Below are 230,686 nucleotides of genomic sequence, written 5' to 3'. Positions count from 1 at the left end.
ATACCTGTAGATAGTTTTATAAAAGCACTCCCTTTTGAACTATCAAACGCTCAAAAGCGAGTTGTTAATGAGGTACTGGCTGATATGGCACAACCTAAAGTTATGCATCGTCTGCTTCAAGGAGATGTTGGTTCTGGAAAGACGATTGTAGCCGCAATTAGTGCGTTTGGTGCGATAACAGCAGGGTATCAAGTTGCCTTGATGGCACCAACAGAAATATTAGCACAGCAGCATTTTGCTAAATTACAGGAACTATTAAGCCCTTTTGGTGTTAGCATCGCGTTATTAACGGGTTCATTGACTATCAAACAAAAACAAGCTATTTATCATGATTTAGCAACGGGAAAAACTAACTTTGTTGTCGGGACACATGCTTTGATTCAAAAAAACGTTGAGTTTAAAAGGTTAGGGTTGGTCATTGTCGATGAGCAGCATCGCTTCGGTGTTAATCAAAGGCAAAAATTAATTGATAAAGGTGACGCAGTTGATTTGTTATCTATGACAGCAACACCTATTCCAAGAACCCTAGCAATGACAGCTTATGGCAATTTGGATATCTCAACTATTGATGAATTGCCTCGGGGACGACAAACAATTGTCAGTCAGTGGGTTAGCCCTAAACAAGCTACGATAATCTATCAAAGAATGTTACAACAATTAAAAGAAAAGTTTCAAATTTATGTCGTTTCACCTTTAATAGAGGATTCTGAACAGCTTAATTTAGAGAATGTTGAAGCATTATATCAAAAAATGTTGCAACATTTTCCTGATTATTCCGTTGGTCTTTTGCACGGAAAGATGAGTGCAGATCAAAAGCAGCAGGTCATGATGGCATTTGAACAACACAAAATTGATATCTTAGTTTCAACTACAGTCATTGAAGTTGGTGTAGATGTCAAAAATGCGAATATGATGGTCATTTTTAATGCTGATTATTTTGGGTTATCGCAATTGCATCAACTTAGAGGACGTGTTGGTCGCGGTCAAACGCAAGCTTATTGTTTGTTTGTTTCAGAGCCAAAAAGTGAAACAGGTAAAAAACGGATGGCTATTATTGAACACACAACAGATGGTTTTGTTCTAGCTGAAGAAGATTTAAAGCTCCGAGGACAAGGTGATTTGTTTGGTCATAAACAATCTGGTGTACCACAATTTCAAGTTGGCGATATTTTAAAAGACTATCAAATACTAGTAGAGGCTAAAAATTCCGCCCAAGAAGTCCTGACACATGATCCTTTATTGACTCGAACACCTGAAAACCAAAATTTAAAACAACTATTAAATTATTTAAAATCAAAAACGAAAGATTAAGGAGACAAATTAATGAAAAGAATTGCAGTAGATGTTATGGGTGGCGACCAAGGGCCAAAAGCTGTTATTGATGGTGTTTTAATGGCTAGAGAAGAACTATCAGATTTTACTTTTGTACTTTATGGAAACGAAGATCAAATGAAAGCACATTTACCTGAAAACATGAAGCAAATTGAAATTGTGCATACTACTGAGGAAATATTAGGTGAAGATGAACCAGTTAAGTCAATTCGTCAAAAAAAAGATGCTTCAATGGTATTGGCCGCTAAATCTGTGAAAAATGGTGAAAATGATGCGTTACTTTCACTAGGAAATACAGGTGCACTACTTGCTTCAGGCATTTTTATTGTTGGTCGTATTAAGGGAATTGAAAGACCTGCATTGATGCCTGTACTTCCTGTTGAAAACTCAGATAAAGGCTTAACGTTATTAGATGCTGGTGCCAATGCATCTTGCAAGTCTAAACATATGGTTCAATGGGCAGAGATGGGAAGTTTTTATTCACAATCTATTCGTCATGTTGAAAATCCACGAGTTGCTTTGCTAAATAATGGGAGTGAGTTTGATAAAGGTGATGAATTGCATCAAGAAGTGTATCAATTATTGAGTGATCGACCTAATATTAATTTTATCGGTAATATTGAAGGAAACGAAGTTCTTCAAGGAAAAGCAGACGTACTTGTCGCAGATGGCTTTTCTGGTAATGTAATGTTGAAAACACTTGAAGGAACAGCTTCAACTATTATGGGAGTATTAAAAGAAAACCTACTTAATAATGGGTTAAAAGTAAAAGTGGGAGCTGGGTTAGCAAAACCTGCTTTTAAAGAAATCAGCAAACAATTTGATATGGCAATTTATGGTGGTGCTGTACTAATGGGTGCTAAGGCGCCAGTTATCAAGGTTCACGGTCGAGGAGACGGTCGCTCAATCTATTATGCTTTCCATCAAGTCGATGAAATGTTGAAACAAGATTTAGTTCAACAAGTAAAACAAGCATTTGATAAAAAATAGTTAATAATTATAGTAGACATTTGGAACTGATTGAACTAGAATTGTTGGGTAATCATTTTATTGGAGGTACCTAATTTTGAATAAAGAAGAAATTTTTGATAAAATTGCTGATTTGATTGCTGATCGCTTTGAAGTCAACAAAGATAAAATTGGTCCAGAATTAAATTTTAAGACAGATTTAGATGCAGATTCAATCGACTTTGTTGAATTTGTTCTTGAAATGGAAGATACATTTAGTTCAGAAATTCCAGATGAGGAAGCTGAAAAACTAACAACTGTTCAACAAGCTGTTGACTACGTTTACAACAATTTATAAAAAACAGTAGCTTAATAATTAAGCTACTGTTTTTTTACGTTGAAAAATTAATTTTTCATGATATAATTAATCCAATAATTAAATATTTAATAAATCTCTAATAAATTAAGATTTTTTAAATTGAACTGGAGGAATTTCATTGGAAAAACCAAGCGATTTGCTTTTAGATATTCAACACTTGCATACAGGTTTTCGATTAAAAGGAAAATTTTATGATGCGGTTGATGATGTCTCTTTAACATTGAGGAAGAATGAAATTCTAGCAATTGTTGGAGAATCAGGGTCAGGAAAAAGTACACTAGCTTCTAGTATTATTGGGCTTTATGACCAAAAGAACACAAGAGTTAGAGGAGATATTTTATTTAATGAGTTAAATCTCGTTGGATTAAATGAATCACTATTTAACCGAATTCGGGGAAAAGAAATTGGTATGATTTTTCAGGATCCATTAGCTGCACTAAATCCACTAATGCGTATTGGTGCGCAAATTGAAGAAACTTTGTACTATCACACAAAATTAAATGAAAAAGAACGAAAAACACGTGTTTTAGAGCTACTTGATCAAGTGGGAATCCCAGATCCTGTAAGAATTAGTCGTCAATACCCACACGAGCTTTCCGGTGGTATGCGTCAAAGAGTTATTATTGCGATTGCGATTGCTGATAAGCCTTCAATTCTGTTAGCAGATGAACCAACCACAGCTTTAGACGTAACAATTCAAGCCCAAATCTTAGATTTGTTAAAAGATATTCAAGATGAAACAAGTGCCGGAATTATTTTAATTACGCATGATTTAGGTGTTGTATCAGAAACGGCTGATAGAGTTGCGGTTATGTATGCTGGACAAATTGTTGAGGTAGCACCTGTTGATGAACTATTCACGAATCCTTTACATCCATATACCCGTTCACTACTTGAATCAATGCCGCAAACTGATGTGGATGATGAAGAATTGCATGTTATCGAAGGGACTGTTCCTTCATTAGATAAGATGATGACAGATGGTTGTCGATTTGCACCAAGAATTCCTTGGATTGATGCTACATCTCATGAAGAAGAACCAATTTTACACGAAGTTTCACCTGGGCATGAAGTTCGTTGTACTTGTTATCGAGATTTTTACTTTAAAAACTAAAATATGACGAATGGAGGATAAAAGATGTCATTAATACAAATCAAAGACTTGAAAATTCATTATCCAATTCGTTCAGGTTTCTTTAATCGAGTAACTGACCACGTCAGGGCGGTTGATGGAATTAACTTTGAAATCGAAGAGGGAGAAACTTACGGATTAATTGGTGAATCTGGAAGCGGTAAGTCTACAACAGGAAAAGCAATTGTAGGGTTAGAGGATGCTACATCAGGCCAAATTATTTATAAAGGTCATGACATTACCAAAGCAAGTGAACGTCGTAAATTAAAGTATAATCGCGACGTCCAAATGATTTTTCAAGATTCAATGTCTAGTTTGAATCCTAAGAAAAGAATTTTTGACATTATTGCTGAACCAATTAGAAACTTCGAAAGTCTTTCAAAGGAAGAAGAAAAGAAACGCGTTCAGGAATTATTAGACATTGTTGGGATGCCAAGCGATGCTTTATATAAATATCCACACGAATTTTCAGGTGGTCAAAGACAAAGAATTGGTGTTGCACGTGCGGTAGCCACTAAACCCAAGTTAATTATTGCCGACGAACCTGTATCGGCACTTGATTTATCAGTACAAGCACAAGTTTTAAACTTTATGAAGAAAATTCAAAAAGAATATAACATTAGTTACTTGTTCATTTCTCACGATTTAGGTGTTGTTCGTCATATGTGCGAGAACTTAGCTATTATGCATAGAGGTCGTTTAGTTGAGGTTGGGACAAGAGAAGACATTTATCATAATCCCCAACATATTTACACTAAGAGACTACTTGCTGCTATTCCTAAGATTGATCCGAAGAATAGAGAAGAACATAAAGCTCATCGCCAAGCTGTTGAAAAAGAATTTCTAGAAAATCAAGATAAGTGGTATAAAAATGGCCGCGTTTATCCATTACAACAAATTGGGAAAAGTCATTTTGTTGCTTTACCACAAGATAAATTAGAAGGGGGCCGATAATATGTGGAAGACAATCTTAAGACGTGTTTTGGTAATGATTCCGCAAATTATTATCTTGTCAATTCTAATCTTCTTTTTAGCTAAGATGATGCCAGGTGATCCTTTTACTGGATTGATTGATCCCAAAATGGACGTTAATACTATTGCTAAATTAAAACAAGAGTATGGATTAAATGATGCACCATGGGTGCAGTACTTGAACTGGGTAAAAAACTTGTTCCGTGGTGATTTAGGTATGAGCTATACTCAACATATGAGCGTTACTTCACTAATTGGTGATCGTGCTCAAAATACATTTTGGCTCTCCTTAGTAACAATTATCTTGTCCTATTTATTTGCAATTCCAATGGGAATTATTGCAGGGAGATATAAAGATAAATGGCCAGATCAAACAATTAGAATTTTTAATTACATCACATTTGCGATTCCTGGATTTGTAGCATATGTTTTAGCTTTGTGGTTATTTGGCTATTTATTAAATTGGTTTCCAACAACTGGGACAGTGAGTGTGTCGGTTGCACCGGGAATATTTAACTATATTCTAGATCGAGCCCATCATATTATCCTGCCTGCTTTAGTAGCTGCACTAATCAGTACAACGACAACCGTACAATATTTACGTACGGGAATTATTGACAATCAGGTAGAGGATTATGTTAGAACGGCTCGTTCAAAAGGTGTACCAGAACGTGTGGTATTTAATAAACACATTCTTAGAAACTCTTTGCTTCCTATTACAGCATTTATAGGTAATGTTATTGGTGCCCTATTGGGAGGAGCCGTTATGATTGAAACAGTTTTTAGTTATCCTGGTATGGGTAAACTTTTTATGGAGTCAATATCACAACGTGATTATCCTGTATTGACAGCGCTTATATTAATGTTTGGTATTTTAGCAATTGTTGGTAACCTGATTTCAGATATTGTTATGACAATTGTCGATCCTAGAATTAGAGTGAAGTAGGGAAGGGGGATAATATGTTATTTAACAAAGCAAACAAACAAAATATTAAAACTGAAGCAGGGGAACCTATTAGTCTTCCACCTTCTGGTTTTAAATTAGTATTAAAAGAACTTTTAAAAGACAAATTTGCTATATTTTCTATACTGGTTCTTGTTTTAATCCTGTTATTCACTTTTTTAGGATCTGCATTTGTGTCCAAGGAAAGTTTAGATACAAATATCTTAGATGGTCTAATGCCTGCATTTAGTTCGGGACATTTTTTAGGAACGGATGAAGGTGGGAAAGATATTTTATCGCTGTTAATTGTCGGTGGAAGAAACTCTATAGTCATTGGAATTAGTGTTACAGCAATTTCAATTATCCTGGGGTTAGTTATAGGGTTAATATCAGGCTATTTTGGAGGTGTCGTTGATGATATTTTTATGAGAATCATTGACTTTATTATGGTTTTACCCAGATTTATGATTATCATCATTTTAACTACTATTATTTCAAATTATAATGCGTTTACATTGATATTGTTAATTTCACTTTTTAGTTGGACCAGTTCAGCTAGATATTTTAGAAGTTTTGTTCTAGCACAGAGAGAGCGTGAATATGTGATGGCATCAAAGGCATCCGGATCTTCTAATGTAGCCATTATGTTTAGAGAAGTATTGCCTAATATAAGTTCTATGATAATTATTGATGTTGTGTTAGGTATAGCTGGAAATATCGGAATTGAAACTGGACTTTCGTTTTTGGGATATGGACTTCCAGCCTCTACTCCAAGTTTGGGGACATTGATTGGATATGCTAATGACCCAGTTAACATCATGAGTCGTCCATGGGTATGGTTACCAGCGGTTGTGATGTTACTGATTATTTCGTACATGATTAATTATGTTGGAACTGTCTTTCAACGTGCAGCAGACGCAAGACAAAGAAGATAATTAAAATATAATTAAAATATTTATTGATTTTTTAATTTAGGGGTGCTAATATCTCAAATATAGATTAAAACTGATGGAGGTTTAAAAGGATGGTATACAAAAAGAGAAAATGGTTGCTGCCAATTGCAACAGCTGCCATAGCAATGACGTTATCTGGTTGTAGTAATGGGAATGGAAGCAGCAATTCATCCCAAGAAGCAGAAACAAAAGACAAACAATTTCCTATTGCTGTTTCTAATAGGGCAAAGCCTATTGAAGGAGGAACCTTGAGTTACGGGATGGTTGCTAGCACACCGTTCACAGGTATTTTTAATTCAGCCTTATCAACTACTAGTGCAGATTCAACTGTTGCTCAATTTGGAGCTGAAGGATTGTTTAAAACTGATGATGATTATAAAATTGTAGATGGCGGTGCTGCTAATCTTAAATTAAATGTTGATGCAAAAACTGCTACAATTACAATTAATCCCAATGTTAAATGGTCGGATGGACAGCCTTTAACCGCAAAAGATGTCGTTTATTCCTATAAAATTATTGCAAACCCGGCAACAAAATCGACACGTTACACAGAAGCTCTGCAAAATATTGAAGGTATGGAAGACTATAATACCGGAAAATCAGATCAGATTTCTGGAATCACTTCACCAAATGGCGATGATGGAAACGAAGTAGTTTTAAAATTCAAAGAAATGAAGCCCGGAATGACTCAGTCTGGTAACGGTTACTTTTGGGAACAAGCATCACCAGAGCATCAACTGAAGGATGTTCCATTTGATAAGCTTGTTTCTTCAGATGAAATAAGAAAAACACCATTATATTATGGGCCATACAAGTTAAGTAATCTAGTGCCTGGACAATCGGTAGAGTGGGTACCAAACGAGTACTATTATGGAGAAAAGCCTAAGCTGGCTAAAATCACATTATCAGTTGTTAGCCCAAGCAATGCCACACAGGCTGCATTAAGTAACAAATATGATATGATTGATGTTCAAAATAATGCTTGGAACGAAGTTAAAAATGCACCTAATACTGAATTCATTGGAAAAATTCCTCTTACCTATTACTATTTAGGATTTAAAGTAGGTAAATGGGATGCTGACAAAGGTGAGAATGTTATGAATTCTAATTCCAAAATGAATGATAAAAATCTTCGTCAAGCTATGGGATATGCAATGAACATTGATCAAGTTTATGAAAAATATGCTAGTGGATTATCTTTTAGAGTCCCATCACTTATTCCTGAACAATTTGGTCAATTTTTCGATAAAAGTGTAAAAGGTTATGATTACAACTTAGACAAAGCTAATCAGTTGTTGGATGAAGCAGGATATAAGAAAAATGGAGATTACAGGACAGATAAAAATGGACAGCCTCTAGTTATTAATTTTGCTGCCATGTCAGGAAGTGCTATCCAAGAACCAATTATTCAAAACTATATTCAACAATGGAAAAAAATAGGCTTAAATGTGCAATTGACAACAGGAAGACTAATTGAACCAAACAGTTTTTACGATAAAATTCAAGCAGATAGTTCTGATATTGATATGTTTACAGCTGGATGGTCATTGTCTTCAGAACCTTCTCCAAATGATTTATACAGTCGAAAAGCACCATTTAATTATTCTAGGTTTGCTTCAGATGAACAAGACAAGTTATTGGCTGATATTGATTCAAAAGAATCATTCAATCAAAATCATCGTCAACAAGCCTTCTTCAAATGGCAAGAATGGATGAACGATAATGCTTATGTAATTCCTACTTACAATAGCTATGGTATTAAAGCGATAAACAAGCGTGTTGTCGGATATGACTTAACTCCTAGCTCTTCATGGGCATCAGTTGGTGTATCATCTAACTAAACAGGTTAACAAAATATAAAAAACACTTTTCAATTCAAGGAAAAGTGTTTTTTTGTGCGTTTTTTCTCAAACGACAAACTGGTATAATAGTATACAGAGACAGAAGGAGATTTTAAATATGGTTAGTTCGAAATTTACGAAAAAGTTACGAGACGATTTTCAAATAATATTTAAAGATATGAGTTTGCTTGATGAAGCATTTACGCATTCATCTTATTCAAATGAGCATCGCAATTTGGAACTAAAAAACTATGAAAAATTAGAGTTTTTGGGAGATGCGGTTTTAGAATTAGCTATTTCAGAGTTTCTGTATCATCAATTTCCTGACCTTGACGAAGGTGAATTGACACGTTTTCGATCAAACGTTGTTAGAACGGAAGGGTTTTCGAAATTTGCTAAAGAAGCAGAATTTGATCAAGAGATAATGCTTGGTAAAGGTGAGGAAAATAATGGTGCAAGACTAAGAAAAACATTGTTAGAGGATGTTTTTGAAGCTTTTAACGGTGCATTATTTTTAGATCAAGGAATGCCAGCAGTCTATCAATTTTTAAAAGTTACTGTTTTTCCAGATATTATAAAAGGAGATTTCTCTTATAATGCTGATTACAAAACACAACTTCAAGAATTACTGCAACAAAATGGGTCAGTAAAAATTAGCTACGAAACACTACGAGAAACAGGTAGTGATAATGATAAAATTTTTGAGGTTGCAGTTTATGCTGCAGGTGAAAAACTTGCTGAAGGAACTGGCGATTCTAAGAAAAAAGCAGAGCAACATGCAGCTAGTGAAGCTTTGAAAAAATTACAATAATGGAGTTGACGAAATGCCATTAAAGTCATTAACAATTAATGGATTTAAATCATTCCCAGACAAAGTTACTTTGGAATTTCCTAAGGGAATTACTGGTATTGTTGGTCCCAACGGAAGTGGTAAAAGTAATATTACCGAAGCTATGCGTTGGGTGATGGGAGAAACAAATGTTAGACATCTGCGTGGAGAAAATACGACAGATGTTATTTTTGGTGGAACTGCCATGAAAGCACCGTTAAATCGTGCCGAAGTTACGGTATCATTTGACAACCAAGCTAAACAATTGAATAGTGATTTTAAGGAAATTGAAATCACACGAACTATTTTTCGCAACGGCGATACTAATTATCAAATTAACCAACAAAATGTTAGGCTAAAAGACATTCATGATTTATTTATGGACTCTGGTTTATCTAAAGAGTCTTTTTCAATTATTTCGCAAGGTAGCGTAGAACAAATTTTCAATGCAAAACCTGCTGATCGTAGATCGGTAATTGAAGAAGCAGCGGGTGTATTAAAATTCAAACAGCAAAAAAAGACTGCGGAATTAAAACTAAAACAGACACAAGATAATTTAGTAAGAATTAACGATTTCGTTAAAGAATTAGAGACTAGAATTGAACCGTTAAAGCAGCAAAAAAGTTTAGCGGAAGAGTATCACACACAAAAAAATGGGTATGATTCTAAAAATAAAATCGTACTAACTTTAGAAACCAACGACCGTGTTAATAAGCAAGAGCAAACACGCAACCAAAATAACCAAACAAAACAAAAACTACAAAAATTAGATCGTGTCGTTGCCTCTACACAGCAACAACTAGAAGAATATCGAAAAGAGCGTCATAGTCTTAGAGATAGACAAGATCAATTGCAAGCGGACTACAACAAACTTGTGAATCAAAATTATGAAATTAAAACACAATTAGCTGTTTATGATCAAAGTACAGAATTTGATGAAACGAATCGAAAAGAACTAAAAACCCGTCAAGATGAGTTGCAAAGCCGCCAACAGCAGCTCGAAAAAGAGTTAGGTGAAAAAGAAAAGCAATTAAATACGGTTACTCAACAATATAATCAGTTAAAGGACCAAGAACGCGAACTTAAGACTAAGGTATCTCAAGATCCAGGCAAGTTACAAAAAGATTTAGAATCTCTAAGAGATGATTACATCGATAACTTGCAAAATAAAACGACGTTATCTAATCAAATTATTTTTGCCGAGACGGCTATTAATCAACTTAAAGGTGAATTAACCTCCCCTGAAGTTAAAGAGTTAGAATCAAATTCAGTTAGTCTTGATGCCCAAATTGAAAAAGTTACGCAAGAAAAGCAGACACAAAAAAATTGGTTAGATAAACTGGAAACGGAAGTTGCTGATAGCCTAACTGCTATTGAAAAATCAACAGCTACAGTAGTGAAGAAGCAAAAAGAACGTAGTGAGTTAAAAGAGCTTGCTCAAGGAACAAAAGCCCAGCTACAAGCTCTTAAACGATTACATGACAACCATGAAGGTTACTTTCAGGGTGTTAAATCTGTTTTGAATCATAAATCTGAATTTCCTGGGATTTTAGGTGTCGTCAGCGAACTGATTGATTTTGATAGTCGTCATCAACTAGCTTTAGACACAGCTTTAGCAAGTAATGCCCAAAATTTAGTATCGAAAACTCAAGATAATGCTAAAAATGCGATTAAAACATTAAGGGAAAAGAATTTAGGACGAGCAACCTTTTTACCATTAGATCAATTAAGACAGCAGGTATTGTCAACAGAAGTTAAAAAGATACTAAAAACGACTTCAGGATATCTCGGAACAGCTTCTGATTTAGTCTCTTGTTCAGATGAAGTTAAGCCAGCGGTTATCCATCTTTTAGGTCGAATTATTGTGATGGATAACCTAGATCATGCAACACAATTAAGCCGCTTACTAGAACAAAGACACCATATTGTGACTTTAGATGGTGATTATTTAAGCCCTGGCGGACAAATGTCAGGTGGTTCACACAATAAGAATAGTCAATCACCATTGCTAATCAAGAAACAATTGGAAGATCTCACAGCTAAAAGCCAAGCGTTTGATAGTCAGATTGCTGAAGTTCAGTCACACTTACAACAAGAAATTACTGAAAAACAGCGCTTGGAAAAAATTCAAGCTGAAAATACCAATAAGGTAGCGGAAGTAAAATCTGAGTTAATGGATTTTGATAATCAAATTAACCGTATTCAAGATGAAAAACAATCGCTAACAAAACAGTTGAACTACTTAAGACACGGATTACAAGCTAAAAAGTCCGAATTAGAAAAACAACAAGCACAATATGATCAACTAAACACACAAAAAGTTAAAGCTGAACAAGACGTTGAGAAAGTACAACGAAAAATAAAAGAAACACAGGCACAAATTCAAAACTTTGATCAAATATCTCAGCATGTACAAGCACAATTAAACGAATTGTTACCTGAAATTGCCGTTTTCAAGACTAAGCAAGAAAACTATCAATCTCAAATCACTGAAAAACAAGCTGATATCAAACAATCTCAACAACAACAAGCACAACTACAAGAAAAATTAATACATTTAAGTCAAGCAAAAGAGAAAAACTCACAAGACTTAGACAAACAGAAGAAAAAATTCGAGCAAAACCAAGTAACAATTACAACTTTAAATCAACAAATCAAAGAAACAGCACAAAAACTATCTGTTGTTGAAAATAAAGTTGCAACACTTGAAACAGATTATACTAAGCATTATGATTCAAGAAAAATAGTTGCTGAAGCTCAAGAAAAAGAAAGCAATCAATTAGCTATTTTGAAATCAGAAATCAATACGCGCTTAGAAACTTTAAATCAGGATTATCATCTAACTTTTGAAAAAGCCATGTCTGATATTGGGAATCCAGAAGAGGTCAATATCAATCAACTGCAACACGAAATCAAGTTGCACAAGTTATCGCTTGAAGATATTGGACCGGTGAACTTGGGAGCCATTGAAGAATATAAGGAAGTCAAAGAACGGTATGATTTTCTGCATCAACAGCAAGAAGATTTATTATCAGCTAAATCAACGTTAGAAAACACAATGAATGAAATGGATAAAGAAGTTTCGACACGTTTTAAAGAAACGTTTGAGCAAGTTAGCGCAGCATTTGCGGATATTTTCCCTAAAATGTTTGGCGGAGGTCATGCAAAACTTGCCTTAACTGATGAAACTGATATTTTAAATACTGGGATTGATATTATTGCGCAACCGCCAGGCAAAAAGCTACAAAGCTTAAGTCTACTATCCGGTGGGGAACGTGCATTGACAACAATTACGTTGTTGTTTGCTATTTTAAAAGTGCGTCCAGTGCCGTTTTGTATTTTGGATGAAGTAGAAGCATCACTTGATGAAGCCAATGTTGATAGATTCGCCCAATTCTTGAAGAATTATGATTTAACAACGCAATTTATCATGATTACACATAGAAAAGGGTCGATGGCACAGGCAGATCAATTATATGGGGTTATGATGCAAGAATCTGGTATTTCTAGTTTGCTGTCAGTCTCATTAAGTGAAATTGAACAACAATTGTAGGAGGTTATCATGGGATTATTTGATCGTATAAAAAAATCCATTTTTGGAGATAAAAAAGAACAAGAAGATAAGAAAGAATCAGCTGAATTAGAAGAAGCACAAGAACAACCGTCTGATGAAGAACCAAAAGAGGCAGACTCTGCTCAAAATCCAGTTGATGCTGAAGAAACAAATCAGGATAGTGAGGCAACTGATGAACCTGAAATGGAACCCACTAAAGAAGTGGATAAAGAAGAGTCGGTTGTAAAAGAAACTAAAGAAAACGCTGATTCAAAAGAGGAAAGCTCTGAACAAGAGCCAGCGGATGAGGACAACCAAGAACAAAGTAGTAGTGATGAGGTATCGACTCAAACAGTTGACGAAGTTGAAGAAGAAACTGATACAGAGATAGAACAACCAACTTCTGAAGAAGTTCAAGCCGAAGAAGAATCAGAAGATGATGAAGAGGAAAAGACAGAACATCTATATGAAAAAGGACTGGAAAAGACTAACCGTTCCTTTGGAGATAAGTTAAACGCTTTCTTTGCTAATTTCAGACGTATTGACGAAGATTTTTTTGATGATTTGGAAGACTTACTAATTGAATCAGATGTTGGTTATGAAACGTCCATGAACTTAGTAGAGGCTTTAAGAGATGAAGCTAAATTAAAAAATGCAAAATCAAAACAAGCTTTAAAAGAAGTTATCGTTGAAAAATTAGTAGGTCTTTATGAAAATCCTGGTGAAGAAGATGAAGGGCTGACTTACAATGAAGCCAACAAGCCTAACATTTATTTGTTTGTGGGTGTTAATGGTTCAGGTAAAACAACAACGGTTGGTAAATTAGCAGCACAATTAAGATCACAAGGTAAATCAGTTATGTTAGTAGCAGCCGATACATTTAGAGCAGGAGCTGTTCAACAACTTGTTCAATGGGGAGAACGTGTGGGCGTTAATGTGGTTACTGGACCAGAAAAAGCTGATCCAGCTTCTGTTGTTTTTGAGGGTGTCAAACGAGCTTACGATCAAGAAGTGGACTATCTATTAATTGATACGGCGGGTCGTTTGCAAAACAAAGTTAACCTGATGAATGAGTTAGATAAAATCAAACGTACCATTCAAAAAACATTTAAAGACCAACCGGAAGAAACATTATTAGTTTTGGATGGTTCTACTGGACAAAACGCAATGAGTCAGGCAAAAGAATTTAATCAAGTGACACAAATATCCGGTATTGTTTTGACTAAATTAGATGGATCTTCACGTGGTGGTATTGTTATTGCTATCCGTAATGAAATGAATATTCCAGTTAAATTAGTGGGATTAGGGGAACAGGTGGGAGACCTAGCACCATTTGATACTGAGAAATTTGCATTAGGATTATTTAAGGGATTAATTTAGGAAGATTGGCCAAATAAGGCCAATTTTTTTGTATAATAGAAGTAATTGACGAATTAAAAAAAGTCCTTTAACCTTATGCAAGGAGGTCAACGTATGAGTTTAGAAAAAACGCAGTATTTAACCCAGTTGTTTTCGTTTTATGGACCTCTGCTAACTGCAATGCAACAGCGTTACTTTGAAGATTATTATTTTAATGATTTATCACTTGCTGAAATTTCAGAAAATGCGGAGGTTTCGCGACAAGCAGTTTATGATAATCTCAAACGAACGACACGTTTGCTAGAAGATTACGAATCTAAATTGAATTTAAATCGTAATTTTTTAGCCATTGAACAGTTAAGTCAACAAGCACTATCATTGATTGATAAGCAAAATTATATTGAAACCAAAGATACTATCCGAAAAATTAGACAAATAATAGAGGAGAACTAAGTATGGCATTTGAAGGCTTAAGTGAACGTATTCAAAATGCGTTATCCGGCTTACGTAAAAAGGGTAAAGTTACCCAAACTGATATTAATCAAGCAACTCGTGAAATTCGTTTAGCATTACTTGAAGCGGATGTTAACTTTAAAGTTGTAAAAGAGTTTATTGCGAAAATCAAAGAGCGTGCACTTGGATCTGAAGTACTTGATAGTTTGACACCAGGTCAACAAATTATCAAAATTGTTAATGAAGAGTTAACACAGATGATGGGTGAGTCAGCTGTTGCATTGAATAAATCTGACAAAATTCCAACAGTTATTATGATGGTTGGACTTCAAGGTACGGGTAAAACGACTACAGCAGGTAAATTAGCTAATCGTTTGATGGCTGAACAAAAAGCACGTCCGTTGCTAATTGCAGCCGATATTTATCGTCCAGCTGCTGTTGACCAATTGAAAGTGATTGGGAACCAATTAGAAGTCCCTGTGTATGAAGAAGGTGTCAACAATTCCGCCGAAGATATTGTTAGACATGGGATGCAACAAGCAAAAGAAAACAAAAATGATTATGTTATTATCGATACGGCGGGACGTCTTGAAATTGATGAATCCTTAATGGATGAATTAAAAAACGTTAAAGAAATTGCTCAACCTGACAATATTGTTTTAGTGGCCGATGCAATGACAGGTCAAGCTGCTGCAACAGTAGCTGATGGTTTTAATCAAGCACTTGATATTACTGGGGTTATTTTAACAAAATTAGATGGTGATACTCGTGGTGGTGCGGCTTTATCTATCCGTTCTATTACCAACAAGCCAATTTTATACGTCGGAGAAGGAGAAAAATTATCTGACTTGGATATTTTCCACCCCGATAGAATGTCTAACCGTATTTTGGGTATGGGTGACATGATGAGTTTGATTGAAAAAGCTCAACAAGATTACGATGAGAAAAATGCACAAGAATTAGCAGAAAAAATGCGTGAAAACACATTTGATTTCAATGATTTTATTGCACAAATGGATCAAATTCAAAGCATGGGGCCAATTGATGAACTAATGAAGATGATTCCAGGTATGGCTAATAACCCCGCACTTCAAAACATTAATATAGGTGAAAAAGATATTGCACACTTAAAAGCAATTGTATATTCAATGACTCCTGAAGAACGTGAAAATCCAGATATTTTAACGCCTTCTCGTCGTCGTCGTATTGCAGCAGGTTCTGGTCGTAATATTCAAGAAATTCACCGCATGATTAAACAATTTAAACAATCAAAAGAAATGATGCAAAAAGTATCAAAAGGAAATACCAGTGATCTTGAAGGAATGCTTGGTGGTGGAATGAAGGGTAAAATGGGTAAGATGGCCATGAATTCCATGATGAAACGTTCTCAAAAGAAAAAGAAAAAACGTCTTAAAAAAGCTAAAAGATTCAAATCATAATCTGTTAAGTAAAAACCCTTTACAACTTAAAATATCCATGCTAAACTAATTAAGTTAATAAAAATAGGAGGTCATTAATATGGCAGTTAAAATTCGTATGCGTCGTATGGGTTCAAAACGTAAACCTTTCTACCGTCTAGTGGTAGCAGATTCAAGATCACCTCGTGATGGTCGTTTTATCGAAGAAGTAGGTTACTACAATCCAGTTTCAAACCCAACACAATTAAAATTAGAAGAAGATTCAATTTTAGAATGGTTACAAAAAGGTGCTCAACCTTCAGATACAGTTCGTAGCTTGTTATCTGGTGCTGGAATCATGACAAAATTACACGAATCAAAATACTCTAAATAAATTTTCAAAAGCTTAAATGAGATAACTTCATTTAAGCTTTTTTTCTGAAAGGAGTTAAATCCATGTTAACTAAATATGAAGTAGGGAAAATTGTTAATACTCATGGAATAAAGGGAGAATTAAAAGTTTTTCCATCGACAGATTTTATTGAAGAACGCTTTGCACCGGGCATGTCTTTGGTTATTGAACACCAAAAACAAGAAATTGAAGTGACAGTTAAAAGCACACGTTCTGTTAAAAACTTTTTACTAGTGCTATTTGAAGGGCTAGAAGATATTAACCTCGTCGAAAAATATAAAAGTGACTTACTTTATGTAGCAAAAGAAAATATGCAAGAGTTGGAAGAAGGCGCTTATTATTATCATGAAATTATTGGGCTTGAAGTTATTGATTTAGATAAAGATGAAGTGCTTGGCAAAGTAACTGAAATTTTTCCAACTGGTGCAAATGATGTTTGGACAATTGAAAAACCCGGGCGAAAAGATGTTTTGATCCCATTCTTAAACCAAATCGTTAAAAAAATCGATTTGGAGCAAAATAAGGCTTGGGTAGAAGTACCTGAGGGGTTAATTGATGAAAATTAATGTTTTGACACTGTTTCCAGATATGTTTGACGCAATGAAACACTCAGTTGTTGGGAAAGCCATTGAAAATGAAAAGCTAAACTTAAATGTGATTGATTTTCGTAAATTTACAAAAGATAAGCAAATGCATGTTGATGATGCACCTTATGGTGGTGGACCAGGTATGGTATTACAAGTTCAACCAATTGCCAGTGCATTGTCTGAGATTGAAGACAAACAAAAAGTTGTGATTTTAGCACCCACAGGAAAACCTTTTAATCAAAAGATGGCAACAGATTGGGCTAACAACTATAATAATATTACTTTTATCTGTGGTCATTACGAAGGATTTGATCAGCGCGTTTATCAATATGCGACTGATGTTGTGTCCATTGGTGATTTTATTTTGACCGGTGGGGAAATTCCAACAATGGCAATGATTGATTCAACAGTAAGACTAATTCCAGGTGTTTTAGGTAATGAAGATTCAGCAAGTGATGAATCTTTTTCTGATGGGTTATTGGAATACCCACAATATACACGTCCAGCGGAATTTGAAGGACAAAAAGTGCCGGATGTTTTATTAAGTGGTCATCATGCTAACATTAAGTCTTGGCGCGAAAAACAGTCCTTAAAAAATACGTATTTGTATCGTCCAGATTTAATAGAAAATAAAACTTTGAATTTAAGGCAGCATCAATTATTACAAGAAATTAAACAAGAACTAGCTAAACAATCTTAAAAAGAAGTAACGTTGACTTTTAAAAACAATACTGATAAAATTAAAAATTGTGATATCTATCACTAATAAATCGGATACTCCGCTGGTCGAATTGATTAAGAGTGTCGACAAAGGAGAAAAAATCATGAATCAATTAATCAAAGATTTAACACAAGACCAATTAAAAACAGATCTTCCTGACTTCCGTGCTGGAGATACAGTTCGTGTTCACGCAAAAGTTGTTGAAGGTACTCGCGAACGTATCCAAATCTTCGAAGGTGTTGTTATCAAAAGAAGAGGAACTGGCGTAAGCGCAAGCTACACAGTTCGTAAAATCAGTGGTGGTGTTGGTGTAGAACGTACATTCCCACTACACACACCTCGTGTTGCTCAAATCGAAGTAACTCGTCAAGGTCGTGTACGTCGTGCTAAACTTTACTACCTACGTAACCTACGTGGTAAAGCAGCAAGAATCCCAGAAAAAAGAAGATAATTCTATTTTTCATAATAAAAAGCTATTACTTGTTAAAAGTAATAGCTTTTTTGTTTAAAGAACTGGTTTGACAAACAGATATAATATGGTAATATTTGATTCAAATGGTAATACTTACTATTTGAAAGTGAAAGAAGGTAATAATATGAGACAAAATATTCTTTTAGAATGTGCAGAAACTGGTGAAAGATTGTATTTAACTAATAAAAATAAACGTAATAACCCTGAACGTTTAGAATTTAAAAAATACTCACCTAAAAAACGTCAACGTATGATGTTTAAAGAAACCAAATAAGGAGATTAAATGGCTAAAAAATCAAAAATTGCAAAAGCAAGTAAACAAAGAGAACTAATCAGTCGTTACGCGGCAATTAGACAAGAGCTTAAAGCAAAAGGTGACTATGCAGCACTTGCCAAATTACCGAAAGAGTCAAATCCCAATCGTTTACAAAATCGAGATTCACTAGATGGTCGCCCTAGAGGTTATATGAGAAAGTTCAAGTTATCACGTTTGAACTTTAGACAATTGGCTTTGAAAGGCCAGATTCCGGGTGTGAAAAAAGCCAGCTGGTAAAAAACCAAAAACTTGGAGCATTATTCAAGTTTTTGGTTTTTTTAATGAACAAAATATCTGGATGCTATTAAAAGTATTTACATATTTTCAATAGCATAAGTAAATCCTTTCTGAAAAATATCACTTAGTAAATCAGCGAGTTCTTTAGCTGACAACTTTTTCTTAGGAGATGCCCAGTATTTATAAGTTTGAATGATTATATCAATTGAAAATTCTTTGAGTAGTGATAACTTATCATTTGAAGCAGTTTCATATTTTGAATTTTCAAAGAATTTTTCAATCATAATATGTCTAAGCCTTACTTCGAAGCTAGGATCACCATTTGGTCCCAGTAGTATGTGGATAGCAGGTGCATATTTATCAATTGCCAAAAACAAATGCATCATTGCATTAGGATCAGCAATATCAATATCTGGATTTTTTTGCATCCATTTTTTTCGATTCTCTCTAATATGTGCCATGATATAGCATTCAATATGCCCTGCTAGTTGATATTTATCTTCATAATAACGATAAAAACTACTACGATGAATACCTGCTTGTTGGACAATGTCATTTATTGTGACGTCGTCGAATTTTTTATCTTTAAGTATCTTAAGAAAAGCACGTCTTATATTTTCTTGTGTAAGATTTGTTTTGTTTTCGTAAGCCATAATGTCGCTCCTTAAAATGATGTAACAAAATGAGACATAATGACTTATTTTGTTGTAGCTAATCTACCAGATTAAGCGTATAGTTTCAAATGAAATTTCAACTAATATTAACTCATAGGAGGAAGAAAAATGAATACAAAAAATCAAGCTTCAGATATTCATGGCAAAAGTTACAGTAGAATTAGCGTCATGCTCTTAATTTTACTTGCAACTTTTGCAGGTATTTTAATGCAAACATCGCTTGGAACAGCAATTCCAACGTTGATGAAGGAATTTGATATTAACTTAAGCACTGCACAACAAGCAACGACTTGGTTTCTGTTAGCTAATGGGGTTATGATTCCCTTAACAGCTTATTTAGCAACAAGAGTGTCAACACGATTGCTGCATATTATCGCTTATGCTATTTTAGCATTAGGAATCTCAATAACGGCACTAACGCCAGCTACTAACTCAGCGTGGTTTATGTTTTTAATTGGACGTGTGCTAGCAGCAATTGCAGTTGGTGTTATGATGCCTTTAATGCAGATTGTTATTTTAAATATGTTCTCAATCAAACAAAGAGCAACAGCGTTGGGGCTTAGCGGTTTGGTTATCGGGATGGGGCCAGCTATTGGTCCAACACTTTCAGGATGGATTTTAGACCAAAACCACGTTATTTTTGGATTAACGATTTCAAATTCATGGCGTACAATATTTATTATTCCATTGATTGTCATAATTATTGCTCTTGTTTTGAGTCCTTTTATTATGAAAGATGTCATTCCTAACAAAAAAGTTAAATTGGATATTTTATCATTATTTTATTCAGTAATTGGTTTTGGATTATTCTTGTTAGGATTTACAAATGTTGCAACAGACGGTTGGACAGATGTATTGAATGTTATTTCACCTATTGTTTTGGGAATGGTCTTATTAGCAGTATTTGTCTTACGTCAATTGAAACTAGAAGTGCCTTTTTTAGATATTAAGGTATTTAAAGTTAAGGAATTTACAATTACAACTATTACATTAATTCTAGTAACTATGGCTATGTATGGTGTTGAAATGATGTTACCTACTTACTTGCAAAATGTTCACGGGTTAACACCATTGAACTCAGGCCTTACCTTGCTAGGTGGAGCATTGATGATGGGGATTATCTCACCAGTTGCAGGTGTTTTATACAACAAGGTGGGGGTAAAACGCTTAGTTCTAGTTGGGCTTTCAATTATTGCCATTGGAACAGTTCCGTTTGTCTTCTTATCAGAATCGACACCCACTCATATTATTACAGTAATGTACGCTGTAAGAATGTTAGGAGTAGCACTAACAATGATGCCGTTAACGACGCGAGCAATGTCAGCTCTTCCAACTGAAATGTCAACGCATGCAACAGCTGCAAATAATACAATGAGACAAGTTTCATCTTCTATCGTTGTTGCTTTACTGACATCAGTTACACAGAATATTATGAATACTAATGCGCCAAATGCTGCCTTAAAAACATTGGATCCAATTAAATATGGTGCACAAAGTTTAACAGCATCTATGGATGGATTTAGAGTGGCTTTTGCTATTGGTTTAAGCTTTGCGGTAGTTGGTTTAATAATTGCATTGTTTATTACAAACCAAAAACCGGAGACTTTAGAAAAAGATAAATAGGGGGTGCTAACATTGATTATTTATATTGTAATTATATTCACATTATTGACACTATTTTCATGGTTCTTAATCAAACCTAAGTTGCTGAGGGTTGTATTAGGAACGATTTCTTCTGCGTTATTGTTACTTTCTAGTTTATCGATTGTCGCAAATACGGCATATCATTTTGGAATGGAAGAAAAAACAGTAGTTAATACAGCAGAAATTTATACGGCTGGTCAAAAAGAATCACCGGTTAACTTATTGATTGCTAATCAAATTGGTACTCAATCTGGTAATTATGCGATGAACTTTAGAGACAGCCAAGATTCACAAGACCCAACCACTCATTTTGTACCTGACCAATCCCATATGGCTGAATCTGTTAAAAAATCAGCCACTTACAAAATAGTAGATGAACAAACATCAGCTAAATTGATAACTACAACCACAAAATGGCAGTTTTCTTCTGACTTTTATAAAACTTTATTTAAAGTAGAAGATTCGGATTCTGAGTTAATTTCAGAAAAAAATGAAATTACCGTGCCAAAATCAAATTGGTTAGTACTATCAGCAGATCAAGCTAAGAGTTTAGCGGAAAAACAACAAGCAATGACCGATGAACAAAAGCAAGCTCAACAAACACAACTTAAGCAAGAAGTAGCAAAGCAAGTTCAAACTTATCAGGCACAAAATCCGGGTGCAAATCAACAACAGCTAGCAGAATATACTCAACAAGTATCAACACAACTGACGTTACAAATGATGAATTCATTAATAAACTAAAAAAACAATTCCTGATACCAGGAATTGTTTTTTTAAATTATTGAGCGGTACAAACTTATTACTTTGCCTAAGATTTTAATATTGTCAATTTGAATGTCTGACATTGAATCATTTTCTGGGTGCAAAACAACTTTAGTTTGTTTTTTATAAAAACGTTTTAAAGTAGTTTCATTGTCTTCTGTTAAAGCAACAACGATGTCGCCGTTTTGCGCGCTAGTTTGTGATTTAACAAATACATAGTCACCTGGACAAATATGAGCATTGATCATGCTATTGCCCTTAACTTCTAAAATAAATAATTCATTTTTTAAATGTTCCAAATGTGGTGGAATAGGAAAATAATCACTAATTGTCTGATCAAAAGTATAAGCAGGTTCACCAGCAACAACTTCTCCTATAATGGGGATAGCTTCTTCTTTTACGTTTAAACGTTCTTTTCCTAGGTCTGTAATGCGAATAGCACGAGTTTTGTTGCCTTCTTTTGTAATAAACCCGTCTGCTTCTAATTTTTTTAGGTGGCTATGAACAGTGGAAGTGGAGGCGAGGTTAACATGTCGAGCAATTTCGCGTACGCTGGGTGCATATTGATTATCTAAAATGGTATAATAAAGATAATTTAAAATTTCCAGTCGTTTATTTTCTTTGATGTTAGCCATTTAATTACTCCCTTAATATTGTTAAAATAAGGATAGCACATCAAATAATAAATAAACAATCATAAAAAAGAGGTTATTGCTATGAGTCAAAATCAAGAAAGAATCGATCGTATTAATGAATTGGCTAAAAAACGAAAAGAAGCTGGATTAAGTGAAGCAGAAGAAATGGAACGAAAGAAACTTCACCGTGAATATATTGCTGATTTTCGCGCAGGATTTAAACAACAAATTGAAAATATGAAAATCATCGATAAGAGTGGTAAAGAAGTAACTTCTGAAAAAGCAAAAGAAGCACAAAGAAGAAAAGGTTTACGTGAAGATTAGTTGCCAAATTTCTAAATTTTTGTGTAAAATAATATAATGTAACTAATAAACGGAGGTGCATAGTATGAATTTAGGACTTGCGATTTTATTAATTGTGATTGCCCTAATCGGTGGACTAGTCTTAGGTTTCTTCTTGGCTAGATCTTACATGAAGAAATATTTACAAGACAATCCGCCAATCAGTGAAGATATGATTCGCTCAATGATGGCACAAATGGGACAAAAACCGTCATCTAAGAAATTGAACCAAGTAATGGCAAATATGCGTTCAAAAAACAATAAATAAAAAAGTAGCTAGATTATCTAGCTACTTTTTTTGTTTGGTAATGTATTTGAAATTAGGATTAGTTTCTTGATCAATAGCATTCCAATGGTTTTGAATATCTCGATCTAATTGTTGGTTAAATTCATCTGTTAATTTTTGTTTTTTATCAATATAGATAGGGTCACCGAAGGTGATTGACATTTTTTGACGCTTGAAAACACCACTCATTTTTAAGGGACCCTGATAAACAGCGGGAACTAAGGGAACACTAGCCATTTTAGCAATCACACCGGCTCCAGCTTTCACATCATTAGAATAACGTGATCCTGTTGGAAACATGATTAAGCTAAGCTCTGTATTCCTTAAATTTTTAACTGGAATTTTAATAACAGAGGGGCCGGGATTTTGACGGTCAACACTAAATCCGTGGGAATGATTTAAGACAAATCTTAAAATTGGATTTTTGAATAATTCTTTTTTTGCCATAAACATAAATTCCTTTGGACTAGCTGCTAAAGCAAAGATAATGGGTTCCCACCAAGTTCTATGCGGAGCAATTAAAATATAATTACCCTCAGGCAATCTTTCTTTATGCAGAACCAGCGGTCGACCATTTATAATGAAGAATATTGCACGTGCAACAACACGAATAAATCGATAAAACATATTATCACCTTTCTTTTAACCATGTTATTATAACAAAAAAACAGTTTAACTGACATTTGAAAAGGAAATGACATTTATGATACTTTATGAAAACGAAGAAATTAACCATCTATTCGATGAAAAGATTAAAATTATCCAAAACAAAACAGTCTTTTCTTTTTCTTTAGACACAATCTTACTAGCTTATTTTACACAGATTAAGAAGAATAGCAAAATTGCTGATTTATGTTCGGGAAATGGGGCAGCAAGTTTGTTTTTGACACATTATTATAAAAAAGCGCAAATTGATGCTGTTGAAATCCAATCAGATATTGCTGAAATGGCAAAACGTTCAGTCGCATTAAATGAGTTAAGTGAACAAATTACCGTTTATAATAGGGATGCAAAAGAGGCAACAGATTTTTTGAAGAAAGATAGTTATGATGCAGTGATTTGTAATCCGCCGTATTTTGAACTAGATTCTGGACATAAGGTCAATCCCAACGAACAATTGGCGATTGCTAGACATGAAATTATGATCAATCTAGAAGATATTATTAAAACTGCATCAGGCCTGCTCAAAACTAAAGGAAAACTTTTTATGGTTCACCGACCTGACCGATTAACCGAAATGATTACTTTGATGGCTAAGTATGATCTGATGCCTCGGAAAATCCAATCAGTTATTCCAAAAAAAGGACGAGAAGCTAACATTGTTTTGGTAGAAGCAATGGCTAAAGGTTCAATGACAGGTGTTAAACTGTTGCCAGAAATTGTGGTTCATGAAACTGATAATAATTATACTGAATTTATTCAAAGGATTTTGGCAGGTGAATAGGATTAAGTATTATTTTTATGTGCTAAGGTGTTGTGATCAGACTTACTATGGAGGGTTTACAACTAATTTGTCAAAAAGGCTAGCTACGCACAATGCTAAAAAAGGAGCTAAATACACACGAGCTAGAGTTCCAGTTCGCGTTATTTATTACGAAACGTATGAGACCAAATCACAAGCTTTAAAGCGAGAAGCCTGGTTTAAAAAGAAGACTAGAAAGCAAAAACAGAGTTTCTTGAAAGCACATCATAGTTTCGCGCCTTATTTTAATAAAAATAGTTGAACCAATCAAAAATATAGGGTATAATTTGATAGTTGCAAAAAGCAGCAAACCACATCAGTAGTAAATTTTTGATAAGGTGCTTTTAATTAAAGTTTTATCAAAGAGATATAAAACTGCTGAGAGGAATAAAAAAACCAAATGGAGGAATTTATTTATGTCAGTAATCAGCATGAAACAATTACTTGAATCAGGTGTACATTTTGGTCACCAAACAAGACGTTGGAATCCAAAAATGAAACCTTATATCTTTACAGAAAGAAACGGAATCTATATCATCGACCTACAAAAAACAGTTCGTATGGTTGAAGATGCTTACAACTACGTTAAAGCAGTTGCAGCAGATGACGGTGTATTTCTTTTTGTTGGTACTAAAAAACAAGCTCAAGATGCAATTGCAGAAGAAGCAACACGTGCAGGTCAATTCTACATCAATCACCGTTGGTTAGGTGGAACATTGACTAACTGGGATACAATTCAAGGTCGTATCAAACGTCTTAAAGAAATCAAAGCTATGGCTGAAGATGGTACATTTGACGTACTTCCTAAAAAAGAAGTTGCATTGTTAAACAAACAACGCGAAAGACTTGAAAGATTCCTTGGTGGTATCGAAGATATGCCAAGAATTCCAGATGTATTATTCATCGTTGACCCTCGCAAAGAAAGAATTGCAGTTAAAGAAGCTCAAAAACTTAACATTCCTATCGTTGCTATGGTTGATACAAACAGTGACCCAGATGAAATTGATGTAATCATTCCATCTAACGATGACGCTATTCGTGCCGTACGTTTAATTACAAGTAGCATGGCTGACGCTGTTATCGAAGGTAAACAAGGTGAAGACCAAGCAATCGATGAAGCTTCATTTGAAAAAGAAGAAGCAAAATCAGAAGAAAAATAATTTTAATTAACTTGAAAATTTAATAGGAGGTATTTGACATGGCTGGTATTACAGCGGCTCAAGTAAAAGAACTTCGTGAAAAAACCGGTGCTGGTATGATGGACGCTAAAAAAGCGCTTGTTGCTACAGACGGTGACATGGACCTAGCAATCGACGAACTTCGTAAAAAAGGTGCTTTAAAAGCAGCTAAGAAGAGTGATCGCGTTGCTGCTGAAGGTTTAGCAGATGTTGAATTTAGTGGAAACACTGCAGCAATGGTTGAAGTTAACTCAGAAACAGACTTTGTTTCATCAAACGATCGTTTCGTATCTTTTGTTAAAGATGTAGCTGGTAAAATTGCTGAAGCTCAACCTGAATCAGTTGAAGCAGCAATGGCTTTACCATACAACGAAAATGGTACAGTTCAAGACGAAGTTACAAACCTAACATCTGTTATTGGTGAAAAAATTAGTTTCCGTCGTTTTAACCTAGTGAAAAAAGAAGACAACCAAGTATTTGGTGCTTACTTACACAATGGCGGAACAATCCTAGCACTTGTAACATTAGAAGGTGCTGACGAACAAACAGCTAAAGACGTTGCAATGCACGTTGCAGCTATTAATCCTAAGTTTGTTTCACGTGACGACGTTCCTTCAGAAGTTTTAGAACATGAAAAAGCAGCTTTCACTGAAGAAACTAAAAACGAAGGAAAACCTGAAAAGATTATTCCAAAAATCGTTGAAGGTCGTATGAACAAATTCTTATCAGAAATTAGTTTAGTAGACCAAGAATTCGTTAAAGATCCTGACCAAACAGTTCAACAATTCGTTGAATCTAAGGGCGGAAAAGTAATTAACTTTGTTCGTTATGAAGTCGGCGAAGGAATCGAAAAGAAAGCTGATAACTTTGTTGAAGAAGTTATGAGTCAAGTTAGAAAATAACAAAATTTTAACACCGTTGAGGTGTTATTTTTTTGGAAAAAATACGATTTAATACTTTAAATATGATAAAATGTTATCAGTATAGTAGGAGGATTCCATGAGTTCAATTAATTATAAACGAGTTGTTTTAAAGGTTAGTGGTGAAGCTTTAGCCGGTAAAGATGGTTTTGGGATTAATCCTGAAATCATTGAAAGTTTAGCCGAAGAAATTAAGTCAGTTCATGAACTGGGTGTAGAAATTTCAATTGTTGTAGGCGGTGGAAATATTTGGCGTGGAGAAACCGGTGCTAAATTAGGTATGGAACGTTCGCAAGCCGACTACATGGGAATGCTAGCAACTGTTATGAACAGTTTAGCTTTACAAGATGGTCTAGAATCTGTAGGCGTGCCAACGCGTGTTCAAACAGCGATTGAAATGCGTCAAATTGCAGAACCTTATATCCGTCGTCGTGCAATCCGTCATCTTGAAAAACATCGTGTGGTTATCTTTGCTGCTGGAACTGGTAATCCTTACTTTTCAACTGATACTGTTGCAGCACTTAGGGCTGCTGAAATGGACGCAGAAGTTATTTTGATGGCTAAAAATAATGTTGATGGTGTTTACTCAGCAGATCCAAAACAAGACCCAGATGCTGTTAAATTTGATGAGCTATCACAGTCAGATATGATTAATAAAGACCTTCGAGTAATGGATATGACAGCGAGCTTCTTATCAATGGATAACGATATTCCATTAATCGTTTTTAATATTAACGAACCAGGAAATATTGAGCGTGTTGTACTCGGAGAAGATATTGGAACAAAAATTCGCGGAGGAAAATAATAATGCAAAATCAAGCAACGACTAATGCTAAAGAATCAATGAAAAAAAGCGTACAAGTGTATCAACATGAAATCGGAAATGTTCGTGCAGGTAAGGCTAATGCAAGTATTTTAAACCCAGTTAAAGTTAACTATTATGGGGCACCAACACCATTGAATCAAATGGCATCTGTAACAATTCCAGAAGCTCGTGTTTTGATGGTTTCACCTTACGACAAGTCATCATTAGGTGATATTGAAAAAGCTATTTTAGCTTCTGATTTAGGATTGAACCCTGCTAATGATGGTGATGTTATTCGTTTGGTTATTCCTCAACTAACTGGTGAACGTCGTCAAGAACTAGCTAAAGAAGTTGGTAAAATTGCTGAGCAAGGAAAAGTTGCTATTCGTAACATTCGTCGCGATGCAATGGAAGATGTTAAAAAACAACAAAAAAATAGCGATATCACAGAAGATGATTTACGTTCGTTAGAAAAAGACATTCAAAAATTAACTGACGATGCAATTAAAGAAATTGAAGAAGCATCCGATGCAAAAAGTGCTGAAATTACCGAAGGTTAAAACTTCGGTTTTTTGATAGGAATACAAATGAAATCACAATCAAGTAATCTCAACCATTTAGCAATTATTATGGACGGAAATGGTCGCTGGGCCAAAAAGCGATTTTTACCAAGAGTCGCTGGACATAAAAAAGGAATGGACAATGTAAAAACTATTACAAAAGCAGCTAGTCATCTAGGTATCAGAGTTTTAACTCTATATGCTTTTTCAACTGAAAATTGGGGACGTCCAACCGAAGAAGTGGGCTATCTAATGAAATTACCAGCGCTATTTTTTGATAAATTTATGCCAGAATTGATGGCAGAAAATGTTCGAGTAAACGTTATGGGGTTTTTGGACGAATTACCCCAATCAACTTATGATGTTGTGATGAAAGCGGTTGACCAAACAAGTAATAATACAGGATTAGTTTTGAATTTTGCATTAAATTATGGTGCAAGACGTGAATTAACACAAGCAGTTCAAGAGATAGGCCAGCAAATTCAATTAGGCGAATTAAGCCCCTCTAATGTGACAGAGGATGTGATTGAAAAGCATTTATTAACTAGTCAATTTGAAGATCCTGATTTGTTAATTAGGACAAGTGGTGAACAAAGACTTTCAAACTTTTTACTTTGGCAATTAGCTTATACCGAGTTTGCCTTCACAGATAAAAGTTGGCCAGACTTCTCTAAAGAAGACTTGACTGATATTATCGAGGACTTTTCTAAGCGTCATCGACGTTTTGGTAAATTATAATAGTCCAAAAAGAAAGAAGAGACGTGCTAATGAAGATACGTGTATTGACGGCGCTAGTTGCTTTGGCAATCGCGATTCCTTTAGTTTATTTTGGGGGGATTTATTTAACGATTATTATGGCGATTTTGAGTATTATTGCCATGGCTGAAATTTACATGATGAAAAAACGAGTTTTAGTTTCCGTAGACTTTATATTGGCTGCTTTATCTGCAGTTTCTTTGACTGTTTTTGATCAAAACTTGCCGATGGACCGTTATCGAGTATTCTTACTTTTAATGGTTTTATTACTAGGGTTAACTATTGTTGACTCCAATCGATTCAATTTTGAAGATGTTGGTGTTATCGCCATTACATCGTTATATGTTGGACAAGGATTCCATTACTTTTTACAAGCTAGAGCATCTGAAAAAGGACTGGCACTAGTTGGTTTATTATTGGTGATAATTTGGATTACAGATAGTGGAGCTTATCTAGTTGGGAGAACAATAGGTAAACATCCACTGTATAAACCGATTAGTCCCAATAAAACGATTGAAGGTTCTGTGGGTGGGGTTGTTGTCGCAATTTTAGCAGCACTACTATATACTAGCCTTGTGCCATTAAATATGTCATGGATACAAATAGTCATTATGAGCGGCTTATTATCAATAGTTGGTCAAATTGGTGACTTAGTAGAATCGGCTTACAAACGTTTTTATCGAGTCAAGGATAGTGGGACGATTCTACCAGGTCACGGTGGAATTTTGGACCGTTTTGATAGCCTATTGTTTGTATTGCCTATTGCCTATTTAATTGGATTATTTTAAAAAGAACAGGAGTCAAAGAGTAAATGCAGATGCTTGGAATTCTTATATTTCTTATCATTTTTGGGATTTTAGTGGTCGTCCATGAATTTGGGCACTTTATTGTAGCTAAAAAGTCAGGCATTCTTGTCCGTGAATTTTCTGTCGGAATGGGACCAAAATTATTTCAAAAATTACACAAAAATACAACTTATACTGTTAGATGGTTGCCGTTAGGTGGTTATGTTAGATTAGCTGGTCCAGATGACACGGCAAAAATTGATCCCGGATCAATGGTATTACTTCAATTGAATGAAAAAGGACAAGTCGTCCGTATTAATACTACATCGGATGATATTTCTTTTGACGGTATTCCCGTTCAGGTAAAAAAAGCTGATTTAGAAGACACACTTTATATTGAGGGCTTTGAAAATGGCGATGAGGAAAAGTTAAGACACTTTGATGTTATTCATGATGCCACGATTATTGAAGAAAACGGAACAGAACTTCAAATTGCACCAAGGGATGTTCAAATGCAGTCTGTTTCGGTTTGGAAGAAAATCGCAACCAACTTTGCGGGTCCTTTCAATAACGCATTGTTAACCTTGGTTGTTTTTATGATTTATGCTTTTGTTTCAGCCGGTGCACCAACAACAGTAGTTAATAACTTCTCACAAAACTCACCTGCACAAACAGCTGGAATTGAAAAAGGGGATAAAATAGTCAAAGTTGATCAACAAAATATTGCGTCAACAACAGATATTCAACAATATCTTAGCACCACAAAAAATGAACAGGTAACAGTTGAGATTGAACGTAACGGACAAAGTGTTCAAAAAACAGTTACACCACAAACAATTACTGAAAATGAAACTAATTATCGTTTGTTGGGATTAACATTTGATGTTGATGGCTCATTTTCAGCTCGTATTAATCAAGGTTGGAATTTAACAACTAATACAGCAACTTTAATTTTCAAAGGTGTCAAAAGCTTAGTTACTGGCTTTAGCTTGAATAAGTTGTCTGGACCGGTTGGTATCTATAAGCAAGCTTCAGATTTATCTAACCAAGGATTTTTAAGTATTTTGTATTTCTTGGGTGCAATATCGATTAACTTAGGAATTATGAATTTATTACCAATTCCAGGATTGGATGGTGGTAAATTACTACTTAACCTGTATGAATTACTTCGTGGAAAACCAGTTTCACAAGAAAAAGAAGTGATTATTAATATCGTAGGTGTGGTTATTTTATTCGCATTAATCATTGCTGTAACCGGAAACGATATTTATCGCTATTTTATTAAATAAGTAACTTAGTTGGAGGAACTATGAAACAATCTAAATTTTTTATGCCAACCTTAAAAGAAACACCTTCTGATGCTGAAGCTGTCAGCCATCAGTTAATGTTACGTGGTGGTTATGTACGCCAAGTCACTGCCGGTGTTTATTCTTATTTACCATTGGCAAATCGTGTATTATCAAAAGTATCACAAATCATCCGTGAAGAAATGGAAGCAATTGATTCAAGCGAAATGATGATGCCAGAATTATTACCTGCTTCATTATGGCAAAAATCTGGTCGTTATGATTCTTATGGACCTAACTTATTTAAATTGAAAGATCGCCATGAACGTGACTTTATCTTAGGTCCTACACATGAAGAAACATTTACTGAAATTGTCGCTCAAGAAATTAAAAGTTACAAACGCTTACCATTTTCATTATTCCAAATTCAAACTAAGTTCCGTGATGAAAATCGTCCAAGATTTGGACTACTTCGTGGTCGTGAATTTATTATGAAAGATGGTTACAGCTTTGCAAGTAACTACGAACAACTTGATCAACAATACGAAGATATGAAGAATGCTTACCTTAAAATCTTCGCTAGAACTGGCGTAGAAGTTAAGCCGATTATTGGTGATGCTGGTGCAATGGGTGGATCTGATTCACTAGAATTTGGTGCTCCTGCAGCTATTGGTGAAGATACAATTGTTTATACTGATTCAGGCTATGCTGCTAACATTGAAATGGCTTCAAGTTATTTTGTCAAAGAAGAAAACAACGCACCATTACAAGACGTTGAAAAAGTAGCCACACCTAATATCAAGACTATTGCTGACTTAGCAGACTTCTTAAAAATTAGCGAAAAAGACATTGTCAAAAGTGTTGTTTATATTGCAGATGAAACACCTGTTCTTGTTTTAATTAGAGGTGATCAAGAAGTTAACGAAGTGAAGTTGAAGAACTTATTACAAGTTGAAGACTTACGCTTAGCAACTAATGATGAACAATTTGAATTAACACAAGTAAAAGCTGGTAGTATTGGACCTGTTGGACAAAATTTTGCTAAAGAAGTTATTGCTGACTGCAATGTTCAAAATATGGCAAACTTCGTTGTAGGAGCTAATGAAACAGGCTTCCAACTTAAAAATATTAACTTAAACCGTGACTTTACGCCTGATAATTTTGCAGATATTACTGTTGTTAAAGAAGGAGAATTAGATCCGACTGGAAAAGCTGAGTTGAAATTTACTCGTGGTATTGAAATTGGTCATATCTTTAAATTAGGAACACGGTACTCAGAAGCAATGAATGCTAAGTTCTTAGATGAAAATGGTAAAGCTCAACCTGTCATTATGGGGTCATATGGAATCGGTGTTTCAAGATTGCTTTCTGCCATTATTGAACAGCACCATGATGACCGTGGTATCCTATGGCCTAAAGAAGTAGCACCTTTTGAAGTACATCTTATTCAAATGAAAATGAATAATGACGAACAAACACAGATTTCTGAAAAGATGTATCAAGACTTACAAAGTAAATTTGAAGTTTTATATGATGATCGTGCAGAACGTCCAGGTGTAAAATTTGCAGATGCTGATTTACTAGGTGCACCGTTCCGTGTCATTATTGGTAAAAAAGCTGCTGAAGGAATTGTAGAAGTTAAAAATAATCAAACAAAAGAAGCAGTGGAACTTCAAATTTCTGAAGTTGCAAATTATTTAAAAAACGAAATAGGGTAAAACATGTCTAAAGAAAATCAACTATTTTTAAATTTATTAAATCAAGTTAAGTTTAATCAATTAGTTGCTGATGGATTTTCTGAAAATGATAGTTTTTATCAAGGTCAAATAAAAAAAGTGGATGTCTACCAACAAGAAAGAAAGTGGATTTTCCACCTTTTTTTTCCTAAAAAAATATCATTTTCAGCCTATCAACTATTGAAACAAGCGGTTACACAGGAACTCTCTAGCTTTGTAGAACCAGAGTTGGTTGTTGCCTTCGGTGAAAAGTCAGATGCTATTGATAATGATTATTATCAAGATATTATTGAACACCATCTTACAAGTTCATCTATGATTAAACGTATTTTATTGAACTCAAAATCTGACTATCAAAATCGGGTTTTAACTTTGAAACTAGAAAATGCAGTCAGTCAAGCTATGATTACAGATGATGTGTTAGTTGAACTAACAGAGTTACTGCAACAACACGGTTTTTTAGTTGATCAAATTAAAATAACAGTGATTGATGAAGCGCAATCTTTAAAAAACCTGGACAGTCTGTACCAACAGCAACAACAATTTGAGCAGTCGCTTGAGCACGAAGCTCACAAACAACAAGCTGCACCGAAAAAACAAACCGTTACAAGTTCACAAACATCATTAGGTAATCCCATTTCACCTAAGTCACAATTTCAACAGTTAAAAGATATTCAAGAAGAACAACAAGATGTTGTTATTGAAGGACATTTATTTGATGTGGAAGTTCGTAGTTTACGTAATGATAATAAAATGTTGATTGCTAAGATAACGGATTACAGCGACTCAATCACAATTAAAAAATTCCCTCGAAATCAACAAGAAACAGCTGTTTTTGAAAACATCAAACCCGGGATGTGGGCCCGTGTTAAGGGACAAACACAAAACGACAAATACAGTCAAGAATTAACTATCATGATTAAGGATTTTGAGGTTTTTGAAAAACCAGAACGTCAAGATACTTATGATGGGGAAAAGAGGGCAGAACTTCATCTTCATACGACAATGAGTCAAATGGATGCTACTAATTCAATTAAAGAATATGTTCAAGCTGCGGCTAGATTTGGCCATAAAGCAATTGCAGTAACTGATCATGCAGGTGCACAAGCTTTTCCTGAAGCACACGCAGCCGGTCAAGCCAATGATGTCAAAATTTTGTACGGACAAGAAGCAAACTTTGTTGATGATAGCAAAAATTTGCTCGTTCAAAATCCAATCAGTTTAGATGCCCAATCGGCTGATTATGTTATTTTTGATGTTGAAACGACTGGTTTGTCAGCTGTTTATGATCAAATCATTGAAATTGGTGCTGTTCGAATGAAAAATGGGGAGATCATTGAACGATTCGATGAATTTATTAATCCTCATGAAGCATTATCTACAACAACGATTAATTTAACTAGTATCACAGATGATATGGTGGAACAAGCCGATGATGAAAAAGACGTTTTGACTCGTTTTGTTAAGTTTATGTCAGAGTCAGAAGCAATAGCTGGGCACAATGTATCATTTGATATCGGCTTTTTAAACGCTGCACTTGTAAGGTCTGGTTTTAAAAAGGTGTCCATTCCTGTTATTGATACGCTAGAATTATCACGATTACTTCATCCAGAGCAAGGCCGCCACACGCTGGATACATTATCTAGAAAGTATCAAATCACCCTTGAACACCATCACAGAGCCGATAGTGATGCTGAAGCAACCGGTTACTTGTTGTACAAATTGATGACGGTCTTCGACAATCAATTTGGTGAAACTAATTTAGATAACTATAATCAACATAAAAATCCGCATTTAACCTATAAAAGAGCCCGTCCAAGCCATATGACTATCTTGGCAAAAACACAATCTGGATTAAAAAATTTATTTAAGCTCATTTCGATGGCTAACATTAAGTACTATTATCGAACACCTCGTTTGCCTAAATTCCTGCTTGATGATTATCGAGAAGGATTATTAATTGGAAGTGGTTGTGCAGATGGTGAAGTATTCACTGCAATGATGCAAAAAGGATATGAAGAGGCTAAACAATTAGCGAAATATTATGATTATCTAGAAATTCAACCGCCGAGTGCCTACAGCTATTTAATTGAGCGTGAATTAATTCGTAATCAAGCAGATTTGCAAGATATCCTAAAAAATATGATTAGACTTGGCCAAGAATTAGATAAGCCTGTTGTTGTAACAGGGGATGTGCATTACTTGAATCCAGAAGATCATATTTATCGCGAAATTCTAATATCTTCTATCAAGAGTAGTCCACTACGTCATCAAAATCTTCCCGATTTACATTTTAGAACAACACAAGAAATGTTTGATGAGTTTAACTTTTTAGATGAACAAACTGCTTATCAAGTAATTGTTGCTAATCCTAATCGTATTGCTGAATCAACAGAAGACATTGTTCCTGTTAAAGATAAACTGTATACGCCAATTATGGAGCATTCTGAAGAAGAGATTCGAGAATTATCTTATAATAAAGCTTACGAACTATATGGCAATCCATTACCTCAAATTGTTGAAGACCGTATTGAACACGAATTAAAAAGTATTATTGGAAATGGATTCAGTGTTATCTATTTGATTTCCCAAAAACTAGTGTATAAATCTAATAAAGATGGTTATTTAGTTGGATCACGGGGTTCTGTTGGATCGAGTTTTGCAGCAACAATGACGGGAATCACAGAAGTAAATCCGCTACCTCCACATTATCGCTGTGCTAGTTGTAAGTATTCCGAATTTTATACTAAAGGTGAATATGGATCGGGATATGATTTGCCTAATAAAAAATGCCCAAACTGTGACAAAGAATTAGTTAAAGATGGTCATGATATTCCATTTGAAACTTTCTTAGGATTTAAAGGAGACAAAGTTCCAGATATTGATTTGAACTTCTCCGGAGATTATCAACCTGTTGCACATAATTACACCAAAGTTTTATTTGGTGAAGACAGTGTATTTAGAGCAGGGACTATTGGAACTGTGGCTGATAAAACAGCATTTGGTTATGTTAAACATTATGAGGAAGAAAAAGAGCTTGATTTAAGAACGGCTGAAGTTGAACGTTTGGCTAAAGGATCGACAGGCGTTAAACGAACAACCGGTCAACACCCCGCTGGTATTATTGTCGTACCTGATTATATGGATATTTATGATTTCACACCTATTCAATATCCAGCAGATGACCAAAGTTCAACATGGAAAACAACTCACTTTGATTTTCACTCGATTCATGATAATATCTTAAAACTTGACATTTTAGGTCATGATGATCCAACAATGATTAGAATGCTACAAGATTTAAGTGGAATTGATCCATTAACCATTCCAACGAATGACCCGGGTGTTATGGCATTGTTTTCTGGAACCGATTCTATTGGTGTCACACCTGAACAGATTAATTCAAAAACAGGAACATTAGGTGTACCTGAATTTGGGACGAAGTTTGTTAGGGGGATGCTTGAAGATACTAAGCCAACGACTTTTGCTGAGTTATTACAAATTTCAGGTCTATCTCACGGAACTGACGTGTGGCTTGGTAATGCATCTGATCTTGTTGATAGTGGACAAGTTACTTTAAAAGAAGTTATCGGATGTCGTGATAATATTATGCTTGATTTAATCCACTGGGGGATGGAATCTCAAACAGCCTTCCAAATTATGGAACGTGTTCGTAAAGGTAAGGGTATTCCTGAAGAGTGGCAAGAGTTAATGCGTGACAATCCTAATATCCCTAGTTGGTACATCGATTCGTGTTTGAAGATTAAGTACATGTTTCCAAAGGCTCATGCGACAGCTTATGTCATGATGGCTCTACGAATTGCTTATTTCAAAGTACATTATCCAACTATTTACTATGCCGCATACTTTAGTGTGAGAGCAAGTGACTTTGATTTAGTAGCCATGTCAAATGGTAAGAACTCAGTTAAAGAAGCTATGCAAGAAATTAGTGCAAAAGGTAATGATGCGACAGCCAAAGATAAAAGTTTAATGACTGTTCTTGAACTTGCCAATGAGTGCTTAGAACGAGGTATTAAAATCAAAATGGTGGACGTTGAAAAATCAGCAGCTCAAGATTTCACTATTTTAGATGACAATACCTTACTCGCACCGTTTAACGCTGTTCCTGGTTTAGGGGACAATGTAGCAAAACAAATTGTTGCAGCACGAGCTGATAAGAAATTCTTATCACAAGAAGATTTGGCAACAAGAGGAAAAGTTTCTAAGACAATTATGGGCTATTTTGAAGAAAATGGTGTTCTGGAAGGGCTACCCGAACAGAACCAATTGTCACTTTTTTAAATTGATTTAGGGGCTTAAATATGCTAAAATTTAGTCATTGGATGGTTCTTAGTTCGAGTGAGCAGAAATGCTCACTCTTTTTATTGCAATAGGAGGATTATGTGGCTGAGATTACAGAAATTGTTGAATCTTTAGTTACACCAATCGTTGACGAAAAAGGTTACGAACTAGTCGACGTTGAGTACATTAAAGAAAAATCAACACGTTATTTAAGAATTTATGTCAATAAATCTGGTGGGATTGATATTGAAGAAGTCGCACAGGTAAGTGAACAATTAAGTGAAAAACTTGATGAACTTAATCCTGATCCTTTTCCAGAGCCTTATATGTTAGAAGTCTCTTCACCAGGTGTTGAAAGACCTATCAAAAAAGAAAAAGACTGGGAAAGTGCGATTGGTGAATACATCAATGTTAGTTTATACCGTGCTTTTGAAGGCGAAAAAGTATACGAAGGTTTTTTGATTAGTAAAGATGAGTCATTTGTTACTTTAGAAATCAAAATTAAAACACAACGTAAACAACTCTCAATTCCAACGGATATTGTGGCAAAAGCAAGATTTGCGATTGAGTTTTAGAAGGGGACGTATTTCATGTCAAAAGAAATGTTAAGCGCCTTTGAGGCACTTGAAAAAGAAAAAGGAATCAAAAAAGAAGTCATCATCGATGCACTAGAGGCAGCATTAGTTTCGGCATATAAACGAAACTACAACAAAGCTCAAAATGTTGAAGTGATTTTTGATGAAAAGAAAAGCGACATTAAAGTATATGCTTTGAAAGAAGTAGTTGAAGAAGTTTTTGATGATAGATTGGAAATTAGCTTCCCAGATGCATTGAAAATTAATAAAGCATATGAATTAGGTGATGTTTTAAAATTTGAAGTAACACCTAAGGATTTTGGGCGTATTGCTGCACAGACTGCTAAACAAGTTATTATGCAACGCGTACGTGAAGCAGAAAGAACAAATATCTTTGATGAATACTCACAGTATCAAGATGAAGTTGTTCAAGGAGAAGTACAAAGACAAGATAATAAGTTTGTTTATATGAATGTTGGCCGTGTTGAAGCATTAATGTCACGAGCTGACCAAATGCCAAATGAAACTTATAAACCACATGATCGCATTAAAGTGTTAGTATCTAAAGTAGATAACACAACAAAAGGACCACAAGTTTTCGTTTCTCGTACACACGCTGACCTAGTTAAACGTTTATTCGAACGTGAAGTTCCTGAAATTTATGATGGAACAGTAGAAATTGTATCAATTGCTAGAGAAGCCGGTGACCGTACTAAGATGGCTGTTCGTTCAGATAACAAAAACATCGATGCAGTCGGAACTTGTGTAGGTCAAAAAGGTGCCCGAGTTCAAACAATTGTTGACGAACTAGGCGGCGAAAATATGGACATCATTAACTATGAAGAAGATCCTTCGGATTATATTGCAAATGCTTTGAATCCAGCAGAAGTTATTGCTGTTCAGTTTGACGAAGCTCAAAACAGTTGTCTGGTGATTGTGCCAGATTATCAATTATCATTAGCTATTGGTAAACGTGGACAAAATGTTCGTTTAGCAGCTAGACTTACAGGATATAAAATTGATATTAAAGCTGAGTCAGAGGTTGAATTTGTCGAAGACCCCGAAGTAGCTGACTCAAACTCTGATTCATCTAACGATACTTCAGAAAATACTGAAGAATAATCTTTGAGTAGGTGATAACTATGAAAAAACGTAAGGTTCCAATGCGTCGAGATTTACTGACTAATGAAATGGTACCTAAAAAAGAGTTAGTACGTGTTGTGTTAGATAAAGAAGGTAATTTAAGCATTGACCCAACCGGGAAGAAACCTGGTCGTGGGGCCTATGTTTCATTGAAGCCAGATAATATTCAAATAGCTAAAGATAAACAAGTTTTGAACCAATCTTTGAGAATCAAAGTAGATGATGGGTTTTATGACGAGTTGTTTGAATATGTTGATCATCAAAAAGCCAGAAAAGAGTTATTTGGAGATAAAAAGTGATTGATAACCGTCAAAAAGTGTTAAATTTGCTAGGTTTAGCACAAAAATCTCAAAATTTAATCTCTGGTGCACCACAAGTAATTGAAGGTATTAGAAATTCTTCGGTGCAGTTGGTTTTTTTAGCGACAGATACAGCTAAAAATAATCAAAAAGATATTACTAATAAAGCAAGTTATTATAAGGTTCCTATCATTACAGACTTTACCAGCCATGACTTTGAACAAGCTATTGGTAAAAATCGTAAAATACTAGCTATCTGTGATAAGGGATTTAGTCAAGCAATACAAAAATACTATAGTGAAGAAGTGTGATGCTGATGACAAAAATATAATCGCATCATGCTTGCTTTGCGAAAATAAGAAAGGAATGACCATTCTTTGACCTCAAATCAAAATAATAATCATTCAACAAACCAACAAAACGAGCACAAGCCAACAAAAATTAAAATGAGTGCTGTTAGAAAGCGCAACACTAACAACAATCAGAACCAAAGTAACTCTAATAATTCTAATAACTCTAATAACTCAAGTAATAACAAAAATAGTTATTCAAAAAATCGTAGTAACCAAAATAATCAAAATCAAGATCGTCGTAATAACAGACCTAATTCAAATCAAAAATCCAATAGTACACCTAGACCCAAAGCTGGTTTAAAACATTTGGAAGAACTCAAAGAAAAACAGCGTCAAGATACAAATAAGAAACCACGTAGTAATAATCGTGGTGGACAAAATGGTCGCCCAAATCAAAAAAACAATGAGCGTAAAAGTAGTAGTGACCGTTCTTCAAGTAATGGTCGTCCAAACAACCGTCCTCAAAGTAATAATGGCGGTGGAAACTACAAGAAGAATAACGATCGTAATCAAAATCAAACACGTCGAAATACATTGCCTAATATTCCTGCTGCACCAGAACCTGTGCAAAATGAGTCTGAAAACCGTAATCGTAAACGTGTTGATCACAAGAAAAATGTCAATTCAAAAAACAACTGGCGAAATAATAAGAAAAAGAACAATAGACATCAAGAACAAAATGTTCACCTTAAAAATAAAAAACCTATGCCACAAAGAAAAGAAAAGCCATTGCCAGAAGTATTGGTTTTCGAAGATGGCATGAATGCACAAGACTTAGGTAAGCTATTACACCGTGAACCAGCAGAAGTTGTTAAAAAGCTATTCATGTTAGGTGTGATGGTTAACCAAAACCAATCACTTGATAGCGATACAATTGAGCTTATCGCAACTGATTATGGTATTAATTCAAAAGAAAAAGAACATGAAGATATTTCAGATATTGATAAGATTTTTGATGCTGAAAATAATAGTACAGAAAACCAAACACCAAGACCACCTGTAATTACAATTATGGGACATGTTGACCACGGTAAAACAACTTTACTTGATCATTTGCGTAATACACACGTTACAGATGGCGAAGAAGGTGGAATTACTCAACATATTGGTGCTTACCAAGTTGACACTAACGACCGTTTAATTACCTTCTTAGATACACCTGGACATGCTGCTTTTACAAACATGCGTGCTAGAGGTGCTGACATTACTGATATCATCATTTTAGTTGTTGCAGCAGATGATGGGGTTATGCCACAAACTAAAGAAGCAATTAATCATGCTAAAGCGGCTGGTGTGCCAATTATTGTAGCTGTTAACAAAATTGACAAACCTGATGCAAACCCTAACCATGTAATGGAACAATTGATGGGATATGAATTAATTCCTGAAGATTGGGGTGGATCAACAATCTTCGTGCCAATTTCTGCTAAAACCGGTGAAAATGTTGATGACTTACTTGAAATGATCTTATTACAAGCCGATGTTATGGAATTAAAAGCAAATCCTGAACAAAAAGCAGTTGGTACAGTTATTGAAGCGCGTCTTGATAAAGGTAAAGGTTCAGTGGCATCACTACTTGTACAACAAGGTACGCTTCGTGTCGGAGATCCTATCGTTGTAGGTAATACTTTTGGTCGTGTTCGTGTTATGACAAATGATCGTGGTCGTCGTGTAAAAGAAGCGCACCCATCAGAACCAGTTGAAATTACAGGTCTAAATGGTGTGCCAAACTCAGCTGATCGCTTTGCAGTTTTTGCAGATGAAAAAACTGCTCGTGCAGCTGGTGAAGAACGTGCAAAACGCGCATTGGTTGAAGAACGTAACAATAACAGCCGTGTGACATTAGATAACTTGTTTGATACGATGAAAGAAGGCGAATTGAAACAAGTTGATGTTATTATTAAGGCCGATGTACAAGGTTCTGCTGAAGCTTTAGCTGGATCACTTCAAAAGATTGAAGTTGAAGGTGTTAAAGTAAACATCGTTTATTCTGGTGTAGGTGCTATTAATGAAAGTGATGTCACATTAGCTACTGCAAGTAATGCTATCGTTATTGGATTTAACGTACGTCCAACACAACAAGTGAGAAAACAAGCTGAAACTGAAAACGTTGACATCCGTTTATATGGTGTTATCTATAAAGCTATCGATGAAATTGAATCAGCGATGAAGGGTATGCTAGATCCTGAATTCCAAGAAAAAATCACAGGTAACTTAATTGTTCGTGAAACTTTCCACGTTTCAAAACTAGGAACAATTGCCGGTGCGTTTGTAACGGGTGGTTCAATTCAACGTGACAGTGGTGTAAGATTAATCCGTAATGGTATTGTTATCTATGAAGGAAAACTAGCTTCACTTAAACGTTTTAAAGATGACGCAAAAGAAGTAAATCAAGGCTTTGATTGTGGTTTAATGATTGAAAATTATAATGACATTAAAGTTGATGATGAAATTGAAGCTTATGTTATGGAAGAAGTTCCTGTTAAATAAGAGGGGGAATTCCAGTGAAACATCGTATTGAGCGTGTACAACAAGAAATTTTAAGAGAAGTTACATCAGTAATTCGTAAAAATGTTAAGGATCCTCGTGTTCAAGATGTTACTATTACTGATGCTGATTTGACAGGAGACTTATCGCAAGCTACTATTTATTACAGTATTTTGTCTGATAAAGCCTCTGACAATCAAAAAGTTGAAGAAGGACTTAAAAAATCAACTGGTTTAATTCGTCGAGAAGTCGGACGCAATTTGACAACGTTTAAAGTTCCTGAATTAGTCTTTAAAAAAGATGATTCTGTTGCTTATGGTGCCAAAATTGACTCTTTAATTCGTCAATTAAATCAAAAAGACTAGAAAACGCCATTTTATGGCGTTTTTTTTATAATAAAGGATGGTTAAGTAAGATATGTTAAGTGGTGTGATTGTTTTATATAAAACTAAGGGGATGACAAGTACCGACTGCGTTCGTGATATGCGTCGAGTTCTTCAAATGAAAAAAGTAGGCCATGGTGGGACTTTGGACCCATCAGTGGAAGGAATCTTGCCCATTGCGATTGGACAAGCAACTAAAATTATCGATTTGATGCAGACTCACAATAAAACCTACATTGGGGAGGCTATATTGGGATTTGAAACTGATACTGAAGATTTAGATGGCGAAGTAATTAAATCTCAACCTATTGAAGAACCCTATTCAGAAGAAGTTATCGAAGAAGCAATGGAACAGTTGACTGGTGATATTGAACAATTACCACCGATGTACTCATCAATCAAGGTAAAAGGACGTCGTCTGTATGACTATGCAAGAAATAATATTTCTGTAGAACGTCCCATGCGTCATATTCACGTGTCGAAGTATACTAAAACTAGTCACTCAATATATGACAAAGAGAGTAAACAGCAACGCTTTAAGTTTGAGATAACTTGTGCTAAAGGAACTTATGTTAGAACTTTAGTGAAGCAATTAGGTGATATTTTAGGTGTTCCAGCAGTTATGAGTTCTTTAATTCGTGCTAAAAGTGCAGGATTTGGCCTGAAAGATGCAGTTTTATTGGAAACTCTGAAAGAAAATCCAGAAAAAGCATCTGACTACATAGTTCCTCTTGAACGTTTTTTTGAAGACCAGCCAACTTATAACCTAAGCGATAAGGAATTTGAAATGGTGCAAAATGGTGCAAAACTTAACTTTCCGGTTGACGTAGAACGCTTGTGTTTGTATCATAATCGAAAAATCAAGGCAATTTATAAAAAAGATGTTAAACATCCGCCTCTTTATCGGCCAGAAATGATGTTGCTCCAAAATAGTTAGCCAAAAAGGAGGATATAAGATGTATAGTTATCAACTTGATTATCCAATAAAAAGTCACATTATAGAACCTGATGGCATCGTTTTAGTTTTAGGTTTCTTTGACGGAGTTCACTTAGGACATCGTAAATTAATTGAAACAGGTAAAAAGATCGCAGATAAAAAAGGGTTAAAGTTAGGTATTATGACAATGAACGCCCATCCAAGCCAAATCTATGGTTCTGAACAAACATCTGTACCATTAATTATGACAACTAGTGAAAAAAAGAAAATAATGGATCAAATAGGTGTGGATATATTTTATGTAGGCAACTTTAACGGTCCATTAGCTAAGGTTCAACCTGATGAATTTGTTAATGATGTTTTGATTAAGATGAATGTTAAAGCAGTTGTAGCAGGTTTTGATTATACATTTGGTCAAAAAGAAGTCGCTAACATGTCGCTGCTTAAACAAAAGGCACAAGGTAAATTTGAAGTCTATGAAGTAGATAGTCAAAATAAGAATGGGAAAAAAATAAGTTCTAGCAGAATTCGCAGGTTAATTGAACAAGGTGATGTTGATCAGGCTAATAATTTACTTGGATCCGTCTATCAAACATCAGGAAAAGTTATTCATGGCTTTAAACGTGGTAGACAGTTAGGATTCCCAACTGCAAATATTGAGTCTAATAATAACAAAGTCAGACTAGCTTCAGGCGTTTATACAGTTAAATTAAGAGTTCAAAATCAGTGGTATCAAGGAATGGCGAGTGTCGGGTATAATATTACATTTGATGATGTGAAGGATTTATCCGTTGAAGTTAATATCTTTGATTTTGATGAGGATATTTATGATGAAATTGTTGATGTCAGGTGGCATCATTATCTTCGCCCAGAAGAGAAATACCCATCAATCAATGCTTTGATCGACCAATTAAAGCAAGATGAAGCTGATAGTAAAGCGTATTTTGAAACTTTAAAAAAATAGCGTGATAATTTTAGCCGTCATCTTGACATTCTGCTATTTAGTTGTTATATTCTAATAGTTAGCACTCGTGATTTAATAGTGCTAATTCGAAGAGGTGACGCTATGTTATCAAAACGACAAGAATTAATATTAAAGATGATTATCAATGTTTTTAACAAAACTCAGCAGCCTGTTGGGTCTAAAACTTTGATGGATGAACTCACGATTCAAGTTTCTTCAGCCACTATTAGAAATGAAATGGCTAAGCTTGAAGAGCTAGGGTTAATCGAAAAAACACATTCATCTTCTGGTCGTGTCCCATCAAATAAGGGATATCGCTATTATCTAGATTACTTATTACAGCCAACAGATATGCCTGAAAACTTGCATGAAAAACTGCAAATGGATTTTAATCAGCAATTTCAAAGAATTGATGATATTGTATCTCGTTCGGCAAAAATATTATCTGATCTGACTAGTTATACTGCTTTTGTAGCTAGTCCTGAAATTCAGTTCTGTAGAATTACTGAGTTTCGTATTGTACCGCTTTCTAATCATCAAATGATGGCTATCTTAGTTACTAGTGATGGTGATGTTAAAAATCAACTTTATCGGTTACCTGATGATGTGTCGGTGAAGGAACTAGAATCATTAGTTAAAAAGATTAATGTGGCAGTTAAAGGCAAGACCTTGCATGAGGTTTCAAGTTACTCTTCTGCAAAGTTCATATCACTGCTAGGTGTTGAAGAAGATACTGCTAGTTTAATTCTCCTTCAATTATTGAAGGATGTTTTCAAACCTGTTGAAACAGATCAGCTATTTGTTAATGGTGAATTAAACTTGTTGAATAACTATTCAAACCTTGATGATTTGGATAATTTAAAATCACTTTATCAACTACTTAGTCATCCAGAGATATTTTCAGATTTGATTCATGAAAATAGTCTAAATAATCCAGCATTTTCAGTTCATGTTCGTTTAGGAGATGAGCTACCGCTTGATTTGCTAAAGGACTACAGTCTATTGACGGCTACATATGAAGTCGGTGACTTTGGAAATGGAATTGTCGCTTTACTAGGGCCAACAAACATGCCATATTCACAGATGATTAGTTTAATGAACTACTTCAAAGAAGAACTTGCAGATCAATTACTAGATTACTATAGCAAGTTTAGATAAGGAGGATGACAGTGTCTAACGAAGAAAAAGATATTAAACAAGAAAATACAACTGAAGAACCTGTTGAAGAAACAACTGAAGAAGTTGTTGAAACCGAAGAACCTTCAGAAGTTGAAAAACTTCAACAAGAGCTTGAGGCAGCACAAGATAAATACTTGCGTTCACAAGCTGAAATCCAAAATATTCAAACACGTCAACAAAAAGAACTCGCTCAATTCAGTAAATATGAAGGTCAAAGCCTCGCAAAAGAAATTTTGCCTGCTTTAGATAATTTACAAAGAGCCTTACAAGTTCAAGCTGATGATGAGGCTTCAAGCCAATTGAAAAAAGGGATTGAATTAACTTATAACGCATTAATAAAGGCTCTAAATGATAAAGGTATTACAGAAGTTGAAGCAGAAGGTGCTACTTTTGATCCAAACTATCACCAAGCTGTTCAAACAGTTGAAGCAACTGAGGACCATCCAAAAGATACAGTTGTGGAAGTTTATCAACCTGGATACTTGTTTAAAGATCGTATTTTAAGACCTGCAATGGTTAGCGTTGCAAACTAAGAAATTCGAAAGGAAGTTATTGATTTATGTCAAAAGTTATTGGTATTGATTTAGGAACAACTAACTCAGCAGTTGCTGTTTTAGAAGGTAAAGAACCAAAGATTATTGCAAACCCAGAAGGTAACCGTACAACGCCTTCTGTTGTTGCTTTTAAAGATGGTGAAATTCAAGTTGGGGAAGTTGCTAAAAGACAAGCAATTACAAACCCAGATACAATTTCTTCTATCAAACGTCATATTGGTGAAGCTGGTTACAAAGTAACAGTTGGTGATAAGTCATACACACCACAAGAAATTTCAGCAATGATTTTACAACACATTAAAAAATTCAGTGAAGACTATCTTGGTGAAGAAGTGACAGATGCTGTTATCACAGTTCCTGCATACTTCAACGATTCACAAAGACAAGCAACAAAAGATGCTGGTAAAATTGCTGGTTTAGACGTTAAACGTATTGTTAATGAACCAACTGCTAGTGCTTTAGCTTACGGTTTAGATAAAGCTGAAGAAGATGAAAAAATCCTTGTTTATGACTTGGGTGGTGGTACATTTGACGTTTCTATCCTTGAATTAGGTGACGGTGTCTTCCAAGTGCTTTCAACAAATGGTGATACTCACTTAGGTGGGGATGACTTTGACGAAGCCATTATGGATTGGTTGATTGCACAATTCAAAGACGAAAATGGTATTGACTTATCTAAAGATAAAATGGCATTACAACGTCTAAAAGATGCAGCTGAAAAGGCTAAAAAAGACTTGTCAGGTGTAACAACAACTCAAATTAGCTTGCCATTTATCTCAGCTGGTGAAGCTGGCCCATTACACTTGGAAACAACTTTAACTCGTGCTAAATTCGATGAAATTACAGCTGAATTAGTTGAAAGAACAAAAATTCCAGTTGAAAACGCATTAAAAGACGCTGGTCTTTCAAAAGATGAAGTAGATAAAGTTATTTTAAACGGTGGTTCAACACGTATTCTTTCAGTTCAAAAAGCTGTTGAAGACTGGACGGGTAAAAAACCTGATCACTCAATCAACCCTGATGAAGCTGTTGCCTTAGGTGCTGCTGTTCAAGGTGGTGTGATTTCAGGTGACGTTAAAGATGTTGTTCTTCTTGACGTAACACCATTATCATTAGGTATTGAAACAATGGGTGGCGTTTCAACTAAATTAATTGAACGTAACACAACAATTCCTACAAGTAAATCACAAGTCTTCTCAACAGCTGCTGACAACCAACCAGCTGTAGACATTCACGTACTTCAAGGTGAACGTCCAATGGCTGCTGATAACAAGACTCTAGGTCGTTTCCAATTAACAGATATTCCACCAGCACCACGTGGTGTTCCTCAAATCGAAGTTAAATTCGATATTGATAAAAACGGTATTGTAAATGTATCTGCTAAAGATTTAGGTACACAAAAAGAACAAAAGATTACAATTCAAAGTTCATCAGGTCTATCAGACGAAGAAATTGAACGTATGACAAAAGATGCTGAAGAAAATGCTGAAGCAGACCAAAAGCGTAAAGAAGAAGTAGACTTACGTAATGAAGTTGATCAACTTATCTTTACAACTGATAAGACATTGAAAGAATTAGATGGTAAAGTTTCTGAAGAAGAAGTTTCAAAAGCTAAAGAAGCTAAAGAAGCTTTAGAAAAAGCACAATCTGACAATGACTTGGAAGCAATGAAAGCTAAAAAAGATGAATTGAACCAAATCGTTCAAGATTTAACAACAAAACTATACCAACAAGCACAAGAAGCTCAACAAGCTCAAGGTGGCGAACAATCAGGTCAATCAAAAGACGATGACACTGTAGATGGTGACTTTCGTGAAGTAGATCCTGATAAAGATAAATAACAATTACGATGAAAAAGTCAAATTGTCAATTTGACTTTTTTCATTTATAGAAATGAAAGAGGAATTTTATGGCACAACAACGAGATTACTATGAAGTCCTGGGTCTTTCTAAAAATGCATCGGAAGCCGAAATAAAAAAAGCTTATCGTAAACTATCTAAAAAATACCACCCGGATTTAAATGATTCTGCAGATGCTGAAGAAAAGTTTAAAGAGGCAAGTGAAGCTTATGAAGTCTTGAGTGATTCACAAAAACGTGCGGCATATGATAATTATGGTCATGCTGGTGTTAATGGTGGCGCTCAAGGTGGTGGTGCCGGTGGCTTTGGCGGACAAGGTGCTCAAGGATTCGGTGGTTTTGAAGATATTTTCAGTCAATTCTTTGGTGGTGGCGCTGGTGGCGGCGGCCGTGCCCAAGATCCAACTGCACCTCGAAAAGGACATGACTTAGATTACACAATGACGCTTGAATTTGAAGAAGCTATTTTTGGTAAAAAAACGAGCGTAACATACGATCGTGATGAAACATGTAAGACATGTGATGGTAATGGTGCAAAACCAGGTACTTCAACCAAAACTTGTCAAAAATGCCATGGTTCAGGGCATATGACAGTAGACCGCCAAACAATGCTCGGTATGGTTCGCCAACAAGTTGCTTGTGATGAATGTCACGGTCACGGTATGATTATTGAAACACCTTGTGACACTTGTCATGGTAATGGGACAACTAAACAAAGACATACTGTTGAAGTTAATATCCCAGCTGGTGTTGACCAAGGCCAACAAATTCATTTGACTGGTCAAGGTGAAGCAGGTGCCAATGGTGGCCCTTATGGTGATTTGTATATTGTTTTACGCGTTCGTCCAAGCAAAACCTTTGAACGATCTGGTACAACAATTTATTACACAGTACCAATTAGCTTTGCTCAAGCGGCATTAGGTGATGAAATTGATGTGGATACTGTTCATGGAAAAGTCAAATTACGTATCCCAGCTGGAACACAAACAGGGACAACCTTTAGATTAAATGGTAAAGGCGTACCTCAGTTAAACGGACACGGGACAGGTAATCAAGAAACAACTGTTAAAATTATGACACCTAAGAAGTTAAACGAAGATCAAAAGAGAGCCCTAGTAGACTTTGTTAAAGCTGGTGGTGAAGACATTCAGCCGCAAGATAAGAACTTTTTTGAAAAAGTAAAAGATAAATTTATGTAGATCCAATAAAAGAGAAGATATTAATCTTCTCTTTTTGTTTGTGACCGTTTCAGATACTTGCTATAATAAAGAACAGAAGTAATAGAGGAGAATACATGAATTTAGAAGAATTAAAAGATTATCAATCAAGAATAAGAAATTTTTCTATTGTTGCCCATATTGATCATGGGAAATCAACAATAGCCGACCGTATCTTAGAGTTAACAGATACAGTGTCAAAGCGTGAAATGCACGCTCAAATTCTAGATAGTATGGAATTAGAACGTGAACGTGGTATTACAATTAAATTAAACTCTGTCGAGTTAAAGTACCATGCTAAAGATGGTAAAGACTATATTTTCCATTTAATAGACACTCCCGGGCACGTGGACTTTTCTTATGAGGTTTCGCGTTCGCTTGCAGCTTGTGAAGGTGCTGTATTAGTTGTAGATGCTGCTCAAGGTGTTGAAGCACAGACACTAGCTAATGTTTATCTAGCTTTAGATAATGACCTTGAAATTGTACCTGTCATTAACAAAATTGATTTACCTGCGGCAGATCCTGACCGTGTTAAAGATGAAATCGAAGACACAATTGGTTTAGATGCACAAGATGCTGTACTTGCTTCAGCAAAAAGCGGATTAGGAATTGAAGAACTATTGGAGCGTATTGTAACTGATATTCCAGCGCCTCAAGGTGATTTTGAAGCGCCACTTAAAGCTATGATTTTCGACTCAGTATATGACTCATACCGTGGTGTTGTGCTGTCTGTACGTATAGATGACGGTATTGTTAAACCGGGTGACATGATTGAAGTTATGAGTAACGGTAAAAAGTATGAAGTGACTGAAGTCGGTGTATTATCACCTAAGGCTGTTAGTCGTGATCGATTAGTTGCAGGTGATGTTGGATATTTAACGGCTAATATCAAAACGGTTCGTGATACACATGTCGGGGATACTCTAACACTAGCTAATAATCCAACAACCAAACCAACCCCTGGGTATCGTCCTGCCAAACCAATGGTTTATTCAGGAATGTATCCTGTTGAAAACGCAAAATACGATGATTTAAGAGAAGCGCTAGAGCGCTTGCAATTAAACGATGCAGCGCTTGAGTTTGAACCCGAAACTTCACAAGCTTTAGGATTTGGTTTTAGATGTGGATTTTTGGGTCTTCTTCATATGGATGTTATTCAAGAAAGGCTAGAGCGTGAATTCGATCTTGAGCTAATTATGACTGCACCGTCTGTGGATTATCACACGACACTTCAAAACGGCGATGAAAAGACAGTTGCTAACCCAGCTGATATGCCTGATCCAAGTGACATCCGTGAAATTCAAGAACCTTATGTTAAAGCTGAAATTATGGTTCCTAATGATTATGTAGGCCCTGTAATGGAACTGTCTCAAAGAAAACGTGGTAATTTTGTAACAATGGATTACCTAGACGCTAATCGTGTGAATGTTATTTACGAAATTCCATTATCAGAAATTGTATTTGATTTCTTTGATGAGTTAAAATCTAATACACGTGGATATGCCTCACTTGATTATGAGTTATGTGGTTATCGTCCAAGTGATTTAGTTAAAATTGATATTCTATTGGCGGGTGAAGTCGTTGATGCTTTAAGCTTCATTGTTCATCGTGACTTTGCCCAAGCTCGTGGTCGTGCGATTACAGAAAAGCTAAAATCTGTTATTCCACGTCAACAATTTGAAGTACCAGTTCAGGCTTCAATTGGAAATAAAGTTATTGCACGTTCAACCATTAAAGCTTACCGCAAAGATGTTACTGCAAAGTTGTATGGTGGGGACGTTACCCGTCGTATGAAATTGCTTGAAAAACAAAAAGCAGGTAAAAAACGTATGAAGGCTGTTGGAAAACTTGATGTGCCACAAGAAGCCTTTATGAGTGTGCTAAAAATGGGTGACGATGAAAAATAAAAACTTAAATCCTCTTTAGATTGTCTAAAGAGGATTTTTTGATTGAAACAACTAATGATATAATAGCCAAGTTAAAACAACACTATAACAATTGGAGTTATATATGAAGAAGATAAAACAGATTTTACTGTATTTAGCTGCAGTGATATTATTGACTATCGGACTAACATTAATATTTAATGAACCTATTCAAAATATGATTGTTTCTCATAACACAGAAACTGTACGAACAGCCATAACAAGAGACCAAATTCAAAAAAATATGGAAACTAAAAATGATGATTATGACTTTTCTAAAGTTAAAAGTTTAGATATTAATCAAGTGGGTCAAGCATTGACTCACAATCAAACACAGGTTATTGGATTGATAGCTATTCCAAGTGTCAGCTTAAACTTGCCCATTTCAAAAGGCTTAAGTGATGCTGCTTTATCAGCTGGCGGAGGGACAATGCGTGAAAATCAAAAAATGGGCGTGGGTAACTATCCACTAGCTGGCCACTATATGACGAGTAAAGGTTTACTTTTTTCACCATTAGAGTCAGTTGAAATAGGTGAATTGATATATTTAACGGATTTAGACAAAATATATATCTATAAAATTTATCAAAAAGAAGTTGTAGATCCTTACGCAGTATGGCTTGCTGATAATACCAGTAATTCCATCGTAACGTTAATAACTTGTGCAGATGGTGGTGTTAATCGTTGGGCTATTCGTGGTGAACTAATCGAAACAAAAAATGCAACTAATCCAGAACTTGCTGTATTTAATTTAAAATAATCAAAAGGGGTTAAACTAATTTGAATTTTAAGCAAAAAAAACCAATAAACGTAATTTCTACTGAGGTTAAGTCAGAGTTGGAGCTATCAGATATGGCTGTGACAATTCTTGAAAATAGAGGAATCGTTTCAAAAGAAGCAATAGCTGACTGGCTGAATCCCTCGGAGGATTCAATCTATAGCCCTTTTTTATTTTCAGATATGCAAAAAGCAGTAGACCGTATTCATCAAGCAATAGATTCACAAGAATTAATTACAGTTTATGGTGACTATGATGCAGATGGTATCACTAGTACAACCATTTTAGTAGAAACGCTTGAGGTTATGGGGGCTAATGTTAATTATCATATTCCCAATCGATTTACTGAAGGCTATGGTCCTAATCAAGCTAGTTATCAAAATTTAATTGATCAAGGCACACAACTTTTTATCACTGTTGATAATGGTGTCAGTGGAAAAGAGACTGTTGAATTTTTAAACGACCAAAATATTGATATTATTATTACCGATCATCACAACTTACCTCAAGAGTTACCCAATGCTTTAGCTATTATTCATCCAAGACTAAATGAGCAATCTTATCCTTTTGATGATCTAGCAGGTGTGGGTGTTAGTTTCAAATTGTGTTGTGCATTACTGGATGAAACAGCTTATGAGCTTCTTGATTTGGTTGCTGTCGGAACAATAGCTGATATGGTATCTGTAACTGGTGAAAATCATGCTCTACTTAAATTTGGTATTGATGCTTTAAAAAACACTCAAAGATTAGGATTAAGGCAATTGCTATCTGAAGCTGGCGCTAATCTAGCTGATTTAGATGAAACTAGTATTGGATTTGTGATTTCCCCCAGATTAAATTCGTTAGGACGACTAGCTAATGCAGATAAAGCTGTTGAATTGTTATTGAGTGATAATCCTAAAATTTGTGAATCATTGGCTAAAGAAATTGAAAAAGTGAATGTTGACCGCAAAGAACTAGTTGTCAATACAACTAAAGAAGCACTTACTTTAGCTAAAAGTTCTCAGTATCAAAATCAAAAGACATTGATTATTTATCAAGAACATTGGCATGAAGGAATCTTAGGTATTGTTGCTAATAAAATTGTTGAAGAAACACAAAAACCAGCTATTTTATTGACTAAATCCCAAAACGGCGTGTTAAAAGGATCGGGACGTAGTGTTCAAGGATTTGATTTATTTGCTGCTTTAACACCAATTAAATCTGAATTAGTATCATTTGGTGGTCATAACATGGCTTGTGGATTATCAGTTAAAGAAACTTACCTGACTAATTTAATTCAAAAATTTGAAGAAAGCTTTTCACTAAAAAGTGAAGATAACGAACAGTTATTTGATTGTTGTCTAACACCTGATGAATTAACTTTAGACAAATTGGAAGAAATTTCTGTTTTTGGACCTTTCGGAACCGATTTTGAAACTCCATTATTCAAAATTGATTTACCAAATATTTCTTTTGCAAGAAAAATTGGTCAAACACAAGATCACCTAAAGTTTACAATGATTAACTCTAAGGGGATGCAAGTTGCTGGAATTGGGTTCAATTATCCTCACGTTGATCTCAATCTTTTTAAAGAAAAAGGGATTTTATATGGTGAATTATCCAAAAATGAATGGCAAGGAAAAGTAACGCCTCAATTGATGCTTAAATATCTTGATTTTGAAAAAGAACGGATTATTGATTGTCGTCATTATCAGTTTCAGCAGATAATGACTGTTCAAGGTGTTTATGGTTTCTTTAATGAGTCTAAACGACAGGTATTTAAAGAAAAACTGCAGTTAAATGATAGCCAAACCCAACTTTTACGTCCAAATAAAGGGTTACCACAAACTCTAATTGTGATGGACCAACCATTAAATAATCAGCAATTAGAGGCTATTTTTTCGCAGTCTACCGTTGAACAAGTTTATTTTTATAGTCAAATTAAAAACCTGAATTTAGCCCAAATTCCAAACCAAAATGTATTTCGTGAAGTATTAAAATACTTTTATCAACATAACAATTTAAAAACGACAGACTTAACTCAGGTTGCGTCATTCTTTAATTTATCAATTTACGAATTAAATTTGATTTTAAGGGTGTTTTTAGAACTAAATTTTGTTAAAATAGATAGGGTTCTAATTAAACCAGTTGAAAATGTTCAGTCAAAAGAACTAACATCTTCAAGATTATTACAACAGACACAAAAACAATTACAATTTGTTAATCAAATAAATGCGATGTCGTCATTAGATTTGAAGCGTCATATTTTACAATACTTAGATTAGCAAAGATAGGAGTCTTAAACTTGACAATGAATTTTAAAGATTACGTAGCAGATGTTCCTAACTTTCCAAGCGAAGGTGTGACTTTTCGTGATATTTCACCTTTAATGGCCGATGGTAAAGCTTACCATGCTGCAACAATGGAAATTGTTAAATATGCTAAAGACCTTGGGGTTGATATGGTATGTTGCCCTGAGGCTCGTGGATTTTTAGTAGGTTGTCCTGTAGCAGATGAGTTAGGTGTTGGTTTTGCACCTGCTCGTAAAGCAGGAAAATTACCTCGTGAGACAGTTTCTGTTTCTTATGACTTGGAGTATGGTCAAGACACACTTTATATGCACAAAGATGCAATTAAGCCTGGTCAAAAAGTCCTGGTTGCTGATGATTTAATGGCAACAGGTGGTACGGTTCGTGCCACTATTGACTTAGTTGAAAAACTAGGTGGAATTGTTGTTGGAACAGCTTTCTTAATCGAATTAAAAGACCTAAATGGTCGTGACAAGATTAAAGATTACGACATGTTTACATTAATGGACTATTAATATCAAGGATTATCCTTGATTATGGAGCGTTGGCAGAGTGGTAATGCACCGGACTCGAAATCCGGCGAACCGGTTAATACCGGCGCGCAGGTTCAAATCCTGTACGCTCCTTAACGAAAAAACCCCTTAAAGCTATAAACTAGCTTTAAGGGGTTTTTAGTTCGTTTTCAAATAATAATGTTTGGTGATTATCGGCATCATAAGCGAGTACTGTAAGAGGCTGATTAATTAAAAAGGGCTTTTTTAAATCAAAATCAACTTCTAAATCTGTACCCGGTTGTACAAATTTTAGCTTTTGTGTTTGGTTATTTAAAAATAATGTAAAGGTTAATAAGTTTTCTAGAGGAACTAGACCGGATAATTGATTGTCAATTGTTTCCCAGATTAAATGAATCAATTCTTCTGGTAATGTTTCCATGACTTCAATTGAGGCGTAGCGTTCTTGTAAAGGGTTAAAAGTCATTATTTCTCCTCTGCAATGTCACCAAATTTACCAGCAGTAATATTAACTAAATCTGAAACTTTAATTTGAACACTGCGACCAACTTTTCCAGCGGAAACAATAATTTCATCTTCTGAATTGGCTTGTTGATCATAGAAGATAGGAACTTTTAGTTTGTCATAAATACCGATTGGCGTGTTTGCTCCGTGAACATAGCCTGTTGTTTTTTCTAAATCTTTTAACGGTAGCAAGTGAACTTTTTTATCGCCAGAAAGTTGGCATAACTTTTTGTAGCTGAGATGTTTATCCAATGGAACAACACCAACTAAAATCGCATTTTCAGTACCCTTGAGGACAAGTGTTTTATAAATAGTTGTAGTATGTTGCGGGAAGTTGGCAGTATCTAAAGAGTCAACATCCCCATCTTTAACTGTAGGGGCAATTATCGATTGATAAGCAATTTTTTGCTGATCTAACATTTTTTCAACTAATGTTTTTGATATCTTAGTTTTTTTCTTAGACATTTAAAGACTCCTTTTTATTTGTAATAAGTATAATCTTAGCAATGTGATTTTTAAGTGTCAAAAGAAATCCACGTAAAAATAAGTTATAATGTAACCATAATTTTAATTGAAGCGAGGGAATATTTTGAATTTAATCGAATTATCAATTCAAACAGCGACAGATTCTGTTGAAGCGTTATCAGCTTTTTTAATGGCTAATGGGGCTTTAGGTATTCAAACCAGGGATCGTCAAGATTTTGAAAATAAAAATACGCCAGGGTACGGTGAACTAATCGTTACAGATGATATTAAAGATTTACCAGAGTCAGCAGAAGTTAGTGGTTACTTTGATGAAGCTGATTTTGATGAAACATTGCCCATTAAAACTAAAGAAAAGTTAACTGAACTAAAAGGATACCAATTAAACATAGGTTCAGGTGTAATTGCATTAAATCGTATTATTAATCAAGACTGGGAAAATAATTGGAAAGAGTACTATCATCCTGTTCGTCTGTCTCATTGGTTTACAGTTGTTCCTGAATGGGAAGACTATCAATTAGCTTCACAGTCTGAACAGATTATCCGTTTAGATCCAGGGATGTCCTTTGGGACAGGAACGCACATCACAACGCAGTTAGCTTTACAATACCTTGAAAAAACAATGGTTAAAGAAAATGCACGCGTGTTAGACCTTGGAACAGGTTCAGGAATTTTAGCGATTGCTGCACATAAAATGGGAGCTAAACAAGTCATTGGAACTGATATTGATGCGCATGCGTTGACTTTTGCTGAAGAAAACATCAAATTAAATCGGTTGGAAAGCCAAATCACTTTACAAGAAAGTGATTTGCTAGAACAAGTTTCAGGTGAATGTGACATTATTATTGCCAATATTTTAGCTGAAATTTTGATGGAACTGGTACCGAATTTAGCAGAGCATTTGGATGATAATGGTGTAGTTATTTTATCAGGCATTGATCAAGCTCAACGTGACAAGTTGGTTGCGAAGTTGACTGCTTATAATTTTGAAGTGGTTAGTGAGATGCATCAAAAAACATGGGTAAGTTTACTCGTGAAAAAACAAGAGGTGTAAGTATGCAACATTATTTTTTAGAGGAGCCTTTAGTTGTTGACCAAATAATATCACTACCTAAAGATATTGCACATCGTGTATCACGTGTTAGAAGAAGCAAAGTAGATGATGAACTTGAACTCGTTGATCAAAATCATCATGTTTTTCAAGCTAAAATCATTAGTTTAGAAAACAAAAGTGTCGAAGTTAAAATCTTTGCGGAACAAACTCGCCAAGTCGAGCTTCAACAAGATGTTACTTTATTAGTGGGGATGCCTAAAAAAGAAAAAGCAGAATGGATTATCCAAAAAGGAACAGAACTTGGAGCTAATACCTTTATTTTCTTTAACTCTAGGTATGCTGTAGCCAAATTAAAAGCCGATAGACTGGCCAAAAAGTTAGACCGGTTAAATACGATTGCTAAACAAGCTGCTGAACAATCAAGACGATCAATAGTCCCTGAAGTCAAAGTGCTAGATAAATTAAGTGATCTATCACTATCAGAGTTTGATCAGACTGTAGTAGCTTATGAAGAAGCAGCCAAACAATCCGAAAAGTCTAACTTAGTTAAAGTATTTGAACAAGTACAACCTTGTCAAAAATTGCTGGGTGTATTTGGTCCTGAAGGTGGATTGGCACAAGAAGAAGTGTCAAGTTTAGTGAATCAAGGTGCCGATGTTGCAGCATTAGGTCCACGTATTTTGAGAGTTGAAACAGCACCACTATACTTTCTAAGTACGTTATCTTATCAAACAGAGTTGAGACATTGATGATTAAATTGGTATTTTAAAATTAAGGTTGTTATAATTCAACTATAATAACTACAGAAAAGCTAGGGGTTGAGACTATGTCTAAACATAAAGATTTAACAGTCACAGAGGTATTTGATCTTTGCGCTGAATACATGAATCAAGAACACTTAGACTTTGTGAAAAAAGCCTATGAATTTGCAGCCTATCTACACAAAGACCAAAAACGTCAATCGGGACAACCATATATTATTCATCCTATTCAAGTAGCAGGAAGTTTAGCTGAATTAAGAATGGATCCAGAGACTATTGTCAGTGGGTTTTTGCATGATGTTGTTGAAGATACGGAAGTAACGCTTGGAGATGTCGAAGAACTCTTCGGTAAAGATGTTGCGACCATTGTTGATGGTGTAACAAAGCTTGGTAAAATTAAGTATATGTCACACGAAGAACAACTCGCAGAAAATCATCGAAAAATGTTAATCGCTATGGCTCAAGATTTGCGTGTTATCATGGTTAAACTAGCAGACCGTTTACACAATATGCGGACTTTAGGTCACTTAAGACCAGATAAGCAACGTCGGATTTCAACAGAAACAATTGAAATTTATGCACCATTAGCAGACCGTCTAGGAATTAGTAAAATTAAATGGGAATTAGAAGATATTTCACTTCATTATTTAAATCCACAACAATATTATCGTATAGTAAGTTTAATGAAGACCAAACGTAGTGAACGTGAAGGCTACATTGCTGATGCTATTAGTACAATGGAGACAACATTGGATGATTTGAATATAGAATACAATATTTATGGTCGTCCAAAACACATTTACTCTATCTACAAAAAGATGAAGGATAAGCATAAACAATTTGATGAACTTTACGATTTATCTGCTGTTCGTATTCTAGTTAAAAATGTGAGAGACTGTTATGCAGTTTTAGGTGCAGTCCATACAAAATGGAAACCTGTACCGCGACGTTTTAAGGACTATATTGCAGTTCCTAAGGCTAATGGCTATCAATCACTTCATACTACCATTATTGGGCCTGGTGGAAAGCCTCTTGAAATTCAAATCAGAACTGAAGAAATGCATGAAATTGCTGAATTTGGTATCGCAGCTCATTGGGCTTATAAAGAAGGAGTTAGTTCTCCCGTTCGAATTGATGAAGCTGGTGAAAAAATCGATATTTTTCGTGAAATTTTAGATTTACGAGAAGATTCAACTAACGCACGAGATTTCATGGAAAGCGTTAAAGGAGACTTGTTCTCTGATCGAGTTTATGTTTTCACACCGAAAGGTGATGTCTATGAATTGCCAAAAGGCTCTATCCCATTAGACTTTGCTTATTTGGTTCATACAGAAGTAGGGAACCATGCAGTCGGAGCACGTGTTAATGCTAAGATGGTACCACTTGATTATAAGATGAAAAATGGCGATATAATCGAAATCAATACATCATCAAATGCTAATCCAAGTCGCGATTGGACTAATATCGTTAAGACATCCCGAGCACGAAACAAAATCAGACGTTACTTTAAAAATCAGACTAAAGATGAAAATATTGAAAAAGGCCATAACGACATTGAAAACCAATTGATTGAAATGGGTTATTCACCAAAAGAATTTATGGATAAGGAACACATTCAAGAACTAGTTGACCGATTTAATTTTGGCTCCAAAGAAGAATTATTTAGCTCTGTTGGTTATGGTGAAATAACCCCTCTTGTTGCAGCTAATCGCTTAACCGAAAAAAGACGTCGTGAAAACGAAGCACAAAAACGCAAGGAACTAGAAGATTCAATCTTGTCTTCTGTTGATAATAAAGCACATAACCAAATCGATCGATCTAAACAGCATGAACCAACTAAGATGCAGATTCAGCATGAAAATGGTGTTATTATCCAAGGATTGAATAACTTATTAGTTAGACTAGCCAAATGCTGTAATCCGGTACCTGGGGATGCGATTGTCGGCTATGTGACAAAGGGACGAGGTGTCACAATTCACCGTGCTGATTGCTCAAATATCAGTGAGTCAGACCGTATTGAAGGTCGTGTAATGGATGTTGAATGGATGGATGTTTCTTCAAAAGATCAAACATACTTTGCAAATCTAAGTATCTATGGCTTTAACCGTAGTGGTTTGCTAAATGACATTCTTCAAAAGCTCAATGCAGTTTCTAAGAAGCTATCTAATATTAGCGGTCGCGTTGATCATAATGATATGGCACACGTTCGCTTAACCGTCTCTGTTAAAAACTCACAACACCTTAATGAAATTTTGATACAAATAAAAAATATTCCAGATGTTTATGAAGCAAAGAGAGCAGATCAATAATGAAAATTGTTATTCAACGTGTACAAGAAGCTAGTGTGACAATTGATAATCAATTGTACTCACAAATTAAAAAAGGGTTACTGTTACTAGTCGGTGTTCATCAAGATGACACGCCGGATATGCTGCAAAAAGCAGCACAAAAAATTGCTAAAATGAGAATCTTTAGTGATGATAATCAAAAAATGAATTTGAGCATTAAAGATGTAGCAGGTGAAATTTTATCAGTGAGTCAATTCACTTTACTTGCCAATACCAAGAAGGGCAATCGTCCTCATTTTCAAGAAGCCATGGCACCTAAACAAGCTGAAGAATTTTATAATCAGTTCAATGACTTATTAAGAGAAGAAAGCTTAACAGTTAAAGAAGGACAATTTGGAGCAGATATGGCAGTTGCATCAGTTAATGATGGACCTGTCACAATTGTTTATGAGCTGTAGTCTAAATTGACATAGAGCATCTTTTTCTAGTATTCTATACTAATGAATAAGACAAAAAACTGGATAGAGAAGGGTCTTGTGTATGAAGTTACAAAAACCTAAGGGAACAGTTGACATATTACCGGGTGAATCTAATCGTTGGCAGTATGTTGAAACTGAAGTTAGAAATTTTATGGATCTGTATGATTTCAATGAAATCAGAACGCCTATTTTTGAACAATATGAGTTATTTGCTCGTTCTAGTGGTGAATCTTCAGATGTTGTATCAAAAGAAATGTATGATTTCTTCGATAAAGGAAATCGTCATATTGCATTGAGACCAGAAGGGACAGCTGGAACCGTTCGCTCATACGTTGAAAATAAACTGTATGCACCTGAACACGAAAAACCAGTGAAACTATTCTACATAGGTCCAATGTTTCGTTATGAACGTCCGCAAGCTGGACGTCAAAGACAGTTTCATCAAATTGGTGTGGAAGCATTTGGTGCAACGCATCCAATGCAAGATGTCGAAATCATCTTATTAGCCCATGATTTACTACAAAAATTAAATGTTCAAAACTTTGAATTACATCTTAACTCACTAGGGAACGCAGAAGTTAGAAAAAATTATCACGAAGCACTAGTTAATTATTTTGAGCCTTTTAAAGATGAATTATCAGATGATTCTAAACAACGTTTACAAGTGAATCCACTTAGGATTTTAGATTCAAAAGATAAACGTGATCAAGAACTGGTGGCAGATGCACCTAAGTTACGTGATTATTTAGATGATGAAACTAACCAACATTTCGGCTTTGTTTTAAGTATGCTTGATGAGTTAGGTATTAATTATCAAATCGATGATAACTTGGTTCGTGGTTTAGATTACTACACAGGAACAATCTTTGAATTTATGATTGAAGATAAAAACTTGTGGCAAAGCAAAAGCACTGTGCTAGCGGGTGGTCGCTACGATAAATTAGTCGAAGAATTTTCAGGCCCTGAAACACCAGCCATTGGTTTTGGTATTGGATTTGAGAGACTGATGCTAGTTTTACAACAACAAAACCCTGAAATGTTTGCAACAGAAGGTCCAGAGATTTATATTGCTAATGTTGGTGATAATTCTGTGGCAACTGTTTTGAAACTAGCGCGTTCTTTGAGAAATCAAAGAATTAAAGTTGTTTTTGATGTTTCACAACGTAAACTTAAGAACCAATTTAAATCAGCTGATCGTCATCAAGCTAAGTATATTTTGACTATTGGAGATCAAGAAGTCGAAAAACAAGCTGCAACACTTAAAAATCTTGAAGATGGTTCACAAACTGTTGTAGATTTTAAGTCTTTAAACAAAAATGCACTACAATTATTAAAAGAAATTAACTAGGGGATAGTGAAAATGGAAAAACGTACAGCTTATAATGGTCAAGTGACCGAAGAATTAGTAGAAAAACATGTGACACTTCACGGATGGGTTCAAAAACGTCGTAGTTTAGGAAGCTTAATCTTTGTTGACTTAAGAGACCGTTCTGGATTTGTTCAACTTGTTTTCAATACAGCTTTTAGTGCAGATGCACTAGCCGTTGCTGAAACATTGCGTGCTGAAGACGTTATTTCAGTTCATGGTAAAGTCGTTAAACGTTCAGAAGCAACACAAAATCTAAACAATCCAACGGGTAAAATTGAAGTTGAAGTAGATGGTATTGAATTGCTTAATAAAGCAAAAACACCACCATTCGACATCAGTGATGACGTGCAAGCTTCAGAAGAAACTAAGTTAAAATATCGTTACTTAGATTTGCGTCGTCCTGAAATGCAACGCGGCATTATGATGCGTTCAAAAATGATGCACTCAATTCACGCCTTCTTTGACGAACAAGGATTTATTGATATCGAAACACCTTATTTAGGTAAATCAACACCAGAAGGTGCTCGCGACTACTTAGTTCCTTCACGTGTTTATCCAGGTAGTTTTTACGCTTTACCTCAATCTCCTCAATTATTTAAACAACTATTGATGAGTGCTGGATTTGACCGTTACTACCAAATCTCACGCTGTTTCCGTGATGAAGATTTACGTGGAGACCGACAACCTGAGTTTACTCAAATCGATATGGAAACAACTTTCTTAGATGAAGAACAGATCCAAGATATCACTGAAGGTTTAATCAAAAAGGTAATGAAAGACGTAAAAGGTCTTGATGTCAAAACACCATTCCAAAGAATGTCATGGCATGATGCAATGGCAAACTATGGTTCTGACAAACCTGATACACGTTTTGATATGAAACTTCAAGATTTATCAGACCTATTCAAAGATAGTGACTTTAAAGTGTTTTCTGGAGCAGTAGCTAGTGGTGGACAAGTTAAAGCTATCGTTATCAAAAATGGTGCAAATGAATACTCACGTAAACAAATTGATCAAAAACAAGAATACATTAAACGTTTTGGTGCAAAAGGATTAGCTTGGATGAAATTTGTTGATGGCGAATTTAATGGTCCTGTTGCTAAATTTGTAACTGATCAACATAATGAATTGAAAGACAAATTGAACCTTGTAGGAGATGAATTGGTATTATTTGTTGCTGATCGTGCTAAAGTTGTTGCAGACACATTAGGTTACTTACGTGTTGAAATTGCTAAAGAACAAAACTTAATTAATAAAGAAGAGTTTAATTTCTTATGGATCGTTGACTGGCCGTTATTTGAATACGACGAAGGCGATGAAAAATGGGCAGCAGCTCATCATCCTTTCACGATGCCTGACGATGAAGGCGTTAAATTATTAGATACTGAACCTCATAAAGCACATGCTCGTAGTTACGATATTGTATTGAATGGTTATGAACTAGGTGGAGGATCAATCCGTATTCATGATCGCGAAATCCAAGAAAAAATGTTTAAAGTTCTAGGATTTACAGAAGAAAGTGCTAAAGAACAGTTTGGATTCTTACTAGATGCACTTGATTTTGGTTTTCCACCACATGGTGGATTAGCAATCGGATTAGACCGTTTTGCAATGTTACTTGCTGGTCGCGATAACATTCGTGATGTTATTGCTTTCCCTAAAAACTCAAAAGCAAGTGAACCAATGATGAATGCTCCTGCAGAAGTTTCTGATGCACAACTAGCAGAGTTAGGTATCGAAACAAGAGATTAATTAATAAAAAAACGATAAATATTAAATTATTTGTCGTTTTTTATTTTGTTAAAAGGTTGTAAACAATTATTTTTTTGATATACTAACCTTAAACTTACTAAAAAGAAGTTCGAGAGGAGAATTATAATGTCTAAAGATTTAAGAGAACAATTAACTAAAGAACAATACGAAGTGACACAAAACGCTGCAACAGAAGCACCGTTTACGGGTGAATATGATGATTTTTGGCAAGATGGTATTTTTGTGGATGTTGTAAGTGGTGAGCCATTATTTTCTTCAACAGATAAATACGATGCTGGTTGTGGCTGGCCATCATTCACAAAACCAATCGACAAAGTGGTTGAAAAAAGAGACTCTTCTCATGGTATGGAGAGAATCGAAGTCAAAAGTAAAGACGCTGATTCACACTTGGGACATGTATTTAATGATGGACCACTTGAAAAAGGTGGCATGAGATACTGTATTAATTCAGCTGCATTACGTTTCATTCCGGTAAATCAACTTGAAGAAAAAGGGTATGGCAAATACTTAATTTTATTTAACAAATAAGACTTAGGAGGTTAGTTGGATATGAAAAAAGAGTATGCAATTTTTGCAGGTGGTTGTTTTTGGTGTATGGTCAAACCTTTTGATGAACAACCAGGAATTATTAGAGTAACTTCTGGTTATACGGGCGGCCATGTTGAAAGTCCAACATACGAACAAGTTTGTGCGGGTACGACAGGTCACACCGAAGCAGTCAAGATAGAGTATGATGCTGACGTTATTTCTTATTCAGAACTTGTTGAAATTTACTGGCGTCAAACAGACCCAACTGATGCGATGGGTCAATTCCAAGACCGTGGTGATTCGTACCGTCCAGTTATCTTTTACCATAAGGATAGTCAACAAGTAATAGCTCAAAAATCTAGAGATGAGCTTAAAAAAAGCGGGCGTTTTGAAAATCCAATTGTTACAAAAATCGAAAAAGAAGCGCCATTTTATGAGGCAGAAGACTATCATCAAGACTTTTATAAAAAAGATCCAGTAAGATTTGAAATGGAAGAACTAGGTGGTCGCGAACAGTTCAAGAAAGAAGTATGGAAATAGTAGATAATTCCTTTAAAAAATTAGTTTTTTTGTTAAACTTAGGATAAGTTTAAATAAAAGGAAGTAAAAACTATGGATCAACTGTCGCAAATAAGACGACAGCACACAAATTTTTCCAAAATTAGTGCGGCTGTTATTTATGCATTATGTGTATCGATTGCATTAAACTTTTTTTGGGAACCAGGTCATATTTACGCAAGTGGTGTGACAGGGTTTGCACAAATTATTCAAAGTTTATCACACAACATATTACCAACGAATATAATGTATTTTGCTTTGAATATTCCGTTAGTTATTATGGGATGGCTGAAAATCGGTCATAAGTTTACTTTGTATACAGTCTTGGCTGTTGCTTTTTCATCAATTATGATGAAAGTTATGCCACCAATTAGTACACAGTTTGATCCAATTATCTGTGCATTATTTGGGGGAGTGGTCAACGGTGCTGGAACTGGATTTGCTTTAAAGAGTGGTATTTCAACTGGTGGATTAGATATTATTGGCATCATCATTCGTAAAAAAACGGGTCATAGTTTTGGAACTATCAACATCTTTTTTAACCTAATCATTGTGTCTGTAGCTGGATTTATTTTTGGATGGGCATTTGCTTTTTATACAGCCATAGGAATTTTTGTTAATGGCCGTGTTATTGATATGATTTATACGCAAAATCAAAAAATGCAAGTAATGATTATAACTGAGCATCCTAGAGATCTTATTGATGATATCCAAGACAAAATGCGTCGCGGAATTACGATAATTCATGATGTTGAAGGAGCTTTTGGCCATACAGAAAAAACTATCTTATTTACAATAATATCAAGATATGAAATGCATGAACTTGTTCATGTTATTCAAAATAAAGATCCGTATGCATTTGTCAGCATTACAAAAGCTGAAAAAGTTATCGGTAGATTTAAGGAGCCTAAAGTTGAATAAAGAATCATTAATTATTGGTAGCCACGTTAAACTATCAGGTAAGAAAATGTTGCTACTATCTACAGAAGAAACTATTGCTAATCAAGCAAATACCATGATGGTATTTACAGGAGCTCCACAAAATACGAGAAGGCGTCCGTTAGCTGATTTTAATATTGAAGAAGCAACACCTATTATCGAAGAAAATCACATTAATCCCATCGTAGTACATGCCCCGTATATTATCAATTTAGGGAACGTGAAAAAGCCTGAAAACTTTACGTTTGCGGTTAATTTCTTAGCTGATGAAATGAAGCGTGCTGAAGCTATTGGAGCTAAATATATTAGTTTTCATCCAGGATCGCACGTTGGATCTGGTGAAGCAGCAGCTATTGCTCAAATCATCAAGGGATTAGATGAGGCAATTGAAAAAAGTGAGACAAAGACTGTCAGCATTGCACTTGAAACAATGGCCGGAAAAGGGACCGAAATTGGTAAAACCTTTGAAGAAATTGCTCAAATTATTGAAGGGTCTAATTACTCTAATCGATTATCAGTCACATTTGATACCTGTCATGTTTATGATGCAGGATATGATATCAAAAATAATTTTGAAGGTGTAATGGCTGAATTTGATAAAATAATCGGAGTTAATCGAATTTCAGTGATTCATTTGAATGATTCTAAGTTTGGATTAGCCTCTCACAAAGATCGCCACGAGAATTTAGGCTTTGGAGAACTAGGATTCGAAACTCTCCAAAAAGTAGCCTACTATGACTCTTTTAAAACTTTACCTAAAATACTTGAAACACCATTTATTCCTGATGAATCAGATCCTAAAAAGAAATATTCACCTTATAAGTATGAAATTGATATGCTACGTCAAAAGACATTTGACAGTCAATTGAAACAAGTGATTTTAGCTGAAAAGTAATAATTAAGAATTAAATTAAAAAACATAGTGATATTTTGTTGACCTGGTTATCTTTGTTCGATATAATAATCTTGTAATTAGTTGACCTATAGGGTCATAGAAATGGAAGGAGGGATATCATATGGCAAAGACAGTCGTTCATGACAACGAATCTCTTGATGATGCTCTTCGTCGCTTCAAACGTTCCGTTTCTAAAAGTGGTACACTCCAAGAGTACCGTAAACGCGAATTTTACGAAAAACCAAGTGTAAAAAGAAAATTAAAATCTGAAGCAGCTCGTAAACGTAAGAGATAACGTCTCGTAAAACCCTTATTTTTGGTTATATTTCCAGAAATAAGGGTTTTTTTTCGCCCCAAAAAGCTTTATTATTAGTGTAGATATAAATATACTTTTGGAGGCGTATTATTGGCAGAGACAATGATGAAAAACACCTATTTCCAAACCCTAAATTCTGATGATTTGATTAGTTTAGTTGGTGTTAATGATCAATACTTAAAATTAATACAAGATTACTTTGACGTTGAGTTGACTAACCAGGGTGATGGTATTAGCCTTAAAGGTTTAGAACCAGATGTTTTATTAGTTGAACAATTATTAAAGTCACTTTCAAATTTAATCAGTCAGTGTGTTAAAATTAATGGTTCAGATGTAATGAGCGCGATAAAGATGGCACAAAAAGGCACTCTTGATTATTTTGAAGATCTTTATCAAAAAATATTGATTAGAGACGCAAAAGGAAAGCCAATCCGAATCAAAAACCTTAGTCAAGCTCACTATGTTGAGGCTATTAAACATCATGATGTTGTGTTTGGTATTGGTCCAGCAGGAACAGGAAAAACTTACTTAGCTGTTATCATGGCTATATCCGCTTTCAAAAGAGGAGAAGTAGAAAGAATAATACTAACTAGACCAGCAGTTGAAGCAGGAGAAAATTTAGGATTTTTACCCGGAGATTTAAAAGACAAAATTGATCCTTATCTACGTCCTATCTATGATGCACTGTATGCGATTTTTGGTACTGAAGCAACAAATAGGTTAATGGAACGAGAAATCATTGAGATTGCGCCACTAGCTTATATGAGAGGACGCACATTAGACTCTGCGTTCGTGATTTTAGATGAAGCTCAAAATACAACACGTTCACAGATGAAAATGTTTTTAACACGTTTAGGATTTGACTCAAAGATGATTGTGAATGGAGATATTACACAAGTCGATTTACCTTATAATGCTAAAAGCGGATTAATTGAAGCAAAGCAAAGGCTACAAGATATTAGTGCCATTAAGTTTGTGAATTTTTCAGCTAATGATGTTGTAAGGAATCCGGTTGTCACTAAAATTATTGAAGCTTACGAAAAGAATGAGGAACAAGAATGAGCCAATTAGATATTACTATTATAAACGAAGAAAATTTATTGAGTTCAAAACAAGTAGACTGGGCTCAAAGGTTGTTAGATTATACCAAAGATAAAATTGCACCTGAACAATCTATTGAAATGTCCGTCAGTTTTGTCAGTGAAGATGAAATCAAAAAAATTAACCAGACTTATCGTGGTAAAGATAATTCAACAGACGTAATCAGTTTTGCAATTGAAGATGGCGAAGATCAAGATGAAATTGAAATGCTTCAGCAAACATTTGGTATTGCCAGAAATATTGGTGATTTAATTATTTGTCCAGCAATTGTTGCGGAGCATGGAGAAGAATATGGTCATGGATTCGACCGTGAATTTGGATATACTTTGGTTCATGGTTTTCTTCATTTAAGTGGGTATGATCACATTGATCCGGAAGAAGAAAAGGAAATGATTGGGTTACAAAACCAAATCTTAGATGATTATGGCCTTAAAAGATAAAAAACAGATACAAAAAAACCGTCACTTTTTTCAATCATTAAAACATGCTGTAGATGGTATTTTACATGTTTTAAAAGTTGAACGTAATTTTAAAATTGATATTATCGTTAGTATAATTGTAATTATCGTTAGTTTTTATTATAAAATCTCACATGCTGAATGGCTTTGGGTTATATTTTCGATTTTTTCAGTTATTATAGCTGAAGTGGCTAATACTTCAATTGAGACAGTTGTTGATTTAGCTGCGGATTTTAAATATCATGATTATGCTAAGTATGCAAAAGATACTGCTGCAGGTTTCGTTGTTTTGACAGCTATGATGGCGGTTATTATTGGTGCCATTATTTTTATTCCTAAATTTATCAATTAGTGGAGAAATAACACAATATGGAGATAATACAATTAGTACAAATTGCTAAAAATCATTTAAAAAGAGCCTATGTTCCTTATTCTCGTTTTCCAGTTGCAGCTGTTGCACTTGATGCTCAAGGCAATATTTACAAAGGAATTAATGTTGAAAACGCATCTTATGGATTGACGATGTGTGCCGAACGTGTGTGTTTATTTGAAAGCATTAATCAAAATGATGAACGACCAATTATCACAGACTTTGTGGTTATTGGGAATACGCCTAGTGCCATTTCGCCTTGTGGTGCTTGCCGTCAGGTGATGAGTGAGTTATTGACTCAAAAAACACGTATCTTTTTAGCATCTGCTAAAACAGAGGATCTTAAACAATTTAGTTTGAAAGAAATTTTACCTTATTATTTTACAAGCGAGGAGCTTAACAATGGAAAATAACGAATTTAGATCAGGTTTTGTGGGGATTATTGGTCGTCCCAATGTTGGTAAATCAACATTAATGAATCGTATTATTGGTGAAAAAATCGCAATAATGTCAGAAAAAGCTCAAACAACACGTAACAACATTAATGGTATTTATACTTCAGAAAAAGCTCAAATGGTATTTTTGGATACACCTGGTGTTCACAAGCCTAAAAACCAACTAGATGACTTTATGTCTAAATCTTCATTAGGAATGTTGAATCAAGTTGACGTCATTTTATTTATGGTATCTGCTGAAGATAAGATGGGACCTGGTGACAGATTTATATTAAACTTATTACAAGATGTAAAAAAACCTGTCTACCTTATTATCAATAAGATCGATTTGGTTCATCCAGATGATTTATTGGCTTATATTGAACAGTATCGTCATGAGCTAGATTTTAAAGAGGTTTATCCAATTTCTGCAATACAGGGGAATAATGTTGAAGAATTATTAGATCAACTAGGAGATGAACTTCCTGTTGGTCCGCAATTTTATGATGAAGATCAGCTAACAGATAGACCCGAATATTTTGTTGTAGCTGAACTTATTCGTGAAAAAATACTGGAATTTACTCATGATGAAATTCCTCATTCAGTCGCTGTTTTAGTCAATCAAATGAGCGAGCGTATCGAAGGGAAACTTCAAATTGATGCGACTATCTTTGTCGAACGAAACAGCCAAAAAGCTATCGTGATTGGGCAAGGTGCCAGTTTATTAAAACGTATTGGAATTAAGTCTCGTCAAGAAATTGAAAACTTACTTGGCGAAAAAATCAACTTAAAACTTTGGGTTAAAGTCCAAAAGAACTGGCGTAAAGATCCGTTGTTCTTAGCACAGTCAGGCTATAATCCTAAAGATTTGAGCTAATGAACAAACAATGGGTTGAAGGGATTGTTTTTAAAAGGCAACCTTATCAAGAAACTGATGTGTTAGTCCGAATTTTTACTCAAGATTATGGTTTGTTTACGATGATTGTTAAAGGTGCTAAAAGACCTAAGTCGAAGTTAAATAGTAGTGTACTTAATTTTTCTTATGGTCATTATCTGATTGATATAAAGCCTAATCGTATTAGTAGGCTCAATACCACTAAAAAAGTTACTCAGTTTGAAACTATTATTACGGATATTGAAAAAAGTGCCTATGCTACTTTTTTGTGTGATTTGGCTAATCATGCCTTTGTTGACTATCAGGTAGAAAATGATTATTATAACTTACTTAAACAAGCACTGTTAAAAATTAATGAAGGTAAAAATCCAGAAATTGTGATGCAAATTTTTCAGTTAAAAATGCTCAAAGCATTTGGTGTTGCTCCTGAATTAAAAAAATGTGTTATTTGTCACAATACTGTAGGTGACTTTAAGTACTCAATTGAAAAAGGTGGCATATTATGTCAAAAGCACTTATCACAGATTAATAATATTCAACTATTAGATTTGTCAGTTCAAGAAGTGAGTCTTTTAAGGACCTTAGCTTTTGTGCCGCTAGATAAGTTAAATCAAGTAACTATCAAGCTTAAAACACAATCAAGATTATCGAAAGCAATTGATCGGATTTATAATGAAACATTAGAAATGAATTTAAAATCTAAACAGTACTTAAATCAAATGACAGACTGGTTAATCGTTTAAGTTAATTGTTAAATTTTCTTATAATTATATTGAAACTATGACATATAAAGTGTATTCTATTAAGTGTATATCGAAGCTATAATGAAGTAGATTAGTAGTTTATTGAATCTAAATTTAAGCGACTGTGGATTAGTGAGAGCCATAGATTTAGGAATAAATGAAGGGCACTATGGAGTAGTTTTACAATTAAGTAGCCGAATTTTTCGGAATTAGGGTGGAACCGCGATTAATCGTCCCTATGCATGTTTATGCATAGGTTTTTTTATTGCAAAAAAAGGAGTAAATAAAGATGAATATTCAGCAAATGATTGCAACTTTAGAAGAATTCTGGTCTTCTAAAGGTGCTATGATTATGAACGCATATGATACAGAAAAAGGTGCAGGAACAATGAGTCCTTACACTTTCTTAAGAGCTGTTGGACCAGAACCATGGAACGCTTGTTACGTTGAACCTTCAAGAAGACCTGCAGATGGTCGTTACGGACAAAATCCTAACAGACTGTTCCAACATCACCAGTTCCAATTGGTAATGAAACCTTCTCCAGCAAATATTCAAGAATTTTATTTGGATAGTTTACGTGCTTTAGGTATTGATCCACTAGAACACGACATTCGTTTCGTTGAAGACAACTGGGAAAACCCATCTATGGGTGCTGCCGGTGTTGGTTGGGAAGTTTGGCTAGATGGTATGGAAATTACACAATTCACTTACTTCCAAGTGGTTGGGGGAATTGAAGTTAAGCCCGTTACAAGTGAAATCACATATGGTGTGGAACGTTTAGCTTCTTATATTCAAGATGTTGACTCAGTATTTGACCTAGAATGGGCAGATGGTGTGTTATATGGTGATATCTTCAAAGAGCCTGAATATGAACATTCAAAATATGCTTTTGAAGACAGCAATCAAGAAGAATTGCTCACTTTATTCAATATGTATGAAAAAGAAGCACTGCGCTTAATTGAATTAGGTTTAGTTCACCCAGCATATGATTACATCTTGAAATCATCACATACATTTAACTTACTAGATGCTCGTGGAGCTGTTTCAGTTACAGAACGTGCGGGTTACTTATCTCGTATTAGAAACATGGCACACAGAGTCGCTTCTGCCTTTGTTGAAGAAAGACGTAAGTTAGGATTTCCATTATTGAAAAATAAAGCTCAAAAAGCAGGTGAAGAAAATGACTAAAAACTATTTATTAGAAGTTGGTCTTGAAGAAATGCCCGCACATGTGGTCACACCAACGATTAAACAATTACTAACTAAAACAGAAAAATTTTTAAAAGAAAACAAATTAAACTATAAAGAAATAAAAACTTTCTCTACTCCTCGTCGTCTAGCACTACTTGTTGAAGAATTAAACGAAAAACAAGATGATATCGATGAAGTCCAAAAAGGACCTGCTAAAAAGATTGCGTTAGATGATGAAGGTAACTGGACTAAAGCCGCACAAGGGTTTGCTCGTGGACAGAACATGAGCACTGATGATATTTATTTTGAAGAATTAAAAGGAACAGAGTATGCTTTTCTTCACAAAAAAGAAGAAGGAAAACAAGCTAAAAACCTATTAGGTCAGTTAAGTGAAGTTGTGATGTCATTAACATTCCCAACTCGTATGCATTGGGCAAACTACGACTTTGAATTTATTCGTCCAATTCACTGGATTGTGTCATTATTTGACGATGAAGTTATTCCTATGCAAATATTAGACGTTGAAGCAGGTCGCAAAACTCGCGGACATCGTTTCCTAGGAGATCCAATTAGTCTAGCAAAGGCTGATGACTATGAAGAATCCCTAAAGAGTGAATTTGTTATTGCGGATGCAGATGATAGAAAAGCGATTATCCGTTCTCAAATTGAAGAAATGGCTAAAGAAAACAACTGGATTGTTAAACTTGATGAAGGTTTATTAGAAGAAGTTAATAATCTTGTTGAATATCCAACTGCTTTTGCTGGACGCTTTGACAAAAAATACCTTGAAATTCCTGAAGAAGTATTAATTACTTCAATGAAGGACCATCAACGTTACTTTGCCGTTCGTGAAGCAGATGGTAGCTTGAGTGCACACTTTATTTCAGTTCGTAACGGAAATAAAGATCACATTGAAAACGTCGCTTTAGGTAATGAAAAAGTGCTAACAGCTCGTTTAGAAGATGCTGATTTCTTTTATAAAGAAGATCAAAAATTACCAATTTCACACTTTGTCGATAAATTGAAAAACGTAACATTTCATGATAAAATTGGTTCTTTAACTGAAAAAATGATGCGTGTTAAAGCAATTGCTGGTGATTTGGCTAAAAAATTCCACTTTGCTGACCAAGAAACAACGGATGTGGTACGTGCCAGTGAAATTTACAAATTCGATTTAGTAACTCAAATGGTTGGTGAATTCGATGAACTTCAAGGAATTATGGGACAAAGATATGCCAAATTATCTGGTGAAAATGATGAAGTGAGTTTAGCTATTGCTGAACAGTATTTACCAACTTCAGCTGAAGGAAAGTTACCAAGTTCAAAAATTGGGGCATTGCTCTCAATTAGTGAAAAACTTGATACTATTTTGACTTTCTTTAGTGCAGATATGATTCCAACAAGTTCAAATGACCCATATGCTTTAAGACGTTCAGCGTATGGTATTGTTCGTATCTTAGTGGATCAAAAATGGTCTGTTTCATTTAACCAATTATTGCCTGAATTAATTGAAATGTTAGATGGGTTAACACCAGCTCGTTTAACTACATCAGAAGAGACAATTAAACAAATTTCAGACTTTATTTTGGATCGTGTTAAACAGTATTTAACCGTTCAAAACTATAAATATGATGTTATTGATACCGTTATGCATTCTGTACAAAATGATCCATTACAAGTTATTGAAGCAGCTAAAGTATTAAATGAACATCATCAAGACTCTGAATTTAAGTCAGTTGTAGAATCGTTAACACGTATTAGTAACATTTTACAAAAAGCACAATTTAATGGTAATGAATCAGTAGAGGAAGCCTTGCTTCAAACAGACTCAGAAAAACAGTTGTTAGTGGCAACTAACGATATCTTAAGTCAAACTGTCAGCTTACCAGAACTATACAGACAATTAGTCACAATTGAACCATTGATTGAAGCTTACTTTGAAGAAAACATGATTATGGATAAAGATGAAGCTATCAAGAAAAACCGTTTAGCACAATTGAACAAGTTAAACAAATTAGCACACCGTCTAGGAGATGTTCAACGATTAGTCATTAAATAACTTCAATTGTAAGTTAACAGTTGGGGGAGTTAAAATGGCACAACTTATTCCTGAAACATTTATTGATGAGGTTAGAACGAATACTGATATTTTAGACTTTGCCAGCCAATATATTCAGTTTCAAAAAAAAGGTAAAAACTATTTTGGACTTTGTCCGTTTCATGAAGAACGAACACCTTCATTTTCTATTTCTGAAGAAAAACAAATTTTTCATTGTTTTAGTTGTGGACGTGGGGGGAATGTTTTTAAGCTTTTGATGGATATTGAGAATATTTCGTTTCCTGAGGCGGTTTTAAAAGTCGCTCAAGATAATAATATTCCTATTCCGTCAGACCTTCAAAGTAGTACAACTAGTAAACAAGAAAAATTAAAAAGTCATCCACTTAGACAAGCTTATCGTGAAGTAAGTGAGTTGTATCATCATATTTTGATGGTCACGGATTATGGTAAAGAAGCTTTAAACTACTTAATGAATCGTGGAATGACTGAGGCAACAATTAAAGAATTTCAGCTTGGATTTGCACCACCAAGAGACATTGTTTACGATTTCTTACTTAATAAGGGGCATCAGCCAGAAGATTTAGCTAATTCAGGACTGTTTATCAATAGTAATTCTGATGAAAAACTACGTGACCGGTTCAAAAATCGAATCATGTACCCCATTTCAGACAACTATGGCAATGTTATTGCATTTTCAGGACGAACGCTAAGAGACGATTCTGACGAGCCTAAGTACTTAAATAGTCCAGAAACTGACATTTTTAATAAAAGTAAGACATTGTTTAATTATCAAAAAGCCAAAAAGAACCTTAGACAAAGACAGTCGATGGTTCTTTTTGAAGGTTTTATGGATGTTATTAGTGCGTATGAAGCAGGTGTAAAGACGGGGATTGCTTCAATGGGAACAAGCCTTACTGATCAGCAGATTTATCTGATCAAGCAAGCCACTTCTGATTTGGTTATTTGCTATGATGGTGATAATCCTGGGATTAAAGCGACCAATCGAGCTATTAAATTACTCGACAAGAAGCAGCAATTCAATCTTTCGGTGGTTTTACTACCAGACGGGCATGATCCAGATGATTTTATTCGTAGTTATGGCAGTGAAGCTTTTGTTAATCAAGTTAATGGTGCAATGACAACTATTGATTTTGGGTTACAGCTATTACAAAGACACTATAACTTAGATAATAATCGTGAAAAAATAGAATTTGTGAACTCAGCTGTGAGCTTGATTGCGCGTAGTCATACTGAAATCACACAAGATTTGTACAGTCAAAAACTAGCAGAGTTAACACAGTTACCTATTGAAACAATTAAGAATGCTGTTCTTTCTGAAAGTCAAAAACAACGACGACAAGTTTCAAGAAAACCTTATCAAGAACAACAACCAGAACCAAAAAAACAAGATTTCTCAAAGAAATTATCAGCACTTGAAATTGCAGAAGTCAGATTGATTTATTTGGTTTTGAGATATGAAGAAGTGAATGATTTCGTCATTCAGCATCAATATGAGTTCAATAACTCAGAATTAGGCGCTATTTTTAAAGAATGGCAAACGTATAAACAGTCGACAGATAATCCCACAATTTCAGGGTTTATCGATTTTATTTCTGATGACTTAAAGCGTATAATAGTAGCTATAGAGATGATGCAAATGCCTGACTATTATTCGTCAAAAGAGCTTGAAGATTATTTAAGTCGATCGATTAAAGAAAAGCAAGCGCAACAGTTGCAGAAATTGCGAGCTCAGTTGAATGAAGCAAAACGTCAACATGACGAACAACAAGAGCTCGCATTGACGCAACAAATCATCGAATTAAGGCGTTTATTGAATTAATGTAGGAGGTATTTCTATGTCAGAAAACAAACAAACAAAAGTTACAGATCAAACCTCTAAAAGTGCTACTAAGGGTAACACTGAACTTGAAAAAGCGGTTAACCAACTAGTTAAAGAGTCTAAAAAAACAAAAGAATTAAAAGAAGTTGATTTTGCTGATAAACTAGTTCACCCATTTAAGCTAACTAAAACAGCAATTACTGAATTAGTTCGTCAATTTGAAGATAATGGGATTGGAATTGTGGATGAAAAGGGTGAGCCTTCAAAGCTTGCTTTGAGTAAAGAAGAAGCTATTAAGCAAGAAGAAATTCAAGATTTATCAGCACCTTCAAGCATCAAAATCAACGATCCCGTTAGAATGTATTTGAAAGAAATTGGACGAGTACCTCTTTTAAATGCTGACCAAGAAGTCAGTTTGGCTCACCGAATCGAAGACGGTGATTTGGAAGCTAAGCAAGAATTAGCTGAATCGAACTTACGTTTAGTAGTTTCAATTGCTAAACGTTATGTTGGTCGTGGTATGCAATTCTTAGATCTTATTCAAGAAGGTAACATGGGGCTAATGAAAGCGGTTGATAAATTTGACTACCGTTTAGGTTTCAAATTCTCAACTTACGCTACTTGGTGGATTAGACAAGCTATTACGCGTGCGATTGCTGACCAAGCACGTACAATTCGTATTCCTGTTCACATGGTTGAAACAATCAACAAATTGATTAGAATTCAACGTCAATTACTTCAAGATTTAGGTCGTGAACCAACACCTGAAGAAATTGGTGCAGAAATGGATATGGCACGTGATAAAGTTCGTGAAATTCTAAAAATTTCACAAGAACCGGTATCGCTTGAAACGCCGATTGGTGAAGAAGATGACTCTCATTTGGGAGACTTCATCGAAGACCAAGAAGCAACAAGTCCTGAAGACTACGCTTCTTATGAATTACTAAAAGAACAGTTAGAAAATGTATTGGATACATTGACTGATCGTGAAGAAAACGTACTTCGTTTACGTTTTGGGTTGGATGATGGACGTACACGTACTTTAGAAGAAGTTGGAACGGTCTTCAAAGTAACACGCGAACGTATTCGTCAAATTGAAGCAAAAGCTTTACGTAAATTGCGCCATCCTTCACGTTCAAATCAATTGAAGGACTTTTTAGACTAATTATCAGAAAAGAACTTGATAACATTGTTACCAAGTTCTTTTTTTGTGTTAAAATCATGGATAGATATGGGGAGATATGATGCATTCAAAACGCTTAGAAGCTATTGCAAGCTTAGTTAATCATAATCAAAAATTAGCCGACATTGGAACTGACCACGCTTATTTACCAATTGATTTAGTTGAAAAGAGTGTTATTTCAAGTGCTATTGCCGCGGATATTGCAGAAGGACCGTTGAATAATGCGATTGAAAATATTCAACACCATCAATTAGATAATCAAATATCAACGCGACTTGGTAACGGACTAGTGCCGTTTTCAAAAGAAGATAATATTGAACAAGTGGTAATCGCTGGAATGGGCGGTAAGCTAATTGTTGATATTTTAGAAGAAGCCAGCCAAAGGCAGCTTTACTTTGATACCTTGATTTTAGAGCCTAATATTGGTGAAGAAGAAGTCAGACAGTGGTTAGTCGCTCATCAATACGAAATCATAGAAGAATCGATTGTTAAAGAAGGGCGCCACATTTATGAAATTATTAAAGCCGAAAAATCAGAAAATGTGGTCACTTATTCTGAAGCTGAATTGTTATTTGGTCCAGTTTTGTTACAAAAAAAACCAGAACTTTTTGTGCAAAAATGGCAACATAAAGCTGAAACTTTAACTAATATTTTAGGACAGTTGAAACAACATGCTGAAAATAACCAAGCTAAAATTACTGAGTTTGAAAAAACAGTTAAATTGATTGAACAGGAGGTTTTATAATGGTTCAAGCTAAACAAATTATTGATCGCATTGAACAATTTGCACCACAAAACCTAGCGTTGGATAAAGACCCAATAGGATTACAAATTGGTAATCCTAATCAAGAAATCACAAAAATCATGACGACTTTGGATGTTCGTCAAGAGGTTATAGAAGAAGCAATCAAAAATGATGTTGATATGATTTTTAGCCATCATCCATTAATGTTTCGTCCAGCCAAGAACCTTGACTTGTCTAATCCGCAAAACGCGATGTATGCGCAAATTATTAAACACGATATTGTCGTTTACTCAGCGCATACTAATATTGATATGGCTCCTGAAGGAATGAATGATTGGCTAAGTCAATGTTTAAAACTATCTGACGTTCAACCGTTTGCTTTTGAGTTAACACGTGGCAATACACCTATGGGAATTGGTCGAAAGGGGCAATTGCCACAAGAATTAACTTTGACTGCGTTTTCACAAGAACTAAAACATGTGTTTGGATTACAAGGATTACGTTTAGTTGCTGCAAATCCAGAACAAAAAGTTAAAACAGTTGGTATAATAGGTGGAGATGGTGGAAAATTCTTTTTAGATGCTGTAAAAAATGAGATTGATGTTTTAATCACAGGGGATGTTTATTACCATACAGGACACGATATGCTCAGTTACAACTTACCAGTTATTGACCCTGGTCATCACATCGAAGCTATCTTTAAAGTGAAAATGGCAGAAAAATTGAATGATTGGAACAAAGAAAATGACTGGGATGTTAATGTGATTCAGTCACAAATTTCAACAGATCCCTATCAATTTATTTAAATTAAGGAGAGCATTATGAAATATAATGATTTAACTTCACGTTTTTTGAAATATGTGAAGCAAAACACACGTTCAGATGAAAATTCATCAACAGTTCCTTCTACTCAAAGACAAGTAGACTTTTTGAATAATTTGAGAGCAGAACTTGAAGAAATTGGCTTAAGTGATATCTTTTATAATGAAAAAAATGGATACTTGACTGCTACAATCGAATCAACTACTGATAAAGACGTGCCAACTATTGGTTTTATTTCACACGTTGATACAGCAGACTTTAACTCTGAAAATATCCAACCACAGTTAATTGAAAACTATGATGGTGTCTCAGCCATCAAGCTAGGTGAGAGTGGTTTTTACTTAGATCCTAAAGAATTTAACAGTCTAAATAAATATGAAGGTCATACACTTATTACAACTGATGGAACAACCTTATTAGGTGCTGACGATAAATCAGGTGTTGCCGAAATTGTGACATTTGCCGATTACTTGATTAAGCATCCAGAGATTGAACACGGTAAAATTCGTATTGCGTTTGGTCCAGATGAGGAAATTGGAACAGGAGCAAACTTATTTGACGTTGATATATTTGACGCTGACTTTGCTTATACTGTAGACGGTGGACCAGAAGGTGAACTAGAATATGAAACTTTCAATGCAGCTAGTCTGAAAGTTGAAATTCAAGGAAAAAATGTTCACCCAAGTACAGCTTACGGTGTTATGGTCAACGCTAGTTTATTAGCGATTGAATTTAATGATCGATTGCCTAAAAACGAAGTCCCAGAAAAGACAAAAGATCGTGAAGGCTTCTTCTTATTAACAGACATGTCAGGTAACGTTGATCAAGCTTCACTTTCTTATATTATTCGTGATTTTGAAAAAGATGGGTTAACTCGTCGTAAAGAACTTGCACATCAAATTGCTAATGAAATCAACGAATCATTAGACACTGACCGAGTATCTGTAACAATTCAAGACCAATACGCTAATATGTATGAAGTTATGAAAGACCATATGTATGTGGTTGACTTAGCACGTGAAGCTATGCATAATTTAGATATTGAAACAGATGAAAAAGCAGTTCGTGGGGGAACAGATGGTTCAAAGATTTCATTCATGGGACTCCCAACACCTAACTTATTTGCAGGTGGGGAAAACATGCATGGTCGCTATGAATACGTTAGTGTTCAAGTGATGGAAAAGGCTGTTGATGTCTTACTAGAAATTGCAACTTTAAACACTAAAGGAGAAAAATAATGCCTATTGTACACATTGACTTAATCGAAGGACGTTCACCTGAACAATTAAAGGGTTTGGTGAAAGATGTAACTGAAGCTATTGCCAAAAATACTGGTGCACCACAAGAAAACGTTCATATCGTTTTAAATGAAATGAGAAAAGACAACTATTCAGTTGGTGGAACACTAAAAAGCGACCAATAATAAAAAGCTACTGGACAAAACGTCCAATAGCTTTTTTTAATTTAATTTAAAATAGTCTTCCAAGTAACGAGCGACACCATCTTCATCATTAGTGAGTTCAGTAACATCTTTGGCAATTTCTTTTAGATGACTAGAAGCATTAGCCATTGCAACACCCAAACCAACGGATTGAAGCATTTCGTAGTCATTTTCTTCGTCACCAAAGGCGATAATATCGTCATTTGAAATGTTGAATTGATCGGCTACATAAAAGACGCCATCTGCTTTGTGAACCTTCTTAGACAAGATTTCAATACCTTTAATATGTCCTTTCCAAACATGCATGGAAAGGTTAGGATAGGCTGTTTTGATTTCTTTTGCTAAATCATCAGGATCTTCACTGAATAACATGACTGAAATAATTTCTTGAGGATAAGAATTTGGAAGTAGGTCTTCTTCAGTAACCGTTCTTGGGAAGAAATCAATGTCAGGATTAGCAACTTTATTAACCCAAAAGTAGTCTTTAGATTCAACGGTTAATAAACTAACTTCTGGACGATTTTCAGAACGTTTGATGATATCATCAACAACATCTAAATCAAGACCGACAACGCGTTCTTTGTCCCATTCTTCGTAAGGTAAGTGAACCAGCCCACTGTTGAAATTAACCATAGGGGTATTCAGACCTAATTCTTTGTAGATATGCTTACTGATTTGAAAAGAACGACCAGTTGCTAAAATTACACGGTGTCCTAGTTGAGTCACTTTAGATAAAGTCTCTTTTGTTCTTTGTGAGACTTTTCCTTGACGGTTTAAAGTTGTGCCATCAAGATCTAGTGCAATTAATTTTTGTTTCATTATTTTTTACCTCTTTTCATTGAATTAAACTAATAAAAAACTTGCTGTTTAATTAGCAAGTTTTAGAATGTTCGCATCGTATTTAATGGCCAAAAGCGCCATAGAACTTTAGCTTCAATTTGGCTTTTTGAAACTGGACCGATGATTCGGCTATCTTTTGATACGCTACGGTTATCTCCCATAACAAAGTAGCTATCGGCAGGTACAGTTGTTTCAAAGTCGTTTGTAAAGAGTGAATCAGGGTTGGTAGCCTTAAATTTTGCTTTTCCACCATCTAAGTAAGATTCATCTAATTGTTGACCATTGATAAACATTTGATCGTTTTTGGATTCGATTTTTTCTCCAGGAAGCCCCACAATACGTTTTATGTATAATTCTGTTTTGCCGTCGCTTGTTGGCACTTTTACGATGACAACATCTCCACGACCAACACCAGGATTTCGTAAAGCAATTAAGTTATCTCCAGACTCAAATGTTGTCTGCATAGAGGTTCCAGACACTGTTTCCTTTTCTAAAACAAAAGTAAACAATGCACTGAATAAACCAAAAATCACAATAAATGTAATCACAAATTGAAAAAAGACCTTAAGCCAAGAATCTTCAGTTTGTTCTTTACGCTCGGCACGCTTTGGCATATTTTCGTTATCTGACAAGTTTTTCAACTCCTAATTTTATAGATTTCAATTCACATTATACGCATTTTTTTGCGTAAATGTCAGAAATTCCGCAAAATTATAGGAATGATAATTAAATAGTATGAAAAGTTATTTAAGTTGGTTGAAATTTACCAGTTAATGTTAACATGGCAGTAGTTAATTAATGAAAGATGGGGGATATTTATGAATAAACAATTTAATTTGTCTACACCTACGAATGGTAAATTATCCATTTATGCAGGCCTATTTAAAAAGCCGGTAAATGTTAAAGCCGATGTTAATATGGAAACAGGAAAAGTCTAAATCTTCATTGATCCTGAAGATTTAGAGAAGCTAAAAGACTAGCAGAGTTCTGCTAGTCTTTTTTATGTATTTAGGAAGTTAGGCGTGATAACATTAAGAGAATGTCAAATAAGGAGGAGTTAACAATTAAGAAGATAAGGAAATTCATTTCCATATTTATGGTTACTTTAATCATCGTAATGTCATTATCTGGTGTTCTACTCAAAAGACAAGTTAAAGCAAATAATGATGTGCAACTACCAGAATCAACTCATTTCTTGATAACTAATTCAAATGAATCTTATAAAAAGCTAAATATAGAACTAGATAGATTGAAAAACCAACCGTTATCTCCCATGGCTTATAATACACAGCTTCAAAACTTATTCAACAAGTATGATGGTGCAGAAGCAACTTATACTAAAACTAATTTACTTACATCAAAATTAGCATCAGCTATTTTGCCTCAACGCTCAGATGTTAAAGAGATTGTTTACAATGGGGGGATTAATTCATTTGCGACGACAAATGAAGGACTGCGGTACTTTTCTGAATATTACAGTACGCTAGCTTTAGTTGGTGGTGGTGCAGGACTTGCTTTAGCTGGGGCATCAGCAGGCGCAGTGTTAGGACCTGTAGGTTCATTAGTTGGTATAATTGGTGGAGTAGTTGCAACAATTATTTTACATTCTAGATATAGTGATACTCATGAATTGTATAAAAAAATGGTTGGTAGAGGGCTTCATTCTGGTGGAGTTAGGATGACTTTGACTGAGACCTTTACTATTTCAACATTATATACTGATGAAATATGGTTTAGTTGATTCTTATTAATATTTAATGGAAGGATAAATATGCCCACTCTAATAATTATATTGGTGCTTTTGATAGCTGCTATCATCTTAAATATTGTTGGATTCAAAAGAAAAAAAGTAGAACCCAGAGTGTTAATGATTGTCAGCTTGATCACACTTTTAGCGATTATACTAGCTGTTGTTTATTATATACATCTAGGTGTATTGCCACTCAGTTAATAATTTATAAAATTTTTTGTCTAATAATATAAAGTAAATTAAAGTAGTATCTATCTAAATTAGTAGATGCTCTTTTTTGATTTAAACTTGACGATACAACATTATTAAAATATAATTAATTTTAAATTAATATAATTTAATAACGAGGAGGGGTCTCAATAAAAAAATTATTAACCGAAAACTGGTTGCAAACATTAATTATCAGCTTAACTGCCAGTCTTTATGCACTAGCTAGTATTGCAAGTGCAACGTATTATGGGTATATTGTTGAACACGCTGATAACAAAAACCAAACGCTCTTTTTAATGATGATTGTTATGGGAATTACCATTGTGTTTTTTAGATGGTTATTTGATTTGATTAATCAGTTAATTATGGTGAGATTTGTAGGTAATATAATTTATACTATTCGCCAGAAAATGTTGCAATCTTTAACAAGTAAACAAGTTTTTGACTTTAAAAAGAAAAAGGTAAGCACTTATACATCGAATTTATTGAATGATGTTGAGTTAGTGGATAGGGATGCAATTGAACCCTATTTTGATTTTGTTTCACAGTTAGTTATTGTCGTGATTTCCTCGTTTGCTGTTCTTTACTATCAGCCTATCGTTTTCGTTGTCATTTTGATTGGAACTATCGGGGTTTTTTTAATTCCAATGATGATGAGTCAAAAGCTACAGCAAAAACAATCAGTGTTTTCTGATGAATCAGCACACTTAACAGAGTCAGCCTCAGATATTTTAAACGGATTTGAAACTGTTAAATCAACTCAATCGGTTAATAAGTTTTTAATAGGCTTTGACCAAGTTAATAAGCAATACACTAAGGCTAAAATCTCATCTGGGAAATGGATTATGGCCAATCACGTTACTTCAGGGATGCTTGGCATGCTGGTTCAGTATGCAGCAGTTTTAGCTTCAATCTGGTTTATTATGAATGGTATGATTACGGTTGGCATAATGCTAACGATGGTTCAAACAATGAATACGTTAGTTTTTCCGCTAATTGATATTTTTAGATTGATTCCACAAATCAAGAGTTCAAAACCAATTATGGATAAGATAGACGCGTTGGCTAACGTAACAGCCTTAAATCTAACAACCTCAGATGAGTCATTAGATTTCACAAAACAAATTCAATTGAAGAATATTACAATTACACTTGATAATCAAAAAATATTAACAGATATTTCACTAAAACTAGAACACAGTAAAAAGTATTTACTTGTAGGTGACAGTGGCTCTGGGAAGTCAACACTAGCACAGTTACTTTCGGGTTTTATAACTGATTATGAAGGCCGATTTTTGCTTGATGATCAACAATTAAATAATAGTGAGTACTTATTTAATTGTGTTTCTTATGTCAGCCAGACACCTTATTTATTTAATCAAACAATTAAGCAAAACATTGTGATGAGCCAGTTGTTTTCTGAGTCAAAACTAACTAAGGTTTTAAAACAAAGTAGCGTCAGTGACTTTATTCAAAATGATCAACAATTAGATGATGAACTTTTACAAAATGGTCAGAATTATTCAGGGGGACAAAGACAGCGTATTGCTATTGCTAGAGGTCTTTATCAACAAAAACCACTAACGGTATTAGATGAGAGCTTATCGGGATTAAACTCAAAACTTGCTCACCATGTTGAATCACAGCTACTATCTTTACCAAATACAGCGCTAGTACACATTACGCACCACTTTGATATGAGTTTAATTAATCAATATGATAGTATCATTTGGATTAAAAACGGTCAGATTAAAGCTAATCAAAAACCAGAAAAGCTTTTATCTAATGCAGAATTTCAATCTTTTTTGAAGGTTAAAAGCTAGCATGAATCGTTTACGATATTTGTGTCTACTTTTTAGAACCTTTTCAAATTTGAAGCGAAGAGATAATTATTTCAGTTTTAAAAAGAGAGCTTATCTAAGTAAGCTCTCTTTTTTATTATCGTAATGCCAATTTTATTCTTTTCTTTAAACGACCTTTATTTTTAAGTTGAGTTAAGTCAAAATCACCAATTTCATTACTTTTAGAAACATGTGTACCACCGCATGCTTGTTCATCTAATCCTTCGATTTTTACCAGTCTAACGTGGCGAACGCTTTCTGGAATCAGATTAGTATAGGTTCTAATCAAGTCTTCGTGACTTAATTCCCCTCGATCAACTTCTTCACTAGAGATAACTAAGTCTTGCTTAATTAGATTATCAATTGTTTCTTTGAAACTTTCCTTATCAAGATTATCAGGAACACGATCTTCAGGGAATTGTATTTCTAAACGAGCATGGTTCTCTTCAATAGCACTACTTTTAGCTAGTGCACCATAATGATTATACAAATAACCGGAAACTAAATGTAAAAGGGTATGATAGCGCATATTACGGAATCTAAAATCCCAGTCAATATGTTCAACTACATGCTGTGCGTTAAGAGGCAGTGCTTTGTCGAGATGATAAACTGCATGGCCATTGTCATCACGGCTAAAGTTTGTTCACTATTAACTTCTAGCCAAGCCTTATCACCAGGTTGCCCGCCACCGCCAGGATAGATAATCGAACTGTCAAGAGTGACAGCCATGCCGTTATCATAAAATGATGTGATAGTAGCATCATGAGTGTCTTGATAACTATTAATTAAAAATTGTTCCATGTCTAAAATCTCCTTATTTAGGATGAGTCTTTTTAAAAATTTTTTCGATAGTTGCCATGCTTTGTTCAAGTTCATTGATTTCTGAACTTGAAAGCACTTTCAAATTATCAGCAACTTGATTGTCTGATTGCTCTTCAATATGATTATTCAAATCTTGTCCTTTATCTGTTAAATAAAGGTGATAAATGCGTAAATCTTGTTCATCTTGTTTTCTTTCAATTAAGTCATCTTGTTTTAATTTTCTCAAAATGCGACTTAAATAAGTTTTATCAATACTTAGAATGGGTAGTAAATTATTTGAAATAATACCTTGATTTCTACCGATTTCACCTAAGACGCGCATTTCCAATAGTGAATATTTTAAATCAAAAACATGATTATTAAAAACACCCAATATCTGCGTGTAGAATCGGTTAAAGTGACGAATATTTTTAATAGTCATAGCATTACCTCCAATTCTTTTGATAAACAATACTTTACAAAACTAGTTGCATTTTGTCAACTAGTTTTGTGTTAAAAAAGAAGGTTAATAATTTAACCTTCTTTTTTTGTTTGTCTTTTAACCATTCGATATAACTTTGCAGTTCCAAGAATGGTTAAGCCATAATCTGCTTTGATTTTATCAAGAGCCTCTCTAGGAGACAAGGTTAAGTAAGTAGTTTGGATATTTTTGAATTCTTTTTTTGAAGAGAGAATTTGACGTGCTTTAGCATTAGCTTTTTTATGATCAACCAGCTGACGTACGATACTGAATAGGGCAGCTATAAGTAGTAATATTCCAATAATAAGGTAAATATTCAATGTTTGGCTCCTTATTGTTTTATTTATCGAAAATCATGACGTAATTGCTGACGATAATTTTCAAGTTCTAAGTGATAATATTTGTTAATTGTTGAAAATTGGACAGGACTTTCAACACCATAGACGGCACTTAATTCTTTAAGATGGGTGATAAAGGTCTGAAGAAAGTGTCTAGCTTCTTCATAACCATGACGTTCAAGTTGATGAAGCAAAATCCCGCTAATCCCAACAGCCTTTGCACCTAAACTGAGACACTTCAAAGCATCTAGCGGTGTTTTGATTCCACCAGAAGCTAGGTAGTTCAGATTAGTTTCATTAGCATTAATCAGTGATTGAAGGGTTGATAGGCCAATATCACTTAAATAGCTGTAGTCATGTTCAGAGCGTCTGAAGTTTTCAATTTTAGCAAAATTAGTTCCGCCAGAACCGCTCAAGTCAACTGTTTTAAAGCCTTCTTTTTCTAATAAAGACAAAGTAGCTAAGTCAAAACCAAATCCAACTTCTTTGATAATAACAGGGACGGATAGGTCCCCTTGCAATTGCCTTAAATTCTCTAGCCAAACAAAGTCACGATCACCTTCGGGCATAACAATTTCTTGAACAACATTGACGTGGACTTGAACCGCATCAGCTTGCATAACTGAGACAATATGGTTAGCATCTTCAACAGAGACAAATGGGTTAATATTTGCCATAACTAATCCATTTGGGTTTTCTTGACGAATAATAGAGAAACTGCTTTCTTGTTCAGGCTCTTTTACTAGAATAGAAGCAGAGCCACTGGCAATCCCAATATTGAATTCATTTGCAAGTTGTGCGAGTTGCTGATTGATTTTAGCTGAACGATTAGATCCACCAGACATTGCATTAATATACAAAGGGACACTGAGTGTTCGATTAAACAAGTCGGTTTCAAGATTAACGTTATTGACTTTAGTTTCAGGTAGGGTAGGACGAATCAAGCTCAACTCTTTAAACTTGTCTTGTTCTTGTGTTTCTTTATAAAAAATTTCAGCGAGAGACAGATGCTCATCTTTTCGATGTGAGCGAATGCTTTGTTTGTGTTCAGGTTTCATAAGTCTATCCTTCTAAAGAGAGTGTACTTTAAAATTTAGCGGCGTAATATCTTCATCAAGCCATTGCGATTTCATCTGGTCAACAGTTGTATGAGAGTCAGCAATAACGATAGCACAATCTCCATTTCCTGCGCCTGAAGTTTTAGCAGCACCGTGATTGAATTCAGCAATTTCGATTAATTTGGTTAGTTTTGGAATTTCAATCTGCACGTGACTCATATTTGCAAGCGATTGAAGTAATAATCTATTGTAGCGAATTTCATTTTGAATTTTTGAAGTGTTTCCCGTTTCAAATCCTTCAATCATGCGCAAAATACAATTTCGCGTTTCATTCACGAAGTTTTGATACTTTTCAGGGTATTTAATTTTGGCCTGATCAGTTTTATCAACCAGTTGAGAAGTGTAGGCAGGAATACCACTCCAACCAATAATTAATTCTAAATCTTTAGGTGGCGTTAATAATTTGATTTTCAGCTGTGGCCAGGCAAGGTTTAAAACTTCAGTTAACGGTCTATTTTCTAGCTCAGCTAAAACGGACTTTTTATCAAATGATTGATAGGCAATCCAGCCACCATATACACTGGCAGCAATATCGCCTAGTGAGCCATTGCCTTGAACTTTAAGGTGGGCAATGGCTGCTAATTTAAAAACTAAACTTTTGTCTAGTTCCATGCCATAAAAACTCAATACAGCTTTAACAGTCGCAACAGTTACTGCAGCAGAGGATCCTAAACCATATTTACGTCCATCTTTAGCATCAAGTTCACTATTGATATTCAAATCAAAAATATCAAGTTTACCTTGATTTTCTAGCACGTATTGTTCAGCATAGTAAATCCCCGACAAGATAAAGTGGAAGGGGTTATCTCGGTTATCTAAAACCATTTTATTTTCTTGACGAGTCCAGTGAACAGCATCTTGTGAGTATTGTTTAGAATGAATCGTTCCCACATGTTTTTTACTTTTGTTGATACTAACGCTAACGAATTCATCTAAAGCAACCAAGATAGCAGGGCTAGTTTCTTCAAGTACGGCATATTCACCTGCTATATAGAGTTTTCCTAACGCATATTCTGTAATCAAATTAATTCCTCTTTTTTATTTTTATTATGATAAATACTGAATTCCAGGTCCAAAAGTAGCTTGTATAATTGTTGCTTTTGGTAATTTTTTGTTGAAATAAGCTTTAATCGCGTCAATATTTTTTGACTGTGTTAATATTTTTAAATTTGGACCCGCATCTAAAGTATAATAACAAGAAATACCATTATTGCGCAACTCTTGTACAGCCTGCATGGCAACCAGCGTATCAGGCTCAAAGTATGTGAAGCTTGGAACGGCAGCTAAGTTAGTTGCGTGCATGGCCATAGCGTTATTTTCAGCCACTTTTCCTAGCAATTCAAAGTCGTTTTGTTTAATCGCATAAGTCATTAAGTCTAAATCATTTTTAGCTTTTTGAACCCAAGCATCATAATAAGCAGATGTTTCAACTGTATTTTGCATCCCTGAACGTGAAGGAATCTTTTTACGTGCACCATTTGTCTCAATAGCTAATAAGTGCAAATCCATCTCAGGATGTTCATCAATTGCCGACCCAACTGAAGTCAAATCATTTCCAGTAGACCACATTGCAAAACCACCAAATAAAGAGCGTGTAGCAGAACCAGAACCTAGGCGTGCTAGACGAGATAATTCCGACTTAGATAGGTCAAGACCCATTGCTTTAACAGCTGCAGCAGTTAAAGCAGCAAATCCAGAAGAAGAGCTAGCAAGCCCTGCAGCGGTTGGAACGTGATTAGTAGAAGTTACTGTAAAGTTGGGCAAGTCAAGCTGGTTAAGTAGGGTTTTGATTTTATGAATATGATTAAACACACGATCTGTCATCTCATCATTAACAAGTTCGCCATTTAAGTAGAACTGATTGGTCGTAAAACCAGAACTAAACTCAACTGTTGTGTCTGTATAAAAAGCATCAAGCGTCATTGAAAGGCTTGAGTTATAAGGTAATATAAAATTTTGATTTTTTTTACCCCAGTATTTAATTAGGGCAATATTGGTATGTGCGCGGGCAGTTGCTTTCATTTAAATCTCCTCAATCCAAGTATTTTTTGCGCCAGCTAATCGAAGCGCTTGGCTAATTTTTTCAGCTGTTTGGCCGTTTTCAGCAAGACTAATTACGATACCACCTAAGCCACCGCCACTTAGTTTGGATCCTAGGCTACCGTGAACATTAGCTGTGTGAATTAATTGATCAATAATAGGGTGTGACACCTGTAGTTGTGATAATACAGTTTGTGCCTTATTGAAGACAATTCCTAGTTTTTTAATATCTTGTTTTTGCCAGAGTGCTTTTGTTTGTTTAACTAATTGTGTTAAGTCGTCAATGTAGGCTTTCCCAATACTTGATTGATATTGTTGTTTAACTAGTGAAACCGCTTTTTTAGTATTTCCCAAAACACCACTATCAGCAATAACTAAGTGAGCACCCAGTGTTTGATTGATAAACTCACAGTGACCATGATCAAAATAAACCAACCTGTCACGACAAACAGTGGCAATATCAAGCCCACTAGCAGAACCATGGTTCAATTCTTCAGCGTGATTAGCGTAAGCAGTTTGCTCATCAAAAGACAGCTCTAATGCTAAAGCGTCATTTAATGCTTTAATCGTAGCTAAAGAAGTTGCGGCAGAAGAACCTAGGCCACGTTCTGTTGGAATATTACTGATATAAGTTGCTTCAAAAGCTTGATGAGATTCAAAGTGAGTCAATAAATAAAAAAGTCCTGGATGCTTAGCTTCAATGGTACTGATAGGTGCATCTAGGTTGATGTTTGCACTTTTAATATAGGAAGTGTTGCCATTAATAGGTGTGAGTCTAACTGTGACGTTAAGATTTTGAATGGGAAGTGCAAGTGCTGTTTTATCGTAGACAACACTATGTTCACCTATTAAAATGGCCTTTCCGTGTGTGGTAGCTGTGGCAGATTTCAACAATAATCCCCTCCGGTAAATAATATAAATTTTGAAAAATATGATAAGATTTAACTACTAATAGCAAGGAGTGAGTAGAAAAATGTTAGATTTTAGATTAGGTGATCAAACTGATAATGTTCATCAGGAATTATTAGATGAAGCCGTTAATCATTACTATCACAATAAGAATGAATTGACGTTCATCATTGTTCCTAACCATATCAAATTTGATACTGAAGTTAGTGCCATGCAAAAACTATCACTTCTTGAAAAGAAGAAACTAGTGAGCACTAAAAACTTACAAATATTATCTTTTTCACGTTTAAGCTGGTTCTTTTTGAAAGATAGTCAAAAAGGGTTACTTCCCATTTTAACAGATACAGCAGCTAAGATGATTTTAAAACAAATTTTAAATGATAATCAAGAAACGTTAAACTTATTTAAGACTTCAAGACTTACAATGGGATTAATTGATAGCTTTTATAAACAAGTTTTAGAACTTGAAGAAGCTTATATTGAGCCTGATGATTTGCAATCAATCAGCGCGCAACTAAATTTAAGTTATGAAACAGCCGATAAGGTCCATGATTTACAGATTGTTTATCGGGCTTTTCACCACAAAATTAAAGGCCATTACTTAACGCAAAATCAACAACAACAGTTCATGAATCAATGGCTAGCTGAACAAACAGAGTTGTTAAAAAATGCGGCCTTTTATGTGAGTGACTTTTCGCATTTTTCTGTGCAAGAAAAAGTATTGATTAAAGTCTTAATGACCTATGCTAAGCAGATGACGCTAGGATTTAAGTTGGGGATGCATCATGACCGCCTTAGCTTGGATTCTTCTGATTATGATTATCATGTGCAAAGAATGATAAAAGAGTTGCGTGATTTTGCTGAAGATAATCAGTTAGATTATCGAACGACTTGGGCACAATTACCGCTTCTTAGTGGGTCAATGCGTGAGTTAAATCAATTTTTTGTCAAAAATGCACAAAATGAACCTATTGAAGCACCTGAAAAAGATTTGAGTCGGCAATTATCTTTTATTGAAGCAGACTCAACATTTGCTGAAACTTATTTTGTTGCACGAACAATTTATCGCGAAGTCGCCCTAAATAATAGACGCTATCGTGATTTTATCGTGATTGCACCATCACTCGAAAAATATGAAACACAAATTCGTCCTATTTTTGACCAATTAGGTATTCCGTTTTTCAATGATTTACAAGTTCAAATGAAATATCATCCTTTGGTTTTGTTGGTCGAACAATTAAGCTTATTGGTTGATAAAGGATTAACAACAGATAGTCTGTTAACTTTCATCAAAACGCGTTTAATTATACCAGAAAACTACGATGACGATGTGCAATTTACGCAAGATATCGCCAGTTTAGAGAATTATTTAGTTGAAAAAGGAATTAACTATAACCGCTTGATGCAACCGTTTGAAGTTAACGAAGATGATGAGTTAATGGGGAGGTTGGAGCAATTAAGACGCTACTATAGCGAACTAATCACACTTATGACACAAAAATTGACCCAACCTCAATCAGTTAAACAAGCAATTACGCATTTTTATGACTTTTTGGAAAATTATGGTGTCTTAAAACAACTTGAAAAATGGCGAGATCAAGCTAACAACCAAAATCAACTGCAATTGTCACTTCAACCAGAACAAACCCTGCAAACTTTGGTTGAAATGCTAGAAGATTATTACCGCATTAATGAAGATAGTGAGTTTGATTATGTTGATTTCTTTGAAGTCCTTTTAGCAGGATTTTCTTCAGCAACCTTTTCACAAATTCCATCGACATTAGATGCTGTAACAGTTTCTGAGCTAGGGATGGTTCAAGCGCCTAAATACCAAGTTGCTTTTGTTATTGGTGCAGATGACACGTCTATTCCTCAAATTTCATCAGATGATGCCTTTTTAGCAGGGGACAATGTTAACGAAATTAAAGCTCAATTTGACAAAAGCAACCTCACGTTAACTCTATCTGAGAATTACTTTGAACAAGAGCTAACACTAGAAGATAAAAAAGCTTATCAACTAAGCACACAACCTTACTTGTTTGGGTTAGCGATGACCGCAGCCACTGATAAATTGTATTTCTCACATGCAATTATTGACCGCCAAAACAAAGCCAAACAATGGTCAAGCTATGTAAAAGATATTAAGAATCATTTTGGCATTGCTTCAATCCGTCAAAAAGACCTACCAACAGGGGAAACAGATGATTTACTTAGCTTTATTACAACACCTGAGTTTTCAGTAGGTTATTTAGGCTACTTAAACCAAAACCCAGATAAAATCGCGGACAGGTCTGACTTTAATCAAATCACGGATAAGACGTTAGCTAGTGCGACAGATGCTCAAAAGGTACAAACGACTTATCAAGCTAAAGACTATCGCAATTTACCTGTTCAAGTTGATGCTGAATTATCAAAACAATTATTTGGTCAGCGATTAAGAACTTCTATTTCACAACTTGAAAGCTATTATGCCAACCCATTTGAGTTCTTCTTGAAATACGGGTTAAGATTGCGTAATCCACGTGAATTTGAGTTTGGGGTTCTTGAAATTGGGAATTACTTCCATGGTATTTTTGATCAATTTGTTAAACTAATGAAACAGCAACAGCTAACAACTCAAATGTTATTCGAAGATAAAGACAAGTTTGATCAAGTCTTTGACCAAGCAACGACTATCATTAATCAACTACCTGAATTTAAACCCTTTAGTCAAAATCAGTACTATCAGTTCTTACAACATCATTTAGTTGAAACGGCCAAGGTTGTCTTACAAGATTACTTAGAGCTTAATCAGCAAACAAAATTTGAACCGTTTGCTTCAGAGGTTGAATTTAACTTGAAACCAGATACTGATAACTTCAAACCGCTTAAAATTAAGCAAGAAGGCCTTGATATCCAAGTCAATGGAAAGATTGACCGTATTGATCAAACTGATGATTCAATGCATCCCTATGTTCAAGTCATTGATTACAAGTCAAGTGTTCACGACTTCAATCTAGCACAGTTTTATCATGGTATCTCACTACAGTTAGTGACGTATTTAGAAGTTGTTTTAGCTAATCAAGACCGATTTGGCGGGGGAGAAGTAAAACCATTTGGGGCTTTTTATCAACATATTTCAAAAGGATTGCTGAATGAAAAAGATAATCTCAAAAGCAATTATCAATTAGGAGACAGTCATCAAAAATACTTAGCTAATAAAAAGTATAAAGGGTTAATGGTGCAATACGGACAATCTGATATTTCAACTGATATCGAGCCTAACTTGATGGGGACTTCCACAATGTATAGTAATATGCGAGTTAAAAAAGATCAAAGCATGAGCTTTTCAAAAGAAAAAAGTATTAAAGAATCAGATTTACAAAGTTTGCTGAACTACAACAAGCAATTAATTGCAAAAGCTGGTCAGCAAATCTTAAATGGTCAATTTCCACTAAGTCCGGTCAAACATAATAACCAAAAGACGGCGCTTTCTTATTCTGATTACCGTGACATTTTCTTCTTTGATGCGATGTTACCAGATAACCGTTACCGAATAATTGATAGCGTTGATACTAAAACTTTACTAGAAAACATAAAAAAAGGAGTGCTCCCACAAGATGACTAGTCAATTTACCCCTGAACAAACCAAGGCCATTTATAATCATAATCATGACATCTTAGTTTCTGCTTCGGCGGGTTCTGGAAAGACGACAGTACTGATTAAACGCGTAATTGAAATGATTCTAGCAGATACATCGGTTAAAGAATTATTGATTGTGACGTTTACTGAAGCAGCAGCTAATGAAATGAAACAACGGTTGATTTCAGCGATTAAAGATGAGCTCAAAGTTAACCCAACCCCCGAGTTAAAAGAACAGTTATTGCTTTGTGAAGATGCCAATATCTCAACGTTGCATGCCTTTTGTTTGCAAGTCATTAAACGTTTTCATTATGTGATTGATCAAGACCGTTCGTTTAGTCTCTTAACCGATGACGTGCAACAACAACTGTTAAAAGAACAAACGTTCGATTCTGTAAAAAACCACTACTTTAAGACTAATGACACTGTTTTTCGTCAGATGTATCAGAACTTTATGGGCGACAAAAATGATGATGCAGTCGTCTCATTATTTTTAAGTTTATATGAAACAGTTGTCTCAAGACCTGATGGACAAGCCTTTTTAGATGAGTTGCCAAAAGCTTATGACCTTGAAAATAGTCAAACACTAGCCAAAGTTTATGCAGAATTAACTTTACAGTTACAAACCATTCACCAAAGACTAACACGCGTTTTAGAAAATGAGGTATCAAAAGATGCATCCCTTGATAAAGTCGAACAAACGATAACACAGTATTTAGAAAATAGTCAGCAGGTATTAGAGTTGTTGGCTCAAGAAATAAAAGACTATAATCAGATTCGAACAGCTTTTCAAAGTCTAACGTTTAAAGCACTTCGCAAACCAAAAGAATTAGAAGATAGTCAAGCTTTTGAAACAATCAAATTGGTTGTTGCGGGTACTAAAAAGCAACTCAAACAGTTGTTCGAGCGTTATTTATTGCTACCTTATGAAGAACAGCAAACGCTAATGCAGACTAGTCGGTATTATGTTGAAAAAGCTGTTGAAGTTGAGCGTCGTTTTATGAAGACCTACAAACAGCTTAAAGAAGAACAAAATGTCTTAGACTTCAATGACTTAGAGCAACTGACTTATCAAATTTTGACACAAGATACTGAGTTATCAAAAATGGCAAGGTCATTTTATCAAAACCAGTTCAAAGAAGTTCTAATTGATGAGTATCAAGATATTAATGCCTTGCAAGAGGCTATTCTAGCGGCAGTAGCTAAGCCGGATGAAGGCAATCGTTTTATGGTGGGGGATATAAAACAATCGATTTATGGGTTTAGACAAGCTGATCCAAGTTTGTTTTTGAACAAATACTTAACCTTCACAGAGAATCCGTCACTTTCAAATCCCAATGAACGCATTGTTTTAGCGGATAACTTTCGTTCTAATAACCCCATTATTCAGTTTATTAACTCGTCATTTGAAAAGATGATGAAACAGTCTTTTGGTGGGGTAGATTATGATAAACAAGCTCATATGAAGTTTGGTGCAAAAAGCTATCCCCAAACCGTTGACTCAACGCCTGAATTCTTATTCATGGATAGTGAGACCAATAAAAATAGTGATGTGTCAGAAGAAAAAATGGTGATGCATCGCATTCAACAATTATTTGAAACGGACTATCAAGTGTTTGACGCTAAATTAAACCAAACGCGTCCGATTACTTATCAAGATATTGCGATTTTGACACCAACCCGTGCTAATAATTTATCAATTTTACAAATGTTTACTGAACACGGAATGCCATTATATGTTAACGATGCTAAGAATTACTTCCAAACAATGGAATTAACGGTAATGCTATCTTATTTGACGATTATAGATAATTGTCACCATGATATTGAACTTGTCAGTGTCTTGCGTTCACCGCTTTATCAATTTGATGAAAATGATTTAGCTAAAATTAGAATTCAAAGTCGCGATACAGATTTTTATGATGCCTTATTGACTTATCAAACAAGCGAAGATGAAATACTAGCTCAAAAGGTGACGCAGTTCTTACAAGATTTGCATTATTATCAAGATTACGTGACACAACATCGTTTATCTGAGTTGATTTGGGAAATTTATCAACGTTCTGGATTTTTAGGATTTGTTAGTGGGATGCAAAATGGTCCTCAACGTCGCGCCAATTTGCAAGCCTTATATGAACGTGCGGCTTCTTATGAAAGTGCGGGATTCAAGAATCTCTACCAATTTCTGAAATTAATGACTAAGATGAAATCATATGATAAAGACCTTGCACAACCAATTTTAGCTGAACAAGCCCAAGATGCGATTCAGCTGATGACTATCCATGGGAGTAAAGGGTTAGAATTCCCTGTTGTCTTTGTTATGGGGATGGGTAAGACCTTTTCACTACAAGATTTAAAACAAGCTAATGTTTTAAATAAAGATGTCGGTTTAGGTATTGCGTTAAAAGGTGTTTTACAAAATCATCACAGTCAAGTGGATACATTAGTTAAAGGACTGGCATTAGATGCTGAACAAACAGAATTATTAAGCGAATACCTGCGTGTACTTTATGTTGCGTTAAGTCGAGCTAAACAAAAATTGATTATGACGGCTAATGTCAAAAAATTAGAACAAAAAATAGAACTTTGGGATACTTACTATGATGAAGCCGCACAACAGGTAGAATTAACCTATCTAAGAGAAGGGCAAAGTTTTATGCATTTCTTAGGGCCAACGCTTTCACTTAGTCAAAAAATATTGAATGCACCACATTTTCAATCCCAACCAATATCCAGTCGATATGAAGCTTACTTCTATCAGAATGATATAACAGACAGCTTGAAGACTTTAGAACAAGAACCAATTACTCAAAGTCAAAAAATATCGAGTCGGTTGTTAGAACAAACTTTAGATAGGTTATATAGTAATACTTATCCATTTGCTTCTTCTGTTAAGACGACAGCCTATCAAGCTGTATCAGAAATTAAAGATCGCTTCAGTGACCCTAATCTAAAAGAACTTGGTGCAACCTCGCATTATCAAGAGTTAAATGCCTCCAACCGTTATCTACAACCAATTACTGCACGTCCTGACTTTTTAACGACGTCTTCTTATTCTGCAGCACAGATAGGAAGTGCAACTCATTTAGTAATGCAGCAAGTCGATTTTAGTCGCATTGATGAACCGGACTATCCCAAAAATTTATTACAAGAGCTAATTGATAATGATTTAATTGAAAAAGACTTGGCTAAACAGGTGAATCTTTCTTATATTGAATCTTTTTTAACGACAGAGTTTGCGCATAATATTGCACATCATCAAGAGACTCTTGAACGAGAAGTGTCGTTTTCATCACTTATTTCAGCTAAAACTCTATTTGATGATTTCACAGATAGGGATGCACAAATTCTGGTTCACGGAACAATTGATGGTTATATTCAAACGTCAGCTGGTATTATTTTATTTGATTACAAAACTGATTATATTAACCCTGGTCAAAAGGCACGAGATATTGCTAAAATAGTAAGTAAGTATCGCGGACAGTTACACCTTTATACGCAAGCAATTGAATCTTTTGCTGAACAAAAGGTGACAAAACGATTATTAATCTTACTTTCTATCAATGAAATTGTAGAAGTATAAAAGGGGATGCAATTATGCCAAAAAAGGCCACAACTTATGCTGTTGTTGATTTAGAGACAACAGGAACGCATCGTGAAGCTCAAGATCGCGTTATCCAATTTGGTTGTGCGATTATTCAAAAACAAAAGATTGTCAAAACTTATTCTTTTTTGATTAATCCTGGTCGTGAGATTCCAGAGCGAATTACAAGACTAACAGGAATTACCGATGGTGATGTCAAAGATGCACCAAGGTTTGAAGATATCGCATTAAAACTATATAAAATTTTAAAAGGCACTATTTTTGTTGCACATAATGTTAACTTTGATTTACCTTTTTTGAATTACGAATTAGAAAAAGCAGGTATTTCGCCGCTCACAAACAAAGCAATTGATACAGTTGAATTGTCACAAATATTATTACCAACTTGTGAAAGCTTTAAACTCAATGACCTCGCAAAGAGTTTGAATATTAAACATACTAACCCTCACCAAGCGGATTCTGATGCTATTGTAACTGCTAAACTATTGATGAAGCTTCAACGAAAGGCGCGACAGTTACCTTTTGAGACGTTAAAATTATTGTCTGAGTTAGGAAAAGGTTTAACCCGTGAAACGGGTGGTTTTTTTAGAGCAATTTATAATTACAAAAAAAGACGGCCTCAAACGTTAGATAATCAGTATTTTAAAATTAAAGAGTTGGTACTTAAAAAGCAATATCACGTCACTCCTGAAAGTACAGATTTAACTGACTATCCGATTGATGATAGCTGTAAAAAATCACTTTTCAAAGGTAAAATTAGATTTAGGCGTTCTCAAGTTAATATGATGAATCGCATCCATGACTTTTTACAGATAAAAAACAGACATAAACCACTATTTGTGGAAGCTCCTAATGGTAGTGGTAAAACGTTTGCTTATTTATTTAGCTATGTTCACCAGTTATTACCTATGCAAAAATTAGTTGTCGCAACACCAACAACCATCTTACAAAATCAAATTGTCCAGACAGAAGTCCCACAACTTAATCGGATTTTAAAAACTAAGTTTAAAGCAGAAATCGTAAAAAGCTCCCACTATTATCTAGATCTTGATGCGTTCTATCAAACACTGTCAAAAGATAATCAGACAAATTACACATTGACTCTACAACTGAAAATTTTGGTCTGGCTTTTACAAACAGATACAGGGGATTTGAGTGAGTTACAATTAACTAATTATCAAGATCTATTGTTTAATGTTATTCGTCATCCTGGTGATGCGCGTAATGCAACTACATTTAGTGATTATGACTTCTTTAATTTGTCCCGTGAGCGTCAAGAGCAAGCTGACATCTTAATAACTAATCATGCTTATTTAGTTAATCATGCTAATGATATGATTTGGGGACAAACGCCACTACTTGTTGTGGATGAAGCACACCGATTTGCTGAAAATACGACGCACTCTTTATCTGATGGTTTTCAGTTTGAAAGTTTGTGGGGACAATTATCACATATGCAATCTCTACTAACCAATCAACAAATAGGGCTACTTAATGGATTTAAGCAAGACTTGTTTATGTCTAAGGAAATTAACCAAACTCATGCATCTCTTGAAAAATTGATTAAAGTTATCAATGAATTCCAACGTTTCTTGTATCAAGGAATTAAAACGGCAGGCGTTCCAATTTATCGAAGCTTAAAGCAAACAGATTTTGCCGTTAACGGTAATGAATTATTTCAAGATAAAATAATTGCACAAAGTTACTTGACCAGACTTCAAGGACAACTTGAAACCGTAAGAAGAAAGACACTGACGCTAAAAACACAACTGGCTCAACAACGTTATCGTTTGCTCAAAAATGAGTGTGAAGCAATTGATGAACTTAATAAGCTAGTGATTGTTATCGAAACTTATTTACAAAAGTGTTATAGCTTAAATGGAGAAATTAACAAAGAAAAAGATTTAAATGATTTAGGATTTGTTTTACAAAGCTCCAAAGTAGACAATCCCTTAGCTGTTAATTTACGTTGGCTGTTAATTGACCCCATAGAACCAATCCAAGACATCTTAAAAAGCTTTAGTCGTCCCTTATTCATCAGTGCAACGCTCAAACAACAAGATGACTTTAGTTATACTTTGAGTTCATTAGGTTATCAAAAACAAGATGTTCAAACATATGTAGCAAAAGCAACAGGACGTTACCGAGATAATGTTAAAATTGTTGGTGTAAACGATCTGAATGGTATTAAAAATCCAAATGATGATCAATACTTAGAAAATATTAGTGAACTTATCCCAGACATTATTTCAGCAAGTGATAGCCATCATATTTTGTTGTTGTTTACTAATTTAGATAATATTAAAGACGTTTATTATCACATACTAAATGATGAAAGACTAAGTGAGTATGAGGTATTAGCTCAAGGCGTCACAGGCTCTAATGAAAAAATATCTAAACGTTATACTATTGCAACTAAATCAATTTTGCTCGGTGCTAATAGTTACTGGGAAGGTGTCGATTTCAAAAAGGTACAACATGACATGGTGATTGTGACACAGCTACCATTTGAATCACCAGATCGTGCTGATGTTAAATTACGTCAAAATAATTTAACTAACCCTTTTAAAGAAGATACTCTACCTAGAGCTTTGATTAGATTTCAACAAGGATTTGGCCGGTTAGCCCGAAAAGAAAATAGTAAAGGTGTTTTTGTTGTATTAGACCCTCGTTTTTATGAGTCTCCTTATGCCACACTATTTCAAAAAAGTTTGCATAAACTACCTATCAAGTTTTTAGATAATAGTCAGTTAGTGAACTATTTAAAACAAACAAGCAATAGAGGGAAACAATGAAAAAGATAATAGCAATCTGTGTGGGTTTTTTCGTCTTTATAACAGTAGGTGTTGCTTTGATTTATATTTCAGCCACACATATTAATCGTATAGAAAGAACTCAAGTAGCCGATATTGTTTATGAAAAAACACCTATCAAAACAATTGATGATTACTATCAATTATCTAGAGACGTTAAGTCATTAGCTGTAAGTGGGAAAGATGATAAGCAAGAAAATTATTACATGATTTACTTGCCAGATGAGAAAGCGGCACATTTGTATAAAAATGACGAAGGAAAATCAAAAGAAGAGATTACCAATACTTTTAGAGCCAATCATCCGAATAGAATTATCGAAAAAGTTAATTTAGGTTGGTATCATGACCAACCTACTTGGGAGATAACATTTAAAAATAATGATAATTTATGGGGATATGTATTGTATTCTTTCAATGATGGTGGAGAAGTAAGTTATATTGACAATATTTAGAAGCTGAATCCTAATGGATTCGGTTTTTTAATTGAATAGGGAGATTACGTTATGGAAAACAAAAGTTTATTATTATATCAGCAAGGATTTAGTTCAATAAGTCAGGCGCTATTAAATTATTATACTAAAATTAACATTAGTGATTTAGAATTGATTGTACTTTTGCAGCTTGAAAAATATCGACAAAATGGCGACTTTTTTCCAAGCAATAATGAGATTAGTCAACATACTAATTTAAGTGCCCATGACATAGGTCAAGTACTTCAAAGCTTAATTAATAAAGAACTAATTGAAATTATCCAAACAACAGACAAAATTAATAAAATTGAAACGCAATATCGGATGGATAATTTGTATGAAAAGCTAATTGATTATATGGATAATTATATTTGTGAAAGCAAGTCTGAAACCGAAGAAGTATTGGTTGAGTCTGATCACCAAGATGGACTGTCATATGTTATGAGACAATTCGAAATAGAGTTTGGTCGCTTGTTATCTCCAATTGAGCGTGAAATGATTCAGTCTTGGCTGATAGAAGATGGGTATAATGAAGAAATTGTTATTTTGGCACTGAGAGAATCTGTTTTGGCACAAGTATATAATTTCAAATATATCGATAAAATTCTGTTAAATTGGCAAAAAATGAATTTAAAAACACCACAGCAAGTTAAACAATATCAACAAAAATTTTAAAATCAGTGAAATATCCAAAAACAATCGATTTATGTTTTAATAATAAGTAAAATGATTTTGAAAACCTATTTATTGTATTTATAAAAACAAAATGAGGAGCTTACTATGAAAAATAAACAATGGTTTCATCAGCAAATAACCTACTTAAAAGAAGGATCCCAAACAGTATTTTCAATAAAAGACAATCTAAAGGAACTAGGGGCCTTAACTACTAAAGAATATGGCTTACTAGCTTTGATGCTTTTGGCAACGATTTTATCATCAGTCCTAAGCGGTGGGTTAGGAACAACAATGGGAATTATTACGTTAGTTTGTTCTATTGCTACAGCGCTTAACCTGATTTTGATTGATAGAGGATTTATTACGAACTATATATGGGGGATTTTAGCTGCCTTGGTATGGTTAATAATCGCTTTTGAGAATCGATTATTTGGTGATATTGCAAGTCAACTTTACTATTTTGTGATGCAATTTATTGGAATCATTGAATGGCAAAAGTCAAAAAGCCAACGTCATAGTGATTTTGTGGAATCAAAGTCTATTAACAAAACAATGGCAGCAATCATGACTGTTGTCACAATTGTCGTTTATTTGTTTATTGTTTACACATCTTATCAATTAGGTGGAAATCAAGTTTGGCTAGATGCAGCATTACTACCACTAGCACTTGTTGCACAATTATTAATGACATATGGTTATAAGTCTCAATGGATTGTTTGGATTATCATTAATGCATTGAATGTTGTTATTTGGTCAATTCAACTATCACAAACAGATTCTTCTTCGACTGTCAGTATGCTAGTACTGCAAATTGTCATGTTGATTAATTCGTTATATGGTGCTTATGTGTGGTACAAACAAGCACAATAAACTGAAGGAAAAAAGGAAGTCATTTACCAATGGCATATTTAAGTCAAAAAAAAGCCAAAATGGTTTTAAATAAAATATTAGCTACATACCCTGATCAAAAAGCATCCCTAGATTATCACAGTCCTTTTGAGTTCTTAATAGCTGTGATGTTAAGCGCACAAACAACTGATAAAGCTGTTAATAAAGTAGGTCCTGACTTATTTTCAATACTAAAAGAACCAGCTGATATTAAACATTTAACGGTAGCTGATATTGAAAATAAAATTAAACGTTTAGGACTCTATCACAATAAAGCGAAAAACATTTATAATTTGTCACATATGCTTTTAGATCAGTTTGATGGACAAGTACCCAAGACAAAAAAAGAATTGCTAAAACTGCCAGGAATAGGGATTAAAACAGCTAATGTTTTTTTGGCTGAAATTTATCAAGTACCAGCCATAGCTGTTGATACACATGTTGAAAGAATTGCTAAGCAATTTAAAATGGTGTCTAAAAAAGCTACGCCACTGCAAGTAGAGGAATACTTAGAAAAAATAGTGCCTCAAACAGACTGGATAGCGATGCATTTAGCCTTAATAACATTTGGTCGAAACAATCTCCCAGCAAAATATAAAGACTTAGATCCTTATCCATTTTTAGATAATAAAAAGCCATAGAGAAAATTCTCTATGGCTTTTTTGTTACTCACCTGTATTATTTTGATTATCATTTCGGTTATTATTATCAGGTTTTTCTTCCTCACGTGATTGTGGAGAAGTGACATCCGTATTTTGATTATCATCATTAGTAGCATGACTGCTGCTTGAAGATGAGCGATCATTTCTTGAACTTTCAGAAGATTCAAAAGAACTTGATTGCGATGATGACTGTCTAGTAGATGAAGAACTTACAGACGGAGTCTCTGTTACTTGTGGTGCATATCCTTTAACATGTAGACCTGTCCCAACACGTTCCACGGAACTAGGCTGTTTCCAATCTGAGTTGGAAACATCTTGACTAAGATATTGCATCATATTGCGATAAAGTAACTGAGCAGAATTGCTTTCAGTACCTCGTATTGTACCGTCGCCGATGTTGTCATATCCTGTCCAAATACTCATAACATAATTTTTACTATAACCTGAAAACCATGAATCTTTTGGTGTTGAAGCGTAGTTTGGATATTTAGCTAGCTCTTCTGGAGAATACTGAACCGTACCAGTTTTACCTGCTTGAGATAAGCCAGAAATGTAGGCGCTTGATCCGAATTGTCCGGGTTGAATAACACCTTTTAACATATCGGTAATCATGTAAGCAGTTGATTCTTTCATGACACGAACACCAGTACTATTATACGTCTCAACATTACCATCAGCTGATTCAACTTTTTGAATGTAAGTTGGTTGATAATAAGTTCCGCCATTCGCAAATGTAGCATAGCCAGCTGCTAGTTGGAGAGATGAAATGTCTGCACCAATACCGACAGAAAGACCAGAATTTTTATCAATATCTATTCCCATTGCTTTAACAAAGTCACTAGCTTTTGAAATACCAACCTCTTGAAGTGTTTTAACAGCAGGGACATTACGAGATTGAACAAGAGCTGTCTTCATACTAATTAGTCCCATATATTGCATATCCCAATCATAAAGTTGAACATTTGTTCCAGGATAAATATATTTACTATCGTCTAAGTATTTAGATGTGGACCAGTTAAGATACTCAATTGCCGGTGCATAATCCAGTAAAGGCTTAATGGTAGAACCAGTGCTACGTGTTTGTTGAACGGCTCTGTTGTAACCGAATTGGACATTATCTTGGTTACGGCCACCAATCATTGCTACGATTCCACCTGTATTAGGATCAACAACTGTTGCACCGACTTGTAGAAGTCCTTTACTTGAACCAGAGTTACTAAATGAAACTGCACCATTATTAGCTAAATTATAAAGTCTCTTTTGAGCATCGTAATCCATATTCAAAGTGATTTTTAAGTTGTCTTGGTAGGGATTATAATTTAACTTTTGTGCTTCTGTTAGAGCTTCTTTAATATAAGCATCTGTAATGGCATTATTGGAATCTTGTGTTTTATGACTGTTTTGGTCAACTAGTCCATCTGTAATTGGTGTGTTAATAGCTTGTTGATATTGATCTTGCGTAATTTTTTGGTTTTCAAGCATTTCACTTAAAACCAAATTGCGGCGTTTTAAAGCATTATCAGGATAAACATAAGGATCATAATTAGTAGGGGCATTCGGCATAGCTGCCATTAAAGCAATTTGTGGCAAACTAAGTTGCTTTAATTCTTTACCATAGTAATATTTGGCACCAGTACCAACACCATAATTACCGTAGTTCATATAAACTTTGTTAAGATAAAACTCTAGAATTTGGTCTTTAGAATATTCTCGTTCTACTTGCATAGCTAACCATGCTTCTTGAGCTTTACGACGAAGTGTTCGTTGATCTGAACTAGTTGAAAATGATGTTAATTTGACCAACTGTTGTGTGATAGTACTACCACCAGATGCAGCACTACCACTTTTAATGTTTCCTAATGCACTAGTGATTATACGAATTGGATCAATTCCTAATGATTGTTGATAGAACCTTCTATCTTCAATTGATACAATAGCATCTTTCATTATTTGAGGAATATTCTCGTTAGTAACGTAATCTCGTTCTTGAGTGCCAATGCTTCTAACAAAAGTTCCATTTTTGTCATAAATTTGTGTTGATCCACCAGATTGAAGTTTGTCTTGTGTAATGGCTGGTGCATCTTTTGCATAAAAGGCAAATAAACCGATACCACAAACCAAGAAAAACGTTACAATCATCAAGAACCATTTTGTAATTCTAACCCATAAGCGAGATTTCTTTTTCGCTTTTTTAGGAGTTTGTTGAGGTGCGCGCTTACGTTTCAATTCTTTATTATTTGTCATATTCAATCCTCTGTATTAAATTATTAATAGTTTCCAAATAAGGTAGTGTTGGCCGAAATCCAGGATAAAATTCGATGCCGTAGTCTATGATTTCATTTAATTTAATAGATTTACGACTGTCTTCTTGGTTGCGCCAATGCTTAATTAATCTTGAAGCAGGGTAAGAGAAGTATCGATTTAAACTGGTAAACTTAATAATCACAAAACAAATACCTTTTTGAGATAAACAATTCTCAAAATGCGTAATTTGATGTTGATGAAAATTTTTGAGGGGAAAAGAGGTCTTGTTTCGTGTTTCTTTAGCCTCAAAATCAACATAATACCCGTTATAAACACCATTATAATCAGTAGTAGAAGCTTGTCTGAAGTAGGCTTCTTTAATCACTGCTCGACTACGCTTTGGATAGTCAACATTGACTATTTGAATAGGCGTGGGTTTTTTGTGAATCACAGCGATTCCCTTATGAAGATAGTGATCGTTGCTGTCATTAATCTCTTGTTCTAAAGACATGCCACGTTTTGAAAACGAAAAAGCATTGGCCGTGCTACTGTCTTTAGAAAACGAAGAGGGGCCACCGCCACCATTGGGGTAGTTGATCATAGTTGTATCACGCTCCTTATTGCATTATATCAATAAATAAACAAATTTAAAAATTACAAATAGTGGAGGACAAAATGAGAATTTGGCTAACAGGATATAGAGGGTTCGAGCTCAATATTTTTAAAGATGATGATCCAAAATCTAAGATTATCAAAAATGTTATCAAACAACGACTAATTAATCTAGCAGAAAATAATGAATTAGTCTGGGTTATTACAGGAGGACAATTAGGAATAGAGCAACTTGCATTATCTGCTTCCTTAGAGCTAAAGGAAGATTATAATATCAAAACTGCCATGCTTTTACCATATGAAGGGTTTGGATCAAGATGGCATGAAAAAAACCAGCAAGTACTTTCAAATTTAAAAAATAGGGTTGATTTTTGTAAGGTAACAACCAATAATAAGTATCAAGGGCCTTATCAACTGAAAGCTTATCAACAATTTGTTTTAAAACATACTGATAAGGCGTTGTTAGTCTATGACCCTGAGTATCCAGGAAAACCAAGCTATGATTATGAAGCAGTCAAAAATCATCAAAATTATCATGCTTATGAACTTGAATTAATTGATTTTTATGATTTACAAGATGCAGCAGATCAAGCTTAATTTATAGGAGGTTAGACTGTGGAAGATAAAAATAAAGCACGTTATGAAGGCGTTCAATTCTCAGTATATGACATTTTAGAAAAACAATTCAGTCAAGCTAGAAAAGGTTATGATAGTGATGAAGTTAATGATTTCTTAGATAAAATTATTGAAGACTATCAAGTTTATAACCAAAAAATCGATGCACTGGCACAAAAAATTGATCAACTTCAAACCAAAAAAGAAGAGTTAGAATCACAAAATCATGACAGTAATTATAGTGACGGACTTGAAACACCAGCTTCAACGAATTTTGATATTTTGAAACGTTTAAGTAAATTGGAAAGCCAAGTTTACCAATTACAACAGCAACAAAGTCAAGAAAATCACAGTTTTTCTGACAATCCATACTAAAATATGGTATGATATAAAATGTAGGTTTTGAGCAATCGCGGTAATCTTTATGATTGCTGAGGAAAGTCCACGCCCGCACAGGCTGAGATGCCTGTAGTGTTCGTGCTTGGCCCAATAAGCCCTGGGACTTCTTTTGAAGTTACGGCAGTTAAAGTGCTAAGGTCTTTGACTATGCATGACTAGCTTGAAAGTGCCACAGTGACGTAGCAATATTGGAAACTTTATTGGTGGAACGAGGTAAACCCCGCGAGCGAGCAACCCAAACATTGGTAGGGGCGCTTCATTTAAGTAAATGAACTAAAAATGAAGGTAGAAATACAGATAGATGATTGCTGAAGGTATTTTTCCTAGAAATACTGGAACAGAACGTGGCTTATAGAAATTTACATAGGATAATAAGTTGAGCTTAATGCTCAGCTTTTTTTTTGAAAAAGTAAGGATGTTAAAAAATGAGTTATCAATTATTTACAACAATGGCTAGTGGATTTGAATCACTAGTTAAACAAGAACTACAAGACTTAGGTTATGAAGTCGAAACAGAAAACGGTCGTGTCTTCTTTGAAGGTGAACAAGAAGATATCGCAAAAACTAATTTATGGTTACGTGTTGCTGACCGTGTTAAAATTCTAATTAAAGAGTTTAAAGTGACAACTTTTGAAAAACTTTACGATGAAATCAACGAAATTGATTGGGCTGAACTAATCCCAGTTGATGGGGCATTTCCTGTACAAGGTAAGAGTGTGCGTTCAAAGTTACACCACGAACCTAGTATTCAATCTGTTACCAAAAAAGCCATCGTTAACAAAATGGCAGAACAATATCACAGACGTGGTGTCTTGCTAGAAAACGGGGCAACATACCCACTTGATATTACGATTACAAAAGATGTTGCCAGAGTATCTTTAGATACAACAGGGGCTAGTTTATTCAAACGTGGCTACCGTACTGAGCATGGGGAAGCACCATTGAAAGAAAACTTTGTAGCAGGGCTACTGGGTCTAACAAAGTACGATGGTTCTCAATTATTAGTTGATCCTATGACTGGTTCTGGAACAATTCCAATTGAAGCAGCGATGAAAGCGCGTAATATTGCACCAGGAATGAAACGTGAGTTTGCTTATGAACAGTTTGACTGGTTCGATAATACTTTACTTGAAAAAGCACTTGTTGAAGCTGAGGAAGCAATTGATCGAGATATTAAACTTCAGATTGAAGCCTTTGATATTAACCAAGAAATGATTGAAATTGCAAAGCTTAATGCTTATGATGCAGGGGTCTTGCATGATATTGAATTCAAACAACGTGCTGTGAAAGACTTCAAGACAGATGTTGAAGAAGGAATTATTATCGCTAACCCACCATATGGTGTACGTATGAAAGAAATTGAAAGTGTACGTAAACTTTATAAAGAGATGGGACAAGTCTTTAATCCATTAACTCACTGGAGCAAATATATTCTGACAAGTGACTTAAGTTTTGAGAAGTTCTATGATCAAAAAGCAACCAAACGCCGTAAGCTATATAACGGCCGTTTAAGAACCGATTTATTCCAATTTTGGGCTAAAAGATAACAAAAAAGCAGCAGTCTACTCAGATGAGTGGGCTGCTGCTTTTTTGGAATTATGGTATATTGGTAATACAATAAAATAATTATGGAGAGTGTTTTAAAATGGTTGAACACGAAGCAAAAAATCAAATTGAATATAGTGAAGAATATGTAGAAAAAGATAAAATTGAATGTCGTCGCGAAGCAAAAAATAAAGTCAGTGCGAGATATTATTTGACTATTGTTTTCAAGGATTTAGAGAATAATCCTGATTCTCGAAAAGATGCGATTGTTATTTATATGATGAATCCCAGCTGTTCCAATGAAAAAAAATCAGACGCAACAACTAATAAACTAATAAAACGCTTTTATTTTCAATATAAGAAAATGATATTAATAAATACAATCCCTTTTGTGAAAACCAAAATTCACACAGGAGCAGATAAAAAAGAAATACTGAATATATGTAATAATAATAAAGAGATGATATTACGTAATCAAGAAATTATTTCGTCCATTATACATCGTCATCCTAATGCACCTATATTAATCGCTACCGGAAGTTTAAAGATGAAAATCATGAATCAAGAGTATTTTGATTTTATACAGAAATATAATAATTTGTATGTTTTTGGGAATTCCAAAGAAAAGTTCATTGAAAATACAGGTTACCCTTCTCATCCTATAAGACTAGCGTTAGCAAGAAAAGATAAGAACGATAAATACGTGTTTGATTTATTAAGAAAAGAAGAAATAGATGGATATGTTATTAACTGAGTATATCAACAACAAAACAATAACAATAGATACATTTAAAAAAGACAAACGATACGCTATTCGTTATGACTTTTTAAAAGAATCTATCAGACCAGATAATAGTAAGCTTATTCGAGCAATCAATGCAACGCTTTTTTCATGGTATGATTCTAAAATACACACTGGAGACTCGATGAACACTTATCGAATGGCTATTAAGTATTTTTACAAAAAAAGTTTTACCAACCTTGATAGAGAGTGTCAACTAAAAATAATAAAAATAATTAGGCAAAAGGGTCAATACAACGATAATCATTTATTTGAATTTGATGATATCAACGATAAATCTAAAAGATATATTTGCAACAATTATCAACTGGGTAATTTCATTTTCTTTCCGTCAACTTTCAAAGTGTGTGATTGCAAAGAAAAGTGTATATGTAGTTATAAAATAAATCCCTGCCGTAGTTATAATCCATACAATGATTTTTTCGATAAGTTTTTAAAAGAACTAAAACGATTTTATCAAAATACTTTACCTTCAAAGACAAATTTGCAGAAGGCTACACATAGAGCTAATAGTTTTTTTAATTACTTTAATAATTTTGAAGATTATATAAACAAAAACTTTTTGAATGATTACCTAGATAAAAGAGGAAACATTATTGCACTTTCAGAAAAGAAAAATTTTGAGGAGTATGTTGAAGCAGCAAGTAGTATTATTCAAGCTAGAGGCAGAAAAATGCTAAGTTGTCTTGAATAAAAGAAACTATTACATTTTCAAATTAAACAAGCGAATATTTTGAGCTGCTATTGTTGTTTCTATCCTATCTTGTATTGTGAAAGAGGCAGTTCCTACAAATGCTTTTAGAAGTAATCTTCTTTGTTTTTCTTCTAAATTATCAATTGTTTTAGGTGAGAAATATATATTTTCACTAAATTGTGATAAACAATAAGTTATATAATCAAAAACCGTATCAGTAGATACTGTCTTTAAAGAATCTATAATATTATCATAGCAACTATCTTCTTTAAAGCGAGATACTATCAGCAAAGTTGTTTCTTTTTGGGGAAGTACAGATATAAACAGAGAAGGAATAACCAGTTGTTCATCATAATTGTATATATCAGCAGCAGGATGTCCTCTTGGATCAATGTCAACTCCCACTGCTGTGGTAGCTGTAAAGCCAACTTTGAAATTTAACTCCTTTGAGAATGTCTCTAAACTATCAAATTGATTGTTGTCATATACTTTTTTGAATTTTTCGAACTCTATATTAGAATCTTTAATTGTTAGTTCTAATTCCTGATATTTATAATAAAATAATGGATTTTGAGTTAATTGTGGGTTATCACGACATACGTAGGAATAAAATTTTTTTAATCTATATAGTCTATGGGTTTCTAATGCCCACGCTCGATAAGCATACCAAAAATTTTGTTCAGATGTATTCTTATATTTTTCATCTTCAATTTTTGTAAAGTAAATTTCATCATGATATTTGCAAAATCCGTTAAATGTACTGGCTTGATTTTTTCCGATTTTTTTAAATTCCAGTCCTTTATTTTGATTGGTTGCAAGCTCATAAACATGATTATCCTCCGATATTTCTTTTAAGACACCATTATTTTGGAGAGAATGTGCATCGATAAAACCATAATTACATTGATCATCAAAAGAAAAGCATTTTTTGAAATTAGATTTTCTATATTTATTTCTCATATCAAACATTAACTGTCCTAAACTTGAATGATTACTACGATTATTTTTACTTTTTTTAAAACAGCAAAATTTGTATTTTTTTCCACTATCACAGGGGCAAGGTTCATAAGGTTTAAATATTTTAACCATCTCCTTTATATAATTTAAACATTTTATATATACTATATTATCTGAAAACCTAAATTTATAGTATCGAATTTTTAAAGATGTTAAACAATTGAACGTCAAACTTAAACTAAAAGAGGATCCTTAACTAATTTAAAGGGTATTAAACGGTTACTTTATAAATTTGTAACAAATTCAACGGAAGGGTATGAATACGCGAGGGGATTTAACCATAGCGGAAGAGGGATTATTTTTTAAGCCACACTTTTTAAACTTTCATAGAGATCCACAATTTATTCCGTCATCAGAGATAGTGACTGTCACAGAAGACCCTAAAATCTCTAAAATGATAACGGTAACTACTGACAACAATTTCTATACTTTTATTGTGTTCAAACGAAAAGAAGTAAAGTCACTGATTGATGAAATGATTGTTCAGTAATAGTTATTTGATGATTTCAATGGAAGAAAGAGGCACTTCATATGTATAAAAAATACTATTTTGTTGCTATAAACCTCTTAGCTGGATTTGCACTTATCAACCATTTGAATCCCAGTACTAGTACATTTTTATCGGTATTACTTTTGTGTATTGTGTTTATAGCGTGGTTCGGAGTATTGAAACATGAGCAAATTAGACCTATATTTCAAAAATTTTTTCAACGTGTTCCCGATAAATATTTATACTTATCGGTATTTTTGATAATGATGATTTTTAATCTGCTACTATTTCAAAAGGAATATGTTAGTTCTTTGAACAGTTGGTTTTATATTTTCGATTCTCTTACAGTTGTATTATCAGTATTTGGGTTAATAAGAATAATAGTTGATACTATATTAAAAGCAAAAAAGAGTTCATCAGCTAAGTAGCTGATGGACTCTTTTTGATTTCTTTACGATGCTTTGGAAGTCTTAACAAGACCTCAATTACTTTTCTTTTCTCCAAAAGAAGAAGTAATTAAATGTATTCAAAATGATAATTATTAAGCTTAGAATATTAGTTAACATATTGTTATGGATAAAAAATATATTGAGTAATACTAACACAAACAACATTGCAGATGTTAATCCAATAATTACACGGAACTTTTCTGAATGATTCATAAAAAACGTCCTCCTTGTTTATTAGATATGAGTATAACATGTGAAGTTAGACTAATCGACTATATATCTTTTCAAACTTAATTGTGGCTGTTGATAGAAGGCATCGGATAATCCTTTTCGATTTATTCAACTTAGTATATAATATTTCTATAAAAATAAACTATTAGGTTGGGGGATTTATTGTCGAATTTAGTGAAAAAATGAAATATATCCGAAAGTATCATAAACTCACACAAGAGCAGTTAGCTCAAGAGTTAAATGTTTCTCGCAAAACGATATCAGCGTGGGAAAATGATCGCGGAATTCCAGACTATCACTTAGTCAAGTATATTGAAGGTAAATTCCAGATTTTAAACGATTGTTTATTAGATAACAACAAACCCTTGTTCATGGATTCTAGAGAATTAAAAAACGAATTTAAAGATAAGATTAAATGGGTTTTATATATTGAGATAATTTTTATCTTTTTGGGATATTTAACTTTATTTAAAATTTATAACAACACAATTAATACAATCATATTAATAATAGCAACACTCTATTTAAGTAAAAATATCCAAAGCTATTATCCACAAAGTAAATCTCATTCTATAACAAAAATAGGTATATTTTTAATTCATATTTTAGTAGGTATCTTGAAACTAGCTGAATATATTTCAAAGTATATGTTTAGATGAAAATATTTATTATATATGTGGATTAGGTATATCGTTAGTAATAGTCAGTTTCACGGTAACCTGTGCGCTTGTGGTAACACTAAGAATACTAACTATTCTTAAATATGAATGATAAGAAGTCATTAGTTAAATAAAAGAAGAAGTGCAGGATAGCTCTCATTAGGAGTAGGTGGATTTTTTTGCTGGAATTGCTGCAGAGTTAAATCATGTTAACTCTCTTATATCCATTGTAAGTTGTTAAAATTTAACAAGAAAACAAATATTTTCACGACCTTTTATAAAAAATGAGTAGCATTAGTTTTTATCTCGTGTTATACTACGTATGTAATTGATTTTGAAACGTGAACTGTGATGTTATACATTATATATAATTTTTACTTTTACTTATCAAATATTCATTGCAACAAATCGCATATTTAAATATGCAACAGGAGGAAATTATATATGGTTAACGGAACAGTTAAATGGTTTAACGCTGACAAAGGTTTTGGTTTTATCACTCAAGAAAATGGCGAAGATGTGTTTGCTCACTTCTCAGCTATTCAATCAGATGGATTCAAAACTTTAGATGAAGGTCAAAAAGTTACTTTCGATATCGAACAAAGTGACCGCGGTCCTCAAGCAGTTAACATCCAAAAATAATTAAAAAAGAGCCTTACAGGCTCTTTTTTTGTGTCTAAAACACTAAAAAATCAAGCTTATTCAGCTTGATTTTTATTTTTGCTTCGAATATATGAATAAATTAAATTCCAAAGAATAATAATTAGGGTGCCAACAATTAAAGTAGGGGTAGATACATCGTAACCTAACAGTCTAATTACTAAGTAAAAACTCATCATAAAAGCCACTGATGTTAATAGAGCATAAAAAATTTTCTTCATTTTTTATTTTTCTCCTGTTTAGAATCTGAATTCCTATTATTTTTACTAGGTAAAGGGAATATGACAGTTAATCCTGAAACAAAAAGTAATAATGGGATTGTAATTTTTCTTTCTAGTATGAAAGCAAAAACACCTGAAAATATAACTGTCAGACCTGTATAAAAGTGGAATTTAGAGCCAATATGTGACGATTTACGACTGCAGTAATTATAGAATCGATTAAACATTACTTCCTCCTCTGAAATTAATTAATAACATTATATCATGCTAATTAATTCAAAAACTAGAATACTGACAGAGTTTGTGCTACGGTATACGCGAAAGTTGGATTATTCGTATAGGGGGATTTTAATAATGAATTTTAAAAAAGTAGCTGTACTTACAACAGGTGTCTTAGCATTAGGTGGGATTGGACTATCGATGACACAGCACTTATCTGTGCAAGCCGATACCACAGAAACCAACCACTTAATTGAACATAATATTGGAAATACAAACTACATAGAAACAAAATCATTAATTGTCACACAAATTAACGATAAGTTTAACCAGTTATCTCAAGCAATCACTCAGTTAAATCAAGAAAAATTATCAGATGGTACTTATCAAGAACAAATTAATGGGTTATTAACCGAGTATAATGGTGCTAGTATTTCTTTAAATGTACCTCAAACTAGTTTTGAGAATGCCGGCATTGGGTTTAGTAATATGAGAAGTGATATAACAATTAGTATTGTCAATAATGAAGTTACGGTACAAGGAAATAATATTGAAACGCTTAATATTTTAAGGACAGCCTTTCATGATTTAGGGACTTATAACCACTTTTTCGGTAATCTTACTGGAGCAGAATCCTATGGCTCACTTTCACTCACATCAAGATCATTGACGCCTTACTTAGCACCAGTTTTAAGTGCAGTTAATGTATCTGCAGATGAATTGATGGCGGTAGGTGATAGCTATCAAAATATGATTGGAACAGGTCAGACAAAGGGCAGTGTGACATTAAAGTGAGCATTGATGTAAAGAAGTTACTTCTAGGTAACTTCTTTTTTTTACCTTAAAAATATTAAACAAATATGATAAACTATATAACTAACAATAAGGAGGAGAAAGACTATGAATAAGAAAGTTGTCACAATTTTATCAGCGGTTGCATTAGGACTTAGTGCATCCCTAATTAATCAATCCTCACAACCAGCTTCAGCTGCAGTGATTGATCATAATAAAGTGGTAGGATTTAAAGAAACAAATCCGTCAAATTTAACAGAACAAATTGAAAAGAAATATAAGCCTGTATTAAAGGTTTATAGTGGAGCTGTGCCATTCCCAGCAGTTGATGCTGCAGGTAATACCAGCGGGGGCTTACAAGCTTCAGGAACACCTAGTGGAAATGCTAGCAAGAGTACTGGACAAGTGTATGCACGTTCAGGCTGGTATCAAGGTAAATGGGCAATCATGTATTCTTGGTACTTCCCAAAAGATGAACCAGACTCACGCATTGGCGGTCACCGTCATGATTGGGAAAATATTGTCGTTTGGTTAGATAATCCAGCTAACAAAAACCCTAAAGTTCTGAAAGTCTCTTATTCTGCACATGGTGGCTATACGAGTTACGGTTATAGTGGCAAGACCTTCAAAGGAAATACACCTCTAGTCGGCTATGACAATATGAAACCCGTTCCTAAGTTTGTCGATCACTCACTTTCACCATCTAATGGCGAAGTTGGTGGGAGCCAGCCTTTAATTGGTTGGGATGATTTAACACCAGCTGCACGTAATGCCTTAAACAATACAGATTTTGGTAAAGCTAATGTGCCATTTAAAGACGCCAATTATCAAAATAATCTTAAAAAAGCACTTGCCAGTTGGTAAACTTTTTCAAAAACCGCTAACAATATTGTTAGTGGTTTTTATATTAAATAAATTAATGTTTACTTAATTATATTTTAATGTTAGCATCTAAACTATCTTTTACTATCAAGGAGGAATTGATTGAAGATTACAACAAATCAGCTAGCCATCGGCTATGATCAAACAAAAGTGGTTACTAATTTGCAATTTGAGCTACTTGAAGGGGATTTCATTGCTTTAGTAGGTGCTAATGGTGCAGGAAAGTCAACCTTACTGAACTCATTGATTGGGATTTTGCCAACAGTTTCAGGAGAACTTAGTTGGGAATTCGATACTCATCAGAATCGAAATCCTATGACTCATGTAGGTTTTAGCCCACAAAGCCAATTGATGGATTGGTATACTACTGTTTATGATAATGTCATGTTAGGTCCTTTACTAGCAGGATTTACTAAAAAAACAGCTCAACAAAAATCAGAGGAGGCACTTAAGCTACTTGATATTTATCAATTAAGAAATAATCCAGTTGATCATTTATCTGGCGGACAGCAACAAAGAGTCCAGATTGCTCGTGAAATTGCACGTGATCCAGATATTTATCTACTAGATGAACCCACAACGGGATTAGATGTTGAAAACGCAGAAAGTTTATTCACATTTTTGAATCAAAAAGCAAAAGAAGGTCGAATTGTCTTAACATCTTCACATGATTTAACTTTACTAGATAAGTACAGTGACAAAATTCTGTTTATTGATGAGGGCAAGCAACAGTTTTTTGGAACAATTACAGACTTTATCGCCGATTCAAATTTAAACTTGAGAGAGAAATATTTGAAGGAGCGTGAAGTGAAATAAATCCAATGAATTTTAGGCACCACTCATTAGGTATAAAATCAATTTTAATTGTAGCTAGCAATGAATGGAAGGCTTTTAGAACTAACAAGGGCTTGCTGTTATCGATGTTTATGCAACCCTTAATGTTGTATGGCTTACTAGTATCAGCCCTTGGGCTCAGTATTCAAACCGTTAACTATCAAGGTATCGTCGTTTCTTATGCACAATATGCATTAATTGGGATTTTCTCATTCTTTATGACGACACAAATGTCGCAAGCTATGTATCGCTCTTCAGTCGATAAACAATTTGGACTTTTAGCCATTAAGTTTATGAACGGGGTACAACCTTGGCATTATTTAACAGGAATGAATTTTTTTCCCTCAATAGGTTTTATTTTTCAATGTAGTGTTTTATTGGTACTCGGATTAATAACAGGTGGCATTTATCAGATTGTCTATTTCTTATTAGCTGTTTTGTTTGGGATTATTTTATTAGAATTTTGGTCATCCCTTGGGATTTTGTTAAGTACTAAAATCTCTGATTATCAAAAAAGAGATTTAGTAATGACGTTAATTTTCACACCCATTTCTTATGCAGCACCAACATTATATGTTTTGTCGGATAATTCATCTATTTTAATTAAATTGATTGCAGCTATTAATCCTTTAACTTATCAATTAAATGCCTTGAGAAGTATTGCTTTTGGTATCTTTGATTTGAAAACGATACTGATTTCAGTAGTATTGTCACTAGTAATGGTTTTATTGGCACAATCTATTTTAAAACGAATGAAATTAACACTAGCAGAACGATAGTAAGGAGAAATAATGGCTAATCATATTGAATTAAAATCTATTACTCAAGAAAACCTTAAACCGTTATGGGACATTAGTTTTGGCCCTAAAGCTGACCTAGAGTGGATGAAGTGGAACGGCCCGTACTTTAATGACCCTGTTCAAACTTTCGGAGAATTTTCAACAGGGTGGGGTAAGTCTTTAGTAAAAAGCCCAATGGCAATGATGATTATGGTCAACGATAAAATTGTAGGACTAGTCATGTCCTATTGGGCTGACAACCACTTAAAACAGTGGTTGGAGGTTGGTATTTCAATTTATGATTCCACTATGTGGGGAAAGGGAATTGGCAGTCAAGCCTTGTTAAGTTGGTTACAGAATCAATTTGATTATTTTGACTATTTACCTCATATTGGTTTTACCACATGGTCAGGTAATGAGGGTATGCAGCGATTAGACGAAAAATGTGGCATGACAAAAGAAGCCGTTATTCGAAAAGTACGCTATTTAAATGGTCAGTACTATGACTCGGTTAAATACGGTGTTTTGAGAGAAGAGTTTAACAATTGTTAAACTCTTTTTTATTAGTTTTACAGTTCTATTCATTAAATGTTATTATTCGTAATAGAATGGAGGAGTATGATGAAGAAAAAGTATATTGGAATAGCAATAGGACTTGCAACCTTTATGGTAGCACTTACGGTATATATTAATGTTTTCCAAAATAATGCCGAAGCGAGTAGAAGTGATCACGATTTTACGGTTTATCAAAGTGGTTCAATAACTGTTAGAGAAGCAGTTGCTAATACTGACAATGACTATATTAAAGCGTCAGCCAAGGTAAAACCTGAATACTTTGAGCTGGCTCAAAATATTTCAGATGATATGCATCAAAAATATCCTGGATATGACTTTGAAGTCTCAATTATTACAGGTAGTTCTGAAAAAATTACAAAGTCACAATATCCAACTCAGCAGTTTATTTACATTGATACTAAAAACGCATTAAGTAAACTATTAAAAGATGACAAAAATAACGAACATTATCTTGAATTCAGACAATTTATTCGAGAAAAATCAACATATTTACGTCAGATTCCAGCATTAGGAAATGTTCAAAATAGTGCCGATTTAATTATTGCAGGTAATAATTTACAGTTAGCAGGTATGTTACCATTTCCAAGTGATAAAGGGACTGATTTATATTTACAATATGCCAATAATTTAGATGTTCAATTGTATATTGCAAATCAACCACAAAAATAAAACCTAATCTTATTAGAGACTAGGTTTTATTTTTTGAAGAATTAGTAGTGTTATAAAGATGAAATTATGACACCTTATTATTAAGGTTCTTTTTAATTAAGCATCAATGTTATTTCTAAATCCATATGTACTAAGTACTTTTTGCTTTCTGAGGGTAGATACGGATGTGTAAATTTCTGTTGTAGAGATACTAGAGTGACCTAAAAGTTCCTGTATATCTCTTAAATTAGCGCCGTTATTTAGAAGTTCTGTTGCAAAGCTATGACGTAAATAGTGTGGGGTTGATGAAGTATTAATTTTTGAGAGATTTCTATACTTTTTGTATATATTAGAAACCCCAAAAATTGATAACCGTTCTCCGTATTTGTTTAAGAAAAAAGCAGTTTCTTTGAGATTTGGAAAGTATTTTTTTCGGCATTCTAGATAGTCTTGTACTATTTTTTTTGATGTATGTGTTGTTAAGAACAAGAGTCGTTCTTTATTATTTTTACCATGAATAATTACGTTACCATCATTATAATCTTTTATATTTAAGTTGCTCACTTCACTTATTCTAAGCCCTAAATTAACCATCATTTCAATAATTGCTTTATCTCTTAACCGATCGCGCTCTTTTGTTAAAGAAGATAAGTGTATATTATCGATATAATTAATTAATCGACTAACTTCTCGACTACTTAGTGTTTTGGGTAATTTTGTTTCCTTTCTAATAACTATATTTGGTAGAGATTTAATGGAAAAGTGATACTCTTTGTTTAAAAATTCAATAAACATCTTAATCGTAATTATTTTACGTTTTTTTGTATTTCTTTTGTATTGAGAATTATTAATTATTGATGTCATATGCTTCTTAAAGCAAATATCAACCTCCTCATTACTACAATTAAAATAATTATTAAATTGTTTCAAGTCTATTATATATGCTGAAATAGATTTTTCTGAAATTCCTTGAAGCTTTTTGTTAGTTAAAAATTGTTGAATATATTCTTCCATTAATACACCTTTAAACTTTCTGTTTTTCGCTATTTATTATGATATAATAAAACCTAATAATAATATGCAATTATTTGGAGGTTTTTATTTGAATAACACCCAAGAATTATTAAATTATCAAAAATACACTTTACAAAAAATTATTAGCAAGTTTAAGAAAGAAAATATTGTAATATTAAATGATAAAATAGGTGTTGGAAAATCAACTATTGTAGATTCTCTTTGTTTAGATGATTATCAGACACATATTTTCAGAGGAACATATGACAAAATGCAAGAAGAATTTGGTGTTTTTAAAGGTACTTTCTTTAGAGCCAATGATATTAAATCAAATTTTGTTAAAGATTCAATGAAGTCAGCTGTGACATCTGTTGCTAATTTACTCAATATTTCAGCTGATTATTCTGATACAATTGATGCTATGTTCAATAAATATAGTCATTCGGACTTTATTAAATTAACTAGTTCTCTAAAACAGCATGTAATAGAAAAAAAAGCTTTATTTATATTCGATGAATTAATGTATTATGATTCAGCATCAATGATGATTATGAATTATTTGTTAGATTTGAATACTACGCTTGAACAGAATTTATTCAAGATTCTAGTTGTTATTGATGATGAAACCACCATAGACGAGCTCTATTTAAAAAAATTTAGTAATGCTGAAAAGGTGCAATGTTATCCAATCACTCCAGTAGATATGACGACCTTGCACTTATCACATCAACCTACATCAATTATTCTACGTAAGAAGAACGGCTTACTAGAAGCGTCAGTAGTAAGCGATATTATTGATGAATTAATAAAAGTTTTGAATAAAAATGTTGAACAAAAAATAGTTTTACAAACATTGAAACTTTTTGATGAACCATTAGAAATATCGCAATTAGCAGCTAGTATTCCTGAATATAGCTTTGATGAAATAGAATTCAACTTAAATAACTTATACGATAAAGGGTTAATATTATCTTACAATTCTATTAGTGGTCGTCGAATCATCTCATTAAATACTGATATTTCAAAAAAGTTAGAAGAATTGACACCAATTTATATTAAAGAAAATAGATCAGATATTTATTTGAACTATTTAAATAAAAATAGACCTCAAAATTATTTTGAAAAATTCCAACACTATAAAATCAATAAAGATGTTGAAAATATACTTATAAATGGAACTTTAGCATATTGTAATTTCATGAGAGAAAGTATAACTCTTAATTCAAAAAGAATTACAGAATTGATTGAATTTATTAAGAGTAATCTCGATAAAGAATATATAAAGGTTATTCAATCAGCATATAATGAATATATATTTGAAAATTATGAAAATACATATAATATTATAAATAATTATTTAAGCTTGAATCAAAACTACTTTAATGTTAACGAAATTCAAGCAGAATTAATGTATTTAAAATTTCTTAGTTTAGGTAGAATAGAAAATGGTAAAGATTTAATTACAGAAGATAGTATTGATACTTTGGAAAAAATCATAAACCATATGGATAAAATAAGAAATGTTGAACTTGAAACTCGTTTGAAAGAAGTTCAAATATTTTCATATGATTTGTTAAATCCAACTAGATTTAAGAAAAAAATAGCCCAACTATATTTTTCTGTACTTGATGAATACTCTTTAAAAATACGAAATGATACACATAACAGAAAATTTTGGCAGATTAGACATGCCATTTTAGGTAGTAAAATTGACATAATTGATTTGCCTCATAACAAACTAGTGTTACTTCAACAAAGTTACGAAGTTTTAACTCAATTTAAACATTTATATCCTAAACAATATTTACGAACTGCATGTAATTTATCAGGGAGATATTTTTGGGAGGCTAACTATATTAAATCTAATAAAATTTTAACTACCGCTAAATCGTTTATAAAAACAAATAAAGTTTCAGAACACTGGGGTATTATTTTTCATGTTAGCTTAGTTGTAAATTTTTTGGACAACCAAGACATTAACTTGATATTACGCGAAAGTGATAAATTACTCTTTAATCAAGAAATAGAGAAACGAATGCATGAGCCTGATATTTACTCTTCTAATCACGCTGTATTTTTGGCTTGTAAAGGAAATATAGATGATGCAATTACTTTAATTAATAAAAGACTATCTTTACACAAAAGTAATAACTATAGCAAATATTTACTGTTAACTAATAAACAAGTACTACTTTATTTTCAAGAAAATAAAAGCCATGCTTTATCTATACATAAAGAAATACAGAAAATAGTATGTGAAGGTATTCCTAATTTTGATCATGTGTTTATAAAAAAGAGAGAAGAAGCTATATTACAGCTAATACAGCAAAACAAAAAAATATCCGACTTTAGATTATACTTAAGAGAACCTGCAGCTAAAGGAGCAATGAGAAATAGCTCTGATGCTTATTTCAGATATTTATTGGTCTCAAATATAACATATTGGGTAAACTAAAGAGCAGAACCTATTATCATTTTATATAAAGCTTCACTATCATCTGGAAAAAGTGAATGAACTGATTGATAGCAAGCATCATATTTAGTTAAATAAGGAATTGAAGCAATATCAAAAACATAGGGTATATTATCTCTTTTATTTAACTTAAAATCAATTCGGCTTAATCCACCTAAATCCAAACGAGTAGCAATTTTTTGGCTATAGTCCTGAAGTTGTCTAATAGTTTCATAATTTAAGGGATATTCTTCAGAGTTTGGAAGTATATAGTGATATTCCCCATTTTTGATTATATCTTCCGTAAGAATTTGACTATTTGAGTTTGGAACTATTATGGTCGGTGGAAGGGGTAAATATTTATTATTGTCGTATCTTAAAATAGGTACATTAATTTCTAATCCTTCAACATATTCTTGTACAATAACAGGTTGTTTTAGCTCTGAATTAATAATCTTATATTGTTTAATTAATGAGTCCTTATCATGAATTAAATTTACATTTTTAGCACAACATTCTAGTGTTGGCTTAACTATTACTGGATATGAATCTATAGACATAATATCTTCTTCCAAAAAAATGGTTCTAGGAATTGGGACTATACCATCTAATAATTTAAAATAATCAAACTTATTTTTGGTTATTGCTAGAGAATATGGCGAACTTGTTAAACTAATTATGTTTTTCTTTGTTGCAATCAGGGGTATAATCGATCTTCCTGTAGCACTGGAATCTAGATGGGTGGTCGAGTATAATAGTAACTTTTTATTACTATCAAGTTCTCCTAATAGTAAGGAACCTAAAAATTCAGCAGAACTATGATAGAATCGATAGTATTTACTTGATAATCGAAAACTTGTCTCAATTTCTAACAAATTAGCTGAAGATAAATCTGATACTGATAACTGCTCTAATACTGAATTACTAGTTAAATTAATATTTTTTTCATAGCTAGTATTTACAAGTAATAAAACAAAATCATTTTGTTTTAGCTCTGTTTTTCTTATTAATTTCTTGATAATTGAAATTTCACTTGAATAATCCATAAAAACCTCCAAATAATTGCATATTATTTGGAGGTTTTTTAGTTTATATTTTAGCTTGGAAATACTCAAATCATACCTTATTAAGTTAGGACGAAATTCCGTTGGTAAGTATATAGAAGATAGATGAAAATAACCTTAACTAAGGATAACTATATTTATTTTGATAGAAAATGTTATTTTTTCAATGGTCACACTGATTGTTAAATAAAAAATGACGAAATAAGTATAAATGATATTCCCTCAGAAAAGTTAATCCTAAAATTTAGACTTAGAGGGAGCTTTTTTATGGTCAAATTTAATCAAAAATCATCATAGATTATCAAAATGATACAAGTTCAACCAACGCGTGTCGCCAATAATCAATAAAACATTGCTAAATTGAGTATAAATTTAAAGATTGATTATTTAAAAATCAAATACTAAAATCTATACTTTTGAATTTAAACTGCGGGTGTTATACTTTCAAAAATATCCTATCTCAAAGCACTAGCGTTATAATTTACTATTACAATTTATAATTGGCAAAATAATATAGAAAATTATTTCACATCCGACTGTGTTTAGCTAAGTATAGTTTAAAGACTGATTAAGCGACTACTTCAAAAAGGAAAACATTCTACTTTATATAGTGATTATAAGGGTTTCAATATCAAACACTAATTATATATTGCAAATTAACCAAAAAAATAAAACCTAATCTCTAATGAGATTAGGTTTTATTTTTTTAAAGAATTAGTAGTGTCATCAAAAGACTAATCCATAAAAGACCATTTAAAAGCATTATAGTTCGGGAAATAGTTGTCCATTGCTGTTTTTGATTATTAGATAAATAATCATCAAAAATTCGAGGCTTATAATATAAGATAAATAAAAAGTAGACAATAAAAGAAATGATAATAAAAAGTCGTGCGATTATCTTATAAAAGCTAGGTACCCACTCTCCAGCTATAATTAAGACCATAAATATTAAAAATGGAAAAATCATCAGTATTAATGCTGTTCTTATTTTTCTTTTATAGCTTTGCCAATGTAACATATCAGTATCCGTTAATTGCGGGATTGCTTGTTTTAATAGTTTTATTTTTCGGTAAGCAAACGGCAACGAAATGAATAGTAAAATATAATCTATTACTACATAGGGGACTAGCATCCCCATTCTATGAGACAGTACATTAAGTAAGTTGTCAATCCACATATTACCACCAAACTTTCAATTTAGTAATCTCAGAGTACAACTAATTCTAGTCTTCGTAAAAAGAAAGTTCCTCAAAATTTTGGGTTAGTGTTTTTGTCGCTTTTTTCTTTTGCTAATGATGCCAATTATTATAAAAAAATTATTGAAATAATTTGAATAGGTGGCCATTCCATAAAAAAGTCAACTAATAAACCAATTATTCCTTTTTCTTTAATCGTTTCTTTTTTCTTTTTCTTCATAGTTCCTCCCATACAAAATTTTAGGCTAGTGTTTCTTATGTTTTTTCATGTACTTTCTTTTACCACCGATACCAACAGTTAGAATAAGCGTTATGATGATGACTGGCATAGGTGCAGCTTCCATAATAAAAGAAAATAACCCAAATTCTGCTTTTTCTTGTAATGTTTCCTTTTCCTTCTTCATAGTTACCCCCATAAAAAGTTTTAGTGAGGGGAGTATAACACGTCCATACAAAAAAGCCTACAAGACCTGTAAACTTGTAAGCTTTTTTTAAAAGAAGTGATGTCGTTTCATTTGCCACCACATAAACCAGATAATACCAACCATAATTACGACAACGAATAACCATGAGAAAGGAGAGTCTGCTAATGGAAGATCAACGTTCATTCCATAAAATCCAGTCACAATTGTTGGAATTGTGAGTACTATGGAATAAATAGTTAAAAATCGCATCACATTATTAGTTGTATTACCAATTAAATTATTATAAGTATCAGCAACTTTATTCGTAATATCAGAAGTTAGCTGAGCCATTTGTTGCGCTTGGCGTGCTTCGATTAGCACATCATCTAAACGTTCGTATTCTAGTTGACTTAAATCTAAAATACCTAATCGTCTATTATAAAGTTTGAAACTTTCAATAGCCATTGTATTGGAGTTTGCACTGGTCAGCATATAAACCATCGCCTTAGTTAAATCAGCCAGCTCAAAAATGTGGTCATTGTTGGGACTGTTTCTAATTTCGGTTTCAAGTTCTTGACGTTGTGCATTTAATTCTTCTATTTGATCAAAGAAATCTGTTGTGATTTGGTATAGGGCATTAAAAACCATTTCCCAAATAGTTTGATGTGTTAGAGGAATATGAAGCTTTGTGTTATCTATTTTTGAAAAATAATTCTGAATGTATTGTGTTTCAGTACGTGTGAAAACAAAAACATTTTTGTCACGAATAACAATAGCAATAGGACTAACGGGTCTTGAAAAATTTTCTGCCACTGCGTTATAAATCATAATCCATGACTGAGTAGGTTGATCGTATTCAACACGAGCTCGTTCACGAAGATCCTTTGCATAGATTAACATTTCAGTAGTCAGTTGATATTTTTCTCTTAAATATTCCTGATCTTCTTTTGACATATTGTTAATTAAGATGGTACGTGAGTCTCGGCTTTGGACTAATTCTTTTGAGATCACATGCTCACTTCCTTCTATATTTTAGGCAATACTTTAATTAAATCATTAATTATGACTTGTGTTAACCCTTAAATTAGTTTAATTCAAATAACCGATTATTTGCCAACTTATGTGCTCGAAAGTTCTGATTATCAGGGATAAGTTTGATATAATAAGCACAGAACCGGTTTAACTGGTTTAAAACATCTTGCGTTAGATTTTGATAATTCTTAGCATATTTTTTATTAATTGAATCACACAAAATTTTCGAATCTGTTTCAATACTTAATATCTGATTCGTTTGCTTTGTGATTATCAAGTAGTCTAAAGCATGTTTTAAAGCTATGAACTCTGCTTCATGATTATCTTTAGCAAAAACTTTTTCAGCTTGTTGTTTGATTAATGTGGATTTAGGGAATGTTTCAATGACATATCCAATGGCTGCTTGATTTGTTTTAAGATGGTAAGCACCATCTGTGTGGATTTTTAACATAAACTTTATCACACTTTCTATTGAATTATTTCAGGAGGATTTTTTAGTGAGAACAGATATTGATATTGCACAAGAGTTTCAAAATACTAAGGCTAAGCCTATCAATGAAGTGGGTATATCATTGGGATTGAAGCCAAATGATCTTGAACTATACGGTAATTATAAGGCTAAACTAAGTAACAATGCTTTAAAAAAATATACGAAAAACGAAAAACTAGGCAAGTTGATTTTGACAACTTCTATTAACCCTACTCCAGCAGGAGAGGGAAAGTCAACAATGGCCATCGCTCTAGCAGATGCTTTATCTACCCAAACTCATAAAAAAAGTATGCTCGCGCTTAGAGAGCCTTCACTTGGTCCTGTTATGGGATTAAAGGGTGGTGCAACTGGTGGTGGACAGTGTCAAGTTGTGCCAATGGAAGATATTAACTTACATTTCACAGGTGACTTACACGCTTTGACTAGTGCCATTAATACGTTAGCAGCTTTAATTGATAATCATATGCAACAGGGGAATGCTTTGAACCTAGATTCTAGACAAATCATGTTTAAACGTAGTTTGGATGTTAATGATCGTGTTATGCGTCATGTTTTAGTAGGTATGGGTGGCAGAACTAGTGGGGTTCCTCGTGAAGAAAGCTTTCAAATTACAGCTGCTAATGAGCTAATGGCTATTCTATGTTTAGCAACAGGAATTGATGACTTAAAGAACCGAATTGGTCAAGTTTTAGTTGGGTATACTTATGAACAAACGCCTGTTTACGTGAAGGATTTAAATGTTCAAGGCGCCATTACAGTATTGTTGAAAGATGCAATTAAGCCTAATCTTGTTCAGACACTTGAACATACACCTGCATTAATTCATGGGGGGCCTTTTGCTAATATCGCGCACGGAACAAACTCAGTGATTGCGACAACTACCGCTTTGAATATGGCTGATTATGTGGTAACTGAAGCTGGCTTTGGTGCTGATTTAGGCGGAGAAAAATATAATGATTTTGTTAGTCAATTACTACCCAAATCACCTGATGTTAGTGTTATTGTTGCAACTGTTCGTGCGTTGAAATATCATGGAGGCCAAGTTCTTTCAGAACTCAAAAACGAAAGTGTTTCGGCGCTTGAAATAGGGTTTGCTAACTTAAAACAACACATTGAAAATATGCAAAAGTTCAATATACCAGTTGTAGTCGCAATTAACGCTTTTGCGAGTGATACAAGTGAAGAACTAAGAACATTAAAACAGCTAATTGTAAATTTAGGCGTGAAAGTTTGCATAGTAGATGCACATCAAAATGGTTCAATTGGTGCTAAAGATTTAGCTGAAACAATCATTGAGGTTACTGATAACCAACCCGTTACAAACGCAAAACGTATCTACGATAATAATGAATCAATCGAAGAAAAGGTCAAACATGTTGCTCGTGAAATTTATCGTGCTAAAGATGTTGCGTTTTCAAAACAAGCTTTAAATTCAATTAAAAATATTAAACAAAATAATAAAGAAAACTTACCAATCATTATCGCCAAAACACAATCATCATTTTCAGATGATCCAAAACAACTTAATGTTGTTTCTGATTTCACACTTCAAGTTCGTGATGTTGATTTGAAATCAGGAGCTGGATTTATTGTGGTTTATGCTGGAAGCGTTCTAACAATGCCGGGACTATCTAAACATCCAGCAGCCTTGGATATCGATATTGATTCAAATGGTAAAATTTCCGGTTTATTTTAAAGGAGATTTCACTAATTTATGATACTTTTTTGGTTAATTGGTCTAGTAATGCTTATTTTAGACCAACTACTAAAGTTATACATTGCAACCAATTTTCAACTAGGGCAAGTACAAGAAGTTGTGCCCAATATTTTGTCATTCACTTATGTTCAAAATACAGGAGGAGCTAGCAACATATTCAGTGGAAATATGCTATTTTTTTATATTATTTCCATTATTGCTATCCCAGTCTTGTTATACTTAATCCATCGCACAAAAAAACGCCACTTTACTTGTCAACTGGGACTTATATTGATTCTATCTGGGACAATTGGAAATTTAATTGATCGTATTCGTTTACAATATGTAGTTGATATGTTCCAATTAGACTTTATGCGATTCAATATCTTCAATGTTGCTGATATTGCCGTGACTTGTGGAGTTGCGTTAATTATTATTTATTTACTATTTTTAGATGGGAAAGATCATGAACAAAATTAATTTAACAATTTCAACAGAAACAGGACGTTTGGACGCTGTTCTTGCAGCAGCTTATCCTGAACTCAGTCGTGCTAAATGTAAGACAATGATTCAAAATGGTGATATTAAGGTAAATGGTGAACCAAAAAAAGCCAAATATCAAGTTAAGTCAGAAGATAAAATCACAGGGGAAGTCCCAGAAGAAAAGCCGTTAGACTTGGTCGCTCAAGATATTCCTTTAGATATTGTTTACGAAGATGATGATGTCATCGTGGTTAACAAGCCTCAAGGAATGGTTGTTCATCCAAGCGCAGGACATCCAGATCAAACCTTAGTTAATGCTCTGCTTTATCACACACAGCTCTCAGGAACTAACGAGGGCGAAACTTTTAGACCAGGTATCGTTCATAGAATAGATAAAGATACGTCAGGATTACTGATGGTGGCTAAAAATGATCAAGCTAAGCTTAGTCTTCAAGCTCAATTAAAAGATAAAGTCAATAAAAGACAGTATTTAGCAATCGTTCATGGTAATTTTAATGAAGAAAGTGGTACTATCACAGCTCCGATTGGGCGAGACTACAAAGACCGTAAAAAGCAAGCTGTTATTCCTGATGGACGTGAAGCAGTAACACATTTTAGAGTATTAGAACAATTTAGTGGGTACAGCTTGATTCAATGCGAGCTAGAAACAGGTCGTACACACCAAATTCGAGTTCATATGAAGTATATTAGTCATCCTGTTGCAGGAGATCCTCTTTATGGTCCTCGTCGTTCTTTGAGTAGTCATGGACAATTATTACATGCAAAAACATTAGGCTTTTACCATCCATCAACCCAAGAATGGGTTGAATTTAATATTAATCCGCCGAAACTATTTCAAAATATTTTAACTCAGCTACAAAAAGATACAATTGACAATTCAAAAGATTAAAGTTAATCTAATACTTAAAATATTTAATTCCTTTAATTAAGTTCTGTGAAACTTCAAGGAGTTGCTCAATTGTTTATTATTCACGTTTAAGACTGATAAATAAGTGAAGGACTTCGTATGTTTTACGGAGTCCTTTTTTATATGGAAAAGAGAGGAAATTATATTATGACAAAAGAAATTATGGATCAAAATCAAATCAAACGTTCTCTAATTCGTATTAGTTATGAAATTATTGAAAAACTACAAAATCCTGATGAGCTTACCTTATTAGGAATTAAGAGTAGAGGAGAGTCACTAGCTAAAACCGTAGCTCAGCTTCTTGAACAAAATAATCCAGAAACCAAAATTAATCTTTACGACTTAGATGTGAGAAAACACCGTGATGATGACCGACAAGAAGACGTCACCAATGATATTCCTAAAGATGCAATCGATAATAAAACCGTTATCTTAATTGATGATGTTTTATTTACAGGGCGAACAATTCGTGCAGCTTTAGATAGTGTATCAGAAATTGGCCGTGCTAAAAGAATTTGTTTAGCTGTCTTAGTTGATAGAGGACATCGTGAATTGCCAATTAGACCAGATTTTATCGGTAAAAATATTCCAACATCAATTAATGAACATGTTCAGTTGCAACTAGGGGATACACAAGCCGTAATTTTGAACTAATAATCTTTTAGGAGGACTACAATGAAGAATGAAAAACCGGTATTAGATATCTTTGATAAGCCATCGTTCTTTAAGGGCATTTTTTTATCTATGCAACACTTATTTGCTATGTTTGGCGCAACTGTTTTAGTACCTATTTTAGTGGGATTAAATCCAGGAATTGCCTTGTTTGCTTCAGGGGTAGGAACTTTACTTCATCTGTTAATTACCAAAGGGCAAGTTCCGCTTTACATGGGTTCTAGTTTTGCTTTCATTACTGTTATGGCATCCCTAATGAAGACAGCTGGATACAGTGGGGTTTCCCAAGGTATTATTGCTGTTGGTGTAGTTTACTTAGTTATTGCGTTAGTTATTCATTTTATTGGGTATGGTTGGGTGGATAAAGCACTTCCAGCCGTTGTAGTTGGACCAATCGTTATTGCAATTGGGCTTTCACTAGCTTCAAGTGCTGCCAAACAAGCTACGATAGTTAACAATAACTATGATATCAAGTCTTTTGCGGTAGCAATTGTTACTTTATTATTAACTATTGCTTTTACTATTTTCGGTAAAGGTTTTATCAGTCAAATTGCTGTTTTGCTGGGGATTGTCTGTGGTTATATTCTATCGTTACTTGTAGGATTGGTTGATTTTGCACCCGTTATGACTGCTAACTGGTTACAAGTACCTAACTTTGAAATATTATTTATTAATAATCACCCTACAATCAACTGGGGAGCAATCTTAGGCATGGCACCAATTGCGTTTGTAACTATGACAGAACACATGGGCCATATTATGGTATTAAATGATTTAACAGGACGTAATTTTTTCAAAAAGCCCGGTTTAGATCGAACACTTGTAGGTGATGGAGCGGCTTCTATTGTTTCTGGGCTAGTAGGTGGGCCTGCAATCACAAGTTATGGTGAAAATATTGGGGTTATGGCTATCACCAAAATCCATTCTGTCTATGTTTTAATTGGGGCAGCAGTATTTGCTATTTTGTTCAGCTTTATTGGTAAGCTATCAGCCCTTATCCAAAGCATTCCAGGTAGTGTTTTAGGTGGGGTTAGCTTCTTATTATTTGGTGTTATTGCTTCAAGCGGACTTCGGATTCTAGTTGAAAACAAAACAGACTTTAATAATCGTCGCAACCTGATGATTGCATCGTCTATTTTGGTTATTGGAGTAGGAGACGCTATGTTACAATTAAATCCACAACTAAGTTTTTCAGGTTTAACTGTTGCAACTGTCATTGGTATTGCATTAAACTTAGTGTTACCAAGAGATATTGAATCTAAAAAGTAAAGTAGGCTCAAAAAATGGATAAACGTTATTTGATTTTAGAAGATGGTACTTACTACTCTGGAATCAGATTTGGTTCAGCAGTCACAACCACTGGTGAACTAACTTTTCAAACCAGTAATTATGGCTACCAAGAAGCGATCACTGACCCAACAAACAGTGGTCGTATTTTGGTATTTACAACGCCAATTTTAGGAAATGCCGGGATTTCAGCAATTGATTATGAATCTATTGACCCCACAGTTAAGGGTGTTGTAATTAATCAATTAGATTATAATCAAGGGATTCATAATGATTTATTTAATCTGGATGCTTTCTTAAAAGAAAAGAATATTCCCGGACTGTATAATGTTGATACAAGAAGCTTAGTTCGTAAAATCACACGTCGAAATGTTAAAAAAGCAAGTTTTATGGATGCTAATGATCAGCATGCTTTTGATCAAATTAAAGCACTTGTATTGCCTAAAAATCTAGCTTCGATGGTTTCTACAAAACAAGCCTATGCAGCACCTAATGTCGGCAAGACAGTTATTGTTTTGGACTTAGGTATTAAACACTCATTATTACGAGAGTTATCTCTTAGAAAGATTAATACATTAGTGTTACCATTCAATACAAAGTTAGAAGAAATCATGAGTTTAAATCCTGATGGTGTCATTATTTCAAATGGACCAGGACATTTAAAAGATGTTTCAGCAATTAAATCAGTGGTTGAAGGGTTAATGGGGCGCATTCCTTTAATGGCCATTGGATTAGGATTTTTAATAACTTCTGAAATTTTAGGGTTTTCATTAACTGACAGGACTCGTATCAGCTTTTATGGTACTAATTTCCCAATCATTGATCAGAATAAACGTGATAAACTTAAGCAAACATCCATGAATGTTCAGCAATTAATTGAGCCTGATACAAGGCTTGATAATTATGATTTTAACGAAGTTTATTACGAGTTACATCATCAATATGTTGCGGGATATGAATTACGTGATATACCATTATTGTCTATTGCTTTTAATCCAGAGGCAGCTCCCGGAACAAAAGAAGCAGTTGTTATTTTAGACGACTTTTTGAGATTAATGGAGGAACAAAAGAATGTTTAGTAACAGTATCAAAAAAATCTTAATCTTAGGTTCTGGTCCAAGTATTGTAGGTGAAATAGCTGAGTTTGATTTGATTACCAAACAAGCGATTAAGTCTTTTCAAGAAGAAGACAAACAGGTTGTGATTATTAATCCCAATCCCGCAACTGTTGCAACTGATCATGATGATGACGTTACTGTTTATTTAGAACCGATGACAACTGAATTTTTAAAACGAATTATTCGTATGGAAGAACCCGATGCAATTGTCTCCATTTTTGGAAGTAAAGTTGGTATGAAAATGGCTTATGAGTTATATGAAGATGGTATCTTAAACGAACTGTCTATCAAACTATTATCATTGCCCATTCAGACACTTAAATTTACGCAAAATAAGTATGATTTTAATACAGCTTTACACGGAGCAGGTATTTCCGTTACACAAAAGCAACGTCTAGATCCTGCTGATAATGACTTAAATACGAGAATAGAAGAAATTAATTTCCCCATTGTTCTAAAGCCAGAAAAATATGATGCTCATCTAGGGTTTAGACATCTTAATGATGCTGAAGAACTGCGTACTATTTTTAAAGAAGAAAAGCGAAAAGACTTTAGTCTTCAGAATTCTTACGAAGTTCAAGAAGATTTATCCGATTATACTGAGTACACAATTGATGCATTACGAGATAATAAAGGACAAATGATTGTGTTGAATTATGCTGAAAACATCAATCCTGCAGGGATTAATGCGGGGGACTCAATTAGTGTCTCACCTATACAAACGCTTAATGATCATAAAGTCCAAGTTCTTAGAAGGTATACCAAAAAGATAATTGATTCACTTGAGATTGTTGGTATTGTTAGTGTTAGGTTTGCGGTGAAGCCGTTAACCGATAAATTACGATTTAGAGTGATAGGCATTTATCCACGCGTAACTAGAAGCAACTTATTAGCATATCGGACAACAGGATATAACATTGGTTATATTCTAGCCAAGCTAGTTTTGGGTTATACTTTAGATGAAATTACTAATCCAGCTACAAAACTAAGTGCAGCTATTGAACCTGTTTTAGATGCTGTCAGCGTTAAAATGCCAATGTGGTCTTTTGCCGACTTAGGAGAAAACCATTATATTTTGAATAATAAGATGCATTCAAGTGGTGAAAGTGTAGGAGTAGGCCGAAATTTTGAAGCAGCGTTAATGCAAGCGGTTCTGGCCACTAATCAAGTTTCCAAAGTGTTGAACTTCAAATTTTTTGCTAATCTTTCTAAAGAAGAGTTAATAAGTCAGTTAGTTCAACCAAATGAGAATTTGATTTTTGTTATTCTAGCTGCATTTAATAGTGGGTTTTCCTTAAAAAATATTCATGATTACACTAAAATTCATCCTACCTATCTTGAAAAATTTTCTAGGTTAACTGAATTATTGCAAGAAATTTTATCTCATCCCTTTGATGAAGATGTTTTAGATAAAGCTAAGCATCGAGGAATTGCCGATGTTATTGTTGCTAAACTATGGCGCTGTTCAGAGCAAAAAATACATCAATTTAGACATCAACATCAAATTATTCCTAGTGGTCTATACATTGAATCAACAGCAGGGTTTTACCCAACTTATAACAACGCTGTTTTTCATGCTTATCAAGCTAGGAATGAAATTGTTCCCTTTAATCAAGAAAAACCGACAATTTTAATCATTGGATTAAGCCCATTTCAAATTTCTCAAAATTCAGAATTTGATTATATGCTTTATAATGCTATTCAAGAGATAAAAGCTAAAGGATATCGAACTGTTTTGTTAACTAATAATTCTGAATCAATCAGTGCAGATTATCAGTTAGTCGATCGCCTTTACTTTGAAGCTGTTACGTTAGAAAACATTTTAGAAATTGCTAATGTTGAATCACCTAAATATGTATTGACACAATTCAGCGGAAAAATGGCAACACAGTTATTACCTGTTCTTCAAAAAAATAATCTCACTGTTTTAGGTGGAAGTGAAGAAGTTAATGACCTCATTGGACAAAAGCAAAACTTCAGTCAGTTATTAAATGATTTAGGATTTCCTGGAGTTTCTGGACTAACTACTAGCCATAATTCTGTAGCTATTAATTTTGCAGAAAAAGTAGGGTATCCATTGTTAATCGGTGGTAAAAGAGCTCATAAAGTACGTAAATCAGCAGTAGTTTTTGAAAAAGATGCTCTAGAGCAGTATCTCAAAGAATCTGATGTTTCAGATATTTCAATTAGTAAATTTATTGAAGGGCATAAGTACGAAGTCACTGCTATTAGTGATGGTGAACAAGTGACAATTCCTGGCATTATTGAGCATTTAGAACAGTCAGGGAGCCATGCGAGTGATTCGATTGCTGTTTTTAATCCGCAAAACTTATCGTCAACCCATCAACGACAAATTCGTGATATGACAATAGCTCTGGCTAAGGAATTAAAGGCAAAAGGATTTTTAAATATTCACTTTTTAATTCAAGAAGATGCAGTTTATGTCTTACAAGTTAAGAACTATGCAGGTCACAACGTTGCATTTTTATCTAAATCACTTAAAAAAAATCTATCTCAAATTGCAATGAAGGTCTTGCTAGGTGAGAAGATTAAAGACCTGGGATTTCTAGAGGATATTTGGTCTAACAATCAACTAATACATGTTAAAATGCCTGTTTTTTCAAGACTTGGTTTCACTGGAGAAGATATTTTTGATTCTGTCATGAAAGCCAGTGGTTTTGTAATGGGGCGTGACACGGAACTTCCTAAGGCACTTTATAAAGGATATGAGGGTGCAGGATTAAAAATACCAAGTTACGGAACTATTTTTATTTCAGTAAATGATGAAGATAAAGATAAAGCCATTAATTTAGCTAAAAGATTTAGACGATTGGGATTTAAATTGATTGCCACAGAAGGAACAGCAGATTATTTAGCAGAACAGGGTATTACAGTTCGAGTTGTTGCTAAGCTTCAAGGTGGGAACCCATCTTTGATTAATAAGATAATCGCTAATCATGTTAATATGGTTATTAATACGACAAATTTTTCGGAACCTGTTAACCGTGCAGCTATCAAAATTAGAGATGTTGCATTAACACACCATATTCCTGTTTTTTCACGTTTGCAATCAGCAGAATACATTTTAGAGGTACTTGAGTCGCAAGCTTTGACAACACAACCCATGTAAAAAACCTTACGGATTTTTAATTAATCTGTAAGGTTTTTTGCTTGTTTTTTCTAAATAAATGAAAGCTGTTCCGATAAGTGTCAACAAGAAGATTACTTGTCCTAACCAATCGTACCAAGCAGGAACATATTTTATACGTATCTCAATTGACTTATCAGTTGGATTTTTGATGTATGGAACGTGCTCTTGACTAATTTCAAAGTCAGTTTCTTGATTATTAACAGTCACTCGATAATCATGATTATAAGCAATGATTGGAATAAACAGATAGTCACCTTGACGGTTATCTTCGATATTAAAGATGAATTCATTTGATTCAAGTGTTAATTTCGTGGTGTATTCTGCATGACTGACTTGAGATAGGTGATTGGCTTTTGTACTCATAACCATATGTTTCTTCAAGTCATTAATAACTGACTTCGTTCTTTGTGGAAGGTAATCTAAGACATAAGGCTGTACAGATAACTCTTGCGCTAGATTGTGATTGTCTAATTTTTTACGCATAGAAGTTGGCTTACTTAATGTAGCAGCGTAATTAGTAGAGACGCTATACCAATGATTGATTACGTTAATACTTGTAAAGGCAAATAACAGGGCAGTTACTGCATAGAAAAAGTTAGGTTTTTTAATCCAATCATATTGTTGATAAAACTGGTTTTTAGGTAAGTAAATAAAAATAAACCAACAGGTTAACCAAATAATCAGAATGAAGTAAAGTTCATTAAAACGCCAAGAAAATTGTAATTTTTTAGATAAAAGAGGGATAATTTTATCTACTGGCAATATAGTTGTCTGAACCAACACCATCATAATACTGAAAAAACTCAAACTTCTCGTCCAAAAGGGTGCTTTTTTGTTAAATAAAAGAAAGATTGGAATAACTATTAATAATAGTAGCAACCAGCCATTATAGAAGTAACTACCATCTATATTTCGTTGAATAAAATCAATAATATCTAAACTTTTATAAACTTCACCTTGATCAAAAGACATCGTCAAAGTGTCATGCAGTACCAGCATGTGTGAAACAAGTGGCAGCCAAGTAATGCTTGTTAATAATAGTAAAAACCCTGTATTTTTTGCAATAGTTAAGACAAAATCACGTAGTCTTGATTCTTCAATATAACCTGTTTGATACTGATAAATCAGGTGACAAAATTGAATCAATAAAAGCACAAAAAGCGTGATTACAACTAAGATAATACTTAATAAATGGCTTAATGCAACCCCTGTAAATCCAAAAACAAGAAGCCAATTAATTCTTCGATTCTCATTTTTACTAGTTAAGAATACAATTAAGCCGCCTATAACAGCAGGCAAGAAGGCTTGTGCTAATAATTCACCCAGGTCAAATCTAATGTAAATATTATTCATTCGATAATTAGCAAAATAGTAAAGAATGGAAAAGCTTACTGCACCTAAACGGTACCATTGTTGATTTTGAAATATTCGGCGAAAACTATAGTCTGCTATTAATAATGTCCCTAAGTTAATTATAAATAAAAAGAAATAAGTACTTAAAACAAAGTTATGACTTAACCATAAAAAAAATGCTAAAGGATATAATAAAAAGCTGGGGTAAAAAGCCGTTATCATATTACCTAAAGAACCGAAGGTATAAGTATTAATGTAGGAAAATCGACCATTATTTTGAGAAAGTTCATAAGCTCGGGATAGATGAAATCTCAAGTCATCACCATACATTAATGAATCATGGCTCATACTATAAATAAAAAATGTTGTTGAAATAGCAATAAGTAAATAAATAAATATCATTACTTTTGCAGGAAAAAAATTTTTCATAAAATCTGCCTATTCTTCTTTTATATCTTAAATATAAAAGAATGCTTTGAGCATTAGACTCAAAAGCATTCTTCTGTATTTAGTAACTAAAGTTTCATTTGATCGATTTTGTTAGGTTGAGGGGTAACTTCGATTGAATTTTGCCCTGTATAAATAACGAATCCAGGTTTTGCACCATTAGGTTTCTTTACACGTTTAACCTCAACATAGTCAACTTGTACATGAGCTGAACTTTGGGCTTTTGAATAATAAGCAGCAATCTCTGCAGCTTCTTGAATTTCAGCATCCGTTGGTTCAGTTGTTTGTAAGATAACATGTGATCCAGGAATATCTTTAACATGGAACCAGTATTGTTTTTTCTGAGCTTTTTTGAAAGTTAGCCATTCATTTTGGAAATTGTTTTTACCAACTAAAATGGAATTACCTTCAGAACTTTGATACTTAGTAATATCTTGCTCGGATAATTTTTTATGGTTACGTGTTTTTTGTTGTTTACGGTTTTTCTTAAGGTAACCTTGTTCACGTAACTCTTGAACAATCTGTTCAATATCATTGGGCGTTGCAATTCGTAAGTTTTCTTCGATTCCTTGGAAATAGTTTAGTTCTGAGCGTGCAATGTTAATCTGTTCTTGAACATACTTAATAGAGTTTCGTAACTTTTGATATTTAGAAAAATACCACTGTGAATTTTTTGAAGGCGTTAGCTCTGGCTTCAAATTAATTTTGATAAGGCTATTATTTTCATCATAATAATTAGGTAACTCAATTTCGGGCATTCCTGGCTTAACTTGATGAAGATAAGTCGTTAAAAGTTCACCTTTTATACGGTAGTCTTCCGAGTTTTCCGCTTGATTTTGTTGTTTAATTAACGCTTGAATTTTCTTTTTCAACTTTTTGATTTGATTTTTAGTTAACATGTCAACATGTGATGAACGCTGCTTAACCCATTCACTATTAGCTTTTCTTTGATAGAAGTTCGCTAACAATTCACTTAATGAAGGGTAGCTAACAATCTCATCATAGTTATCAATATCAATTGGTGGAATAGGGGCGAAAGACGTCTTGCCATTATTAATCATTTCAGTTGCTTTAGGAGTATTAAACTGAGCAAAAAACGCAGTGAATTCTTGATAAGATTTTCCTTTTTTATCAAACCACAAGTTAAGTTCATTTTTTGTCTGACCACTAAGACCACTTAAAGTGGATAAGTCATCACTGTCTTTAACTGAGGCATTAAACTCTTCTAATGAAAGATCAAATGGATTTTCTTGATCAGTCAAAGGGGGAAGTTCATAATCTGCCTTAGGAAGTAACAAACGTGCACGGTTTTTATCAGGTGCAATACGTTTAATTAAGTCAATAATCTTATTAGTGCGTTTACTATACAAAATGATATTACTATGACGCCCCATAAATTCGGCGGACAATACCAGTTCTTCTTCATCACCATATTCATTACGGGTTAAAAAGTAAAAGTTAACAATTCTGTCATTGCCAACTTGCTCAATTTTAAATAAGAAACTACCTTCAAGATGTTTTCTTAAAACCATTGCAAAGGTAGGGGGAACAGTTGGGTTAGTGAATTTTTCATCAGTTAAATTCATACGATTATATTGTGGGTTAGAAGAAATTAACAATTTTTTGTTTTGTCGATTAATTCTAAAGACGAACACCAGTTCGTGTTCAAAAGGTTGATAAACTTTTGAAACTTTGCTATTTACTAGTTCGGGTTTTATTTCAGTCAAAAGACTATGGATAAATGTTCCATCAAAACTCATATAAAAAACCTCCAATCACTTAATTTTACTATTTTTAGCAGGTTAGATAAAGGGCAATTGACCTTAATTAGTAGATTATCACTATAAATATGATATAATTGTAATAAATTCTAAAAAGATATAGGTGAGGATTACACAGTGAAAATAGCACTTGTTACAGATAGTACGAGTTATCTAACTAAAAAAGAAATTGAAGATAACCAGATTGTAGTTATTCCTTTGCCAGTTTTTATTGATAATAAGGAATATTTAGAAAACGAAACAATCACTGCAGATGAACTTTTTGAAATGCAACGTCAAGGTGCTAGTTATCCAAAAACAAGTCAACCTTCAATTGGACAATTAGTTGAACTTTACCAAAGATTGCATGACGAGGGATTTGAAGCTATTATCTCAATTCACTTAGCGAGCACTATCTCTGGTACTGTTCAAACACTTGAAACCATCAAAGAAACTCATCCAGAATTGAATTTGTATCCATATGATTCACGTATTACTATTCGCTTAATGGGGAATTTAGTTTTAGCAGCTGCTAAAATGATTAAAAATGAATTTACACCTGATCAAATTATTGAACGTTTAGATCAGATTAGAGATACAACTGATGAGCTGTTTGCTTTAGATGATTTAAAAAATCTAGTTCGTGGTGGTCGTTTAAGTAATGCTTCAGCCTTTGTTGGAACAATGCTTAAAATCAAACCGTTATTAACCTTTGATGATGAAACTTATAAAATTGTATCATTTGATAAAGTTCGTTCAACAAAAAAAGCTGTTAAACAAATTTTCAATTTGATGAACGAAAAACTAGAATCATTATCTTATCCAGTTAAAATCATGGTTTACCATAGTAGCAATCAAAAATTAGCTGAAACGTTATTTGCTGATGTTAAAGAACAATATCCCAATGCATCAGTTGAAATTTGCGAGTTTGGTCCAATCATCGGGGCCCACTTAGGAGATAAAACAATAGCGTTGACATGGATGGTTGATATTGATAGAATCAGCTTAGTTGATGGTGAAAAACCGCTATATTAATATAAATAGTGAGTAGGGGGAAAAGCATTGAAAAATGCTTTTTTCTTATATATTTAGGTTAACATAATATATATTATCGGAAGTAATGCTTTTTGAGGTTGCAAATCAGAGTAGTAATTAAGATTATTTTTTGATACCAATTAATACTAAATGGTTTTTATTTAATTAAATTGAGTATTCGAACTAGCTCTAAAAACACCATAATATTAATTATTAAACGCTTAATCTGTTTCGATGGGATTATTAGATATAAAAACGAACTCGTGCTTAGAATGTTTCTCTCAGCACGAGTTCGTTTTTAATTATTTATATTTTTATTTAGATAATACTAAATAACCATTTTGTATAACAAATGTTGCTTGTTTTTGCTTTGTATTAAATTGATTAAATGTACTTGTCATTGAATTTGATGAGCTACTTGAAAGTTTAACTGTATAGTTATCTTTCAAATTAATAATTTTAGATTCGTTAATAACATCATTATTACCAACAACTTGATCAATCACTTGATTACCATTTTCATCTAAAACTTCAATTGTAGATGTTGTTCTTGGTTTGTTAGCAGTAATATCTAATTGCATTTTATTTTGGTTTTGGTTAGTTGTTAATTGAATAACAGATTTTTTATTGCGTCCATTTATTGTAATTGTATCATCTGTAATATTAGTCTGATTTAAATCGAATTGATTCATATAATTACTTTTATCCGTATTAGATAAATCGGATTGTGCAATTTTTCTAGCTAACTGTTTTTTTGCACTTAATTGCTTAGATTTTGATAGCTTTGCACTAGTTGCAGTTTTTCCTGCACTGATAATTTCATCTGTTGCAGATTTTGTTGTTTGGCTAACTAATTGATTGTCTTGGACATAATAAATTTGAGAACCTTGGACTTTTTGAAATGAGTTTTCGATATTTGATGAATAATTATCAGGTTGTGTTAGTTTGATTTGGTAACCTGATTTTAAATCTAGTTCATCTGTTGTTAATTTTGATTGATTAGAAATAAGATTTTGATAAATAGATTTGCCATTTTCATCTAAAATTTCAAGATAGGTATTTAATTTAGAGTTGGATAAATCTTTTAATTGAACCGCTAAATAACCATTTGCTATATTCGTTTTAATTGCTGCAAAATCAGTTCGATTATTATCAGTTAAAGTAATAGCTGATGTATATTCTTTAGCCGGTGCTTTAATAGTTAAAAGTTCTGCATTATTTCTAAGTATTTCATTTTTTTCATCTTGTGTTAATAAGTTTAACCCTAAAATAATATTCTTTTTCAACGTTGACGTATTTAACTGTTTAAGTTGATTATCATTTCTTAAATCTTGAATTGCTTGATTGATTGTTCCGCGGATACCGTTGTTATGTGTTTCAACATTCTCCAAGTAACCTTTTTTTACAACAAATTTATTAGTATTATTCTTAGTAGGGTCAACAAGTGATGAAATATTAGATTTCAACCTTGTTTGAGTTTCAGTGTGGTAAATCTCAATCTGATACCCCTCTTTAATCGGTACGTTAACTGATTCAGCTGCATTATTCACTTTACCGTTAAACTCTTTATCAAATATAACGTTTCCCTGGTCATCCATCACTTTCACTTCCGCATAGCGATTAAAGTATGGGTGTAGTTGATTAACTTTTAGCGTATTAATAGTTAAGTTATTAGTATCAAAGTTAGGTGTGATATAAGCAAAATCACCATCACTTATTCCTTTCAAGGTAATAGGTTGGCTTAACAAGTTACCATATTTATTATCAGAAATAGCAATGTTGGTTTGATTTTGATTTTCTTTAACGTAAACATAGTTTGTATCCCAACTGATATTAATTGGAGCATCACTAATTTCAATTGAATAAGCACCATTAGCAACTTTTCCAAAATCAACAGTGTTACCGCTAATTTTGGCTTTTTTAATAATATTAGAACCGTCTTTTAGGACAACTGTCTTCCCTTTTAAATCATTAAGTTGTTGAGAATTAGCGTTGAAATTTAATGTAAGTGTGCCGCCATTTAATCCTAATTGTTTTAACTGCTGATTAGTTACTAAGTTAAAAATAGAATCAGTTATTTGACCAGTTAAAATAGTCGAAGCTTGATTCAGTTGAGCCTTAGGGACAACACTTGAAAGTGGCGAAATAATAGCTCTTGAATCTCGGTTAATCTCTGATTGATTGATTTGAGTCAAGCTAATTCCAAATTGGCTAAATACAGGTGTATAATCATGCCCCGTTGCTTGACTGTAGTACATATTTAATAAATCTGGTAGCGGTAATTGTGTAGTTGGATTATTTTCATTAATTGATTTACGATACCACTCATTAAATTCTGTCCAAACACTGATATCAGCACTTTGAATAATATTTGTTAAAATGACTAATCGTTCTCGTTGAGTTATTGGCAATTGTGAGTAAGATTGTTTTTGTTCAACCACACTTTGATAGACAGCTTCTTGTGTTTTATCTTTTTGACCATAATCATACAGCCAAGTGCTTTCAACTTTTTCTTTACCAAAGTGTGTTAATAAATACATATTGCCTAACAAGTTGTTGGATACTTCGCCTGTATACATTGATGATTTATTATTACCATTACTGTAGTTCGGTTGATATCCATGACCCAGTTCATGTAGAGTTGTCCAATTTCCTTTTTTCATCCAGCTGTTTACAACTGATTTACCACCATTGGCAGTGTAGTTAGTATCATAATAGGCACCAACACCAACACCTGCACTCGTATCGGCTTTTAGGAAAAAGCGGTTTTGAGGTATTTTGTTGTAACTTGTACTAGTTTCACTTAACCCCATTATATGATCATAATATGTGATTAGTTCATCTTGATAATTAATATAGTCATCAATATTAGCAAAATCATTTAGTTTTTTCAGTTTATCCTTTTCACTAATGTTGATCATTAATTGAAATTTATCACCCTGTATAATTGCAAAATCTGCCTTTGACTTGTCCCATTTATCTAAAAAGATAGATTGATCATCGCCTTTTTTGTAAACAGGTAGTTCCGTTGTTTGTCCCTGTACATCATATTCAATTTCTAAATTATTTTGACCATAGGGTGTATTAATAAATGGAACAGATGTATTATCAACTGTTATTGTTTGCCAATTGCTTGTCAATGTATACGTTTTTTCTGTGTTTTTGTTATCATTTAACAATTCTAATGTAGCATTAGAATAGCCGTCATTAGTCAAAGGTTTTCGAACTCTTATTTGAGATCCTTTGTTTAATATAAAGCCTAGATCCTGTCTATCGTGGTTCATACCGCGAGTCATGCCAGTATTAAATACCCAAGAAGGCTTTTCTAAGCTAGTAACATCTTTAGTTGCAGCATCCACTTTGTCATTAAATAACAACAAACTTGTTAGTGCAAGACCTGCACTTAGTATTACTTTTTTGTTCAAACTCTATTCCTCTTTCTTCGTGTAAAAATAATGTATTAGAGAACTATAACATACAAAACGAACTTTAATCAACAATAATCATATTAATGTTTGTGTTTTATACATTAACAGTAATAAAAAACCAGTGAAATTAATTCACTGGTTTTTTAAAATATTATTTAAGAATTTAAATCTTACTAATTTTCCTCTGTTTTTTTAGCTTTTTTATCTTCTTTTGTACTTTCTTTAAATACCTTAGCCAGTCCTGGAATTTGACCATAAGTCTGTGCGTTGTCACTTGGGACTACAACCATATTTGATTTTGATTTAGCTAAATCAGAATAAGCATTAATTGATTGGTTTTGGAAGTAACGATCATCAGCATTAGCCAGTCCCTCTTGAATAGTATCAATACGATATTTTTCAGCATTAGCACGAATTTTTGTGGAATCTGCTTCAGCTTTTGAAGTTGCAATCATAGCTTCGTTTTTAGCTTTTGTGGTTAATTCGATTGATTTTGCTTCCCCTTCGGCTTTGGCAATTGATGCCACTCTTTCACGGTCAGCTGTTAATTGTTTATCCATAGCTGTTTGAATAGCTTTTGACGGTGTTAGCTCATCAATATTGATTCTATCAACATTGATACCATATGTATTAGTTAAATCTCCAATAGCAACCGCTAGTTCTTGGTTAATTTTAGCTGTTGATCCTAACGCTTCGTTCAAATCCATACGTCCAATAATATCACGTAAATGACCACGGACTAATTGTGCCATAGACTCTACTGAATCAGTATTTTCATATTGATATTTAACTGCACTGGTAATGTGGTAGTTCAATGTCACACTAGCTGAAACATCAGCATTATCTTTAGTAATAATTGAATAGTTGGGCAATGATAATGGTGCCATTGCTAAACTCACATTACGAATACGTTGAATAAAAGGAATGTAAAGATGTAAACCAGATTCAACACTGTGACTATATTTACCTAGTGTTTCTACTAGTCCTTGTGAATTTTGTTGTACAATTTTTATTCCAAATGCCATAATATTTTCCTCCAAATAAATTTAATTATATAGTTGTTTTAAGTAAAGTTGATTGCCGTCGTTATTAGTAATCTGATAATCATAGTGCTTTAATTCACTTTGGGAAGGGTTTTCTAAATGATAGTGATAATAAATGCCAGATACCTCTACCAGGTTATTTTTTTCATCTAGTTTTACCCCTTGAATAACTCTGCCTATAATCTGACGAGATTCAAAGCTTGGATTAGGTAAATGGTCAACGACTAATCTGCGAACGTAGTCACTAACTGATAGTTTTTTGGACTGTGCAACTTGAACGACCTGTTCATACGTTTGTTCATCTAGCTGAATACTAAATTCTTTAGTCATTACTAGTTCCTCCTTTGATGATAGCCCCATTATAGAAGTAAATGTCATTAATGCAACTGAAAAGTTTGAAAAAAGTTATTATTTATTAGTTTTTAATCATTAAACCATTCAGGATCTAGTCCAAGATTTAAATTAGGGTTAATAACGGGATAATAATACTTATCTGTATAAATAGTATTATTCTGATAATTTTCTATTTTCAGTCTAGATGGTGCATTCTCGTTTTTATCATAGACTTGATAATAAATATCGTAACCGTCTTCTCCATTTGGTGCGGTAACAGTATAGCTTTTACTTCCTTGCTTATTAAAACTGGTTAACAATCCTTGAAGTTCATTACTTGTTTTAACAAGTAACTTTAAAACGACCTTGTTGTTATACTCTTTGTCTGAAGCACCTTGATTAATGATTGTTATTTTGCCTTTATTAGGTATTTCAATTGTTTCTTTACTTAGATAATCTTTAGTTTTGCTTTCTTTGTGAGTAGAAGTACAACCTGTCAACAAAATTACTGCTAATCCACAAATACTTAAAATCGATAGTTTTTTCAAGTTAACTCCTCCTATTTTGCAACAATTAAAAGGTCAAATTTTTAGATGAACCTGGATAGTAAGCTCTTTCATAGATTGTTCGTTTTTGTCCAGCTGAATCCAGCTGAATCAAGATAAATAGATAACGTTACTGGATTTTCATTATTTTGTAGAGTAACATGATAGTTTTTAGTATTTACTTGCTTATCATTTGTAGCAGTTGATTCAAGTAATCGACCGTTTTGTCTATATTCAATCGTTGTATCTGACTTTTCTTTAGTCAAAGGTTCTGTCTTAATATCAAATATCATAGAAGGTTCAGTTTTAGAAACACTTTTGTATGTGATTCCTATTTTTGACTGATTCAGTAGTTCTGTACTTGTTTTGTCAATATAATCAGTAACCTGTTCGTGATTATTTTCAGTTTGATTAGTGCTATTAGCTGAACATCCAACTAAACTAACACCCATTAAGCAAACTAATCCCAAACTTAATATTCCTTTATTCATATAAATCCTCCAAGTTAAAATTAAGTATCAAGATAGTAATTGCGTTTTACTAACGCCTCACCATTTTCTCTGATAGTAAATGTAATTGGTGCTTTATTATCAATAAGCTCCAGTATCACTGTTTCAAATTGAGAATCAAAATGAGTGATACTTGATTTTAAAACACCTTTGTTATTCTGTTTTAGATACAGCGATAATTTTGACTTATTATCACCATAATCAATTTTATACGAAATTTTGTAAATATTTTTCCCTTGATCATCTTGACTAACACCATGTGTCAGAATAGTCATTTTTCCTTTTTGAGGAATTGTAACCTCATCTTTTGTAAGATAATCCAGATTGTCCAGTATTCTATCTGCTCTTTCGACATTAGATTGCTGACTATTGTTATTTGTGGAACACCCCATTAAAAGTAACAAACTAACTATAGATATTACGGCACTTATTTTTTTCATTTATACTCTCCAAATAGTAATCTTATAGTTAAGACTATCACATTCATGCCATCAAACGCAAAAAAATAACCTTTCACAGTCAAGTGAAAGGTTATTTTTAAATTTTATTTAGCCAATTGTTCAGTTAATTGAGGAACAACTTGTTTTTTACGAGAAACAACGCCTGGTAAATCAGCATGATTATTTTTAAGTGAAACAGTGAAAGCTGTTTCAAATTTAGCTACTGCAGTATCATCACCTAAAACGATGGCAATTGAATTGCTATTCAAAATGTCTGTCACAATTGTAACAAACAATTGATAGTTATTATCTGCAATTTCTTTATGCATACTTTCTTCTAAAGCAGCGCTTCTTTGCATAATATTATCTAAATCTACAGCATTAATTTGCGCAATACGTACACTATTTGAACCCATTTCAAAGCTTTTTGCATCGATGTCAATTAATTCTGCCTCTGATTTATCAGATAAATCAGCGCCAGCCTTCAACATATCTAATCCATACGATTCGATATCTACACCAGCGATACTTGCTAAATCTTTAGCGGCTGCTTCATCAGTTGGTGTTGTTGTTGGAGATTTGAATAATAATGTATCTGAAATAATAGCTGAAAGCATCATACCAGCGATTCCTTTTGGAATTTCAATGTTACTTTCTTGATACATCTTCCAAAGAACTGTACTTGCTGCCCCTAATGGTTCAGCACGATAAAATAAAGGATCAGCAGTGTGAAAGTCACTGATACGGTGGTGATCCACGACGTGTGAAATTTTAACATCTTCAATATCAGAAACACTTTGCCCAAACTCATTATGATCAACTAACATAACTGAATCAACTTCAGTTCCAGCCTGTTCAATTACCCGAGGTGCTGTTAAACCAAAGTGGTTTAAAGCAAAAGCTGTTTCTTTATTCACTTCTCCTAATACAACGGCTTCTGTATCAAAACCTTTTTGGTTAGCAAGGTATGATAAAGACATTGCAGCTCCAGTTGCATCTGTATCTGGGTTTTGGTGTCCAAAAACAAGTTTTTTACTCATAATACAATCTCTCCTAATTGTTACTTTTTATACTTCTCTTCTAATCTACTAAAATATGACTGTTTTGCCAAGAATTTCTCAAAAGATTCAATGAAATTTTTGATACGAGGGATTTGGTACTTTTCATTACGAAAAACGATAGATGTATCAATTTTTAACTTATCGCCTAATGAATAATGATTAAGTTTGTTATCAGGGTGCGTCATACAAACTGATTTAGGGACAAACGTATCGTAGTTCGTTTTTTCGGCGAATTGCATTAACTGCGAAGGACTTGAAAAATAAATATCACTTTCTGGTTTAATCAAATTATCCATACGGTATTGAGATGCTAATTTTTTAGCAAAATAAGCATCGTTAGGATATTGTATTAATGGGTGTCCTAAAGTATCTGCTATTGTAATAGTTTGTTTTTCATCTTGCACGCCAGCTAAATTATGATGTGATAAATAGATTAATTCATCTTCGTAAAGTGTCCTCACATTATATGATTGCCAGTGACTAATGTTTTCTCCCATTAAAGGTAACATAACAATATCAACTTCATTTTTATCAAGACGATTCCATAGTTCACGACGACTTGAATTCCAGATATTCAGTTTTAAATCTGGGTATTGCTTACTAAATTCAATTATAAACTCTTCAAATACACTAGATTCTAAAGACTCAAGTATTCCAACCGAAATTGTTCCGATTTTTGAGTCACTATTTTGTTGAATTTCATCAACAGCAGTGTTAACCGTATTAAATAAATCATTGGCTACTGTTTGCATTCTTGTTCCAGCATCTGTTAAATAAAGTTTTTTCCCAATTTGTCCAAACAGCGGTGCACCAACTGCCCGTTCAATCTTTTTTATTTGTTGTGTTAATGCAGGTTGCGTAATTCCAAGGATTTGTGAAGCTTGCGTATAACTCATGGAATCAATCAACTGCAAGAAGTATTTTAATGACTTTGCTGATAGAACAGCGTCTGTTTTTGTTTTCAATGGGTGAAGCCCCCTTCTTATATCTCTCCCCCATATCATAACTATCTTGTCATAATAGAACAAATATAAAGTCTTGAATTAATAGTTTTTTAATAAAAGCATTTGATTAACTTAATTATTTAAAATAAAGTCGGTTCATCAATTCGATTATTATTATCATTTAATTCTTCTAGCAAAGACATTTTTTGAGGTAGCCCCTGTTCTTTAACGTCTAAAACAAATGAGCCATTAGAATAGCGATCACTAATTGGATAATTATTAGTTATCAGTTCAATAATTTTTTCTTTATCAGTTATGATGGCAAGTTTAGCCTCGCCTTCTATCATTACTGTTGAAATAATACGATGTGGTTTAGATTTTAACTCTCTTAAAATTAAAATTCCACGTTTAGCTCGTGAGAATTTCTGAATTTCGGCTAGCAATAACTGCTTATAAGCTCCACGTTGAGTTAAAATACCTAATTTAGAAGCATTACTATCTGAATTTAATAATTTGACATCTCTCACAAAATCCTCGTCTTTTAGATTGATAGATTTAACACCCACAGCTTTGGGTCCAACCGTTGGGACTTCTGATAAGTCATATCTTAAAGCATACGCGTGATTAGTAATAATCAAAACTTCTTTATTTTCTGAACTTTCAACATATTCTGTTGAAACAATGGTTGCATCCCCTTGCTTCAACTTCATGACAGTAGTCGCATGACTTCGATAAGTTCGCCCAGGTTTAACATCTTCTAACTTAACTTGCTTAACATAGCCATTATCCGTGGCTAATACAAATTGCCCACCTTGATTTAAATCATTAAAGGTGAAAACTCGGCTAAAGTATTCATCATCTTCTAATTTTAAATCTTGTGAAATATGGTGTCCTGTATCTTTCCATCGCATATCTTCAATTTCATGTACTGGACGATAAACGACATGTCCTTTATTAGTGAAGATAAAAACGTGATCTAGCGTTGATAACGTTTCATTCAAAATTGTCCTGTCTTCTTCTTTTAACCCGTTTTCTGTTTCTGAGGAGGATTGGTAAGACCGAAGTGATGATCGCTTCATATATCCATTACGTGAAATCAAAACACGTGTATTTTCTTCTGCAATCAATGCGGTTTGATCAATTTCAATTTTTTCAACTTTTGCTTCAATTTTTGATAGCCTTTTAGCGGGGAATTCTTTTTGAACAGCAAGCAGCTGATCCTTAATAACCTGATATAGACTAGATTGATTGTTAATAATATCATTAAAGCGGTCAATTTTAGCTGATAGTTCTTTATCCTCAGCTTCTAAAGCATTAACATCTGTATTAGATAAACGATAAAGTGGTAAGGAAACAATAGCTTCTGCTTGATTATCTGTAAAACGGAACTGTTTAACCAAATTAGATTTAGCTTCTTTTTTATCATTACTAGCCCTGATAGTCTTAATCACGTCATTCAAGATAGATAATCCTTTGATTAATCCCAATACAATATGCTGACGTTTTTTTGCTTTTTCTAAATCATATTTAGTACGGCGTAATATGACATCTTGTTCATGATCCAAATAAGAGGATAAGATTGTTTTTAACCCAACTTGTTCTGGTCGCATTTTATTAATAGCCACCATATTAAAGTTATAAGAAACCTGCAAGTCTGTATTTTTAAACAAGTAGTTCAAGATAACATGAGGATCGACTTGCTTTTTAAGTTCAACAACAATTCTTAATCCTGACCGATCAGACTCATCACGAACTTCACTAATTCCTTCTACTTTTTTATTAATACGGACTTCGTCCATTTTCTTAACTAAGTTGGCTTTATTGACTTCATAAGGAACTTCTGTAATTACAATCTGTTTTCGGTGCCCCTTTAACTCTTGGATGTCAGTCTTTGAACGTACCATAATTTTGCCTTTGCCGGTTTCATAGGCTTGTTTGATTCCATCTGTGCCTTGAATAATACCTCCAGTCGGGAAGTCAGGACCTTTGACGTAAGTCATCAACTCATCTACAGTTGCTTCTGGATTATCTAATAAGTAAATAGTAGCGTTAACGACTTCGGTTAAATTATGCGTTGGAATATCTGTTGCATACCCCGCAGAAATACCTGTTGCCCCATTAACTAGTAGGTTGGGAAAACGCGCTGGTAATACAGTCGGTTCATTTTCTGTATCATCAAAGTTTAATACCATATCAACCGTATCTTTATCAATATCAGCTAACAAAGCATTCGCAATTTTACTTAAGCGAGCTTCAGTATAACGCATCGCAGCAGGTGGATCTCCATCCATGGAACCGTTATTTCCGTGCATTTCAATTAAGGGCTCCCGCAATTTCCAATCCTGTGATAATCTGACCATGGCTTCATAGATTGAACTATCTCCATGAGGGTGAAAATTACCCATAACATTACCAACAGACTTGGCTGATTTTCTAAAGCCTTTATCATAAGTATTATGGTCTAAATTCATTGCGTACAATATACGGCGTTGCACGGGTTTTAACCCATCTCGAATATCAGGAAGTGCACGTTCTTGAATAATGTATTTTGAATATCGTCCAAAACGCTCTCCCATAATTTGTTCAAGAGACATCTCTTGAATTCGTTCTGCTTGTTTAGGCATGATTAAACATTCGTCCTTTCAACTTACCCTAGTCTCTAGTGGTTTCTAAGATTGACCCTTCTTCTTCTAGCGTGAACTTCACATTTTGTTCAATCCAAGCTCTTCTAGCGCTTACTTTATCACCCATCAAAGTGGTTACACGTTTTTCGGCAATGGCTGCATCGTCCATCTTAACACGAATAAGTGTTCGACTACTTGGGTCCATTGTTGTTTCCCATAGTTGGTCAGCATTCATTTCGCCAAGCCCTTTAAATCGTTGTAGTTGATAATTTTTTCCATGTTTTTTAACTAACTTGTCTAACTCTTCATCCGTCCACGCATAATCAATAGCTGATTTCTTTTGTACTTTATAAAGCGGTGGTAAAGCAATGTACACTTTACCTGCTTCAATTAGTGGTCTCATATAACGATAAAAGAAAGTAAGGAGCAGTACTTGAATATGAGCACCATCGGTATCGGCATCGGTCATGATAATAACTTTGTCGTAATGTGCATCATCTAAATTAAAATCAGCACCGATTCCAGCACCAATAGTATAAATCATAGTGTTAATTTCTTCATTTTTGAAGATATCTTGTAACTTAGCTTTTTGAGTATTCAATACCTTACCTCTAAGCGGCAAGATTGCTTGGAACCTACGATCGCGTCCTTGTTTAGCAGATCCACCAGCGGAATCCCCCTCAACTAAGTACAATTCATTTTTCTTGGCATTACGTGATTGTGCAGGAGTTAGTTTACCAGATAATAGACCATCATTTTTCTTGCGCTTTTTGCCATTTCTTGAGTCATTACGTGCTTTTCTAGCTGCAATACGTGCATCCCTGGCACGTATTGCTTTTTTAACTAATTCTTGTGCAAAATCACCATTTTCCATTAAGTAAAAAGATAATTGTTCATACACCAAGGCATCAACAGCACCTCGTGCTTGTGAAGTTCCAAGTTTGCCTTTAGTTTGCCCCTCAAATTGCAGCAATTCTTCAGGGATGCGGACAGAAACAACTGCACTTAATCCTTCACGACAATCAGATCCCTCTAAATTTTTGTCTTTTTCTTTCAAAAGCCCAACTTTTCTCGCATAATCATTAAATGCCTTGGTAAATCCCGAGCGAGCACCACCTTCATGGGTCCCGCCGTCAACAGTCCTTACATTATTTACAAAAGACAATAAGTTTTCTGAGTACCCATCGTTATATTGACCAGCAAACTCAATTTCAATATCATTTTTAGTTCCTTCAAAATAAAAGATATCGCCCATTGTTGTTTTTTCTTCATTTAAATAAGAGACAAATGATTTAATCCCATCTTCAAAGTGAAATGAAACAGGTTCATTATCACCTAAGTGGTCAGTCAATGTAATTTCAAGCCCTTTAAGTAAAAAAGCCGATTCGCGTAAACGCTCTTTTAATGTGTTAAAGTTGAACTTAGTCGTTTGAAAAATGCTTTTATCAGGTTTAAATGTAATAGTCGTTCCGGTATTTCTTGAAGTATGGCCTTTATTTTGTAATCCTTCAGCGGTTGGATGGCCACCATCTTCAAAACGTTCCGTGTAAAGTGTATTGTCACGGACAACTTCGACTTCCATATAAGAAGATAGTGCATTAACAACAGATGAACCCACTCCGTGAAGTCCACCCGATGTTTTATAATTGTTTTGGGTGAATTTACCACCAGCATGTAAAACCGTTAAAATAACCTCAATCGTTGGTTTACCACTAGCGTGCATTCCAGTTGGCATTCCACGACCAAAGTCTGCCACACTTAAACTACCATCTGCATTAATGCTGATATTAATGTTATTGCCATACCCAGCTAAAGCTTCATCGATTGCATTATCAATAATTTCATAAGCTAAGTGATGCAGCCCCTTAGAGTCAGTCGATCCTATGTACATACCAGGCCTTTTACGAACAGCTTCAAGCCCTTGAAGTATCTGTATTGATGAATCGTCATATTGTTTAGTCAAGTTATGATTCCTCCGTTTTGTCAATTTCTAATTTATGTCTTCTCTAAAATCGTGTAAAATGTTAAGTATACCAATTTAGGGAGGTCCATTTGTTATTTTAAACATTTTATTGTTAGGTCTGTTGGCCTATATCATCGGTTCATTTCCAACAGGTGTCATGATTGGAAAAGTCTTTTTTCAAAAAGATATCCGTGATTATGGAAGTGGTAATACCGGGACCACTAATACTTATCGTGTTCTAGGGTTTATCCCAGGTACCGTTGTATTAGTGATTGATATTTTAAAAGGAACTTTAGCTGGATTGCTTCCTGTCTTATTCTATCAAAATACGCATTTTTTTGTATTATTATTTGGCGTAATAGCTGTAATTGGACACTGTTTTCCTATTTTTCTTAAATTTAAAGGTGGAAAAGCAGTTGCTACCAGTGCGGGCATTTCCTTAGCTTATGATTGGCATTTCTTCGTGCTGTCAGCTATTATTTTTACGATTATCTTATGGCTAACCAGTACAGTTTCCTTAACTAGTATCATTTCTTTCCCGCTATTTACACTAGAAGCGCTCTTATTCCATGATTGGCTTTTAGCAACAATTGCAGCTTTAATTACGGTTTTTGTCATTTATCGACATAAAGCAAACATTCAACGATTGCTAAACGGTACTGAAGAACCACTTCACTTTGGTCTTCGGTATAAAATCAACGCTAAAAAAAGTCACAAATAAAAAACTAGGATAAATATCCTAGTTTTTTTTATAAAATAAATTTAGTTAAATCTTTGTTAGTTAAGATATCCGCTAATTTATTTTCAACATATGCCTGCGTAATTTGAATATCACCCATCTGCATATCTGGACCTTCAAATAATAGTTCTTCTAGAAGCTTTTCAAGAATAGTTGCCAATCTTCTAGCGCCAATATTATCTGTTCCCTGATTAACATCATAGGCAATTTCGGCAATTTTTTCAATAGCTTCTTTTGTAAATGATAACTTAATACCATCTGCATTCAGCAAAGCTGTGTACTGCTTGATTAATGAATTAGATGGATCTTTTAAAATTTTGACGAAATCTTCACGTGTTAAAGCATTAAGTTCAACACGAATTGGAAAACGTCCCTGTAACTCAGGAATCAAGTCACTTGGTTTTGATTCAGCAAATGCACCTGCTGCAATGAACAATACATGATTTGTGCTTACTGGACCATACTTTGTATTAACAGTATTTCCTTCGACGATAGGTAAAATATCACGTTGAACACCTTCACGAGAAACCTCACCAGATTGTTTCTTTTGGCCTGAAGTTACTTTATCAATTTCATCAATAAAGATAATTCCGTTTTCTTGTGTACGTTCAATAGCACGTTGATAGATTGAATCATAATCTACTAATTTTTTTGCTTGTTCTTGAATCAGTAATTCACGTGCTTCTTTAACTTGAAGTGTGCGTTTGATTTTCTTTTGAGGACGAAGTGAGCTCATCATGTCACTCATATCCATACCCATTTGCCCCATCATATCATTCATTGGATTAACTTTCTTTTGCTCGTCCAATTTGATTGTGACATTATCATGTTCAAGTAGTCCTTGATCAAGTTTTTCTTTTAAAGACAATCTCTTGTTACGTGTTGTATCATCTACTTCTTCTTGATTTTCATCATCTTCTTGATTGAAGTTTGGCATTTCGCCACTACCATTAAACATACCGAATAAATCTTGCATATTCATTTGGTTATTTTTTTCTTTTTTCTTACCTGGTGCAAGCGCTTTAACCAACATTTTATCAGCTTCTTTAAGTGCTTGAGCACGAACAGACTCTAATTGCTTTTTTTCTTCCATTTGAACTGCATTTTCAACTAAATCACGTACCATTGATTCAACATCGCGACCAACGTAACCAACTTCAGTAAATTTTGTTGCTTCAACTTTAATGAAAGGTGCTTCTACTATCTTGGCTAAACGACGTGCAATTTCAGTTTTACCAACCCCTGTTGGTCCTGCCATTAGTAGGTTTTTAGGGGTTATTTCTTGTTGCAATTCACCGTCAAGTTGCATACGACGATAACGGTTGTATAGTGCAATGCTGATTGCACGTTTTGCTGAGTCTTGTCCAATTACATAATTATCTAAAATAGAAACTATTTTTTTGGGTGTTTGAACTGTCATTTAGCAATCTCTCCTATAGACTATCTGTCAAAATATTGTGGTTTGTATAAACATCAATATCTGCTGCGATGTTGATGGCTTCTTTTGCAATTTCTTCAGCTGTCATTTCACTGCTGTGACGAGTCATTGCGACTGCTGCTGCTTGTGCAAAGTTGCCACCTGAACCAATAGCCACTACGGCCTCATCAGGTTCAATCACTTCACCATTACCTGAAATCATCAATAAATCGTTTTGATCAAAGGCAATTAATAAAGCTTCTAGTTTTTGTAAGGTTGGATCTTTGCGCCAATCTTGAGCTAGTTCAACAGCGGCACGTTTTAAATCGCCACCAAAACTTTCAAGTTTCTTTTCTAGCCAGTCTTGTAATGTAATGGCATCAGCAACACCACCCGCAAATCCAACAACCACTTGGTCGTTGTAGATACGTCTGATTTTGTGAGCTGATTTTTTGGTGATGAATTTTTCACCCATTGTAATTTGCCCATCGCCTGCAATCGCAGTTTTGTTATTATGTTTTACGGCACTAATTGTTGTCATTAGATGCACCATCCTTTGCTTTATTTCTTTGGAAAAACTTCTGATAATCTTGTTGTAAATGATCCATTGTGACATGCGTGTAAATTTGCGTTGTCGACAGTGATGCATGTCCAAGTAACTCTTGAACTGTTCTAAGATCTGCACCATGGTTTAATAAATGCGTCGCGAAAGTATGTCTTAACATATGGGGATGCATATCAGAAGTCAGTGCTGATTTATTAATTAGCCCTGATAGGATATATCTTATCCCGCGAGATGTCAATTTCTTACCGTATTGATTAACAAAAACATAAGAATGTGTTTGATGATATTTTGTCATCAAATCTTTTCTTGCTTCGTGAAAGTAATCTTCCAAGGCTTTTTTAGCATGAAATCCAAACGGGACATAACGATCTTTATTACCTTTCCCATGAACTAAAATAACACGCATATCAAAATCAATTTGTGACGTAGTTAGTTCACTCACTTCACTGACACGCATTCCCGTTGCATAAAATAATTCTATCAAAGCAGTATTGCGCTGTCCAAGTTGTGTTGTCGTATCGAGTGAATCAAATAAAACTGCCATCTCATTTTCGTAAAAAAATCGTGGCAGCTTTTTCTCATTTGATCGTAAAGTAATCGTTTCAAATGGATTTGCCTCAACAACTTTATAGCGAATTAAATAATAATAAAACGAACGTAACGACGAGATACGACGAGCTATTGTTTTTCGCTGGTAACCTGCATCAGACATATCAGCCAGAAAAATCTCAGCATCGCGTAATCGAACAAATTCATATCCTTCAAATCCACCATTGTTCTCCAAAAAAGTTGTAAAGTTCTTTAAATCTTCTTCGTAGGCATCAATAGTGTGTTCGGAGTAATGTCGTTCATTTCTTAAATAATTAAAGTATCTTGTTGACCAATCCATTTTAAAACCTCTTATTTTTGTGCTTCTTCTTCGTAATCACCATTTGGACAAACCACTTGTGTTCCACCTTTAATTTTCTTTTCAACTAGGAAGTGTTGATCTACCGGGCAAAGTCTAGTTAATGGTTTATCCCATGATACAAACTCACATTCAGGGTACCGTGAACAACCATAAAAAATACGGTTACGTTTTGATTTACGCTCTATTACTTGTCCTTTGCCACAAGTTGGGCAAGGAACCCCAATTTCTTTAACAATTGCTTGTGTATTACGACAATCTGGGAAACGTAAGCAAGCATAAAACTTCCCATATCGTCCCATCTTAATTACCATTGGTGCACCACAAATTTCGCAATTAAACCCTGCGGGCTCATCTTTAATTTGGATTTTTTCGATTTTTTCGTCGGCGTTAATCAGCTCTTTTTCAAATGGTCGATAATAACGATCAATTACGCCTGTCCATTGTTCTTTTTGCTCTGCAATTTCATCTAAATCGGATTCTAATTGCGCAGTAAAATCAATATTTACAATATCCGGAAAGAATGTCTCAATTAAATCATCAACGATTTCACCTAATTCGGTTGGCTCAAAAGCACGACCATTTAATTTAACATAGTACCGTTTTTGGATGGTATCAATTGTTGGCGCATAAGTTGATGGACGACCGACCCCATTTTCTTCAAGAACTTTAACTAATGTAGCTTCACTATACCTCGCAGGTGGCTGTGTGAAATGTTGACTTGGGTTAATTGCACTTAGCTCAACTTGCTGTCCCTCTTTTAAAACAGGTAACTTTGTGTTTTTCTTGTCGGTATCTGTTTTATAGACCTTGGTAAACCCTTCAAATTTCATTTGAGACCCATTAGCTCTAAAAGTAACGCCATTTTGAGTTAAATCAGCACGAACCGTATCAAAAACTGCTGGTGTCATTTGACTAGCTAAAAAACGTGACCAAATAAGTTGGTAAAGTCTAAACTGATCACGAGAAAGTATTTCTTTTAGACTTTCTGGCGTACGCATAACTGATGTCGGACGAATAGCTTCGTGAGCATCTTGACTATTTTCTTGTTGTTTGGCTTTTTTAGGATTATGAGAAGCGTATTCTTCACCAAATTCATCATGAATAAACGTACCTGCTTCTTGTTTTGCCAATGCTGAAATACGAGTTGAATCAGTTCTCATATAAGTAATTAGCCCAACTGTTCCTTCTTTTTTTCCTAGATGAATACCCTCGTACAATTGCTGTGCAATCATCATTGTTTTTCTTGTTTTGAAATTTAATCGTTTGTTAGCCTCTTGTTGCAAAGCACTAGTTGTAAAGGGGGCTTGCGGATTTCTTTTACGTTCTTTTTTAACAACTTCTTGGATATCGAACAATTGTTCTTTGTTCACTTTTTTCAAGATTTCTTGAACACTTTGTTCATTTGATAATTCTTTTTTCTTGCTATCTAAAGCTTGAAAAGATGCATCAAAGTTGGATTTTCCTTTAGTAAATGTTGCTTCAATTTTCCAATACTCTTCAGGATTAAATTCTTGAATTTGCTTTTCACGGTCAATTACAAGTTTTAAAGCAATTGATTGTACTCGTCCAGCACTTAATCCTTTTTTGACTTTACGCCATAAGATTGGACTAATTGAGTAACCTACAAGTCTATCCAGAATACGACGAGCTTGCTGTGAGTTCACGAGGTCCATATTAATTGCTCTAGGTTCTTTAAAAGCATTTTTAACCGCATCTTTTGTAATCTCGTTAAAAACAACACGATTTTTTTCTGTTGGGTCTAGTTTCAAAATATGAGCTAAGTGAAAAGCAATAGCTTCCCCTTCACGGTCTGGATCGGCTGCCAGATAAATATTTGTAGCCTTTGAAGCAGCTTGCTTCAATTTCTTGATGGTATCGCCTTTACCTCTGATGGAAATATACTTTGGTTCATAATTATTGTCGACGTCAATTCCCATTTGTGATTTTGGTAAATCTCGAATATGTCCCAGACTGGCAATGACTTTATAATTGCGACCTAAATACTTCTCAATCGTCTTTGCTTTTGCTGGTGACTCAACAATTACTAAGTTTTTCTTAGGCATGATAAGCCCCTTCCTATGCGTTCAGTGAAAATCGTAACTAGCATATTCTACAAAAAACCGAATGTCAAATAATTTTTAATACTAACATTAGCAAAGCTGGCCTATATTTGAAAATAATAACGGTGTTGCACCACTTTCAATTAACTCGTTTGTCCCTTGTGAGAGTTGGCTTGTAATAGGACCCGGAATAGCATAAACATTCCGATTTTCTTGTAGCGCTAAATTAGCTGTAATTAATGAGCCACTTTTTTGTCTAGCTTCAGATACAATGATGTTTTGACAAAGGCCTGCAATAATTCGATTACGCTCTGGAAAGCGAAATCTTGTAGGTGGTGTATCAGGTAAATATTCTGATACAAGTAATCCTGATTGGCTAATTTTATCAAGCAATGGTTCATGTGCCTTGGGATAGCAATGGCGCAATCCATGTCCTAACACTGCAATTGTCTTACCGTGTAGCTCTAGGGTTTGACGATGACAAAATCCATCTACTCCCTTAGCTAAACCACTACAAGTTGTTTGCTTTTGTTCGACTAAATGAGCTATAACTGGGGTGAGGCAATCCTCGCTGTATTGCGAAGAAAAACGAGCACCAACTATTGATGTAATAGCTGTTTTTAAAAGATGTTTATCTCCTTTTAAAAACAGCAGTACAGGTGGATGATACACTTCTGCTAATTGATTGGGATAATCCTCATCAAGCAAACTAATCACTTCGCAAAAACGAAGCACCTGTGTTACTTGATAATCTAGGTCACTTGAATACAAAATTTTGAGTAATTTTTGCTTAATCAATTGAATTTCTAAGGATTGGTCGAGCAATTCGACAAACTCAGTTTTAGATGCACATTCGGTAAGTAGGGATGCTACTAGTAAATTTTGTTTGTAGGTAAATTTTTTAGATAACTGCATTTTTAATAAATATAAGGTTTTATTCATTTGTAATCCTCCTATTTATTAAAATACGCAAACTATAGATATTGCATGACGGGCGAAAAGGTTTTCCTATGAATAGGCGTTGCACCTAGTCGTTTTAACCCTGTAAGATGTTTTTGAGTACCGTATCCTGCGTTGTGTGAAAAGTCATATCCTGGATAAACTTGATCATAAGTTATCATCAAACGATCACGAATCACTTTTGCTATAATACTGGCCGCTGCAATTGAGTTGCTTTTTGCATCCCCTTTAATCAATTTGGTTTGTGGGACATCCACCGGAATAACCATCGCATCAACTAATAAATGATCTGGTACTTGCTTCAAGCTTAAGACAGCGTCTTTCATAGCCAAACGTGTGGCTTGATAAATGTTAACCTCATCAATCACTTGTTCGCTTTTAATTCCAACGCTGACATCGATTGCTTGATCTAAAATTTGATAAAACAATGATTCTCTTTTTTCAAGGCTAAGTTGCTTTGAGTCATTGACTTCAATTACGTTAAAGTCATGTGGCAAAATAACAGCTGCACAAACAACAGGTCCTGCAAGAGGCCCTCTTCCGACCTCATCAACACCTGCTACTTGTTTCACATTATCTTGCCAAAGTTGTCTTTCGTAGTTAAATCGCTTATCAAAAGCTTGCTTGAGCTGCTGCTGTTTTAACAGTCGATTTTGATAGGATTTTAGTGCTTGTTGCACACCCTTTCTAGTATCCTGTGCCAGCTCTTCTAGCACTGCTGGTTCAACTTCATTAGATTTCAGCAGTTTTTTAATCTCGCTAATTGTCATTTTCATGATCAACCTCTGTTAAGAAATCAAATGTAAATTGACCAAGCTTTAATTTACGCACTTGTTGAATAAAATGATAACTATAACGATCATAATCTTCTCTGAATCCGAATTTTTGAGTCATAGACATCAACAGGTCAGGTAAGTTATCGTCAAATTCAATCGTGTTCAGATATTTATCCAACTGTTTAGGGTAAAAAGCATGTAAATAGTCTAATAAGAATAGCGCAACATCATCAAATTGAAATACCGTCTCTTTAATAGAACCAATTGCAGCTAATTTCATTCCCACTTTAGGATCTTCAAATTTAGGCCACAAAATACCAGGTGTATCTAATAATTCAATTTGTTGATTAACTTTCAACCAGTTTTGATTTTTAGTAACACCGGGTTTATTCCCAACAACTGCAACATTTTTACCCACTAAACGGTTCAGAATTGTCGATTTCCCACAGTTTGGAATACCAACACAAATCGCACGAATTATAGGGTTTACAACACCCTTTTGTGTTAGCTTTTCGATTTTTGCTGCACTGGCTTGTTTAATCGCTTTTAACAATTCAGGTAATTTACTATTGTGTTTTGAATCTAGCGATACAACAACTGTTGTCTCGTTTTCATAATGATTTTTCCATCTTTTAGTTAATTTAGGGTCTGCTAAATCACTCTTATTTAAAACGATAACTTTCGGTTTGTTCTCTGTTAATTTTGCAACAACTGGGTTGCGAGATGATTCAGGGACACGTGCATCTAAGACTTCAATAACGACGTCTACTAAACTTAGCCGTTCTTCAATTTGATTCTTAGCTTTATTCATATGCCCTGGATACCAGTTAATTTTTTGCATAAGTAATACCTCCAAAAATAATTAAAGGTGATGCATCACGCATCACCTTTTTGTTTTATACATTTCCCATTTGGCTGAGATAGTTTTGAAAAGCCTCATCAAAGACACTCATTTCTAAAATGTAATCCCCGCTAAGTTCCAAATAATCTGAAAGTTCATCATAATCTTCAGATAACTGAGGGAAATCATGATCTAAAAACGCATTTTGAGCAAATTGCGCAATCGGATGATGAGAACCTGGGTGACGCTGTGTCATTAAATATTGATAAAAACTTTGTCGCATAAATTAGCCTTCTTAATCTTCAGTATAGTAAGTAATGGCAAAAGCACCAAGACCTGTATGTGTTGCTACAACAGGTGTTGTTTCGTATGATAAAATTGGAACATTAGGTTTAATCTCGTGAATTTGGTCTTTTAGTTCATCCATTTGATTTTTGATATCAACATAAGAAATCCCAATACTTTTAACATTTTCATTTTTGATTTTATCTAAACGATCACTGATAAATTGTTTGACAACTTTTTGTCCTCGTCCGCGACCGACAATATCCAAGTTGCTATCCTTAACTTCTAAAATAGCTTTAATATTTAGCATTGTTGCAATACGCCCCGTCACTTTACCTAAACGACCACCTTTAATAAGGTTATCTAAGTTAACGACAACTAATTGCAGTTGTGTGTTTTTCCTAACTTTATCGATGATAACAAGTACTTCTTCAAGTGACTTTCCAGCTTCAAGAGCTTCGGCAGCTTCAAGAATTTGAAAAGCTAAAGCGCGGTCAATAAAGGTACTATCAACAACATGAATTTTATCTGGATTAACCATTTCAGCAGCTTGTCTAGCAGAGTCTACCGTTCCACTTAAACTTTTAGTCATCGTCAATACCAATAATTCACTGCCATCTGCAGTTAATGATTCAAAAGTTTCAGCAAACAACCCAATTGGTGGCTGACTAGTTTTAGGTAAATCTTCACTTTCTTTCATTTTTTTAACAAACGTCTCACGGTCAATATCAACACCATCTACATAGCTTTGACCATCGATTGTAATAGTTAGTGGAACAATCGTAATATTATGCTTTTTTATTTCATCATCTGATAGTTGTACAGATGAATCAGTTACTATTTTTATTTTTGACACAATCTATTCTCCTAAATATATAAATTATAGATAATGAATTACTAATGTGGTACGATAAGATTAGTATTTTACTGTGTTAAGTATAACAGAAAATAAAAATTCTTTTTAGTTTTAAGGTGAAAAAATATGGAATTAAAAAAACTATTTCAAAAACCAGAACACGTTTCAAAAAGTTATAACATCCTTAATGAAGTATTTGGAGCTGTAACGCATGGAATTGGTGTTTTGCTATCTATCGCTGGTTTGGTATTTTTAATCATGAAAGCAGCACAAACTGGAGATGCCCTTCGCATTATTTCATTTATTGTTTATGGATGTTCACTTTTAACTCTATACCTTTGTTCAACACTTTATCATTCGTTATCGTTTACAAAGGCAAGACATGTTTTTAGAATATTTGATCATAGTGCAATTTTTATTTTAATTGCTGGTTCTTATACGCCCTACACGTTAGTTGCTATTGGTGGTGCTAAAGGATGGTGGATGTTTGGAGCTGTTTGGTTCCTTGCCATCTTTGGAATTATTTACAAAATATTTAACTTATCTAAGCACAAAATAATCGATGTTTTATTATACATTGGACTAGGTTGGGTTATTTTACTTAGCGGTAGCGATCTTTATTACAGACTGGGTCCAACAGGATTTTGGTTGCTACTGTTAGGTGGAATCACTTATACAGTTGGTGCTTTGATATACAGTATGAGAGGTATTCCTTTTATTCATGTCATCTGGCATGTATTTGTTATGATTGCTTCTATTTTGATGTATTTTTCAATTTTATTTTATGTTTAAAACAAAAAGGCAAGTTACAAATGTAACTTGCCTTTTTTATTATCTTCGTGACCTAATTGTCGGTGTTTTGTAACTTTTAGGATTACTCTTGTAGCTTTTATTTGGCTGTTTATAGCTCTTCGTATCTGTCTTATATGATTTAGACGAAGTATTATTACTCGATTTTTGTGCTGTTTCTTTTTTATTATTCTTAATAATTTTTTCGCTAAAATTCTTGCTGTTTGACTGTTTTGTACGCGTAGCATTAGTAGTTGTGTTTTGATTGTAGCTTGAATAATTGACGGGATTATGACTCGTATTGAAGCAGTTAGACATCAACGAGCTAATAAGCATGTAGTTTAGTATGGTTGAACCAAATGAAGATTGATGCGTCTGAAAAGGTATACCATTTCCATATAAAGGCTGCGTACCATTTGTAGTATTGCTTACAATATCTTGATGGCCTAGATCAGCAGAATCTAAATCAATACCCGTCGTATTCTGTGGCGCATTAGCCTGTTGTTGGTTGTCACTCCCACCAAATAAATTGTACAGCATCGCACCTGCTACAATAAAAACAATAATAACGCCTACGGTTCTTAATTTTTTCATAGTTGACTCCTCAATATAAAGTAGATTCAATTTTACCATATAAAAAGAAGAAGTATAGAAAATCCTATACTTCTTCTTTTATGTCTTCATCTGCATAAACAAAGGAAATACTAGCCTTTGATTGTACTGTTGTTTTATCCCCTACAACAGTCGCTTGAGAGTCATTTCCTATTTTAGTTAATGTTTCTTGTTTTTCTAAACGTAATCTCTTTTTTTCTTGATTTCGTTTAGCTTTGTCTGGTATTTTATTAATCTTAGTCAACTCATTTTCAAAAAATCGTGGCAATTGTCTTTTTGAATTTTGTGATTGATTCATCGCATAGACATTTTTCATTTCTTTCGCGTGTGCGAGAAAAATTTGACAAAGTATTTAGTCGCAATGCCAATATGTATGGATCACTCTCGCGTGTGCGAGAAAAAGCAAACTGACGATTTGAACTACGCAGATCTAGGAGGATCACTCTCGCGTGTGCGAGAAAAAGACTAAAAAAATCCCTTTAGATCAACGTTTGTTATTTAACATTCTATCAAATCCAGACACTTTTGTCGCTAATTGATTTGTTAATTTTGCATCAAATAATGCTCTGTGCGGAGCTTCATCGTCAATACCATACTCTTTCAATATCGTATTTAATTGATAATTCTTAGCAAAAAGCTTTTCACGTTTAACCAATTTCAACAAATCAATACGGTTATTCGTAATTAACGGGTAACTTAATTTATCTAAATTATAATTGATAAAATCTAAATCAAAATTAACATTGTATCCGACCAAAACCGTTTCGCCCACAAATCTGCTGAAATTTGATAGAACTTCACTCAATGGCTCTCCGTATTTAACTAATTCATCATCTGTTATTCCTGTTAATTCAACAATTTTTGCAGATAACCTGCTATCTTGATTATGCTTAATCAAAGCGTGAAAATCTTGAGTATTATCAGACGAAACTTTCACTGCACCAATTTCAATAATTTGGTGATTATTTTTGTCTAGTCCATCTGTCTCAATATCAATTACAGTATAGGACGTGTTGACCGTTCTAGGTTTAGACATTGATAATTGATGAATCTTATGAAATTTAGCTGCTTTACTCTGTCCGAACTTGTATTCAGGGTTAGCAGCGTTTTTAGAATTCGGAATAAGAACCAGCGGCACACCTTCTTGGTCAATAACTTCCCGATAAGTATGGTACGTTTTGAAGTCATACCCTACTTCCCCTTGTCGAGCATAACTCATTGTTGCTTGACCCGTTCGGCTAACGTTTTCTGTAATTCTTTCCCACAATTTTTCTCTGACTTTAACATTGAAGTTCCCCACATACACACCTGTTGCAATTTCTTGCATCCACTTGGTTAAATCACCTTTCAGAGATGCTGGGACTTTTGTTAAAGTCACAACCGTCATCGGCATAGTTTCCCCCTACTTACTCATTAAACTCATGATAAGACACACCGTGTTCTTTTAACTTGCCTTGATCATCCCACAAGTGAATAGTTTCGGATTCAAGATAATCATCATCCCCAGGCTTGATTCCGAGAAGTTCTTGAATATCTTTAACCATTATTTTGATTAATTTACCACTTACAAAAGCATCTCTCACACGCAATCGAGTAATTCGACCAATGTCATCATCTTGTGTATATTTGGATGCTACTTCAAAGGCAATAGGAATTGTCAACCAAGCTTTATAGAGATCTGCAATATCATAGACCAAAGATAAGTCATGATGATAATGTACAAAGCCAAGACCAGGTGCTAGCCCCAGCCCCACAATTACACTGTGAACTAGCCCATATAGAGAAACATGTGCTGCTGACAGTGCCTGGTTAATGACAGAACCGTCTTCAAAATTCTCTACCTTATATTCTCGATGATGCCAGTCTACACCGTATTTTTTTGCTTGTTCACGATAAACCCTACGAATCCTAGCTCCTTCACGACCACGAAGTTTTTCAGTAGAAAGTGTACTGACGTCTTCATTTTTGAATCGCTTTTGGTACATTAAACGCGCCACTTGAACACGTTTTTTAGAATTTGATACTAGTTGTGCTTGTATCTCTAAATAACGCGTACTGTGAGCTAATGGTCTACCATGCGCATAATGTCTGACACCTTGTTCACCGACCCACAAAATACTAGTACCAGTATCACCAATTAACTCCATCGCGCGATGTGTGATTTCCGTTCCTGGTCCCAGTAGCAAGACACTAATCATTGCTGCCGGAACTTTTATAATTCCCCGATTGTCAGTAAACGTCACTGCGCTATCTTGTCGATTAATTTTGGCGTGTTCGAAATAAACAAAACTGATTCTATCGCCTATTCTTGGTAGTTCTGGTAATTCTGTTTTCTTAGCCCCACTTTTGTTCGTTTTCATAATTTACTCCGGAATAATAGTCATTAGACCACATCCATATGCTTTCTTCAAAGCTTAATTAATATTATTAAAAATAAAAAATAAGCTTCAGTATTAGCGTTACTATTGAAGCTTATTTTTACCGTTGTATTAAAACATTTTCTTACAAGTACTATTCACTACAAAATAAGGAACTTACTGGTTTCCAGACATTATAATCTGATAAATCATTTTCATAAAATGTATCACTATAAACTAATCTGTCTCCATCTGGACGCACAAATGCAAATCTTTTATCCGGTGCAATTTCTTGAACATAATTTTTCAAAGCATTAAATTTAGCTAATGAATAGTCATCTATATCAGAATTTTTCCCACCCTTAGTTTCAATTATATAAATTTGACCATCTACATCTTGAACGAAATAATCTGGGAAAAATCCTTCTTTTTTAGAACCATAAGCAATAGAAAAATACTGTTCTCCTCTATCAAAACTACGATACCACCAACGAACTCTTTCAGATTGTTCCAACCATGTTTCAAATTGTATTTCAACATTAGACTGGCCGACCCAATTAGCTTCTGAATATCCATAGTATATATTTTTTTTAAGTATATTTTCTTGTTTTAACTTATCTGTTGTTACTTTATAAGATTCAAATTTCGGAAAAACAAAAGGAACTAAGTCTACTATGTTAGAATTAGCATTGAATAAATTAAGATTATTACTATCCATTTCTTTAGCATCGTCTCTTAATTTTTTATAGTTGTTTATAATAAATGCCATCAGTTCTACATTTTTTAGCTTTAAAATTGGCGGATCAAACAGCCCTTCTCCACGATTACTGAACAATTCAACCATAATTGAGTGAACAATACTTGGACTTGATGTATGTAAATACTTTTGAATGTCCTGTTCTCTGTCTAACAAAGTTAACCTATTTTTGTTAATATCTATTGAACTGTTAACTTCAACATAACGCAGTTCATCACTTTGAACATCGTGCATTAAATCACTTGATTTTCCAACTTTTCGAATAATCGAATTAGCAAAAATATATCCGCCCTCTTTCAGTTTGTTTTTGTTAATTCGATTATAGTCTCGCCTATCACGAGATAGATTATATTTTTGAGTTAGCAATTTCCAGTAGGAACGAGTTGTTTCCTCAACTGTCATCTTAGCTAGTTCATTGGACTTGACAGAGAATAAACCAAAGTTTGGAACATGGGGATTTAGTTGATATTGAGCAATTCTAGATCCCTGTTCATCTTTTAACACATTATTAATATAACTCGTATCATTAGAAAAGACATAAGAGTTGTCTAACAGTTTATTACCATAGTGTTTTTGCTCAGGCATCCTTCTAATACGGCCTATAGTTTGAAGAGTAAATTCAACGTCCATATTTAAACGTAATGTAACCAATATTTTAGCTCTAGGAGCATCCCATCCCGTAGAAACAGCCTGTTTCATCAGCAAATAGTTAATCCTAGAATTATTTTTCTCCACATTTTCTGTATTGAAATGATCTCCTGATAACCACCGTGCAATTTCACTTTCCTGCTGTCCAATTTCTCGAAGATAGTTTTCGATATTTTGTATTAAATCACTACGAGCATTTGTATATTCTTTGTTTTTCACCCCTTTTTTTTCATCAGGTAATTGAATTAAAACTAGTGGATTAATATTCTTGCCCAAATCATCATAAGATTGCTTTATTTCTCGACGCTTTTCGTCAGCCAAGTCCAAAAAATAACTAACGGGGTCAGAAATGTTATCTCCGTCATTTACTCCCATATTTAAAATGACAGATTGAGAAATCATTCCCTGGTTAATCACATCTTCTTCATCAATCTGAACCAACTCATAATATTCTCCCCTAGACTGAGGTGTGGCAGATGTTCTTATGATTTTATCTGCTTTAAAATAATCAATTAAATCTTGTGTTTTTTTATTCCTATTACGGTGTTCTTCATCTACAATAACTACAAAATGCAAACCTTTCTGATGTGCGGTCTGAATCTGTTGATAAATATTTTTAACTTCACCATCTCGAACAGCAATGTTGCCCTTCTTAGTTACTTTTTCCCAATTAATAAAAGTAACAGTATTGGAACAAAAACCTTTCATTAAGCTATCTTGAATCATTTGTGTTTTTACTAATCTAGCTTTTTCAGAGATACTTTTGTAAGACTGCTCTTCAAGTTCTCCGTTACCTGGTGTTAACCAAACAAAAGAGTATTCATAATTATTAGGATTATTTTCGATGATAGAATCCATTAGTTCGCCTAACATAATTGTTTTTCCACTACCTGTAGGAGCCGAAAAAATGGTGGTTTTGTTTTTATTAGGATCAAAAAACAAATTTCGTAGTTTTGTAACCGCATACTCTTGAAATTCTTTCAACTCTATGTCAATCATAATCCTGCCTCTTTCATTTCCATTGCAAAAAACACCTCTGGAATGTCAATGATTTTTATATTACTTAATTTTTTCAGCTGCAATCTATCAAGCATTATGTGTGTTTGACTGCGCATATAAATCACTGACAATTTTGATAGTTCTAATTCTTCAATTTCACTCATTGTTGTCACAATTGCCACATCTGATTGATCTAAATCAACACCATGTTTTAATTCAACTAATGTTTTAAGATTATTTAGCAAACTACTTTCTAGATTTTCTTGTTGTTTATTAACAAAATTAGTTTTAAAGTACTTAAGATTCATAGGACTAGAACTATATTCTTTAGTACCTGCTGATACAAGCTTCATACGTCTGTATGTGATTCTTTCGGAAATTTTGTTTTCATTATTGGTTGCTAAAATAAAATTTCGATTTCCGCCATCTTCCTTATTAAGTTCAACAACAGCCTGACCTGTAGTTCCTGATCCAGCAAAAAAATCTAAAATAGTAGCTCCTTTTTTTGAATTAGTTGTCATTTTCAATAAATATTTTATTAAACTAACAGGTTTAGTATATTCAAAATTAGTTTTTTTAAATAGTTTCTGAAAATCTTTTTTTCCTTCTTCATTTGTTCCTACATCATTTTCAGACTTGGATAACAAGTCTGATGGTATTTTAGCACTAGTTTTTGAACGTTGAAATCTCACTGACATTTTATTCGTTTTTATTATTAAATACGTCCCTTGTGATATTTCTGAATCAAGCATAGTTTGTGACCATTTAAATTTACCTCTCATTTTAATGTCGGAGGTTGGCTTTTGGTTAACTACTTTCATTGGGTTCAACAATTCAATTCCATGGTATTTCTTAGCCTGATATATTCCATCAGGTAATCTTATTTCTATTGAATTTTTAGGAATCATTAAATCAGATATTTTATTACTTGAATTAAGTAATGGACTATCCTTCCCTTCTGTTTGTCCACCATATAAATTCAGCTTATTTCTATTATTAGAATAGGCACACACAAATTCAAATTTTTTTCGAATTGTTTTAGATAAAGCCGGAGCAGTAGCTGTTTTATTCCAAACAAAATTTCCTATAAAATTTTGTTCACCAAATATTTCATCCATCAACAATTTAAGCTGACTTTGTTCATGATCATCTATACTAATAAAAATGACCCCATCTTCTGTTAAAAGCTTTTTAGCTATAGATAATCTTTTTTGCATGAAACTGAGCCACTTTGAATGTTTGAAATTATCAGAATTATCTAAATAAATATCATTGTATACAAAATCCTTATTTCCGGTATTATAGGGTGGGTCAATATAAATCACATCGATTTTATCAGAATGAGTTTTTGTTAAAAGGTGCAAACTATTCAAATTGTCACCTTCAAGAAGAAAATTAAACTGATTTGAATCAGTAACATCACAAATTTTTTTCGTTTTATCTTCATAAAAAACCGGAATATTGTCTTTTAGTTTTTCTTCAAATTTTTCAATATGAGGTTCCCATACTAATCCATATTTTTTCACAGCTAGTAAGTTTTGGATTTCTTCAAGTTCTCTGATATCTTCGGAGCGATTTTCTTTATCTTGTTTTGCATGATCTAATAGCTTATCAATGTACGATAAAGCTCTCTGATGCTCATTCATATATGGACGTTCGATAAATGTCATAGTTTTCATTCCCCCCGCTGACTTTTTATTATCTTAATTATAGAATATTATTCCTATACATAAAATTTAATTTTGCATCAGATACTAACCTATATTTTTTCTTTTATAAATTAAATAGGTATGTGGATATTGATTCTTATCATCCACAGGACCTTCTTCTTTTGAGATTAACTCATAGTCTGAGTAATCAATTTCAGGCATATGGGTATCACCTTCAAAAGCATGGTGAATCTGTGTCAAGTAAAGTAGGTCAACATCATCAAGTAATTGACGATAGATTTGTGTCCCGCCAATTATAAACACAATATCTTCAGACATATCACGCAAACTGTGTAACAATTCATCTTTATCATTAAAAACTTCAACACCTTCGTGAGACCAATTTTGATCACGAGTTAAAACGATATTTTTTCTAGCTGGTAACGGTTGAATATTCAAACTATCAAAAGTACGACGTCCCATTACAACAGGATGCCCCTTGGTTGTATCTTTGAAGAACTTTAAATCTGCTGGCAAGAACCAAGGAATGTTACCACCTTTTCCGATTAAGTGGTTTTGATCTTCAGCCCAAATAAACGCTAATTTTGACATAATATTATACCGCCACAGGTGCTTTAATCGCACCTTGTGGTTCATATCCTTTCAACTTAATATCTTCTACTTCAACATCAAAAATACTCTTACCATTCAAATCAAGTTCCAATTGAGGGCCTTCATTTGGTGTGCGACTCAATTGTGTTTCAATTTGATCAAAGTGATTTTGATAGATATGTGCATCCCCAAATGTATGCACAAATTCACCAACTTCAAGACCTGTTTCATATGCAATTAAATGTGTCAAAAGCGCATAGCTAGCAATATTAAAGGGCACACCCAAAAAGATGTCTCCACTACGTTGGTAAAGCTGACAAGACAACTTTCCCTCACGTACATAAAATTGGAACATAGTATGACAAGGTGGTAATGCCATGCTGGGCACATCTTCTGGATTCCAAGCACTAACAATCAAACGTCTAGAATTAGGATTTGATTTGATTTGTGCAATCACATCTTTAATCTGATCAATAAAGCCACCTTCTCTAGTTTGCCATTTACGCCATTGCTTACCATAAACGTCACCTAGATTACCGTATTTTGCAGCAAAATCGTCATCTTCCAAAATCTGGTCTGTGAATTTTTTCTTTTCAGCTTGATAACTTTCTGCAAATTCTGCATCCTCTTGTGAACGAAGCCCAAAATCTGTCATATCTGGTCCTGTATAGTCAGCACTTTTGACATAGCTTTCAAAAGCCCACTCATCCCAAATATGGTTGTTATACTTCAATAGATATTGAATGTTAGTGTCACCTTTTAAAAACCACAGCAATTCACTTTTGATTAGTTTAAAAGGTACACGCTTTGTTGTTAGAATTGGGAAGTTTTCAGTTAAGTCAAAACGCATTTGATAACCAAAAATACTTTTTGTGCCTGTTTTGGTACGGTCATCTTTGAAATGCCCCGTTTCCATTACATGTTTTGCAAAATCTAAATATTGTTGTTCATTTTTATTCATGGAAATCTCCCAATTCGATATAATTTTTGATAGCTTTTAAGTCATTTTCTAATTCATGATTCAAAATAGCCTCTTCAACCTCATACAAAATCTGACCAATAGCAGGACCAGGTCTCAACCCTAAGTCTTCAATCAAAATTTTGCCATCAATGGCTAATTCATCACGTGATTTAATCAATAATTGATCATAACAATCAACTAATAAAGTGGCATTGACTTCTTCACCAAACATTCGCATTAAATCAATTGTCTGTAATAAAGTCGTGAGTCCATAGTGATAGAGTTGACGGTTAGTTGGTTCTTTCACCATCATAATGTCAAATAGCTCAACAATAGCCAGTACTTCTTCTTTCACTTTGTTAGAGTTCTTCCACTGTACTAAGAACTTTCTGATTTTTGCCAACGATAATTGACAACAAACCGCAATCATAGACCAAAAAGCAACTTCATTAGCTGGTAAAAAGTTAATGCCAAGTAAACGTCTCAATTCAGCTTCATAAACATTAAGCACGGGAACTTGTTCAACTAATTTGAAGTCGATAAAACTTGCAAACCCTTTCTTGAATCCTTGTCCTAGTCCAAGTTTTAAGAATTCATCACGAACACGTTCAACTGCAATCTTAGACAGCAATTCATGATGTTCAATTATTGCTTCTTTGGTGTGTTGCTCAATCCCAAAATCTAATTGGCTTTGAAATCGAACTGCACGCATCATTCTTAACGCGTCTTCATGAAAACGCTCACTTGGATTACCCACTGCTTTAATTACTTGCTTATCTAAATCTTCTAAACCACCGAATAAATCTATAATTTCACCATTGGCATCCATAGCCAAAGCATTGATGGTAAAGTCTCGTCTTTTTAAATCTTCAGTTAAACTTTTAACAAAAGTTACTTTATCAGGTCTTCTGAAATCTTGATATTCAGATTCCGTCCTAAATGTTGTGACTTCATAAGTTTGCTTATTTTCAATGACAGTGACTGTTCCATGTTCTATCCCAGTATCAACTGTCTTTTTGAAAGTTTGCTTAATCTCTTCAGGATAAGCACTTGTTGCAATGTCAATATCATTAATTGGACGATTGATTAGCAAATCACGAACTGATCCACCAACAAAGTACGCCTCAAACCCATTATCTTGCAAAGCCTTCAAAATCGGGGCGGCTTCTTCAAATAATTTAGGTAATTTTTCTACTTTCATAATCATTGTCACCTCTTACGTTGATAGATTTATATTATCAAAACTGGTATGCTTTTCAAAGAGCTGATTTTTTATGAGGGGGTAATTTTATGAAGAGAATGAATCTCTATCGCACGTTAGTTGATTTGTTTATGATTACATTAGGAACATTTACATACGCATTTGGAATTGTGGCTATCAATATCCAAAACAACCTTGCCGAAGGAGGGTTAACTGGGATTACGCTGATTATTCGTTACTGGCTAGGTATTGACCCAGCCTACTCAACAATTATCTTAAATATTCCCATTTTAATGTTGGGGTACTATTTCTTAGGAAGAAAAGCTATTTTTTATACTTTATGGGGTACTGCTTCCCTTTCTGCTGGACTGTGGGTTTGGCAAAGAACGTCTCTTGCAACCGCAATCAATTTAGACCATGACTTATTTATATCTGCTCTTTTAGCAGGACTTATTGCAGGTATTGGATTAGGAATTACGTTTAAATTTGGTGGGACTAGTGGTGGTGTTGATATCCTAGGTAAAATCCTTGAAATCAAAAAAGGAATTTCAATGGGTAAATCATTATTATTATTTGACTTATTTGTACTCTTAGCTTCACTAAGTTACCTAGACGTTAAGCACATGATGTACACATTGCTAGTTTCGTTTGTCTTCTCAAAAGTTGTGAACTTTGTACAAGATAGTTCATACAATGCCAAAGGAACGTTCATTGTGTCAGAACATTACACTGAAGTGGCCGAAGCAATCAAGTATAACTTAGATCGTGGTGTTACATTTATGGATGCTGAAGGTGGGTACAAAAACCACAAGAAAAAGGTTATTTATTGTATCGTTAGACCCAATGAACTCCACAATTTAAAAACCGTTGTTCACGAGGTTGATGAATCTGCTTTCGTTTCGATCTTTGACGTTAATGAAACAATTGGTAATGGGTTTTCCTACCAACCATTAAAGAAAAAATATTTTTTCAAAAAAGCTAATTAAGATAAGCCCCTAGGGGCTTATTTTTTATGACAAACTAACTCAAATTACCTAATCAAATATGGTCTTCTTAGTTATTGAGTTCTCATTTCACCCCACCATTTAGGAAATAACTCGGCTAATTTGATAGCTTCTCTCGTATTATAGTCAATCATAATTTCAGTTTCAGCGTTTTTACTATTTAATTGCATTAAAAATTCACGGCATGCCCCACATGGCATCCCACCTACACCAGAAGGTGCTTCATTTCGAAAAGCAATCAATCGTTTGATTTTAGTCTGCTTACTAAATTGGTACATATTAAAAACAGCAGCACGTTCAGCACAAAAATGAAATACTCCTGCTGATGCTTCAAAACAATAACCCGTATAAATTTCACCATTCTCAGCTTCTAAAGCACAAACGACATGCTCAGCATAGACGAATGGTGAAACTTCATGCGGATTGTATAATTTTTTTGCACTATTAAATAGTTTTTCCCAGATATCCATATTAAAATCCCCCCTTATATTTCCTAATAGTGTAGCACATGATTGTTACCATTATACTCATATCTCTCTTCGAATAATAAAAAAGACCTTGCTAAATTAAATCAGCAAAGTCTGTTCATCTTTTAAGCTTGATATTTTTTTATCAAATACTTTTTAACAGCAATAACTAAAAAGCTGTATAGTCCAATAAAAATCAGTAAAAGACTCAACTTGTAAAGAACCCCTAATAATTATCATTAGGTGCAGCACTTATCACCCAATAAGCAAAATAGCTAGATAATAAAGCACCTATAGTTAAAACTAAATTATGGTATTTTTTCTGTAATAAATCACTATAGGTTTTTAGTATATAGTCAATTAAAAACGGACTAACTGCAAAAGCAACCAAAACAAATATTAAAGCAAGTAAATTTTCACTCATCTTTTTTCCTCCCTGTTAGAACCTACTTCTACTATATCATGATTGTCATCTTAAGATGTTGTATAAAATAGTTTCTTTTTACCCTTCTTGTTAGTAGTCAATGGTCGTACACTCACAATATAGTTTAAATTGATGAATAAGTCGTAGTTTTTCTTTTTTAGAGTCAAACTATCCGCACTTACCTCAGCTATTTCACCAACGTAATCTTGTCTAATTGTTGAAATAATACAACGTTGTCCCACTAATTTTTCAATTGATTCTTTCATCACAATCTCCTCCTTGTTTAGCTTACTCAAAATTACAGCAAGCATTATAGGACATAGTCTATCAAAAAAACGCCAATTTGTTTTTTGACACGACAAGGTTTAGGATAAACTTAACTTATTTTAGGAGGTCAGAAAATGAAAATTTCGGGTTATGTTTTTTCAGTCATCTTTGTTATTGTTTCAATTTTTCTTTGGTTTAGAGAAGCTGATGGCAGTGGTTTGACAAATACTTTATCAGTGAAAATAGCCTCATTATCCATTTGGGGTATCTTTTGTTTGATTGTTTTGGCTATTTATTTAATTACCTACTATTTTATGCGACACCGTTCTTAAAACACAAAAAAGGATTTTTATTATAAAAATCCTTTTTTCTTTTGACTCTAATATACAGTGTATTTATATTACTTATGTAATTTTAAAAATGCTGTGAAGTTCTGATTAATAACTGCTGAATAATAAATCCATAAAAATGCAAATGCTTCTGTTTCTTTTGTTCTATCAAGATCATAAATTACTTCGACATCGAACTTCATCTGCTTAGCTAAGTTAGCAACTTGATTGACAGAATCTTTATCACTACCTACAACAAATTGGAAAGCACCTGTTGGATTTTCTAATACCGGTGCATCAACGTGATTAAAAGTTTGAACAATATGACTCTCTGGTAGTTGACTTTGTAAATGTTGAGCACCTGACTTACCGTTAAATGTTTCTACACCACTCATATCGCCTTTTAATGGGTTCATCATATCAATAATGATTTTATCTTTTAGATCATTTTCATACTTACCGATTAAATCAATAGCTGCATTATAAGGTAATGCCCAAATAATGATTTCTTCACTTTCTTGAATAGCTTGTTCAATAGAAATAGTATTAACTGAGTTTTCAGGTGACCTTACCCCTACTTTTACTTCAAAACCTGAGTTTCTTAAATTGCCTGCTATGCTACTACCAGCAGCACCATTTCCAATAACTGTAATAATTTTTGACATCATTTATTTCTCCTTACTTATTTGATAAATTCATAGTAACATCAAAATATGGTGAAAAAAATTAGGCACTTTTTAGTTACTAGTTACCTAAACGACACCATTGTTGTCATGCCTGAGTTATAAAAAAGGAGAAATTCAAATGCAAACACATTGTCCGGTACATACCACGATAAATTTAATAGATAGCAAATGGAAAATTTTAATACTTAGAGATATTCTGCAAGGTCCCCAAAGATTTGGCGTTTTAAAACGTTCAATAACTGGTGTTAGCTCAAAAATGCTCAGCCAAAGTTTACGTGAAATGGAAAAAGATGGTCTGATAAATCGTACTGTTTTTTCGGAAATGCCACCGCATGTTGAATATAGTTTAAGCGAACTTGGTAATAGCATGCGACCAATCATTATGGCTATGGAATCTTGGGGGCTCCAATACTTAGATAAAGTATAAAACTAAAAAACTGTTAGGAAAATTCCTAACAGTTTTTTAGTTTTATACCATTTTCACTTGCACTGAAGTAAACTCTAAGGTTTACACTTATTTCATTAACACAAGGAGGATTTACCAAGACATGATTCACAATAATAAGAAATTTAGCAGTTCAACTCTGATTCTTTATTTTTCAGTTTTTGGAACAACTAAAACAGCTGCTAATAAATTAAGTAACAAAATAAAAGCACCTGTTATTGAAATTATACCCGAAAAACCCTATCCCAAAAACTATGACTTAACTGTTAAAATGGCTCGCGAACAATTAAACAAACAGATTCATCCCAAAATTAAACATAATATTAAAAATATCAATATATACGACACAATTTACATCGGTTATCCGACATGGTGGCAGCAACCACCATTAATTATTCATAGTTTATTCGATGAATTTGATTTTGATGGCAAAGCCATTATTCCGTTCACAACTAGTATGTCTACGCCAATCAGCGAATCTCAACCAATCATTAATGAATTAGCTGAACTGAATCACGCAAAAGTTAAAACCGGATTTATATATACTGGATTGGATAGTCTCAATAATCAAAGTTAACAATGGATTCTTCTTTACTAAAAAATAAATTACCCTTCCATATGAAAGGAATATAAAAATGAAAAAAGAAAGATTAGCTGCATTTTCAGACGCTGTCTTAGCTATTATCATGACTATCTTGGTATTAGAACTAGATAAACCGGATCATATTACTTGGGAAAGTATTTTTAACTTACGAGTTAATTATTTTGCCTATGCACTATCTTTTTTTGGTTAGGGTTTATGTGGTTTAGTCACCATAATGCTTGGGATAAAATCAAAAGAATAAATAATTCAACAATTATCTATTCTTTATTTATGATGTTTTTTGCCTCACTATTTCCCTATACCACGAGTATAGTAGCTCAAAACTACAATAATTCAATAGCACAAGTAATGTATGGCATCATTGTATTATTAGTTTCCTTTAGTAATATGGCCATTAGTTATTCTTTAAACAGGTCTAATAAAACAAACAAATTTAAAATTTTATATGATTTAAATGGTAAGTCCGTTTTATTAGATCTTATAATCAAAATCGCAGGTTTAATACTGTCTCTGACAATATATGCACCTGCAATGTTATATGCTATCTTAATCAGTTTAATTGTACTGACAATAACCAATTTTCTAAATAAATCCTAGTGATATTTGTCGCATTATGAATTAATTAAGACAAGCAAAAAAGGCCACAATATTGTAGCCTTTTTTGCTTGTTACCTTATTTACGAATATTAACAGCTTGAAGTCCGCGTTGGCCTTCTTCAATATCAAAAGTTACGGCTTGTCCTTCATCTAATGTTTTGAAACCATCAGATTGAATAGCTGAGAAATGAGCAAATAAATCTTCACCATTTTCTTGTGTGATAAAACCAAAACCTTTATCTGCATTAAACCATTTTACTGTACCGTTATTCATATAATTTCCTCCTGATGCATATAATATATGCGATTTTTTTGCAACAAATATTTGATAAGCAAAAGCAAGGATTATATATACATAATACTCAGTTCACGTTTCAAAATCATTACCAATTTACTATACTATAAAAACAAAACAAATGCTATTAATAATCTATGATTAACAGACTTGTTTTCAATTATTCAATAAGATAAGTCAGTTTTATGATTTAATGTCAAACCAGTTTCCTGAGTTTTGAATAAAGTTCCATAATTTATCAGGTAATTTTAGTGATGATACATTGTCTTTTATGATTGAAGTCTCAATCATATCAGCATTGCCATTTTCAAATTTTTGTACCCATGAAGGATCGGTAATAAAGGCGTGCGCAATAGCAGGCAAAGTATTAAATGCCATAACTTTATCAGCATCTTTAGGGAACTTAATATTACCAGCTGCAATAAAAGTTACACGGTTATTTATATATTGACTTAATTCTTTTAAATAAGTTGTACTATCATTGTTAATTGGATGAGCATTTAAAGCATCTGGCAGTGATGCGTGAATGTAGGTTACATCTAAACTGATTAACTCATCAATAAGTGCATAAACATCTTTGAGTCTTAATGCTCCTTCCATTGGTTCTTCAGGCGAAACACGGTAACCAAGAATAAAATCTTTTTCAGCATATTTTTCTATAACTCGCTTGATTTCTTTAACTACTTCAATTGGAAATCTCAAACGTTTTTCTAAACTACCGCCCCATTTATCATCACGTCTGTTAAAAAATGGTGACAAGAAGTTTTGAATAAGAAAACTATGTGCCCCGTGAATTTCAATTCCATCAAACCCAGCTTCTATTGCTCTTCTAGTTGTTTCTCCGAAGCTTTTAATTACTTGTTCAATCTCATTTTGAGATAATTCTTTGGGGGTTAAAGAATCGACAAACATTGTTGCTGCTGTTTCAACCGGGCTGGCACTTACAACTTCACCATTTTCGATAAACTGAGGTAGTGCTTTGTTACCTGCATGATTAATTTGTAAAACAGCTTTTGCACCGTTTTCTTTAATAGCAGCAGCTAATTTTTTTAAACCAGGAATAAATTTATCATCATAAGCAGCAAATTCATTTTCAAAACCGATACCATTAAGCTGAACGTGTGTACAACCAGTTATAATCATGCCAGGCCCATCGTTTCTGTGGCTGTAGTAGGTAAGCTCTTGATCTGATACTGTATGGTCATCATTACTAGACCAAGTTGTCATTGGTGCCATAATAATATTGTTTTTTAAGTTAATTCCATTTGTAAAAGTTGTTTTATTTAATAAATCAGACATTATTCTTCTCTTTTCTTCCGTAAATATTTAATATAGTGCTTTCAAAAAGCCAATTATCCCGGGAAAAATATTGACTTTAATCGAACGCTCGTTTATTATAGCAAATGGTTAATCTATAAAACAAGGAGAAATTTGAATATGATCCAATTGACTACTTTCTATTCATCTAAAAACTACAAAGGTGACCTGACATGAGACGAAAAGATGACAACAAACTAACTAACATATTCGATGCAACATTGGAGCTTGTGACAAGCAAAGGATTATCTGAAACCTCGGTTTCAAAAATAGCTAAAAAAGCAAATATTTCATCATCCACTATTTATGTTTACTTCGAAAGTAAAGAAGACTTGTTAATTAAGCTATATGTTAAATTGAAAAAAAATATGTCAAAATCGATATTTGATAGTATTGAGAATAGCTCCGAATTTAAAGAGTCTTTCAAAATATTACTAAATAATTTTATTAACTATATTATTGAAAATCCTGATATTTTTTTATTTATTGAACAATTCAACAACTCTCCCTTGTACAATAAAATACCACAAGAATATTATGATGATCTATATCAACTTCATGATTCTTTTTACCAAAAAGGAAAAGAACAAAATCTATTAAAAGATGTCAGTATATATTTGTTGACTGTCTATACTTACTATCCTGTAGTCCAATTAATAAAAACGTATTTTTCTGGAGAAGTCGAATTAACAGATTCTAATATAGAATCTGTTCTGCAAATGAGCTGGGATGCAATAAAGGTTTAAATTAACTATTTTAAAACACAAAAAAGGATTTTTATAACAAAAATCCTTTTTTCTTTTGATATTTAGTTGGTGTCTGATTAACACCAATAATATATTGAATATTAATAAATTGTTCTAATTTGTTAGATCGTATTGTTAAGACACCATTTTCAACCGCTATTAATTCCCCTACGTACGTCATCTGCAACGTTGAAATTAAGCAATGTTTTCCAATTAAATTTTCAAGTACTTTATCCATATATCCTCCATTTTTAATCGTTAATTACTGTTCATCATATCAAAACTAAATCTTGATAACAAAAAAGACTTACCAATAGTTGTTAAGTCTTTTTAATTTGGCTAATGAGCTACCATTTCTTGAGCAACTTCAAGTCCTGATAAATCGCTATGATAGTAAGTTGGCCAGTTATCTAATTCTTCTAGTAGCTTTGATTGGCTTTCACCACCAAAATAGATGTGGAAATGTTCAGCCTGTTGAGGGGCAATAGCATGATCACTAAATTGAACATACTTAAAGCGACCAGCATTTGGATCATCTGTTTTGAACATAAAACGCACACCACGATTTCCTTTTTTATAGTTCAAAATTTGATACCCATCATATTGATAGTGGTATTGGTAACGATTGTCACCAACTTTAAATGCCATTGTATCACCTGTTATTAATAGATGATCAACATCTGTCTTGTAACCAACTGTATAATAGTCTTTATATTCTGCAGCTGACATCGTTTGATTTAATTTAGATTTATAATCAAATACAGGATCCAACATATCATTTTGTAAGTAAGGATAAACAGATTGAAAGTCACCTGCATAATCACTTAAGGTTCTGTCTTTTACGGCGTCATCTTTAAAGTAACCCTGCGCAACAGTTTGGACTGGTACTTCTTCATGTTCTGGTTTAAAAGCATCCCCTGCTATTTCTGTTGTCTTTTGTAAAGCTAAAAGATTTTCCTTCATCAATGTCAAATAATCCTTAGAACTAGCTTGTGTTAACGGATTTAAAAATGCAGCTTGCACATTTGCTTCACTCGATAATGTTTGATTAAAGTCATTATCTATTAGTTGGTCAAAATAAATATAAGGAATATGATTTTCAGCAACATAGGTTTTGAGTTCAGCTAAACGACTAGCTGAGGGTTTAACATTAGAATAAATATCTGTTACTTTAATTTGCTTCAATCCATAATCAAGTGCCAAGTAAGTAAAGCTATCGTTTTGTGTGACAAAGCTTTTTTGTGGTGCTTGATTAAAGGCATTAGTATAATCTGTATCCAATTGTTGCAACTGTTCCAGATAGTTTGATGCATTCTTTTCAAATACATCTGCTTTGTCTGGATAATAAGCTATTAACTGTTCTTTAATTTTTGTAACTTCTGTCATCGCTCTTTGTGGTGATAGATAAATTGTAGTATCTAAGTCATGAACATGTGCAGCTTCATCTCCATGGCTATGGCTGTGACTATGATTGTGCTCATCATGAGCAGCTGCTAGTAATACAGTATCTTTTGTGCCAGAAACTAGTTTAGGTGCTTGATTATCCCAATCTTTTTGAACTTTCATTACCCAATCATCAGAACTTTCGTGTTGATAAATCAAAACATCCGCTTGTTTAGACTTTGCTTGATCTTGTTCTGAAACTAGCGTGACAGTTGCCTCTTCTCCAGCAATGTTTTTAGCAAATTCAGAAACAGCGTAATTGGTAGCAACTACGTTAAGTGACCGATGAGTTTTTTCTTTTTCAGTCAAATAGGCTCCAAAAACAAGTAAAGCTACTAAACTAATAATTAACAAGTGTATTTTCTTCATTAATACGCTCTTTCCAATCTTATTTTTTATTTCACGAAGACAACATTTTTTAACAAATGATAATAATTATCATTTAGATATTAATAGTATCATTTTCTTATTTTTTGTCAATGACTTTTAAAACACAAAAAACTCCCTTTATAGGTTAAAGGGAGTTTTTGATTATCAATTTTGCAAATCGTCTAAATCGTTTTGCATCTGTAGGTCGTCAGGATTAACTTTTAAATATTGTTGCATTAATAAAAGTTGTAATTCTCGATCAGCTAATTCTTGTGCAAAATCAAGCATTTGCTTCAAGAAATCCGTATCTGTTGAAAACGCACGATAAGCCAGTAGATATTGTGATTTGGCTTGCTCGAATTGTTCCGTTTCCTGATAAGCTCTTGCTAAGTCCCAACTCATTTGCGGTGTTAGTTGGTCTTCATCTAACTGAGTTAAGAAATCAATTTCAGCTTGATAACGTTTTTGCCTTAGGTAAGTTTGACTTAAACCTGCTTTTAGAACTTGACTATCTTCATTGACGGCCAATCCTTTTTCAAATATATTTTGTGCTGTATCATACTTTTTAAGGTAGAGTGCCGATTCTCCAGCAATTTGGTATAAAGATTCGTCGAATTCAGTATAAGATAATCCAGCTTGTGCTGTATTAAGCGCTTCTTCGTGTTTGCCCAGGTGTTGTTGTGCCATAGCTAATGGTGCATAAGCACTAATATAGTCAGACATTTCATCAAGAACAGTCATCAAATAAGATTCAGCTTGTTTATCATCATTGACTTGCAGTGACAATAACCCCAACTGATAATTAATTTCAGTATCTTTTTCCAAATCATTTAAGTCTTTTAACTCATTTAATGCTTCTTCATAATCACCCATTTTAGCCAATGCTAAACCTAAACGTTTTTGAATATTGGTGTTGGCAATATAGTTTTCACCGCCATCAAGCAATAAACTGTAATATTCTGATGCCGGTTGGAACTGTCCCATAGAATAGTACAATTCAGCCAATCCGAATATAATAACAGGCTCTTCTGGATCAATTTGATAAGCTTCCTTCAACTTTTGCTCCGCTGCTTCAAACACGCCTTCTGTTTGATAATAATCGGCTAAAACAAGAAGTGTTTGCAAATATGCATCTGATTCTTCTGATATATCATATAAATAACTTAAGCCTTCTGTTTCCTTGTTTTCATTGAGTAATAGCTCGCCCAAAAACACTTTGAAAATATCTTCTTTTGGATGTTGCTTAATCAAAAATCGATAGACTTGTTGACTTTGATCAGTAAACCCCATAGCATAAAGTTCTTCTGCTAAGCTGCTTAAAGTTTCACTATCATCTTCTTTGAAAGCATATTTCAAATTATTTTGTGCTTCTTCTAAGTTATTGTCACTTAAATTTTGTAGAACTTTTTCTGAGTATGACATTTAATGTCCTCCTTTTTCATGGAAAAACAAAAAGAGGGATACTCAAAAGTATTCCCTCTTTTTTAGTTAAATAAATGTCTTATTTAACAGCATCCTTTAAAGCTTTACCTGGTTTGAATGCAGGTACTTTGCTTTCTGGAATTGTAATTTCTTCACCTGTTTGAGGGTTGCGACCCTTACGTGCAGAGCGAGTACGAACTTCGAAAGTTCCAAAGCCAATCAATTGAACTTTTTCTTCTTTAGAAAGGTCTTCTACGATTGAGTTGAAAACTGCGTCAACAGCTGTTGTAGCTTCTTTTTTAGTAATGTTAGCTTTTTCTGCAACACTTGAAATTAATTCAGCTTTATTTGCCATCTTAGATTTCACCTCCTAAATAATTGGAATATGTATTATATACCCAATGATATAATTTTTAACAACAATTGCTAAAAATTGGAAACAATGAAGACTACCACTCACCATTCCTAACCTTAAAATTATCATAGAAAAGGCTTGACGACAAGGTTTTTTTGAAATTTATTTCCTTGCACGGGGTATAATGTGAATTGGTGAACCTTCAAAATCAAAAGTTTTTCTTAATTGATTGATTAAGAAACGTTTATATGAAAAATGTAATAACTCCGGATCATTAACAAAAATCACAAAAGTTGGTGGGTTAGCTGAAACCTGTGTCATATAGTAGACTCTCAAGCGTTTCCCTTTAACTAGCGGTGTTGGTGTCAAACGTGTTGCATCTAGTAATACATCATTTAATACAGCTGATTGGATGCGTTGACTATGGTTAACGCTAACACGTTTAATTAAGTCTGGTAAATTAGATAGACGTTGTTTTGTTTTGGCTGAAACGAAAACAATTGGTGCATAATCTAGATATTGAAATTGCTGACGAATTTTGTCTTCGAATTTTTTCATAGTATCTGTATCTTTTTCAACAGTATCCCACTTGTTTACGACAAAGATAACACCTCGACCAGCCTCATGGGCATATCCCGCAACGTGTTTGTCTTGTTCGATAATTCCACGACTGGCATCTAGTACAACAAGAACAACTTGAGAGCGATCAATAGCGCTCATTGCACGCATAACCGAATACTTTTCAGTTGATTCATAAACACGGCCACGTTTACGCATACCAGCAGTGTCAACCATTGTAAACTCTTGTCCGGATTCATCGACAAATTTTGTATCAATAGCATCGCGAGTTGTTCCTTCGATATCAGAGACAATCACGCGGTCTTCACCTAGCATTGCGTTAACTAATGAAGATTTTCCAACATTAGGACGGCCAATTAAACTAAAACGTATACTTTGATCTTCTTCATGATCTTCGTCTTGTGGTAACTTTTTAACAACTTCATCTAGTAAATCACCCAAACCGGTTCCTTGTGAACCAGAAATAGGGTACGGATCCCCCAGTCCCAAACTGTAAAAGTCATAAATATCTTGTCTTTGTTCGGGGTTGTCAGCCTTGTTGACAGCTAATATTACGGGCTTATCTGCTCTATATAAAATTTGAGCAATTGTTTCGTCATCATGAGTTAAATGAGTTTTAACATCAGCGATGAAGATGATAACATCTGCTTCTTCAATCGCAATCTCTGCTTGAGCTCGAATTTCTTGTTGGAACATATCTAGACCCAATTCAATCCCACCTGTATCAATTAAGTTAAATTGATGACCAAGCCATTGACCATGGGCATAAATTCTATCACGAGTAACACCTGGAGTGTCTTCCACAATAGAAATCCTTTCGTTAACGATTCGGTTAAAAATCGTTGACTTTCCAACATTAGGACGACCAACAATTGCAACAGTTGGTGTAGCCATATATTTTCTCCTTTTTTCATAAAAAAAGCTGACTCAGTGTCAGCCTTTTTTAGAATGATTAATTTTAGTTATTTTTTAGTTCATCACCAATGATATCTCCGATTGAGAAGCTGTCATCGTTGTCCATGTAATCTGCTTCATTTTGAGCTGATTCATGGTTTTGTGATGCTTCATTTGAATCGTCTGATTTCATTGATAGTGAAATACGTTGGCTATCTTTATCAATAGATAGTACACGTACTTCAACTTGGTCGTTAACTGAAAGTACATCACTTGGAACACGTACGTGATCGTTTGAAATTTCTGAAACATGTACTAAACCTTGAACACCGGATGCGATTTCAACAAATGCACCGAAGTCAGTTAATGATTTAACCGTACCTTCCACAACATCATCCGCTACAAGATCAGAAGTTGCTTGTTCAAATGGTGAAGGTTGTGTTTGTTTAATTGATAACGCAATTCTTTGATTTTCGCTATCCACTTCAAGAACCTTAACTTTAACATCTTGTTCTGGAGATAGTACATCAGAAGGTTTTTCAACACGTTTGTATGAAATTTCTGAAATGTGAACTAAACCAGTCACACCACCTAAGTCAACAAATGCACCAAATTTAGTTAAGTGTGCAACTTTACCATCTACAATATCACCAGGCATGATTTTTTCTGAGATATTTTCGAATGCTGCTTCACGTTTTTCAGTTACAAAGTCTTTACGTGATAAGATAAGACGGTTTTGTGATGGATCAATTTCAGTAATCTTGAATTCTAATGTTTGTCCAACATATGGTTTCAAGTTTGATACGTAGTGATCACTAATTAGTGAAGCTGGTAAGAATCCACGTGCACCAACATCAACAAGAAGTCCACCACGAACAGCTCCTGTAATTTTACCTTCAACACTTTTATCTGCTTCAAAGTCTTTTTGTAATTGTCCAAATGCTTTTCTAGCAGCTAAACGAGTTACACTGAAGATGAACTCGCCATTTTCTTTGTCTCCACCAGCACGTCTTAGTACCAATGCTTCAAAATGATCGCCTGCTTTTGCTAATTCTTTTAAGTTAGCACTACGATCTGCAGTGAATTCGCGTTTTGGAATAACACCTTCAACACCAGCGTTATCAACACCTACTACAAGTTGTCCATCTTCCACAACAAGTACTTCAACGCCAACGACGTCTCCAATGTTAACACCTGTCAATTCATCTAAAATATCTTTCATCATGATTTCGTTATTATCAGCCATAAATAAAAATTCCTCCCACTTTCTCAACTCTATTTTAGAGTAAAAACTAGTAAATGACTAGCTTTTTTTACCTTTTTTCTATAATTTTTTTTAATTTTTCAACAACTTCGTCTATAGATAAACTGGTTGTATCTAATTCAACAGCATCCGTAGCTTTTACTAAGGGTGATATTGCACGATGTTGGTCTTTATAATCTCTACTTTTGATATCTTTTTCAATCTGACTTAATGAGATTTCTTCACCACTTCGTTGGTAATCTAGTAGCCTTCTTTGCGCACGTTCTTCAACACTTGCTAACATAAAGACTTTAACCTCAGCGTTAGGCAAGACAGTTGTGCCAATGTCTCGGCCATCCATTACCACATTATGTTTTCCGGCGATGCGCCTTTGTTCTGCAACCAAAAATTCTCTCACTTGCTTAATTGAAGCCACATCTGATACCAAATTAGTCACTGCCACACTTCTAATCTCTTGTCCTTTATCAACACCATTAATTAGAATGTGCTGCTGATTATCTACAGTTTCAAACGTTAAATTAATGTTTTTTAATTTTTGTGATATTAATTCTTCATTAGTTAAATCAATATCATCTTTCAAAAATTCAAGCGTGACACCTCGATACATAGCACCTGTGTCTAAATACATATAATTCAAATTATGTGCTAATTTTTTTGCAACTGTACTTTTACCAGCCGATGCTGGCCCATCAATTGCGATTTGCATTCAAACTTCACCTACTATTTAATTTTTAAGTTCATACCAGGTTGTAGTACAGCCTCAGTTGTTAAATTATTAAGTTTAACGAGACGGTCAACAGTTACACCTTGTTTTTTAGCAATCAAATACAAGCTATCACCATTTTTAACAGTATACATTTGGGTATCTACTGTTTCTTGTGTTGATTGGCTTTGAGCTTGAGTAGTTGCTGTAGATTGCTGTTGTTGAGACTGTGCAGTTACGTTTTGGTCTGTCGTGACCTGCGATGATGTGATTGCTTGACTCGTCACAGTTTCACTCGATTGTGATTCTAAAATACTGCTGCTTGATGAAGCAATAGAAGACTCAGAACTACTTACACTAGAGTCACTACTTTGGCTCTGAGAACTTGAAGATATAACCTCAGATGAACTTTCAGAGCTCGAACTAATACTAGGCTCACTACTTCCACCGTTGAATCGTGTCCATATAAAAATTATTATAACAATGATTCCAATAATTCCTAAAAGCCACAGAAACCAACGTGGCTTTTTACTTTGTGGATGTCTTGATTTCATCCTAGAAAGAGATTGCCTTGAATCGGTACGATTATCTTCCATAAAAAAACCCCCATGCTGTCTATAATTTTATCATAAACATAGGGGGTTTTGATATATTATTTATTAGAAACTTCTAACATTCTTTTTAATTTGGTAATAACTAATCGATAAACAATCACGGACGTTATACTTAAGATAACGCCTTTAACTAAATTGAAAGGCACAATTGCTGTAAGGACATAGTTAACAAGTGATGTTCCTAAGTTGAAATTTAGTAGGTTGATATAAAGCGGGGTAAATATAAGCCAGTTGCCAACAGATAGCAATACCGTTAAGGATAGTACTGATAGCCCACTACTTTTTATCCAGTTCCAAGTAGTATCATTTTTGAGTGTCACTGTTAGAGGTAATGCAAAAGCTAACGAAGCTAAAAGCGAAGAACTCATTCCAATTAATGATACTACGTTTCCACCAAACAAAACAAAATTCAAAAACACTTTAATAACTGCTGTCAAAACTGCTCCTACTGGGCCAAACAGTCCCCCACCAATTACGACCATAATATCACTAAAATCAAACTTAAGATAAGGAAACATTGGAATTATTGGAAATTCAAACTGCATCAATATTAATGAAACAGCACCAAATAAGGCCAAAACAATGATTTTTTGTAACGATTTTTCTTTAAACATAAAACAATTCTCCTAAAAATATATTTTAGAAAAATAAAAAAATCTATTGCTTCAATATTCAACAACAGATTTTTTAGACGCACAAAAAATCTGTCTTCTCCCATCTAGACTTTAACTATCGGTTTCGTATTTGCAACGAATCAGCCAACTTAAAAAAAGTTAGGTCGCGGACTTTTACCGCCGGTCGGGAATTACACCCTGCCCTGAAGACAATAATTTAATTATTTAACTAGTACGATTATTTTACTATAAGTTCTTTTAGTTGTGCAACCTCTTGACGAGATAGTTCTCGGTATTTACCAGAGACAAGACTTGTTTGATCTAAAAAGGCATACTGTTCACGACTTAATTTATCAACTGGGTGGCCAACAGCTTTAAACATATTTTTAACTTGATGATTACGACCTTCATGAATGGTTAAACGAACAATACTTGTTTTCTTCTTTGAATCAGAAGAAATAACTTTCACTTTAGCTGGAGACGTCTTTTTACCATCGATAACAACTCCTTTTTGAAGTTGTCTAATTTCATCTTTGGTCAAAAACCCAGCAATTTTAGCAACGTAAACCTTATCAACTTTGTTTCTTGGATGCATTAGTCCATTGGCTAAATCACCGTCATTTGTCATCAAAATCAAACCTGACGTGTCGTAGTCTAAACGTCCAACAGGATATAAACGATAATCAAAATCTTCGAAGAAAGAAGTTACAGTTTTTCTGTCTTTTTCGTCTTTAACAGAAGAAATAACACCTCTTGGTTTGTAGAAAAGAAAAGTATGTGATTTCGTTTGCTTTTCTATTGGGATATCATCTACCTCGACAATATCTTGAAAAGATACTTTTGTTCCTAATTCTTTCACAATTTGATGATTAACGCGTACTCTGCCGTCAATAATTAATTGTTCTGCTTTTCTTCTTGATGTGATGCCTGCATTAGCGATCACTTTTTGTAGTCTTTCCATTATGATTTGTTCACCTCTTCTTCATTGATACCTTGTGTATCAATTAAACTTTCTGTTTTAAATTCTTCTATTTTGGGCATTTCGTCTAACGATTCAAAACCGAAATATTGTAAAAAGTAATCCGTTGTTCCAAATAGTTTGGGACGACCTGGAACATCTTTTTTACCATTTTCAGCAATTAAACCGCGAGCATTTAAAGTTTGAATAGCAGCTTGGCTAGCTACACCTCTAATTTCATCAATTTCAACTCGAGTAATAGGTTGTTGATAACAGATAATAGCCAATACTTCCAGTGCAGCTTGGCTCAAATGAAATTGTATATCCTTTTTGTAATATTTTTTCAAAACAGACTCTGTCGCTTCTTTGGTCACTAATTTATAGGTCTGGTTAACTTTAATTAACTGTAATCCACGATTAACATCTTGCTCAAGGCTATATACATAATAGTTTATGACATTTTTTAAATCTGTAATTGATACGTCAAATAAATCTTGTAGGTTTTTCTCATCAACACCCTGATCACCCGCCACAAACAACACTGCCTCTAAATCCGCATAGTTCATTATTTAGTTATCCCCCTTCTGAAAAACCAAAAAGTCATCGTTTTGATTAACTTGTGAAACGCTGATTTTTTGATTTTTGCTTAACTCTAAAATAGCTAGAAATAATGCTACCACATGGTTCACAGACTTGACTTGTATTTCACTAACAAAATCAAAAAACGAAAATGAAGATGTTGTCCTAAAATGATTCAAAATGAGATTGACTTGATCTTTTATATCAAATTGATCTGGCTTAATTTTAGTTAATGTCAATTTTTCGGCTTTTGCTTTTTTTAGAAGCAATGAAAAAATATCAGCTAGTTTCTGTGGTTTGACTTCACCATCAACTAGTTTTTTTGAATAGTTCTCAGGAACTTCAGATATCTCCTTGGAGAAAACTAAAGGCTGTTTTTCCAGTTTATTTGCTAAATAATGTGCTGTATTTTGATAAATTTCGTAAGTCAATAACTGATCTACCAATTCTTGACGAGGGTCTAAAATATCATTTGAGGTTTGCTCTTCAAAATCATTCTTTGGTAATAACACATCTGATTTTATTTTTAATAGCGTCGAAGCCATTATAAAATATTCACCCGCAATTTCAAGTTGCCTCTGTTGCATTTTTTCTAGGTAATCCAAATACTGCTTTGTAATTTCAGCAATTGGAATATCATAGATGTCTAACTCTTGTACTTTAATTAAGTGTAAAAGCAGATCTAACGGGCCTTCAAAATTTGGCAAGCTTACTTGTAATTTATTCGTCATGTTTTGAACGACTCTCTTCAAAATTCTGGATTATCTTTGCATTTTCGGGAGTACCAATAATTCGGTCTTTAGGATATACAAATTGCAATTCACTCAACATATCATTGATGTAAGGCGTGTATCGGTAATTAGGTGCTAATGAAACATAGCGTACCATTATAAATCCTGAACCTTCTTGAATACCTAAAACACCAATAAAATCATTTGTATTTTCTTTATATAAATAAAGAACGAACTCGCTTTTGTTTTGGTATAACTTCATTTCTTCTTTTAAATTTTCAACAGATTTCAAATCATCTAAGTATGATAAAAAACCCATTGCTATCTTTTCATAATCATTTTTATATTTAATTAACACGTTAAGGTTCACCTACATTTATTAAGATCTTGGGAACGATTTTTGATAAATCTTTGCAATTCTAGCTTTTGATATATGAGTATAAATTTGGGTGGTTGAGATATCACTATGTCCTAATAGTTCTTGGACAATCCTCAAATCCGCACCATTTTCAAGTAGATGTGTTGCAAAAGAATGTCGCAAGGTATGTGGTGTGACATCTTTGTCTATCCCAACCATTGCAACATATTTTTTTATCATTTTCCAAACGGTTTGTCTAGAAATTTTAGTACCACGATGATTCAAAAACAAAGCCCTAGTTTTAACGTTAGCTTTAGCTAACAAAAATTGGCGGGAATGATTAATATAATCTTTAATCCACGAAATAGCAACGTCACTAATTGGCACTAACCGTTCTTTGTTACCTTTTCCAACAATTCTAATTAGATTTAACTCTAAATGTAAGTCATTCATTGTTAAATTAACAATTTCACTTACACGCAAGCCCGTCGCATACATAACTTCAAAAATTGTACGATCTCTCAGCCCTAAAATTTGATTAGTATCTGGCGAGGCTAATAACGCATCCACTTCTCTTACAGATAGTGAAACAGGAAGGTGTTGTTGCTTCTTTGGTGAAGAAACATTTTGCATCGGATCGGATTGAACATAGCGATGCTTAAACAGCCACTGATAAAATTTTCTAAGAGCTGAAATGTAGCGCATCATGGTCGTTGAGGACTTCTTTTGATCATGTTGTTCACTTAAAAAATCATCTATCTTAAACGTATCAATATTAAAATCAGCTATTTTTTGTTTTGAAAGAAAATTAATAAAAGTTTTAACATCACGTCGATAAGCTTGAACAGTATTAAATGATAGTCCTCTTTCAATTCTAACAAATCGAAGATAGTCATCAAGTAAATCAGTCATTTGTTGCTGGTTCATCTTCATTTAACTTTATTTCGCCTTTTTCCTTATCTTGCGTAATCAACTTCTGCTTCATCAAATTTCCAAGCGCACGTTTAAAGCTGGCTTTACTAATACCAAATTGGCTTTTAATTAGCTCTGCATCGCTTTTATCATAAAAAGGTAGTGTATGATTTTTATTGCGCTTTAACATCATTACAATCATTTGTGCATCATCATCAATTACTTCAAAAGCACGTGGCATTAAACTTAAGTTTAAACGCCCATGTTGTCCATTACCTATAACCCTGGCTTTCACTCTTTCACCAAGTCGTAGTGCTTGGCCATACATTTCTGTATGATGAATAAAACCTAAATAGTACTCGTCAGTTACAATAAACGCACCAATTTGTTTTGTGGCATATACAGTGCCATCTAATTCGGTATTTTTTAAATCTCGAGGGTATCGAACGCTCAATTGATCCATGACTTCTTCTTCAGCTAGCTTGCCCCAAATACGATCTTTGTGGTCTATCTCTAGGCGAATCATTAAACGGTCATCGAGTTTGGGCCATTTGAAAGAGTCGAGTGGTAGATCATCAAGTGAAACTACAATATCTTTATCTTTTAATCCAATATCAATAAAAACACCCAAATCTCTTTTAACTTCTTTAACAGTCCCAAAGCCATAAACATCAACCATCGATTCAGGGTAATGTTGCGTCATTCTTAACTGTTTATGTTGGTTTTCATAGACAAAGCCTACTACTTGATCACCTTTGTCTTTAATATCAATATCTTGAATATCATTTTTTCCAAGATAGAAGGTTTGCCCATCCACTTGTACAAAAAATGCATCCTTATTCATATCTGTTATTGTTGCTTCAATAACTTTTCCTAACTTATCTTGTAACATAATTTCATCCTTAATTTTGTATAAATTGGTTAATAACCATCAAAATAACGTAAGTCATGCCTGATGCAATAACTGGACCTGCCGCAATACCTTTTAAGAAAACCACACCAAAAATGGTTCCAAAAACTAAAGCAACTGTTATTTCTGGACTCTGAGCAAGTAACCCAACACCTTTAGCAGACAAAATGGCAACTAATATTCCACAAGCAACCGCTATATATCCAGAAGGTGTTTTGAAGGCTTCAAGCAAATCTTTAAAAGTAATTCGCCCGGTCGCAATCGGTACTAGAATTGCCATTGAGATAATCGTGATACCGACATTCATTCCTTTAGCATCAACATAACTGAGTACTTTTGTTGAATAAGGGACAAGTTTGAATAACATGACCGCTAAAGTTGCAACAATCAGCGAAGTATTTTTTCCAAAAATGGAAACTGCCAAAATTAGGGCAAGAAAAATCCAGCTTTCCAAAATCCCACTCCTTTATTTACTTACTAGTACTCTTTAGTATACGTGATAACAAGGCTTTAAACAAATGAAAAAGCCAATCCATATGGATTGGCTTTTTAACTTATCTTAAGCTAATAAAGAAGTATTAAACTTAAAGAATGAATTAAGCTTCAACAACGCTTACTGTGTTACCTGAGATAACAACAACTTTGTCTCCGCTTGCTACTACATCGTTATCTTTAGCAGCTTTAACTGCATCGTCGAATGCTTTGTCTTCTGTTGTAAGAACTGGAAGAACACCCCAAACAACTGTTAGAGAACGTTGTGTGTTTTCGCTAAATGTTGAAGCAACGATTTTAGCGTTTGGACGGAATTTAGATACTAAGTTAGCTGTGTGGCCTGATTTTGTTGAAACCACGATAGCTTTAGCACCTAATGATTCAGATGTACGAACAGCTGCTGCTGCAAGAGCTTCTGTTTCTGATTGAGCTGGGTAATCAGCTAATCTAGCTTTTGATAGAGTGTTGTTTGCGTACATTGATTCTTCACTACGTAGGTCGATAGCAGCCATAGCTGAAACAGCTTCAACAGGGTATTCACCGTTTGCTGATTCACCTGAAAGCATTGTACCATCTGTACCATCTAAAACAGCGTTAGCAACGTCAGAAACTTCAGCACGTGTAGGACGTGGGTTTTCTTGCATTGAGTCAACCATTTGTGTAGCTGTGATAACTGGTTTACCTAAAGCGTTACATTTTTGGATAAGTGATTTTTGAACGAATGGTACGTTTTGGAATGGGATTTCAACACCCATGTCACCACGAGCAATCATAAGACCATCTGAAACTTCAAGAATTTCATCGATGTTGTCGATACCTTCTTGTGATTCGATTTTAGGAATGATGTGAACGTGTTCGTTACCTGTTTCTTCAAGAATTGCACGAATATCTAAAACATCTTGTGCTTTACGTACGAATGAAGCAGCGATGAAGTTGATGTTTTGTGTTAAACCAAAACGAATATCATCTGCATCTTTTTCTGTAATACCTGGAAGGCGAATTTCAACACCTGGTGCGTTAACACCTTTTTTAGAACCGATTTTACCAGTGTTTTGAACTTCAACAACAAGTTCTTTGTTAGCTTCGTCTTTTTCAGTGATTAATAGATCAACTAAACCATCATCGATTAAAACGTGTCCGCCAACGTGTGTATCGTCGAATAAACCTGGGTATGTAACAGCGATTTTATCAGGGTTACCTACTAAAGTAGCATCCATTGAAACGCGCATTGTTTTACCTTTTTCAGCGATGAATTTTCCGCCTTCTTGGTCAGTTGTACGCATTTCAGCACCTTTAGTATCTAAAAGAATACCTACTAATTTACCAGTTTTCTTTTCTGCTTCGTGAACCATTTGAATACGTTCTTGGTGTTCTGCGTGGTCACCGTGTGAAAAGTTGAAACGGAAAACGTTAGCACCTGATTCGATTAATTTTGCGATTGTGTCAACATTATTACTTGCAGGTCCTAATGTACTTACAATTTTTGTTTGTTTCATAGTATAAGTCCTCTTCCTTGTTTGTTATTTTGCTAATGATTTGTTCAAATCATAGAGTGATAAATCCGCATGATGTTTTTCATCGAATAAATCTAAGATTGAGTGATGTGTAATTTGATTATTTTCCATACCAACAGCTAATCCACCTTGGCCTTCTAATAATAAATCAACAGCATAAGCTCCCATTTTACTTGCTAAAACACGATCTCTAGCTGTAGGAACACCACCACGTTGCATGTGTCCTAAAGTATTGGCACGAGCATCGAAATCACCATGTTTCTTAAGCTCAGCTAAGAAATCTTCTGATGACATTACACCTTCAGCTAATACAATAATACCGTGCTTCTTGCCGTTTTCAAAACCTTTTTTAAGATCTTCAGCAATTTGCTTAATGTCATAATCCTTTTCAGGAACAACAATAGCTTCAGCACCAGCAGCAACACCTGACCATAATGCAAGGTCTCCGGCGTCGCGACCCATCACTTCAACAACGAATACACGTTGATGACTTGACGCTGTGTCTCGAATTTTATCCAATGCATCAACAGCTGTTGTTAAAGCTGTATCAAAGCCAATAGTGAAATCTGTGTAAGGAATATCGTTATCGATTGTACCTGGTAAACCAACTGCATTATAACCATGTTCAGTTAGTCTTAAAGCACCGTGATAAGATCCGTCTCCACCGATAACAACTAATGCATCGATACCGAATTTTTTAAGCTGTTCAATACCCTTAAGTTGTCCTTCTACCTGGGCAAACTCTGGATATCTTGCAGAGTATAAAAAGGTTCCGCCTGTATTAATACGATCTGCTACTGTTTCAGAAGTCATTTGGAAAATGTCTCCCGCAACAAGTCCTGCAAAACCGTAGTTAATTCCAAACACTTCAAGTCCAGCATCCATTGCTTTACGAGCAACGGAACGAACTGCTGCATTCATGCCTGGGGCATCGCCACCGCTTGTTAAAATCCCAATGCGTTTCATGAATTCACCTCAAACCTTCTTCATAAATTTGCTTATCAGAACCATTATTATAGTAACATTTTTTTATTATGATGTCTTTAATTTTGTCTGATTTTTACAGTTTAATTCTTATTTTGTGTCCTGTTGTGCCCTGTCATTGGGCTTATTTATCATAATCTTTTTAACATTTTCTAAGATTAATTGCATTTGTGAAATTTCATAACGATCCGGCTGGGTTTTCAGTTTCAATAAGTAGACGCCAGATTCTTTCATAAGATATTGATAATCTTGCCATTTCTGTGGAAATACCGTCACTGAAAATGGTTGATGTAATTCAACAAAATGTAAGAATGCCATCTCAGAACCGGCTTTAGTCTTGATGACTTTAATATCTGTTAATTGTCCAACAATAGTTGCTGTTTGGTTCATCTGTAAATTAGCTACATCTTGTGCTCCTCGTTTTTTAAAGTAAGCAATGACTTCTTCAAGTGGATTTTTACTGATTGTTGTTCCCAAGACTGATTCTTCTTGAATAAGTTTTTCTTGTTGCGTGTAATCTGGCACATCTGGCAATTTGGGAAGTAATACGTCCAGTAGTGACAAATTGTTCCCCGACAATTTTAAACTCTCTAACAAATCAGGTAACTTGGCTAATATCTTTTTACGATTGGGCTCAACCGCATCAAAAAAGCCGGAATAAGTTAAATTTGTAATTAAGTCAGATTTTAAGAATTGTTTAGGAATCCGTTTTAAAAAGTCGATAACTTCTCGATAAGGTTTTGATTGTCTTTCTTCAAGAATAGCTTTAATAAAATCGCGTCGCATCCCTTTAATCGCACGTAACCCAAAATAAATTTCATTATTTTCAAAACTAAATTCGCCTAAGCTGACATTAATATCAGGACCATTAATTTTAACGCCTGCTTGACGTGCAAGTCGTAAATACAGCGTAAGTTTCTCTTTATCATTGATATGACTATTTAACAAACTCGCATAGAAAGCTTCAGGATAGTGAGTTTTAAGATAAGCTAACCAATAAGCCACTTTACTGTAAGCCACAGCGTGAGAACGGTTAAATCCATAGTTAGCAAAAGCTTCTATATACGCATAAACTTTCTCGGCAACTTCACGTGAGTGTCCATGAGATAAACTTCCTTGCATAAAGGCATCTTTCAACTTGGCTAGCTGTGCTGTATTTTTCTTAGAAATAGCTCGTCGTAACATATCGGCTTGACCTAGCGTAAATCCAGCCAGTGCTTGTGCCGCTTGCATAACTTGTTCTTGGTAAACCAAAATACCATAGGTTGGCTCTAAAATTGATTTTAAGCTACTATCGGGGTAATCAATGGGTAATTCATGGTGCTTACGTTTGACAAAGGTATCAATATTATCCATTGGACCTGGTCGATACAAAGCATTTGTACTTACAATATCTTCAAAACTATCTGGTTTTAATTTTTTTAATACCCGACGGATACCTGCAGATTCAAATTGAAAAACCCCATCAGTGTCCCCTTTTTGAAAAGTTTCAAAAGTTTTTTGATCCGTTAATGGAATCTGGTCTAAGTCAATTTCAACATCTTCGGAATGAAGATTAGCGATAATTTGGCTAAGAATGGTCAAATTCTGCAATCCCAAAAAGTCCATTTTAAGTAGTCCTAGTGCTTCACAATAACCCATAGTTTGCTGGGTAATTGGAATATCAGCGGCACCTTTTTGTAAGCCCACCTTTTCCGACAACACATCTTTTGAAATAATGACACCTGCAGCATGAGTTGAAATATGGCGTGGCAACCCTTCTAGCTGAGTAACAGTCGTCTCAATCACCTGGTTTAAAGAACTCTCATTAAGTTTTTTAACTAACTCTGGGTTACTTTGTTTGGCCTCTTCAAAACTCTGATAAGACGTCTTTGAAAGCAACTGTGACCATTTATTTGCTTCTAGTTGACTGAACCCCAATACTTTCAAGGTATCCTTCATAGCCTGCTTAACCCCAAAAGTCCCAAATGTCATAATCTGTGCAACATGATCAAATCCGTATTTTTGGTAAACATAAGCAATAACTTCATCACGTTTAATATCCGGGATATCCAAATCAATATCCGGCATGTTTTGACGTTCGGGATTTAAAAATCGCTCAAACAATAAATTATAAGCAATCGGATCAACATCAGTGATTTTTAAACTGTAAGCAACAAGTGACCCCGCAGCAGATCCTCGTCCTGGACTGGTCAAGATATCGTGTGTTAATGCATAACGAATAACATCCCAAACAATTAAGAAATAATCACTAAATCCCATTTGTTCAATGACCTGTAGTTCATAAGCTAAACGTTTAGCGTAAACTGTGGGTAACTGATTCGTCTGAAATCGTTTTTTTAAGCCAAGTACGGTTAGATGTTTCAAATATTCTGCTGAGGTCTCATATTTTGACTGCTCAAATTTTGGAAGTTTGACACTTGAAAAATCAATAGTAACTCGGCACTCATTACTGATTTTTTGTGTATTTTCCAGTGCTTGCTGATACCCATAGTTTTGATATCTTTGAGCAACTGTTGCACTATCTTCTAAATAGCGCTCTCCAACTTGAGTTTCAGACTCAGACAATGTTTGTTTATCGATTAACTGCCCCTCACTAACTGCTTTAAGCACTTTTTGAGTAAACGCATCTTTTGGATTGAGGTACTGCACATCTTCTAAAGCAACAATATTAAGATGATAAGGCCTAGTTAGGTCTAGGACTTGCTGAGTGTCAGTCATTTCTTTTTCTGATGCGTGAATACCAAAATAAAGATCTGCTGCATCAGGAATGACTTGCTGCAATTGTTCAACATATTGATTAACTAGTGACGGGTTTTGCTGCATTAAATAATGTAACTCACTTTTTTGGGGAGGTATAATGACAATTAGCTCACTTAAATGATGAGAGACATCAGCTAAAGAGAAATCAGCTTCATTTAGTTGCTTTAAAGACGATAACTTCAATAAGTTTTGATACCCCTTATTAGTTTTAGCAATTAAAGTTACACTGAAGACCTCTTGAGCTTGAATATTACCACGAACTTCTAATTGCATCCCTAAGAGTGGCTCAATACCAGCTTCTTTTGCCGCTTGATAAAATTCAATCAGTCCATAAGTAACGTTAATATCTGTCAAAGCAAGACTTTGATAACCTTTTTCTTTAGCAGTGGTCACAAGATCTTTAATCTTAGTCGGACTTTGCAAAAGACTGTAACTACTGATTGTTTGTAAATTTGTAAACATTTAATCAAGCTCCTTTACTTTAAAAATAGTATAACAAATTTTAGACTTGTCTTATAAATGATTTATCTTTAAAATGATGTTGAATTACACGACTGAAAGAAGGGAAAAGTATGAAATATATCGTTGTGATGTTTTGGTCAATCGTTTTTTCAATGGTGACTGGTTACCTTGCAGGTTCATTGACTCAAACTTCTTTTGAACCAATGCAATCCTTAATTATGGGAATTGTAATGGCTGTTTTACTTAGTGTAACAATTACAATTGCAGAGCGCCAAAATAAAAAAGCTTAACTCATATGAGTTAAGCTTTTTTTAGTTTGTAATCAAAATGCTTAGGCAATTTGATTGGAGAGTTATCTTTAATATATTGTGCAATGAGTTCGGCCATATCTGTTGATACTTCATAACTAATAGCATCAGCTCCATAATGAGGATAGTTTCCCCCACCAACAGCTCGATACTGGCTCAAAGCTACTTTAAATTTGTCTGATGGCTTCACTTCTTGTTGTTGGTAGTTTAATTTAGCAACACGTTTGCCATAAGGCTGGGTTATATCAAAGGTATAATCTAACGGATAAAACATGTCATAGTTGTACAGTTGCGGTTTTGGTTTGCAAAAAGCAGGATTAATTTTAATCTCGTTTTGGTCATCCAAATCAAAAAAAGTGGCCGCATGCTCTAAGACATTTCGCAGCTGTTGTCCTGTCAATTCAATCACAGCTAATGTATTAGGAAAAGGATAATTACTTAAGATGTCTCTCATAGTCACAAATTGAGGCAACCCTTTAGCTTGATCATTCAAAATAGCAGTTGCTGATAAATCAGCTTTTGTTTCCGTTAATTGAATTTGATTAATCAAGTCAATGTAGTGGCTGCCTTCAATTCGAGCTTGTAGCGGGTTTGAAATAGTAAAGTCACCTGCTACTTGTCCTAATTTTTGATCTAGGAAATCTTCAGTCTCTTGATGTAACGGTTTTATTAAGTCAACAATTGCTTTTGATTCAGCAAAAGGTTGTGTGGGGACTAGTTCTACTTTTTTATCGTTGATTTTTACGCCAGTTTGCGTTTTTTCGAAGTCAACTTCTACTTTTCCATAAAATTGTGCACGATAACCCGGTTGTATAATGGCCACGCCATTAATAACTTCTGCAATTTGACGGTGTTGATGACCTGTTAATAAAACATCAATCCCAGGTATCTTTGTTAAAATTTGATAGCCTTCATTTTCACCCGTAAGAGCTTCTGTTGGTTTGCCTGTTTGTAAATCACGCTCAAATCCACCGTGATAACAAACCACAACGATATCGGCTTCTTGTTTGAGTAAAGGCACCCATTTTTTTGCCATGTCATATGCCGATTCAAACTGCAATCCAGCTATTTTTTGAGGCTGCTCCCAATTTGGAATATATGCTGTGGTTAACCCTAGTAGCCCAATTTTCACGCCTGCTTGCTCATAAATTTGATAAGGTTTACCAAATGCTGACTGCTTGGTTTCGCTATTTAAAATATTAGCATTTAAAACCTGACTATCTTGGTTAATGAATTGTTTAAGATAATCAAAACCATAGTTAAACTCATGATTACCCACAATTGTGGCATCAAATCCAATGGTATTAAAAACATCATTAAATCTTTGAATCGCTGACAGTGTATTCTTTTTATTGAGATAAGTTGCTAGAGCTGATCCCTGAATAAAATCACCGTTATTGATTTTAAGCAAATAATCATAATCATCTTTAGCTTCTTCTTGACTAAAAGCTGTCGCTAGTTTTGTTATACCAAAATCACCCGTAATCTTTCGATTTTGATAGGTTGTGGGTCTAATGAATCCGTGTGAATCACTAGTTAGTAGTAATTTTAATTTCAAAATATACCTCCAAATTGCACTTTACTGTTTTTGATTAGCCATTGTTTGTAATATTATTTTGGCAATATAAGAGCCATAGTATTTCGGACCATTACCCAATGGATTTAAGTGAGTTAAATCATCTATAAACCAATCAGGATGCGTATTAGAATAATCATGCCAGTCAATCACTGTAAAATCAGAAGAATGTGTTGAGGCAAATTCAGCTATTGTTTGATTAACATTTGTTTCCCATGGACGATTAGGAACATGGACATTAATCCAAAATAAATGACTATCTTTTCCAACTAATTCCATTACCTTTTCTAAATCATCAAATGAAAATGGGCCATTAGTTCCTAGGCCCATTACGATAATAGGACTAAGATTCCCCTCTTCTTTATATTTTTTTAGGATGTCATAGCCTTCAACCATTTGTCTTGAAATCGCAGCATCAATGGTCATGTTAGGTAAAATGGCCCGCAATCCATTTGAAGATCCAGCCATAACAGAATCCCCAATAGCAGTTGCAGAAAGGTAATTTAATTGTTGCAACTCTGAAGCAGTCAAGCCTAATTCTTGATAAGAGGAATCAATTGACACGGGTTTGTTTTCAGCCTGTTGTTTAGCTACTAAATAATCATTTTCTGCATCCCCATTATTCAATCGATTATTTTGGGCTAAGATTCTAGCGTTATGTTTTTTATTTTCTTTTACATTATCAGTCACTGCTTGTTCTAGCGGATTGGGATTAACTTGTTCTTTAGCAAAAGGTGAAACTCCCACACTAACGATGAATGCTAAAATAATAGCGCTAAAAATACTCCATTTTAATTGACCATACCACTTCATTTGAGAGAAGTTTGATAATCTTGATTTTAAATAACTCAAAGAAAAATTGTGGGCATGTTTTTCTATTAGCTGATGTGAAACTTCTGAAATTAATAAAATCAAAATCACTTCTACTACTGGAACTAAACGCGGGTGATGGGCAGTATTTTTGAAAGTTGTTTCAAAAAAGATCATAACCGGAAATTGGTATAAGTAAATCCCATAACTTCTGCTACCCAAGTAACTAAATATTGGGTTAGTCAGTAATCGATTAAAGGAAGATGCAGGATGGATAATAATAGCAACTAATACTGCTGATATCAATGAAAACACCAACATTCCCCACAAATAAGGCACACCATTTTGCGGATCCATTTCTGACCAAATACTCATCCAGCATAAAGCAACTAATGCAACAGCGCCAAATAGGTTTATTAGCCATTTCACAGATAAATATACATTTTTTGATAACTTTTCAGATGGCCAAATCATAGCTAATAAAGACCCTATCATCAAAGCAAATAAACGTGTATCTGTTCCATAATAGATACGGCTAGTATCTATACCCGGATGGTATAAAAAAGCCATTAACCCTGCAGACAAGGCCGCAATAACTACGGTAAAACTAGCAACATAACTGATTTTTTTGAATAGTTTAAACAAAATGACTAAAACAATTGGCCAAATTAAATAATATTGCCATTCAATAGACAATGTCCATAAATGAATAAATGGTGATTCATCTTGTGCAAATCGTTCAAAATAAGATTGGCCATTAAGAATCTGCCAAAAATTGTAAACACCAAGTAAATTAGTTAAAACAATTTGATATAAATTATGTAGTAGTTGACGTTGAAATAATAAAATATAAGTACTAGTTAGTGCCAAAACACTAATTAGTTGTGGATAAATTCGCTTTATTCTCTTAATATAAAATTCTTTAAAGCTAAATTGATTAAGCTTAACTCTTTTGATGATATGCCCTGTTATAAAATATCCTGACAGAACAAAAAAGATCAAAACACCTAAATAACCACCAATAAATTGGTTCGGGTTAATGTGATATAAAATAACACCAATAACAGCTAATGCTCTTAACCCATCAATCTCCGTAAAATAACGCCTACTTTGTTTTTGTTTCATAAAAATCCCCCGTATTAAATTTTCTCATAATTATATTTAACCATAAAAAAATAAAATCAGTTAGTAAATAACTGATTTTATCAAAAACTTTACGACAAAATAAATAAGACACTAAATTAGTGTCTTATTTTTCTTCGTTAGATGTTACAACTTGTTGTCCCTTGTAATATCCTTTAGGGGATACACGGTGACTTAAACGGTATTCGCCGTTTACTGCGTCATAATGCATGTTAGGAACACTCAATTTGATATGTCCACGACGTTGACGTTTCTTTTGTTTAGAAGTTCTACGTGCTGGTACAGCCATTCAAAACACTCCTTACTTAAAATTAATATTTAATTGATGGTTATTCATCACGCTAAAAAAGCTTTAAGCTTTAATAACTCACAGAATACATCATACTATCTATTCTAGATATTATCAAGTCATTTATGATTTGTAAATCTAAATTATTTAGTTTTTTTTGTTTCTTTTTTAGAATTTGCTTTTTTTGCTGATTTTAGTTCACTAGCTTGAGTCTTTACTTCACCTTTTAAGGACTTAACTTCTTTAGAATTAGTTTTTTGTGTATTCAAAGTTACAAGCATCCCTAAAACAGCCCCAATGATCAAAATAACAACAATTAGCAAGATAAGTGGGACACTAATAGAAGTAATCCCAAAATTAACATTTACTGAATGAACATTTGCTAAAGCAAATAAGACAACCACTAATAATAATACTAACCCAATGATAAATTGTTTTTGATTCTTCATTTTTTATCCCCCCATTTCATAATAATATAATCACCAATCATTGGAAATAGCAAGTAAAATTTAGATGCTAGATTCAATGAAAATGGTAATGTTAACTCTTTTTTTGAGTCTTCAAAATGGCTTACAACTTTTTGAGCTAATTCATCTGGCTCTAGCATAAAACTACCCACATTTTCAACGTAGTGACCGTTTTTATCGGCGATATTAAAGAAATTAGTTGACACAGGCCCAGGATTAACTGTCATAACTTTAACATCAAACGGTGCTAGTTCTAAACGTAAGACATTGGAAAATTGAATAACAGCGGCTTTTGTAGCCGAATAGACAGCTGATTTAGGTGTGGGGATTTTGCCAGCGACTGATCCTAGATTAATAATCTTACCCGAACCCACTTTCATCATGTCGCGCCCTATTAATCGAGTGAAGTACATCAAACCCATCACATTCAAATCAAACATCGATTGTGCTTTAGTCATTGACATATCAAAAAAAGAGTCAAAATCACCAAATCCAGCCGCATTAACAAGATAATCAAACCGGTCTATTTTTGATTTCATTTTTTTATAGACTTGCTCAATTATGTCTGGATTACTCATATCAGCAGAAATTAAAATAACATCAGAATCGGACACTTGTTTAATACGAGCTTGAACATGCTGTAATTTCTGAATATCTCGTGCAATTAAAACAACATCAGAATTCTTTCTAGCTGCTTCAATCGCAATTTCAGCGCCAATACCACTTGATGCACCTGTGATAACGGTTATTTTGTTTTCTAGATTTATTTCTTTCATCATGTCATTACCTCTTCATTGGCACATCAATAATATCAAAGTCTTTCACAACTTTTGTGTTTTTGAAGACTTTTTTTGCTTCTTTTTCTAGCTCATAGGAATAATTCCCATTATAACGAGCAGAAATATGAGTTAACAGTAATCTTTTAGCACTAGCTTGTTTCGCTATGTTAGCAGCTTGAATATTAGTTGAATGGTAATAATCATAAGCTAACTTACCCTCTGCTTTTCCAAAAGTACTCTCATGAACCATAACATCTGCATCTTGAGCAAGAACAACGCTTTGAGGTGTTTTACGTGTATCACCAAAGATAGAAACAACCCTGCCCGGATGGTCAGGTCCTAAGAAATCTTTTCCATCAAGAACTGTACCATCCTCAAGTGTTACTTCTTCCCCACGTTTTAGCTTACCATAAATTGGTCCTGATTTAATGTGGTAGGCTTTAAGCTTATCTACAAGTAATTCTCCGGCTCTTGGCTTTTCTTCCACTCGATAACCAAAACTAGGTACGCGATGTTCTAATTTTTCGCAAGTTACTTTAAAACCATGATCCTCAAAAACTAAACCTGATTCAGTAACTGGTACGTAATTAATTTTATAACCCAAGTGAGTGTCTGAAACTGCTAAAGCAGTTTTAACAAACTTTTCAACTTTTGGAGGTCCGTAAATGGTTAACGGGCCATCCCCACCTTGAAATGAACGTGAAGACAACAAGCCTGGTAATCCAAATAAGTGATCGCCATGCAAGTGAGTTAAGAATATTTTTGTGATTTTACGCGGTTTAATGGTTGTCGATAATATTTGATGCTGAGTTGCTTCGCCTACATCAAAAAGCCAAACTTCGTTAAGCTCATCTAATAATTTTAATGCAATACTTGTTACGTTCCTTGATTTAGCAGGTACACCTGCACCTGTTCCTAAAAATTCTAACTCCATTCACCGATCACTCACCTTTTAAATTAATACTTTCAAGAATAGTCTTTGCAATATATGTCGCATAATATTTTGCACCCTCTGGATTAGGGTGAATTTGATCTTCATAAAACCAATCATCGTGACCTTTTGAATAACCATACCAATCGATTACCTTAAAGTTTTGATGTTCAGTTGCAGCTTGTTGTACAACTTGATTTACACTGTTTTGCCACTGACGGCTTGGAACATGCGTATTAATCCAAAAAATTGTGTGACCTGCATCTATTTGGCTAATCAATTGATTCAAATTATCATTTGAAAAAGGACCATTTGTTCCTAATCCAATTAAGACAATATTATTCAAGGCTTTTTCTTGTTGATATTGCGCTACAATATCGAAACTTTGAATCATTTGTCTTGATATTGTTGCATCAACAATCATTTGTGGAAACAATGTTTTCAAAATGTTAGATGATCCTGCCATAACAGAATCTCCTATACCAGATATTGGTAAAAACTGCATCAATTGCAGTTGTGATTGTGTCAGACCGTAATTTTGATAATCCACATTTACGGGGCCATTTTTTTCATTTTGCTTAGCTTGATCAATCACAGCCTGGAAAGGTGAAGCTTTCTTAGTTTCTGCTTCAACAGCCTGTTTTTGTCTGCTTTGAGCTTGAGCAATCAATTCCTTATTTTCAGATTGATTCTTTTCACCGTTTGAAGCAATTGTTTTGGCTAGTTGACTGTCTTTTGCATCCGCAGCTTTCACAAATGGTGATGTTATAACTGCACCTATGAACAATCCAAGTATAACAGCGGACACTCCCCATTTAACTTGTGATTTAACACATAAAGATTTAAACGACTTCAATTGCCTAATTAAGCCACTAATTGTTAGCTTATGGGCTTGTTTTTCAATCAATTGATAAGATGCCTCTGAAACCACTAGAATTAACATCACTTCAATTACAGGATACAAAACAGGATGGTCTGCAATATTTTTAAATCGAGTTTCAAAGAAAATCATAATCGGAAATTGATATAAGTAAATGCCATAACTTCTAGTTCCTAAATAACTAAAAATCGGATTTGTTAATAATCGATTAAACATAGCTGCAGGATGAACAATCACAGCCACAAGCAGCGTTGTGAAAAGTGAAAATATAGCCATACCGCCTAAATACGTAAACCCTTGCTGAGGGTTCATGATAGGCAACAAGCTCATAATAAAAATAATCAGCAAACTCACACCGCCGACAGAATTCAGCACAGTAGAAGTGAGCTTTTGAACATTGTGAGTGAGCTTTTCTCTAGGCCAAATCATTCCTAGAAGTGAGCCCATCATTAAGGCGAATAGTCTAGTATCCGTTCCATAATAGATTCGACTAGTGTCAATGCCTGGACGATATAATCCCGCCATCAGTCCAATCGAAACAATTGTTAGAACAATCGCTACAATAATTGGATAGCGCTTTTTCTTTGAAAAATAATAACAAGCAGCCAGTACTAACGGCCAAATGATATAATATTGCCATTCAATAGATAAAGTCCACAAATGAATAAATGGTGACTCATTTTGTGCAAAACGTTCAAAATAAGACTGGCCATTAAAAATCTGCCAAAAATTGTAAACTCCGACTAAATTTGTAACAACTATTTGATAAAGCTGTGCTAATAAATGACGTTGAAAAAGCAAAATATATGTACTTGTTAGTGCTAAAACACTAATGAGCTGCGGATATATTCGTTTCACTCTTTTAATGTAAAAGTCACGAAAACCAAATGTATTACTTTCCATGTTTTTAATCAAATGACTTGTAATAAAGTACCCTGATAAAACAAAGAATACTAATACCCCCAAATATCCCCCAATAAATTGGTTAGGATTGATATGATATAAAATAACACCAATAACAGCCAGCGCTCTTAATCCATCAACCCCAGTTAGATATTTTTTCTTTTCTTGTTCTTTTTTCATTTGATGATAATACCCCTTTTTGTTCTATTCAACAAATTCAAATGAGAAGTCACCAATAAAGACATCGTCACCATTCTTGGCACCGGCTTCACGCAATGCATCGTCAATACCAAAGGAGCGTAATTGTCTTGCAAAACGCATAATACCATCGTTATGCGTTAAGTTAGACATTTGAAGTAATCGCTCAACTTTTTCACCTTTAACAACATACATACTTTCGTTTTCTTTTTCGACGTAGAATTCTTGTTTGTCATCTTCGGCTTTATAGTCATAGTTATGATGTTTAACATCGCTTGCTTCAGCTTCGACTGATTTGATTTCTTTAGGTAGTGTTTCTAAAACATCTGCTGTTTTTTGAAGAACTTCCTTAACACCTTTATGGGTTACTGATGAAATCTCAAAAATTTCAGGTACGTTCTCTCCTAATTCAGACTTGAATTCTGCTAAGCGTTCTGCAGCACCTGGAACGTCCATTTTAGTCGCAACTAAGATTTCAGGTGTTTGCATTAGTTTATCATCATATGTTTTTAATTCTTTACGGATTGTTTTGTAGTCTTCATAAGGATCGCGACCATTGTTAGGATCCATATCAATTAAATGTAAAATAACTTTTGTACGTTCGACGTGTCTTAGAAATTGAATTCCCAAACCAACACCTAAAGAAGCACCTTCAATAAGTCCTGGTAAATCTGCCATGGCAAAGTCTTGTCCACTGTCTAACTGTACCATCCCCAAATTAGGAACTAGTGTTGTAAAGTGGTAGGCTGCGATTTTTGGTCTTGCAGATGTTGCAACTGAAAGTAGTGTTGATTTTCCAACAGACGGGAATCCGACTAATCCAACATCAGCAATTACTTTAAGCTCTAATTTTAACTTACGAAATTGACCTGGTTCACCATTTTCAGCAACTTCTGGCGCTGAATTTTTAGCTGATTTAAAGTGAATGTTTCCACGGCCTCCACGGCCTCCTTTTGCTACAACTAATTCTTCACCATCATGTGTTAAATCACCAATTACTTCATTGGTTTCATCATCGTATACGATTGTTCCAGCTGGGACTGCAATTATTGAATCCTCAGCTTGGCGACCATACATTGACTTATTCATACCATTTTCACCACTTTTGGCTTTAAACTTACGACGGAATTTAAAATCCATTAATGTTCTCAGTCCTGGATCAACTTTAAAAATGATACTACCACCGCGGCCACCATCGCCTCCGGCTGGTCCCCCCATAGGGACATATTTTTCTCGGCGGAAACTTATCGCTCCGTCTCCACCTTTTCCTGCTTGCACTTCCACTCGGGTATGATCAACAAACATTGTATTCCTCCTTACGAGTATTTCTGACTTTAACTATCATACCATGATTGCATTTGCTTATGATATTGATTTTAAAAATAAAATGTACAAAATCCCTAATTGCTTAAGTTTTTTGAGCTGATAATGACAAGCTAAGTGTTTGCGCTTGCTTTTTATTGAGACCAGCTTCTTGTAGATTTGAAATCGAGGCCTGTTTTATTTTAGCTAAAGATCCAAAATGACGCATTAGCTTCTGTCTAGTTTTTGGCCCAATTCCAGGTATTGTTTCAAGTTGAGAAGATAACGAATTTTTACTTCGCTTTTGTCGATGAAAGTTGATTGCAAACCGGTGCACTTCATCTTGAATTCTTTGAAGTAAGTAAAACCCCTGCGAATTACGTTTTAATCTAACCACTTGCAATGGCTCACCAAAAATCAAGTCTGAAGTACGGTGTTTGTCATTTTTAACCATTCCTGCAACAGGTATCGTTAAACCAAGCTCATTTTTCAAAACATCTTTTGCAGCATTAACCTCGATATCACCACCATCCATTAAAATCAAGTCTGGTAATGACTGTTTTTCCTTTAGTAGTCGCTCATAACGCCTCCGAATAACTTCTCGCGTATTAGCTGCTTCATCAGCACCGTTTTGATGTTCAAATCGACCTGATAATTTATATTTTCGATAGTTGTGCGTGTTCTTTTTGCCATCTTTATACTGTACCATTGCTGAAACAGGGTCTGTTCCCTGAATATGTGAATGATCAAATGATTCGATAATTGACCCATACGGTAATTTTAAAACTTCAAAGATTTCACGTTGAGCTCCAATTGTTTTTCTCTCATCCATTTCAATCAACTTAAACTTCTCTTCTAAAACAAGACGACTATTTTTCTTAGCTAAATCTAGCAAATCCTTTTTGGTACCGCGCTTTGGTGAGACCACTTTTGCGCCAATTAAGTCACTCAGAAATTTTATATCCAATTCTGACGGCACAACAATCTCTTGCGGTAATAACTGATTGTCCTGCTTATAAAACTGAAGAATAAAAGTTGTCATTTCTTCACTAACATCATCAGTCAATGTGAACAATTTCTTTTCACGTTTTAAAAGACGAGATTGACGAATAAAGAAAATTTGAACAGATACCCATCCTTTATCAACGTAGAAATTGATAATATCTCGAGTTGTTTTGTCAGTTGTTATAATTTTTTGTTTTTCAACGGTGGCTTCAATATATTGAATTTGATCACGTAATTCACTAGCTCGCTCAAAATTTAACTCTGCGGCTGCTTCCTTCATTTTTTGAGTCAATTCTTTCTTAACATCAGCAACATCGCCATTCAAAAATCGTTTAATCTTTTTAATTTGTTCTCGATAAACACTTTTAGGAACACTTTTAAAACAAGCTCCTAAACATTGACCCATATGATAGTACAAACATGGTCGTTTTAAATTGCCCTGACAACGTCTCAAAGGATAGACTTTTTGAATAAAGTGCATCGTTTCATCTGCTGCATAAACATTCGGATAGGGGCCAAAATAAAAGCTGTGATCATCTTTGATTTCACTTGTGATTCTAATTATCGGATCACGTTCATTCGTGATTTGAATGTAGGGATATCCTGTACCCTGTTTTAATTTAATATTGTAATGAGGTTGATGCTTTTGAATCAGTGTCACTTCAAGTAAAAACGCCTCTTTATCACTAGATGTCACGATTGTTTCAAAATCGACGATATCTGCGACAAGACGCGCTGTTTTACCTTCATGTTGACTTTTAAAGTAAGAACGTACACGGTTCTTTAAATTCTTAGCTTTTCCAACATATATAATATGATTATCTTCATTTTTCATCAAGTAACATCCCGGCAAATCGGGAAGAAGCGCTAATTTGTGGTCTAAGTATTTAGAAATAATAGTTAACACCCTTTTCTTTATCAGGATTATTTCATTTTACTATATGATAACACAAATCAGTCAGTACCTGATTCTATAAATCTGTATCTAAAACTTGTGACAAGAATAACTGAGTCCGTTCATTTTTAGGATTGTCAAAAATTTGCTGTGGCGTTCCAACTTCTGCAAATCGACCACCGTCCATAAACCACACGTTGTTAGCTACGTGACGAGCAAACCCCATTTCATGAGTCACAATCACCATAGTCATGCCTTTTTTAGCTAAGTCTTGCATAACTTTGAGTACTTCTCCAACCATCTCAGGATCTAAAGCACTAGTTGGTTCATCGAATAACATGACATCAGGTTTCATAGCCAGTGCACGTGCAATAGCCACACGTTGTTTTTGACCACCCGATAAAGAAGTTGGATAGCTTTGTTCAAATTGATCCATGCCAACTTGTTTTAATAAAGCTAATGCTTTTTGGTTAGCTTTTGTTTCATTCATTCCCTTTACTTTTTTAAGTGCTAAAGTGATGTTTTGTTGAACGGTCATATTACTGAATAAATTAAAATCTTGAAAAACCATCCCCATTTTTTCACGCAATTGATTTAAGTTTTTATCCGATAGTTTGGTAATGTCTTGTCCTTCAAACTCGATTGCTCCTTCCGTAACTGATTCAAGTGAATTTAAAGTTCTCAAGAAAGTACTTTTACCCCCACCAGATGGGCCAATAATTGCAATGACATCTCCCTGGTTAACTTCTGTACTAATATTTTCAAGAACTTTTTTATCCCCGTATGATTTGCCAAGACCTTTGACTTTAATTAAATTATTCATGCTTCATCTTCCCTTCAAAATGGTTTAATAGTTTAGTCAAGCTGTAAGTAATCACAAAGTAAATAATCATTGCAATGACAATTGGAATAACACCTTGATAAGTAACAGATTGAACAGCTTTCAGTTGATAAATTAAATCAGCTACCCCAATAATTGAAACAATGGATGTTTCTTTAATTAATGAAATAAACTCATTACCTAGTGAAGGCCAAATGTTTTTAATAGCTTGAGGAAAAGTAACACTCGTAAATGTATCTTTTGCTGATAATCCTAAACTTCTTGCAGCTTCTGTTTGACCTTTTGGAACTGAGTTAATTCCGCCACGAATAATTTCAGAAACATAAGCTGCACTATTAATAGATACTGCAATAATACCTGATATTAAAGCGGGAATATTCACAAAAGCACCTACACCAAAGTAAACGAACATAATTTGAATCATTAAAGGTGTTCCACGAATAAATTCAACAAAGGCTGCAGTTACCATATTTAATAATTTGAAACGTGAAATTCTAAATAATGCAAATACAACACCTAGAAGAACACCGAAGAAAATCGAAATAATTGTAATTAATAAAGTGGTTCCTAACCCTGAAAAAAAGTATGGCCAGTAACTTAACACTAATTGCCAAGGACCTTGTTGCTGAGCTGATGGTGATTCTAGATAATTACCAGCAGCTGCAAGATATTTAGAAATCAAGTTATTGTCTGTAATATTTTTAATTGCACTGTTAGCTGTTGCAACCAAATCTTCAGAATTCTTAGAAAACGCAATTGCAGTTCCACTCATATCTTCTTCATTCACATCAGCACTTAAGCTTGTGATATCTGAATTATGACTAACATAAGCTTCTGCTACAGCTGATTCCGTTAGAAAAGCTGATACTTTATTTGACTTCAAGGATAACAGTAAATCATTCACATTTGTCAGAGCAGATGATTTAGCCTGAGGAAAACTTGATTTTAAAATATCTTGTTGCATACTGCCAATTTGGACCCCAACTACTTTATCTTTAATGTCTTCGGCTGATTTCAGTTCACTGGCCTCATCTTTACGGATAACAAACATTTGTTTTGATTTATAATAGGGGTCTGAGAAATCAACACTTTTCTTTCTTTCCTCTGTTGCTGACATTCCTGAAATAACCATATCAATTTTTTTGGTTTCAAGTGCGACAAGTAATGAATCAAAATCCATAGCTTTCACTACTAATTTTACACCCAATTTATTCGCAATATCTTGTCCAATTTGAACATCCATTCCCACTACTTTTTGTGTGCCATCTACGGTTGCCAAAAATTCATAGGGGGGATAATCAGGGGCGGTCCCCATAACTAGTTCCCCTTTTGCTTTAACTTCATCAACTGTAGCTGCTTTTATGTGAGGCTGATTAACTAGCATCATAACAACTGCAATTAGCAGTGCTAAAACTCCTGACATCTCAGCTACTATTTTTTTACTTCTCATAATTTGTTCCTCCTACATGTTTTTCTCTATAATTAGGTTATACGCTAAAATGTATACTTATACAATTTATATACAATTATACAAAGTTATGCATTTTGACATTTAGAGGGTTTTTAGTATAATACGGGAAAAAGGAGTTGTTAATCATGGGATTAAGTTTCAAGAATCAAAATCAATTAAATGATTTATTCGATAAATTTGCAACAGTACCTGATGAAAAAAGAAAAAAATCAGAGAAAAATGTAACAAAAGAAGAAGACAAAAAAAAATAACGCATTAAGCGTTATTTTTTTTTGCTTTCAATCCATTGCCATAAAGCATCAACATTATACTTCTTTTCAGAACTAAATAAAAGCAAGTCGTCTGATGAGTCCAATTCTAAAGTATCTTTGAAGTTTTTAATCACTTTATTCCATTGACTCTTTTTAACTTTGTCAATTTTTGTTGCAACAATTAAAAGCGGCTGATCAAGATATTTTGCATACTGATACATTGCAATATCATCTTGTGTTGGGTTATGACGTGAATCCATTAATAAAATCATACCTTTTAACTCTTCACGACTCTCAAGATACGTTTCAATCATTTGGCCAAACTTTTCACGCATTTTTTTAGAGACCTTAGCATATCCATATCCCGGAACATCTACTAAATATAAATTGTCATTTACATTAAAAAAGTTAAGTGTCTGTGTTTTACCAGGAGACCCTGACGTTCTAGCTAATTTTTTGCGATTCAAAATTGCATTGATTAAACTAGACTTTCCAACATTTGAACGTCCAGATAAAGCAAATTCCGGGTATTTTGATGTTGGGTATTGATCAGGATAAGCTACTGTCTTTTCGAGATCAACTTTATGAATTTTCATGATTTTTCCTTACAATTTCTACAGGTTTATTATCAGTAATCACTTCTTTTGTCACAATCACTTTTTCAACATCTTTTTCACTCGGTAAATCAAACATGATGTCACGCATGCTATCTTCAATAATTGAGCGCAAACCACGAGCACCTGTATCACGCTTAATTGCTAACTTAGCGATTTCTTGAAGTGCTTCGTTGGTTACTTCGAGTTCAACATTATCTAGTTGAATTAATTTTTTGTATTGTTTAACCAAAGCATTTTTAGGTTGCGTTAAAATGTTAACCAAATCAGATTCTTCTAATTTATTTAACACAGCCATAATAGGTAACCGTCCAATCAACTCAGGAATAATACCAAATTGCATTAAGTCTTCTGGGATAATTTGTTGTGTAATATTTTTAGCTTCTAATTTTTTCTTTTCGTCAGAAGCACTAAAACCAATAGTTTGTTTACCTAAACGGCTTTCAACAATAGACTCTATCCCATCAAAAGCACCACCAACAATGAACAAAATGTTTGTTGTATCTATTTGAATCATTTCTTGTTGTGGGTGCTTACGACCACCTTTTGGCGGAACATTGGCAATTGTTCCTTCTAATATCTTCAATAGTGATTGTTGAACACCTTCACCTGAAACGTCTCTAGTAATTGAGACATTTTCACTTTTCTTCGCAATTTTATCAATTTCATCGACATAGATAATACCGTGCTGCGCACTCTCAATATCAAAATCGGCATTTTGGAGAAGTGAAAGTAAAATATTTTCAACATCGTCCCCTACATATCCAGCCTCTGTTAAACTTGTTGCATCTGCAATTGCAAAAGGAACATTTAAAATTTTGGCTAAAGTTTGCGCTAAAAATGTTTTACCTGAACCTGTCGGTCCGATTAATGCAACATTACTTTTTTGAAGTTCAGTATCATCATCACTAACAACCTCCATCTGTGTAATGCGTTTATAGTGATTATATACAGCTACAGACAGAACTTTTTTAGCTTCTCCTTGACCGATTACATAATCATCTAGAATAGCACAGATTTCTTTTGGTGTAGGTAATTCTTCCAATTGATTCATTGCGTTATTTCTGAATTCTTCATCAATAACTTGTTTACTTAATTCTATACATTCATCACAAATATAAACGCCATTTCCAGCAACCATCTTTTTAACTTGACTCTGATCTTTGCCGCAAAAGGAACATTTGATTTGATCTGAACCTTCTATATTATCAACATACATAAACGTCTAATCCTTATTCTTAATCTAGTATTTATTTACTTACAACTTATAAGATATCATTTTTTAAACGACACATAAAGAAAAAAGTTTTCAAAATAAAAAGCGGGAATTTTCCCGCTTTTTAAAGTTTATACTAAAATAACATTATTTTTTCTTGCTTTTTAGTTTTGAAGGCACAACTTCTGTTGCTGTGTCTGAAAGTAAAGCAATTGCTTTTTTGATTGAAATATCATGAACTAACATATCTTCAGTCAATGTTTGACGAACAACATTTTCTTCCATGTTGTATTGTGTAGCTAAGTTCTTGATTTCTTCATCAATTTCTTCTTTAGAAGGTTTGATTTCTTCAGCTTTTACAATCGCTTCAAGAACAAGAGTTGATTTCACACGATCTTCTGCATCTTTTGCAAATTGTGCTTTCATATCTTCTTGAGTTGTACCCGTAATTTGGAAGTACATTTCTGGAGAAATACCTTGTCTTTGCATGTTACCTAAGTATTGGTTCATTTGATTGTTAACTTCGTTATCAATCATATCTTGAGGTACTTCAGTAATTTCAGCATTATCTACAGCTTCTTGAATTGCATAGCTTTGAATGTTATCTTCAGCTGCTTCTTCTTTAGACTGTTGAATTTCTTGTTGGATTTTTTCTTTTAGTTCATCTAAAGTTTCAACTGAATCGTCAATATCTTTAGCAAATTCATCATCTAATTTTGGTAATTCTTTTGTTTTGATTTCATGAATCTTTGTATCGAAGTGTGCTTCTTTACCTGCTAATTCTTCAGCTTGGTAATCTTCAGGGAAAGTCACAACAACATCAATATCTTCACCTGCTGAATGACCAATTAATTGGTCTTCAAATCCAGGAATGAATGATTCTGAACCTAATTCAAGAGAATGATTTTGTGCTGTTCCACCATCAAATGCAACACCATCAATCATACCTTTGAAATCGATAATAACTGTATCACCTTTAGCTGCTTTACCTGATTCTTTTAGAACAAGTTCAGCATTTTGGTCACGTCTTTTATCAAGTTCAGCATTAACTTCTTTCACAAGAGCTTTACGATCTTGTTTTGGAACATTTAGGTTTTTGTATTCGCCTAGCTTAACTTCTGGTTTAACAGTTACAGTTGCTTTCATTTCCCAGTCAGCATCGCGTTCCATTGATTCTGGCAACACTTCAGGTTGAGAAACAGGTTCTACACCTGTTTCTTGTAAAGCATTGTTGTAAGCTTCAGGAAGCACAATATTTAATGCTTCTTCATACAATGCTTCTTCCCCGTACATACGGTTAAACATTGTACGAGGTAATTTTCCCTTTCTAAATCCAGGAGCATCAATGTTTTTCTTAACACGATCAAATGCTTTATCTAGACCATTTTTTACTTCTTCTTTTGAAATTTGGAATGTCAATTCTCCGGTAATATTACCTGTTTTTTCCCATTTTGCAGACATTAAAATCTACCTCCGATGTCAATTTTGGGTTTATTTTCATAATCCTTAATACCCATTAATCTTACATGATATCGCGCTAAAACTCAACGTATTAGCGGGATTTTTTCAAAAAAAAAGAGCTTAGGATTAACCTAAAGCTCTTTTTTGTTATCAAAGAATAAAGATTATTCGATGATTTCGTTAACCATACCAGCACCAACAGTACGTCCACCTTCACGAACAGTGAATTTTGTACCTTTTTCGATAGCTACTGGAGCAATCAAGTCAACTTCAAATGTTACGTTATCACCAGGCATAACCATTTCAACGTTATCAGGTAATTCAATAACACCAGTTACGTCAGTTGTATGGAAGTAGAATTGAGGACGGTAGTTTGAGAAGAATGGAGTATGACGTCCACCTTCTTCTTTACTCAAGATATAAACTTCACCCTTGAATTTAGTGTGAGTTTTAATTGAGCCTGGCTTAGCCAATACTTGTCCACGTTCGATTTGTTCACGGTTAACACCACGTAGAAGTGCACCAACGTTATCTCCAGCTTCACCAGAATCTAGAGTTTTACGGAACATTTCGATTCCTGTAACAGTTGTTTTCATGATTTCAGGTTTTAGTCCAATGATTTCAACTTCATCACCAACATTAACCACACCACGATCGATACGACCTGAAGCAACTGTACCACGACCTGTGATTGTAAATACATCTTCAACAGGCATCAAGAATGGTTGGTCTTTATGACGGTCTGGAGTTGGGATGTATTCATCTACTGCATCCATTAAGTCATAAATAACTTGTTGTTGTTCTTCATCGCCTTCGATAGCTTTCAATGCTGAACCACGTAATACGGGAACATCATCACCAGGGTAATCGTATTCTGAAAGTAATTCACGTACTTCCATTTCAACTAAGTCAATCAATTCTGCATCGTCAACTAAGTCAGTTTTGTTTAAGAATACGATGATGTAATCAACACCAACTTGGTGAGCAAGTAAGATATGTTCACGAGTTTGTGGCATTGGACCATCTGTAGCAGCAACTACTAAGATAGCACCATCCATTTGAGCAGCACCAGTAACCATGTTCTTAACGTAGTCCGCATGTCCTGGAGCATCGATATGAGCATAGTGACGTTGTTCTGTTTCGTATTCAACGTGGGCTGTATTAATTGTAATACCACGTTCTCTTTCTTCAGGAGCTGCATCGATTGATGCGTAGTCTGAAGCGTCAGCTAAGCCTTTCTTAGCTAGTGCAGTTGTGATAGCTGCTGTTAAAGTTGTTTTCCCATGGTCAACGTGTCCGATAGTACCAATGTTAACATGGGGTTTAGTTCTTTCGTAATGTGCTTTTTCTGCCATTATAAAATACCCTCCTGTGAATTAGAAGAATTCCGTCTTAGGCAAACCCTAAGCAGATAATTCTCTGTTGATTATTGTACTACTTTCAAGACAAAAATAATAGTCATGCCTCGAAAATATCCGTATTTGATTATACGTAGAGACATCAAAAAAGTAAACACTTTTTTGAGAAGTTGTCTCATAATTCTTCGCTTTGATTAAGTTTTTTAATCAAAGCAAAATAAGGATTATCATTTTTGTCAAAATCCTCATCTCCTAATATACCAAAGTATTGTAAAAAAGAAAAGACAAACTCCGATATATTTTCAATAAATATATCAAAACATGGATAAAGCTGCGAGAGGAGTAATGTATACTGTGAAATAGCGAGCTGTCTAACACTTAGGTCAGTTACTTTTTCTTGAATAATTGCTGCTGACCGAACCATAAACTCACTATTGAAATACAGTGATGTTTGGCTAAAATTAACTTCCGTCATTTTATTTAATACGAAAACAGGAAAAGTTTCTACCCGTCCCATCTTTATTAAATCTTCAATTAAGGACACCCTTAATTCTGGTTGTAATCCAGGCGCCAAAAATGCTGTTCTAGCTACCTGAACAAAATCTTCAACTGGCAGTTGCTTTAACTGCTCATAGTTTTGACGACTTTTCAAAAGCCCTGCAGCCATAGTATTCATAAAATTCGACTTAATAATTTGACTATTTTTTGATATGCTCAACTTTTCAAAAACTTGCTGATAATCATCGTATAATTTTTTATATTCAGATTTTAGAAGTTGTGCTTTTTTTAGATAAAATGGAATCTGATAAAATGAAATAATTAGATGGTTATGGTACAACACTTTTAAGTAAATTTCAAAACTTTGGCTATTGTGATAAACATCCAAATACTTCAATTCATTTAGCGCTTGGTTATACCATTGCAAATTTAAATAGTTATCAATTAATTCCAACGTGATTTCAAAGTCAGGCTCAAAGTTTTGTGCTTCTTCTAAAAAAGCAACTGCTCTTTCGTAGTTCTTTTGAGCAGTTGCTTTTTTTGCTGACTTCAATAATTCAGTCTGCGAAGTATTCATTCTAACTAATCTCCTACTTCTTTTTTGGTTGTGGTTTATTGATATTAGCGTTTCGTCGATGGCGGTTTTGGTTAACTTCCATGATGACGGGCAAAACAACTGGACGGCGTTTTGTTTTTTGGAATAGATACTTCTCCAGCGAATGTCTAACATCTTGCTTTAGTTCAGACCAATCAAATTTTTTAGTCTGTAGGTTCGTATCAATTGCCTCTTTAGTTAGCTCAACACTTTCATAGATTAAATCTTTATTTTCTTTAATGTACACAAAGCCTCTTGTCATAACTTTAGGTTGTGAAATAATTTTTTTCTTTTTGCGATCGATAGTTACTACTGCTATAAACATTCCGTCATCTGCTAAAATCTTTCTATCGCGCAAAACAATGTTTCCAATGTCACCAATACCGGCCCCATCTATCATCATATCTTCTGAAGCAACCGGCTCTGTCAATTGAAGTTGACCCTTTTGATACTGATAAACATCACCTTTTTTAGCAATAATGATGTTAGATGATGCAATACCTGTCTCTTCAGCTGCTTCTTTGTGCGCAGCAAGTAATCGGTATTCTCCTTGGACAGGAAATAAATATTTAGGGGTTAATAAATTAATCATCATTTGCAACTCGTAGCGAGAGGCATGCCCTGAAGCGTGAATTTCTCGATTAATTTCCTTGACTGTACCTCCTGCACGATAAATTAAATCAGAGGTCTTAGCAACTGTTGTTTCCATTGCATGTGAGGGGGTTGTTGTGATAAAGATTAAATCACCATTTGTGACATTAACAAGTTTATGCTCTTGCATTGCCATTCTCTGAAGTGATTTTAAAGGTTCACCCATTCGACCAGTTTCTAAAACTAGAATTTCTTCTTTATCATATTTATTGATTTCAGTAGCTGGAATAATTAAGTTTTCATCTGGAACATGAAGTAAGTCTAAATCCATAGCAGTTTTAACAATTTTTGTAACATCTTGTCCAGTCAGCACAACTTTTCTGTGTGATAAATGTGCTGCGTTCAAAATTTGTTGAATACGTGCAATATTTGAAGCAACTGCTGAAACAATAATACGGCCTGGATGGTCTTTGAGTGTTTCAATGATATAGTCGCCAATTTCTTTCTCATTAGCTCCTTCATGTGGCATTTCAGCATTTGAAGAATCGCTTAATAACGCTAAGACACCATCTTTGCCAATTTCCATTATACGGCTATAGTTGGTTTTGTACCCTTTAGCAGCACTCTGATCAAATTTGAAATCTCCAGTGTAAACAATTTGACCAGCATCAGTTTTGATTGCAACACCTAGTGTTTGTGGAATGTTGTGTGTTGTATCAAAAAACGAAACCGTAGCATTCTTGAAATCAATTGCTGTGTCTTGATCAATTTCGTGAAAATCACTAAAATCAGCATTTTTATTAGCATTTCTAACAGCAATTTTAGCTAATTCAATCGTTAATTTTGATCCAAATACTGGAATATCATATTTAGTAATAAAATATGGCAATGCACCTATTGCATCTGCATGTCCGTGTGTCAAAAATACACCCGTAATTTTATCTGCATTATCTTCAATGAAAGACAAATCAGGAATAACATAGTCAATCCCTAACAATTGTGTATCTGGATATTTTAACCCAGCGTCTAAAATATAAATCTCGTCATCAACTTGAACAGCATACATATTTTTACCATTTTCACGTACACCGCCAAGTATCATTACTTTGATATCTTGTGCCATTTATTATCTCTTTTCTAAATTTTTAATTTATCAATTTTATCCCTAATGGGTTACTTGACTTTAACTACTGTAATTTTATCATATATTTGTATAAATTAAAGAATATAAAAAAGAGACCTTAATAAAAGGTCTCTTTTTTATATTAATTAACGACGTAATCCTAAAGCTTTAATTAGGTCACGGTATCTTGAAACATCTTTGTTTCTTAAGTAACTTAATAAGTTACGACGGTGACCGATTTTTTTCAATAGACCAACGTGTGAGTGGTGATCTTTTTTATTTTCTTTTAAGTGAGCATTAAGAAGTGTAATTTCTTCTGTTAATACTGAAATTTGAACTTCTGGAGAACCTGTATCTCCTTCGTGACGAGCAAATTGTTTAATTAATTCATTTTTTCTTGTTTTTGAAATAGCCATTTGTATTTCCACCTTTCTTAAAATCGCCGTAAACTTTGCCTAACGTCGGTGATTCGATTAAACAAAGCAAACGGTTCGAATTAAATGATACATTAAATCATAAAAAAAAGCAATATTACTATCTTGCAAAATTTCAACAATTTCATTATAATTGAAGTCGCTGAGTTTTCTTTTGAAAACTCTTGTTATAAATTGGAGGTGACAAATATGCCACAAATCAAATCTGCTATCAAACGTGTGAAAACTATGGAAGCTGCTAACGATCGTAACGCTACTCAAATGAGCCGTTTACGTACAGCTATCAAAAAATTCAAAGTAGCTAAAGCTAACAACGCTGACAATACTGTTGAATTATTTAACCAAGCTTTACGCGCAATTGACATGGCTTCATCAAAAGGTTTAGTTCACAAGAACAAAGCTAACCGTGATAAGTCTCGTCTTGCAAAACTAAATGCTGCTAACTAAGATAATTTAACTTATTTTAGTTTTTAATATTAAAGACTAAAAAGAAGCCCTCTTTTACAAGAGAGCTTCTTTTTTTAGCATTTTAACAAGAATAATTGTAAAAAATCATCCTGATACTGATAACCTGATTTGATTTGATACTCTATTTCTATTAATTGATTAATCAAATACACAAGATGTGAGCTACTAATTTGAGTTTGACTAGCCAACTTTATACGGTAAGGATGTGCCTTTAAAATTTGTTCAATTTGTTTTATCGATTCATTTTGCTCTTGTAGCAGTTTAACCTGCAGCAAAAATCGAAGTTGAGATGTCATAGCAGCGACCAGCTGAACTTCGTTAACACCCTGATTAATTTGCTCTTTTAGTAATTGAATAGCCTGCTGATAGTCTTTTTTTAATGCTAGACTCAAAATATCAAAAATATTATCCGATAAATTTTGCTCAACATTATCAATAACTAATTTTTGTGAAATAATCATCGTATCCAACGCTGCAATTTTGAGCTTTTCTATTGCGTTCATTAAGGCTGTTACATTAAAATCCGCACGCTTAACCAATAAATTGGTTACTTGAGACTCAATTTTATAACCATCTTTTTCAATTAGTCGCTGTGCAAACGCATTCAAGTTACGATAAGATAATCTATCTTTTATTACCATCAGATGATTTTTCAAGACTTTTGTTATCTTTTTTCGTTCATCTAATTTAGGATAATTAAAATCAAATATTAAATAACTGTCGCTAATATCTTGAGACTCAATCACCTTAATTAGTTGATCTAATACTTTTTTATTTTTAACTGCAGGCGCTTTTGCAGTTAAATTCTCAAGTTCAGAAATAATCAGGATTTTTTGGGTTGAAAACAAAGATGATTGCGTAAGTTCATGGACAAGTCCCTGATAGCCTTGCTTGGCTAAATCAAATCGAACAATGTCAACATCTCCATGTTGTTTTTGATATTTTTTAACTAGTTGTTGAATTAAATAATCATTTAGTAAATCCGTTGATGTATTAACCAGTGCACCTAAAGTACTTTTGTTATTTTTTATATCTAAAAATTGACTAAGTGTCAACCATAATCCTCCTCATTTGTTTGGTAGCGTCGCTTCTCCCACTGACCAAATTTGTTGAAATATACGTTAATCATACCATATTGATGGGTACCGTCATATTTGATTTTAAGATTGCTTAGCGCACTAATTGTCTCTTGATGTGGATGATGATAGCGATTATTTTTTCCAGCTGAAATAAAAGCATAGCCTGGATTAAGCTGTTTCAAAAATTCAAATGAGCTTGAAGTTCGACTTCCGTGATGCCCTAATTTTAAATAATCAACCTTTAAATTTTTATATTTCTTTAAAATTGCCAGTTCCTGATCTTTTTCCAAATCTCCTGTAAATAACCATTTTTTATCTTGAACTCGTACTAACAAAGCCAATGAATCTTTATTTTCGCCCATTCCAGGATTTTCAGGATATAAAACACTAAAATCAAGTGCCCCATACTCACGTCTGTCCCCTGCTTTCAGTGCTTGAAAGGTTGTTGTTTCAGAATAACGTTGCATGATGCTTTTAAACTTAGTTACTCGGTGCATCCCTACTCCATAATAGACTGTTGTAACTTTTATCGACCTTAGTAAGGGCTCCAAATCGCCAATATGATCATCGTCTTGATGAGACAAAAATAGAGCATCAATTTTTGAAATACCTTGAGCGTTTAAATACGGTACTGTTATTTTTTCTACAATGGATTTAGTATTAGTCGTTTTCCCAAAGCTTAACCGGCCACCAGTATCTATCATTACCACTCTCCGTTTAATTGGCGTTGTCAAAACAATGCTGTCTCCCTGTCCAACATCGACAAATGTTACTTGTCCATAAAAAGGAAAGTGGATAAGAATATAAGCCATGCTATACATAACCACCATTGTCATAACCAATCCTAACTTCATCCTTTCAAAGGTAAAACTTGCAATCGTTAATCCAATAAGTAACATCATAATTACAAATTCTGGTTTACCAAAATTAACCATGCCATAATCTAACTGCCCCACATAACTCAAAACATCAAATAACTTGATTAGCAAACAAGCTATACCGTCAAAAACTAGTGGTACTAGCGGATACAAAAAGCTGAGTAAGACAATCGGCAAAATAATATAATCAAATAAAGGAATCGCCATAAAATTGTATAAACTCGTGAAGATATTATAACTATAAAAATAGTAAAGCAAGAGTGGTAAGCTAGTTAGATTAAGATAGACAGCTTGCTTCGAATAAGACATATTTTGCGTCAAAATCAAAATAAGTACTAAGAAGTAACTCAACTGCCCACCTATTGTGGTAATCATCAAAGGATCAATTAATGAATGACAAATAAACCCTAGTCCTAGTTGATCTAGTGGATTCAATTTCACTTTAAAAACATTAGCCAAGATCAAAGCTACCCAATAACTAACGACGGCGCGCACCAATCCGACTTGTTCATTACCAATAAAGATAAAAATAATCAAAGCTAGTCCAGTTATTATTTTGGTCTGCTTTCGCCGTATCCGTAGCAAATATAATAACTTCTCAATTAATTTAGCGATAACTTGAACATGCAGTCCAGATATTGAAATAATATGAATAATCCCCAATTTTTTGAAGGTCTCATCATATGATAATTCCTTGAATTTTTCACCTAGTATTAACTGAAAGCCTAACATATTCAATGGCTCGGGTAATTGCTGGTAGAACTTTTTGAGTTCAAAACGTACTTGATGAATCAAACTGATAGGATTAAACAGTATAAGTGTATCGGGTGATACAACCCGATAGTCTTTAATACTCAACTGATAGTGAATGCTTGAACTTTGATAGTAATTCTGACTGTCAAATTCAGCGATATTAGTTGCCTTAGTCAATGGTTTGAGCTCCGCAGACCTAATGAACAATTTTTTAAACGCTATCTTTTGATTTTTAAGCTGTTCAATCTTGTTCCCACTAATCAGAACCTTTTGAGAATCTAGTTTTCCTTCACCAAAAAAGCTATCAGCTTCTTGATTAAAAGTCACTTCATCTAAGTAAAGTTCAACTATCTTTGTATTATTAGGTAATTGATAAGTTATTTGATGACTATATAATAAGACATAACTAGCTAATACTACTGCTAATATAGCTAGATAAATTAAACTTTGTTTTAGTGCCTTTTTTAGCCACCACAACAAGCTCATTAAAAATAAGCTAATACTCAAATAATGATAACTAGATAAAGCAAAAACCAGTGTTAACAACATAAATGCGAGTATAAAAATGTCACCTGGTAACAGCTTAAACTTTAACATCCGCGCGAATGCTTTCGATAAACTTATCACCAATTCCAGTTACATTTTTTAAATCGTCAATCGATGAAAAGTTGCCGTGCTTCTTACGATAGTCAATAATACGTTGTGCTTTCTTTTGACCAATCCCTGTAATACCCTGTAGTTCAGATTCACTGGCTGTGTTCAAATCAATTTCCCCAGATTCTTTTGTGCTATCTTGTGTTTTATTATCATCTGTCTCTGAAGATTCAGAACTGGCACTCATCATACTTTTAATAATGATTTTATCTTGATCTTTAAGTGCGCGTGATTGGTTAGTCGCATTAAGATTAGCCGACTCTGTCACACCGCCTGCCAGCTTTATTAAATCATGGATGCGTGAATCTCGACTCAATTCATAAACACCTGGCATTTTCACCTCACCACTAATATCAACTTTGATTGTTTCGGGCTGGCTTTCGTGAGATTCTTCATTCATATTATCGCTTTTTTCCAAATTATTAATTCGGATAAATCCGCTAGTTTCAGATTCAAATGACTGTTTACTAGTCTTAAATTTCATACTGTAAATCAATAACCCTACTAAAAAAATAACTACTATAGCTGCAATAATTAATTTGGTTTGATGCTTTTTGAATTGTTCCATGATATTTATCTCTTTTCATTTTTTATTAATTACGAAAAAAAACACAGTGTTCATTTACACTGTGCTTTTTAAATAATTAAGCGCATCGTCAAATGTTTTGACAGGCACTATTTTCATGGATAAATTCATTTCTTCAGCTGTTTTTTTAGCTAACTCATAATTAGTCATATCATTTTCGCCCGTTGCTTCAGGTGCAAAGAAAACTTGTGCACCCGCATCAGAAGCCGCAACAACCTTCTTATCAATCCCACCAATGGCACCAACATTGCCATCAGTATCGATTGTCCCTGTTCCGGCTATTTTTCGACCATGTGTTAGGTCTTCTTGAGTTAGCTGCTGGTAAACACCTAATGAAAACATTAAGCCGGCACTGGGGCCACCAATAGAACCAGCGTCAATTTTTGCTTTAGGATCGGTTATTAACTGGGTCTCATCTACTAACGACACGCCAATACCAACTTTACCTGTAGCTTGTAATTTCATCGTTTTACCAGACAACTCAATCGTTTTATCTGATCTTTTAACTTCTAGCTTAATTTGTTGATTTTCATCCAAGCTGGAGACGTACTGAATCAAATCACTAGTTTGACCAAAGTGACGACCGTCGATACCTGTTATAACATCTCCAGATTTCAATGATTGAACAAAGTGAGATCTTTCATCTACCTGTAAAACGTTAACCCCTAAGTATTTTTGATCATAGGACGTGTTTGTCTTTTTGTAGGCATTAACAATAGCTGCATTTTGTGAGTTTTGCATAAAAAATTGCTGAACCTTTAAATACTGTTCATCACTCACGCCGCCTGTCAATTCCTCACTAGAAACTGCTGTTACATGCGATTGAAACCGGCTTAAAAATAAGCTTAAATTTGTAGCCTTTTTTATACCAACAGTTGTGAGATAAAACTGATTGTTCTTAACGGTCTTATTATCAACTTTTACGAACTTAGCCACATCTTCTGCTGAACCAGGTACTTCAAGATAGTACGAAGTTGGATAATTTAAAAAGACACCTAGTGCAATGATTAACAGCGCGATTATAACCGTCCATCTTCGTCTCATATATTATTCCTCCAGTTTACTCATTAACATTTGACTAACAACATCTGGCACAAAGTCAAGAATATCGCCTCCAAACCCTGCAACTTCTTTAATCATGCTAGAAGATACAAATTCGTACTTTGAATTAGTTACTAAAAATACAGTCTCAATTGCATTGTTTTGGTGAGCATTCATTTGACTAATCGCTTTTTCGTAGTCAAAATCACTCCCATTTCTCAAACCTCTGACAATGTGTGTAGCACCATTTTTTTTAGCAACATTGACTGTTAAATCTGAAAAGTCACTTACCACTGTGACATTTTCAATATCTAAGAAAACGGACTCAACGACTTGCTTTCGCTCATCTTGAGATAATAGATAATTTTTTTTCGTATTAGTCATGACTGCTACGACAATTTCATCAAACAATTTAGCAGCACGCTTAACTAAATCAACATGTCCATTTGTAATGGGGTCAAAACTACCTGGAAAGATGGCTTTTGTCATGATTCAGTTACTCCCTCGTATCGAAAAATACGAATCATTGTTTGACCATATTTCTTTTCTTTAATCAAACAGTAGCTATTTCCCACACCAATTTCTGTATCTTTGTCGGTTTCAGCTACAATAATCGCATCTTCAGCTAGTAAGTTAAGTTCAACTAATTCTGCCATAACATTAGCAATCCGTTGTTTAGCATAGGGTGGGTCTAAAAAAACATAGTCAAAATAATAACCATCTGTTGCCAACTTTTTAAGTGCTGCTTCATCAGGCATTTTTAAAACTTCAAATTTCGATTCTTCTTTAGTCATGGCAACATTTTCTTTGATGATTTTTATTGCTTGATAAGCTTTATCAACAATGATTGCTTTATCCATACCACGAGATACAGATTCAATTGCTAACGCTCCACTACCACCGTATAAATCTAGTGCTCTACCGCCATCAAAATATTGGCCTAATGAATTAAATAGTGATTCTTTAACCTTATCACTAGTAGGTCTTGTCAATTGACTAGACAATGTTTTTAAGGTTCTTTTGGCGTATTCTCCACCGATAACTCGCATTTTATTACCTCATTTCGTGAGTTTGATTATAATCTTTTGCTTCAACTCTTAAAGATTCCATTAGATTTTTTTGATTTTCAAAATCTAAATCAAGTTCTTCAATTTTTGACTGCTTGACTTTAACAATGAAACTTTTTTGCGATAAGTGATTCATTAACTTGTGATGATTTTTAGCATCAACATACAAGCAAACATAGCGAAATGTTTTTGATACGTACGTAATAAAGCCATAACGTTTTAATTTTTTAATATCTTTAACTTGTTTAAGCCAGATAATCAATTTTTTTCTTGAAGTTAGCTGTGTTGTCACTTTATCTTTTTTTCTCCTTTAAGCTTTTTTCATAACTACTTATGTTCAAACAAAGTCCAATTCCTACTGTTAAAATGGCCAGCGATGATCCACCATAACTAATAAACGGCAATGTTACACCCGTGATAGGTAACAACCCAACAACTGCACCAATGTTAAATATTGTTTGGATTAAAATCGTTGTGGCAAAACCATAACATATTAATGAGTTAAACTTATCTGATGCATGCAACCCTGTGTGCATTAGTCGCCAAATAAGATAAAACAACAAACCTAGGACAACTAAAGCACCAATTAAACCAAGTTCTTCAGTAATCACTGACATGATAAAGTCTGTATAAGGTTCCGGTAAAGCGCCCCTTTTTTGGATACTATTACCTAGTCCAACACCAAAAAATCCACCATTGTATATAGCATAATAGGAATTAACGAGTTGTGCACCCTGAGTTGCTTTTAATTGGAATGGATGCAAAAAAGCCAAAATTCGCATGTAAGCATATGAACCTTGAAGAAAGTCTGGATTCCATTTAACTAATAAGGCAACAGACATGATTAAAAATAAAATTAGTCCGACATTAATACTGAACATTCGTTTAGCAGAAATACCGGAAACAGTAAACAAGCTGAGTGAAATAACAGCTAAAATTGCTGCACCACCCATATCAGGTTGAACTAGAGCCAAAACAAAAAAGCTGGTTGCAATAACAATTGGACCAAAAAGCTCATTTCGAATTACTTTTTTAGTTAGACGATTTGTCCGCTTATTAAAAATATAAGCCAAATATAATATCAACGCAAACTTTGCGATTTCTACTGGTTGAATAGTAAACGGGCCCAATGGAATCCACCCTACTGCACCATTTACTTCAAATAATCTAACAATACTTTTGGGAGCCAAAAACTTAATGCCTGCCAAAAATAGCATTAAAATCCATGATATGCCCAAAGATAATATGATAATCTTTGGATTTTTTAACGTAGATAATTTGACTCGAAATGAAATAAATCCTAACACTAGCGATACAACAACCCACATTAATTGTTTAGTCAAATAAGCAAATGGTGATAAATTATTCACTAACAATATGTATGAGCTGGATGAGTAAATCATTACCATCCCAATACCTAAAAGGATTAGAAATGGAATTAAGATACTGTAATCCAAATTATTTAACTTTTTCTTCACAAGTACACGCTCCTAGTCATTAAGCTTTTTTCATTATATCACGGATACAAAAAAGCCTTAAGGACAAATCATCCCTAAGGCTCTTTAAAACTAAAACTATCCTTTTTTAGAAGCTAGTTTTTTTTGTTTTGAAGATTTTTCACGTTCGTTAGTATTTAAAATTTTCTTACGTAAACGAATGCTTTGTGGTGTTACTTCACAGTATTCATCATCATTCAAGAACTCAATTGATTGTTCAAGAGTCAATTCTTTAGGTGTTTTAATACTTGAAGAGTGGTCTTTACCTGAAGCACGAGTGTTTGTTAATTTTTTACCTTTAGTTGCATTAACTGAAATATCGCGATCACGACTACTTTTACCAACAATCATACCTTCATAAATTTCAACACCTGCGCCAATAAACAACGTTCCACGTTCTTCAATAGATTGTAGAGAATATGTTGTAGATGGACCTTGGTTGATAGAAACAAGTGCACCTTCACGACGACCAGGTGCCCAGTTTTTAATAGCTGGTTGGTAACTGTCGTAAGTATGGTTCATGATTCCATAACCACCAGTCATTGATAAGAATTCTGTTGAGAATCCAATCAATCCACGAGATGGTGCCAAGAAGTGAAGACGAGTTTGTCCGTTACCCATTGGTTCCATATTTTTCATATCAGCTTTTCTTTGTGATAACGCTTCAATGATAGAACCTACATATTCATCAGGTGTGTCAATTTGAACTGATTCAAATGGTTCACTCATCACACCTTCAACTTCTTTGTAGATAACCTCTGGTCTTGAAAGTTGTAATTCGTAACCTTCACGACGCATTTCTTCAACTAAAATAGATAAGTGAAGTTCTCCACGACCTGAAACAGTCCAAGCATTAGGTTGATCTGTAGGTTCTACACGTAAAGAAACATCAGTTCTTGTTTGTTTGTGAAGACGTTCTTCAATTTTTCTAGCTGTTACATATTCACCTTCACGGCCTGCAAATGGTGAATTGTTTGCAACAAACTTCATTTGAAGTGTTGGTTCATCAATTCTTAAAACAGGTAATGCATCTTGATGGTCAACAGGTGTTACTGTTTCACCAACATAGATATCTTCCATACCTGAAACGGCAATTAAATCTCCAGCCTTAGCTGAGTCGATTTCAATTTTCTTAAGACCGAAGAAACCAAATAATTTAGTTACACGGAAGTTTTGTGTTGAACCGTCTAGTTTAAGAACAGAAACTTGGTCCCCAATCTTAATGGTTCCACGGAACACACGACCAACACCAATACGTCCAACATAATCATCGTAATCAAGCATAGCCACTTGGAATTGTAGTGGTTCATTTTGATTATCAGTAGGTGCTGGAATTTCTTTAACGATTGTGTCAAAGACAGGGTTCATTGTTTCTTTTTGTGTTTCTAATTCTTCATCTGTACTTGAAGTTCCATTAATTGCACTTGTGTAAACAATCGGGAATTCAAGTTGATCTTCGTTAGCACCTAGTTCGATAAACAGTTCAAGTACTTCGTCTACAACTTCTGCTGGACGAGCACCAGGACGGTCAATTTTATTGATTACAACGATAGGTGTTAGGTTTTGTTCTAACGCTTTCTTCAAAACAAAACGTGTTTGTGGCATTGTTCCATCATAAGCATCCACAACAAGTAAAACCCCATCAACCATTTTCATGATACGTTCTACTTCTCCACCGAAGTCGGCATGTCCAGGTGTATCTAAAATGTTGATTGTTGTATCACCATATTTAACAGCTGTATTCTTTGATAAAATGGTAATTCCACGTTCTTTTTCGATATCGTTTGAATCCATCGCACGATCATCTAAGTTAATGTGTTCATCCAATGTATCTGATTGTTTCAACAATTCATTAACTAATGTTGTTTTACCGTGGTCAACGTGGGCAATAATCGCAATATTGCGAATGTCGTTTCTTCTATCCAATTGAGTTCCTCCTAAAGTCCATAAAAAAACTGTGACTCATTCTCACAGCTTTCTTACGCCAAAACATCATATCAGTATTATGATGCTTTCTAGTACTTATTACTATGTTTTCTAATTTTAGCATACTATATTTATAAACGTCAA

General features: G+C 34.0%; 223 protein-coding genes, 1 tRNA gene, 1 other RNA gene, 3 pseudogenes and 1 riboswitch (1 of these 229 only partly in view). Of the genes and pseudogenes, 120 read left to right on the top strand and 108 right to left on the bottom strand.

Features of this window, described 5'->3' with window-relative positions:
• The 19 genes from recG to rpsN all read left to right on the top strand — a co-directional run.
• Window positions 1-1,311, top strand: partial view of an ATP-dependent DNA helicase RecG gene (recG, locus tag FC86_RS05915; protein ID WP_056975255.1) — the 3' portion only. The gene continues 723 nt to the left of window position 1, outside the view; the window shows 1,311 of its 2,034 coding nt (coding positions 724-2,034); the start codon falls outside the window, past its left edge; its stop codon occupies window positions 1,309-1,311.
• Window positions 1,312-1,323: 12 nt separating this feature from the next.
• Window positions 1,324-2,322, top strand: a complete 999-nt coding sequence (plsX, locus tag FC86_RS05910) for a phosphate acyltransferase PlsX (protein WP_056975145.1) — start codon at window positions 1,324-1,326, stop codon at window positions 2,320-2,322.
• 76 nt (window positions 2,323-2,398) lie between these two features.
• Window positions 2,399-2,638: an acyl carrier protein gene (acpP, locus tag FC86_RS05905; RefSeq protein ID WP_056975144.1), complete on the top strand. Its 240-nt coding sequence runs from the start codon at window positions 2,399-2,401 to the stop codon at window positions 2,636-2,638.
• 139 nt (window positions 2,639-2,777) lie between these two features.
• The gene (locus FC86_RS05900; RefSeq protein WP_056975143.1) at window positions 2,778-3,773 is read left to right on the top strand and encodes an ABC transporter ATP-binding protein; all 996 of its coding nucleotides are present in this window, start codon (window positions 2,778-2,780) and stop codon (window positions 3,771-3,773) included.
• Between the two features lie 24 nt (window positions 3,774-3,797).
• On the top strand, window positions 3,798-4,745 hold the full coding sequence (locus tag FC86_RS05895; protein WP_056975142.1) for an ABC transporter ATP-binding protein: 948 nt from the start codon (window positions 3,798-3,800) through the stop codon (window positions 4,743-4,745).
• A gap of 1 nt (window position 4,746) precedes the next feature.
• Window positions 4,747-5,709, top strand: coding sequence for an oligopeptide ABC transporter permease (opp4B, locus tag FC86_RS05890; protein WP_056975141.1), 963 nt, complete (start codon window positions 4,747-4,749; stop codon window positions 5,707-5,709).
• A 14-nt stretch (window positions 5,710-5,723) separates the two neighbouring features.
• A complete protein-coding gene (locus FC86_RS05885; RefSeq protein WP_056975140.1) occupies window positions 5,724-6,641 on the top strand; it encodes an ABC transporter permease in 918 nt (305 codons plus the stop codon).
• A gap of 89 nt (window positions 6,642-6,730) precedes the next feature.
• Window positions 6,731-8,500: an oligopeptide ABC transporter substrate-binding protein gene (locus FC86_RS05880; protein ID WP_056975139.1), complete on the top strand. Its 1,770-nt coding sequence runs from the start codon at window positions 6,731-6,733 to the stop codon at window positions 8,498-8,500.
• Window positions 8,501-8,618: 118 nt separating this feature from the next.
• The gene (rnc, locus tag FC86_RS05875; RefSeq protein ID WP_056975138.1) at window positions 8,619-9,311 is read left to right on the top strand and encodes a ribonuclease III; all 693 of its coding nucleotides are present in this window, start codon (window positions 8,619-8,621) and stop codon (window positions 9,309-9,311) included.
• Window positions 9,312-9,324: 13 nt separating this feature from the next.
• Entirely contained in the window at window positions 9,325-12,882 is a 3,558-nt protein-coding gene (smc, locus tag FC86_RS05870; RefSeq protein ID WP_056975137.1) for a chromosome segregation protein SMC, read from the top strand.
• A 9-nt stretch (window positions 12,883-12,891) separates the two neighbouring features.
• Window positions 12,892-14,262: a signal recognition particle-docking protein FtsY gene (ftsY, locus tag FC86_RS05865; RefSeq protein ID WP_056975136.1), complete on the top strand. Its 1,371-nt coding sequence runs from the start codon at window positions 12,892-12,894 to the stop codon at window positions 14,260-14,262.
• A gap of 93 nt (window positions 14,263-14,355) precedes the next feature.
• A complete protein-coding gene (gene ylxM, locus FC86_RS05860; RefSeq protein WP_056975135.1) occupies window positions 14,356-14,694 on the top strand; it encodes a YlxM family DNA-binding protein in 339 nt (112 codons plus the stop codon).
• A 2-nt stretch (window positions 14,695-14,696) separates the two neighbouring features.
• A complete protein-coding gene (gene ffh / locus FC86_RS05855) occupies window positions 14,697-16,133 on the top strand; it encodes a signal recognition particle protein (protein WP_056975134.1) in 1,437 nt (478 codons plus the stop codon).
• A 79-nt stretch (window positions 16,134-16,212) separates the two neighbouring features.
• Window positions 16,213-16,485 carry a 30S ribosomal protein S16 gene (gene rpsP / locus FC86_RS05850; RefSeq protein WP_056975133.1) on the top strand — a complete coding sequence of 91 codons (273 nt, stop codon included), beginning with the start codon at window positions 16,213-16,215 and terminating at the stop codon, window positions 16,483-16,485.
• A gap of 62 nt (window positions 16,486-16,547) precedes the next feature.
• Window positions 16,548-17,069 (top strand): ribosome maturation factor RimM, encoded by a 522-nt coding sequence (rimM, locus tag FC86_RS05845; RefSeq protein ID WP_056975132.1) that lies wholly within the window; start codon window positions 16,548-16,550, stop codon window positions 17,067-17,069.
• Window positions 17,059-17,790, top strand: coding sequence for a tRNA (guanosine(37)-N1)-methyltransferase TrmD (gene trmD / locus FC86_RS05840; protein ID WP_056975131.1), 732 nt, complete (start codon window positions 17,059-17,061; stop codon window positions 17,788-17,790). Before rimM ends, trmD begins: the two co-directional genes overlap by 11 nt.
• Before the next feature lie 124 nt (window positions 17,791-17,914).
• The gene (gene rplS, locus FC86_RS05835; protein WP_056975130.1) at window positions 17,915-18,262 is read left to right on the top strand and encodes a 50S ribosomal protein L19; all 348 of its coding nucleotides are present in this window, start codon (window positions 17,915-17,917) and stop codon (window positions 18,260-18,262) included.
• A gap of 145 nt (window positions 18,263-18,407) precedes the next feature.
• The gene (gene rpmG / locus FC86_RS05830; protein WP_056975129.1) at window positions 18,408-18,557 is read left to right on the top strand and encodes a 50S ribosomal protein L33; all 150 of its coding nucleotides are present in this window, start codon (window positions 18,408-18,410) and stop codon (window positions 18,555-18,557) included.
• Between the two features lie 9 nt (window positions 18,558-18,566).
• The gene (rpsN, locus tag FC86_RS05825) at window positions 18,567-18,836 is read left to right on the top strand and encodes a 30S ribosomal protein S14 (protein ID WP_056975128.1); all 270 of its coding nucleotides are present in this window, start codon (window positions 18,567-18,569) and stop codon (window positions 18,834-18,836) included.
• A gap of 77 nt (window positions 18,837-18,913) precedes the next feature.
• Here rpsN and FC86_RS05820 read toward each other — a convergent pair whose 3' ends face one another.
• Window positions 18,914-19,489 (bottom strand): TetR/AcrR family transcriptional regulator, encoded by a 576-nt coding sequence (locus tag FC86_RS05820; RefSeq protein ID WP_056975127.1) that lies wholly within the window; start codon window positions 19,487-19,489, stop codon window positions 18,914-18,916.
• A 129-nt stretch (window positions 19,490-19,618) separates the two neighbouring features.
• Here FC86_RS05820 and FC86_RS05815 point away from each other — a divergent pair, with 129 nt between their 5' ends.
• On the top strand, window positions 19,619-21,133 hold the full coding sequence (locus FC86_RS05815; protein WP_056975126.1) for a DHA2 family efflux MFS transporter permease subunit: 1,515 nt from the start codon (window positions 19,619-19,621) through the stop codon (window positions 21,131-21,133).
• Window positions 21,134-21,145: 12 nt separating this feature from the next.
• Window positions 21,146-21,898, top strand: coding sequence for a DUF4811 domain-containing protein (locus FC86_RS05810; RefSeq protein WP_056975125.1), 753 nt, complete (start codon window positions 21,146-21,148; stop codon window positions 21,896-21,898).
• Window positions 21,899-21,930: 32 nt separating this feature from the next.
• On the opposite strand, the gene lexA is transcribed toward FC86_RS05810, so the two are convergent.
• Entirely contained in the window at window positions 21,931-22,554 is a 624-nt protein-coding gene (gene lexA / locus FC86_RS05805) for a transcriptional repressor LexA (protein ID WP_056975124.1), read from the bottom strand.
• 81 nt (window positions 22,555-22,635) lie between these two features.
• Here lexA and FC86_RS05800 point away from each other — a divergent pair, with 81 nt between their 5' ends.
• Window positions 22,636-22,878 carry a DUF896 domain-containing protein gene (locus FC86_RS05800; protein ID WP_056975123.1) on the top strand — a complete coding sequence of 81 codons (243 nt, stop codon included), beginning with the start codon at window positions 22,636-22,638 and terminating at the stop codon, window positions 22,876-22,878.
• A gap of 64 nt (window positions 22,879-22,942) precedes the next feature.
• Entirely contained in the window at window positions 22,943-23,164 is a 222-nt protein-coding gene (locus FC86_RS05795) for a YneF family protein (protein ID WP_056975122.1), read from the top strand.
• A gap of 21 nt (window positions 23,165-23,185) precedes the next feature.
• On the opposite strand, the gene FC86_RS05790 is transcribed toward FC86_RS05795, so the two are convergent.
• Complete coding sequence (locus FC86_RS05790; protein ID WP_056975121.1) at window positions 23,186-23,809, bottom strand: lysophospholipid acyltransferase family protein; 624 nt, start codon at window positions 23,807-23,809, stop codon at window positions 23,186-23,188.
• 76 nt (window positions 23,810-23,885) lie between these two features.
• Here FC86_RS05790 and FC86_RS05785 point away from each other — a divergent pair, with 76 nt between their 5' ends.
• The 28 genes and pseudogenes from FC86_RS05785 (at window position 23,886) to FC86_RS05650 (ending at window position 54,542) form a co-directional block, all read left to right on the top strand.
• Window positions 23,886-24,626: a tRNA1(Val) (adenine(37)-N6)-methyltransferase gene (locus tag FC86_RS05785; RefSeq protein WP_338033321.1), complete on the top strand. Its 741-nt coding sequence runs from the start codon at window positions 23,886-23,888 to the stop codon at window positions 24,624-24,626.
• Entirely contained in the window at window positions 24,571-24,906 is a 336-nt protein-coding gene (locus FC86_RS06685) for a GIY-YIG nuclease family protein (RefSeq protein WP_056975119.1), read from the top strand. Before FC86_RS05785 ends, FC86_RS06685 begins: the two co-directional genes overlap by 56 nt.
• A 154-nt stretch (window positions 24,907-25,060) precedes the next feature.
• Window positions 25,061-25,804, top strand: a complete 744-nt coding sequence (gene rpsB, locus FC86_RS05775) for a 30S ribosomal protein S2 (RefSeq protein ID WP_056975118.1) — start codon at window positions 25,061-25,063, stop codon at window positions 25,802-25,804.
• A gap of 38 nt (window positions 25,805-25,842) precedes the next feature.
• Window positions 25,843-26,724 carry a translation elongation factor Ts gene (gene tsf, locus FC86_RS05770; protein WP_056975117.1) on the top strand — a complete coding sequence of 294 codons (882 nt, stop codon included), beginning with the start codon at window positions 25,843-25,845 and terminating at the stop codon, window positions 26,722-26,724.
• Between the two features lie 97 nt (window positions 26,725-26,821).
• Window positions 26,822-27,547, top strand: coding sequence for a UMP kinase (gene pyrH, locus FC86_RS05765; protein ID WP_056975116.1), 726 nt, complete (start codon window positions 26,822-26,824; stop codon window positions 27,545-27,547).
• Between the two features lie 2 nt (window positions 27,548-27,549).
• A complete protein-coding gene (frr, locus tag FC86_RS05760) occupies window positions 27,550-28,107 on the top strand; it encodes a ribosome recycling factor (protein ID WP_056975115.1) in 558 nt (185 codons plus the stop codon).
• Window positions 28,108-28,134: 27 nt separating this feature from the next.
• Entirely contained in the window at window positions 28,135-28,845 is a 711-nt protein-coding gene (locus FC86_RS05755) for an isoprenyl transferase (protein ID WP_056975114.1), read from the top strand.
• Window positions 28,846-28,874: 29 nt separating this feature from the next.
• Window positions 28,875-29,651, top strand: a complete 777-nt coding sequence (locus tag FC86_RS05750; protein ID WP_056975113.1) for a phosphatidate cytidylyltransferase — start codon at window positions 28,875-28,877, stop codon at window positions 29,649-29,651.
• Between the two features lie 29 nt (window positions 29,652-29,680).
• Entirely contained in the window at window positions 29,681-30,937 is a 1,257-nt protein-coding gene (rseP, locus tag FC86_RS05745; RefSeq protein ID WP_056975254.1) for an RIP metalloprotease RseP, read from the top strand.
• Between the two features lie 20 nt (window positions 30,938-30,957).
• The gene (locus tag FC86_RS05740) at window positions 30,958-32,652 is read left to right on the top strand and encodes a proline--tRNA ligase (protein ID WP_056975112.1); all 1,695 of its coding nucleotides are present in this window, start codon (window positions 30,958-30,960) and stop codon (window positions 32,650-32,652) included.
• 3 nt (window positions 32,653-32,655) lie between these two features.
• Window positions 32,656-36,972 carry a PolC-type DNA polymerase III gene (locus tag FC86_RS05735; RefSeq protein WP_056975111.1) on the top strand — a complete coding sequence of 1,439 codons (4,317 nt, stop codon included), beginning with the start codon at window positions 32,656-32,658 and terminating at the stop codon, window positions 36,970-36,972.
• Between the two features lie 101 nt (window positions 36,973-37,073).
• Window positions 37,074-37,547 carry a ribosome maturation factor RimP gene (rimP, locus tag FC86_RS05730; RefSeq protein ID WP_056975110.1) on the top strand — a complete coding sequence of 158 codons (474 nt, stop codon included), beginning with the start codon at window positions 37,074-37,076 and terminating at the stop codon, window positions 37,545-37,547.
• Between the two features lie 15 nt (window positions 37,548-37,562).
• A complete protein-coding gene (nusA, locus tag FC86_RS05725) occupies window positions 37,563-38,669 on the top strand; it encodes a transcription termination factor NusA (protein ID WP_056975109.1) in 1,107 nt (368 codons plus the stop codon).
• A 20-nt stretch (window positions 38,670-38,689) separates the two neighbouring features.
• A complete protein-coding gene (gene rnpM, locus FC86_RS05720) occupies window positions 38,690-38,989 on the top strand; it encodes an RNase P modulator RnpM (protein WP_056975108.1) in 300 nt (99 codons plus the stop codon).
• A complete protein-coding gene (locus FC86_RS05715; protein ID WP_056975107.1) occupies window positions 38,986-39,300 on the top strand; it encodes a ribosomal L7Ae/L30e/S12e/Gadd45 family protein in 315 nt (104 codons plus the stop codon). Before rnpM ends, FC86_RS05715 begins: the two co-directional genes overlap by 4 nt.
• A 690-nt stretch (window positions 39,301-39,990) precedes the next feature.
• Window positions 39,991-41,832, top strand: a pseudogene (infB, locus tag FC86_RS05710) (translation initiation factor IF-2); the annotation flags it as partial.
• Between the two features lie 14 nt (window positions 41,833-41,846).
• The gene (rbfA, locus tag FC86_RS05705; protein WP_056975105.1) at window positions 41,847-42,194 is read left to right on the top strand and encodes a 30S ribosome-binding factor RbfA; all 348 of its coding nucleotides are present in this window, start codon (window positions 41,847-41,849) and stop codon (window positions 42,192-42,194) included.
• A 52-nt stretch (window positions 42,195-42,246) separates the two neighbouring features.
• Window positions 42,247-43,149 (top strand): tRNA pseudouridine(55) synthase TruB, encoded by a 903-nt coding sequence (gene truB / locus FC86_RS05700; RefSeq protein WP_056975104.1) that lies wholly within the window; start codon window positions 42,247-42,249, stop codon window positions 43,147-43,149.
• 19 nt (window positions 43,150-43,168) lie between these two features.
• The gene (gene ribF / locus FC86_RS05695; protein ID WP_056975103.1) at window positions 43,169-44,113 is read left to right on the top strand and encodes a riboflavin biosynthesis protein RibF; all 945 of its coding nucleotides are present in this window, start codon (window positions 43,169-43,171) and stop codon (window positions 44,111-44,113) included.
• Window positions 44,114-44,215: 102 nt separating this feature from the next.
• Window positions 44,216-45,271, top strand: a complete 1,056-nt coding sequence (gene hrcA, locus FC86_RS05690; RefSeq protein WP_056975102.1) for a heat-inducible transcriptional repressor HrcA — start codon at window positions 44,216-44,218, stop codon at window positions 45,269-45,271.
• A gap of 11 nt (window positions 45,272-45,282) precedes the next feature.
• Complete coding sequence (gene grpE, locus FC86_RS05685) at window positions 45,283-45,825, top strand: nucleotide exchange factor GrpE (protein WP_420836000.1); 543 nt, start codon at window positions 45,283-45,285, stop codon at window positions 45,823-45,825.
• Window positions 45,826-45,851: 26 nt separating this feature from the next.
• The gene (gene dnaK, locus FC86_RS05680) at window positions 45,852-47,687 is read left to right on the top strand and encodes a molecular chaperone DnaK (protein ID WP_056975100.1); all 1,836 of its coding nucleotides are present in this window, start codon (window positions 45,852-45,854) and stop codon (window positions 47,685-47,687) included.
• A gap of 68 nt (window positions 47,688-47,755) precedes the next feature.
• Window positions 47,756-48,904 (top strand): molecular chaperone DnaJ, encoded by a 1,149-nt coding sequence (gene dnaJ / locus FC86_RS05675; RefSeq protein WP_056975099.1) that lies wholly within the window; start codon window positions 47,756-47,758, stop codon window positions 48,902-48,904.
• A gap of 95 nt (window positions 48,905-48,999) precedes the next feature.
• Window positions 49,000-50,829, top strand: coding sequence for a translation elongation factor 4 (gene lepA, locus FC86_RS05670; RefSeq protein WP_056975098.1), 1,830 nt, complete (start codon window positions 49,000-49,002; stop codon window positions 50,827-50,829).
• A gap of 103 nt (window positions 50,830-50,932) precedes the next feature.
• Complete coding sequence (locus FC86_RS05665; protein WP_056975097.1) at window positions 50,933-51,607, top strand: class A sortase; 675 nt, start codon at window positions 50,933-50,935, stop codon at window positions 51,605-51,607.
• A 20-nt stretch (window positions 51,608-51,627) separates the two neighbouring features.
• Window positions 51,628-53,892, top strand: coding sequence for a single-stranded-DNA-specific exonuclease RecJ (gene recJ, locus FC86_RS05660; RefSeq protein ID WP_056975096.1), 2,265 nt, complete (start codon window positions 51,628-51,630; stop codon window positions 53,890-53,892).
• A gap of 20 nt (window positions 53,893-53,912) precedes the next feature.
• Complete coding sequence (locus FC86_RS05655) at window positions 53,913-54,431, top strand: adenine phosphoribosyltransferase (RefSeq protein ID WP_156403353.1); 519 nt, start codon at window positions 53,913-53,915, stop codon at window positions 54,429-54,431.
• 23 nt (window positions 54,432-54,454) lie between these two features.
• Window positions 54,455-54,542 (top strand) — tRNA-Ser (locus FC86_RS05650).
• Window positions 54,543-54,576: 34 nt separating this feature from the next.
• On the opposite strand, the gene FC86_RS05645 is transcribed toward FC86_RS05650, so the two are convergent.
• Both FC86_RS05645 and FC86_RS05640 read right to left on the bottom strand, forming a co-directional pair.
• Window positions 54,577-54,894: a DUF960 family protein gene (locus FC86_RS05645; protein WP_056975095.1), complete on the bottom strand. Its 318-nt coding sequence runs from the start codon at window positions 54,892-54,894 to the stop codon at window positions 54,577-54,579.
• Window positions 54,894-55,397 carry a YbaK/EbsC family protein gene (locus FC86_RS05640; protein ID WP_056975094.1) on the bottom strand — a complete coding sequence of 168 codons (504 nt, stop codon included), beginning with the start codon at window positions 55,395-55,397 and terminating at the stop codon, window positions 54,894-54,896. Before FC86_RS05640 ends, FC86_RS05645 begins: the two co-directional genes overlap by 1 nt.
• A gap of 124 nt (window positions 55,398-55,521) precedes the next feature.
• Between FC86_RS05640 and prmA the strand changes: the two genes are divergently transcribed.
• From prmA to FC86_RS05515, 25 genes are all read left to right on the top strand, one after another.
• Window positions 55,522-56,469 (top strand): 50S ribosomal protein L11 methyltransferase, encoded by a 948-nt coding sequence (gene prmA / locus FC86_RS05635; RefSeq protein ID WP_056975093.1) that lies wholly within the window; start codon window positions 55,522-55,524, stop codon window positions 56,467-56,469.
• A gap of 2 nt (window positions 56,470-56,471) precedes the next feature.
• Window positions 56,472-57,218 (top strand): RsmE family RNA methyltransferase, encoded by a 747-nt coding sequence (locus FC86_RS05630; RefSeq protein ID WP_056975092.1) that lies wholly within the window; start codon window positions 56,472-56,474, stop codon window positions 57,216-57,218.
• A gap of 77 nt (window positions 57,219-57,295) precedes the next feature.
• Window positions 57,296-59,539 carry a RelA/SpoT family protein gene (locus tag FC86_RS05625; protein WP_056975091.1) on the top strand — a complete coding sequence of 748 codons (2,244 nt, stop codon included), beginning with the start codon at window positions 57,296-57,298 and terminating at the stop codon, window positions 59,537-59,539.
• Complete coding sequence (gene dtd, locus FC86_RS05620) at window positions 59,539-59,976, top strand: D-aminoacyl-tRNA deacylase (RefSeq protein WP_056975090.1); 438 nt, start codon at window positions 59,539-59,541, stop codon at window positions 59,974-59,976. The genes FC86_RS05625 and dtd overlap by 1 nt, the downstream gene beginning before the upstream one ends.
• Window positions 59,977-60,058: 82 nt before the next feature.
• Window positions 60,059-61,345, top strand: coding sequence for a histidine--tRNA ligase (gene hisS, locus FC86_RS05615; protein ID WP_056975089.1), 1,287 nt, complete (start codon window positions 60,059-60,061; stop codon window positions 61,343-61,345).
• A gap of 12 nt (window positions 61,346-61,357) precedes the next feature.
• Window positions 61,358-63,118, top strand: coding sequence for an aspartate--tRNA ligase (gene aspS, locus FC86_RS05610; protein WP_056975088.1), 1,761 nt, complete (start codon window positions 61,358-61,360; stop codon window positions 63,116-63,118).
• A gap of 126 nt (window positions 63,119-63,244) precedes the next feature.
• On the top strand, window positions 63,245-63,667 hold the full coding sequence (gene msrB / locus FC86_RS05605) for a peptide-methionine (R)-S-oxide reductase MsrB (RefSeq protein ID WP_056975087.1): 423 nt from the start codon (window positions 63,245-63,247) through the stop codon (window positions 63,665-63,667).
• A 21-nt stretch (window positions 63,668-63,688) separates the two neighbouring features.
• A complete protein-coding gene (gene msrA / locus FC86_RS05600) occupies window positions 63,689-64,207 on the top strand; it encodes a peptide-methionine (S)-S-oxide reductase MsrA (protein WP_056975086.1) in 519 nt (172 codons plus the stop codon).
• A 72-nt stretch (window positions 64,208-64,279) separates the two neighbouring features.
• Window positions 64,280-65,146, top strand: coding sequence for a YitT family protein (locus FC86_RS05595; protein ID WP_056975085.1), 867 nt, complete (start codon window positions 64,280-64,282; stop codon window positions 65,144-65,146).
• Window positions 65,139-66,059: a deoxyribonuclease IV gene (locus tag FC86_RS05590; RefSeq protein WP_269082366.1), complete on the top strand. Its 921-nt coding sequence runs from the start codon at window positions 65,139-65,141 to the stop codon at window positions 66,057-66,059. Before FC86_RS05595 ends, FC86_RS05590 begins: the two co-directional genes overlap by 8 nt.
• Window positions 66,060-66,180: 121 nt before the next feature.
• On the top strand, window positions 66,181-66,354 hold the full coding sequence (gene rpsU / locus FC86_RS05585) for a 30S ribosomal protein S21 (protein ID WP_056975084.1): 174 nt from the start codon (window positions 66,181-66,183) through the stop codon (window positions 66,352-66,354).
• Window positions 66,355-66,480: 126 nt separating this feature from the next.
• Entirely contained in the window at window positions 66,481-67,437 is a 957-nt protein-coding gene (locus tag FC86_RS05580; RefSeq protein WP_056975251.1) for a PhoH family protein, read from the top strand.
• Window positions 67,434-67,916 (top strand): rRNA maturation RNase YbeY, encoded by a 483-nt coding sequence (ybeY, locus tag FC86_RS05575; RefSeq protein WP_056975083.1) that lies wholly within the window; start codon window positions 67,434-67,436, stop codon window positions 67,914-67,916. The genes FC86_RS05580 and ybeY overlap by 4 nt, the downstream gene beginning before the upstream one ends.
• On the top strand, window positions 67,894-68,286 hold the full coding sequence (locus FC86_RS05570; RefSeq protein WP_056975082.1) for a diacylglycerol kinase family protein: 393 nt from the start codon (window positions 67,894-67,896) through the stop codon (window positions 68,284-68,286). Before ybeY ends, FC86_RS05570 begins: the two co-directional genes overlap by 23 nt.
• 17 nt (window positions 68,287-68,303) lie before the next feature.
• Window positions 68,304-68,717: a cytidine deaminase gene (cdd, locus tag FC86_RS05565; protein ID WP_056975081.1), complete on the top strand. Its 414-nt coding sequence runs from the start codon at window positions 68,304-68,306 to the stop codon at window positions 68,715-68,717.
• Window positions 68,707-69,615 (top strand): GTPase Era, encoded by a 909-nt coding sequence (gene era / locus FC86_RS05560; protein WP_056975080.1) that lies wholly within the window; start codon window positions 68,707-68,709, stop codon window positions 69,613-69,615. Before cdd ends, era begins: the two co-directional genes overlap by 11 nt.
• Window positions 69,615-70,376: a DNA repair protein RecO gene (recO, locus tag FC86_RS05555; protein ID WP_056975079.1), complete on the top strand. Its 762-nt coding sequence runs from the start codon at window positions 69,615-69,617 to the stop codon at window positions 70,374-70,376. The genes era and recO overlap by 1 nt, the downstream gene beginning before the upstream one ends.
• A gap of 289 nt (window positions 70,377-70,665) precedes the next feature.
• Window positions 70,666-71,565 (top strand): glycine--tRNA ligase subunit alpha, encoded by a 900-nt coding sequence (glyQ, locus tag FC86_RS05550; protein ID WP_056975078.1) that lies wholly within the window; start codon window positions 70,666-70,668, stop codon window positions 71,563-71,565.
• Entirely contained in the window at window positions 71,558-73,627 is a 2,070-nt protein-coding gene (glyS, locus tag FC86_RS05545; RefSeq protein WP_056975077.1) for a glycine--tRNA ligase subunit beta, read from the top strand. Before glyQ ends, glyS begins: the two co-directional genes overlap by 8 nt.
• Before the next feature lie 34 nt (window positions 73,628-73,661).
• Window positions 73,662-75,467 carry a DNA primase gene (gene dnaG, locus FC86_RS05540; protein ID WP_056975076.1) on the top strand — a complete coding sequence of 602 codons (1,806 nt, stop codon included), beginning with the start codon at window positions 73,662-73,664 and terminating at the stop codon, window positions 75,465-75,467.
• 16 nt (window positions 75,468-75,483) lie between these two features.
• The gene (rpoD, locus tag FC86_RS05535; RefSeq protein ID WP_056975075.1) at window positions 75,484-76,632 is read left to right on the top strand and encodes an RNA polymerase sigma factor RpoD; all 1,149 of its coding nucleotides are present in this window, start codon (window positions 75,484-75,486) and stop codon (window positions 76,630-76,632) included.
• Between the two features lie 79 nt (window positions 76,633-76,711).
• Window positions 76,712-77,395, top strand: a complete 684-nt coding sequence (locus tag FC86_RS05530) for a tRNA (adenine(22)-N(1))-methyltransferase (RefSeq protein WP_056975074.1) — start codon at window positions 76,712-76,714, stop codon at window positions 77,393-77,395.
• Window positions 77,395-78,201 carry a Nif3-like dinuclear metal center hexameric protein gene (locus tag FC86_RS05525; RefSeq protein ID WP_056975073.1) on the top strand — a complete coding sequence of 269 codons (807 nt, stop codon included), beginning with the start codon at window positions 77,395-77,397 and terminating at the stop codon, window positions 78,199-78,201. The genes FC86_RS05530 and FC86_RS05525 overlap by 1 nt, the downstream gene beginning before the upstream one ends.
• A 15-nt stretch (window positions 78,202-78,216) precedes the next feature.
• Window positions 78,217-79,455, top strand: coding sequence for a peptidase T (gene pepT, locus FC86_RS05520; protein ID WP_056975072.1), 1,239 nt, complete (start codon window positions 78,217-78,219; stop codon window positions 79,453-79,455).
• On the top strand, window positions 79,455-79,640 hold the full coding sequence (locus FC86_RS05515) for a 2-hydroxymuconate tautomerase (RefSeq protein ID WP_056975071.1): 186 nt from the start codon (window positions 79,455-79,457) through the stop codon (window positions 79,638-79,640). Before pepT ends, FC86_RS05515 begins: the two co-directional genes overlap by 1 nt.
• A gap of 36 nt (window positions 79,641-79,676) precedes the next feature.
• Here FC86_RS05515 and FC86_RS05510 read toward each other — a convergent pair whose 3' ends face one another.
• Entirely contained in the window at window positions 79,677-80,477 is an 801-nt protein-coding gene (locus tag FC86_RS05510; protein WP_056975070.1) for a Cof-type HAD-IIB family hydrolase, read from the bottom strand.
• A gap of 62 nt (window positions 80,478-80,539) precedes the next feature.
• Window positions 80,540-81,130, bottom strand: a complete 591-nt coding sequence (gene lepB, locus FC86_RS05505; protein ID WP_056975069.1) for a signal peptidase I — start codon at window positions 81,128-81,130, stop codon at window positions 80,540-80,542.
• A gap of 464 nt (window positions 81,131-81,594) precedes the next feature.
• Here lepB and FC86_RS05500 point away from each other — a divergent pair, with 464 nt between their 5' ends.
• The 3 genes from FC86_RS05500 (at window position 81,595) to FC86_RS05490 (ending at window position 84,281) form a co-directional block, all read left to right on the top strand.
• Window positions 81,595-82,239 (top strand): hypothetical protein, encoded by a 645-nt coding sequence (locus FC86_RS05500; protein ID WP_056975068.1) that lies wholly within the window; start codon window positions 81,595-81,597, stop codon window positions 82,237-82,239.
• A 30-nt stretch (window positions 82,240-82,269) separates the two neighbouring features.
• Window positions 82,270-82,449, top strand: a complete 180-nt coding sequence (locus FC86_RS05495; protein WP_056975067.1) for a hypothetical protein — start codon at window positions 82,270-82,272, stop codon at window positions 82,447-82,449.
• A 185-nt stretch (window positions 82,450-82,634) separates the two neighbouring features.
• Window positions 82,635-84,281, top strand: coding sequence for an ATP-binding cassette domain-containing protein (locus tag FC86_RS05490; RefSeq protein WP_056975066.1), 1,647 nt, complete (start codon window positions 82,635-82,637; stop codon window positions 84,279-84,281).
• 115 nt (window positions 84,282-84,396) lie between these two features.
• On the opposite strand, the gene FC86_RS05485 is transcribed toward FC86_RS05490, so the two are convergent.
• The 8 genes from FC86_RS05485 to mvk all read right to left on the bottom strand — a co-directional run bounded on the left by FC86_RS05485 (window position 84,397) and on the right by mvk (window position 89,968).
• Window positions 84,397-84,828, bottom strand: coding sequence for an alanyl-tRNA editing protein (locus tag FC86_RS05485; RefSeq protein WP_056975065.1), 432 nt, complete (start codon window positions 84,826-84,828; stop codon window positions 84,397-84,399).
• Between the two features lie 35 nt (window positions 84,829-84,863).
• Complete coding sequence (locus FC86_RS05480) at window positions 84,864-85,100, bottom strand: hypothetical protein (RefSeq protein ID WP_056975064.1); 237 nt, start codon at window positions 85,098-85,100, stop codon at window positions 84,864-84,866.
• A gap of 13 nt (window positions 85,101-85,113) precedes the next feature.
• Entirely contained in the window at window positions 85,114-85,542 is a 429-nt protein-coding gene (locus FC86_RS05475; protein WP_056975063.1) for a MarR family winged helix-turn-helix transcriptional regulator, read from the bottom strand.
• Between the two features lie 92 nt (window positions 85,543-85,634).
• On the bottom strand, window positions 85,635-85,901 hold the full coding sequence (locus tag FC86_RS05470; protein WP_056975062.1) for a hypothetical protein: 267 nt from the start codon (window positions 85,899-85,901) through the stop codon (window positions 85,635-85,637).
• Window positions 85,902-85,924: 23 nt separating this feature from the next.
• Window positions 85,925-86,977, bottom strand: a complete 1,053-nt coding sequence (gene fni, locus FC86_RS05465; RefSeq protein WP_056975061.1) for a type 2 isopentenyl-diphosphate Delta-isomerase — start codon at window positions 86,975-86,977, stop codon at window positions 85,925-85,927.
• Between the two features lie 12 nt (window positions 86,978-86,989).
• Entirely contained in the window at window positions 86,990-88,060 is a 1,071-nt protein-coding gene (locus FC86_RS05460; RefSeq protein ID WP_056975060.1) for a phosphomevalonate kinase, read from the bottom strand.
• 24 nt (window positions 88,061-88,084) lie between these two features.
• Window positions 88,085-89,059 (bottom strand): diphosphomevalonate decarboxylase, encoded by a 975-nt coding sequence (mvaD, locus tag FC86_RS05455; protein WP_056975059.1) that lies wholly within the window; start codon window positions 89,057-89,059, stop codon window positions 88,085-88,087.
• Window positions 89,060-89,968, bottom strand: a complete 909-nt coding sequence (gene mvk, locus FC86_RS05450; protein WP_162257578.1) for a mevalonate kinase — start codon at window positions 89,966-89,968, stop codon at window positions 89,060-89,062.
• Window positions 89,969-90,050: 82 nt separating this feature from the next.
• Here mvk and FC86_RS05445 point away from each other — a divergent pair, with 82 nt between their 5' ends.
• From FC86_RS05445 to FC86_RS05415, 7 genes are all read left to right on the top strand, one after another.
• Window positions 90,051-93,593, top strand: a complete 3,543-nt coding sequence (locus tag FC86_RS05445; RefSeq protein WP_056975057.1) for a PD-(D/E)XK nuclease family protein — start codon at window positions 90,051-90,053, stop codon at window positions 93,591-93,593.
• Window positions 93,586-97,191 (top strand): helicase-exonuclease AddAB subunit AddA, encoded by a 3,606-nt coding sequence (gene addA / locus FC86_RS05440; RefSeq protein ID WP_056975056.1) that lies wholly within the window; start codon window positions 93,586-93,588, stop codon window positions 97,189-97,191. Before FC86_RS05445 ends, addA begins: the two co-directional genes overlap by 8 nt.
• A gap of 14 nt (window positions 97,192-97,205) precedes the next feature.
• Window positions 97,206-100,007: an exonuclease domain-containing protein gene (locus FC86_RS05435; protein WP_056975055.1), complete on the top strand. Its 2,802-nt coding sequence runs from the start codon at window positions 97,206-97,208 to the stop codon at window positions 100,005-100,007.
• Complete coding sequence (locus FC86_RS05430; protein ID WP_056975054.1) at window positions 100,004-100,477, top strand: hypothetical protein; 474 nt, start codon at window positions 100,004-100,006, stop codon at window positions 100,475-100,477. Before FC86_RS05435 ends, FC86_RS05430 begins: the two co-directional genes overlap by 4 nt.
• 51 nt (window positions 100,478-100,528) lie before the next feature.
• Window positions 100,529-101,170, top strand: a complete 642-nt coding sequence (locus tag FC86_RS05425; RefSeq protein ID WP_056975053.1) for a DnaD domain-containing protein — start codon at window positions 100,529-100,531, stop codon at window positions 101,168-101,170.
• A gap of 105 nt (window positions 101,171-101,275) precedes the next feature.
• A complete protein-coding gene (gene pnuC / locus FC86_RS05420; protein ID WP_056975052.1) occupies window positions 101,276-102,040 on the top strand; it encodes a nicotinamide riboside transporter PnuC in 765 nt (254 codons plus the stop codon).
• A 29-nt stretch (window positions 102,041-102,069) separates the two neighbouring features.
• The gene (locus FC86_RS05415) at window positions 102,070-102,699 is read left to right on the top strand and encodes an endonuclease III domain-containing protein (RefSeq protein ID WP_056975051.1); all 630 of its coding nucleotides are present in this window, start codon (window positions 102,070-102,072) and stop codon (window positions 102,697-102,699) included.
• 24 nt (window positions 102,700-102,723) lie between these two features.
• On the opposite strand, the gene FC86_RS05410 is transcribed toward FC86_RS05415, so the two are convergent.
• Both FC86_RS05410 and recU read right to left on the bottom strand, forming a co-directional pair.
• Window positions 102,724-104,964 carry a transglycosylase domain-containing protein gene (locus FC86_RS05410; protein WP_056975050.1) on the bottom strand — a complete coding sequence of 747 codons (2,241 nt, stop codon included), beginning with the start codon at window positions 104,962-104,964 and terminating at the stop codon, window positions 102,724-102,726.
• Complete coding sequence (recU, locus tag FC86_RS05405) at window positions 104,954-105,565, bottom strand: Holliday junction resolvase RecU (protein WP_056975049.1); 612 nt, start codon at window positions 105,563-105,565, stop codon at window positions 104,954-104,956. The genes FC86_RS05410 and recU overlap by 11 nt, the downstream gene beginning before the upstream one ends.
• 74 nt (window positions 105,566-105,639) lie before the next feature.
• On the opposite strand from recU, the gene FC86_RS05400 reads away from it, so the two are divergent.
• The 6 genes from FC86_RS05400 to FC86_RS05380 all read left to right on the top strand — a co-directional run bounded on the left by FC86_RS05400 (window position 105,640) and on the right by FC86_RS05380 (window position 109,631).
• Window positions 105,640-106,173, top strand: coding sequence for an SLOG family protein (locus FC86_RS05400; protein ID WP_056975048.1), 534 nt, complete (start codon window positions 105,640-105,642; stop codon window positions 106,171-106,173).
• A gap of 18 nt (window positions 106,174-106,191) precedes the next feature.
• A complete protein-coding gene (gpsB, locus tag FC86_RS05395) occupies window positions 106,192-106,566 on the top strand; it encodes a cell division regulator GpsB (RefSeq protein ID WP_056975047.1) in 375 nt (124 codons plus the stop codon).
• Window positions 106,567-106,589: 23 nt separating this feature from the next.
• Window positions 106,590-106,947: RNase P RNA component class B (rnpB, locus tag FC86_RS06490), an RNA gene on the top strand.
• Between the two features lie 68 nt (window positions 106,948-107,015).
• Complete coding sequence (locus tag FC86_RS05390) at window positions 107,016-108,137, top strand: THUMP domain-containing class I SAM-dependent RNA methyltransferase (protein WP_056975046.1); 1,122 nt, start codon at window positions 107,016-107,018, stop codon at window positions 108,135-108,137.
• 98 nt (window positions 108,138-108,235) lie between these two features.
• Window positions 108,236-108,889, top strand: a complete 654-nt coding sequence (locus tag FC86_RS05385; RefSeq protein WP_056975045.1) for a DUF1643 domain-containing protein — start codon at window positions 108,236-108,238, stop codon at window positions 108,887-108,889.
• On the top strand, window positions 108,870-109,631 hold the full coding sequence (locus FC86_RS05380) for a DUF6994 family protein (protein WP_056975044.1): 762 nt from the start codon (window positions 108,870-108,872) through the stop codon (window positions 109,629-109,631). The genes FC86_RS05385 and FC86_RS05380 overlap by 20 nt, the downstream gene beginning before the upstream one ends.
• Window positions 109,632-109,640: 9 nt before the next feature.
• On the opposite strand, the gene FC86_RS05375 is transcribed toward FC86_RS05380, so the two are convergent.
• Both FC86_RS05375 and FC86_RS06570 read right to left on the bottom strand, forming a co-directional pair.
• Window positions 109,641-110,720, bottom strand: coding sequence for an SEC-C domain-containing protein (locus FC86_RS05375; RefSeq protein WP_156403352.1), 1,080 nt, complete (start codon window positions 110,718-110,720; stop codon window positions 109,641-109,643).
• A gap of 903 nt (window positions 110,721-111,623) precedes the next feature.
• Window positions 111,624-111,800, bottom strand: a complete 177-nt coding sequence (locus FC86_RS06570) for a hypothetical protein (protein WP_156403351.1) — start codon at window positions 111,798-111,800, stop codon at window positions 111,624-111,626.
• Window positions 111,801-112,000: 200 nt separating this feature from the next.
• Here FC86_RS06570 and FC86_RS05360 point away from each other — a divergent pair, with 200 nt between their 5' ends.
• On the top strand, window positions 112,001-112,477 hold the full coding sequence (locus FC86_RS05360) for a helix-turn-helix transcriptional regulator (protein WP_056975040.1): 477 nt from the start codon (window positions 112,001-112,003) through the stop codon (window positions 112,475-112,477).
• Window positions 112,478-112,921: 444 nt separating this feature from the next.
• Window positions 112,922-113,119, top strand: a complete 198-nt coding sequence (locus FC86_RS05355; protein ID WP_056975039.1) for a cold-shock protein — start codon at window positions 112,922-112,924, stop codon at window positions 113,117-113,119.
• Window positions 113,120-113,175: 56 nt separating this feature from the next.
• On the opposite strand, the gene FC86_RS05350 is transcribed toward FC86_RS05355, so the two are convergent.
• Window positions 113,176-113,358 carry a hypothetical protein gene (locus FC86_RS05350; protein WP_056975038.1) on the bottom strand — a complete coding sequence of 61 codons (183 nt, stop codon included), beginning with the start codon at window positions 113,356-113,358 and terminating at the stop codon, window positions 113,176-113,178.
• Window positions 113,359-113,712: 354 nt separating this feature from the next.
• Here FC86_RS05350 and FC86_RS06620 point away from each other — a divergent pair, with 354 nt between their 5' ends.
• The 6 genes from FC86_RS06620 (at window position 113,713) to FC86_RS05315 (ending at window position 118,109) form a co-directional block, all read left to right on the top strand.
• Complete coding sequence (locus FC86_RS06620) at window positions 113,713-114,372, top strand: hypothetical protein (protein ID WP_056975036.1); 660 nt, start codon at window positions 113,713-113,715, stop codon at window positions 114,370-114,372.
• A gap of 105 nt (window positions 114,373-114,477) precedes the next feature.
• A complete protein-coding gene (locus FC86_RS05335) occupies window positions 114,478-115,233 on the top strand; it encodes an NPP1 family protein (RefSeq protein WP_056975035.1) in 756 nt (251 codons plus the stop codon).
• A 120-nt stretch (window positions 115,234-115,353) separates the two neighbouring features.
• A complete protein-coding gene (locus FC86_RS05330; protein ID WP_236692296.1) occupies window positions 115,354-116,067 on the top strand; it encodes a metal ABC transporter ATP-binding protein in 714 nt (237 codons plus the stop codon).
• A complete protein-coding gene (locus tag FC86_RS05325) occupies window positions 116,064-116,864 on the top strand; it encodes an ABC transporter permease (protein ID WP_056975034.1) in 801 nt (266 codons plus the stop codon). Before FC86_RS05330 ends, FC86_RS05325 begins: the two co-directional genes overlap by 4 nt.
• 12 nt (window positions 116,865-116,876) lie before the next feature.
• The gene (locus FC86_RS05320) at window positions 116,877-117,416 is read left to right on the top strand and encodes a GNAT family N-acetyltransferase (protein WP_056975033.1); all 540 of its coding nucleotides are present in this window, start codon (window positions 116,877-116,879) and stop codon (window positions 117,414-117,416) included.
• A 69-nt stretch (window positions 117,417-117,485) separates the two neighbouring features.
• The gene (locus FC86_RS05315) at window positions 117,486-118,109 is read left to right on the top strand and encodes a hypothetical protein (protein WP_056975032.1); all 624 of its coding nucleotides are present in this window, start codon (window positions 117,486-117,488) and stop codon (window positions 118,107-118,109) included.
• 96 nt (window positions 118,110-118,205) lie between these two features.
• On the opposite strand, the gene FC86_RS05310 is transcribed toward FC86_RS05315, so the two are convergent.
• Window positions 118,206-119,102, bottom strand: a complete 897-nt coding sequence (locus tag FC86_RS05310; RefSeq protein ID WP_056975031.1) for a tyrosine-type recombinase/integrase — start codon at window positions 119,100-119,102, stop codon at window positions 118,206-118,208.
• A gap of 88 nt (window positions 119,103-119,190) precedes the next feature.
• On the opposite strand from FC86_RS05310, the gene FC86_RS05305 reads away from it, so the two are divergent.
• A complete protein-coding gene (locus tag FC86_RS05305; protein WP_056975030.1) occupies window positions 119,191-121,557 on the top strand; it encodes a hypothetical protein in 2,367 nt (788 codons plus the stop codon).
• Here FC86_RS05305 and FC86_RS05300 read toward each other — a convergent pair.
• The 5 genes from FC86_RS05300 to FC86_RS05285 form a co-directional block, all read right to left on the bottom strand.
• A complete protein-coding gene (locus FC86_RS05300) occupies window positions 121,554-122,600 on the bottom strand; it encodes an ATP-grasp domain-containing protein (protein WP_056975029.1) in 1,047 nt (348 codons plus the stop codon). The genes FC86_RS05305 and FC86_RS05300 overlap by 4 nt on opposite strands.
• A 724-nt stretch (window positions 122,601-123,324) precedes the next feature.
• Entirely contained in the window at window positions 123,325-123,795 is a 471-nt protein-coding gene (locus FC86_RS05295; protein ID WP_056975028.1) for a SoxR reducing system RseC family protein, read from the bottom strand.
• A gap of 264 nt (window positions 123,796-124,059) precedes the next feature.
• The gene (locus FC86_RS06560) at window positions 124,060-124,218 is read right to left on the bottom strand and encodes a hypothetical protein (protein ID WP_156403349.1); all 159 of its coding nucleotides are present in this window, start codon (window positions 124,216-124,218) and stop codon (window positions 124,060-124,062) included.
• Window positions 124,219-124,305: 87 nt separating this feature from the next.
• Window positions 124,306-125,229 carry a magnesium transporter CorA family protein gene (locus FC86_RS05290; RefSeq protein ID WP_056975027.1) on the bottom strand — a complete coding sequence of 308 codons (924 nt, stop codon included), beginning with the start codon at window positions 125,227-125,229 and terminating at the stop codon, window positions 124,306-124,308.
• A gap of 73 nt (window positions 125,230-125,302) precedes the next feature.
• A complete protein-coding gene (locus tag FC86_RS05285; protein ID WP_056975026.1) occupies window positions 125,303-125,701 on the bottom strand; it encodes a reverse transcriptase-like protein in 399 nt (132 codons plus the stop codon).
• Window positions 125,702-125,747: 46 nt separating this feature from the next.
• On the opposite strand from FC86_RS05285, the gene FC86_RS05280 reads away from it, so the two are divergent.
• From FC86_RS05280 to FC86_RS05250, 7 genes are all read left to right on the top strand, one after another.
• Complete coding sequence (locus FC86_RS05280) at window positions 125,748-127,436, top strand: formate--tetrahydrofolate ligase (protein ID WP_056975025.1); 1,689 nt, start codon at window positions 125,748-125,750, stop codon at window positions 127,434-127,436.
• Window positions 127,437-127,454: 18 nt separating this feature from the next.
• Window positions 127,455-127,916 carry a signal peptidase II gene (gene lspA, locus FC86_RS05275; protein ID WP_056975024.1) on the top strand — a complete coding sequence of 154 codons (462 nt, stop codon included), beginning with the start codon at window positions 127,455-127,457 and terminating at the stop codon, window positions 127,914-127,916.
• Window positions 127,900-128,829 (top strand): RluA family pseudouridine synthase, encoded by a 930-nt coding sequence (locus FC86_RS05270; protein WP_162257581.1) that lies wholly within the window; start codon window positions 127,900-127,902, stop codon window positions 128,827-128,829. Before lspA ends, FC86_RS05270 begins: the two co-directional genes overlap by 17 nt.
• 165 nt (window positions 128,830-128,994) lie before the next feature.
• A complete protein-coding gene (gene pyrR / locus FC86_RS05265; protein WP_056975249.1) occupies window positions 128,995-129,501 on the top strand; it encodes a bifunctional pyr operon transcriptional regulator/uracil phosphoribosyltransferase PyrR in 507 nt (168 codons plus the stop codon).
• Window positions 129,502-129,522: 21 nt separating this feature from the next.
• A complete protein-coding gene (locus FC86_RS05260; RefSeq protein ID WP_056975022.1) occupies window positions 129,523-130,788 on the top strand; it encodes a uracil-xanthine permease family protein in 1,266 nt (421 codons plus the stop codon).
• 14 nt (window positions 130,789-130,802) lie between these two features.
• Window positions 130,803-131,885, top strand: coding sequence for a carbamoyl phosphate synthase small subunit (locus FC86_RS05255; RefSeq protein WP_056975021.1), 1,083 nt, complete (start codon window positions 130,803-130,805; stop codon window positions 131,883-131,885).
• A complete protein-coding gene (locus FC86_RS05250; RefSeq protein ID WP_056975020.1) occupies window positions 131,878-135,054 on the top strand; it encodes a carbamoyl phosphate synthase large subunit in 3,177 nt (1,058 codons plus the stop codon). The genes FC86_RS05255 and FC86_RS05250 overlap by 8 nt, the downstream gene beginning before the upstream one ends.
• A gap of 6 nt (window positions 135,055-135,060) precedes the next feature.
• Here FC86_RS05250 and FC86_RS05245 read toward each other — a convergent pair whose 3' ends face one another.
• Window positions 135,061-136,857 carry a hypothetical protein gene (locus tag FC86_RS05245; protein WP_056975019.1) on the bottom strand — a complete coding sequence of 599 codons (1,797 nt, stop codon included), beginning with the start codon at window positions 136,855-136,857 and terminating at the stop codon, window positions 135,061-135,063.
• A gap of 86 nt (window positions 136,858-136,943) precedes the next feature.
• Window positions 136,944-138,635, bottom strand: coding sequence for an Rqc2 family fibronectin-binding protein (locus FC86_RS05240; RefSeq protein ID WP_056975018.1), 1,692 nt, complete (start codon window positions 138,633-138,635; stop codon window positions 136,944-136,946).
• Window positions 138,636-138,773: 138 nt separating this feature from the next.
• On the opposite strand from FC86_RS05240, the gene FC86_RS05235 reads away from it, so the two are divergent.
• The gene (locus FC86_RS05235) at window positions 138,774-139,670 is read left to right on the top strand and encodes a DegV family protein (protein WP_056975017.1); all 897 of its coding nucleotides are present in this window, start codon (window positions 138,774-138,776) and stop codon (window positions 139,668-139,670) included.
• A 314-nt stretch (window positions 139,671-139,984) separates the two neighbouring features.
• On the opposite strand, the gene FC86_RS05230 is transcribed toward FC86_RS05235, so the two are convergent.
• The 10 genes from FC86_RS05230 to parE all read right to left on the bottom strand — a co-directional run bounded on the left by FC86_RS05230 (window position 139,985) and on the right by parE (window position 152,560).
• On the bottom strand, window positions 139,985-143,095 hold the full coding sequence (locus FC86_RS05230) for a putative mucin/carbohydrate-binding domain-containing protein (RefSeq protein WP_056975016.1): 3,111 nt from the start codon (window positions 143,093-143,095) through the stop codon (window positions 139,985-139,987).
• Window positions 143,096-143,271: 176 nt separating this feature from the next.
• A complete protein-coding gene (locus FC86_RS05225) occupies window positions 143,272-144,123 on the bottom strand; it encodes an SPFH domain-containing protein (protein WP_056975015.1) in 852 nt (283 codons plus the stop codon).
• Window positions 144,124-144,144: 21 nt separating this feature from the next.
• Entirely contained in the window at window positions 144,145-144,471 is a 327-nt protein-coding gene (locus tag FC86_RS05220) for a hypothetical protein (protein ID WP_056975014.1), read from the bottom strand.
• Between the two features lie 92 nt (window positions 144,472-144,563).
• Complete coding sequence (locus FC86_RS05215; protein ID WP_056975013.1) at window positions 144,564-145,022, bottom strand: hypothetical protein; 459 nt, start codon at window positions 145,020-145,022, stop codon at window positions 144,564-144,566.
• A 68-nt stretch (window positions 145,023-145,090) separates the two neighbouring features.
• Window positions 145,091-145,510 (bottom strand): hypothetical protein, encoded by a 420-nt coding sequence (locus FC86_RS05210; RefSeq protein ID WP_056975012.1) that lies wholly within the window; start codon window positions 145,508-145,510, stop codon window positions 145,091-145,093.
• Between the two features lie 20 nt (window positions 145,511-145,530).
• The gene (locus tag FC86_RS05205) at window positions 145,531-145,968 is read right to left on the bottom strand and encodes a hypothetical protein (protein ID WP_056975011.1); all 438 of its coding nucleotides are present in this window, start codon (window positions 145,966-145,968) and stop codon (window positions 145,531-145,533) included.
• Window positions 145,969-146,072: 104 nt separating this feature from the next.
• The gene (locus FC86_RS05200) at window positions 146,073-147,008 is read right to left on the bottom strand and encodes a manganese-dependent inorganic pyrophosphatase (protein ID WP_056975010.1); all 936 of its coding nucleotides are present in this window, start codon (window positions 147,006-147,008) and stop codon (window positions 146,073-146,075) included.
• A gap of 20 nt (window positions 147,009-147,028) precedes the next feature.
• Complete coding sequence (locus FC86_RS05195) at window positions 147,029-147,994, bottom strand: LysR family transcriptional regulator (RefSeq protein WP_056975009.1); 966 nt, start codon at window positions 147,992-147,994, stop codon at window positions 147,029-147,031.
• 119 nt (window positions 147,995-148,113) lie between these two features.
• Window positions 148,114-150,597 (bottom strand): DNA topoisomerase IV subunit A, encoded by a 2,484-nt coding sequence (gene parC / locus FC86_RS05190; RefSeq protein ID WP_056975008.1) that lies wholly within the window; start codon window positions 150,595-150,597, stop codon window positions 148,114-148,116.
• A 28-nt stretch (window positions 150,598-150,625) separates the two neighbouring features.
• Window positions 150,626-152,560 carry a DNA topoisomerase IV subunit B gene (gene parE / locus FC86_RS05185; RefSeq protein WP_056975007.1) on the bottom strand — a complete coding sequence of 645 codons (1,935 nt, stop codon included), beginning with the start codon at window positions 152,558-152,560 and terminating at the stop codon, window positions 150,626-150,628.
• Window positions 152,561-152,669: 109 nt separating this feature from the next.
• On the opposite strand from parE, the gene plsY reads away from it, so the two are divergent.
• On the top strand, window positions 152,670-153,281 hold the full coding sequence (gene plsY, locus FC86_RS05180; protein WP_269082365.1) for a glycerol-3-phosphate 1-O-acyltransferase PlsY: 612 nt from the start codon (window positions 152,670-152,672) through the stop codon (window positions 153,279-153,281).
• Window positions 153,282-153,309: 28 nt separating this feature from the next.
• Here the strand turns inward: plsY and hslU are convergent, their stop codons facing one another.
• The 9 genes from hslU to FC86_RS05135 all read right to left on the bottom strand — a co-directional run bounded on the left by hslU (window position 153,310) and on the right by FC86_RS05135 (window position 161,969).
• On the bottom strand, window positions 153,310-154,719 hold the full coding sequence (hslU, locus tag FC86_RS05175) for an ATP-dependent protease ATPase subunit HslU (RefSeq protein WP_056975006.1): 1,410 nt from the start codon (window positions 154,717-154,719) through the stop codon (window positions 153,310-153,312).
• A gap of 13 nt (window positions 154,720-154,732) precedes the next feature.
• On the bottom strand, window positions 154,733-155,257 hold the full coding sequence (gene hslV, locus FC86_RS05170; RefSeq protein WP_056975005.1) for an ATP-dependent protease subunit HslV: 525 nt from the start codon (window positions 155,255-155,257) through the stop codon (window positions 154,733-154,735).
• A complete protein-coding gene (xerC, locus tag FC86_RS05165; RefSeq protein ID WP_056975004.1) occupies window positions 155,244-156,170 on the bottom strand; it encodes a tyrosine recombinase XerC in 927 nt (308 codons plus the stop codon). The genes hslV and xerC overlap by 14 nt, the downstream gene beginning before the upstream one ends.
• A gap of 11 nt (window positions 156,171-156,181) precedes the next feature.
• Window positions 156,182-158,254 (bottom strand): type I DNA topoisomerase, encoded by a 2,073-nt coding sequence (topA, locus tag FC86_RS05160; RefSeq protein WP_056975003.1) that lies wholly within the window; start codon window positions 158,252-158,254, stop codon window positions 156,182-156,184.
• Window positions 158,255-158,341: 87 nt separating this feature from the next.
• Window positions 158,342-159,193 carry a DNA-processing protein DprA gene (gene dprA / locus FC86_RS05155; RefSeq protein WP_056975002.1) on the bottom strand — a complete coding sequence of 284 codons (852 nt, stop codon included), beginning with the start codon at window positions 159,191-159,193 and terminating at the stop codon, window positions 158,342-158,344.
• A 32-nt stretch (window positions 159,194-159,225) separates the two neighbouring features.
• Window positions 159,226-159,981: a ribonuclease HII gene (locus tag FC86_RS05150; protein ID WP_056975247.1), complete on the bottom strand. Its 756-nt coding sequence runs from the start codon at window positions 159,979-159,981 to the stop codon at window positions 159,226-159,228.
• Window positions 159,971-160,828, bottom strand: coding sequence for a ribosome biogenesis GTPase YlqF (gene ylqF / locus FC86_RS05145; RefSeq protein WP_056975001.1), 858 nt, complete (start codon window positions 160,826-160,828; stop codon window positions 159,971-159,973). The genes FC86_RS05150 and ylqF overlap by 11 nt, the downstream gene beginning before the upstream one ends.
• A gap of 55 nt (window positions 160,829-160,883) precedes the next feature.
• A complete protein-coding gene (locus tag FC86_RS05140) occupies window positions 160,884-161,111 on the bottom strand; it encodes a YozE family protein (RefSeq protein ID WP_056975000.1) in 228 nt (75 codons plus the stop codon).
• Window positions 161,112-161,123: 12 nt separating this feature from the next.
• Window positions 161,124-161,969, bottom strand: a complete 846-nt coding sequence (locus FC86_RS05135; RefSeq protein ID WP_056974999.1) for a DegV family protein — start codon at window positions 161,967-161,969, stop codon at window positions 161,124-161,126.
• A 126-nt stretch (window positions 161,970-162,095) separates the two neighbouring features.
• Between FC86_RS05135 and trhA the strand changes: the two genes are divergently transcribed.
• Window positions 162,096-162,761, top strand: a complete 666-nt coding sequence (trhA, locus tag FC86_RS05130) for a PAQR family membrane homeostasis protein TrhA (protein ID WP_056974998.1) — start codon at window positions 162,096-162,098, stop codon at window positions 162,759-162,761.
• Window positions 162,762-162,800: 39 nt separating this feature from the next.
• On the opposite strand, the gene FC86_RS05125 is transcribed toward trhA, so the two are convergent.
• The 9 genes from FC86_RS05125 to FC86_RS05085 all read right to left on the bottom strand — a co-directional run bounded on the left by FC86_RS05125 (window position 162,801) and on the right by FC86_RS05085 (window position 172,554).
• Window positions 162,801-163,352, bottom strand: a complete 552-nt coding sequence (locus tag FC86_RS05125) for a hypothetical protein (RefSeq protein WP_056974997.1) — start codon at window positions 163,350-163,352, stop codon at window positions 162,801-162,803.
• A gap of 64 nt (window positions 163,353-163,416) precedes the next feature.
• Window positions 163,417-163,668: a hypothetical protein gene (locus FC86_RS05120; RefSeq protein ID WP_056974996.1), complete on the bottom strand. Its 252-nt coding sequence runs from the start codon at window positions 163,666-163,668 to the stop codon at window positions 163,417-163,419.
• Between the two features lie 186 nt (window positions 163,669-163,854).
• Complete coding sequence (gene cas2e, locus FC86_RS05115) at window positions 163,855-164,763, bottom strand: type I-E CRISPR-associated endoribonuclease Cas2e (RefSeq protein ID WP_056974995.1); 909 nt, start codon at window positions 164,761-164,763, stop codon at window positions 163,855-163,857.
• A 13-nt stretch (window positions 164,764-164,776) separates the two neighbouring features.
• The gene (gene cas1e / locus FC86_RS05110; protein ID WP_056974994.1) at window positions 164,777-165,730 is read right to left on the bottom strand and encodes a type I-E CRISPR-associated endonuclease Cas1e; all 954 of its coding nucleotides are present in this window, start codon (window positions 165,728-165,730) and stop codon (window positions 164,777-164,779) included.
• A gap of 151 nt (window positions 165,731-165,881) precedes the next feature.
• On the bottom strand, window positions 165,882-168,131 hold the full coding sequence (locus FC86_RS05105; RefSeq protein ID WP_236692294.1) for a DEAD/DEAH box helicase: 2,250 nt from the start codon (window positions 168,129-168,131) through the stop codon (window positions 165,882-165,884).
• On the bottom strand, window positions 168,128-169,801 hold the full coding sequence (locus tag FC86_RS05100) for a site-specific DNA-methyltransferase (RefSeq protein ID WP_056974993.1): 1,674 nt from the start codon (window positions 169,799-169,801) through the stop codon (window positions 168,128-168,130). The genes FC86_RS05105 and FC86_RS05100 overlap by 4 nt, the downstream gene beginning before the upstream one ends.
• Window positions 169,802-169,885: 84 nt before the next feature.
• Complete coding sequence (locus FC86_RS05095) at window positions 169,886-170,392, bottom strand: dihydrofolate reductase (protein ID WP_056974992.1); 507 nt, start codon at window positions 170,390-170,392, stop codon at window positions 169,886-169,888.
• A gap of 4 nt (window positions 170,393-170,396) precedes the next feature.
• Entirely contained in the window at window positions 170,397-171,353 is a 957-nt protein-coding gene (locus FC86_RS05090) for a thymidylate synthase (RefSeq protein WP_056974991.1), read from the bottom strand.
• Window positions 171,346-172,554, bottom strand: coding sequence for a CCA tRNA nucleotidyltransferase (locus tag FC86_RS05085; protein ID WP_056975245.1), 1,209 nt, complete (start codon window positions 172,552-172,554; stop codon window positions 171,346-171,348). Before FC86_RS05085 ends, FC86_RS05090 begins: the two co-directional genes overlap by 8 nt.
• A gap of 89 nt (window positions 172,555-172,643) precedes the next feature.
• Here FC86_RS05085 and FC86_RS05080 point away from each other — a divergent pair, with 89 nt between their 5' ends.
• Entirely contained in the window at window positions 172,644-173,540 is an 897-nt protein-coding gene (locus FC86_RS05080) for a YitT family protein (RefSeq protein ID WP_056974990.1), read from the top strand.
• A gap of 71 nt (window positions 173,541-173,611) precedes the next feature.
• Here FC86_RS05080 and FC86_RS05075 read toward each other — a convergent pair whose 3' ends face one another.
• The 3 genes from FC86_RS05075 to FC86_RS05065 all read right to left on the bottom strand — a co-directional run bounded on the left by FC86_RS05075 (window position 173,612) and on the right by FC86_RS05065 (window position 174,715).
• On the bottom strand, window positions 173,612-174,028 hold the full coding sequence (locus FC86_RS05075; RefSeq protein ID WP_056974989.1) for a cytidine deaminase family protein: 417 nt from the start codon (window positions 174,026-174,028) through the stop codon (window positions 173,612-173,614).
• 223 nt (window positions 174,029-174,251) lie between these two features.
• Window positions 174,252-174,449, bottom strand: a complete 198-nt coding sequence (locus tag FC86_RS05070) for a hypothetical protein (RefSeq protein WP_056974988.1) — start codon at window positions 174,447-174,449, stop codon at window positions 174,252-174,254.
• 50 nt (window positions 174,450-174,499) lie between these two features.
• Window positions 174,500-174,715: a DUF2642 domain-containing protein gene (locus FC86_RS05065; protein WP_056974987.1), complete on the bottom strand. Its 216-nt coding sequence runs from the start codon at window positions 174,713-174,715 to the stop codon at window positions 174,500-174,502.
• A gap of 135 nt (window positions 174,716-174,850) precedes the next feature.
• Between FC86_RS05065 and FC86_RS05060 the strand changes: the two genes are divergently transcribed.
• Window positions 174,851-175,048: a DUF3923 family protein gene (locus FC86_RS05060; protein WP_056974986.1), complete on the top strand. Its 198-nt coding sequence runs from the start codon at window positions 174,851-174,853 to the stop codon at window positions 175,046-175,048.
• Between the two features lie 68 nt (window positions 175,049-175,116).
• Here the strand turns inward: FC86_RS05060 and FC86_RS05055 are convergent, their stop codons facing one another.
• Window positions 175,117-175,713 carry an NADPH-dependent F420 reductase gene (locus tag FC86_RS05055; protein WP_082618862.1) on the bottom strand — a complete coding sequence of 199 codons (597 nt, stop codon included), beginning with the start codon at window positions 175,711-175,713 and terminating at the stop codon, window positions 175,117-175,119.
• 136 nt (window positions 175,714-175,849) lie between these two features.
• Here FC86_RS05055 and FC86_RS05050 point away from each other — a divergent pair, with 136 nt between their 5' ends.
• The 3 genes and pseudogenes from FC86_RS05050 to FC86_RS05040 all read left to right on the top strand — a co-directional run bounded on the left by FC86_RS05050 (window position 175,850) and on the right by FC86_RS05040 (window position 177,377).
• Window positions 175,850-176,158, top strand: coding sequence for a winged helix-turn-helix transcriptional regulator (locus tag FC86_RS05050; protein ID WP_056974984.1), 309 nt, complete (start codon window positions 175,850-175,852; stop codon window positions 176,156-176,158).
• Between the two features lie 121 nt (window positions 176,159-176,279).
• Window positions 176,280-176,753 (top strand): flavodoxin, encoded by a 474-nt coding sequence (locus FC86_RS05045; protein WP_056974983.1) that lies wholly within the window; start codon window positions 176,280-176,282, stop codon window positions 176,751-176,753.
• Between the two features lie 58 nt (window positions 176,754-176,811).
• A pseudogene (locus FC86_RS05040) lies at window positions 176,812-177,377 on the top strand (TMEM175 family protein).
• A 76-nt stretch (window positions 177,378-177,453) separates the two neighbouring features.
• Here FC86_RS05040 and FC86_RS05035 read toward each other — a convergent pair.
• The gene (locus FC86_RS05035; RefSeq protein WP_056974982.1) at window positions 177,454-177,651 is read right to left on the bottom strand and encodes a cold-shock protein; all 198 of its coding nucleotides are present in this window, start codon (window positions 177,649-177,651) and stop codon (window positions 177,454-177,456) included.
• A 204-nt stretch (window positions 177,652-177,855) separates the two neighbouring features.
• A complete protein-coding gene (locus tag FC86_RS05030) occupies window positions 177,856-178,971 on the bottom strand; it encodes an NADH-dependent flavin oxidoreductase (protein ID WP_056974981.1) in 1,116 nt (371 codons plus the stop codon).
• Window positions 178,972-179,162: 191 nt separating this feature from the next.
• On the opposite strand from FC86_RS05030, the gene FC86_RS05025 reads away from it, so the two are divergent.
• Window positions 179,163-179,735 (top strand): TetR/AcrR family transcriptional regulator, encoded by a 573-nt coding sequence (locus tag FC86_RS05025; protein ID WP_056974980.1) that lies wholly within the window; start codon window positions 179,163-179,165, stop codon window positions 179,733-179,735.
• A 31-nt stretch (window positions 179,736-179,766) separates the two neighbouring features.
• On the opposite strand, the gene FC86_RS05020 is transcribed toward FC86_RS05025, so the two are convergent.
• From FC86_RS05020 to FC86_RS04930, 19 genes and pseudogenes are all read right to left on the bottom strand, one after another.
• Window positions 179,767-179,973, bottom strand: coding sequence for a DUF6897 domain-containing protein (locus FC86_RS05020; protein WP_056974979.1), 207 nt, complete (start codon window positions 179,971-179,973; stop codon window positions 179,767-179,769).
• A gap of 101 nt (window positions 179,974-180,074) precedes the next feature.
• On the bottom strand, window positions 180,075-181,547 hold the full coding sequence (locus FC86_RS05015; RefSeq protein WP_056974978.1) for a metal ABC transporter solute-binding protein, Zn/Mn family: 1,473 nt from the start codon (window positions 181,545-181,547) through the stop codon (window positions 180,075-180,077).
• 165 nt (window positions 181,548-181,712) lie between these two features.
• Window positions 181,713-182,969, bottom strand: coding sequence for a tetratricopeptide repeat protein (locus tag FC86_RS05010; RefSeq protein ID WP_056974977.1), 1,257 nt, complete (start codon window positions 182,967-182,969; stop codon window positions 181,713-181,715).
• 79 nt (window positions 182,970-183,048) lie between these two features.
• A complete protein-coding gene (locus FC86_RS05005) occupies window positions 183,049-183,324 on the bottom strand; it encodes an HU family DNA-binding protein (RefSeq protein ID WP_056974976.1) in 276 nt (91 codons plus the stop codon).
• A 162-nt stretch (window positions 183,325-183,486) separates the two neighbouring features.
• Window positions 183,487-184,797 (bottom strand): ribosome biogenesis GTPase Der, encoded by a 1,311-nt coding sequence (gene der / locus FC86_RS05000; protein ID WP_056974975.1) that lies wholly within the window; start codon window positions 184,795-184,797, stop codon window positions 183,487-183,489.
• A 64-nt stretch (window positions 184,798-184,861) separates the two neighbouring features.
• Complete coding sequence (rpsA, locus tag FC86_RS04995; protein WP_056974974.1) at window positions 184,862-186,043, bottom strand: 30S ribosomal protein S1; 1,182 nt, start codon at window positions 186,041-186,043, stop codon at window positions 184,862-184,864.
• Window positions 186,044-186,110: 67 nt separating this feature from the next.
• Entirely contained in the window at window positions 186,111-186,767 is a 657-nt protein-coding gene (gene cmk / locus FC86_RS04990) for a (d)CMP kinase (protein WP_056974973.1), read from the bottom strand.
• Window positions 186,768-186,781: 14 nt separating this feature from the next.
• On the bottom strand, window positions 186,782-187,360 hold the full coding sequence (locus FC86_RS04985) for a LysM peptidoglycan-binding domain-containing protein (protein WP_056974972.1): 579 nt from the start codon (window positions 187,358-187,360) through the stop codon (window positions 186,782-186,784).
• A 56-nt stretch (window positions 187,361-187,416) separates the two neighbouring features.
• On the bottom strand, window positions 187,417-187,992 hold the full coding sequence (locus FC86_RS04980) for an ECF transporter S component (RefSeq protein WP_056974971.1): 576 nt from the start codon (window positions 187,990-187,992) through the stop codon (window positions 187,417-187,419).
• Window positions 187,993-188,080: 88 nt separating this feature from the next.
• A riboswitch (FMN riboswitch) is annotated at window positions 188,081-188,207 on the bottom strand.
• 23 nt (window positions 188,208-188,230) lie between these two features.
• A complete protein-coding gene (locus FC86_RS04975; protein WP_156403348.1) occupies window positions 188,231-188,953 on the bottom strand; it encodes a pseudouridine synthase in 723 nt (240 codons plus the stop codon).
• A complete protein-coding gene (scpB, locus tag FC86_RS04970) occupies window positions 188,953-189,516 on the bottom strand; it encodes an SMC-Scp complex subunit ScpB (RefSeq protein ID WP_056974969.1) in 564 nt (187 codons plus the stop codon). Before scpB ends, FC86_RS04975 begins: the two co-directional genes overlap by 1 nt.
• 3 nt (window positions 189,517-189,519) lie before the next feature.
• Window positions 189,520-190,260, bottom strand: a complete 741-nt coding sequence (locus FC86_RS04965; protein ID WP_056974968.1) for a segregation and condensation protein A — start codon at window positions 190,258-190,260, stop codon at window positions 189,520-189,522.
• The gene (locus tag FC86_RS04960; protein ID WP_056974967.1) at window positions 190,250-190,618 is read right to left on the bottom strand and encodes a hypothetical protein; all 369 of its coding nucleotides are present in this window, start codon (window positions 190,616-190,618) and stop codon (window positions 190,250-190,252) included. The genes FC86_RS04965 and FC86_RS04960 overlap by 11 nt, the downstream gene beginning before the upstream one ends.
• 21 nt (window positions 190,619-190,639) lie before the next feature.
• Window positions 190,640-191,545, bottom strand: coding sequence for a site-specific tyrosine recombinase XerD (xerD, locus tag FC86_RS04955; protein WP_056975244.1), 906 nt, complete (start codon window positions 191,543-191,545; stop codon window positions 190,640-190,642).
• Window positions 191,523-192,422, bottom strand: a complete 900-nt coding sequence (locus FC86_RS04950; RefSeq protein WP_056974966.1) for a CvfB family protein — start codon at window positions 192,420-192,422, stop codon at window positions 191,523-191,525. Before FC86_RS04950 ends, xerD begins: the two co-directional genes overlap by 23 nt.
• 10 nt (window positions 192,423-192,432) lie before the next feature.
• A complete protein-coding gene (locus tag FC86_RS04945; protein ID WP_056974965.1) occupies window positions 192,433-192,894 on the bottom strand; it encodes a DUF441 domain-containing protein in 462 nt (153 codons plus the stop codon).
• Window positions 192,895-193,063: 169 nt separating this feature from the next.
• Window positions 193,064-194,428, bottom strand: a pseudogene (gene pyk / locus FC86_RS04940) (pyruvate kinase); the annotation flags it as partial.
• A gap of 24 nt (window positions 194,429-194,452) precedes the next feature.
• On the bottom strand, window positions 194,453-195,412 hold the full coding sequence (pfkA, locus tag FC86_RS04935) for a 6-phosphofructokinase (RefSeq protein WP_056974963.1): 960 nt from the start codon (window positions 195,410-195,412) through the stop codon (window positions 194,453-194,455).
• 108 nt (window positions 195,413-195,520) lie between these two features.
• Window positions 195,521-198,655 carry a DNA polymerase III subunit alpha gene (locus FC86_RS04930; RefSeq protein WP_056974962.1) on the bottom strand — a complete coding sequence of 1,045 codons (3,135 nt, stop codon included), beginning with the start codon at window positions 198,653-198,655 and terminating at the stop codon, window positions 195,521-195,523.
• Between the two features lie 110 nt (window positions 198,656-198,765).
• Between FC86_RS04930 and FC86_RS04925 the strand changes: the two genes are divergently transcribed.
• Window positions 198,766-198,945: a YjzD family protein gene (locus FC86_RS04925; protein ID WP_056974961.1), complete on the top strand. Its 180-nt coding sequence runs from the start codon at window positions 198,766-198,768 to the stop codon at window positions 198,943-198,945.
• A 10-nt stretch (window positions 198,946-198,955) separates the two neighbouring features.
• On the opposite strand, the gene FC86_RS04920 is transcribed toward FC86_RS04925, so the two are convergent.
• The 11 genes from FC86_RS04920 to FC86_RS04870 all read right to left on the bottom strand — a co-directional run bounded on the left by FC86_RS04920 (window position 198,956) and on the right by FC86_RS04870 (window position 212,432).
• Window positions 198,956-200,521: a bifunctional metallophosphatase/5'-nucleotidase gene (locus FC86_RS04920; protein ID WP_056974960.1), complete on the bottom strand. Its 1,566-nt coding sequence runs from the start codon at window positions 200,519-200,521 to the stop codon at window positions 198,956-198,958.
• A 21-nt stretch (window positions 200,522-200,542) separates the two neighbouring features.
• Complete coding sequence (locus FC86_RS04915; protein ID WP_056974959.1) at window positions 200,543-202,474, bottom strand: acyltransferase family protein; 1,932 nt, start codon at window positions 202,472-202,474, stop codon at window positions 200,543-200,545.
• A gap of 124 nt (window positions 202,475-202,598) precedes the next feature.
• Window positions 202,599-202,781, bottom strand: a complete 183-nt coding sequence (rpmF, locus tag FC86_RS04910) for a 50S ribosomal protein L32 (protein WP_056974958.1) — start codon at window positions 202,779-202,781, stop codon at window positions 202,599-202,601.
• Between the two features lie 143 nt (window positions 202,782-202,924).
• A complete protein-coding gene (locus tag FC86_RS04905; protein WP_056974957.1) occupies window positions 202,925-203,230 on the bottom strand; it encodes a lipopolysaccharide assembly protein LapA domain-containing protein in 306 nt (101 codons plus the stop codon).
• On the bottom strand, window positions 203,227-204,024 hold the full coding sequence (locus tag FC86_RS04900; protein WP_056975243.1) for an SDR family NAD(P)-dependent oxidoreductase: 798 nt from the start codon (window positions 204,022-204,024) through the stop codon (window positions 203,227-203,229). Before FC86_RS04900 ends, FC86_RS04905 begins: the two co-directional genes overlap by 4 nt.
• Before the next feature lie 7 nt (window positions 204,025-204,031).
• Complete coding sequence (gene rnz, locus FC86_RS04895) at window positions 204,032-204,961, bottom strand: ribonuclease Z (RefSeq protein ID WP_056974956.1); 930 nt, start codon at window positions 204,959-204,961, stop codon at window positions 204,032-204,034.
• A gap of 7 nt (window positions 204,962-204,968) precedes the next feature.
• Entirely contained in the window at window positions 204,969-206,921 is a 1,953-nt protein-coding gene (locus FC86_RS04890; RefSeq protein WP_056974955.1) for an acyltransferase family protein, read from the bottom strand.
• A gap of 24 nt (window positions 206,922-206,945) precedes the next feature.
• Window positions 206,946-208,244 (bottom strand): GTPase ObgE, encoded by a 1,299-nt coding sequence (gene obgE, locus FC86_RS04885; RefSeq protein WP_056974954.1) that lies wholly within the window; start codon window positions 208,242-208,244, stop codon window positions 206,946-206,948.
• A gap of 103 nt (window positions 208,245-208,347) precedes the next feature.
• Entirely contained in the window at window positions 208,348-210,144 is a 1,797-nt protein-coding gene (uvrC, locus tag FC86_RS04880) for an excinuclease ABC subunit UvrC (RefSeq protein WP_056975242.1), read from the bottom strand.
• 73 nt (window positions 210,145-210,217) lie between these two features.
• Entirely contained in the window at window positions 210,218-210,964 is a 747-nt protein-coding gene (locus FC86_RS04875) for an amino acid ABC transporter ATP-binding protein (protein ID WP_056974953.1), read from the bottom strand.
• On the bottom strand, window positions 210,957-212,432 hold the full coding sequence (locus FC86_RS04870; RefSeq protein WP_056974952.1) for an ABC transporter substrate-binding protein/permease: 1,476 nt from the start codon (window positions 212,430-212,432) through the stop codon (window positions 210,957-210,959). The genes FC86_RS04875 and FC86_RS04870 overlap by 8 nt, the downstream gene beginning before the upstream one ends.
• A 146-nt stretch (window positions 212,433-212,578) precedes the next feature.
• Here FC86_RS04870 and FC86_RS06700 point away from each other — a divergent pair, with 146 nt between their 5' ends.
• Window positions 212,579-212,704 carry an SPJ_0845 family protein gene (locus tag FC86_RS06700; RefSeq protein ID WP_269082363.1) on the top strand — a complete coding sequence of 42 codons (126 nt, stop codon included), beginning with the start codon at window positions 212,579-212,581 and terminating at the stop codon, window positions 212,702-212,704.
• 11 nt (window positions 212,705-212,715) lie between these two features.
• Here the strand turns inward: FC86_RS06700 and yihA are convergent, their stop codons facing one another.
• From yihA to rpsO, 7 genes are all read right to left on the bottom strand, one after another.
• Window positions 212,716-213,300, bottom strand: a complete 585-nt coding sequence (gene yihA, locus FC86_RS04865) for a ribosome biogenesis GTP-binding protein YihA/YsxC (protein WP_056974951.1) — start codon at window positions 213,298-213,300, stop codon at window positions 212,716-212,718.
• Entirely contained in the window at window positions 213,287-214,537 is a 1,251-nt protein-coding gene (clpX, locus tag FC86_RS04860; protein WP_056974950.1) for an ATP-dependent Clp protease ATP-binding subunit ClpX, read from the bottom strand. The genes yihA and clpX overlap by 14 nt, the downstream gene beginning before the upstream one ends.
• A gap of 144 nt (window positions 214,538-214,681) precedes the next feature.
• A complete protein-coding gene (tig, locus tag FC86_RS04855; protein ID WP_056974949.1) occupies window positions 214,682-215,995 on the bottom strand; it encodes a trigger factor in 1,314 nt (437 codons plus the stop codon).
• 164 nt (window positions 215,996-216,159) lie between these two features.
• Window positions 216,160-217,350, bottom strand: a complete 1,191-nt coding sequence (tuf, locus tag FC86_RS04850; RefSeq protein WP_056974948.1) for an elongation factor Tu — start codon at window positions 217,348-217,350, stop codon at window positions 216,160-216,162.
• Window positions 217,351-217,528: 178 nt separating this feature from the next.
• Window positions 217,529-218,428 carry a hypothetical protein gene (locus tag FC86_RS04845; protein ID WP_056974947.1) on the bottom strand — a complete coding sequence of 300 codons (900 nt, stop codon included), beginning with the start codon at window positions 218,426-218,428 and terminating at the stop codon, window positions 217,529-217,531.
• Window positions 218,429-218,441: 13 nt separating this feature from the next.
• Entirely contained in the window at window positions 218,442-220,160 is a 1,719-nt protein-coding gene (locus FC86_RS04840; RefSeq protein WP_056974946.1) for a ribonuclease J, read from the bottom strand.
• 146 nt (window positions 220,161-220,306) lie between these two features.
• The gene (rpsO, locus tag FC86_RS04835) at window positions 220,307-220,576 is read right to left on the bottom strand and encodes a 30S ribosomal protein S15 (RefSeq protein ID WP_056974945.1); all 270 of its coding nucleotides are present in this window, start codon (window positions 220,574-220,576) and stop codon (window positions 220,307-220,309) included.
• A 207-nt stretch (window positions 220,577-220,783) separates the two neighbouring features.
• On the opposite strand from rpsO, the gene rpsT reads away from it, so the two are divergent.
• Window positions 220,784-221,041, top strand: coding sequence for a 30S ribosomal protein S20 (rpsT, locus tag FC86_RS04830; protein ID WP_056974944.1), 258 nt, complete (start codon window positions 220,784-220,786; stop codon window positions 221,039-221,041).
• 74 nt (window positions 221,042-221,115) lie between these two features.
• Here rpsT and holA read toward each other — a convergent pair whose 3' ends face one another.
• The 9 genes from holA to typA all read right to left on the bottom strand — a co-directional run bounded on the left by holA (window position 221,116) and on the right by typA (window position 230,542).
• Complete coding sequence (holA, locus tag FC86_RS04825) at window positions 221,116-222,117, bottom strand: DNA polymerase III subunit delta (RefSeq protein WP_056974943.1); 1,002 nt, start codon at window positions 222,115-222,117, stop codon at window positions 221,116-221,118.
• Window positions 222,114-224,369: a DNA internalization-related competence protein ComEC/Rec2 gene (locus FC86_RS04820; protein ID WP_056974942.1), complete on the bottom strand. Its 2,256-nt coding sequence runs from the start codon at window positions 224,367-224,369 to the stop codon at window positions 222,114-222,116. The genes holA and FC86_RS04820 overlap by 4 nt, the downstream gene beginning before the upstream one ends.
• Window positions 224,356-224,994: a ComEA family DNA-binding protein gene (locus FC86_RS04815; protein ID WP_056974941.1), complete on the bottom strand. Its 639-nt coding sequence runs from the start codon at window positions 224,992-224,994 to the stop codon at window positions 224,356-224,358. The genes FC86_RS04820 and FC86_RS04815 overlap by 14 nt, the downstream gene beginning before the upstream one ends.
• A 54-nt stretch (window positions 224,995-225,048) precedes the next feature.
• Window positions 225,049-226,056 (bottom strand): SepM family pheromone-processing serine protease, encoded by a 1,008-nt coding sequence (locus tag FC86_RS04810; protein WP_056974940.1) that lies wholly within the window; start codon window positions 226,054-226,056, stop codon window positions 225,049-225,051.
• A gap of 3 nt (window positions 226,057-226,059) precedes the next feature.
• Window positions 226,060-226,542, bottom strand: a complete 483-nt coding sequence (coaD, locus tag FC86_RS04805; protein WP_056974939.1) for a pantetheine-phosphate adenylyltransferase — start codon at window positions 226,540-226,542, stop codon at window positions 226,060-226,062.
• Window positions 226,539-227,102, bottom strand: coding sequence for a 16S rRNA (guanine(966)-N(2))-methyltransferase RsmD (rsmD, locus tag FC86_RS04800; RefSeq protein ID WP_056974938.1), 564 nt, complete (start codon window positions 227,100-227,102; stop codon window positions 226,539-226,541). Before rsmD ends, coaD begins: the two co-directional genes overlap by 4 nt.
• 4 nt (window positions 227,103-227,106) lie before the next feature.
• A complete protein-coding gene (locus tag FC86_RS04795) occupies window positions 227,107-227,412 on the bottom strand; it encodes a DUF2129 domain-containing protein (protein ID WP_056974937.1) in 306 nt (101 codons plus the stop codon).
• A gap of 1 nt (window position 227,413) precedes the next feature.
• Window positions 227,414-228,598: an FtsW/RodA/SpoVE family cell cycle protein gene (locus FC86_RS04790; RefSeq protein WP_056974936.1), complete on the bottom strand. Its 1,185-nt coding sequence runs from the start codon at window positions 228,596-228,598 to the stop codon at window positions 227,414-227,416.
• A 96-nt stretch (window positions 228,599-228,694) separates the two neighbouring features.
• Window positions 228,695-230,542, bottom strand: a complete 1,848-nt coding sequence (gene typA / locus FC86_RS04785; RefSeq protein ID WP_056974935.1) for a translational GTPase TypA — start codon at window positions 230,540-230,542, stop codon at window positions 228,695-228,697.
• Window positions 230,543-230,686 lie beyond the last annotated feature (144 nt).

Source organism: Holzapfeliella floricola DSM 23037 = JCM 16512 (assembly GCF_001436605.1).
GTDB lineage: Bacteria > Bacillota > Bacilli > Lactobacillales > Lactobacillaceae > Holzapfeliella > Holzapfeliella floricola.
Note: the sequence above shows the minus strand (reverse complement) of the source record. Positions and strands in the feature narration are given on the sequence as shown.

What these genes read in the sequence shown, in the direction of transcription:
- plsX (WP_056975145.1), top strand. Translation starts at nt 1,324, where the DNA reads ATGAAAAGAATTGCAGTAGATGTTATGGGTGGCGACCAAGGGCCAAAA.
- FC86_RS05895 (WP_056975142.1), top strand. Translation starts at nt 3,798, where the DNA reads ATGTCATTAATACAAATCAAAGACTTGAAAATTCATTATCCAATTCGT.
- opp4B (WP_056975141.1), top strand. Translation starts at nt 4,747, where the DNA reads ATGTGGAAGACAATCTTAAGACGTGTTTTGGTAATGATTCCGCAAATT.
- FC86_RS05885 (WP_056975140.1), top strand. Translation starts at nt 5,724, where the DNA reads ATGTTATTTAACAAAGCAAACAAACAAAATATTAAAACTGAAGCAGGG.
- FC86_RS05880 (WP_056975139.1), top strand. Translation starts at nt 6,731, where the DNA reads ATGGTATACAAAAAGAGAAAATGGTTGCTGCCAATTGCAACAGCTGCC.
- rnc (WP_056975138.1), top strand. Translation starts at nt 8,619, where the DNA reads ATGGTTAGTTCGAAATTTACGAAAAAGTTACGAGACGATTTTCAAATA.
- smc (WP_056975137.1), top strand. Translation starts at nt 9,325, where the DNA reads ATGCCATTAAAGTCATTAACAATTAATGGATTTAAATCATTCCCAGAC.
- ftsY (WP_056975136.1), top strand. Translation starts at nt 12,892, where the DNA reads ATGGGATTATTTGATCGTATAAAAAAATCCATTTTTGGAGATAAAAAA.
- ylxM (WP_056975135.1), top strand. Translation starts at nt 14,356, where the DNA reads ATGAGTTTAGAAAAAACGCAGTATTTAACCCAGTTGTTTTCGTTTTAT.
- ffh (WP_056975134.1), top strand. Translation starts at nt 14,697, where the DNA reads ATGGCATTTGAAGGCTTAAGTGAACGTATTCAAAATGCGTTATCCGGC.
- rpsP (WP_056975133.1), top strand. Translation starts at nt 16,213, where the DNA reads ATGGCAGTTAAAATTCGTATGCGTCGTATGGGTTCAAAACGTAAACCT.
- rimM (WP_056975132.1), top strand. Translation starts at nt 16,548, where the DNA reads ATGTTAACTAAATATGAAGTAGGGAAAATTGTTAATACTCATGGAATA.
- trmD (WP_056975131.1), top strand. Translation starts at nt 17,059, where the DNA reads ATGAAAATTAATGTTTTGACACTGTTTCCAGATATGTTTGACGCAATG.
- rplS (WP_056975130.1), top strand. Translation starts at nt 17,915, where the DNA reads ATGAATCAATTAATCAAAGATTTAACACAAGACCAATTAAAAACAGAT.
- rpmG (WP_056975129.1), top strand. Translation starts at nt 18,408, where the DNA reads ATGAGACAAAATATTCTTTTAGAATGTGCAGAAACTGGTGAAAGATTG.
- rpsN (WP_056975128.1), top strand. Translation starts at nt 18,567, where the DNA reads ATGGCTAAAAAATCAAAAATTGCAAAAGCAAGTAAACAAAGAGAACTA.
- FC86_RS05820 (WP_056975127.1), bottom strand. Translation starts at nt 19,489, where the DNA reads ATGGCTTACGAAAACAAAACAAATCTTACACAAGAAAATATAAGACGT.
- FC86_RS05815 (WP_056975126.1), top strand. Translation starts at nt 19,619, where the DNA reads ATGAATACAAAAAATCAAGCTTCAGATATTCATGGCAAAAGTTACAGT.
- lexA (WP_056975124.1), bottom strand. Translation starts at nt 22,554, where the DNA reads ATGGCTAACATCAAAGAAAATAAACGACTGGAAATTTTAAATTATCTT.
- FC86_RS05800 (WP_056975123.1), top strand. Translation starts at nt 22,636, where the DNA reads ATGAGTCAAAATCAAGAAAGAATCGATCGTATTAATGAATTGGCTAAA.
- FC86_RS05795 (WP_056975122.1), top strand. Translation starts at nt 22,943, where the DNA reads ATGAATTTAGGACTTGCGATTTTATTAATTGTGATTGCCCTAATCGGT.
- FC86_RS05790 (WP_056975121.1), bottom strand. Translation starts at nt 23,809, where the DNA reads ATGTTTTATCGATTTATTCGTGTTGTTGCACGTGCAATATTCTTCATT.
- FC86_RS05785 (WP_338033321.1), top strand. Translation starts at nt 23,886, where the DNA reads ATGATACTTTATGAAAACGAAGAAATTAACCATCTATTCGATGAAAAG.
- FC86_RS06685 (WP_056975119.1), top strand. Translation starts at nt 24,571, where the DNA reads ATGAAACTGATAATAATTATACTGAATTTATTCAAAGGATTTTGGCAG.
- rpsB (WP_056975118.1), top strand. Translation starts at nt 25,061, where the DNA reads ATGTCAGTAATCAGCATGAAACAATTACTTGAATCAGGTGTACATTTT.
- tsf (WP_056975117.1), top strand. Translation starts at nt 25,843, where the DNA reads ATGGCTGGTATTACAGCGGCTCAAGTAAAAGAACTTCGTGAAAAAACC.
- pyrH (WP_056975116.1), top strand. Translation starts at nt 26,822, where the DNA reads ATGAGTTCAATTAATTATAAACGAGTTGTTTTAAAGGTTAGTGGTGAA.
- frr (WP_056975115.1), top strand. Translation starts at nt 27,550, where the DNA reads ATGCAAAATCAAGCAACGACTAATGCTAAAGAATCAATGAAAAAAAGC.
- FC86_RS05755 (WP_056975114.1), top strand. Translation starts at nt 28,135, where the DNA reads ATGAAATCACAATCAAGTAATCTCAACCATTTAGCAATTATTATGGAC.
- FC86_RS05750 (WP_056975113.1), top strand. Translation starts at nt 28,875, where the DNA reads ATGAAGATACGTGTATTGACGGCGCTAGTTGCTTTGGCAATCGCGATT.
- rseP (WP_056975254.1), top strand. Translation starts at nt 29,681, where the DNA reads ATGCTTGGAATTCTTATATTTCTTATCATTTTTGGGATTTTAGTGGTC.
- FC86_RS05740 (WP_056975112.1), top strand. Translation starts at nt 30,958, where the DNA reads ATGAAACAATCTAAATTTTTTATGCCAACCTTAAAAGAAACACCTTCT.
- FC86_RS05735 (WP_056975111.1), top strand. Translation starts at nt 32,656, where the DNA reads ATGTCTAAAGAAAATCAACTATTTTTAAATTTATTAAATCAAGTTAAG.
- nusA (WP_056975109.1), top strand. Translation starts at nt 37,563, where the DNA reads ATGTCAAAAGAAATGTTAAGCGCCTTTGAGGCACTTGAAAAAGAAAAA.
- rnpM (WP_056975108.1), top strand. Translation starts at nt 38,690, where the DNA reads ATGAAAAAACGTAAGGTTCCAATGCGTCGAGATTTACTGACTAATGAA.
- truB (WP_056975104.1), top strand. Translation starts at nt 42,247, where the DNA reads ATGTTAAGTGGTGTGATTGTTTTATATAAAACTAAGGGGATGACAAGT.
- ribF (WP_056975103.1), top strand. Translation starts at nt 43,169, where the DNA reads ATGTATAGTTATCAACTTGATTATCCAATAAAAAGTCACATTATAGAA.
- hrcA (WP_056975102.1), top strand. Translation starts at nt 44,216, where the DNA reads ATGTTATCAAAACGACAAGAATTAATATTAAAGATGATTATCAATGTT.
- dnaK (WP_056975100.1), top strand. Translation starts at nt 45,852, where the DNA reads ATGTCAAAAGTTATTGGTATTGATTTAGGAACAACTAACTCAGCAGTT.
- dnaJ (WP_056975099.1), top strand. Translation starts at nt 47,756, where the DNA reads ATGGCACAACAACGAGATTACTATGAAGTCCTGGGTCTTTCTAAAAAT.
- lepA (WP_056975098.1), top strand. Translation starts at nt 49,000, where the DNA reads ATGAATTTAGAAGAATTAAAAGATTATCAATCAAGAATAAGAAATTTT.
- FC86_RS05665 (WP_056975097.1), top strand. Translation starts at nt 50,933, where the DNA reads ATGAAGAAGATAAAACAGATTTTACTGTATTTAGCTGCAGTGATATTA.
- FC86_RS05645 (WP_056975095.1), bottom strand. Translation starts at nt 54,894, where the DNA reads ATGACTTTTAACCCTTTACAAGAACGCTACGCCTCAATTGAAGTCATG.
- FC86_RS05640 (WP_056975094.1), bottom strand. Translation starts at nt 55,397, where the DNA reads ATGTCTAAGAAAAAAACTAAGATATCAAAAACATTAGTTGAAAAAATG.
- FC86_RS05630 (WP_056975092.1), top strand. Translation starts at nt 56,472, where the DNA reads ATGCAACATTATTTTTTAGAGGAGCCTTTAGTTGTTGACCAAATAATA.
- FC86_RS05625 (WP_056975091.1), top strand. Translation starts at nt 57,296, where the DNA reads ATGTCTAAACATAAAGATTTAACAGTCACAGAGGTATTTGATCTTTGC.
- dtd (WP_056975090.1), top strand. Translation starts at nt 59,539, where the DNA reads ATGAAAATTGTTATTCAACGTGTACAAGAAGCTAGTGTGACAATTGAT.
- hisS (WP_056975089.1), top strand. Translation starts at nt 60,059, where the DNA reads ATGAAGTTACAAAAACCTAAGGGAACAGTTGACATATTACCGGGTGAA.
- aspS (WP_056975088.1), top strand. Translation starts at nt 61,358, where the DNA reads ATGGAAAAACGTACAGCTTATAATGGTCAAGTGACCGAAGAATTAGTA.
- msrB (WP_056975087.1), top strand. Translation starts at nt 63,245, where the DNA reads ATGTCTAAAGATTTAAGAGAACAATTAACTAAAGAACAATACGAAGTG.
- msrA (WP_056975086.1), top strand. Translation starts at nt 63,689, where the DNA reads ATGAAAAAAGAGTATGCAATTTTTGCAGGTGGTTGTTTTTGGTGTATG.
- FC86_RS05595 (WP_056975085.1), top strand. Translation starts at nt 64,280, where the DNA reads ATGGATCAACTGTCGCAAATAAGACGACAGCACACAAATTTTTCCAAA.
- rpsU (WP_056975084.1), top strand. Translation starts at nt 66,181, where the DNA reads ATGGCAAAGACAGTCGTTCATGACAACGAATCTCTTGATGATGCTCTT.
- FC86_RS05580 (WP_056975251.1), top strand. Translation starts at nt 66,481, where the DNA reads ATGAAAAACACCTATTTCCAAACCCTAAATTCTGATGATTTGATTAGT.
- ybeY (WP_056975083.1), top strand. Translation starts at nt 67,434, where the DNA reads ATGAGCCAATTAGATATTACTATTATAAACGAAGAAAATTTATTGAGT.
- FC86_RS05570 (WP_056975082.1), top strand. Translation starts at nt 67,894, where the DNA reads ATGATTATGGCCTTAAAAGATAAAAAACAGATACAAAAAAACCGTCAC.
- cdd (WP_056975081.1), top strand. Translation starts at nt 68,304, where the DNA reads ATGGAGATAATACAATTAGTACAAATTGCTAAAAATCATTTAAAAAGA.
- era (WP_056975080.1), top strand. Translation starts at nt 68,707, where the DNA reads ATGGAAAATAACGAATTTAGATCAGGTTTTGTGGGGATTATTGGTCGT.
- recO (WP_056975079.1), top strand. Translation starts at nt 69,615, where the DNA reads ATGAACAAACAATGGGTTGAAGGGATTGTTTTTAAAAGGCAACCTTAT.
- glyQ (WP_056975078.1), top strand. Translation starts at nt 70,666, where the DNA reads ATGAATATTCAGCAAATGATTGCAACTTTAGAAGAATTCTGGTCTTCT.
- glyS (WP_056975077.1), top strand. Translation starts at nt 71,558, where the DNA reads ATGACTAAAAACTATTTATTAGAAGTTGGTCTTGAAGAAATGCCCGCA.
- dnaG (WP_056975076.1), top strand. Translation starts at nt 73,662, where the DNA reads ATGGCACAACTTATTCCTGAAACATTTATTGATGAGGTTAGAACGAAT.
- rpoD (WP_056975075.1), top strand. Translation starts at nt 75,484, where the DNA reads ATGTCAGAAAACAAACAAACAAAAGTTACAGATCAAACCTCTAAAAGT.
- FC86_RS05530 (WP_056975074.1), top strand. Translation starts at nt 76,712, where the DNA reads ATGCATTCAAAACGCTTAGAAGCTATTGCAAGCTTAGTTAATCATAAT.
- FC86_RS05525 (WP_056975073.1), top strand. Translation starts at nt 77,395, where the DNA reads ATGGTTCAAGCTAAACAAATTATTGATCGCATTGAACAATTTGCACCA.
- pepT (WP_056975072.1), top strand. Translation starts at nt 78,217, where the DNA reads ATGAAATATAATGATTTAACTTCACGTTTTTTGAAATATGTGAAGCAA.
- FC86_RS05515 (WP_056975071.1), top strand. Translation starts at nt 79,455, where the DNA reads ATGCCTATTGTACACATTGACTTAATCGAAGGACGTTCACCTGAACAA.
- FC86_RS05510 (WP_056975070.1), bottom strand. Translation starts at nt 80,477, where the DNA reads ATGAAACAAAAATTAATTGCACTAGATCTTGATGGCACAACTTTAAAC.
- FC86_RS05500 (WP_056975068.1), top strand. Translation starts at nt 81,595, where the DNA reads ATGGTTACTTTAATCATCGTAATGTCATTATCTGGTGTTCTACTCAAA.
- FC86_RS05495 (WP_056975067.1), top strand. Translation starts at nt 82,270, where the DNA reads ATGCCCACTCTAATAATTATATTGGTGCTTTTGATAGCTGCTATCATC.
- FC86_RS05485 (WP_056975065.1), bottom strand. Translation starts at nt 84,828, where the DNA reads ATGCGCTATCATACCCTTTTACATTTAGTTTCCGGTTATTTGTATAAT.
- FC86_RS05480 (WP_056975064.1), bottom strand. Translation starts at nt 85,100, where the DNA reads ATGGAACAATTTTTAATTAATAGTTATCAAGACACTCATGATGCTACT.
- FC86_RS05475 (WP_056975063.1), bottom strand. Translation starts at nt 85,542, where the DNA reads ATGACTATTAAAAATATTCGTCACTTTAACCGATTCTACACGCAGATA.
- fni (WP_056975061.1), bottom strand. Translation starts at nt 86,977, where the DNA reads ATGAAACCTGAACACAAACAAAGCATTCGCTCACATCGAAAAGATGAG.
- mvaD (WP_056975059.1), bottom strand. Translation starts at nt 89,059, where the DNA reads ATGAAAGCAACTGCCCGCGCACATACCAATATTGCCCTAATTAAATAC.
- FC86_RS05445 (WP_056975057.1), top strand. Translation starts at nt 90,051, where the DNA reads ATGTTAGATTTTAGATTAGGTGATCAAACTGATAATGTTCATCAGGAA.
- addA (WP_056975056.1), top strand. Translation starts at nt 93,586, where the DNA reads ATGACTAGTCAATTTACCCCTGAACAAACCAAGGCCATTTATAATCAT.
- FC86_RS05435 (WP_056975055.1), top strand. Translation starts at nt 97,206, where the DNA reads ATGCCAAAAAAGGCCACAACTTATGCTGTTGTTGATTTAGAGACAACA.
- FC86_RS05430 (WP_056975054.1), top strand. Translation starts at nt 100,004, where the DNA reads ATGAAAAAGATAATAGCAATCTGTGTGGGTTTTTTCGTCTTTATAACA.
- FC86_RS05425 (WP_056975053.1), top strand. Translation starts at nt 100,529, where the DNA reads ATGGAAAACAAAAGTTTATTATTATATCAGCAAGGATTTAGTTCAATA.
- pnuC (WP_056975052.1), top strand. Translation starts at nt 101,276, where the DNA reads ATGAAAAATAAACAATGGTTTCATCAGCAAATAACCTACTTAAAAGAA.
- FC86_RS05415 (WP_056975051.1), top strand. Translation starts at nt 102,070, where the DNA reads ATGGCATATTTAAGTCAAAAAAAAGCCAAAATGGTTTTAAATAAAATA.
- FC86_RS05410 (WP_056975050.1), bottom strand. Translation starts at nt 104,964, where the DNA reads ATGACAAATAATAAAGAATTGAAACGTAAGCGCGCACCTCAACAAACT.
- recU (WP_056975049.1), bottom strand. Translation starts at nt 105,565, where the DNA reads ATGATCAACTACCCCAATGGTGGCGGTGGCCCCTCTTCGTTTTCTAAA.
- FC86_RS05400 (WP_056975048.1), top strand. Translation starts at nt 105,640, where the DNA reads ATGAGAATTTGGCTAACAGGATATAGAGGGTTCGAGCTCAATATTTTT.
- FC86_RS05390 (WP_056975046.1), top strand. Translation starts at nt 107,016, where the DNA reads ATGAGTTATCAATTATTTACAACAATGGCTAGTGGATTTGAATCACTA.
- FC86_RS05385 (WP_056975045.1), top strand. Translation starts at nt 108,236, where the DNA reads ATGGTTGAACACGAAGCAAAAAATCAAATTGAATATAGTGAAGAATAT.
- FC86_RS05380 (WP_056975044.1), top strand. Translation starts at nt 108,870, where the DNA reads ATGGATATGTTATTAACTGAGTATATCAACAACAAAACAATAACAATA.
- FC86_RS05375 (WP_156403352.1), bottom strand. Translation starts at nt 110,720, where the DNA reads ATGGTTAAAATATTTAAACCTTATGAACCTTGCCCCTGTGATAGTGGA.
- FC86_RS06570 (WP_156403351.1), bottom strand. Translation starts at nt 111,800, where the DNA reads ATGAATCATTCAGAAAAGTTCCGTGTAATTATTGGATTAACATCTGCA.
- FC86_RS05360 (WP_056975040.1), top strand. Translation starts at nt 112,001, where the DNA reads ATGAAATATATCCGAAAGTATCATAAACTCACACAAGAGCAGTTAGCT.
- FC86_RS05355 (WP_056975039.1), top strand. Translation starts at nt 112,922, where the DNA reads ATGGTTAACGGAACAGTTAAATGGTTTAACGCTGACAAAGGTTTTGGT.
- FC86_RS05350 (WP_056975038.1), bottom strand. Translation starts at nt 113,358, where the DNA reads ATGAAGAAAATTTTTTATGCTCTATTAACATCAGTGGCTTTTATGATG.
- FC86_RS06620 (WP_056975036.1), top strand. Translation starts at nt 113,713, where the DNA reads ATGAATTTTAAAAAAGTAGCTGTACTTACAACAGGTGTCTTAGCATTA.
- FC86_RS05335 (WP_056975035.1), top strand. Translation starts at nt 114,478, where the DNA reads ATGAATAAGAAAGTTGTCACAATTTTATCAGCGGTTGCATTAGGACTT.
- FC86_RS05320 (WP_056975033.1), top strand. Translation starts at nt 116,877, where the DNA reads ATGGCTAATCATATTGAATTAAAATCTATTACTCAAGAAAACCTTAAA.
- FC86_RS05315 (WP_056975032.1), top strand. Translation starts at nt 117,486, where the DNA reads ATGAAGAAAAAGTATATTGGAATAGCAATAGGACTTGCAACCTTTATG.
- FC86_RS05310 (WP_056975031.1), bottom strand. Translation starts at nt 119,102, where the DNA reads ATGGAAGAATATATTCAACAATTTTTAACTAACAAAAAGCTTCAAGGA.
- FC86_RS05300 (WP_056975029.1), bottom strand. Translation starts at nt 122,600, where the DNA reads ATGGATTATTCAAGTGAAATTTCAATTATCAAGAAATTAATAAGAAAA.
- FC86_RS05295 (WP_056975028.1), bottom strand. Translation starts at nt 123,795, where the DNA reads ATGTGGATTGACAACTTACTTAATGTACTGTCTCATAGAATGGGGATG.
- FC86_RS06560 (WP_156403349.1), bottom strand. Translation starts at nt 124,218, where the DNA reads ATGAAGAAGGAAAAGGAAACATTACAAGAAAAAGCAGAATTTGGGTTA.
- FC86_RS05285 (WP_056975026.1), bottom strand. Translation starts at nt 125,701, where the DNA reads ATGTTAAAAATCCACACAGATGGTGCTTACCATCTTAAAACAAATCAA.
- lspA (WP_056975024.1), top strand. Translation starts at nt 127,455, where the DNA reads ATGATACTTTTTTGGTTAATTGGTCTAGTAATGCTTATTTTAGACCAA.
- pyrR (WP_056975249.1), top strand. Translation starts at nt 128,995, where the DNA reads ATGACAAAAGAAATTATGGATCAAAATCAAATCAAACGTTCTCTAATT.
- FC86_RS05260 (WP_056975022.1), top strand. Translation starts at nt 129,523, where the DNA reads ATGAAGAATGAAAAACCGGTATTAGATATCTTTGATAAGCCATCGTTC.
- FC86_RS05255 (WP_056975021.1), top strand. Translation starts at nt 130,803, where the DNA reads ATGGATAAACGTTATTTGATTTTAGAAGATGGTACTTACTACTCTGGA.
- FC86_RS05250 (WP_056975020.1), top strand. Translation starts at nt 131,878, where the DNA reads ATGTTTAGTAACAGTATCAAAAAAATCTTAATCTTAGGTTCTGGTCCA.
- FC86_RS05245 (WP_056975019.1), bottom strand. Translation starts at nt 136,857, where the DNA reads ATGAAAAATTTTTTTCCTGCAAAAGTAATGATATTTATTTATTTACTT.
- FC86_RS05240 (WP_056975018.1), bottom strand. Translation starts at nt 138,635, where the DNA reads ATGAGTTTTGATGGAACATTTATCCATAGTCTTTTGACTGAAATAAAA.
- FC86_RS05225 (WP_056975015.1), bottom strand. Translation starts at nt 144,123, where the DNA reads ATGGCATTTGGAATAAAAATTGTACAACAAAATTCACAAGGACTAGTA.
- FC86_RS05220 (WP_056975014.1), bottom strand. Translation starts at nt 144,471, where the DNA reads ATGACTAAAGAATTTAGTATTCAGCTAGATGAACAAACGTATGAACAG.
- FC86_RS05210 (WP_056975012.1), bottom strand. Translation starts at nt 145,510, where the DNA reads ATGAATAAAGGAATATTAAGTTTGGGATTAGTTTGCTTAATGGGTGTT.
- FC86_RS05205 (WP_056975011.1), bottom strand. Translation starts at nt 145,968, where the DNA reads ATGAAAAAAATAAGTGCCGTAATATCTATAGTTAGTTTGTTACTTTTA.
- FC86_RS05200 (WP_056975010.1), bottom strand. Translation starts at nt 147,008, where the DNA reads ATGAGTAAAAAACTTGTTTTTGGACACCAAAACCCAGATACAGATGCA.
- parC (WP_056975008.1), bottom strand. Translation starts at nt 150,597, where the DNA reads ATGCCTAAACAAGCAGAACGAATTCAAGAGATGTCTCTTGAACAAATT.
- hslU (WP_056975006.1), bottom strand. Translation starts at nt 154,719, where the DNA reads ATGACAGTTCAAACACCCAAAAAAATAGTTTCTATTTTAGATAATTAT.
- hslV (WP_056975005.1), bottom strand. Translation starts at nt 155,257, where the DNA reads ATGACAACAATTAGTGCCGTAAAACATAATAACAAAACTGCGATTGCA.
- xerC (WP_056975004.1), bottom strand. Translation starts at nt 156,170, where the DNA reads ATGGATTGGTCAACAAGATACTTTAATTATTTAAGAAATGAACGACAT.
- topA (WP_056975003.1), bottom strand. Translation starts at nt 158,254, where the DNA reads ATGCCTAAGAAAAACTTAGTAATTGTTGAGTCACCAGCAAAAGCAAAG.
- dprA (WP_056975002.1), bottom strand. Translation starts at nt 159,193, where the DNA reads ATGAATAAAACCTTATATTTATTAAAAATGCAGTTATCTAAAAAATTT.
- FC86_RS05150 (WP_056975247.1), bottom strand. Translation starts at nt 159,981, where the DNA reads ATGACAATTAGCGAGATTAAAAAACTGCTGAAATCTAATGAAGTTGAA.
- ylqF (WP_056975001.1), bottom strand. Translation starts at nt 160,828, where the DNA reads ATGCAAAAAATTAACTGGTATCCAGGGCATATGAATAAAGCTAAGAAT.
- FC86_RS05140 (WP_056975000.1), bottom strand. Translation starts at nt 161,111, where the DNA reads ATGCGACAAAGTTTTTATCAATATTTAATGACACAGCGTCACCCAGGT.
- trhA (WP_056974998.1), top strand. Translation starts at nt 162,096, where the DNA reads ATGGAATTAAAAAAACTATTTCAAAAACCAGAACACGTTTCAAAAAGT.
- FC86_RS05125 (WP_056974997.1), bottom strand. Translation starts at nt 163,352, where the DNA reads ATGAAAAAATTAAGAACCGTAGGCGTTATTATTGTTTTTATTGTAGCA.
- FC86_RS05120 (WP_056974996.1), bottom strand. Translation starts at nt 163,668, where the DNA reads ATGAATCAATCACAAAATTCAAAAAGACAATTGCCACGATTTTTTGAA.
- cas2e (WP_056974995.1), bottom strand. Translation starts at nt 164,763, where the DNA reads ATGCCGATGACGGTTGTGACTTTAACAAAAGTCCCAGCATCTCTGAAA.
- cas1e (WP_056974994.1), bottom strand. Translation starts at nt 165,730, where the DNA reads ATGAAAACGAACAAAAGTGGGGCTAAGAAAACAGAATTACCAGAACTA.
- FC86_RS05105 (WP_236692294.1), bottom strand. Translation starts at nt 168,131, where the DNA reads ATGATTGACATAGAGTTGAAAGAATTTCAAGAGTATGCGGTTACAAAA.
- FC86_RS05100 (WP_056974993.1), bottom strand. Translation starts at nt 169,801, where the DNA reads ATGACATTTATCGAACGTCCATATATGAATGAGCATCAGAGAGCTTTA.
- FC86_RS05095 (WP_056974992.1), bottom strand. Translation starts at nt 170,392, where the DNA reads ATGTCAAAATTAGCGTTTATTTGGGCTGAAGATCAAAACCACTTAATC.
- FC86_RS05090 (WP_056974991.1), bottom strand. Translation starts at nt 171,353, where the DNA reads ATGAATAAAAATGAACAACAATATTTAGATTTTGCAAAACATGTAATG.
- FC86_RS05085 (WP_056975245.1), bottom strand. Translation starts at nt 172,554, where the DNA reads ATGAAAGTAGAAAAATTACCTAAATTATTTGAAGAAGCCGCCCCGATT.
- FC86_RS05080 (WP_056974990.1), top strand. Translation starts at nt 172,644, where the DNA reads ATGAAGAGAATGAATCTCTATCGCACGTTAGTTGATTTGTTTATGATT.
- FC86_RS05075 (WP_056974989.1), bottom strand. Translation starts at nt 174,028, where the DNA reads ATGGATATCTGGGAAAAACTATTTAATAGTGCAAAAAAATTATACAAT.
- FC86_RS05070 (WP_056974988.1), bottom strand. Translation starts at nt 174,449, where the DNA reads ATGAGTGAAAATTTACTTGCTTTAATATTTGTTTTGGTTGCTTTTGCA.
- FC86_RS05065 (WP_056974987.1), bottom strand. Translation starts at nt 174,715, where the DNA reads ATGAAAGAATCAATTGAAAAATTAGTGGGACAACGTTGTATTATTTCA.
- FC86_RS05060 (WP_056974986.1), top strand. Translation starts at nt 174,851, where the DNA reads ATGAAAATTTCGGGTTATGTTTTTTCAGTCATCTTTGTTATTGTTTCA.
- FC86_RS05055 (WP_082618862.1), bottom strand. Translation starts at nt 175,713, where the DNA reads ATGATGTCAAAAATTATTACAGTTATTGGAAATGGTGCTGCTGGTAGT.
- FC86_RS05050 (WP_056974984.1), top strand. Translation starts at nt 175,850, where the DNA reads ATGCAAACACATTGTCCGGTACATACCACGATAAATTTAATAGATAGC.
- FC86_RS05045 (WP_056974983.1), top strand. Translation starts at nt 176,280, where the DNA reads ATGATTCACAATAATAAGAAATTTAGCAGTTCAACTCTGATTCTTTAT.
- FC86_RS05035 (WP_056974982.1), bottom strand. Translation starts at nt 177,651, where the DNA reads ATGAATAACGGTACAGTAAAATGGTTTAATGCAGATAAAGGTTTTGGT.
- FC86_RS05030 (WP_056974981.1), bottom strand. Translation starts at nt 178,971, where the DNA reads ATGTCTGATTTATTAAATAAAACAACTTTTACAAATGGAATTAACTTA.
- FC86_RS05025 (WP_056974980.1), top strand. Translation starts at nt 179,163, where the DNA reads ATGAGACGAAAAGATGACAACAAACTAACTAACATATTCGATGCAACA.
- FC86_RS05020 (WP_056974979.1), bottom strand. Translation starts at nt 179,973, where the DNA reads ATGGATAAAGTACTTGAAAATTTAATTGGAAAACATTGCTTAATTTCA.
- FC86_RS05015 (WP_056974978.1), bottom strand. Translation starts at nt 181,547, where the DNA reads ATGAAGAAAATACACTTGTTAATTATTAGTTTAGTAGCTTTACTTGTT.
- FC86_RS05010 (WP_056974977.1), bottom strand. Translation starts at nt 182,969, where the DNA reads ATGTCATACTCAGAAAAAGTTCTACAAAATTTAAGTGACAATAACTTA.
- FC86_RS05005 (WP_056974976.1), bottom strand. Translation starts at nt 183,324, where the DNA reads ATGGCAAATAAAGCTGAATTAATTTCAAGTGTTGCAGAAAAAGCTAAC.
- der (WP_056974975.1), bottom strand. Translation starts at nt 184,797, where the DNA reads ATGGCTACACCAACTGTTGCAATTGTTGGTCGTCCTAATGTTGGAAAG.
- rpsA (WP_056974974.1), bottom strand. Translation starts at nt 186,043, where the DNA reads ATGGCTGATAATAACGAAATCATGATGAAAGATATTTTAGATGAATTG.
- cmk (WP_056974973.1), bottom strand. Translation starts at nt 186,767, where the DNA reads ATGCAAATCGCAATTGATGGGCCAGCATCGGCTGGTAAAAGTACAGTT.
- FC86_RS04985 (WP_056974972.1), bottom strand. Translation starts at nt 187,360, where the DNA reads ATGGAAGATAATCGTACCGATTCAAGGCAATCTCTTTCTAGGATGAAA.
- FC86_RS04980 (WP_056974971.1), bottom strand. Translation starts at nt 187,992, where the DNA reads ATGTTTAAAGAAAAATCGTTACAAAAAATCATTGTTTTGGCCTTATTT.
- FC86_RS04975 (WP_156403348.1), bottom strand. Translation starts at nt 188,953, where the DNA reads ATGGAAAGACTACAAAAAGTGATCGCTAATGCAGGCATCACATCAAGA.
- scpB (WP_056974969.1), bottom strand. Translation starts at nt 189,516, where the DNA reads ATGAACTATGCGGATTTAGAGGCAGTGTTGTTTGTGGCGGGTGATCAG.
- FC86_RS04965 (WP_056974968.1), bottom strand. Translation starts at nt 190,260, where the DNA reads ATGACGAATAAATTACAAGTAAGCTTGCCAAATTTTGAAGGCCCGTTA.
- xerD (WP_056975244.1), bottom strand. Translation starts at nt 191,545, where the DNA reads ATGAACCAGCAACAAATGACTGATTTACTTGATGACTATCTTCGATTT.
- FC86_RS04950 (WP_056974966.1), bottom strand. Translation starts at nt 192,422, where the DNA reads ATGTTACAAGATAAGTTAGGAAAAGTTATTGAAGCAACAATAACAGAT.
- pfkA (WP_056974963.1), bottom strand. Translation starts at nt 195,412, where the DNA reads ATGAAACGCATTGGGATTTTAACAAGCGGTGGCGATGCCCCAGGCATG.
- FC86_RS04930 (WP_056974962.1), bottom strand. Translation starts at nt 198,655, where the DNA reads ATGTTTACAAATTTACAAACAATCAGTAGTTACAGTCTTTTGCAAAGT.
- FC86_RS04925 (WP_056974961.1), top strand. Translation starts at nt 198,766, where the DNA reads ATGAAATATATCGTTGTGATGTTTTGGTCAATCGTTTTTTCAATGGTG.
- FC86_RS04915 (WP_056974959.1), bottom strand. Translation starts at nt 202,474, where the DNA reads ATGAAACAAAAACAAAGTAGGCGTTATTTTACGGAGATTGATGGGTTA.
- rpmF (WP_056974958.1), bottom strand. Translation starts at nt 202,781, where the DNA reads ATGGCTGTACCAGCACGTAGAACTTCTAAACAAAAGAAACGTCAACGT.
- FC86_RS04905 (WP_056974957.1), bottom strand. Translation starts at nt 203,230, where the DNA reads ATGAAGAATCAAAAACAATTTATCATTGGGTTAGTATTATTATTAGTG.
- FC86_RS04900 (WP_056975243.1), bottom strand. Translation starts at nt 204,024, where the DNA reads ATGAAAGAAATAAATCTAGAAAACAAAATAACCGTTATCACAGGTGCA.
- rnz (WP_056974956.1), bottom strand. Translation starts at nt 204,961, where the DNA reads ATGGAGTTAGAATTTTTAGGAACAGGTGCAGGTGTACCTGCTAAATCA.
- FC86_RS04890 (WP_056974955.1), bottom strand. Translation starts at nt 206,921, where the DNA reads ATGAAAAAAGAACAAGAAAAGAAAAAATATCTAACTGGGGTTGATGGA.
- obgE (WP_056974954.1), bottom strand. Translation starts at nt 208,244, where the DNA reads ATGTTTGTTGATCATACCCGAGTGGAAGTGCAAGCAGGAAAAGGTGGA.
- FC86_RS04875 (WP_056974953.1), bottom strand. Translation starts at nt 210,964, where the DNA reads ATGAATAATTTAATTAAAGTCAAAGGTCTTGGCAAATCATACGGGGAT.
- FC86_RS04870 (WP_056974952.1), bottom strand. Translation starts at nt 212,432, where the DNA reads ATGAGAAGTAAAAAAATAGTAGCTGAGATGTCAGGAGTTTTAGCACTG.
- FC86_RS06700 (WP_269082363.1), top strand. Translation starts at nt 212,579, where the DNA reads ATGGGATTAAGTTTCAAGAATCAAAATCAATTAAATGATTTATTCGAT.
- yihA (WP_056974951.1), bottom strand. Translation starts at nt 213,300, where the DNA reads ATGAAAATTCATAAAGTTGATCTCGAAAAGACAGTAGCTTATCCTGAT.
- clpX (WP_056974950.1), bottom strand. Translation starts at nt 214,537, where the DNA reads ATGTATGTTGATAATATAGAAGGTTCAGATCAAATCAAATGTTCCTTT.
- tig (WP_056974949.1), bottom strand. Translation starts at nt 215,995, where the DNA reads ATGTCTGCAAAATGGGAAAAAACAGGTAATATTACCGGAGAATTGACA.
- tuf (WP_056974948.1), bottom strand. Translation starts at nt 217,350, where the DNA reads ATGGCAGAAAAAGCACATTACGAAAGAACTAAACCCCATGTTAACATT.
- FC86_RS04845 (WP_056974947.1), bottom strand. Translation starts at nt 218,428, where the DNA reads ATGAATACTTCGCAGACTGAATTATTGAAGTCAGCAAAAAAAGCAACT.
- FC86_RS04840 (WP_056974946.1), bottom strand. Translation starts at nt 220,160, where the DNA reads ATGGCACAAGATATCAAAGTAATGATACTTGGCGGTGTACGTGAAAAT.
- rpsO (WP_056974945.1), bottom strand. Translation starts at nt 220,576, where the DNA reads ATGGCTATTTCAAAAACAAGAAAAAATGAATTAATTAAACAATTTGCT.
- rpsT (WP_056974944.1), top strand. Translation starts at nt 220,784, where the DNA reads ATGCCACAAATCAAATCTGCTATCAAACGTGTGAAAACTATGGAAGCT.
- FC86_RS04820 (WP_056974942.1), bottom strand. Translation starts at nt 224,369, where the DNA reads ATGTTAAAGTTTAAGCTGTTACCAGGTGACATTTTTATACTCGCATTT.
- FC86_RS04815 (WP_056974941.1), bottom strand. Translation starts at nt 224,994, where the DNA reads ATGGAACAATTCAAAAAGCATCAAACCAAATTAATTATTGCAGCTATA.
- FC86_RS04810 (WP_056974940.1), bottom strand. Translation starts at nt 226,056, where the DNA reads ATGAGACGAAGATGGACGGTTATAATCGCGCTGTTAATCATTGCACTA.
- coaD (WP_056974939.1), bottom strand. Translation starts at nt 226,542, where the DNA reads ATGACAAAAGCCATCTTTCCAGGTAGTTTTGACCCCATTACAAATGGA.
- rsmD (WP_056974938.1), bottom strand. Translation starts at nt 227,102, where the DNA reads ATGCGAGTTATCGGTGGAGAATACGCCAAAAGAACCTTAAAAACATTG.